Below are 222,770 nucleotides of genomic sequence, written 5' to 3' on the forward strand. Positions count from 1 at the left end.
CGCGAGCGCGTTCGTCTCCGCCCTCAAGCGCGAGGGTGTCAAGGTGTCCGAGCGGTACAGCGGCTGGCGCACCCACAACCGCAACCACGTCGGCCAGTGGGGCGGCGTCAACGGCGTCCTCATCCACCACACCGCGGGCCGCGGCTCCCGGGCCCTCTGCTACAACGGCCGCTCCGACCTGCCCGGTCCGCTGTGCCACACGCATCTCGCGAAGGACGGCACCGCCACGATGATCGGCAACGGGCGGGCCAACCACGCGGGGAAGGTCGCGCGCAACGCGTTCAACGCCGTCGTCAACGAGTCGTCCACGCACCCGCGGCCCTCGGCGTCCAGCGGCACAGTCGACGGCAACCGTCACTTCTACGGCATCGAGATCGAAAACCTCGGCACCGGCCACGACCCGTACCCGAGCGTCCAGTACGACGCCGCGGTCCGCTGGGCTGCCGCGATCTGCCGCCACCACGGCTGGACCGCCAACAGCGTGGTCGGCCACAAGGAAACGTCGATCGAGGGCAAGCCCGACCCCTCCTTCGACATGAACCGATTCCGCCGCGACGTCGCCGCACGCCTCAAGGGCTCGGCCAGCAGCGGCGACTCAACGAACGACAGCAGCGAGGAGCTGAACATGAACGACAAGCAGGTCTTCGAAGCCGTGTGGGGACAGGACAAGCTGCCCGCCCCGTCCACGTCGAGCACGAAGGCAACGAACAAGACCTGGCAGCCCGGCAACCTGCTCCGCGAGCTGTACGACCGGGTCCGCGAGCTTCAGGACGCCGTCGCCGAGCTGTCGAAGAAGGTCAACTAGCCCGCAACCGGAAGCCGATCAGCCCATTTCTTCTCTGAAACGGATTCTCCGCTATGAGCGATAGCCCCACCCTGCTGAAGACCGCCCGCACCTACCTCGTCGACCTCGTCGAGCGTGTGCTCGCCACGTTCGTCGTCGCCGCGGCCGGTGTCGCATTCGCCGCCGGCCCGGCCGACATGTTCTCCGCCAGCTTCTGGGAGACCGTCGCCGCGGCCGGGATCGCCGCCGCCGCATCCCTCGTCAAGGGACTCCTCGCCAAGGGCATCGGCAGCCCCCAATCCGCCAGCACCGCGCCGAGGGTCTGATGGTGTGCCGCGCGGCCCGACGACTCAAGCAGCACCTGGGCCGCCGCGGCGCGTTTCTCCTCATCCTCGGTGTCGGCAAAATCTGCTGGGGTGTCGGATTCATCGCCGCCACACCCGCCAGCAGCAGCGGCCTCGACGTCCTGACCCGGCTGTGTTCGCTCAGCCACTGGGGCTGGCTGTGGGTCGCCGCCGGCGCCATCATGATCTGCTCGTCGCTCGTCCGTATCGGCCGAGACCGGTTCGGGTTCATCGTTGCCCTCGTTCCCCCCACCGTGTGGGCACTCGCCTACGCCGTCGCCGCCATCCGCGGTGACTATCCCCGCGGCGCCTGGGTCGCGGTCTGGTATCTCACCTCCCATGTGGGGGTCATCCTGTGGGCCGCGTCGGTGCCCGAGCATTCGGTCCCCCGCCATCGCCGCGGCCGGAGAGGCACGGCGCCATGACAGTAGGGGAGTGGGCGGCACTGCTGGCCGCCGCGGGCAGCGTGTTGGGGGGTGGGGGCTGGTTCGTGGCCCGCGCCACCGTCCGCGCTGCCGAAGCCACCGCCCGCGCCAACGAGGCGGCGGCCCGTGCGCAGGCCGAGCCGGAGCAGAGGCGCGCCGACCTGGAGGCATTCAAGACGATCCGCGACGACCTGCAGACGGAGGTGCGGAATCTGCGGCAGGAGACGACGCGGCTGCGGTCCATCGTCCGTGCGTTCGCCAGCTATGTGGGCGAGCTGACGATGCAGATGCGCACTGCGGGTGTGGATCCGGTGTCGCCGCCGGATCTGGTCGACGAGTACAACCGAACTGGAGTGTGACATGCCGTTGCAGTCGCCGGGGCCGACGCCGGCTCCGGATCCGGGGGGCGCCGACCTGGGCAGCCAGGTGGATATGGGGTGGGTGGAGCCGCCGCCCGAACCGTCACCGGAGCCGCCACCGCCGCCGTCCACGAACCCGTTCCTCGAACCCGCCCCGCCGCCGGACGAGACGGCATGACAACGCCCCGCTGCCCTCACGGGCGGCGGGGCGCTTCGTCGTGTGCGGCTACCATGCAGATAGCCGCCCCGGTACTAGACCTACCGGGGCGGCGCGCATCAGCGGCGGATGATGGTGAGGCAGTCGGGGCACCAGCGCTCGCCCGGTTTGTCGAGCCGCAGCGGTACCTCCCTCTTCCCGCTCGACATGACGATGCCGTCTTCGTCGCTGCACGCGATCCCCTGGAACGTGGCGTCCGGGTCCGGGCCGACCGGCTTGTGCCAGATCAACTCCTCCGTGACACCACCGGGCCCCTTGATGCGTTCCGACACTGCCAGCATGGTCAGTCCTTTCTGGTGTTGGCGGGCGGCTTCCCGACGCCTTCGCAGCGCTGCCCTCTACGGGGGTCGACGACGCTGCTGCTGCCGTTCAGGTGGTGGCGGACGGTGCCGTCCTTGGTGAGGAGGTAGTGGCGCCCACAGGCTGAGCACTTCCTGCGCTGGCGGTCAGCCACGGTCAGTTCTCCTTGTCGCCGTGCGCGTGGGAGAGGAGCCGGTGAAGCCCCCACGCCTCGGTGCTCGGCGCCAGCCCCAGCACGTCGCGGATCGCGTGCGCCTCTTCGTCGGTCAGTTCGACCGTCGTCGTGCCGTCCTTCTTGATGTCGACCAGTTTCATGATGCGTCCTCCTTTTGTGGTTGTTGGGGGGTGTCCGTGGTGTCTTCCACGGGGGTGATGCGGGCGACGGGTTTCCCGTGGCGGGTGAGTGTGACGACCGCGCCGGTGTAGCGGACTTCGTTGACGAGGTCGCCGAGGGTCTTGCGGGCTTCCTCGATACCGACCTTCTTGCTCGACATGTAAGGACCTTAAGGTTCTGTAGGTGTGGAGTCAAGGGAGCGTGCGGCAACACCGCCCGACGGAACGCCGGTTGATGCCACTTCGCCCCCGATAACATGCAATATCGCGGGCCCCGCTCCATCGGAGTGGGGTCCTTCGTCGTTGCCCGCGCGGGGGTGGCGATCAACCAACGGCATGGTTGATAATGCCAGTTATCCTATACTGGCGAGAGAGGTGGACATGGCACAGGACTGGATCTCGATGGACCGCCCGTCGGCGGCCATCTTGGAGTTCAAGCTGGAGGAGCGGCGCAAGAAGATCACCCAGGGACTTCTTCAGCAGCCTGACTACCCGCCGCTGCCGGAGTGCCCGGAGTGCGGGGCGGCGAGCGAGGCGATCGTTGATCGGCGCGACATGGACGACGCAGTCCTCATCGGCTTCAAACCTTGCGGCCACCGCTTCCGCGCGGAGCCGCCGTCGCTGGACAGCTACCTGTGACCGCCCTCGTTCCGCGCCCGTCGGCGGAGCTGTCGACCGACCGGCACGACCCCCGCGACGACTGGCACAAGCTGGCCCGCAACCTCGCCAACGACCTCGCCGAGATCTACGGCAACGGCGACCCCCTACCGACCGCCGCCGGGGCATGGATCGCCCGCCAGAAGTCAGACCACACGAAGCGTGCCTACGCGCGAGCGTTCCGACGCTGGGAGAAGTACGCGCGCAGCACCGGCACCCACCCCCTTCAAGCGAGGCTCCCCCTCGCGGACGCCTACGCCAACAACGTCGCGAAGACGCCCGGCCGCCAGGGGAAACCGCCCCAGGACACCACGCTCGCACAGACACTCTCAGGCGCCGCCTCGTTCTACGACTACGCCATCGAGGTAGGGCTGACGGAGGCCAATCCGTTCAACCGTGTCCAGCGTCCCACCATCGACCCCGACTACAGCCCGACGGAGGGCCTTACCGAGCAGGAGACCGCCCGGCTCATCGAAACCGCACGCGACTGGGCACCCCGCTCCTACGCCCTCGTCACCCTCCTCTACCTCACCGGCGCCCGCATCGACGAACTCCTCTCGCTGAACGCCAACCAGCTCGGCTACAACCGAGGACATCGCACCCTGCCCCTCACCCAGAAAGGCAACAAGAAGCGGCCCGCACCCATCCCACCGCTCGCCCTCGAAGCGCTCCTCGCCTACCTCGGCGACCGGGAAGACGGCCCGCTGTTCACCACCGAGTCCGGCCGCCGCTGGACGCAGCCCGAAGCGTGGAAACACCTCCGCGTCCTCGCCCGCCAAGCCGGCCTCCCGCAAGCCGCCAGCATCAAACCCCACACATTGCGGCACCAGTTCATCACCGACAACCTCGCCAACGGCGTCCCTTTGCAGGACGTGCAAGACGCCGTATCCCACACCGACCCGCGCACCACCCAGCGGTACAACCGGCGCCGCCGCCAACTCGACGACCATCCCGCCTACAGCCTCGCCGCGAAACTCGCCGCCAGACTCACCGAAGAGGAGAAGTGATCATGACCCGCGCCTACGTGTACGGCGAGACCCCCTGGGACGTGGCGGGCCCGCTCGCCACCTGGAAGGGCACAACCAAGCAGTTCTCACCGGAGCACAGGGCCCTATTTCGAGAGGCGATGCAGACAAAGACGCCGCCGCCCTGCCCTGTCTGCGGAGAGCTGGTCGAGACCATGAACGCCGAATCCGTCTCAGTGCAGATGTACATGCACGAAGACTTCAAGGAGGTCGGTACGCTCGTCACCCTCGAACCTTGCGGGCACCACATGAAGCGCTGACCCCGCCCGCACGCATGGTGCCCCCGCCAGTCGTAGTGGCGGGGGCACCGTCGTGTGACCCTACCCGCTGCCAGGTGCCCATTCCCAGGCTCCGCCGCCGCGCCAGTCGATGAGCTGCGGGTCGTCGAGGCGGACATGCTCCCGCTCCAGCCCAACCGTCTCCAGCATGTCCAACACGTCCATCACGTTGTGGGCGACACCGAGGATCCGGCCGCGGGCCACCACCCGCCGGCCACCCTCACCATCCGGAGCATGCACCACCACCGGAGCAGCCATAAGCCCACCGTGCAGCACGATGGGCATCGGCGCATCTCGAGATCACCGCCGCCAGACGTTCACCCGTTCAGTGGAGAGCAGTGGGGCGCCGTCCGGCCCCTTCACGTAGGCGGGAATCCACTGCTGCCGTCGCTGCTCACGGCCGGGTCCGTATGGCTGGTTGCGCCAGTGGCCAGAGACCACCCACCTGTGCCGGTAGGTGCGCCCATCAGTCTCTTCGTCGGGGTCCCGGTCCTGGGGCCGGTACTGGCGGCGCAGACTCACCAGCGTGACGCCTTCGTCGGGAAGCTGGGCGCGGCGCAGCGATCGGGCGTCCCGCTTGGGCGTCTCCTCACGGGCGCGGTCAACGAGTTGCGGCTGCTGCATGAGGTGCCACGCGGCGGATAGCGCGGCGACGATGGTCCGGGAAGGACGCATCCCCTCCCTGGCGGGCAGATCGTCGAGGGAGACGGGGTCGGCGGTGACCGGGAGGCGTACTTCCCGGATGGCCAGCATTGGGGGGAAGCGCTGCACTACTTCCGGCGGCAGCCCGGCTCCCATGCGTTCCCGGGTGGCGAGGTGCCACACGATGAGTGTCTGCTCTGGCCCGGGTCCCCACGCAAGGGCATCGACGGGCCCTGATTGACCGGGCGCCATCTCCACCATGCTGAGACCACCGTTGAACACGAGGAGGCCGACAGGGCTGGGCCGGTCGACGGTGGCCCAGCGTGCTGCGGCGAGCTGCTGCCCGGCATGCATGGCCAGCGCGGTCATGTCGTCGGCGGCCCAATACAGGTCGGCTGCCCGCAGGTGCGTGGTGAAGAGCTGAACGAGGTTGTCGTCCCCGGGAAGCATGCCCTTGGGGAGGCCGTCGCCAGCTAGGGACAGTCGCTCAGTCGCGCGGATACTCTGGGCCCGTTTACGGGGCAGTTGTCGTGGCTGGATGGTCACTGCTGCTGCTCCACGCTGTCGGCGTAGGCGATGGACAGGCCGGGCACCTCCTGGGCGATGCGGGCGATGACAGCGCGGTGCCAGGAGGCGGGGAACGGGATCTCGGGGTGGGCGGCGTGGTACTCGGCGTCGTCCCGGTAGGTGACCACTCCCGGCTCGGGCAGGTCCATCAGTTTGCCGATCAGGCCGGACACGAACTCGCCGGTCCGCTGCTCCAGGTCCTCGATCTCCAGGCGGACTCCGTCGGGGATGGCGTACTTCCCTGCTTCCCAGTGGCGGACGGTGCGGGCGCTGACGCCGAGGTGTTGGGCGAGCCATTCGGGGGTGAAGCCGAGCCATTCGCGGACGACCCGCAACTCGGCCGGGGTCATGCGCTCGTCCTCCGGCATGCCGGGCGGATCGGTGTAGTCGGGCATGGTGCCTCCAGGGTGAGGCCCCCGACCGGGCGGTCGGGGGCTGTGAGTGATGCGGTCAGGCGTTGTCGACGTCGTGGCGCTGGATGATCGCGAAGAGGTCGATGTCCTCGATGATCTCGCTGATGTTCAGCTCGCCCTCCCAGGTGTAGTCGGCGGGGTAGAAGGGGCCGAGGAAGTCGTTGCCCGCCAGGTGCACGCCCTCGGGCAGTGCGTTGTCGATGGCGTCGCGGTAGTCGGAGGCGATGCGGTCGAGCGCGCCGGACGTCTCCATGCGCTGCTGCCATTCGCTGTCGCCGCCGTTGATGGCGTCCAGGATGCTGGCCTCGACGCTCACGTTGAAGCGGTCGCCGTGGTTGCACCAGGTGCCGTAGCCGGTGGTGGTGGTCATAGCTGTCCCCTTATTTCTCGGTTCGGATGTGTGCTGGTGGTTCAGAGGGCGGCGATGGCGCCGCGGATGCCGGAGACGACGGCGGCGAAGACCTCGTCGCGGTCGGCGACGCGGGACTCGCTCCAGCCGAAGCGGGCGTGGATCTTGCCGGTGGCGGCGTCGAACCACACCTTGTCGATGCAGCCGAGGAGCTTGCTCGCCTGGCTGTTGGAGATGCCTGCGCCCTGGTAGCTGGCGGAGGCGATGTTGCCGGTGTTGTAGTGGCTGGTCTCGATGCCCGCGAAGTGTGCCCAGTTGTTGATGTAGACGCGGTCGTGGCCGTTCTTCTGCCAGCGGTTGCCGCCGATGGCGGTCATGGTGTCGACGGTGAACTCGACTGTGCGGGCGGGCCGCTTGAGGGCGCCGATGGCGATGCGGGCGGCGAGGGAGGCGGAGTCGATGACCCAGCGGCCGGCCTGCTTGACGGCGTTGATGGCTCCGTAGCGGCACCAGGTGCGGATGGTGGCGACGGTGACGTTGGCCTCGGCGGCGGCGGCGGTGGTGTTCATCGACCGGTTCCTTCCGGCGGGGTCTGGGGCTGTTCCCCTGACCTCATGACAACCACAGTAGCTTCCAAATGTGGAAGGCGCAAGGGGTCTCCGTGACTCCCCTCTGCCTGTGCCATACTCAGCGAGCCACCGCCTGTGTGAGGCGCGCAGCCCGTTTTCTCCTTGAGTGACTGCGGTTGCCTACCTGCACGCGCAGGCCTGGTGTGCGTCGGCTCTTGCATGGTGCCCGGCGCCTGCTCCCCGCCACTGCGGGGCTAGCGTCAAGCCTCCGCCACACAGGCGGAGGCTTTCGCACGTTCACGAACCGCCGGGGGTCCGCACCGCATCCCGAGCCCCCGCCGCTTGTCACCGGGCCCTGTCACACTGGGTGCATCACATCCATCATGCTGGCTGCATGTGGACGGACGGCCCCGCTACAGCGCAGCGGGGCCGGATCCGTAAGGAGAGGCAATGGGCGACCTGGTGGCGTTCCTGCGGGCACGGATCGACGAGGAGGCTGAGGAAGCTCGCGCGGCTGCGGAGAAGGCCGGTTCCGGGGACTGGCGGTTCAAGGACGACGACGACTGCGTGTCCGCCGTCGACACCAACGAACGCGCCGCCACGGACGCACCGACCTACGCCCGCGAACACTGGATGCCGCTCGTTACCGAAGCCAGCTCCTACATCGGCGACACGATCGACAACGAGATCGGCCGCTTCATCGCCCGCCACGATCCGACCCGCGTCCTCGCCGAGGTTGCTGCCAAGCGGCGTATCCTCCGGTGGCACCTCGACGAAGAGTGCTGTTCCGTCTGCCTCGACGACGTCGAAGGATGCCCGCTGTTCCGGGCCCTCGCCCTGCCCTACGCGGGTCACCCCGACTACCGCGAGGAGCGGCGGCCATGAGCTGCACCATCCGGCTTGTAGGCGGTCCCGCTGACGGCCAGAGCCACATCGTGTCCGGCGAGATGCCGCCGCCGCTCTACCTGGTCCCCACCCCGTGGTCGGTAGCCGACCTACTCAGCGCCCCCATCGAACCGACGCCGCCCGTGACGCGGGCGGCGGAGTACGAGCCCCAGCACGAGGACGGCTTTCTGCGGCGAGCGGACGACGGCGCTTTCCTCTACCGGTACCGGGTGCCGGCTGTGACGCCAGAGCAGAAGGACGGTCTCCAGCGGGCCCGCGCTGAGGTGGCGGAAGCGCAGGCGGCGAGGGAAGCGGAGCTGGATGCCGCCTGGCAGGAGATCCGCAAAGAGCGGCCTCACTACCCCAAGGAATGGCGCGACCTCGGCCGCGAGGAGTGGCGGCCCTAGCCCCGCTCGGCTGCTCGTGCGGCTTGCTTGAGGTCCTGCTCGGCCGTGTACCAGCCGTGCTCCTGCACGAGCCCCGACTCCTCGAGGGCCCGGTTCTTCACCGCGGCAGCCTGCCTCACAGCCCCCCGCAGCGGCTCCGCCTCGACCCCCGAGTACGCGTGCAGCTCGCGGTCGGCGGCGAACACCGCCCGCTGCAGGCCGATCAGGTCAGCATGTTTCTCGGGATCGATCACAGAAGCCATGCGGCGATCCTACGGTTGCCGTCTGACAAGTCACGCCGCGGCCGTCAGCTCCCGACGCACAGCCTCGCGCCACAGCGCGCGTAGCCGATCCAGCTCCGCCAGGGCCTCCGGCGTCCACACCACACGGCCGGCGACATGGCGGCGGATCGCTGCATTCGCCGCGGCAGCCGAGACACACCGGCCGCAGCACACCCCCGAAGTGGTCATGCGGCGAGTCTAGGCGTCGCCACCGTCAGCCGGCCCCTGCTCGAGAGCCTGAATGTAGGTACCCTTCCCCGGCAGCGTTATCGCCAGCCCGCGGTCGCGAAGCTCCTGGACGACGCGGCGCGCGGTGCCGTAGGCGATGCCGTACTCCTCGGCCAGGTCCCGCTCGGCGGGGAGGCGTGCACCCGGGGGCAGCCTGCCGTCGTCGATACGGCGCGCGATGTCGTCGGCCACCTGGACGTACACGTAGACCGGCAGGCCGGGGTCAACCCGCCCACCAAGATCATCTCCCATGGTGCCACACCGTAGAGACGCCCCGAGCTGCACAAACCTACGGGTAGCAGCATGGGGCTGCATGGAGCTGTATGGAGCGCGTAGCCTGAATCATCACCACGCACCGCGTGGTGGTCCGCGGCTCCCCCTGCACTCCCCTTGCGGGGGAGTCGTGTTGCACGCCTCACTCGAACGAGTGATCGATCTTTGTTGCTCTTGGCCCTAACGTCGATGATCAGCAGGCGGTCGATCGTCGCGCGCCAGTCCTACCTCCCAAGTGGGCACGCCGACGAATCGGCCGCCTGTGTATGGGAGACGAATGGGAGATGATCAAGGGGAACGGGTTCGATCAGACTCTAGAAAACTCTAAAAGCCACCAAGAACCCCGAGGCTCCCAGACCCCCGAAAAGACCCGCCTCAGCCCACCGGCTGGCCCGCGTGCGGGCTGAGGACACCTGCCGCCATCAGGGCGAAGAGGGCCACCCCGAGCAGGATCCGGTAGATGACGAACGGCATGAAGCTGCGGGTGGAGATGAAGCGCATGAACCAGGCGATGACGCCGTAGGCCACCACGAACGCCAGTGCGGTGGCGAAGAGGGTCGGCCCCCAGGAGACGTGGCCCTCCCCGATGTCCGCCAGTTCGAACAGTCCGGAGGCCAGGACCGCGGGCACGGCCAGCAGGAAGGAGTAGCGGGCCGCGGCCTCGCGGCGGTAGCCCATGAACAGTCCGCCGCTGATGGTGGCGCCGGACCGGGACACCCCGGGCACCAGCGCCAGCGCCTGCGCGCAGCCGTAGAGCAGTCCGTCGCGCACGGTGAGCTGTTCCAGGGACTTCCGCTCCCGACGTGCCCGGTGGCGGCCGCCCTTGGTGTCGCGGGCCGCCATCCGGTCGGCGATGCCCAGCACGATGCCGAGGCCCACCAGCGTCGACGCGATCAGCCGCAGGTCGCGGAACGGGCCCTCGATCTGGTCCTTGAAGGTCAGCCCCAGCACTCCGATGGGAATGGAGCCGACGATGACGAGCCAGCCCGTCTTCGCGTTGTGGTCGCCGCGGGCCGCCGGGCTGTAGAGGGAGCGGAACCAGGCCGACAGGATCCGGCCGATGTCCTTCCGGAAGAAGATCAGGACGGCGGTCTCGGTGCCGATCTGGGAGACGGCGGTGAAGGCCGCGCCGGGGTCCTGCCATCCCGCGAAGGCGGCGACCAGCCGCAGATGGGCACTGGAGGAGATCGGGAGGAACTCGGTCAGTCCCTGGACGAGTCCGAGGACGAAGGATTCAAACCAAGACATCTGCTGCGGAGCTCGTCCCTGGGGTAGTCGGGGTCACGGGTGGGGGACCGGTGCCGGCGCGGCGGCGGGGGCGCCGGCCTCGGGCGGGAGCGCGGACCCGGGAGCCGTGTCCCCGCCCGCAGGGGTGCCCCGCAACTGGGCGCGCTTGCGCCAGGCGATCACACCGCCTGCCAGCCCGGAGAGCGCGATGAAGGCGAACGAGGCCAGGAAGACCGGCGAGGTCGGAGTCGCGGCGCTGCTCCCGGCGATGACGTAGGCCGCGGTGTTGGGCACCGAGCCCAGTGCGGTCGCACTCAGGAAGGCGAGCCAGCGCATCCGGGAGACGGCCGCACCGTAGTTCGAAGCCGCGAACGGTACGCCCGGCAGCAGCCGGATGATCAGCATCGAGCGGAAGCCGTGCCGGCTCAACTGCCGGTCGGCGGAGGACAGCCAGCGGCCCCGCAGCAGGGTGCGCAGGGCGTCCTGGCCGAGCATCCGGCCCAGCCCGAAGGCGATGCCCGCGCCGATCACCGTGCCGGCCGTCGCCGAGAAGGTGCCCGCCTCCGCGCCGAAGAGGACACCGGCCGCGACGTTGAGCACGGGGCGTGGGACGAAGGCCGCCGTGCACACCCCGTAGACGGCGCCGAAGAGGGCGACGGCCGCGCCGCCGGCGATCTCGGGGGGCCAGCCCTGGGCGAGCAGGCGCTGGGGCTCGTACAGCAGCATCGCCGTCGCCGCCGCGCACAGCAGTGCGACGAGCAGGACGAGGCGGGACCATGGCGAGAGCAGCGTCCGGGTGAGACGGCCGGGTAGTCCGTCTGGCTGCGTGGCGGGGACGGGCACGCTGGGAGCGTAACCGACGAATCGGTTCCCCCGCCGTGCGAAGCCGTGCGGAATGCCCGGAAGGCGCCTTTTCGCAGTGCTGTTCTCCGGGCGGCCATGTCCGCTTCCACCAGGGCCGGAAGGGGCGCCGTGCGGCGGCCGCCGAAATCCGTTCGACGGGCGGTGGTTGAACGGGCGATGATCTCGGGGTGCCCGGGCTGCCCCTTCTCTGTGCTCCGGCCGCGGCGGCGGCCGCCGCGCGGGTTGCCCTCCTGCCGGCGGCGGGCGCGCACGTCCACTCCGTTCCGCCCGGCGGCCGTCTCCGCCGACGCTGACCCTCCCGGACCGGCCGAGGACCCCACAGGGGAGGGTCGGCTGCTTTCCGGGGTCCCGACTCGTCCGTACCGGTCCAGGAGGGCACCCATGTCCGGCCTCAGTCACCCGCCCACCGCCCCGTTCCCCGTCCCCCACCTCACCATCGGCACGCTGGGCCATTCCGGGCACGGCAAGACCACACTGGCCGCGGCGCTGGCCGCCCGCCGGCCGGGGACGGCACCCCGCAGTCCGGAGCCGGGCCCGGAGCCGGGGCCCGCGGCCGCCGTTCGCCCGGACGGACATCCGGTGGCACGCGGGCAGCGCTTGCGATGCTTCCGCTACGCCACCGACACCCGGCACTACACCCTGCTGGACCCGGCCCTGCGCGCGGTGCCCGGCACCGGTCCGGCCCCCGGTGGCGGTCCGAACCCCGGCACCGGTCCGTATCCCGGCACCGGTCCGGCCGTCCGGGTGCGTGCGGGCGCCTCCGGGGCCCGCACCGGTCTGGACGGCGCGCTGCTCGTCGTCTCCGTGCGCGAGGGCGTGCGGCCGGGAACCGCCGAGCAGTTCGCGCTCGCGCGCCGCGGCGGCCTCGCCCATCTGGTCGTCGCCCTCACCATGGCCGAAACGGGCAGCGACGAGCTGAGCGGACGGGTCGAGCAGCAGGTGCGGGCGCTGCTGGCGGCGCACGGCTTCGCCGGGGAGAACGTCCCGGCCGTCCGGGTATCCGCCCGCCGCGCGCTCGACGGCGATCCGCGCTGGACGGACTCGATCGAGGCGCTGCGGGACGCCGTCGACACCTATGTGCCGCTGCCGGAGCGCCTGCCCTCGCCCCGGCACCCCGGGACCGGGGTGCGCTGAGGCCGCGTGGGGCCCGCACAATGGAGAGGTGGAGACCGACGCCGACGGGGAGCAGATACCCCGTATCAGAACCGTCGCGGGCGGCGCGGCCAAGCTGCTGCCGGACATCGACCGGGGCCGGGCCTGGCTGCTGACGCTGGACGGCGCCCCGCAGTCCTACGTCGACCTCGACGACCCCGGGCATCTGGAGTTCGAGTACGCGCGCCGGGTCGGCCATCTGCTGGACCTCGCCGCGCCGCCCGGAGCGCCGCTGGACGTGCTCCACCTCGGCGGGGGAGCGCTTACCCTGCCCCGCTATCTCGCCGTCACCCGTCCCGGCTCCCGGCAGCGGGTGGCCGAACCGGACGCGGAGCTGACCGCCTTCGTCACCGAGCACCTGCCGCTCCCGGACGGTGCCGAGGTCGCGGTGGAGGCGGCCGACGGGCGGGCCGTGCTGGAGTCCTCGCCCGCGGCCGGTGCCGATGTCCTGGTCTCCGACGTGTACGGCGGTTCGCGGATGCCCGCGCACCTGACCACGCTGCCGTACGCGCGGGAGGCGGCGCGGGTGCTGCGGCCCGGCGGCCTGTACGTGGCCAACCTCGCCGACGCCGCGCCGTTCCGTTTCCTCGCCTCCCAACTGGCCACGTTCGTCGCGGTCTTCCCGCAGCTCGCGCTTGTCGCGGAGCCCGCGGTGCTGCGCGGCCGCCGGTTCGGCAACATCCTGCTGCTCGCCTCCCGTGCGGAGCAGCCGCTCGCGGAACTGGCCCGCCGCTGCTCGGCCGACCCGTTCCCGGCCCGGGTCGAGCACGGCGTGGCGCTGGAGCGCTTCACGCGGGGGGTGCGCGCGGTCGAGGACGGCGACGCCGTGCCGTCCCCCGAACCGCCGGACGGCGCCTTCAGCCTGGACTGAGGGCGCCGTCGCAGCCGGTCCCCGTGGCCCGGGGGGCGGGGTCAGCCGCGGGGCTCGTCCCCGCCGCCGTCGTAGTCGCGGAGGCTGCCCGTCATCTTCTCGATGGTGGCGTCCGACACCTCGTCCTTGACGCCGGCGTCGGTGTAGAGGACCCAGATCGCCAGGTCACCGTTGCTGTTGATCCAGGAGACCGTGACGACCTTGCCCGCACTGGTGGAGCACTTGTCCTCCTTGGGGGCTCCGGTGATCTTGGCGGTGACGGTGTGGCCCTTGATGCCGTGCTCGTTCTTGAACGGCTTGGGCTCGGAGACCTTGAGGGTGCCCTTCTGCTTCTGGTCGTAGCCGGCGATCGCGAAGTTGCCGGCCGCGATCCGCGCCGCCTCCTTGGTGTTCTTGGAGCCCTGCGCGCCCTTGGTGCCGACGCCGGCGCGGCTGCTGCGCTTGCACCAGTCGTCCTTGTAGTAGGCGGGCGCCGACATGGCGACCAGGACCTTGCCCTTGTCGTCCTCGAATCCGGTGATGGTGCCCGTGCTCGCGAGGGTCCAGTCGTCGTTGTCGGGCACGTCGAAGGCGGAGTACCACTTGGGGTTGACGACGGTCTGCCAGCCCTTGACCACCGGGTCCGAGGGGTCCTTGGAGGCGCCGCCGCCTCCCGGCTCGCCCTTCTCCGGCTTCGTCTTCACCGAGGGCGAGGAGGTCTTGTCGGCCTCGTTCTTCTTGCCCCCGCCCGAGTCGTCGCCGCCGAGGACGACGACCCCGGCCACCGTCGCGGCGATGACCGCGACCGCGGCGACGATCGCGATGGCGATGGTCTTGTTCCGGCCGCCTCCGCCGCCTCCGCCCTTGGGGGACGGCATGCTCCCCGGGCCCCACTGCCCCGACTGCCCCGGGTGGCCCGGCTGACCGTAGGGGTGGGGAGCCTGTCCGGCCTGCTGGCCGTAGCCCGGCGGGCTCGGCTGTTGCCCCTGGCCCGGTTGCTGGCCCGACGGCTGCTGCCCGTAGCCGGGCTGCTGGTACGGGTTCGGTTGCCCGTACCCGGGCTGCTGGTACGGGTTCGGCTGCTGCGGGTTCTGCTCGCCCCCGGGCGGCTGCTGTCCTGGCCACATGGCCGACAACCCTATGGTGCGGTCGTAGTGTCGGCCATGGCCGGTCCTGGATCGGTACGGACCCGCTACACGAATGGGGCCGAAGCGGGAAGGAACGATTCTCCCGCCCCGAGTTACTGAGTGGTAACGTGCGGCCATGACCACACAGTCGCAGCCGGACATCGGCGAGCTGATGCGGGCCTCCGTGCCCATGGCCCGCACCCTCAACCTGGAGTACCTGGAGACCTCGCCGGAACGGGTCGTCGTCTCCCTGCCCGACCAGAGCGAGTACCACAACCACGTGGGCGGCCCGCACGCCGGTGCGATGTTCACGCTCGCCGAGTCCGCGACCGGCGCGGTGACCCTGGCCGCGTTCGCCGACCAGCTCTCCCGCGCCGTCCCGCTGCCGGTACGCGCCGAGATGGACTTCAAGAAGATCGCCAAAGGGGTGGTCACCGCCACCGCCGAGCTCGGCCGCCCGGCCGCCGAGGTGGTCGCCGAGCTGGACCGGGGAGAGCGCCCCGAGTTCCCGGTCCGGGTCGCGCTCCGCCGCCCCGACGGCGCGGTCACCAGCGAGATGACCGTCGTGTGGACCCTGCGGCCCAACGACTGACGCCGCGCCGCGCCGCAGGACCGGCCCGGTGCCTCCGGCCGGCGAGCGGCGCGCGAGGCAGTGGACGCGGGCCGGCGCGTGGTCGAGTAGGCTTCCGAATTCGTGCCGTCATGGCAGCTCGTGCTCCGATGTCATGAGAGGAAGCCGCAGTTGCACATCCAGGACTGGCTGGAGAGCGTTCCGGCCGTCAGCGTGTACCTCCTGGTGGGAGTGGTCATCGGGCTGGAGAGCCTGGGGATCCCGCTGCCGGGAGAGATCGTCCTCGTCAGCTCCGCGCTGCTGTCCTCGCAGCAGGGGCACATCGATCCGCTGATCCTGGGGACCTGTGCCACGGTCGGTGCCGTCGTGGGTGACTCGATCGGGTACGCCATCGGCCGGAGAGGCGGCCAGCCGCTCCTGGACTGGCTGGGCGGGAAGTTCCCCAAGCACTTCGGCCCCAGCCACGTGGCCACCGCCGAACGCTCCTTCCAGCGGTGGGGCATGTGGGCCGTCTTCTTCGGCCGCTTCATCGCCCTGCTGCGGATCTTCGCGGGGCCGCTCTCGGGTGTGCTGAAGATGCCGTACTGGAAGTTCCTGACCGCGAACGTGCTGGGCGGCGTGGTGTGGGCGGGCGGTACGACCGCGGTCATCTACTACGTCGGTGTCGTCGCCGAGGCGTGGCTCAAGCGCTTCTCCTGGCTCGGGCTGGTGGCCGCCGTGCTGATCGGCCTCGCCTCCATGGTGCTCGTCAAGCGCCGGGCGGCGAAGGTGGCCGCAGAAGCGGTCGAGGAGCACCGGTCCGAGCGTGCCGCCGCGCGGCGGGACGACCAAGCGCCGGCGGCGGAGGGGGACCTCCGCCGGTCCGAGCGCGACGGCACCCCGTCGGCCCCGGTCGGCGACTGAGCGGGACCGGGCAGTGAGACATCCGGAGTGGAGAACGGCGTGACAGAGTACGGGCTGATCGTGACGGTCGGCGGGCACGGACCGCGGCTGGATCCCACGGCGTTCAATGCGCCGACCTCGGTGATCGCGGGCGACGTCACCCTGGCGGCCGGGTCGAGCGTGTGGTACGGCGCCGTACTGCGGGCCGATGCCGCCCCCATCGTGCTCGGTGAGGGGAGCAACGTGCAGGACAACTGCACCGTGCACGGCGATCCCGGCTTTCCGGTCGAGGTCGGCGCCCGGGTCACCGTGGGCCACAACGCGGTGCTGCACGGCTGCACGGTCGAGGACGACGTGCTGATCGGCATGGGTGCCACCGTGCTCAACGGTGCCCGCATCGGTGCCGGTTCCCTCGTCGCGGCCCAGGCCCTGGTGCCGCAGGGGACCGTCGTGCCGCCCGGTTCGCTGGTGGCCGGGGTGCCCGGCAAGGTGCGGCGGGAGCTGACCGACGAGGAGTTCGAGGGCGTGCGCCTCAACGCACTCGGCTATGTGGACCTGGCCGAGCAGCACCGCGGTGCGTCCGTCGGCGAACGGCCGGCGGCCTCCTGAGCCTTTCCGCGCCCGGGCATGCCGCTGCTTGCGGCGGCTGCGCACCCCGCGCCCGGCGAAAGCGCCGTCCGGGGTTACCGGTGAGGAACCTCACCGGGGCGCGGTGGTGCCGGGGCGCTACGGTGACGGCGTGCCATCCCTCAGGAACACGTTCTCCTCCCTCACCTCTCGCGCCGTGCACGGCCTCTGGAGCCGGGCCCGGCAGGCGGGGGCCGTCACCGCGCGGCGCCCGGGGCCGTACGCGTTCCGCCGCATCGGGACCGGGACACGGCTCGCCTTTCCGCAGGGGACGCTCTTCGGGACACCGTGGATCGAACTCGGCGACCACTGCATCGTCGGCCAGGACGTCACGCTGACGGCGGGGATGATGCCGGATCTGGAGCTGGGGCCGGAGACGGTGCTGCGGCTGGGGAACGGCGTGGTGCTGGGCCGGGGCAGCCACATCATCGCGGACACCCGGGTCAGCCTCGGCGACGACGTGTTCTGCGGCCCGTATGTCTACATCACCTCGACCAACCACTCCTACGACGATCCGGAACTGCCGGTCGGCAAGCAGTGGCCGCGCACCGCACCGGTGGAGATCGGCGCGGGGAGCTGGATCGGCGCGGGGGCCGTCGTCCTGCCCGGGGCGACGCTGGGGCGCAACGTGGTGGTCGCGGCGGGAGCCGTGGTGCGGGGTGAGATTCCCGACCACGCCGTGGTCGCGGGTGCCCCCGCCAGGGTGGTGCGCCGGCTGGATCCCGAGCAGGGGTGGCAGCCGCCGCTGCGCACCCCGCCGCCGATGCCGGTTCCCGAGGGCGTCAGTCCGCAGCAGCTGGTCGCCCTCGCCGACCTGCCCACCGCGCCGGACGCCGAGCCGTCCGGCGGTTCGTCCGGCGGTTGAGCCGGTGCTCCGGTCAGCCCGAGGCCAGCAGGACAGTGCCGAGCAACGCCAGCCCGGCGCCTGTGGTCTGGAGCGCACGCAGCCGCTCCTGGAGCACGCTCCGCGCGGCGAGCGCGGTGACGACGGGGTAGAGCGAGGCGAGGACGGCGGCGACCGTGACCGGGCCGTGCTGCGCGGCGACGGCGTACGTCCCGTTGGCGGCCACGTCGGCCAGACCGACGAAGGCCAGCGCGGGCAGGGCCGCCCACACCGCACCCAGACCCTCCTCGGGGAGTGCCGGTGTGCCGCGCCGCACGGAGGCCCAGAGCGCTCCGCCGCCCACGACGACGTTGACCACCCGCTGCACGAACAGCGTCAGGAAGAGCCCCGCGAGGGTCGTGGACGCCTCGGCGACCAGGCTCATCGTCGCGCCGAAGCCGAAGGCCGCGATCAGGGTGAGCAGGACCGTGCGCCGCTGCACGGGTGCGCCTCCGCCGCCCACGCCGCCGGCCAGCACCACTCCGGTGACGGCGACCAGGGTGCCCAGGGCCTGGAGCGGGCCCGGCCGTTCACCGTGCAGGGCCATGCCGACGGCCACCGGCACGGCGACGCTGCCGAGGGTGGCGACGGGTGAGACCACGCCCATCGGACCGACGGCCAGCGCCCGGTAGAAGCACAGCATCGACACCGGTCCGATCGCTCCGGCCGCCACCGCGCACCACAGCAGGCGCGGGTCCAGTTCGCCCCAGGCACCGGTGGCGAGCACGATGACGCCGAGCACCAGGCAGGCCGCGCCCTGCGAGACGACCACCACTGTCAGCTCGCGCAGCCGCTTGCTGAGCAGCCCGCCGCCGAAGTCGGCCAGCCCCCACAGGAGGCTGGTGGCCAGCGCGAAGACAGCGGTCATGACGGAATCCCTCGCAGTACAGTGTGGTGAACGCTCAAGTCCAGCACACCGTAGTACATCGCAATGTACTCTGTCATTGAATATTTTGGATGGTGCGGAACACCGTGACGGACCTCGACCACCTCACGCAGGCGCTCGCCCGCAACCTGAAACACCTGCGTGCCGAGCGCGGCTTCACCCTCGACGCCCTAGCGGCCCGGGCCGGTGTCAGCAGGGGCATGCTCATCCAGATCGAACAGGCTCGCACCAACCCCAGCGTGGGCACCGTCGTCAAGATCGGCGACGCGCTCGGCGTCAGCATCACCTCGCTGCTGGACTTCGACCAGGAGCCGCAGGTCCGCCTGGTGCCGCCGGAGCAGGCGGTGCGGCTGTGGTCCACCGAGGCAGGCAGCCACAGCACCCTGCTCGCGGGCGCCGAGGCGCCCGGTCCGCTGGAGCTGTGGCACTGGAAGCTGGCGCCGGGAGACGCCAGCAGCTCCGATCCGCACCCGCTGGGCACCACAGAACTCGTGCACGTCACGACCGGCACGCTCACCCTCGAGGTGGACGGCGACGCGTACCCGGTTCCGGCCGGCACCTCCGCGTGCTTCGAGTCCCACGTGCCGCACGGCTACCGCAACGACGGGCCGGAGAACGTCGAGATGACCATGGCAGTCTCGGTCCCCGAACCGCGCTGAACCGGCGCCGCGGCCCCGTCGCGGCGCCCGTGGCCCGCCGCTCGGCCCCCCCGCGGACCGTCCGGCCGCCGGTCACCCGGGCGGCGGGGGCGGAGTCTCCTCCCGCGCCGCGGCGGCGTCCAGCGTGCTGACATCGAGCGACAGCGGGATCGAGTGCTCGGCGAAGCCCATCGACCGGTACATCGCCTCCGCCTCGGGCGTCGCGTGCAGATCCACACGTGTGACGCCGCGGCGTGCGAACTCCTCCAGCAGCGCCGCCGTCGTCGCCCGCGCACAGCCGCGACCGCGGTAGCGCTCGTCGGTGCACACGGAGAAGACGAATCCGAACAGCCCGTACGGGCTCACCGGTGCGGCCAGCCGCTCCTCGATCCGGCCCACCGCGCACGCCGCGAGATGCCCCGGCGGATCCGGCCGCTCACCGTCCACCACGAACGCCAGCAGAGGGGACGCGTCCAGCGCGAGCTGCCGACGTGCGGTCCGCTCGGCTTCCCGCTCCCACGGCCCCGGCTCGTCCCGGCCGCTCATCGCGGCGAACATGGCCCTGCGCAGCCGTACGATCTCCGCCGCGTCCTCGGGCGTCGCCCTGCGTGTGCCGATCATGCCGGGACGCTAGCGCACCGGGCTCATCCCAGTCGCGGGATCTCGATCGCCGGACACCGGTCCATCACCATCCGGAGCCCGGCTGCACGGGTGCGCTCGCAGGCCGCCTCGTCCACCACGCCGAGCTGGAACCAGACAACCCGGGCACCGATCGCCACCGCCTCGTCGGCCACCTGTCCCGCCAGCTCGGAGCGGACGAAGACGTCCACCACGTCCACCGGGAACGGGATCTGCGCGAGCGTCGCGTAGCCGCGCTCGCCGTGCACCGTCTCCGCGCTCGGGTGGACCGGCACGATCCGCTTGCCGTGCCGCTGCAGCACCTCGGCCACCCCGTGGGCGGGCCGCGAGGCGTTCTGCGACAGCCCCACGACCGCCCAGGTGTCACCCAGCCCGGTGAGAATCTCCCGCACCGTCCCGGTATCGCCGTACATCACTCTCTCCTCCGCGGCAGACCCAGCTCCCAGGGACAACGGACGGCACCCCCCGCCGATTCCCGCGGCCGCGGCCATAGGCTGGCGGGATGCACCAGGAGCAGCACGCACAGCAGGAGCAGCCACCAGGGCCCGCGGAGTACGTCACCGTGGCCGGGGAGGGCGTGCACGAGACCGAGGTCAACCGCTCCCGCTTCCTGTGCGCCCTCGCGCCCGCGGCCACGGAGGCCGAGGCCCAGGAGTTCATCGCCCGGATCCGCAGGCAGCACCCCGGCGCCAACCACAACTGCTCGGCCTATGTCATCGGCGCAGACGCGGGCAGCCAGAAGGCGAACGACGACGGCGAGCCGGGCGGCACCGCGGGAGTGCCGATGCTCCAGATGCTGCTGCGGCGCGAGGTGAGGTACGCGGTGGCTGTCGTCACCCGCTACTTCGGCGGCGTCAAATTGGGCGCGGGCGGCCTGATCCGCGCCTACGGTGGCGCGGTCGGCGAGGCCCTGGACGCGGTGGGGACCGTCACCAGGCGGCGCTTCCGGCTGCTGACGGTCACGGTCGGGCACGAGCGCGCCGGACGCCTGGAGAACGAACTGCGCGCCACCGGGCGGGAGGTGCGCGAGGTGCGCTACGGGGCGGAGGTCGCCATCGAGATCGGCCTGCCCGACGCCGACCTGGCCGACTTCCAAAGCTGGCTGGCCGACGCGACCGCGGGCAGCGCACGAGTCGAGGTGGGCGGCGAGGCGTTCGGTACGGTCTGAGCCGTCCGGAGTCCCCCGGCCGGGCCGGCGCAGCCCCGGAACGGGCCCGCGGGCCCGCACTGTCGGTGGTGGGCCTTAAGGTCGTTGACCATGCGTCTGCTGCACACCTCGGACTGGCATCTGGGCCGGAGCTTCCACCGCGTGAGCCTCCTCGACGCCCAGCGCGCCTTCCTGGACCACCTGGTCGCCACCGTCGAGGAGCGGGCGGTGGACGCCGTGCTGGTCTCCGGCGACGTCTACGACCGCGCGGTCCCCTCCCTCGCCGCCGTCGAGATGTTCGACCGGACGCTCTCCCGCCTCGCGGACCTCGACGTGCCCACCGTGATGATCTCCGGCAACCACGACTCGGCACGCCGGCTGGGGGTCGGCGCGAAACTGCTCGGCCGCGCCGGGGTCCACCTGCGCACCGACCCCCGGGAGTGCGGCACGCCCGTATTCCTCGAACCCGCCGACGGAGGCGGTCCGGTGGCCGTCTACGGAGTGCCCTACCTGGAGCCCTCGCTGGTGCGGGAGACGCTCGGCGCGGAGGGCGGCGGCCACACCGCCGTACTCCGCGCGGCCACGGACCGGATCCGCGCGGACCTCGCCGCCCGTCCGGCCGGGACGCGCTCGGTCGTGCTGGCCCACGCCTTCGTGGCCGGCGCCGAAGTCTGCGACAGCGAACGGGACATCACCGTCGGCGGCGTCGCCTCGGTGCCCGCCTCGGTCTTCGAGGGGATCGACTACGTCGCGCTCGGCCACCTGCACAACTGCCAGGCCCTCTCCGCGCGGATCCGCTACTCCGGCACCCCGATCGCCTACTCGTTCTCCGAGGCCGGGCACCCGAAGTCCATGTGGCTGGTCGATCTCGGCCCCTCGGGCGAACCGGCGGCCGAGCGGCTGCCCTGCCCCGTCCCCCGGCCGCTCGCCCGGCTGCGCGGCAGGCTGGCGGAGCTGCTGGAGGATCCGGCCCTGGAGCAGTACACCGACTCCTGGGTGGAGGCCACCCTCACCGACGCGGCCCGCCCGCACGATCCGATGGCCCGCCTGGCCGCGCGCTTCCCGCACACCGTCAGTCTCGTCTTCGCACCCGACCGGGAAGAGGACGACGACTCCCGCTCCTACGCCGCACGGCTCAGCGGGCGCACCGACCGGCAGATCACCGAGGACTTCGTCGGCCATGTACGCCCCGGACAGCAGGCGGCGCCCGAGGAGCGCGCGATGCTCGGGCAGGCGCTGGAGGCCGTCCGCGTCTCCGAGGCCGAGCCGGAGGCAGCGGCCGCCCCGAGCGCGCCGCGGCCCCCGGCGCGGGACGGTGCGCGGGCGGTGGCCCGTTGAGGCTCCACCGGCTGTCCCTCACCGCCTTCGGCCCGTTCGGCGGCACCCACACCGTCGACTTCGACACGCTCTCCTCGGCCGGGCTGTTCCTGCTGCACGGTGCCACCGGCGCGGGCAAGACCTCGGTGCTGGACGCCGTCTGCTTCGCGCTCTACGGCGGCGTGCCCGGCGCCCGCCAGCAGCCCGGCGGCACCCTGCGCAGCGACCACGCCGATCCGCACGTGCGCACCCAGGTCGTCCTCGACCTCACCGTCGCGGGCCGGCGGCTGGAGGTCACCCGTGCTCCCGAGCAGCTCCGGCCCAAGACCCGGGGCACCGGCCTCACCCGCGAACGCGCCCGCTGCGAACTGCGCGCCTGGGATCCGGGCGCGGGCGAGTGGCAGGGGCTCAGCCGCTCCCACCAGGAGATCGGTGAGGAGATCGGGCAGGCCCTGGGCATGAGCAGGGACCAGTTCTGCCAGGTGGTGCTGCTGCCGCAGGGCGACTTCGCCCGGTTTCTGCGCTCGGGTGCCGAGGACCGGGCCAAGCTGCTGGGCCGGCTCTTCGACACGAGCCGGTTCGCCGCCGTGGAGGAAGAACTCGCGCGGATGCGCAAGAGCGCCCAGCACGAGGTCGTCGCGGCCGACGAGGAGCTGCTGGCCCTCGCCCACCGGATGCGGCAGGCCGTCGGCGACCCCGCGGAGCTCGCCGAGGGGCCCGCGCACACCCCTGCCGCCGACCCGCTCCCCGGCCAGCGCACCCGCTCGGCCCGCGGTTCCGCGCCGGGTGCCGGGGGTGGCGGAAGCGCCCGCGCCCGCAGCGGAGCCCGCGGCGGAGCGGCACCGCCCGCCGAGTCCCCCGCCGCCGGGCTCGGCCCCGGCGACCCCGGCCTGGCCGACTCCGTCCTGGCCTGGGCGGCGCAGGCCAGGACCTACGCGCGGGAACGCAGCACCGCCGCGGCGCTCGCCGCGGACACCGCCCGAGCCCGGCACACGGACGCCGTCCGGGAGCTGGAAGCGGTCCGGGACCTGGCCCGGGCACAGCAGCGGTTCGCGCACGCCCGGCAGCGCGCCGACGAACTGGCGGCGGGCGCTGCGGAGCGGGACGCGGAGCGGCAGCGGCTGGAGCGGGCGCAGGCCGCCGAAGCGGTGCTGCCCGCCCTGCGGCTGCACAGCACCGCACAGCAGGAACACACCCGGGCCCGGGCCGCGGAGCGGGAGGCGCGCGCGGACCTCCCGGACGCCCTCACCGACGCCGGCCCCGACCGGCTGTCAGCGCTGGAAGGCGAACTGCGGCAGGAACTGGGGGCTCTGCGGGTCACCCGCGAGGAGGAGCCGCGCGCTGCCGCGATCGGGACCGAACTGCGCCGGCTGGATGCCGAGTCCCGGACCGACGACGACCTCCTCCGCGAGACGGGGGAGTGGCTGGCGGGATGGGAGGAGCAGCGGCAGGGGCGCGAAAGGCAGGTGGCCGAGGCGTTGGAGGCCGCCACCCGCGCCGAGCACCTGGCGGGCCGGCTGCACCCCGCCCGCGCCCGCCTGCAGGCGGCGCACCGCCGGGACCGGCTGGAGGCCGAGATCGAGTCGGCCGACGAGGTGCGGCGCCGGGCCCGGGAGGAGGCCGCCGACGCCAAGGAACACTGGCTCGCGGTGCGGGAGCGCCGACTGCGCGGCATCGCGGCGGAGCTCGCCGCGGACCTGACCGCGGGCGCCCCCTGCGCCGTGTGCGGCGCCACCGAACATCCCGAACCGGCCCGTGCGGAGCCCGGGCACGTGGACCGGGCGGCCGAGGAGGAGGCGCTAGCCCGCTCGCAGCGGGCGGCCGAGCACCACCGCTCGGCCGAGCAGCGGCTCGCCGCCCTGCGCGACGGCCGCACCGAGGCGGCGGCCGAAGCGGTGGCCGGCGCGACCGGCGAAGAAGCCGGGGCCGCGCCCGACGGTGGCACCGAGCGACTGGCCAGTGCCGTCACCGCCCTGGAGCAGGAGCATGCCCGGGCCCGCGCCCAGGCCTCCGGTGCCCACGAGGCCCGCGAGGCGCTGGCCGCCGCCGAGCGGGAGCACGCCGAGCGGAGCGCGGCCCGCCAGGAAGCCGAGCGCCGGGCCGCCGCGCGCACCTCGACCCGGGAGGCGCTCCAGCGGGAACTGGCTGCGCTCACCGAGCGGCTGAGCAGAGCACGGGGCGAGGCGCCCAGCGTCGCCGCCCGTTGCGCGGAGCTGGAACGCCGGGTCGGTTTGCTCTCCCGGACCGCCGAGGCCGCCCGGGCCGCCGCCCGCGCCGCCGAACGGCTCACCGAAGCCGCCGCGCAGCGCTCGGAGGCGGCCGGCCGCGCCGGTTTCGCCGCACCCGAGGAAGCGGAAGACGCCGTACTGCCCGAGCCCCGGCAGCGCGAGCTGCGGACCCGGCTGGAGCGCCGGCGGGCCGAGGAGGCCGCCGTGGCGGAGGAGCTGGCCGACCCCGAGCTCGCCGCGGCTGCGGACCAGCCCGCCGCGGAACCGGAGGAGGCACGGGAGGTCGCCGAGGCCGCCGAGGAACGGCTCCGGAGCGCGGATGCCGAACTGCACACCGCGCGGGGCCGGGTGGAGGCACTGGACGGGCTGGGGGAGGGGGCTGCCGACCGCGCCCGGCGGGTGGCGCCGCTGCGCGGCTCCTACGAGCGCGTCGCCCGGCTGGCCGGGCTGGCCGCAGGTACCTCACCCGAGAACGAGCGCCGGATGCGGCTGGAGTCCTACGTGCTGGCCGCCCGGCTCGAACAGGTCGCGGCCGCGGCCTCGGCGCGGCTCGGCCGGATGTCCGGTGGCCGCTACACACTCGTGCACTCCGACGAACGATCCGGCGGACGGGGCAGATCCGGGCTCGGGCTGCACGTGGTGGACGCCTGGACGGGTGCCGAGCGGGACACCGCCACCCTCTCCGGCGGCGAGACGTTCTTCGCCTCGCTGGCCCTCGCCCTCGGACTGGCCGACGTGGTGACCGAGGAGGCCGGCGGCACCCGGCTGGAGACCCTCTTCATCGACGAGGGCTTCGGCAGTCTGGACGAGCAGACGCTGGACGAAGTGCTGGACGTCCTCGACTCGCTGCGCGAGCGGGACCGCTGTGTCGGCATCGTCAGCCACGTGGCCGACCTGCGCCGCCGGGTGCCGGCCCAGCTGGAGGTCGTCAAGGCGCGCGCGGGCTCCACTCTGCGCCACCGGGCTGCCCCGGCCGACACCTGATCGCCGCCGCACCCGCCGACATCCGAGCGGCCCGGACGGTGGCGGGCCCGCGCGGACGACCGGGACCCGGTGCTCCGGCCGACCGCCCGGCGGGGTGCTGCCGGACCCGCCCCGAGGCCGGTCCGGCAGCACCCGGCGGCAGTTCAGAGCGCGGAGAGCTCCGCCACCAGGTCGTCGAGGCCGAGGGAGCCCTGTGAGAGGGCCGCCATGTGCCAGGCCTTGGCGTCGAAGGCGGTGCCGTGCGCGCGCTGTGCGGCCGCACGGCCCTCCAGCCAGGCGCGCTCCCCCAGCTTGTAGCCGATGGCCTGCCCCGGCATCCCCAGGTAGCGCACCAGCTCGCTCTCCACGAAGTCCGCGGGGCGCCCGCTGTGCATGCCGAAGAACTCCTGGGCCAGTTCCGGGGTCCACCGCTCGCCCGGGTGGAAGGGCGAGTCGGCGGGGATCTCCAGCTCCAGGTGCATGCCGATGTCGACGATCACCCGGGTGGAGCGCATCATCTGCGCGTCCAGATAGCCCAGCCGCCGCTCCGGCGTGGTCAGGAAGCCCAGCTCGTCCATGAGCCGCTCGGCGTACAGCGCCCAGCCCTCGGCGTTGGCGCTGACCATGCCCACGGTCGTCTGGTAGCGCGAGAGCTTGTCGGCGACGTACGTCCACTGCGCGAGCTGCAGATGGTGTCCGGGTACGCCTTCGTGGTACCAGGTGGTGACCAGGTCGTAGACCGGGAACCGGGTCTCGCCCATGGTCGGCAGCCAGGTGCGGCCCGGCCGGGAGAAGTCCAGCGACGGCTGGGTGTAGTACGGCGCCGCCGCGCTGCCGGGCGGGGCGATCCGGGCCTCCACCCGGCGTACCGGCTCGGCGAGTTCGAAATGGGTGCCGTCCAGCTCCGCGATGGCCTCGTCCATCAGCGCCTGGAGCCACTCGCGGACCTCGTCGACGCCTTCCACGGCCTCGCCGTGGGTGTCCAGGTGGCGCAGCGCCTCCCAGGGGGTCCGGGCGCCGGGCAGGATCCTCTCCGCCTCGGTGCGCATCTCGGCCAGCAACCGGTGGAACTCCTGCCAGCCGTACCGGTAGGACTCCTCCAGGTCCAGGTCCGCGCCGTTCCAGTAGCGCGCCCAGCGCGCGTACCGCTCGCGGCCCACCGTCTCCGGTGTTCCGGCGACACCCGGCGCGTACACGTCCCGCAGCCAGTCGCGCAGTTCCGTGACGGCGCGGGTGGCCTCGGCGGCGGCCTCGCCCAGTTCCGGCCGGAGGCTGTCGGGGCAGCCGCCGGCGAACTCCGCGAACCAGCCCCGGTCGTCCTCCGCGTCCTTCTCGCCCAGCCACTGCGCGAGCTGCTCCAGCACGGTGGCGACCTGGCGGGGGCCGGCGTACAGCTTCCGGGCCAGTCCCTCGTCCAGCGAGGCCCGGTATCCGTCGAGCGCGACCGGCATCGCCCGCATCCGGGCGGCGACCGCCTTCCAGTCCTCCTCCGTCTCGGAGGGCATCACCGTGAAGATGCCGCGCACCGCGTGCAGCGGCGAGTTGAGGTTGCTGACGGCGCGCAGCCCCTCGCCGGCCTCGTGGACGGCCAGCTCGGCGGTGAGCCGTTCGCGGAGCAGCCGGGCGCAGCGCCGCTCCTCGTCACTCTCGGCGCCCGGTCGGGCCTCCGCCGCGGCCAGCTCCTCCAGGGTGGTGCGGTTCAGGACGGCCGTCGCCTCCTGACCGGCGGGGGAGAAGTCCGGCAGCCTGCCGTGGCACTCGGGCACCCCGAGGTAGGTGCCGGTGAGCGGGTCGAGTTCGACGAGTGCGTCGACGTAGGTGTCTGCCACCTGGCGGGGCAGGGGGCCGGGGGTCGCTGTGTTGATCGCATCGGACATGGGCCCATCCTCGTACGCCGGTACCTCTTCCGTCAGCACCGGGCAGACGCGGGTGGGGCGCGAGGCCCGGGGCCCGGGCGCGGTCGCCGGGCCTCCGCGCCCGGTCGGGGCCGGGGCCGGGGCTCAGCGGGGCGTGACCGCGGCCGGCGCCAGGGCCGCGGTCACCACCAGCGTGCCCTCCTCGATCTGGTAGTCCAGCGGCAGCCCCAGCCCCCGCATCACCGCGACCATGCCGGTGTTGGAGGACCGGGTCACCGCGTAGACGCTCTCGCACCGGGCTTCGCGGGCCATGTCGGTCAGCCGCCGCAGCAGGGCGGCGCCGAGGCCCCGGCGCTGCCAGGCGTCCTCGACCAGCAGGGCCGCCTCGGTCTCGTCGCCGTCCCACAGCAGGTGTCCGAGGGCCACCAGTTCGCCCGCGGGCGACTCCACGGCCAGGGTGCGGCCGAACCGGGGGGAGAGCAGGTGCCGCAGATAGCGGTCGGCGCCCTTGACGGGGCCGTGGTACCGCTGGGTGAGTGTCTGCTTCGAGCAGCGGGCGTGCATGGCCAGCGCGGCCTCCAAGTCGCCCTCGCCGGCGCGGCGGATGGTGACGGCCCGGCCGCCGGGCAGCGTCAGCGCGTGCCGTTCCCCCGGCGTTCGGCGCCCCAGCCGGGCATCCAGCTCCACCAGCGCGTGGGCCCGCGCGAACTCGGTGGGGGTGAAGGGCACATGGTGCCGTTCCACGACGATCTCTCCTCCGGCAGGGTCGGGCAGGCGCAGCAGCGTACCCTCCACCGCCCCTTCCGCGGGTGTGTCGCCGGGGATCGAGCGGATCGAGCAGCGACCCAGCAGCGCCCTCAGGGCCAGCGGGAGTTCGGCCGTGTCCAGGGCCGCCCTGGTGGCCAGGTTGAGCACCCGGGCCGGGGTGTCCACCAGGTCGTGCGCGTCGGCCCGCTCCACCCAGGTGTCGGTGCCGCCCGCTTCGCGGAGCAGCCGGGCCAGCTCCTGCGGCTCCACCGCGTCGGATGTGCGCAGCAGGAACTCGTCCACCGTGCGGTCGCCGAGCGGGTGTGTCTGGAGCGTGAGGATGTCGACGCCGCCCGCCGCCAGGGCGCCGCAGATCCGGGCGAGCGTGCCGGGTTCGTCCCGCACGGTCGTGCGCACCCGCCACAGCGCGGTGGCGCTGCCGGGGGTCCGCCGCACCGCCGCCGCGGCGCCCCGCAGCCCCCGTACACCGCGGCCGGGCCGGACGCGCCACGCCCGCAGACCGCGCCGTGCGGCCGACGCCGCGCGCCGTCGGCGGCGCGCGGCGCCGCCGGTCGTGGTGTCCGTCTTCTTCGCGGCAGGGTCATCAGCCATGCGAACACCTTCGCGGGGCGTCGTTGCCTGACCACGAACGACATATGACAGGTGCGTAAAAAGAGCGCCTGCCGAGCAAACGTCCTATTTGCGGCAGGCGGCGCGGTCCCTCCCGGCACCCCCCGGTCCGGAGCGCCCCGGGAGTGCCGTGGCCCTCGGAGCCGACCCCGCGGAGCGGCCCCGGTCACTCCCGGGCCAGCCTGCGCAGCACCTGTCCGCACCGGAGTGCGTAGCCCCGCTGCAGCACCGGCAGCACGGGCCCCGCCGCTCGCGTCCACCACACCGCGGGCACGCTGTAGGCACGCACGGTCAGCCGGACGGCGCCGTCGGGCGCGTGTTCGACCACAAAGGCCTCCTCGCCGCGCTGCGGGTGGCCCGGCAGTGTCCCGTACGCCCATCCGGCGCGCCGCTCCTCCTCGGTGGCCCACACCACCCGGCACGGTCCGCCCACCCGCAGCGCTCCCACCCCCAGACCGACCGTCACCCGCACCCCGGGTGCGGCGCGGTCGGCCTCCGCCTCGACGCGGACGCCCATCGCACGGTGCATGCGCCATTCCAGCAGCGCTCGCGCGGCCGCCGCGAAGACGGCCCCGCCGGTGCCCAGCGGGATGCGGACTCGCAGTGCGCGGAAACCGGGCGGGGTCACGCCGTACGCGGTACGGCCGACCGGCGTGTAGCTGTACTCGGCATCCGGTGCCGTCACCGCGTCACCCGGCCCGGTTCACTGGCCCACCCGGCCCGGCCGGAGCGTCTTGGTGAACAGCACCGCGCCGCTCTCCTCGCGCAGCCGCACGGTGAGCTCCCCCGTGGAGCCGTCGATGTCCACCTGCCCGAAGTGCTGCCCGCCCTCGCTCGGCGGGGTGTTGGCGCGCTCGGGAGCCCGGATGAACCGCTGCTCGGGCCCGAAGGTGCCGTCCAGCTTCAGCGCCCCGAACCCGCCCGCGTTCAGCGGCCCGGAGACGAACTCCCAGAACGGGGCGAAGTCCGCGAACGCGGCGCGGCCGGGGTCGTACCGCTGTGCGCTGGTGTAGTGCACGTCCGTGGTGAGCCACACCGTGCCGGTGACGCGATGGTGCTTGATGTGCCGCAGCAGTTCGGCGATCTGCAGCTCCCGGCCCAGCGGGGCGCCCGGATCGCCCTGTGCGACGGCTTCGTAGTCGGTGCCACCGTCCGGTACGACAAGGCCCAGCGGCATGTCCGAGGCGATCACCTTCCACACCGCGCGCGAGCGCGACAGCTCCCGCTTGAGCCACCGCAACTGCCGCTCGCCCAGAATGCCCTGGCGGTCGTCGGGGCTGCGGCCGGGCGAGTTCGCGTTCCGGTAGGCCCGCATGTCCAGCACGAACACGTCCAGCAGCGGACCGTGCCGCACCACCCGGTGGACGCGCCCGTCCTCGTCACCGGGCGGCAGGGTGCCGACCGGGAAGTACTCGCCGAAGGCCCGCAGCGAGCGCCCCGCGAGAGTGGAGACGTCCTTCTCGGTGTACCGGTCGTCGTCCAGGATCTCCCCCGGGTACCAGTTGTTGAGCACCTCGTGGTCGTCCCACTGCACGATCGAGGGAACCTGTGCGTTGAACCGGCGCAGGTTCCGGGCCAGCAGGTTGTAGCGGAAGTTGCCGCGGAACTCCGCCAGTGTCTCGGCCACCTTGGACTTCTCCTCAGTGGTGACGTTCCGCCAGATGCTGCCGTCCGGCAGCTCCACCCGCTCCTGGATGGGGGAGTCGGCGTAGATCGTGTCGCCGCTGTTGAGGAAGAAGTCCGGATCCAGCCGCCGCATCCGGTCGAAGATCGGATATCCGCCCCGGTCGGGGTTGATGCCCCAGCCCTGCCCGGCCAGGTCGCCCGACCACAGGAAGCGCACATCGCGCCGGCGCCCCGGGGCCGTACGGAAGGTCCCGTGCACCGGCCGGCCCGCGCGCCGCGGATCATCCGGGTCGGCCAGCAGCACCCGGTAGTGGATCTGCTCGCCCGCGGGCAGCCCGTGCAGTGCGGTGCGTCCGGTGAAGTCGGTCTCCGGTCCCACCACCGGACCGAGCCACCGCCTCGGGTTGCGGAAGCTCTCGGTCGCGGCCGTCTCCACCACCATCCGCGCCCGGCGGTCCGCGCGCACCCACACCAGACCGGAGGACGCCGTCACGTCGCCCGCCTGCACACCCCAGTCCGCGGACGGCCTGCCGCGCCGCGCCTGCGCGGGGGCGGCGGCGCCGAGCAGCGGCAGCGACAGCGCCGCGCCCGCGCCCGCCGTGCCCCGCAGCACGGCCCGCCGTGCGGGGCGACTGCCGGTCGGATCGTCCTGTGCCATGTGCCGGCCTCCTCGAGAGGTGTGAGTGTGCGCCTTCGGAGCGTGGGAGGGAGACGGCCCCGGCCGCGGCGCGGAGGACCACTCGCGCGCCGGAGATCGGCCGCGGCGCCGCACGCCGCCCGTCACTCCCGCGAGCTGTATCCCGTTCCCCTGGTGTGTCTGCTCCCTCCGCGTGCCGTGCATCCGAAGCCCCAGTGAACACCGGTGCCACACCGGACAGAAGAGGCGGCACGCGACTGCGTGTGTCCGACCGCTCACCGCGGCCTAGGATTGCCGCTTCACGGACAACTCCACCCGCATCCCGCCCGACCCGTTACGCGCCGGCCCAGGAGGCCCGATGACCACCAGCCGTACGCCTGCCGACCTTCGTGCGGACATCCGTGCGAGCGGCCTGGCCCCGCACGGCCCCGAGCGCGTCGCCCGCGCCGAGGAGTTGGTCGCGCAGGCCGAGGCGGCCGCTGAGGCGGGCACCCGGGAGGGCCGGGCCGCCCTGGGCGCGGCGCTGCTCCACCTGGCCGCCAGCCGCACCTTCGGGACCGCGGCTCGCACCACGTCCGTCCCCGTCGCACGGGCACTGCGGCTGCGGGACGAGGACCCGGAGGCGTTCGACCCCGAGGACGCCTTCGCGCTGCTGTGGTCGCTCCGCTGGGCCGTGGCGGACCTGGTCGGCGACCCGGCGGTCCCGGTGGCGGAGATCGAGGAGTGGCTCGCGCTGCAGGCCCGCGAGCACGACCGCGCCGGGCTGTCCCGGCGCGCCGTGTACGCACGCGAGTTCCTGGTCGCGCAGTGGTTCGGCGACCGGCAGCGGGCCGCGCGCGCCTACAGCGCCTGGCTGGAGGCGGAACGCGACCGCAGCGCCGACTGTGCGGGCTGCGAACTGGCCTGGCGCGGCCGCGCGTACGCCGTGCGCGCCGAGGAGGCCGAGGCCGTGGCACCGGGCGGCGGAGCGGCCCAGGACGAGGCGGCACTGCGGATGTGGGAACCGGTGCTGCGCGGCGAGTACGCCTGCGCTGACCGGCGCCCCTACCTGCTGGCCGCCTCGCTGGGGCCGCTGCTGCGCCTCGGCCGCGCCGCGGAGGCGCGGAGCCGGCATCTCGCGGGCTGCCTGCTGGTCCGGGAGGCGCCGACCGGGCGCGGCGCACTCGCCCGGCACCTGGAGTTCTGCGCCCGGACCGGCAATGAGTCGCGCGGGCTGGAGATCCTCGCCGGGCAGGACGGGGAGCGCTGGGAGGAGCAGCAGGACGCGCCCGGCCACCAGATGTGGATGTCCGCCGTCGCCCTGCTGATGCGGCGGCTCGCCGAGCTGGGGCACGCCGCCCTCCCGGTCCCCGGCCCTCCGGGACGGGACTGGAGCGCGGCGGCACTGTTCGAGTACGCCGCCGCGCAGGCCCTGGACACGGCGCAACGCTTCGACCGGCGGGCCGGCACCAGTGGGCACCGCGCGGCGGTGCGCCGCCGCATCGATGCGCGGCCACTGGTCCCGCACCTGCCGCTGGGGATCGGCGCCGTCACGTTCCCCGCGCCGAGCGCGGCCCCCGTGGCGCCGGGCGGGCCGGAGTCCGGTGCGGGAAGCGGGGCGGAGAGCGGGGAGCGCGCGGGCGGAGCGACCGGTAGCCGGCCGGATACGGGACGCGGAACCGAGTCCCGGCCGCAGGCCGGTGCGGGGTCCGGAGCCGGTTCGCCGGACGCGCAGCGGCTGCTGGCCCGGGCGCGGCGGCTGAGCGCCGTCGGCCACCCGGAGGCGGCCGCGCGGTGGACCGCGGCCGGCGACGCCGTCGCCCGTACGGGGGCGCGGCTCGACCAGGCGTCGCGGGCCGAACTCCTCGACCACCGGTCCGAGGCGGCGGCCCGCACCGATCCGGCGGCCGGTGCCGCCGGATTCGCGGAGGCCGCCAGTCTCTTCGCCGGGGCCGACCTGCCCGGTGAAGCCCTCGCGTGCCGGGCGCGGGCCGCTTCCGCCGCCTCCTGCGCCCCCGAGGGGGCAGCCGTGCCGCCCGAGTCCCTCGACGCGCTGTGCGCCGAGGCCGAGCATCTGCACGCCGCGGGGCGCATCGGCGCCCGGCACGCCCTCGCCGTGCTGCTGACCCGGGCCCGGCTGCGCGCGCACGAGCTGGGCGGGCCGCAGGACGGCGGGGGAGACGAGGGCGGCACCCCCTTCGACGCGGCCAACCGCGCCAACCGGCCGCCGACGGCCGACGCGGAGTACGCCGCCGGACCGGCGCGTACGGAGGACCGGGCCGACCTGCTGGGCCCGGGGACCGACGCGCTCGACGAGGAGCTGGCCGGCCTGGTCGCGTTCGCGCTGCCGTACCGCGAGGAGCCCGCGGTACGGGCCGGGATCGCCGAGGCCGTCGAGATCCGGGGGACGCTGGCGGCCCGGCGCGGCGACGCGGTGCGCGCGGGTGAGCTGCTGGCCGAGTCCGCCGACCTCTTCCACGAGGCGGGCCGCCCCTGGTCCGCCACCGGGCCGGAACTGGCTCTCGCCCGGCTGCTGATGGAGACCGGCGACCACAAGCGCGCCGCCGAGGTACTGCGCGGCGCCCTGCAGGACCGGCCGGGCGCTGCCGCCCGTCCGTCCGCCGAACTCGCGCGCCTCCACCTGCTGCACGCCGACGTGCACGCGGCCCAGGGCCTGCTGGCCGAGGAGGCCGAATCGCTCCGGCACGCGGCGCACGCGCTGGCGGGTTCGGGCAGCGCCGCGGAGGCCACCCGGGCCGGTCTGCGGCTCGGCGGCTGCCTGCTCGTCCTGGAGGAGACCGACGAGGCGGCCGCCGTCCTGGTCGAGGCCCTCGGCGGCCTGCTGGAGCGCGACGACGAACCGGGCATCGTGCAGGCGTGCGTCTGGCTCGGCCAGTCCTGCACCCGCCCCGAGCAGCTGCGGGCCGCCGCCGGGCTGCTCCGCGGCGCGGCCGAGCTGCCGCACCGGTGGCGGGACCGGCACGGGTGCGCCGTCGTCACCCACCTGGCGGCCGACACCCACCGTGCCTGCGGCCGGCACACCGCGGCGGGCGAGCTGTACGGCCGGGCCGAGGAGCTGTGGCGGGAGCTGGGCGATCCGCATGCGGTGATCCGTACGCTGCACGCCCGGGGCTGGCTGGCCATGGAGTCGGGTGCGCCGGTCGAGGAGGCGCTGGGGTTCATGGCCGCGGCACGGGAGGAGATCGCCCGGGTGCTGCGCTCCGAGGAGGGCCCCCGGGACGAGGAGCAGCGCCTCCGGCTCCGTCTGGAGGTCGGCCACACCTACCGGCAGACGGCCGAACTGCTGGTCGAGCCGATGCCGGTGCCGGCTCCCGGCGAGCCGGGTGCCTCCGCGGTGGACTGCTACGCCCGGGGCATCGAGTACGCCGAGCGTGCCGTGGCCGCCTTCCACTCCTGCGGCGAGGCCGGCCTGCACGAGGCGACGAGCGCGGAGCTGCGGGCTGCCGCGCTCGAGGTGGACCTGGGCCGCTACGACCAGGCCGTCACCCGGCTCACCCGGGTGCGGGCCGCTTACCCGGCCGGGCGCCCCGATCCGCACGGGACCGTCGCCGAGCGGGTCAGCGAGGCGGGCGCGCTGGAGTTGCGCATCGAGACGGCCCTGAGCTGACGGTCTCCACCGGACCCGCGGAGGCGCGGGTCCGGCTGCCCCGGACCGATCCGACGGCCGCGCGCCGGGGCTCAGACGCGGGTGCGATCCGTTCCCGGCCGCGCGTCCGCGTGCCGGGCCGTGTCCAGGACGATGCGGGCGACGGTGGCGGGGTCGTCGTTCATCGGTACGTGGCCGCAGTCGCGCAGCCGCACCAGGCGGGCGCCGGGCATCGCGCGCTTGGCGCGGACGCCCTGGCGGCGCAGCAGCAGCCGGTCCCGGTCGCCCCAGCCGATCGTCACCGGCAGGTCCCCGAGGTCCTGGTCGAAGCGCGCCCCGGGGCGGCGGCCCTCCGCCAGTACCGGGGCGAAGCCCGCCGCCTGCCGCAGGGCGCGGGTCTCGGCCACCACGGCGTCGGCCGGACGCCGCCCGGGGCGGGCGTAGATGGTGCTGGTCAGGGCGGCGCGCCCGGCAGAGGTGCGGGCCAGTGTCTCCAGTACCGGGTCGGGCAGGGCCCGCGCCCCGGCCCGCATTCCGCGCAGCACCCCGTAGGCGTACAGCCGCTCGGGGCGGGTGAAGAAGCCCGCGGGCGAGAGGGCGGTGACCGAACGCGCCGCGCCGTGCAGGCCAAGCCCCAGGGCCAGCAGTCCGCCGAGCGAGTTGCCCACCACGTGGGGGCGTTCGACTCCCAGGGCCGTGCAGGTCGCGGCGAGCAGCGGCACCACACGGCGCAGCCCGTAGGAGGCGTCGTCCGGCAGTGGCTGGGAGGCGCCGAAGCCGGGCAGGTCGAGGGCGATCACGTCGTGGCTTGCCGCGAGCACCGACAGCACCGGCTCCCAGGCCTGCCAGTGGTGGCCGATGCCGTGCAGCAGCAGCATCGGCTCGCCCGAGCCGCGCCGTTCGTAGGCCATCTCGACCGGTGGCCCTCCGGCCACCGGGACCTCGACCACGGAGGCGGAGGTGCCTGCGGGTGTCTGCGGGGTGAAGACGGCGGGCATGGCCACTCCTGGGGTTCCTGCGGTGCTGCGCGGCATGTCGGCGGCACGGTGCTCCGTCCCGGGGGCGGGCGTCGCCGCTGCGACTGGTTGACACGATGTCAGCAAGCTTCCGTCCAGGGAAGCCCCGTGTGCCGTGCGGATCAGCCTTCGGTGGCATGATGGCGCGGTGACCGCTGATGCGACCGAGGTCTTCGAGCAGCACCGCCCGGTACTCGAAGGCGTGGCCTACCGGATGCTGGGCCGGGTGGCCGATGCCGAGGACGTGGTGCAGGAGGCGTGGCTGCGGTGGGCGGCGGCCGACCGTGCGCAGGTGCGCGAGCCGCGCGGGTACCTCGTGCGCGTCACCACCCGGCTGGCGATCGACCGGCTCCGTCAGGTGCAGTCCCGACGCGAGGCCTATGTCGGTTCCTGGCTGCCCGAGCCGGTGCTCACCGGCCCGGGCCCGGCCGCGGCGGGCCCGGACGGCGCCGAGCGCGCGATGCTGGCCGAGTCGGTCTCGCTGGCGGTACTGGTGGTGCTGGAGTCCCTCTCGCCCCTGGAACGCGCGGTGTTCGTGCTGCGCGAGGCCTTCGGCTTCCCCTACGCGGAGATCGCCGGGACGCTGGAGCGGAGCGAGGCGGCCGTGCGTCAGCTCGCCGGGCGGGCCCGGCAGCATGTGGCCGAGCGCAGGCCGCGCTTCGAGGTCGACCCCGCGCTCCGCCGGGAGCTGACCGAGCGGTTCCTGAAGGCCGCGGCCGAAGGCGATGTGCGGGGACTGGTCTCGGTGCTCGCGCCGGATGCGCGGCTCGTCTCCGACAGCGGAGGGGCGGCCAAGGCGCCGCGCCGGGTCGTGGTCGGTGCCGACCGGATCAGCAGGTTCCTGGCCGCCGTCGCCCCGGAGGGCGTGCGGGACCCGGCGCTCGGGGTCAGCTTCCTGGAGATCAACGGCGGTCCGGCCGTGCTGCTGACCGCCGCCGGACGGCCGGACACGGTCTTCTCCCTGGAGGTGGCGGGCGGACTGGTGCGGACCGTCCACCTGATCCGCAACCCCGCCAAGCTCGCCCACCTGGCGGGAGCGGGCGAGGGGCCCGGCCTCAGAGGCCGCCTGCGGCTCTGAGGACCGCGCCCGAGACGTAGGACGCCTCGTCGGAGAGCAGCCAGGCGACGGCGTCGGCGATCTCCTCCGGTTCCCCGGGGCGCCGGGCCGGGGTGATCTCCGCCTTCTTCCACGCCCGGTCCGGGTCGCCCATCCGTGCGTGCATCTCGGTGAGGACCGACCCCGGCTGCACGCAGTTGACCCGTACGCCCTCGCCGGTGAACTCCTTGGCCAGGCCCACCGTCATGGCGTCGACCGCGGCCTTCGACGCCGCGTAGTGCACGTACTCGCCGGGGGAGCCGAGAGTGGCGGCGCAGGAGGAGATGTTCACGATTCCGCCGCCCTGCCCGCCGTGGGCCGTGGACATCTCCCGCAGGGCGCGCCGCGCGCACAGCAGTGCCCCCGTCACGTTGACGTCCACGACGCGCCGCATCACCTCGGGTGAGGTCTCGGTGAACCGGCCGAGCGGTCCGGAGACACCGGCGTTGTTGACCAGTCCGGTCAGGGGGCCGAGGGCGTCCTGCACGGTGTCGAACAGGTGGTCCACCGCGTGCGGGTCGCCGGTGTCGGCCCGGACGGTGACGGCCTCGCGCCCGGCGGCCCGGACGGCCTCCGCGGTGCGGGTGGCCGCTTCCTCGTCGGCCACGTAGTTGACGCCGATGTGATGGCCGTCCCGGGCGAGCCGCAGTGCCGTGGCGGCCCCGATGCCGCGTCCGGCGCCGGTGACGAGGGTGACACGCCGCAGCGCGGCGGGGGTGTGGGGGCGCGGCATGGGGTCCTCCGGACATCGGCGGCCGACAGTGATCGATGATCGATCATTGCAGTGGGTTCCGGCGGGCGGCAAGGGTCCGCCCCCCGGGGCATTGGTCTTGACCAAGGGTGGGGGGCGTCCTAGGGTCGGTAGGCATACGCAAGGACCTTTAAAAAACAAGGACGCATAAACACCGGCCGCACACCGTCCGTCGGGTGTACGGGGATTGCGGAGGCAAGGGTGGGGACCACGCAGTTGGAGACGGTGCCGGAGCCGAAGTACTGGCATCTGAGGACGGTGCTCTCCGAGGCGCTCGACTCGGAGTTCGCGGTCGGCGAGATCTTGCCGAACGAACGCGAACTGGCCGCACGCTTCGGAGTCGCCCGCGCGACGCTCCGCCAGGCCCTGGAGCAGCTCGAGCTGGAAGGGCGCCTGCAGCGCCGGCGCGGCGTCGGCACCACGGTCGCACCGCCCCGGGTGGGCGTCGACGTCGGATCCGAGTCCGGTCCGCACACCTGGCCCGGCGCCCCGGGCGACGCCTGGCACGCCGAGGAGTACGCGGAGGGGCCGGCCCCCGCCGCGGTGGCCCGCACCCTCGGCGTGGCGGCCGACACGCCCGTGCACGCGGTGCTCCGCAGCCGGACGACCGGCGGCCAGCAGGTCGCCTCCGAGATGCTCTACGTCCCCACGGCCTCGCTCCCCCCCGTTCCCGCTGGCGACGGATCCCAGGCGGCGCGCGCCCGCACGGTGCTGCGCGAGCTGCACCGGCTCCCCTTCGGAGGGCAGGACCGCACGGTCGAGTTGGGTTCCGCACGGGCCGAGGACGCGCGCCGTCTCGACCGGCTGCCCGGCGCGCCCGTACTGGTCGTCACGACGCGCTATCTGTCCGACGGCGGCACCGCCGCGGTCTCCGTCGCGACCTACCGGGCAGACACCTGCCGGCTCTCCTTCAGCGACACGGACCCGGTACCGGCCCTGGCGAGCTGACCCGGCCGCCCGCCCGCGGGGCCGACGCCACCGCGAGTGCGGCGGTCAGCCGGCGGTCCCGCCCTCCACGGTGAACAGCTCGCTCTCCGTGTGGTCCAGGGCCACCCGCAGGGCCCCCGTCGCCACCGCCGTGTCGCCCAGCCGTGAGAGCGCCACCCGCGGCGGGCGCAGGCAGTAGCGCTCCAACTCGGCGCGCAGCGGGTCCAGCACCCCGTCCAGCCCGGAGGCCCAGCCGCCGACCACCAGCAGCTCCGGGTCCAGCGCCAGCACCAGGGCCGCCACATCGTGCACCAGCCGGGCGAGGAAGCGGTCCATGGCCCGGCGCGCCCGGCCGTCCCCCACCCGCGCCTCCGCGAACACCCGGGCCACGGCCGCCTCGTCGAGCGGATGCAGCGGCTCGTCCGTCGTGGACAGCAGCCGCTCGGGTGTGACCTCCCGGCCCAGCAGATGCAGCGCTCCGATCTCCCCGGCCGCTCCGCCGAAGCCCCGGTGCAGCCGGCCCCCGATCAGCGAGCCGGCCCCGGGGCTCAGCCCGGCCAGCACCATCACCACGTCGTCCACACCGCGTGCCGCACCCTTCCAGTGCTCGGCCAGCACCGCGGCGTTCGCGTCGTTCTCCACCAGCACCGGGCAGCGGAACGAGCGGCGCAGCCGCTCGCCCAGCGCGAGTCCCGTCCAGCCGGGCAGTGCCGTGCCCAGCCGCACCGTGCCGTCCGCCTCCACGATGCCCGGAGTGCCCACGCCGACCGCGCGCAGCGCGTCCCTGGCGGTGCCGGTGCGCCGTAGCAGCTCCGCGACGGTGCCCCGGATCCGCTCCAGCCGCGCCTCGGCCTCCGCCGCCTCGTCCACCTCGCGGGTCAGGGAGCCGGTGAGCCGGCCGGTCAGATCCGAGAGGACGGCCGCCACCCGGTGCGGCCCGATCTCCAGGCCCAGCAGCTGGCCCGCCTCCGCGCGGAACCGGAAGCTCCGCGCCGGGCGCCCGCGGCGCGCCGTGCCGCCCGATCGTGCCGCCGCGTCCGCGGCCTCGGCGACCAGCCCCGCCTCGATCAGATCCTCGACCACGCCCTCGACCGTGGGCCGGGACAACTCGGTGGCCCGCACCAGCTCGGTGAGGGTCAGCGTCGCCGGAGCCGTCGTCCCGCGCAGCGCCCGCAGCACCACCGTGGAGTTGATCCGCCGCAGCAGGGAGGGGTCCCGTCCGGTCAGCTTGCTCACGCTCCGCCTCCCTGCCTGTGCGTGTGGTGCGGATCGTAACCGCTGCGCGGGGACACGGCGAGCGGCGGCCGCACCGCGCCGACCGGCGGCCGCACCGCGGGGCGGCTCCCCCGTGCCGCGGACCCGCGGCGGCCCGCGGCGGCAGGGCCGCTCAACCGGCTGTCAGTGCCGGAAGATTGACTGTCCCTATGCACCTCGCGCACCACCTTGCCGCCCTCGGCCGTCTGCGGGCCGAACCCGCCGCCCGGACTGCCGTGTTACGTACCGCGGATCCGCACCCTGACGGCGACCCGGCCGAACTCCTGGAGGCCGAGCAGGAGATCCGCGCCGACCATGAAGCGCTGATCGTCCTGCTGTCCCGGCGGTGGGGCGAGCCGGAGACGGTCGACCTCGGCCCGCATCTGCTGGCCGCCGCGGAGGGCGCCGCACTGCCCGAGCCGGAGCGGACGGTGTGCTGGCGGGCCGCCGAACTGGCCGTGTGGACGGTGGGGGACCGCTGGGTGGGCGTCGGGCTGGCCCGGTGCGGCGAGGACATTCCGCTGCAGCTCCTGGCGGCCGCGGGGGAGCGGGGCAGGAGCGCACCGTCAGTCCTCGGCTGACGCCGCCCGCAGCTCGCCGAACTTCCCGGCCAGCGCGGACGGCGTGTAGTGCGCGTTGAGCCCGCTGGGATTGGGCAGCACCCACACCGGCACGCCGCCCACCCGCCGCTCCTGCGGCCCCACCGCAGCGCCCGGGTCGTCGAAGGCCGCGCGGTAGGCGGTGACGCCCAGCACCGCGAGCCACTTCGGCCGCAGCCGTGCCGCCTTCGCCTCCAGCAGCCGCCCGCCCTCGGCGAACTCCGCGCGGGTCAGCTCGTCGGCGCGCGCCGTGGCCCGGGCGACGACGTTGGTGATGCCCAGCCCGTAGGCGAGCAGCTCCCGCTCCTCCTCGGGGAGCAGCCGCCGCGGGGTGAACCCCGAGGCGTGCAGGGCGGGCCAGAACCGGTTGCCGGGGCGGGCGAAGTGGTGGCCGGTGGCGGCGGAGAGCAGCCCGGGGTTGATGCCGCAGAACAGCACCCGCAGCCCCTCGGCGGCCACGTCCGGCACCAGCTTCCCGCGGGCCGCCTCCAGCTCCCGGGCGGTGAACCGCGGGCTCAGAGGATCGCTCCGGGCCGGTAACCGGCCGCCTCGGGGTGCAGCGCGGCGACCTCCTGCACGCGGCTGACGATCTCCGCGGTCTGCGCGGCCGCGGCGCCGGTGAACGACAGCCGGTCCGCCATCAGTTCGTCCAGCGCGGGGCGGTCGAGCGGGATGCGGGAGTCCGCCGCGAGCCTGTCCAGCAGCTCGTTGTGCTCCGCGCCCTCGCGCATCGCCAGAGCCGCGGCCACCGCGTGCTCCTTGATCGCCTCGTGCGCGACCTCCCGGCCGACCCCGGCCCGCACGGCGCCCATCAGGACCTTCGTCGTCGCCAGGAACGGCAGGTAGCGGTCCAGCTCCCGGGCCACCACGGCAGGGAAGACGCCGAACTCGTCCAGCACCGTCAGGAACGTCTCCAGCATCCCGTCGAACGCGAAGAAGGCGTCGGGCAGCGCCACCCGGCGCACCACCGAGCAGGACACGTCGCCCTCGTTCCACTGGTCCCCGGCCAGCTCGCCCGCCATGGAGGCGTAGCCCCGCAGGGTCACCATGAGGCCGTTGACCCGTTCGCAGGAGCGGGTGTTCATCTTGTGCGGCATCGCCGAGGAGCCGACCTGCCCCTCCTTGAACCCCTCGGTCACCAGCTCCTGGCCGGCCATCAGCCGGATCGTCCTGGCCAGCGACGAGGGCGCGGCGGCCAGTTGCACCAGCGTGCCGACCACCTCGTGGTCCAGCGAGCGGGGGTAGACCTGCCCGACGGAGGTGAACACGCGCCCGAAGCCCAGGTGCTCGGCGATCCTGCGCTCCAGGTCGGTCAGCTTCTGCTCGTCCCCGCCGAGCAGGTCCAGCATGTCCTGCGCGGTGCCGACCGGCCCCTTGATGCCGCGCAGCGGATAGCGGCGCAGCAGCTCCTCCACCCGCTCGAACGCGACCAGCAGCTCGTCTGCCCCGGTCGCGAACCGCTTGCCGAGGGTGGTGGCCTGTGCCGCGACGTTGTGTGAGCGGCCCGCCATCACCAGTGCCGCGTGCTCGCCCGCCAGCGCGCCCAGCCGCTGCAGCAGGGCCACGGTGCGGTCGCGGGCCAGCTCCAGGGAGAGCCGGATCTGGAGCTGTTCGACGTTCTCCGTCAGGTCCCGCGAGGTCATGCCCTTGTGCACGTGCTCGTGCCCGGCCAGCGCGTTGAACTCCTCGATGCGCGCCTTCACGTCGTGCCGGGTGACCTTCTCGCGCTCCGCGATCGAGGCGAGGTCCACGTCCTCGACCACTCGCTCGTAGTCGGCCACCGCCTCCTCGGGCACGGCGATGCCCAGGTCCCGCTGCGCCTTGAGCACGGCGAGCCACAGCCGCCGCTCCAGCACGATCTTCGACTCGGGGGACCAGATGCGGACCAGCTCGGGGGAGGCGTAGCGGGACGCCAGGACGTTCGGGATGCGCGGCTTGTCACTCACGCCGCCCGATTCTACGGGGCCGCGCGGTCCCCGGCGCTCCGGGGCGGCGGGATCGCGGCCCCGGAGCCGGCGGCGTCGTCGCAGGCCAGTGGGGCCAGCTCGGGGCGCTTGGGGGCGCGGCCGTCACCCGAGGAGCGACCGGTCAGCCGCCGCCCGATCCAGGGCAGCAGGTGGACCCGGGCGAAGCGCGCGTCCGCGGCGCGCCGTGCCGTCCAGGAGGGCGCGGCGGCCGGTGGCAACGGGGTGTTCCAGTCGCTCCCGGGCGGCAGCCCGAGCCGCTGCCAGATGGCCTCGGCCACTCTGCTGTGCCCCTCAGCCGTCAGATGCAGCCGGTCGTCGGCCCACATACGCGGGTCGCCCAGCGCCTCCGAGGCGAACAGGTCGACCACCAGCGCGCCGTGCCGCTCCGCCAGCCCGTCGATGAAGTCGAAGAGCTGCTCCATCCGGGCCCGGTAGCGCTCCAGCACCGGTCCGCGGCGGCCCGGGCTGCGCATCAGCACCAGCGTCCCGCAGGCGGGCGCCAGGGTGGCGACGGACTCCTCCAGCAGCGCGCACACCCGCGCGGTGTCGCATCCGGGCCGCAGCACGTCGTTGAGACCGCCCACCAGGGTCACCAGGTCGGCCTCCATCGCCGCCGCGGGGGCGACCTGGTCGGCGGCGATCTGCCCGATCAGCTTGCCGCGCACCGCGAGGTTGGCGTAGCGGAACTCCGGCTCCCGGGCCGCGAGGCGGGCCGCGAGCAGGTCGGCCCAGCCCCGGTAACCGCCGCCCGGCAGCAGGTCCGACATCCCCTCGGTGAACGAGTCGCCCAGGGCGACGAACGAGCGAGGGGCGGCCGGTGGGCGGGCGGGTTCCGCGGACGGGGCGGGTGCGGCACTGGTCACGGTCGCCCATGGTAGCCCGTTGCCCCGAGCAACGACCTTGCGGTGTCCTTCTCGGGGCAACGGGTCCACGGGCCGACGAGTCGGCGGCCTGCTGCTACGCCTGGCCGACGAGTTCGCGCAGCACGTCCTCCATGGTCACCACGCCCGTCGCCCGCCCGTCCGGGCCGGTGACCGCCGCCAGGTGGGTTCCGCTGGAGCGCATGGCCCCCAGCACGTCGTCCAGCGGCAGCGAGGCCCGCACCCGGGCGATGGGACGCATCGCCGTCAGCGGGAACGCGGCCTCCCGGGGCGAGGCGTCCAGCGCGTCCTTGACGTGCAGATAGCCCAGCACCCGCCCGTCGTCGTCCACCACCGGGAACCGGGAGAACCCGGACTCGGCCGACAGGTTCTCCAGCCCCTCGGGGGTCACGCCGCGGCCTGCCGTCACCACCTTGTGCAGCGGCTGCGCCACCTCGGCGATCGGCCGCCTGCCCAGCTCCAGCGCGTCGCGCAGCCGTTCGGTCGAGCGGTCGTCCAGCAGCCCGGCCTCACTGGAGTCGGCCACCATCTGGGCGAGGTCGTCGTCCGAGAACGCGGCCTCGACCTCACTCTTCGGCTCGACCCGGATCAGCTTGAGCAGCGCGTTGGCGAACGAGTTCACCGCGAAGATCACCGGACGCAGCGCCCGCGACAGCGCCACCAGCGGCGGCCCCAGCAGCAGCGCGGTCCGCTCCGGCCCGGCCAGCGCGATGTTCTTGGGCACCATCTCGCCCAGCAGCATGTGCAGGTACGTCGCCAGCGACAGCGCGATCACGAACGAGACGCCGTGCGCCACGCCGTCCCCGACGCCCGCCGCGTGGAAGACCGGCTCCAGCAGATGCGCGATGGCGGGCTCGGCGACCACACCGAGCACCAGGGTGCACAGCGTGATGCCCAGCTGCGCCGCGGCCAGCATCTGCGCCACGTGCTCCAGGCCCCACAGCACCTTGCGGGCCTTCTTGTCGCCCTCCTCGGCCAGCGGTTCGATCTGCGCGCGGCGCACCGAGATCAGCGCGAACTCCGCGCCCACGAAGAACGCGTTGGCCACCAGCGTCAGCAGCCCGATCAGCAGTTGGAGCACCGTCATCGGTGTGCCTCCGCCCGGTCGCCGGTCTCGGACCCGTCCGGGTCGTCACCCGGTCTCGGTCCGTACAGCCGCACCTGCGCGGCGCGGCGGCCGCTGGCGTCCATGACCGTCAGCTCCCAGCCGCCGACCGACACGGTGTCCCCGGCGGCCGGGATGCGGCCCAGCTCGGTGGCGATCAGCCCGGCGAGCGTCTCGTAGGGGCCCTCCGGAGTGCGCAGCCCGATGGCCTGCAGCTGATCGGTGCGCGCGGCGCCGTCCGCGACGTAGACGGGCCGGCCCTCCGCGTCCTCCCCGGCGGGGGCCAGGTCGGGGGTCTCCAGCGGGTCGTGCTCGTCGCGCACCTCGCCCACGACCTCCTCGATGATGTCCTCCAGTGTGACGACACCGGCCGTGCCGCCGTACTCGTCGATGACGACCGCGATGCTGCGGTCGCCGCCCGAGAGCTGGTCCAGCAGCCGGTCGACGGTCAGCGACTCGGGAACCAGCAGCGGCTCCCGCATCAGATCGGTCACCGGCCGCAGCCGCCGCTCGGCGGCGGGTACGGCCAGCACGTCCTTGATCCGGACGATGCCGACGACGGTGTCCAGGTTCCCCCGGTAGACGGGGAAGCGGGAGAGTCCCGTGGCGCGGGTGGCGTTGGCGACGTCCTCCACGGTGGCCTGCACCTCGAGCGAGGTCACCTGCACCCGCGGCGTCATGACGTTCTCCGCGGTCAGCTCGGCCAGGTGCAGGGTGCGCACGAACAGGTCGGCGGTGTCCTCCTCCAGCGCGCCCTCCTTGGCGGAGTGCCGGGCCAGCGCCACCAGCTCCTGCGGCGAGCGGGCCGAGGCCAGCTCCTCGGTGGGCTCCAGGCCCATCCGCAGCAGCACCCGGTTGGCGGTGTTGTTCAGATGGCGGATCAGCGGGCGGAAGGCCGCCGAGAAGACCCGCTGCGGTGTCGCCACCGCCCGGGCCACCGGCAGCGGCCGGGAGATCGCCCAGTTCTTGGGCACCAGCTCGCCGATCACCATCAGCACCACCGTGGAGAGCGCGGTGCCGAGCACCAGGGCGACGGAGGAGGAGGCCGAGGACGGTACGCCGAGCGAGCGCAGCGGTCCGGCGATCAGCTTGGCCACGGAGGGCTCGGCGAGCATGCCGACGACCAGATTGGTGACGGTGATGCCCAGCTGCGCCCCGGAGAGCTGGAAGGTGAGGGACCGCACGGCCGCCAGCGCGCTCTTGGCACCCCGGTCGCCGCGCTGCTCCGCCCGCTCCAGCTCGCTGCGTTCGACGGTGGTCAGGGAGAACTCAGCGGCCACGAATCCGCCGCAGGCCAGGGACAGCAGCAGTGCCACGAGCAGCAGCAGGACTTCCGTCATCGACCGGTCACCTCCTTCCCATCGTGGGACAGCGGTGGCCGGTACGCGCGACGTCGGAGGCTGCTACTGGGAGGGTCGCCCATGGGCGGACGCTCACACCTTTCGGATCCGATGACTGTGCCGGGCCCGCGGGAGTGCGGGCCCGGCTTCGTGTACAGCGTAAACGGGCCGGCCGGTTCCGCGGTTCCCGCCCGCGGGCGCCGGCCGTCAGGACGCGAGCGGCTTGACCCAGCGGCTCCACTGAGGCTGCGGAGCGTAACCGGCGGCCTGCCAGACCCGGTGTGCCCGCTCGTTCGCGTCCAACACCATGGCGTCGCCGCGCCGCCCGCCGAGCGCAGCGAAGCGCTCCTCGGCGGCGGCCAGCAGGGCCCGGGAGACGCCCTGCCGCCGCTGCGCGGGCAGCACCGCGAGCCGGTAGAGGGAGCAGCGCCAGCCGTCCCACCCGGCGATGACCGTGCCGACCAGCCGCCCGTCCTGCTCCGCCAGCAGCAGGGCCTCCGGGTCCCGGGAGAGGAGCCGGGCCACCCCGTCCCGGTCGTCGCTGACGCTGGTTCCCTCCGCCGCCTCCTGCCAGAAGGCCAGTACCCGGTCGATGTCGGACGCGGCCGCCGCGCGTATCGCAAGATCCGTCATGGCCCGCATCCCAGCACGGGCCGCCCCCGGCCGCCACGCCGTTTCGCCTGGTGGGCAGGCGGTCGGCGGCCGGTCGGCGGCGCCGGGTTCAGCTTCCGCCGAGTGTTTCCACCACCGGAGCGAACCTGTCCATGAAGGGGTCCGGCACGGTGAGGCGGGGCCGGGTCCGGGTTCCGGAACCCCGCGCCCGGGGCCGCGCACGCCTGTTCACTGCTAGCGGAACGGTGCTAGCGTGGTGGTGTGGCGAAGACGCAACTGAACGTCCGGGTGGACGAGGGCACGGCGCAGGCCGCCAGGGAGCGGGCGCTGGCCCGCGGGGTGAGCGTGAACCGGTACATCGAGGAACTCGTCCAGCGGGACGCGGCCGAGGTGGGCCGCTCCTTCGTGGACGCGGCAGCCGACTTCATGAAGAGCTACGCGTCCGTCTTCGCCGAGGAACTCGACGCGGCCGGGGCCGGTGAGCGGGACCCGGGGAGCGGCGCCGGAAGCCCGCCCGCGGCGTGAGCGTCCGCGTCGACCTCGCCTGGCTGCTGATCCTCGCCGAGCAGAAGACCCCGGGCGACCCCCGCGTCACCGACTACGGCGCGCTCGTCGCCGCCGTCAGCCGCCACGAGGCCGCTGTCTTCGGCCGCCCCGTCTACCCCGAGCCGCACGACCGGGCCGCCGCACTGCTGCAACTCCTGCTGCACGTACCGGCCCTGGAGCGCTCCAACGCGCTGTTCGCCTCCGCCGTGGCCTACGGCTACCTCGTCGCCTGCGGACTCAAGGTCGTCACCTCTCCCGAGCGGATACGCGACCTGGCCCGGCTCGTCAAGGACGGCACCGCCGACCTGGCCGCGATCTCCGCCGAGTTGCGCACCTGGACCCTGTGAGGAGCCGACGGCGCCGCTCAGCCAAGCGCCGCGGGGACCGCCTCACCGCCGAGTTCGGGCGCCAGCCAGCCCGGCGCCTCCGCACCGAACCGCGACGGCGGCAGCGCGCCCGCCCCCTCGGGGACGGCGCCCAGCAGCGGCAGCCCGGTGTACCCGGGCAGGTCGGTCGGGTTGCACCGCTCGGCGAGGCCCGGTGCCCCCGGCATGCTGCCGATCACCAGCCCCGCACACTCCACGCGACGGGCCCGCAGCGCCTCCGCCGTCAGTGCCGCCGTGTTCAGCGTGCCCAGCCCCGCCTGGACGACCACCAGCACCGGCGCGGCCAGCAGCCGGGCGGCGTCGGCCAGCGTCGAGCCCGCGCCGTCGAACCGCACCAGCAGCCCGCCCGCGCCCTCGACCAGGACGAGGTCGTGCGAGGCGGCCAGCTTCCCGGCCGCCTCGGCGACATCCCCGGCCGACACGTACGGCATCCCCGCGCGCCGGGCCGCCGTCTCCGGGGCCAGCGGCTCCGGATAGCGGGCCAGTTCGGCGCCGGTCAGCGCGCCGGGTGCCGACGCGCTGCCGCCGGCCAGCCGCAGCACCTCCGCCACGTCGCCCGGTTCGCCGGCCGCCACCCCCGTCTGGGCCGGCTTGAGCACGGCCACCGAACGGCCTGCGCGCAGCGCGCACGCCGCCACCGCCGCAGTGGTCACCGTCTTCCCGATCTCCGTACCGGCTCCGGAGACGCACAGCACGCCCCGCGCCACCGCCATGTCCGCCCCGCCCCGCATCTCAGCCCTCCCGAGCCGCCGCGCACATCGCGGCGGCGATCCGTGCCACGTCCTCCTCGCCGGTGATGTACGGCGGCATCGCGTAGACCATGTCGCGGAACGGCCGCAGCCACACCCCGGCACGTACCGCGGCCCGGCTCGCCGCCGCGACGTCCACCTCATGGTCCAGGCGCAGCACCCCGATCGCGCCGAGCACGCTCACCTCCCGTACCCCGGGCAGCTCCGCGGCCTGCGCCAGCCCGCTGCGCAGCCCCGCGGACACCTGCCGAACCCGCGCCCGCCAGTCCTGGGACAGCAGCAGATCCAGCGAGGCGCCCGCGACGGCGGACGCCAGCGGGTTGCCCATGAACGTCGGACCGTGCGCCAGCACCGGTACCGAGCCGCGCGCGATCCCCTCCGCCACGCGCGGCGTGCACAGTGTGGCCGCCATCGACAGATATCCGCCCGTCAGCGCCTTGCCGACACACATCACATCGGGGACCACCCCGGCGTGGTCGGCCGCGAACAGCTCCCCGGTGCGGCCGAAGCCGGTGGCGATCTCGTCCAGCACCAGCAGCACGCCGTGCGCGTCGCACGCCTCCCGCAGCGCCCTGACGTACCCGGGGGAGTGGAACCGCATCCCGCCCGCGCCCTGCACCACAGGTTCGACGACGACGGCGGCCAACTCGTGCGCGTGCCGTTCGATCTGCTCATGCAGATGCGCCACGTAGGCCGGGTCCGGTTCCGCCGCGAAGCCGGCGGGCGGCGCGTCGGCGAACACCTGCACCGGCAGCGCACCGGACCACAGGTGGTGCATCCCGCCCTCCGGGTCGCACACCGACATCGGCTGCCAGGTGTCCCCGTGGTAGCCGCCGCGCCAGGTCAGCAACCGCCGCTTCTCCGGACGCCCCAGCGAACGCCAGTGCTGCAGGCACATCTTGACGGCGACCTCGACCGCGACCGAACCGGAGTCCGACAGGAAGACGTGCTCCAGATCGCCGGGCGCCACCTCGGCCAGCCGCGCGGCCAGCCGCACCGCGGGCTCGTGGGTCAGCCCGCCGAACATCACATGGCTCATCCGGCCGAGCTGGTCGCGGACGGCCTCGTCGAGCACCGGGTGCCGGTAGCCGTGCACGGCCGACCACCAGGACGACATGCCGTCGATCAGCTCCCGCTGTCCGTACGCGGGTTCGGCCAGCCGCAGCCGCACACCCGCGGCGGACTCCACCACCAGCGGCTCCGCCGTCCCGGGCATCGGCCCGTACGGGTGCCACACATGCTGCCGGTCCAGTGCCAGGAGCTCCTCGGTTGCGGCGCCCGGTCCGGCGGACGCCGCCGGGACGGTGCTCTCAGGCATTGGGCGGCAGCTCCGTCCCCGTGCCCCGCAGCCGGACCGCGACCCGCTCGTGCGGGGCGGAGCCGGACTCCTCGCGCCGGTGCTCGGGCAGCGTGGTCGTCTCCGCGCCCTCCACCTCGAAGCCGGAGTCCGCGATCATCTCCAGATCGGCCTTGCCCGCCTGCCCCTCGCTGGTGAGGTAGTCGCCCAGGAAGAGGGAGTTGGCCAGGTGCAGCGCCAGCGGTTGCAGCGACCGCAGATGCACCTCGCGCCCGGCGGCCAGCCGCACCTCCACGTCCGGGCACACGAACCGCACCATCGCCAGGATGCGCAGCGCCCGCTGCGGAGTGAGGTTCCACTCCTCGGCCAGCGGCGTGCCCTCGAACGGCAGCAGGAAGTTGACCGGCACCGAGTCCGCGTCCAGCCCGCGCAGCGAGAAGGCCACCTCGACCAGGTCCTCGTCCGTCTCCCCCATGCCCGCGATCAGACCGGAGCAGGGCGAGAGTCCGGCACCCCGGGCCTGCTTGACGGTCTCCACCCGGTCCTCGTAGGTGTGCGTGGTGCAGATGTCCCCGTAGGTGGACTCCGAGGTGTTGAGATTGTGGTTGTAGGCATCGGCCCCCGCCTGGCGCAGCCGCTCCGCCTGGCCGTCGGAGAGCAGACCGAGACAGGCGCACACCTCGACGTCCTCGTTCCGCTCCTTGATGGCCCCGATCGTCCTGGAGACCCGGTCGATGTCGCGGTCGGTGGGGCCGCGGCCGCTGGCCACCACGCAGACCCGCTTGGCGCCGCCCTGCACCCCGGCCGCTGCGGCCTCGGCAGCCTCCTCGGGCTTGAGCCAGGTGTACTTGAGGATCCCGGCCTCGGAGCCGAGCCGCTGGGAGCAGTAGGAGCAGTCCTCCGGGCACAGCCCCGACTTGAGGTTCACCAGGTAGTTGAGTTTCACCCGCTTCCCGAACCAGCGGCGGCGCACCTTGCCGGCGGCCGCCACCACGTCCAGCAGGTCGTCATCGGTGGTCCGCAGCACCGCGAGTGCTTCGTCCCGGGTGGGCGTCTCGCCGCGGAGCCCCTTGTTCACCAGTGAGTTCAGCAGGTCGTCCATGGGCACGATCCTTGCCCATGCGACCCTGCTGGGTAATGGAGGAAGCCTACAAGACCGCTTGAGCGAGGTGTGGATGTTGTCACACGTCGACCGGCGTTATGGCAGGTTAGGTTCTATTGACTGCCTACAAACATCCAGGCCGCGCAACCCGCCAGGCGCTCCCGCCGCCCGGTACGGGCGGGCGCGGGTGACCGAAGAGAGCTCCCATGTCCCAGGACCCCTTCGCGTGGACCGCCGAGGCACTCCGGAAGCGCCGCGCGGCGGGACTGCTGCGCACCCTGGCGCCGCGGCCCGCCGATTCCCCGCTGCTGGACCTCGCGGGCAACGACTACCTGGGCCTCTCCCGGCACCCGGACGTCGTCCGTGCCGCGGCCGCGGCGGCGTGCCGGTGGGGTGCCGGAGCGAGCGGCTCCCGCCTGGTGACCGGATCCACCGAACTGCACGCCCGGCTGGAGTCCGAACTGGCGGACTTCTGCGGCTTCGAGGCCGCGCTCGTCCTCTCCTCCGGATACGCCGCGAACCTCGCCGCGGTCACGGCGCTCACCAACGCGCCGGGCGGCGGCGGGCTGCTGATCTCCGACGCCCACAATCACGCCTCGCTGATCGACGGCTGCCGCCTCTCCCGGGCCCGTACGGCCGTCGCCGCGCACGCCGACCCGGAGGCCGTCGCCAAGGAACTGGCGGGGCACCCCCGGCAGGCGGCGGAGGGACCCGCGCTGGTGGTCACCGACTCCGTCTTCTCCGTCGACGGGGACGCGGCACCGCTGGCGGAGCTGGCCGGGGTGTGCTCGGCGGCCGGAGCCGGGCTGCTCGTCGACGACGCACACGGCCTCGGTGTACTGGGCGACGGCGGCCGGGGTGCCGCCCGCGCGGCCGGGCTGGCCGGCACGCCCGGCACGGTCGCCACGGTCACCCTGTCCAAGTCGCTGGGCAGCCAGGGCGGCGCGGTCCTGGGCCCCGCGCACGTGATCGCGCACCTTGTGAACACCGCCCGGACCTTCATCTTCGACACCGGGCTGGCTCCCGCGGCGGCGGGCGGCGCGCTCGGCGCCCTGCGGCTGCTGCGCGCGGAGCCCGAACGCGCGGCCCGTACCCGGGCCGCCGCGGCCGATCTGCACACCCGGCTGACCGCTGCCGGGCTGGAGGCCACCCGGCCGGACGCCGCCGTCGTCTCGGTGCGCGCTCCCTCGCCGCAGGCCGCGGTGGAGTGGGCGGCCGCCTGCCGTGCCGCGGGCATCCAGGTCGGCTGCTTCCGTCCTCCGTCCGTGCCCGACGGCATCTCCCGGCTGCGTCTGACCGCCCGCGGCGACCTGGCCGAGCAGGTGCTCGCCGACGCGGCCGACACGGTGATCGCCGCCGCGCCGCGCACCGGCTGAGCCAGCGGTTCCGGGGCTCGGCCGCGCCCGCGCTTCCCGGGCGCCCGATGTGCGGGCAGCCGCGATACGCCCCCGGCGGGGCTGCCTTGGGCCGGGCGCGGCAGAGTTCACCGCTTCGGGCGACACAACTCCCGGCAGGCAGGGCGATCGGGCGCACGGCGCCGTGCGGAGTGGCACGCTGTCGCGCAGCGGTTCCCGGGGGGGCGCTCCCCGAGTCTTCCCGGGCGGGCCCAGAACGAGCCCGCCGCCGCGCGACGGAGGAGCCAACGGCCCCGGAAAGGGACGGCCTCGCCATGGCGGACCACCAGGAAGCGACGATCACCCTGCCGACTGCACCGGCCTCCGTCACGGCCGCGCGCCGGCATGTCACCGACGCTCTCCGCGCGTGGGGGCTGCCCGACGGCGCGGACGCCATGGACGTGCTCCGCCTGATCGTCTCCGAACTCGCCACCAACGCCGTCCAGCACACCTTCGGCAGATCGCCCAGCTTCACCGTCGACCTGCGGCTGGAGGAGGCCGAACGGCTGCGCCTGGGAGTCACCGACAGCCATCCGGGCAGACCGCGGCGGCTGTCGGCCGCGGCCCAGCAGGACCACGGGCGCGGACTGGTCATCATCCGTTCGCTGACCGCCGAGTCCGGCGGCACCGTGCATGTCGCGCCCATGCCCGACGGCGGCAAGACCATCTGGGTGGAGATTCCCTGGCTGCCGCTGCCCGCGGGATGAGCGGCCCGCGCCGGGCGCGCCGAGCCGGCGGGCGCGCCCTGCGGGTTCGTCACCCGGCGGTCCCGGCGCCGCCCCTCGGCCGGAGCAGCACCTCCGCACCGACCGGGACGAATCCCGCGGCGAGGAAGGCCCGCAGGCTCGCCGCGTTCCCGGGCGCTACCTGCGCCCACAGCGCCTCGTGCGGCGGCACCAGGGTCCGGGCCGCGGCCGCCAGCACCCGCCCCAGTCCGGCGCCACGTGCCGCGGCCTCGACCTCGACGGCCACCTCCCACCGCCCGGCCACGCCCGTGCCGGTCACCAGTGTGCTCCCGCCGGCCGTCCTCCAGACGCGGACCTGCGAACGGTGCGCCAGGGCGTCGGCGACCCGCGGATGCGCCGGACCCGGCGTCCCGGCCGGGTTCCGCATCTCCCGCAGCTCCTCGTGCCGTGGTGCGGGGCCGGTGCCCGGCGGGAGGACGAGCAGCACGTCGATGCCGCCCGCCTCCCGCCCGGTCCTGCGGCACAGCGCGCCGAGGAACGGCGGTCCCATCGGTGCGCCGGGGTCGTCGGGCGGCACCCGGCGCCGCACCCACTCCGGCGGCACGTCGGCGAAGACGACCGTGTGCCCGGTCAGTGCCAGTACTCCCGCGTCCCGGGGCGAGGGCTGGGGGAGCACTGTCAGTCCGCCGTCGGGCGGCGGGAATCCGCCCTGTGCGGCCGACTCGAGGATCTTCGCCAGTGTGTCCATCCGCCGGAGCGTAACGCCGCGTCAGCAGCGGGTGCTCAGCAGGCGGGTGCGTTCGGAGCCGGCCGTGGCCGTCTCCGCCCGGGTCAGCAGCACCACCGCGGCCAGCAGCACCGAGGCGCCCAGGAGCATCGGCAGGGTCAGCCGCTCCCCGAGCAGTCCCACCGCGAGGGCGGTCGCGCTGACGGGTTCGATCAGCATGACCACCGACGCCGTGGCCGCCCGGACGACGGCCGCACCCGCGAAGTAGAGCGGGTACGCCAGCGCCGTCGGCACCGCTCCCACGTACAGGAGCAGCAGCGCCACCCGGAGCGGTTCCCCGGTGTGCGGCAGCACTCCCTCCACGGCCGCGCACGGCAGCAGCGCCACCGCGCCGACGCCGAGGGACCACGCGGTGAGGGTGAAAGCGCTCTCCGGCAGACCGGTACTGCCCACCCACCGGGCCAGCAGCACCGAGACCGCGATCGAGACCGCGGAGAGCAGGGCGAGCGCGACACCGGCGGGCCGCACCTCGCCGCCGCCCCCGCCCAGTACGAGGACGGCGAGCCCGGCGGGTGCGGCGGCGACGGCGCACATCCCGCCCCGGCCCAGCCGCTCCCGCAGCACGATCCGGGCGCCGAGTGTCACGAACACCGGTGCCGCGCCCAGCGTCACGATCGTCGCGACGGCCACACCCGTGGCCGGCACGGCGGCGAAGTAGGCGGTCTGGAAGAGCGCCATGCACAGGCCGGTCGACAGCCGCACCCCGTACCGGGAACGGCGGCCGCGCGCCGGCGTGTCGCGGACGGGACGGCTGGGGCGGCCCGCACGGCCCGGGCGCCGCCGCAGCAGCGCCCGGCCCACGAGCAGCAGGGCCAGCCCGCCGACGTAGCGCCAGAAGGACATCGCCAGCGGCCCCAGGTCGCTGGCGGAGTGGAGGACATCGACTGCCGCGCCCGTGGTGCCCCAGGTGGCACCGGCGGCGGCGAGGAAGAGCAGGCCCTGCCCGGCGGGCAGGCTGAAGGAGCCGGTGGAACCGGCGGAAGAAGTCGACACGAATGTGCTCCGCGTGAGGAGAGGTCGGTGATCGGACCCGTTCGCGGGCACCACCGACCCCGCGGCGGCGGTCGTCCGTCCGCCGCGGCAGTCGCGCGTGGCCGCCCGCCCTACGCGGGAGGCGGGGAGACGAGCAGCAGAGCCGAGTTCATGATCGGGAGCCTAGCCGTCGGGGTCACGGCCGTCACCTGGATTTCGGGCGCCGCTGTGTGCCGCCGCGCACCACTGGATCCCGGTCCGCGGGGCGCCCCGGCCCGCAGGCATCCGGTGTGCCGGGTGCCTCAGCCGCCGGGCCCGTCCGGCTCCGGCGCCGGGAGCAGGACCCGCTCCGCGCGCCGGTCGCCCTCCAGCACCCGCAGCGCCCGCTCCAGCGTCGCGGCGTGCAGGGTGCTCTCGCCGCGTTCGTGCATCAGCGCCAGCGCGTCCCGCAGCCGGACCGCCTTGCTGACCAGGCCCTGCGCGGCGCGCAGCGCTCCGTAGGTGTCGTGGCCGCGCGCCGGGTTGATCCGGCCGACCAGGTCGAGCGCCTCCAGATAGGTGTCGACCAGCTCGCTCTCGGCGCGGGTCAGCGCGGGCAGCGGCGGCAGGCCCGGCGGCCAGTCGCGGGGCATGCCGGCTCACCGCCGCGCCGGGGAGAGGGCCGGCTTCCGGGTGGCGGTCAGCCGGTCGACGAGGCCGTAGTCGACGGCCTGCTGTGCCGTGAGGATCGTGTCGCGTTCGAGGTCCTGGCTGACACGCTCGCGGGGCCGGCCGGTGTGGCGTGCGTACAGCTCCTCCAGCAATGCGCGGGTGCGCGCCATCTCCCGTGCCTGGATCTCCAGGTCGTCGGCCTGCCCGTGCACGGGTTCGTGCAGCGACGGCTGGTGGATGAGGATGCGCGCGCCCGGCAGCGCGAGCCGCTTGCCGGGGGTCCCGGCCGCCAGCAGCACGGAGGCGGCCGAGGCCGCCTGCCCCATGCACACGGTCTCGATGTCGCAGCTGACGAACCGCATCGTGTCGTAGACCGCGGTCATCGCCGTGAACGAGCCGCCCGGTGAGTTGATGTACAGCGAGATGTCCTGGTCCGGTGCGGCGTGTTCGAGGTGGATGAACTGCGCCATCACGTCGTTGGCGGAGGTGTCGTCGATCGCGCTGCCCAGAAAGACGATCCGCTCCTGGAGCAGCTTCGCGTACGGGTCCATCGTCCGCGTCCCGCTGCTGGTGCGCTCGGTGAACTCCGGCAGGACGTACCGGGCTGTCGGTGCTGGTGGCTGGTTCCGCATGGCGTCGCACTCCACTCTCACGCGAGAAACGTACAGGTTGTACAGAACGTACGTTGAGCAGCGTGCCATGAACGGGCTCCAACGGCCCCCTGTCCAGGGCGCATTCCGCTGCGGGCGAAGCGCCGGGGCCGGTCCTCGGGGTCGGCCCGCCTGGCGGCACACTGCCCCGGACTTCCGCACACGCGCGCTGACCTGCGGTTCTGTGGGCGGCCCTAGAATGGCCGGATGGCTTACGAGATTCCGGTGACGCAGGCGAGGGCCGAACTGGCGGAGCTGATCAATCGGGTCGTCTACGGCGAGGAGCGGGTGGTGGTCACCCGGCACGGGAAGCCGCTCGCGGCGCTGGTCTCGGCCGCGGACCTGGAGCGTCTGGAGGCCGCCGACCGGGATCAGCAGGCGCCGGAGGAGATCGTCAGCACCGTCTCCGGGATCCGGGAGGCCGGTGGTGCGGTGCCCGGGGAGGCGCGGCGGTTCGGCATCGCCGCGGAGCACCGTGGCCCGGCCGCCGGAGACCGGCGGCCGGGCCAGGAGCGGTGAGCCCGTACGGGCAGTGGATCAGGAGCTGAGCTCCCGGGCCCAGCCGGTCAGGAACTGAGCTCCCAGACGGCGTGGGCGATCGCGTCGCTGTGCAGGTCGAGTGCCTTCTCGTCGACGTTCGAGGTGTCGTCGCAGGCCGAGTGGTAGCACGGGTCGTACGGCTGGCCCGCCGTGCCGCCCCACTTGTCCGCCTGCGCCTGGGTCTTGCGCTCGCCCGCGCCGGTGAAGGTGCCGCCGACGGTGACGCCCGCGCTCTTGAACGAGGCGTGGTCGCTGCGCCCGTTGGTCTCCTCGGACGCCTCCGTCTCGATGCCCTTCGAGCTGAACCAGTCGGCGAAGACCGACTCGACGGCGGCGTCGTCCTCGTAGACGAAGTGGCCCGCGTTGGGTGAGCCGATCATGTCGAAGTTCAGATAGGTGTCGATCCTGCCGAGTTCGCCCTCCGAGAGGCTGTCGACATAGTGGCCCGAGCCGACCAGCCCGCGTTCCTCCGCTCCCCACCAGGCGAACCGGAGGTGCTTGGCGGGCTTGAGGTCCGCGGCGGAGACGGCCAGCGCGGTCTCCAGTATCCCGGCGGAACCCGAACCGTTGTCGTTGATGCCGGGTCCGGAGCGGACCGAGTCCAGATGGGCGCCGGTCATCAGGGTCGACCCGGTGTCGCCCCCGGGCCAGTCGGCGATCAGGTTGTAGCCGGTCTCCCCGCCGCTGGTGAACTCCTGGACGGTGGTCTCGAACCCGGCGGCGTCCAGCTTCGTGCGTATGTGGTCCAGCGAGGCCCGGTAGCCGGGGCTGCCGTGGGCCCGGTTGCCGCCGTTGGCCTCGGCGACCGACTGCAGGTCCTGGAGGTCCTGCCGGACGGCGGAGACGTCGATGTCGGGTGCCTCGGCCGCGCGTGCTGCGGCGGCGTCGGGAGTGGCCAGTGCCGTCCCGTCGGCCGCGCCGAGCAGGGCGAGTGCCAGCGCGGCGCTCGCCGCGGCGGCGAGGGCGGCACGGTGCTGCGGTCTGCGGTGTCCGCGTATCACTGTGACTCCGATGTGTGGGGGTGTGGGGGACCGCCGAGTCGGCGGGGTGTCGCCCGGAGCGGCGACACGAAGTGGTGCGGTATGACGTGGACATGAGGTTCAGGGGGAGGTGTCGCCTCCGTCAAGAGCGCATATCGGACAGAGCGTTGCGGAAGCCGGAGGATGTGGGTCCTCCCCGTCCGCGGAGTCGGCGTCACGCTGCTCGCGTCGTGGCAGGTGCAAGCGCCGACCGCAAGGCTCCCGCTCGGTCCGGGCGGAGTCGGCTCGGCCCTGCTCTCCGCAGGTCGACGCGGCGGACGAGGGGCCGGGGCGCGAGCACCGCCGAAGCGAGCCGCGGCCGGGGAGTTGACGGAGGCGAAGTGGCTTAACGCCGTTGAAACAGCCCGGCCGTACTCTCCGGATCCATCGGCGGCACACAAACGTATGTGTGATACACCTACCGGGCGTGGTCGTCGCCGCGAGTGACCAGGGCGTTCCCGGGCCCGGTGACGACGGTGAGGTGGAGACAATGCGATTGACCCCGCACGAACAGGAGCGGCTGCTCATCCACGTCGCGGCCGACGTCGCCCGGCGACGCCGGGAGCGCGGACTGCGGCTGAACCACCCCGAGTCCGTCGCGCTCATCACGGCGCACGTGCTCGAGGGCGCCCGCGACGGCCGGAGCGTCGCCGAACTCATGGAGTCCGGACGCACGGTCCTCACCCGCGAGGACGTCATGGACGGCATCCCGGAGATGCTGCACGACGTCCAGGTCGAGGCGACGTTCCCGGACGGCACCAAACTCGTCACCGTGCACGACCCTGTGTCCTGACCGCTCCTGACCGCGCGAGGAGTCGCCACACCATGATCCCCGGAGAGATCCGGTTCGCCGAGGAACCGGTACCCCTCAACGCAGGCGCCGAGACCACCCGGCTGACCGTGCTCAACGCCGCCGACCGGCCCGTCCAGGTCGGCTCCCACTACCACTTCGCCGAGGCCAACCCCGGGCTGGAGTTCGACCGGGAGGCCGCCTGGGGCAGGCGCCTCGGCATCGCCGCGGGCACCGCCGTCCGCTTCGAACCCGGCATCCCCGTCGAGGTCGACCTCGTGCCCATCGGGGGCCGGCGGATCGTCGCCGGACTGCGCTCGACCGCGGGAGGCACCCTCGATGCGTGAACTCTCCCGTGCGGCCTACGCCGACCTGTTCGGCCCCACCACCGGCGACCGCGTACGGCTCGCCGACACCTCGCTCCTCGTCGAGATCGAGGACGATCTGTGCGGCGGCCCCGGACGCGCCGGCGACGAGGCGGTCTTCGGCGGCGGCAAGGTGATCCGCGAGTCCATGGGCCAGGCCCTCACCACCCGGGCCGAGGGCGCTCCCGACACCGTGATCACCGGTGCGCTCGTCCTCGACCACTGGGGCATCGTGAAGGCCGACGTCGGAATCCGCGACGGGCGGATCGCCGCCCTGGGCAAGGCCGGCAACCCCGACACCATGGACGGCGGTCCACCCTGACCTGGTCATCGGCCCCGAAACCGAGATCATCGCGGGCAACGGCAGGATCCTCACCGCCGGCGCCATCGACGCGCACGTCCACTTCATCTGCCCGCAGCTCGCCGACGAGGCGCTCGCCGCCGGAATCACCACGCTCGTCGGCGGCGGCACCGGACCGGCCGAGGGCTCCAAGGCCACCACCGTCACCCCGGGCGCCTGGCACACCGCCCGCACCCTGGAGGGCATGGACGGGCTGCCGGTCAACGTCGGGCTGCTCGGCAAGGGAAACACTGTCTCGCGCGCCGCCATGCGCGCCCAACTCCGCGGCGGAGCCGTCGGATTCAAGATCCACGAGGACTGGGGTGCCACCCCCGCCGCCATCGACGCCTGCCTGTCGGTCTGCGACGAGACCGGCGCCCAGGTCGCCATCCACACCGACACCCTCAACGAGGCCGGGTTCGTCGGCGACACCCTCGCCGCGATCGGCGGACGCGGCATCCACGCCTACCACACCGAGGGCGCGGGCGGCGGGCACGCGCCGGACATCATCACCGTGGTCGCCGAGCCCAACGTGCTGCCCTCCTCCACCAATCCGACCCGGCCGCACACCGTCAACACCATCGAGGAGCACCTCGACATGCTGATGGTCTGCCACCACCTCAACCCGGCCGTCCCCGAGGACCTCGCGTTCGCCGAGTCCCGCATCCGGCCCAGCACCATCGCCGCCGAGGACACGCTCCACGACCTCGGCGCCATCTCGATCATCTCCTCCGACGCGCAGGCGATGGGCCGCATCGGCGAAGTGGTGCTGCGCACCTGGCAGACGGCGCATGTGATGAAGGAGCGGTACGGCGCCCTCGCGGGCGACACCCGCGCCGACAACCTGCGCGCCCGCCGCTACGTGGCCAAGTACACGATCAACCCCGCGGTCGCGCAGGGCATGGACGCGGAGATCGGCTCCGTCGAGCCGGGCAAGCTTGCCGACCTGGTGCTGTGGGACCCGGCCTTCTTCGGGGTCAAGCCGCAACTCGTCCTCAAGAGCGGGCAGATCGCCTCCGCGCAGCTGGGGGACGCCAACGCCTCCATCCCCACCCCGCAGCCGGTGCTGCCCCGGCGGATGTTCGGCGGGACGGGACGCGCTCCCGGTGCGAACTCCGTGAACTTCGTGACACAGACCGCCCTGGACGACGGGCTGCCGGACCGGCTTCCCCTCGCGAAGCGGTTCGTCGCGGTCCGCGACACCCGGCCCGTCACCAAGGCCGACATGCGGCAGAACGACGCCCGCCCGGACGTGCGCGTCGACCCGGACACCTTCACCGTCACCATCGACGGCACCCTGGTCGAGCCGGCACCTGCCGCGTCCCTGCCCATGGCCCAGCGCTACTTCCTGTTCTGACCCGTGGACCGTCCCGCCGCCAGCCCCGGCGGGGGCGGCACCGGCGCCGCCGGCGCACCGCATTCCCGTCCCCGCGCCGCCGGAACGCCGGGGAAACCGACAACAGGGAGCCGCGCCGAGCGGCGTCCCCCGGAACACAAGTGGAGGTCTGCGGGATGAGCGCTGCTGCCGCATTGCTGGTGCTCGCCGACGGCAGATTCCCCGCAGGAGGGCACGCACACTCCGGCGGGGCAGAGGCAGCCGTACGGGCCGGACGGGTGCGCAGCGCGTCCGGCCTGGCGGAGTTCTGCCGCGGCCGGCTGCACACCACCGGTCTGACCGCAGCGGCCCTGGCCGCTGCCGCCGCTGCCGGGCAGGATCCGCTCGCGCTGGACGAGGCGGCCGACGCGCGCACCCCCTCCCCGGCGCTGCGCCGCACCGCCCGCAGACTGGGCCGCCAGCTGATGCGTACGGCCCGGGCGACCTGGCCCGGGCCGGACCTGGACGCGCTGGCCGCCGCCCGCCCCAAGGGCGCGCACCAGCCGGTCGTGCTCGGGCTCGCCGCCCGCTCGGCGGGGCTCGGGCCCCTGGAGGCGGCGCATGCCGCCGCATACGAGAGCATCAGCTCCCCGGCGACCGCGGTGGTCCGGCTGCTCAGCCTCGACCCGCTGGAGGCGACCGCGGTCCTGGCCCGGCTCGCGCCCGCCGCGGACGAGGTGGCCCGGCGCGCCGAGGCCGCCGCCCAGGGGCCGGTCGAGGAGCTGCCCGCCGCCTCCGGGCCGCTGCTGGAGATCACCGCCGAGCAGCACGCCGCCTGGCAGGTCCGGCTCTTCGCCTCCTGACCCCGGCAGCCTTCCGTACCTCCCTCACTTCTCATACCTCCCGTACCCCCGACCCCGCCCGCCCGACAGCCGTCGGCGGCCGAACACCGATCCCCGGTCACCGCAGACCGGTCACCGAGCCCAGGAGGAGCCCGTGCATCTCGATCACGCCACACCCGGTCCCGAGCGGCACACCGCCTCGGCGACCCTGCCCGACGGCCGCCACCGCGCCCTGCGCGTGGGACTCGGCGGACCGGTGGGCTCGGGCAAGACCGCCACTGTCGCGGCGCTGTGCCGCGCGCTGCGCGACCGGTTCTCGCTCGCCGTCGTCACCAACGACATCTACACCAGGGAGGACGCCGCCTTCCTCCTCCGCGAGGCCGTGCTGCCGCCGGAGCGGATCACCGCGGTGGAGACCGGAGCCTGCCCGCACACGGCGATCCGGGACGACATCTCCGCCAACCTGGAAGCCGTCGAGGACCTGGAGGACGCGGTCGGCCCGCTGGACCTGGTGCTCGTCGAGTCCGGGGGCGACAATCTCACCGCCACCTTCTCCAAGGGCCTGGTCGATGTGCAGATCTTCGTCATCGACGTCGCGGGTGGTGACGACATCCCCCGCAAGGGCGGTCCGGGTGTCACCACCGCCGATCTGCTGGTCGTCAACAAGACCGACCTCGCGCCGTACGTCGGCTCCGACCTGGCGGGCATGGCGCGGGACGCCGAGCGGCAGCGCGGTGGGCTGCCCGTGCTCTTCCAGTCGCTGCGCACCGAGCCCGGTGTGCTGCCGCTGGCGGACTGGGTGCGCGAGCAGCGCGCCGCCTGGACGGCGGCGGAACCGGCGTCCGCCGCGGGCTCGGCATGAGGGTGGCCCCGGCCGAAGCCGCAGTCGGGTCCGGATCCGGGTCCGCCGCGAGCGTCAGCGCCCGCGCCCGGATCACGGCGGTACCCGACGGACGCGGCGGCACCGCACTTCCGCTGCTCAGCGGGGCCGGTCCCCTCGCGCCGCGCCGCACCCGCTCGGCCGACCCGGCCGCAGCGCGGGTCACGCTGGTCGGTGCGATGAGCGCGCCGCTGAGCGGGGACCGACTGGCCCTGGAGGTCCGCGCCGAGGCGGGCGCGGCGCTGCGGGTGGACGGCAGCGCCGCCACCCTCGCGCTGCCGGGCCGGACGACCGAGCCCGCCCGCTACGACGTCCGGCTCGAGGTGGGGGAGGGGGGCCGACTCCGCTGGCTGCCCGAGCAGTTGGTCTCCGTTCGCGGCAGCGTGCTGCGCCAGCACCTGCGGGCCGAAGTGGCGCGGGGAGGGCGCCTGGTGGTGCGGGACGAACAGGTGCTGGGCCGCGCGGGGGAGGAGCCAGGACGGCTCGGCAGCCGTCTCACCGTGCGGTACGGCGCACGCCCGCTGTTCGACCAGGAGCTGGACCTGGGGCCGGGGGCTCCGGGCTGGGACGGCGGCGCCGTCCTGGGCGGACACCGGGCGGTGGGCCAACTCCTCCTGGTGGGCGCGGAGAAGGCGGACGAGCAGCGGCTCCTGGCCTGGAATCCGGGGGAGTCGGCGGTCGTCACCCCGCTGGCGGGGCCCGCGCTGCTGGTCACCGCGGTCGCTCTGGACGCGCTGCGGCTGCGCCGGGTCCTCGATACCGCACTGACGTTCACTTCTTGGTAAAGAACGATCCGGCGCCCTGTCCCCTGCCGCCGACGAGGATGAAGGATCCCCTCTGAAGACCACCACCGTGGTCGCCCATCACTGTCGTGGTCAACGACCACCGCCGTCACTGTCGGCAGTACCCGGAGGGGAACACGTGAACAGACGGAAGGCGGCCATAGCCGCCGCCGGCACCATCGCCGCCGGAGCCCTCACCGCCGGGCTCATATCCGTGCCGTCCGCCGTCGCGGAGGGCAGCAGCGGGCCGCAGGCTCGCTCGAAGCACTCGGGCGCCGCCGAGGCGCGCGGTGTCAAGAAGGCCGCGGCCCGGGCCGCCCGCGCCGGTATCGACTGGAAGGACTGCCCCGCTGACTGGGGCATCAGGGACGGCGTCCAGTGCGGCTGGGTCACCGTTCCCCTCGACTACGCCAAGCCGAACGGCAAGAAGATCCGGCTCGCCGTCGACCGGGCCCGCAGCACCGGCGGCAAGGCGAAGCGGCAGGGCTCCCTCGTCTACAACCCGGGCGGCCCCGGCGGCTCGGGGCTGTACTTCCCGGCCCGGATCCCGGACAAGAACCCGCTGTGGGCGAAGGCCGCCGGTGCCTACGACTTCGTGGGCTTCGACCCGCGCGGTGTCGGGCACTCGGCGCCCATCTCCTGCGCCGACCCGCAGGAGTGGGTCAAGGCACCCAAGGCGGACCCGGTCCCGGACAGCGAGGCCGACAAGCGGGCCCAGCGCAAGCTCGCCAAGGAGTACGCCGACGGCTGCCAGGAGCGCAGCGGTGAGCTGCTGCCGCAGCTCACGACGCCCAACGCCGCCCGCGACCTGGACGTGATCCGCGCCGCGCTCGGCGACAAGAAGCTCAACTACCTCGGCGTCTCCTACGGCACCTACATGGGCGCCGTCTACGCCGAGCTCTTCCCCCGCCACATCCGTAGGATGATCACCGACAGCATCGTCAACCCGTCGCGGCGCAAGATCTGGTACGACGTCAACCTCGACCAGGACGTGGCCTTCCAGACCCGCTGGAACGACTGGAAGAAGTGGGTGGCCGAGCACGACGACGTCTACGGTATCGGCTCGACGCCCCGGAAGGTCGAGGCGGCGTGGCGGGAGCTGCGCGCCACCGCCAAGAAGCACCCCATCGGCGGGAAGGTCGGCCCGGCCGAACTGCTCGGCGTCTTCCAGAGCGCGCCGTACTACGACTCCGCCTGGGCCCGGGTGGCCGCGGTGTGGTCGGCCTACCGCAACGGCGACGAGCAGCCGCTGATCGACGCCGGAGCGCCGGACATGTCGGATGTCGCGGGCAACAAGGCGAGCGAGAACGGCAACGCCGTCTACAACGCCGTCGAGTGCAACGACGCCAAGTGGCCGAGCAGGTGGCGGACCTGGGACCGGGACAACACCCGGCTGCACGCGAAGTACCCTTTCCTCACCTGGGCCAACGCCTGGATGAACTATCCGTGCGCCGTCTGGCCGGTCAAGCAGCACCGGCCGCTGGAGATCCGCGCCAGGACCTCCTACCCGGTGCTGATGGTCCAGGCCACCCGGGACGCCGCCACGCCCTACCCGGGCGGTGTCGAGCTGCACAAGCGGCTCAAGGGCTCCCGCCTGATCACCGAGAAGGGCGCGGGTTCGCACGGCATCACCAACCTGAAGAACCCCTGCATCAACGAGCGCGTCGACGCCTACCTCCTGAAGGGAACCGTCGACCGCAAGGATGTGACCTGCGCTCCGCATGCGACCCCGGAGCCGGTCAAGTCCCCCGCCAAGGCGGCGGCGAAGGCCGAGGCCGCGGCAGTGCCCACGATGGTGCCCTGAGGAATCCGGGCGCCGGCGCCGGGGCGGTCCGCCGTTGACGGCGTGTTCGACAGCCTGACCCCGCGTGCGGGCCGGGCCGGAATTGAGATCCGGCCGGGCCCGCACCGGCGTCGCCGCGACCTCACCCAATCCCCGCGCCGCCGCGCCGGGGTCCGGAGCTCAGCGCTGCCGGCCGCTCCCGGGCTGCTTGCCGCGGGCCCCTTCTCCTGCCTGCGCCGCCTTCGCGTCGGGGGCGTACATGTCCACGTACTCCTGGCCGGAGAGCTGCATGATCTCGTGAATGATCTCGTCGGTCACCGCCCGCAGGACCGCCCGCTCCTGCTCCATTCCGGCGAACCGCGAGAAGTCCAGCGGCTCCCCGAACCTGATGGTCACCCGTCCCATGCGGGGCAGCTTGCGACCCGGCGGCTGGAGTTCGAAGGTGCCCACCATGGCGCAGGGGATCACCTTCACCCCGGCGCCGAGCGCCATCGCCGCCACCCCGACCCGGCCCTTGTAGAGCCGTCCGTCGTGGGAGCGGGTGCCCTCGGGATAGATGCCGAGCAACTCGCCCTTGCCCAGCACCCCCAGTCCCTCGTCGATGGCCGCCTGCCCGGCGCCCTTTCCGGAGCGGTCGACCGGGATCTGGCCCACACTGTGGAAGAACGCGGCGGTCAGCCGACCCTTGAGCCCCGGCCCGGTGAAGTACTCGGCCTTGGCCAGGAAGGTGATCCGGCGACGGAGGATCGCCGGCATCACGAAGTGGTCGGAGACGGACAGGTGGTTCCCCGCGACGATCGCGGGCCCTTCGTCGGGCACGTTCTCCAGGCCCTCGATCCGGGGCCGGAACACGAGCCGCAGCAGCGGCCCCAGCAGCACGTACTTCAGTACGTAGTAGAACAAGGGGTCACCTCTGACTCTGCCGGCCCGGCGCGGCGGGGGTCTTCCGTGGGCCGGACCGGTCTGCGGGGGAGTCGGGGCGCAGCGCGGCTGACCGTCCGCGACCGTATCCGATCGGACTCATACTGACTCCCCACCGACTCTTCTGACTGACGATCAGTTGGTGTGATCGGGACGATCGTAGCGCCTGCCGAAGCAGGCGTCCGGTCAACGCCGATGCCGCGGAACGGCACCTCACCACCGAAGCCGCGCCGAAGCCGTGCCGGTGGCCCCCTGGGGCCCACGTCCCCTCGGGGCCCCAGGCCGAGCCCTCCGCTCCGGGACGATTCAGCGGGGCCCGGGAACGGGTCCGCAGAGCCGGCCCAGCTCTGTGGTCAGGCGGCCGGAGAACTCCTCCGGCCGGTCGCTGAGGTAGAAGTGGCCGCCGGGGAAGACCTGGAGAGAGATCTCCCCGTCCGCCTGTTCGCGCCACGCCTCCGCCTCGGCGACGGAGACGCGGGGGTCGGCGTCCCCGACGAAGACGCTCAGCGGACACCGGAGCGGGGGGCCGGGCGCCATGCGGTAGGTCTCGATCGCCCGGTAGTCGGCCCGGAGGGCGGGCAGGAACATCCCGCGGATCTCCGGATCGTCCAGCAGCGAGTCGTCCGTGCCGCTCAGCCGGCGGATCTCGGCGACGAGACCCGCGTCGTCGCGCTGATGGACGGTCTCCGTGCGCTGCAGGGAAGGCGCCCGGCGGCCGGAGACGATCAGCCCCAGCGGCGACCCGGCTCCCGACCGCTCCCGGCGCCGCGCCACCTCGAAGGCGAGAGTCGCACCCATGCTGTGTCCGAACAGCACCAGGGGCATGGCGGGCTCCTGCCGCAGCACCTCGCAGACGGCGTCGACCAACTCGTCCACCGAGGTGAGGCACGGCTCGGCCAGCCGGTCCTGGCGCCCCGGATACTGCACGGCGTACGCCTCGACGGTGTCCGGCAGGGACTTCAGGAGAGGGAAGAAGAAGCCGGCCGAACCTCCGGCGTGCGGGAAGCAGATCAGCCGGGTACGGGCGTTCGGTGCGGCGGCCATACGGCGCAGCCAGCGGTCGAGGCCGCCGGCGCGCGGACCGCGGGAGGAGGTGTGGCCGGTCGCGTCGCCGGACGCCGTGGTCATACGCACTCCGTCGGAAGGTGTGGATGTCATGGACAGCTCGGAAGACCTCGCCTCCCAGCCTAGAGGGCGTGGGCAACCAGAGTGCACGGGAGGGGAGTTGTGGCCGCCGACGGGCGGCACCGGGCAGTCCGGGCCGCCGGCGCTCCGGGGCGTGTCCGAAATCCGCCGCAGGCAGGCCGGACATCGCCGCCGGCCGGCCGGACCTCTGTGTTCCGGTCCGGGTGGCCCCGCCCGGGCCTCCCGTCGGACGTGAGCCTCACGGACGCCGTCGGTCGAGGCCCGCCGGGCCGGACCCGAGCGCTCCTCCTCCCGCGGCGCCACCGCCGTCCGGGCCGGGCCGGGCGAAGTTCTCCAACGCGTGCTTGATGTCGCCGAGCACATCCGCCGCCTCGGCCCCGTCGATCACCCGGTGGTCGAAGGTGAGGGAGAGCGGCAGCACGGGCGCCGCGGTCACCGCGCCACCGCGCACCACCGGACGGTCGGCGACCGCGCCCAGGCCGAGGGTGACCGTGGTGCCGCCGACCGAGTGGAACCAGGTGAGGGGCCGGTGTCCCAGGGAGGTGACGGAGAACGTGCCGGTGGTGGCGAGGCGGCGGCGCAGCGGCCGCGTTCCCGCCCGGTAGACGAGCCGCCCCAGCGGCGCCGGCAGCCGTCGCAGGATGCGCACCCCGGCGAACTCCGGCAGCGTGTCCGGGTCGCCGTCGCGCAAGCGAGCCGTGCTGCGGGCGATGTCCGGCAGGCCCATCAGGTGCACGTCCGGCAGCACCGCCGAGAGGACCACGCGGCGCCCGCCTGTCCTCTTGTCCAGCGCCAGCTTCGCGGCCACCGTGTCGTAGTGGGCGATACGGGGCCGAAGGCCGCCGCGGAGCGCGGCGTTCGCCTCGGGATGCGCGGCCAGCACCCGCGCGGCCGCGTACAGCACATAGGCGACGGTCGAGGGTCCGCCGCCCTGCTCCCCGGCCGTCCGCCGGTGGTGCCGCACGGCGGTCATGTCGACCTCCGCTCCCAGGAAGACCGGGGCGCAGGCACGGATCCCCCGCAAGAAGTACGCGGTGTGCCGCCGCTCCCGGGGAAAGGGCTCCGCTCTCACTTCCCGGCTCCCGTCATGGTCGCTGGTCCCTTCGGCCCGAGGCTCCGGGCGCCAGCATCCCCGTCGGGGCTACAGCCGCCCTCGGCCCGGGCTCGGCAAGCGGGGGCGGCTCCGCCGGGCTCCCACCCGGTGGTCCGCGCGGCGGCGAGGTGGCGGCACGGCCGGAGCGGACCGGTGCACGGCGACCGTCCCGCCGTGCGCCGTGCGCCGTGCGCCGTGCGCCGTGCGCCGTGCGCCGTGCGCCGTGCGCCGCGCGCAGCGGGGTGCGGTTGCGGCGGGTGCCGAAGCGCCATTCGGACCTGGGACTTTCATGCTTAGGGGGCGTGCCGCCCGCCACCGGGGCGGGTGGCGTGGTGTCGCCGGGCGCGGGCGCCTAGTCTCGGCGACGCTGTTCCCGGGCGAAGGGGCGGACGCGCGTGCGAACGCGGTCGACCGGCACGCGTACCGTCCGGTCGGTGGAAAGGGGCGTCCCGTGGCTGTCTACGTCTACGGGCTGGTCGCCGCCTGCTTCCTCGGCCTGGGCTTCGTGCTGCAACAGGACGCCGCCGCCCGCGCACCCACCGCCGATGTGCTCTCCTTCCGGCTGCTCCTGGACCTGGTGCGGGTTCCGCGCTGGCTGCTGGGCATCGGCAGCATGGTGGTCGGCCAGCTCACCAGCGCGTTCGCGTTGATGAAGGGGCATCTGTCGACGGTCGAGCCGCTGCTGGCCACGAATCTGCTCTTCGCGATGCTGTTCGCGCGGCGGCTGAGCAGCCAGCGGTTGGGCTGGTCGGGCTGGGCCGGGGTGGTGCTGCTCAGCGGGGGAGTGACCGCGTTCATCGTGGCCGGCCGGCCGGAGGGCACCGAGTACCAGGCCAGTGCCCTGCGCCACTGGCTGGTGTTCGGCAACCTCGCCGGGATCGCGCTCGTCCTGGTGCTCATCGCGCGGCATCTCGAACTCTTCAAGGAGCCGCCGCTGCTGGCGGCCGCAGCCGGGGCGCTCTACGGCCTGCAGGACGCCCTGACCCGGGTCGTCGGCGACATCTACAGCGCTTCGGGGGCGGTCGGTGTGCTGCTGAGCTGGCAGGGCTACGCCATCGTCGGACTGGCCGTGATCGGGCTGGTGCTCGTGCAGAGCGCCTTCGAGGGCGGTCCGCTGCGGATGTCGCTGCCGTCCCTCACGGCGGCCGAGCCGCTGGCCGGGATCGCCTGCGGGATCGGCTTCCTGGGGGACTCCATCCGGCTCACGCCGGGTGCGCTGGCCGGCGAGGTGATCGGGCTGCTGGCGGTGGTCGTCGGGGTCTTCATTCTGGGGCGCCACCCGGTGCTGCCGTCCGGGAAGCAGCACGACCCCGAGGCGGGCGACGCGGCCGGAGCGCGCGGAAGCGGGCGGCGGCAGGCCGGCGGCTGACGACTTCTCCTCCGGTCCCGCCCGGCGGCCCGGGGGCCGGCTCGGCACCACCGCGGGCCGGCACGGATTCCGGGCGCCGAGGCATAGGTGTCCGCTCGGCGGGGGACCCGCAGGTGCGCACGCCATGGACCACGGAGACGACGAAGGGACGTGAGGCACGTGCGAGTGGCCTTTCTCGTCGCGCCCGAGGGCGCTGAGCAGATCGAGCTGACCGACCCGTGGGAGGCCGTCGAGCAGGCGGGCGGCACACCGGTCCTGCTCTCCATCCGCGGAGAGGCCGTCCAGGCGTTCAATCACCTGGACCGGGCCGACACCTTCCCCGTCGACCAGCTCGTCTCCCAGGCCGATCCGACCCGCTTCGACGGGCTGGTGCTGCCCGGCGGCGTCGCCAATCCGGACCTGCTGCGCACCGACAAGAACGCCGTCGGGTTCGTGCGGGGGTTCTTTGACGCGGGGCTGCCCGTGGCCGCGATCTGCCACGCCCCCTGGACCCTGATCGAGGCCGACGTGGTGCGCGGGCGCACCCTGACCTCGTACCCAAGCCTGCGCACCGACATCCGCAACGCGGGCGGTACCTGGGTCGACGAGCAGGTCAAGGTCTGCGACGGCGGCGCCAACAAGCTGATCACCAGCCGCAAGCCGGACGACCTCAAGGCGTTCGACAACGCGCTGCTGGCCGAGTTCGCCGCCGGGGGCTGACCGGCGGCTGCTCGCCGCCGCCCGCGACGGCGGGCGGCGACGGACGGTCGGCCCCTGTGACGTAGCGGCCGGGCCCGCACCCTGCCGGCAGGGTGCGGGCCCGGCCTTTCACTCGATTCACCTGTCCCGGAGCCGGGACGGCCCGGCTCGCGCGTCCGGACGGGTTGTGATCCGGGCACGGCCCGCACCCTGTGCGCCCCCGTCGGGCCTGCCCTGCTGTCAGCCGACGGGCGGCCCGGCTCGGCCAGGGCAGCCCTCGGCCCGGCCGCGGTCTCCGCCGCCGCGGCCCCGGCTCAGTCCCGGGTCGCGAACACCCCCAGGGTGACCAGTCCCAGCACCACCCAGCAGAACCACAGCCATCCGCTGCTCCCCAGCGCCGCGGTGTAGGCCGTCACCACCACCAGGCCCACGACCGTGCACACGGTCATCGCCTTCGTGGACACCGGCATCCGCGTCAACCCAGCCATGACAACCGTCCTCCTCCCGGCGGCCCCGGGATGCACGGCGCGCACGCACAGGGGCCGCGGCCGACCTCCATCGTCACCCGTTCGGGGCCCTGTGCGCCACCGCGCACCCGGGACGGCCGGCCGCACCCCCTCCCGTCCCCCCGGGCAGGGGAATCCAGGCGCGGAGTGGAATCCAGGCACGGGGTCCGCGAGGCGGCGTCCCGGAGCCCGCGGGGTCGGCCGCGGAGCCCGCGCGGTCAGCCCTTTGTCTGCAGCGCGGCGAGGTACGCGTTGTAGGCCGCCAGCTCCTTGTCGCCGTCCCGGTCGGCCCGGCGGTCACGGCGGCGGGCCTGCCGCTGCTCCGTGACGTACCACTGGAAGACCAGCGCGATCAGCACCAGCACCGAGGGGATCTCGCTGAACGCCCACGCGATCCCACCGGCCGCGTTCTGGTCCGCGAGGGCGCTGACCCCCAGCGAGGCGGGCGGGTCCGCGTAGGTCTCCGTCATCGGTTCGGAGGCCATCATCAGCGCGATCCCGAAGAAGGCGTGGAACGGCATCCCCGCGAACAGCTCCAGCATCCGCATCACGTACCCCGGCCGGTGCGGGCCCGGGTCGACCCCCATGATCGGCCAGAAGAAGACCAGCCCCACGGCGAGGAAGTGCACCATCATCGCGATGTGCCCGACCATGGAGCCCATCAGCAGGTCGAACAGCGGGGTGAAGTAGAGCCCGTACAGGCTGGCGATGAACAGCGGGATGGTGAACGCGGGATGGGAGATCACCCGTACGTAGTGGCTGTGCAGGAGGGCCACCAGCACCTCCCGGGGGCCCCGGCGCATCCCCTGGCTGCGGGCCGCCGAGGGCAGGGCGCGCAGCGCGAGCGTGACGGGCGCGCCCAGCAGCAGCAGGATCGGCGAGAGCATGCTGATCACCATGTGCTGCACCATGTGCACGCTGAAGAGCACCATGCCGTAGTCGTTGAGCCCCGTGCACATCACCAGCGCCACGGTCGCCACACCCGTCACGAAGCCCACCGTGCGGCTCACCGGCCAGGCGTCGCCGCGGCGGCGCAGCCGCAGCACACCCCAGCCGTAGAGCGCGAGCGCGAGCAGGCAGCCGACCAGGAAGAAGGGCTCACCCGTGAACTCCAGGCCCCGCGCCACCGTGAACGGTGGCAGGTCCATCGTCATGCCGTGCTCGCCGTGATCCATCCGAACTCTCCCGCAACCGACCGATAAGCCCGCACCAGACTAGAACCGCCCGTGCCGGCCGCCCGCACGGGGGCGGCCGGCACGGGCGGGTCGGCACCGCTTTCCGGCCGGACGGCGCCGGAGGCGGGTCAGGCGGGCTGGGTCGCCGCGGCGATCCGCTCCTGGCGCAGTGCCTCGTACCAGGTGTCGTCGGTCGGTGGCAGCGCGTTCACGTCGAGCGACAGCTTGATCAGCAGATCGGCGATCTGCGGATTGCGGGCCAGCACCGGACCGTGCAGGTACGTCCCGAAGACGGTGTCCCGCCAGGCGCCCTCCGTCCCGTCGCCGGTCCCGTTGCCGTGGCCGAGCTGCACCCGGGCGAGCGGGCGCACCCCGGGGCCGAGGTGGGTGACGCCCTGGTGGTTCTCGAAACCGGTGAGCTGGGGGAGGCGCAGCTGCTCGTCCGCGTCGCCCAGGACGTCGCCCACGCACCGCTCGGCCTCGCCGCGGCCGCTGACCACGTCCAGCAGCCCGAGCCCCGCGGAGCGCTCCCCGAGGTCGTTGACGAACTCGTGGCCCATGATCTGGTAGCCGGCGCACACCGCGAAGACGATGGCGCCGTTGTCCACGGCCCGGTTCAGCCCGCCGTCCCGCAGCAGCCGCTCGGACGCCAGCCGCTGCGGACGGTCCTCACCGCCGCCGATCAGATAGATGTCGCCGGACGTCGGGATCGGCTGGTCGGAACGGACGTCCAGCCGCTGGACGTCCAGTCCGCGCTGCCGGGCCCGCCGCTCCACCACGAGCGCGTTGCCCTGGTCGCCGTACGTGCTCAGCAGGTCCGGGTAGACCCATACCAGACGCAGACTCGTGTCACTCATGCCGCCAGTCTCCTTGAGCGGGTCGAATGGGTCGGGCGCGCGAGGGCCCGAATCCCCAAGATACGGGTGATCAGTTGCCGACGGCGCGCCGCAGGTCCTGGAACGCGGTGTAGTTCGCGATCGTCTCGATCCGCCCTGGCGGGCAGCGGCGCACCGCGTCCTCGGGGCTCTCGCACACCTGGAAGTCCACACCCGCGACCTCCAGCCGGACCGCGAGGTCGAGCTTGCGGTCGCCGATGACGCAGATCGGGTGCCCGGCCAGCCGCCCGTAGTCGACGTCCCACAGCCACGAGGTGTCGGTCCCGTCGGCGCTGCGCGCGTTCACCGAGAGGATCACCGGGGTGGGCGGCGGGTCGATCAGTGAGAAGGTCTCCAGCCAGCCGGCGGGGTTCTTGGCCAGCAGCAGCCGCATGTCCCGGCCCTGGTACTGCACCACGTCGTACCGTCCCGCGACGGCCTTGACGGCGTACATCCGCTCCAGCGCGACCTGCGGGGGTACCCCGAAGGCGGCGGCCACGGCCGCGGAGGTGGCGGCGTTCGCCTTGTTGGCGCGGCCCGGGAGCTGGAGGTGGATGGGCCAGGCGGCACCGTGCGGGTCCAGGACGTGGTCGCCGGAGAGCGCCCAGGTCGGCGTCGGGCGGCGGAATCCGCACTCGGCGCAGAACCAGTCGTCGCCGGGACGCTGCATCACTCCGCCGCACGCCGGGCAGGACCAGGCGTCGTCCTTCCACTCCTGGCCCGCGGCGACCCACACCACATTGGGTGAGGAGGAGGCGGCCCAGACCACCAGCGGGTCGTCCGCGTTGGCGATGATCACCGCCTGCTGCCCCGAGAGGCCCTCGCGCCAGCGCTCGGCGAGCATCCGGGTCTCACCGGCCCGGTCGAGCTGGTCACGCGAGAGGTTCAGCAGCGCCATGGCCTTGGGGGTGACGTCCTTGGCCACACCGGACAGATACTTCTCGTCCACCTCGATGACGCCGTAGCGGGCGCTGGAGCCGCCGGCCAGTGCCGAGGTGATACCGGCAGGCATGTTGGCGCCCAGCGCGTTGGAGACCACCTCGCCGTTGGCGCGCAACGCCTCGGCGATCAGCCGGGTGGTCGTCGTCTTGCCGTTGGTGGCGGACACCAGGATCACGTCCAGGTGGTGGGCGAGCCGCTGCAGCAGGTCGGGGTCGAGTCTGAGCGCTACCTTGCCGCCGATCACCGACCCGCTGCCGCGGCCCGCAGCCCGCGACACCGCCGCGGCCGCCTTGCCCGCCGTCACGGCCAGCCGGGACCGCGGCGACAGCGGCTCCGTGTTGCCTGCCATGTGTGTGAACCTCCTTGCCCCTCGCGTAGAAGAGAAGCCTACCGAGATCCGGCCGCACCCCTGACCGCGCCACCCTGGGAAGATCGGCACCGCGGGCTCCGGCGTAGGCTGGCGGGCATGCGACGCGGCCCCATCCCCGGCAGTACGGGCGCGGTGCATCCGCTGCGCACCTACGGTGACCCGGTGCTGCACGCCCCCGGCCGCCCGGTGGACGGGGACGCCCGCCGGTCGCTGCCCGCGCTGGTGGAGGACCTGTACGCATCGATGTACGCGGCCCGCGGAGTCGGGCTGGCCGCCTGCCAGATCGGGGTGCCGCTGCGGGTGTTCGTCTACGACTGCCCCGACGACGAGGACCTCCGCCACCGGGGCCATGTGGTCAATCCGCGGCTGGTGCGGGCCGAGGGGGTGACCGTGCGCGGTCCCGAGGGCTGCCTCTCGCTGCCCGGCCTGGAGGCCCGCACGCCGCGCGCCGACCTGGCCGTCGTCGAGGGCGAGGATCTGACCGGGGCGCCGGTGCGGATCGAGGGGACCGGCTACTTCGCGCGCTGCCTCCAGCACGAGTGCGATCACCTGGAGGGCCGCGTCTACACCGAGCGGCTCATCGGACCGGCCCGGCGCCGTACGCTGCGGGCGGTGCGCAGGGCACCGTGGTCGCGCCCGGCTCCGGAGGAACCGGGCGCCGGCTGACGGCCGTCGCACAGGGCTCCGTGCCGTCCGGAGCGGCGCGGCACCCTCCCGGAGCGGGGGCGGCCGTGCGGCTGTCAGAACCGGGCGCCTCCCACCCGGTCGCCCGCCGCGGCCAGCCTGCCCCACAGCAGATCGGCCAGGTGCCGCACCAGCAGGGCCCGGTCGCAGGGCTTCTCGCGCAGCCACCAGTCCCCGGCGGCGTGCATCATGCCGACGATGCCGTGTCCCCACACCCGGGCCAGTCCCTCGCTCCCCGGACCCAGGTCGAGCCGCTCGGCGATCACCTCGCCCAGCTCCTCGCCCAGTTGCCGCAGCAGCGGGGCCGAGTGCTGGCCCACGTCGAACCCCCGCTCGCCGCCGGACGAGCTGCCCTCGGCCGGATGCATCAGGAACCGGTAGACCTGAGGATGTGCCTCGATGGCGGACAGATAGGTGTCCAGAGTGGCCTCGACGCGCTCGCGCCGCTCCCGGGGCGCGTCCAGCGCGGCCCGCAGCGAGCTCAGCAATGCCTCGGTGTGCCGGGAGGCGAGCGCGCGGTAGAGGCCGCCCTTGTCGCCGAAGTGCCGGTAGAGGATGGGCTTGGTGATGCCTGCCTCGGCCGCGATCGCGTTCATGGAGGCCCCGGGGCCTTCGCGGAGCACGACCCGCTCGGCGGCCTCCAGCAGCTCCCGGCGGCGCTGCCCGGTGTGCTCTGCCCGGGGGTCCCGGTCGGACCGGTCGGTCCGGTCGGACCGGTCTGTCGGTGTCGTCCCCATGGTGCTTCTCCCCGCCCCTGTCCGCTGCTCCTGCCGCGCCGAAACGTAACACCCTCACGTGCACGGATGCGGTGGGTGAGCGGGAGTTGACAGGGTCTACTCGCGGGTAACAGACTGCGGATTACCGATGGTAACGAACCTCTACAGGCGGAGGACCCCGACGATGGCCGAGACCGAGTTCGCCCTGGATCTCAACGACGACCAGAAGGAAGTCCGCGACTGGCTCCACGGATTCGCCGCCGACGTGATGCGCCCCGCGGCCGCCGAGTGGGACGAACGCGAGGAGACCCCCTGGCCGATCATCCAGGAGGCGGCCAAGATCGGCCTCTACTCGCTCGACTTCTACGCCCAGCAGTACTTCGACCCCACCGGCCTCGGCATCCCCATGGCGATGGAGGAGCTGTTCTGGGGCGACGCGGGCATCGCGCTCTCCATCGTCGGCACCGGCCTCGCCGCGGTCGGCGTGCTCGCCAACGGCACCGAGGAGCAGATCGGAACCTGGGTGCCGCAGATGTACGGCGACGCCGCGGACGTGAAGGTCGCCGCCTTCTGCTCGTCCGAGCCGGACGCGGGATCGGACGTGGCCGCCATGCGCACCCGCGCCAAGTACGACGAGGCCACCGACGAGTGGGTGCTCGACGGCACCAAGACCTGGGCGACCAACGGTGGCATCGCCAACGTCCACGTGGTGGTCGCCAGCGTCGACCCCGAGCTCGGCTCCAAGGGGCACGCCTCCTTCATCGTCCCGCCCGGCACCCCCGGACTCTCGCAGGGCCAGAAGTTCAAGAAGCACGGCATCCGCGCCTCGCACACCGCCGAAGTCGTCCTCGACGGCGTCCGCGTGCCCGGCCACTGCCTCCTCGGAGGCAAGGAGAAGCTCGACGAGCGCCTCGCCCGCGCCCGCGAGCGGGCCAGGAAGGGCAGCGGCGAGCGGGTCAAGAACGCGGCCATGGCCACCTTCGAGGCGTCCCGCCCCGCGGTCGGCGCCATGGCGGTCGGCACCGCGCGCGCCGCCTACGAGGTCGCGCTCGACTACGCCAGGACGCGGGAGCAGTTCGGCCGCCCGATCATCGACAACCAGGGCGTCGCCTTCCAGCTCGCCGACATGCGCACCAGCATCGACGCCGCCCGGCTCCTGGTGTGGCGCGCGTCCTGGATGGGGGTGACGGGCCGCAGGTTCGAGTCCGCCGAGGGCTCCATGTCCAAACTGTTCGCCAGCGAGACGGCCAAGAAGGTGACGGCGCAGGCCGTCCAGCTCCTCGGGGGCAACGGCTACACCCGCGAGTACCCGGTCGAGCGGATGCACCGGGACGCGGCCATCTATTCGATCTTCGAAGGCACCAGCGAGATCCAGCGCCTGGTCATCGCCCGCACCCTCGCGGGCATGCCCATCCGCTGACCCGCCGCCGTTCCGGCCCGCCCCCGGGCCCGCGGAGGAGCGGCGGGTGAGGCGCCTGCCGGGGCCCAGGTCGCAGCCGGGGCCCCGGCCGCCCCGGCCTCGTCCTCGGCCACGCCGCCGCCACCCCCTCGGTTGCGGAGGGCGTCGCGGTGCTCGCCGGGCTGCTGCCCGCCGCCGGGGCGGGGCGCGGCGTCTGAGGGGTCAGATGCCGGGCCGGTGGCGCAGCGGGTGGTCGGCCGGGATCTGCACCAGGACCAGCCGGTGCCCGTCCGGGTCGGCGATCCACATCTCGATCAGGCCCCAGGGCTCCTGGACGGGCGGGCGCAGGATCTCCGCGCCCGCCGCGCGCAGCTCCTCGTGCGCCCCGGCCGCGTCGGCGACCTGGAGCCAGAGCTGGAGGGCGGGCTGCGGCTCTCCGGAGGTCTCCGTGCGGCGTCCGGAGACCTCCAGGAAGCCGCCGCCCAGGAAGTAGACGGTGCCCCGCTCCGGTCCGGTACCGAACTCGCGGGCGATCTCCAGGCCGAGCGTCCGCCCGTAGAAGGCCCGCGACCGGTCCGGATCGGTGGGCCGCAGCAGTACCCGGCTGCTCAGTACATGCACCATGCCCGCACTCTAGTTCCGCGGCGCTCCGGTTAGAGTCGGCGGACATGAGCGACACGGCACAGCGGGGCGAGCTGCCCCTGACCTTCCGGCACGCGGCCGAGGCGGACATCCCGGCGCTGACCGCACTCGTGGAATCCGCCTACCGGGGCGAGGCGAGCCGGGCGGGCTGGACCACCGAGGCCGATCTGCTCGACGGGCAGCGCACCGACGCGGAGGGGGTCGCCGCGGTCGTCCGCGACCCGAAGAGCATTCTGCTGGCCGTCGAGCGGGACGGCGCTCTCGTCGCCTGCTGCCAGCTCGAACACCGCGGTACGGAGGCGTATTTCGGCATGTTCGCCGTCAGTCCGCTGCGGCAGGGCGGCGGTGTCGGCCGCGCGGTCCTGGCCGAGGCGGAGCGCACGGTCCGTGCCGAGTGGGGCGCCCAGCGGATGCGGATGCAGGTGATCCGGCAGCGCGAGGAGCTGATCGCCTGGTACGAGCGGCGCGGCTACCGCCGCACCGGCGAGCTGAGCCCCTTCCCCTACGGCGACGAGCGTTTCGGTCTGCCGCAGCGCCCCGACCTGGCCTTCGAGCTGCTGGTCAAGCCGCTGGGGTGAGGCCGGCCCGCGGCGGTGCGGGCCGGGGTCGGCCCGCACGCGGCGGGCCGCGAGGTCAGGAGGCGGCGCCCTCGGGCGCCGGGTCCCCGTACGCTCCGTCGCCGAGCGGGCGCCGGGCAGCCTGCCCGATCGCGGGCAGATCGGTGACGACGCCGTCCAGTCCCAGCTCCCGGGCGCGGGCCAGTTCCGCCTCGGTGTTGACCGTCCAGCTGATCACCTGGATCCCGGCGGCATGCGCCCGCTCGACGATGCCGGCCTCCAGGTGCCGCAGCTCCAGCGAGACCATCCCGGCGCCGAGCTCCCGGGCGCGCTCCGGGGCCGTCGGCGAGGAGCGCCCGGCCACCAGCACCAGCGGCATCTCCGGCAGGTGTTCGCGGGTCTCGCGCAGCGCGTCGGCGTGGAAGGAGATGACGGTCACCCGGTCGTGCAGGTCCCGCTTGCCGATCGTCTCGGCGAGCACCCGTGCCGCGGCCCGGTCCTTGATCTCGGCCTGCAGCGGGCTGGACACCGCGTCCACGACCTCGTCGAAGACCGGCACCCGCTCGCCCCGCCCCGCGTCCAGTCGGCGCAGCTCGGCCAGGGTGAGGCCGCCGATCGGCCCGCTGCCGTCGGTCGTGCGGTCCACGTCCGCGTCGTGCATCACCACCAGTGCGCCGTCGCTGCTCAGATGCAGGTCGAGTTCGAGGACGTCGAGCCCCTCGCGTTCGGCGCGGACGAAGGAGCGCAGCGTGTTCTCGGGCTCGACGCCCATCACTCCGCGGTGTCCGACGGTCAGCAGTGGCACGGCGCGCTCGCTTTCGGCGGGGACGGCGGTGGCCGCCCACCCTAGCGGTCCGCCGCGGAGCGCCGCGGCACCCGCGGGGCAGGCACTGCCCCGACGCCGGCCGCATACTGCGCAGAGCGGTGGGAACTGGGAAAGGCAGCGGCGTCATCGACGTTGCGCCGAAAAAATAGCGGCCTACCCCGGGTTCGTGCAGGATATTCTCCTGCATCCTCCCCTTGAGTGCGGACGCCCGTCCGGATACGGTTCTCCTACGCGAGTTTCTCCTGTGGAGGGGTCAACATGACGGAAATTCTTTCGCCCGCGCCCGCACCGGGCGGTGTTTCGCCGTCCCCGGGCGGAGCTGCCGAAAGTGTGGCCGCGCACCCCGCCTGGTCGGTTCTCAAGACCGCCGTGGCGGCGGTCCGGCCCGCTCAGTCCAAGGACGGCTCGATCGACTTCGACGCCGAGGGTGCTCCCGCCCGTGCGGACGTCCGGGCCGAGCTGGACCGGGTGGTGGCCGCCGTGCAGGAGCTCTCCCCGCTGCTGCCGCACGACGCCGACTACCACCGCGCCCTCGTGGCCGACCTGCGCCGCTGGGCCGACGACGGCTTCGGTGTGCCCGACTTCCTCGACTCGCTGCTCGCCTTCCAGCCCGCGGCCAACCGCGCCGACGGCCTCCAGCACTTGGTCGTCTTCCCCATGTACACGCAGAACGGCAACCCGGACCGGAACCTGGAGGCGGTCGTCCTGCGCATGGTCTGGCCCGACTGGCTGGCCGAGCTGGAGCGCACCCGCTACGACAACCCGCTCTTCTGCGGGATCACCTTCGAGGACTTCACCGCGGGCTACGACACGCACTCCGCCGTGCTCTTCCCGGAGACCATCGCCGTCCGCGAGGCGCCCGAGCGTTTCACCTGGGGCGGCATCTTCTGCGACCGCGAGGCGGCCCGCTTCCGCCGCGTCGTCGAGGCGGCCTGCGAGGTCACCAGCCTGGAGCTGCCCGAGGACGCCCGCGGCCTGCTGGCCGACCAGGAGCGCTGCCAGCAGGCCTTCGTCCTGTGGGACATGGTGCACGACCGCACCCACAGCCACGGCGACCTGCCGTTCGACCCGTTCATGATCAAGCAGCGGCAGCCGTTCTGGATGTACGGCCTGGAAGAGCTGCGCTGCGACCTGACCGCCTTCCACGAGGCGGTCAAGCTCGAGGGCGACGGCCTGCCGCAGGGTCGGGACGTCCAGTACGCGGTCATCCTGGAGCGGCTCTTCCGCTTCCCGGTCACCGGAGCGCGCCAGCGCAACTACGACGGCCTCGGCGGGCAGCTCCTGTTCGCCTACCTCCACCAGCACGACGCGCTGCGCTGGCGGGACAACAAGCTCTCCATCGACTGGGACCTGGCCCGCCGGGTCACCGTCGCGCTGCGCGAGGAGATCGAGGAGCTCTACCGCGCCGGTATCGACCGGCCCAAGATCGTCCACTGGTTCAAGGCGTACGAGCTGGTCTCCCGCTACCTGGCCCCGCACCCCGGCTCCACCTGGGCCAAGGGCCCCGACGCGCTGGATCTGACCCTTCCGCCGCGCAAGCTGGTCGACGAGGTGCTGCCCGACGAGTTTCCGCTCAGCATGTTCTACGAAGCCCTCGCGAAGAAGCTCCGCAGTGTGATCGCATCGACCGAGGGCATCACCGCGCACGGCCCCGTCCGGGCCGCCGCGTGAGCGGGTCGACCCAGGGGCGCAGCGGTGGGCAGGAGCACGAGGAGGCGACGGAGATGACGGACAGCACGACACGGCGCGGGTACGAGGGGAACGGCGAGGGCAGCCTCCAGGGCCGGGTGGTCGCGGTCGCCGGGGCGGCCGGTCCAGCCGGGCAGGCGACGCTGCTGCGGCTCGCGGAGGAGGGCGCCACCGTCGTCGCCTGCGACGCGGACGCGGAGCGCCTCGCCCAGGCCGTGGACGCCGCGCGCTTCGCGCACGGGGGAGCCACCGTCACGGGTGACACCGTCAACCTGCTCAGCCTGGAGGAGACCCGGGCCTGGGCGGACAAGACGGAGAAGGAGTTCGGCCGGATCGACGGCCTGGTGCACCTGGTCGGGGGCTGGCGCGGCTCGTCCTCGTTCGCCGAGACCGACCTGTCCGACTGGGACACCCTGCACAACCTGCTGGTGCGCACGCTCCAGCACACCTCCCTGGCCTTCGAAGGCGCGCTCAAGCGCGCGGGGGACGGCCGGTTCCTGCTGATCAGCGCACTGGGGGCCAGCAAGCCGACCGCCGGCAACGCCGCCTACGCCGCTTCCAAGGCCGCAGCCGAGGCGTGGACGCTGGCGCTCGGTGACTCCTTCCGCAAGGCGGGGGGCGAGAGCGGGCCATCGGCGGCCGCTGTCATCCTGGTGGTCAAGGCGCTGGTGCACGACCAGATGCGGGCCGACCGGCCGAACGCGAAGTTCGCGGGCTTCACGGATGTCGAGGACCTCGCCAAGGCCGTCGCCGACACCTGGAACGAGCCCGCCGAAGAGCTGAACGGAACCCGCCTGTGGCTGACGCCCAACCCCTGAACCGACCCGGCCGTCCCGGGGAGACGCCGGGCACCGACGCCAAGCGCCGCCACGACCCGGAGATCCGCGGTTTCGCCAGCGACAACTACGCGGGCGCGCACCCCGAGATCCTCGCGGCGCTGGCGCTGGCCAACGGCGGGCACCAGTCGGCCTACGGCGCCGACGACTACACCGAGCACCTCCAGACGGTCGTACGCAGCCACTTCGGGCAGCGCGCCGAGGCGTTCCCGGTCTTCAACGGGACCGGTGCCAACGTCGTCGCGCTGCAGGCGGTGACCGACCGCTGGGGTGCCGTGATCTGCGCCGACACCGCGCACATCCACGTCGACGAGTGCGGGGCGCCCGAGCGGGTCGGCGGCCTCAAGCTGCTCACCGTGCCCACGCCGGACGGCAAGCTGACGCCGGAGCTGATCGACCGGGAGGCGTTCGGCTGGGACGACGAGCACCGGGCCATGCCGCAGGTGGTCTCCTTCGCCCAGAACACCGAACTGGGCACGCTCTACACGGTGGAGGAGATCCGCGCACTGTGCGACCACGCGCACGAGCGGGGCATGCTCGTCCACCTCGACGGGGCGCGGATCGCCAACGCGGCGGCGGCGCTGGACGTCCCGATGCGCGCGTTCACCAACGCGGCGGGCGTGGACATCCTCTCCTTCGGCGGCACCAAGAACGGCATGCTCTTCGGCGAGGCCGTCGTGGTGCTGAATCCGGACGCGGTCCGCCACATGAAGCATCTGCGCAAGCTGTCGATGCAGCTCGCCTCCAAGATGCGCTTCATATCGGTGCAGTTGGAGGCCCTGCTCGCGGGCGACCTGTGGTTGCGCAACGCTCGGCACTCCAATGCGATGGCCCAGCGCCTGGCGGCGGGTGTGCGGGAGGTGGCGGGTGTGGAGATCCGCTACCCGGTGCAGGCGAACGCCGTCTTCGCGCGGCTGCCGCACGAGGTGAGCGAACGCCTGCAGAAGCGCTACCGCTTCTACTTCTGGGACGAGGCGGTGGGCGAGGTGCGCTGGATGTGCTCGTTCGACACCACCGAACAGGACGTGGACGGCTTCCTCGCCGCGCTCCGCGAGGAGATGGGGCGTTAGCGCCGGGCACTCCGCATAGCCGCCCGAATACTTATGCGGTCCGTCGTAATTGTATTGAGTTACGGCGGGCCGCGCCGTACGCTGGCGCGGCATGAAGCTCACCCCCGTCACCGCTGACGACTCCGCCTACCTCGCTGCCGACGACGTCGTCGACCACACCCATCCCCTGGTGCGGGAGACGGCAGCGCGGCTGCGTTCCGGCGCCGACGGCGACACGGCCGCGTACGCCCGTGCCGCCTACGAATTCGTCCGCGACACCATCTCGCACTCCGCCGACGTCGAGGACTGGCGGATCACCTGTCGGGCCTCGGACGTGCTCGCCCAGCGGGTCGGCATCTGCCACGCCAAGTCCCACGCCCTGGTCGCCCTGCTGCGCGCGGAGGGCGTCCCCGCGGGGTTCTGCTATCAGAAGCTGAACGTCCTCCACGGGCTGATCGCGGTGCGGCTCCCGGGCTCGCGGCACTGGGTGCGGCAGGACGCGCGGGGCAACAAGCCGGGAGTGAACGCCCAGTTCAGGCTGGACCGCGAACAACTCGCCTTTCCGGTGTGGCCGGAGAAGGGGGAGTGCGACTACCCCGTGCTCTACGCCGAGCCGCACCCGGTGGTGGTGCGGGCGCTGCGGCAGGCCACGGGTCCGGCGCGGCTGTGGCAGTTGCTGGACACGGCGCTCTAGCCGCATCGGCCGGGCGGCGGGGCCGACCCAACCGGCCCCGCCGGAGCCGGGCGCGTCCGCGGCCGGCCCGCCTGCGGCCTCGCCTCCGGCCGGTCGGCCTCCCGGTTGCGAGCGCCGTCCGGCGGACGCACGGCGGGCTCCCGCGTCAGCGTCGCGGGGTGCGGAGGTGGATGCGCTCGCCCTGCTTTCCGAAGAGGCTCAGGACTTCGACGTCGCCGCGTCCGGCCGCGCCGAACCAGTGCGGAATCCGGCAGTCGAACTCGGCGGCTTCGCCTGCTCCCGCGACGAAGTCCTGGTCGCCCAGCCGGACGCGGAGCCGCCCGCGGAGCACATAGAGCCACTCGTGGCCCGCGTGGGTACGCAGATGGGGCTGATCGTCGTGCGCGGGGATGGTCATCTTGTAGGCGCGGGGTTCTCCCTGCTGCCGCGACAGCGGGATCAGCACCCGCCCGTCCTTCTTGGTGGGCTGCTGCGGCACCCGCGGGTCCAGTATCCGGGGCGCGGCCACGACCTCGTCGAGCGGGATGCCGAGCGCGCCGGTGATCGGCAGGAGCAGTTCGAGGCTCGGCTTGCGCTGCGCCGACTCCAGCCGCGACAGCGTGCTCGTCGAGATGCCGGTGGCGCGCGCCAGGTCGGCCAGGCTGACGCCCTTCTTCTGACGGGCGCGGCGCAGCCGGGGGGCGATCTGTTCGAGCACGGCACCGACGCTCGGTTGCTGGTCCATGGGTGCAGTCAAACCAATGTGTCCCGGAATCGGCAAGAGGCTTTGTCGAAAGTGGAACGCCCTCCCGATTCTGTCGGTGGAGGTGATCCGCAATGGACGCAGCAACCGCTGCAGTAAGTACATGGGACGCCGTCGTCGTCGGCGGCGGGGCCGCCGGCCTGGCGGCCGGGATCGTGCTCGCACGGGCGCGGTTCGCGACCCTGGTCGTCGACGGCGGCGCTCCCCGCAACGGGCCCGCCGACCACATGCACGGGTACCCGACCCGGGACGGCATGGCGCCGGGAGAGTTCGTCGCCACCGGGCAGAGCGAGTTCGGCCGGTACGGCGGGAGACTCCTGCGGGCATCGGTGGCCGGGGCGCGGCGCGCCCCGGACGGGACGTTCGAGCTGCGGCTCGGGGACGAGCACACCGTGCGCACCCGGTCGGTGCTGGTCGCCACCGGACTGAGCGACGAACTGCCCGACATCCCCGGACTGTCCGAGCGATGGGCATCCCAGGTGCACCACTGCCCGCACTGCCACGGCTACGAAGTACGGGGACGCTCCCTCGCCGTGCTCGGCAGCCCCATGGCGGCGGTGTCGGTGCATCTCGCCGCGCTGCTGCGCCGCTACAGCCCGACGGTGGCGTTCTGCGTCAACGGCATCGAGATCGGCGCCGCCGAGCGGCAGCGCCTCACGGCGTACGGAGTGCGCCTGGTCGACGGACGGGTCACCCGGGTCGGGTCACCCGCCGGAACACGGGAGGGGGACGCGGTCGGGATCGAGCTGGACAACGGGGAGTCCCTGGTGTGCGAAGCCGTCTTCGTGGCGCCCCGGCCCGCGCCGCACGACGCGATCCTGACCGTGCTGGGAGCGGGCCGGGACCCGGTCAGCGGACTCGTCGCCGTCGACGCGCAGGGCGCCACGGACGTACCCGGGGTCTGGGCGGCCGGGAACGTCGTCAACCCACGGGCGCAGGTCGTCACGGCCGCGGGGGCCGGCTCGACCGCCGCCCTCAGCATGAGCGCCTGGCTCCTCGAACGGGAGCTGTCCGCCGCAGTCCGGGGCGAGCAGCCGGGCCCGGGGGGTGCGCTCTGATGGCGGGCACCGCGGAGACCTCCCGCGCCGGCCGCCCCGACAGGCTGCCCCTCGGCGTGTACCTGCTGGGCTTCAGCCTGTTCGCGATGGGAAGCGCGGAGTTCCTGATGGCCGGTGTGCTGCCGGCGGTGGCCGAGGACCTGGACATCACGCTGTCCTCGGCCGGGTTCCTGATCACCGCGTTCGCGCTCGGTGTGGTCGTCGGTGGACCGCCGTTCGCCGTGCTCAGTCTGCACTGGCCCCGCCGCACCGCGCTGGTGGTGACCCAGGGTGTCTTCGCCGGCTGCGTCGCCGTCGGACTGCTGGGCGACTACCGGGTCCTGCTGGTCACCAGGGTGATCTCGGGCATCGCCTACGCGGGTTACTTCGCCGTCGCGTCGGCGACCGCGATCAGCCTGGTGACACCGGACCGCAACGCCCGCGCCTCCGGAGTCGTGGTCAGCGGGCTGAGCGTGGCCATGGTCGCCGGCGGTCCGGCCGGTACGCTGCTCAGCCACTTCACCGAGTGGCGCGGCGGATTCTGGGCCGTCGTGGCCCTGACGGCCGCGGGGATCCTCGGCTGCCTGTCCGGGCTTCCCGCCGCCGCTCCGCGCGCCGAGCGGTCCGCCGGGCCGAGCGTGCGGCGGGAGCTGGCCACGATGCGCAGACCGGCGCTGTGGGGCATCTACGGGATCACCGTCCTCACCACGGCCGCCTACATGATCACGTTCAACTACCTGGCCGCGATGCTCGAGGAGATCACCGCCCTCTCCGAGGCGGCCGTCCCGGGGGTCCTGGCGCTGTTCGGGGTCGGAGCCTTCGTGGGGCTGTCCGTCGGCGGCCGGGTCTCCGACCGGCGCCCGCACCTCGCGCTCCTCACCGGCGCGTCGGCGACCGTGCTGCTGTCGGTCGTGATGGTCGCCGCGATCCACCGGGTGTGGGCGGTGGTGCCCACGGTCCTCCTGGCCGGCATCGCCGCGTTCGTCCTCAACCCCGCTCTGTACGGACGGGTCTTCGCCATCGCGGCCGAGGCGCCGACCCTCGCCGGGGCCACCACCGTCTCGGCCTTCCAGCTGGGTATCAGCATCACCCCCGTGCTCGCGGCCGCCGCGCTCGCCCGGGGCGCCGCTCTCACGGCGGTCTGCCTGATCGGGGCCGCCCTCGCCGCGGCCGCCGTGCCGCTCATCCTCCTCGACCGGGCCCGGGAGATCCGCTCGCGGCGCCCGGTCGCGGATGCGGCCCCGGTCCTCGGCCCCGCGCCGGGCGACGAGGCCGGCACGCCGCGGGCGGGGGAGGCCGCTCCGCGCTCCGGCCCGTCCGCACGTACGCCGTAGCCGGGGGCGCCCCGAGAGCCACGGGGCGCCCCCACGGCGGCTCCCGGTGGCGCGAACCATGCGGTGCGCCGGCCCCGTGGGTTTGCCCGGAGCGGGGAGGTGAAAGGAAGCCAGATGTATAGATGGTCAATACATCTGATCTCCGGTGGCTCCTTCCGGCCCGCCCTCTCCGGAGCAGTGGCGGTGCGCCGGCCGCACCGCCGGAGATCGGAACCGGACGGAGGGGCAGCATGTGCGGAATCACCGGATGGGTGGCCTACGGACGGAACCTGGCGGCCGAGCACGCGACCGCCGAGGCCATGACGGAGACCATGTCCTGCCGCGGTCCGGACGAGGCCGGAACCTGGATCGCCGGCCCCGTCGCCCTGGGTCACCGCAGGCTCGCGATCATCGACCTCCCCGGCGGGAGCCAGCCGATGGCCGTCGAGACCCCCGAGGGGCCCGTCGTGCTCGTCTACTCCGGCGAGACCTACAACTACGGCGAGCTGCGCCGCGAACTCTCCGACCGCGGACACCGCTTCCGCACCCGGTCGGACACCGAAGTCGTGCTGCGCGCCTATCTGGAGTGGGGTACCGATCTGGCCGAACGGCTGAACGGCATGTACGCGTTCGCCGTCTGGGACGGCCGCTCCCGGCGGCTGGCCATGGTCCGCGACCGGATGGGCGTCAAACCCCTCTACTACGCCGAGACCGCCGACGGCGTGCTGTTCGGCTCCGAGCCCAAGGCGCTGCTGGCCAACCCGCTGGCCCGCCGCGCCGTCGGCGCCGACGGTCTCCGCGAGCTGCTCACCCTCGTCAAGACGCCCGGCCAGGCGATATGGGACGGCATGCGCGAGGTCGAGCCCGGCACGGTGGTGACCGTCGGCCCCGAGGGTCTGCGCACCCGCGCCTACTGGAGGCTGGAGACCCGCCCGCACACCGACGGGCGTCGCGAGACCGTCGAGCGGGTACGTGAGCTGCTGGACGACATCGTCTCCCGCCAGCTCGTCTCCGACGTACCGCGCTGCACCCTGCTCTCCGGCGGCCTCGACTCCTCGGCGATGACGGCGCTGGCCGCCCGGCAACTGCGCGCGAGCGGCGGGACGGTGCGCAGCTTCGCCGTCGACTTCGCCGGCCAGACCGAGAACTTCGTCGCCGACGAACTCCGCGCCACCCCCGACGCGCCCTTCGTGCACGATGTCGCCCGCGACTCCGCCGCCGAGCACCAGGACATCGTCCTGGACTCCGAGGCGCTGGCCGACCCCGAGCTCCGCGCCCGGGTCGTGCGGGCCCGCGACATCCCCGCCGGCTTCGGGGACATGGACGCCTCGCTCCATCTGCTCTTCGAGGCCGTCCGGCGCCGTTCCACGGTCGCACTGTCCGGGGAGTCGGCCGACGAGGTGTTCGGCGGCTACAAGCAGTTCTTCGACGAGGACGCGCGCCGGGGCGGCACGTTCCCGTGGCTGGTGCGGGGCGCCCACAGTCCCGGCGTGGCGGGCGGTCTGCTCGAGGACTCCGTCGCCCGCGCCCTCGACCTGCCCGGCTACGAACGGGACAGCTACGCCGACGCGGTCTCCGGGATCCGGCGGGCCGAGGGGGAGAGCGACTTCGAGTACCGGATGCGGGTGCTCTGCCATCTCCATCTGACCCGGTTCGTCCGCGTCCTGCTCGACCGCAAGGACCGCGCGAGCATGGCCGTGGGCCTGGAGGTCCGGGTGCCCTTCTGCGATCACCGGCTGGTCGAGTACGTCTACAACACGCCCTGGGCCTACAAGTCCTTCGACGGCCGGGAGAAGAGCCTGCTGCGCGAGGCGACGGCCGACGTGCTGCCCCGTTCCGTCTACGACCGGGTCAAGAGCCCCTACCCGGCCACGCAGGACCCGAAGTACCACAGGGCGCTGCAGCGGAACGTCGAGGAGCTGCTGGCGGCGCCTTCCCACCCGGTCTTCGACCTGGTCAGCAGGGACCGGCTGGAGCGGATGGCCCGGACCCCGGCCGCCGGGAGCGCCCGGGAAGCCCGGTACGGCATGGAGCGCGCCCTGGATCTGGCGCTGTGGATCGACATGTACGCGCCCACGCTTACACTCTCCTGATCCGAAGCAGGACCCGGCCGCCTCCCGATCCGCCGAGGGGGCCGGGGTGAACTCGTGGGAGAGCGATGGGGACCCGGCAGGACGCGGCGTTCGAGATGGTCCTGGCCCTGCACCGGGTGCTGCGGTCGCTGCGCCGGGCCGGGCCGACCGGTGGGCTGCAGCCCACCCAGCTGATCGTCCTGGCGCTGCTGACGGAGGCCGGTCCCAGCCGGATCGGTGTGATCGCCGACCGGGTCCCCTGCTCGCAGCCGACGGCCACCGCCGCCGTGGCGGAGCTGCAGACCGCGGGGCTCGTCCGCCGGGAGCCCGACCCCACCGACGGCCGCGCAGCGCGCGTGGCCGTCACGGGGGAGGGGGCCGCCGCGCTGCGCGGGGTGGCTCACGGCGAGGCCGCGGTGCTTCTGGAGCGGCTCGGCGCGCTGCCGGACGAGGACGCCGAGCGGGTGCTGGCGACGGCCCCGCTGCTGCGGCTGCTCGCGGACGGCGACCGGGCGGACGGGTAGGGTCCGGCCGGACCGGCGCCCCCGGCCCCGCCGTCGGATCACCGGGCGGAGCCGGCGCCCGGTGGGGCGGTCACCGCGGTCATCCGGTCACCCGGTCACGGGGCCACCCGGTCACTGCGTACGGGCCTGCGCGGGGGTGGGCGCGCTGCCGCCGAGGTGGGCCGGCAGCCACCAGGTGTCGTCCGGCGTCCGGGGCGTGGCCGGGTAGGCGCGCTGCGCCGTCTCCAGCAGCTCCTGCATCCGCTCGCGCAGCCGCTCGGTGACGCCGCGCACCGACTCGTGCGGCTCTGCCTCGATCGGCTCGCCCACCCGGATGCCGACGGGGAAGTGGTTGCGGCCGAAGTCCCGCTTGTGTCCCTTGGTCCACAGCCGCTGGGTGCCCCACAGCGCCATCGGGACGAGCGGTACCCGGGCGTCCTGTGCCAGCCGGGCCGCCCCGCTCTTGAAGTCCTTCAGCGTGAAGGACGGGGAGATGGTCGCCTCCGGGAAGACGCCCACGACCTCGCCGGACCGCAGTGCCTGCAGCGCGTGCTCGTACGCGTGCTCACCTCGCGAGCGGTCCACCGGTATGTGCTTCATCGCGCGCATCAGCGGTCCGGAGACCTTGTGCCGGAAGACCGACTCCTTGGCCATGAAGCGCACCAGCCGTTTTGCGGGGCGTGCCGCGAGGCCGGTGAAGAGGAAGTCCAGGTAGCTGATGTGGTTGCTCACCAGCACGGCGCCGCCGCGGGAGGGCACATGTTCGGTGCCGCGGATGTCGAAGCGCAGGTCGAGAGCCTTGAACCACGCTCGTGCCGCACCGATCACCGGCGGGTAGAGGAGATCTGCCACGTCGGGGTAACCCTTCGTCTCGGGATGCCGGTACTTACGGGGGCGTAACTTCCGACTCCGGCAGATCGTTCCCCAAAGCGTTGCTCCTGGCTACCCTCACGGCAGACTTGTCCGTATGCACGCGGTAATCGCAGGAATCACAGGAATGGAGGTCTTCGTGGTGGAGCGGATGGAGCGGTTGAGCCCCGGGATGCTCGGTGCCGGTGCGCGGCTGGGGGAGCGGGCCACTCTCGTGCAGTTCTCCAGCGCCTTCTGCCAGCCCTGCCGTGCCACCCGCCGCACGCTCGCCGAGGTGGCCGCCATGGTCGAGGGCGTCGCGCACCTCGAGGTCGACGCCGAGGAGCACTTGACGCTCGTGCGCGAACTGGAGGTGACCGGTACCCCCACGGTGTTCGTCCTCGACGCCCGGGGCCGGATCGTCAGGCGGGCGACGGGGCAGCCGCGCAAGGCGGACGTCATCGCGGCGCTGGGGGCCGCGGTCGAGGCGTCCCCGGCGGCCGCGGGTCCGGAGTGATCGAGATCCTGCCCCGGGGCACTCGCTTCGCACCGTCCCGCGTGATGGAGTTGGGCTGTTCCCGCTCCCCGTCGGCGACGGTTGGCAACGTCACAGTTCGGCGGTCTTGAGAACGGGGAACGTGCTGGATGTACTGACGAGTAATATTGTGGACGGACGCCCGGTCCCAACCGGACCGGAACCCGTGAGTCGAAGCAGTAGGAGAGCCGGCGTGAGCTTGAGGATCGTTGTCTGTGTGAAGTACGTGCCCGACGCCACCGGTGACCGGCACTTCGCCGAGGACCGGACCACCGACCGCGAGTCGGTCGACGGGCTGCTCTCCGAGCTGGACGAGTACGCGGTCGAGCAGGCCCTGCAGATCGCCGACTCGGACGGGGTCGACGACGCGGAGATCACCGTGCTCACCGTGGGCCCGGAGGACGCCAAGGACGCCCTGCGCAAGGCGCTGTCCATGGGCGCGGACAAGGCCGTGCACGTCGAGGACGACGACCTGCACGGCACCGACGCGCTGGGTACCTCCTACGTCCTGGCCAAGGCCATCGAGAAGACCGGCTACGACCTGGTCGTCTGCGGCATGGCCTCCACCGACGGCACGATGGGCGTGCTGCCCGCGATGCTGGCCGAGCGGCTGGGCGTGCCGCAGGTGACGCTGCTGTCCGAGGTCTCCGTGGCGGACGGCAAGGTGACCGGGCGGCGCGACGGCGACACCGCCACCGAGCAGCTCGAGGCCCCTCTTCCGGCGGTCGCCTCCGTCACCGACCAGTCCGGCGAGGCCCGCTACCCCTCCTTCAAGGGGATCATGGCCGCCAAGAAGAAGCCCGTCGAGTCGCTGGACCTCGACGACCTGGACATCGAGGCCGAAGAGGTCGGCCTGGAAGGCGCCTGGACCAAGGTCGAGGACGTGGCCGAGCGCCCCCCGCGTGCCGCGGGCACCGTCGTCGACGACGAGGGCGAGGGCGGCAAGCAGCTCGCCGCGTTCCTCGCGGAGCGCAAGTTCGTCTGAGACGGCCCGGCCGCCGCGGCGACTCCGCCCGGAACCGGCCGCACCCTCGTCCCATCGACCTCCCACTGATCTTCCGCAGGAGAGCACCCCATGGCTGAAGTCCTTGTCTACGTCGACCACGTGGACGGCGCCGTCCGCAAGCCCACCCTCGAACTGCTGACCCTCGCCCGCCGGCTGGGCGAACCGGTCGCCGTGCACCTCGGCCCGAACGCCGCGGATGCCGCCAAGACGCTCGGCGAGTACGGCGCCACCCGAGTACTGGCCGCCGACGCGTCCGAGTACGCCGACTACCTCGTCGTCCCCAAGGTGGACGCGCTGCAGGCGGCCCATGACGCCGTCTCGCCCGCTGCCGTACTGGTGCCCTCCTCCGCGGAGGGCAAGGAGATCGCGGCGCGGCTCGCGGTCCGCCTCGGCTCCGGCATCGTCACCGACGCGGTCGACCTGGAGGCCGGTGACGAGGGCCCGGTGGCCACGCAATCGGTCTTCGCCGCCGCCTTCACCACCAAGTCCCGGATCACCAAGGGCACCCCGGTCATCACCGTCAAGCCCAACTCGGCCACCCCGGAGGCGGCCCCCGCCGCGGGCGCAGTCGAGGAGCTGGCGGTCGGCTTCGGCGACACCGCCACCGGCACCAAGGTCACGTCGCGCACCCCGCGCGAGTCCACCGGCCGACCCGAGCTGACCGAGGCCGCGATCGTGGTCTCCGGCGGCCGCGGCCTCAACGGCGCCGAGAACTTCCCGCTGATCGAGGGCCTGGCCGACTCGCTGGGCGCCGCGGTGGGCGCCTCCCGCGCCGCGGTCGACGCCGGCTGGTACCCGCACTCCCACCAGGTGGGCCAGACCGGCAAGAGCGTCTCGCCGCAGCTCTACATCGCCACCGGGATCTCCGGCGCGATCCAGCACCGCGCCGGAATGCAGACCTCGAAGACGATCGTGGCCATCAACAAGGACTCCGAGGCCCCGATCTTCGACCTGGTCGACTACGGCGTCGTCGGCGACCTCTTCCAGGTCGTCCCCCAGCTCACCGAGGAGATCAAGGCCCGCAAGGGCTGACTCGCCGGCAGCTCGACCCGGCAGCTCGACGGCTGAGCCCCGCACCGGTCAGGTGCGGGGCTCAGTACGTTCGTCCCACACCGCCTCCGGGGCCGGGTGGGCTCCGTCGGCGGCTTCCGGGGGCCGGTCAGAAGGCGAAGACGGAGCTGCCCTCGATCCGCTTCTGGCAGGCGTTGGCGAAGGTGCGCTCGTAGTTCACGCGCTCGCCCTGCCACACGCCCTGGGCGGTCACCACGATGGGCCGCCATTCCTTGGTGCAGAAGGTCTGCTCGCCGCCCTCGGCCAGGGCGTCGAAGTTCCCGCCGGAGGCCCGCAGCCGGGCGCACGCGTCCTGCGCTGCGGGGTGGCTGCCGGACGGGGCCGGCATGCAGTTCAGGGTGACGGCACGCTGGGGTGCCGTGGTCGCGGCGCTCTCGCCGTCCGCGATGGTGAGCACCAGGGCCGAGGGGGCGTACAGGGAGGTGGCCTTGGCAGGCGCGGCCTCGGCGGGTGCTGCCGTGAGCGCGAGGGCGCTGACGGCGCCCGTGACAGCAGCCGCCGTGGTGAGGACGGTGCGCCAGGGTGCGGTCTTCCGCATTGTGTGCTTCCTTCCGCTTTGGGGTAAGTGCCGGATCTATCGGCGAAAGTGAGTTTGCCGAGTCCGCGTGAACAAAGCACATCGACCCCCGTTGTTTCGGTAACGTTTCGCATTGAATCAGTGGCGCAAAGTGACACCTCTCCGCTCCCGCGGCCTGCGGCGACACTCCCGTCTCGCGCGCTCGCCCTGGCCGTATGGCCTGATCATCGTGTTTCACGACGACCGGAAACCGTGGTTCGGGCCCGTCCCCGCTCTCCCCGGTGGCTCCGCCGTGCCCGCTCCCGGGGAGCCCTTGACTGGCTGGTCAGGCCGCCATTAGCGTCACGGCACCGACTTCAACGTTTTGTTGATGTCGGGTCGGAGTGCGGGAGAGGGAGTACAGATGGCGCAGGGCGGGACCGTGGGGACCAGCTTGGGCAGCGGCGTGCTGGAAGGGGTGTCCCGGCTGCTGGAGCCGGTGGACGCCGAACTCGCCCGCCGCTACCCGGGGGAGCCGAGCACCCGGCAGCCGGTGCACACCGTCTATGTCCCCGCCGACACCGTTACGCCCGGCACCGTACGGGAATGGGGCGAAACCGCCCGGGCGCTGCTCGACGCGCACGCGCCGGACGCCGCCTCCCTCGCCCGGGTCCTCGGCATGGACGAGACGCTGGCCGGGCCGGTCCACACGCGGATCCTGGACAAGCTGAGCCGGGAGCCCGTGGAGGACCTGCGCATCGACTTCGAGGACGGCTACGGCGTCCGGCCCGACGACGAGGAGGACGCCGCCGCCCTCCGGGCCGCCGCACTGATCGCCGACACCTTCGCCGAAGGCGCCCCGGGACCCGCTCCCGCCTGCGCGGGCATCCGGATGAAGTGCATGGAGGCGGCCGTCCGCGACCGCGGCATCCGCACCCTCGACCTCTTCCTGACCGGCCTCATGGAGGCGGGAGGACTGCCCGGCGGACTGGTGCTCACCCTGCCGAAGGTGACCTACCCCGAGCAGGTCACCGCGATGGCCCGGCTGTGCGAGGAGTTCGAGAAGGCCCGCGGCCTGGCGCCGGGCCGGATCGGGTTCGAGATCCAGATCGAGACCACGCAGTCGATCCTCGGCGCCGACGGCCGGGCCACCGTCGCCCGGCTGATCGACGCCGCCGAGGGCCGCGCCACCTCGCTGCACTACGGCACCTTCGACTACAGCGCCTCCTGCGGAGTCTCGGCCGCCCACCAGGCCATGGACCACCCCGCGGCCGACCACGCCAAGGCGGTCATGCAGGTGGCCGCCGCGGGAACCGGGGTCCGGCTCTCCGACGGCTCCACCAACGTCATCCCCACCGGCGGCCGGGAACAGGTCCACGACGCCTGGCGGCTGCACCACTCACTGGTCAGGCGCTCGCTGGCGCGTGCCTACTACCAGGGCTGGGACATGCACCCCGGCCATCTGCCCACCCGCTACGCCGCCGTGTACGCCTTCTACCGCGAGGGCATGCGGCGGGCCGGCGAACGACTGGCCGCCTATGTCGAGCAGGCCGGCGGCGAGGTGCTGGACGAGCCGGCGACCGCCCGCGCGCTCAGCGGCTACCTGCTGCGCGGCCTCGACTGCGGCGCGCTCGACGCGGCCGAGGTCACCGCGGTCTCCGGCCTCGACCGCGCCGGGCTCGACCGACTCGCGGGCCGCTGAGCCCGCCCGTTCTCCGGGCGGCCGCCCAGGTCTCGCGCGGCCGCCCGGTCCCCGCGCGGTGGCCCGGGACCGATGCCGCGCGCAGTTGCGCGGCGGGACAGGCCGTCCGGGCACCGTGGCCGGGCGGGCCAGGTCTGTGCCGCGCCGTCGTCGCAGGGGCGTCCCGTCCCGGCATTCCCGGGCGGGGCGCGCGCCGGTCAGACGTCGGCGCTCAGCCGCTCCCAGTCGTCGGCCAGAGCGGTCAGCTCGCGCAGCAGCCGTTCGCGGTCCGCGGGCTCGTAGGAGGCCAGGAGCCGCTCGTTGAGGTCCCGCGCCCGGCCGTCGGCCTCGCGGAGCGCCCGTTCGCCCTCCGCCGTGAGGAAGAGCAGCTTGCGGCGGCCGTCCGCCGCCGCGGTCCGCCGCTCCAGCAGCCCGCGATCCTCCAGGCGCCGGGCCAGATCCGCCATGGTGGAGGTGTCCAGGGCGACGGCGGAGGCCAGCGAACTCTGGTCGCAGCCGGGGCTGCCCCCCACCGTCGTCAGGACGGCGAACTGCGGTCCGGTCAGCGTCGGGCCGACCGTCCGCAACCACCCCGCGAGATACGCCTGGTACAGGCGCCGCACCTGGTAGCCGGGCGCCGCGGTGAGCACGGCGGGAGCGGACGGGGCGGCGGGCGCCGCCGCGGAGTCCGCCGCGGGTGTCCCTTCCGGGGTCTTGTCAGCCATGTACCCACTTAAGCACGGGAGTTGGGCGGACCGACGGCCCTGTCCGCACCGCGGGAGACCGCGGGTGCGGGGGCGAGTGCCGGGAGCGTGCCGCGGGCTTCCGGCGGCCGATGCGCCGCCGTTCCCTCCCCGTCGGCGGCGCGCTCAGCCGCTCGGTGGGATCTCGCCCGAGCCGCGGGCGATCAGCGTCGTCGGGCGCGAGACCGTCCGCGGTTCGTCGTCGGCGCCGTCCAGCCGCCTGAAGAGCAGTTCGGCCGCGCTGCGGCCGAGGTCGGCCGGGTCCTGGGCGACGACCGTGACCGGTGGCGAGAGCAGGTCGGCCAGCTCGAAGTCGTCGAACCCCACCAGTGCCACCGGCCGCTCCCGCCGCTCGGGTGCGGCCAGCACCCGTACGAGCGTGACCGTCACCCGGTTGTTGCCCGAGAAGAGCGCGGTCACCGGCTCGTCACCGCGGCCGCCCCCCAGCATCCGGACCGCGTCGGCCCGCACCCGGTCGGCGTGCGTGCCGCCGGGCGCCACCCAGGACTCCGCCACCGGCAGTCCCGCCTCGGCCATCGCGGCCCGGTAGCCGCGCAGCCGCTCCTGCGCGGTGTGGATCCCGGGCCGGTCGCCGATGTACCCGATCCTCCGGTGCCCGTGGGCGATCAGATGGGCGACGCCCTCGCGTGCGCCCTCGAAGTTGTCGGAGAGCACCAGGTCCGCGGCTATCCGTCCCGGGGGCCGGTCGACGAAGACGGTGGCGACACCCGCGGCGATCTCGGGGGCCAGATAGCGGTGGTCGTCACTGGCCGGGATGATCACCAGGCCGTCGACGCGGCGGGCGCACAGCGCCAGCGCGAGTTCCTGTTCCCGCTCCGGGTCCTCCGCGCTGGACCCGTTGATCAGCAGCGCCCCGTGCGCGCGGGCGACCTCCTCCACCGCCCGGCTGAGCGGGGAGTAGAACGGGTCGGCGAGGTCCTCCAGCACCAGGCCGATGCTGGCCGTGGTCCCCTTGCGCAGCACGCGGGCACTGTCGTTGCGCCGGAAGCCGAGCGAGGTGATGGCCTCCTGCACCCGCTGCTCGGTGTCCTGGGAGACCCCCGCCTCGCCGTTGACGACCCGGGAGACGGTCTTGAGGCCCACGCCCGCCTGGGCGGCGACATCCTTCATCGTCGGCCGGCCCGCGTGGCGGCGCCCGCCGCGGCGCGTCCCTGTGGCGCGGGGGCTCGCGGGGAGCGGGGGGCGGGCGGGGTCGGGGGCGTCGGCGGCCACGGGTGCTGTCCTTGTCCTGGGGAGCGGAGGTCGGCGCGGTGCGGGGTGGTGGGCGGTGGGTGCGGTCCGGCGGGGGTGCGCCGGTTCGGTGATCGCGGTACGGAGCAGCATAGCGGCGTCGGCCCGGCAGGTCTGGACAACGTTGTCAGATCACGGAAGTCTTGCAAGACTTGTGCGGTCCGCCCCGCGCACCGTGCGGGCCCGCCCCCGCACGCGCAGGAGCCGACCGCCCATGCCCAACGACCTCGTCGCCGCGCTCGACATCGGTGGCACCAAGATCGCGGGTGCCCTGGTGGACAGCGGTGGCGGGCTCCTGGCCCGCACCCAGCGGCCCACCCCCGCGCAGGAGAGCGCCGGGCGGATGGCCGCGACCGTGGACGAGGTGCTCGGTGAACTGACCGCGACCCCCCACTGGTACCGCGTCGGCGCGGTCGGCATCGGCAGCGCGGGCCCTGTGGACGCCAAGGCCGGCACCGTCAGCCCGGTCAACATCCCCGCCTGGCGCGCCCACCCGCTCGTCGCCGGGGTCCGCGCCGGGGCGGGCGGGCTCCCCGTCGCGCTCATCGGCGACGGCCCGGCGATCGCTGCGGCCGAACACTGGCAGGGTGCCGCCAAGGGCCATTCCGACGCCCTGTGCATGGTCGTCTCGACGGGCGTCGGCGGGGGCCTGATCCTGGGAGGCGCCCTCCACCCGGGGCCCACCGGGAACGCCGGGCACATCGGGCACATCAGCGTCGACATGGACGGGGCCCTGTGCCCCTGCGGCTCCTACGGCTGCGTCGAGACCGTCGCCAGCGGCACCAACATCGCGCGCCGCGCCCTGGAGGCGGGCTGGCGTCCCGGACCCGACCAGGACGCCACCGCCGCGGGCGTGGCCGTCGCCGCCCGCGCGGGCGACCCGCCCGCCCGCGCCGCCTTCGAACGGGCCGCTCGCGCCCTGGCGGCCGCCATCGCCGCCACCGCCGCCCTCGTCGAGGTCGAGATCGCGGTCGTCGGCGGCGGTGTGGCCCGCGCGGGCGAGGTGCTCTTCACCCCGCTGCGTACGGAGCTCAAGCGGTACGCGACCCTGCCCTACGTCCAGGACCTCGCACTGGCCCCTGCCGCCACCGGTACCGACGCCGGGCTGATCGGCGCGGGGGCCGCGGGCTGGAAACTGCTGGAGACCGGCGCGGTCTGAGCCGCCCCCGGCCGCGGGTCCGGGTCAGGGGAGCCGGTCCGGCCCTCCGGTACCGAGTCCTCCGTCGGCAGGCCCCGCGTGCCCGGTCCCCGGGGCGTGGTGCTCCGGGCCGGCGGAGGCCGGAGGGCGCGGCTCCGCCGCTGCGGCGCGGGCGTACGCCGCGGGGGAGACACCCACCGCGGCGGTGAAGTCGCGGATGAGATGGGACTGGTCGCTGTAGCCGAGTTCGGCGGCGAGCCGGGCCCAGTCGGTCCCGGGGCCGTCGGCGCGCTCCATCGCCTCATGGACCCGGTACCGCAGGATCGTCCACTTCGGAGTGACCCCGACGTACGTGGCGAACAGCCGCTGGAGACTCCGCACGGAGCGGCCTCCGGCCGCGGCGAGGTGCTCGACCCGCAGCACCGAGCGGTCCGTGCGCACCCGGTGCACCAGGGCCATGGCCTCTTCGGCCGCAGGGTCGGCGGCAGGGCGCAGGGAGAGCAGGAAGGCGTCGAGCGCGGCCACCCGCGCTCCCTCCCGGTCCGGGGCCAGCACCCGGGCCGGCAGCGCGGCGCCGTCCGGGCCGAACGCCTCGTCGAGCGCGAGCCCTCCACCGGTGAGCTGCGCGAGGGGGCGGGGCACGGGCAGGAAGGGCCGGAACCCGCCGGGCCGGAACTGCACCCCGACAACCCGTCCGACGGACTCGAGTTCGGTGGCGAACACGCCGGTGCCCACCCCGTACAGCAGCCCCGTCGCCGGTGTCGCGTCCGCAGGGCCGCGCCGCTCGAGGACGAGGTTGACGCACGGGTGCGGTACGACCCGGGCGACGTAGGGCCGCTCCAGATTCCAGTCGATCAGCCAGTAGTGCTCGATCCACCGGCGCAGCGGTTCGGCCGGGAGCCTGCGCCGGAAGTCGACCCGCGCCAGCAGGCCGGGGGGCTGCACGATGCCCCGGGTGTCCCGGCGGGGGGCATCGCCCTCGCCGGTGCTCCCGCTCCTTGGCGGAGCGCTGCGACCTGCCATGACGCGGATCCTATGTCGTGTTTGTTCAAGTCGCCGCCGCGGGCCCGGCCTAGCGTGGCGGCATGGCGAACACGATCTCCCCTCTCATCGACAGCGCGGCCCGTGCGACCGACCCCGTGGTCCGCGGGGTGCGGGACGAGCAGTTGGGCCTGCCCACGCCGTGTGCCGACTACGATGTGCGGGACCTGCTCAACCACCTCTTCCATGTCGTCATCGAATTCCAGGAGCTGGCCGGCCGGGGCACCGCGGACTTCAGCAGCACCCCTGACCGGCTCGCGGGGGACTGGCGCGCCCGCTTCCGCGCGGAGACGGTCGAGCTGGCGTCGGCGTGGTCGGCCCCCGACGCACTGGAGGGTGTCTCCCAGGGCATGGGGCTGCCGCAGCGCACCGTCGCGCACATGGTGATGGGCGATCTGCTGGTGCACGGCTGGGACCTCGCCCGCGCGACGGACCAGGACTACCGGCCCGATCCGGCCGTGCTCGACGAAGCCGGGCCCGCCTTCGCGGAGATGGCGCCCATGGCCCGCAAGGCAGGGGTCTTCGGCGAGGAGATCCCGCCGCCTCCTGGTGCCACTCCCTTCGAACGGCTGCTCATGCTCTCCGGTCGCGACCCCGGCTGGTCCCCCCGCTGACGCCGCCCCGGATACCTCCGTCCGTCGATGCCGTTCCCCCTTCCCAGGGGTCGCACGCGCCTGCCATACGCGCCGGGGCGCGGGCGCCGTGCCTCGTTCAGCGCCGGGAGAGCCGCCCCGGCGCGTTTCCCGCACCGGGTGATGCGGGCAACTGAACGGGGACAACGGATGAGGGGGAAACACCGTGATCGTCTGGCTGAACGGCGCTTTCGGCGCGGGCAAGACCACTGCGGCGTACGAACTCCTGGACCTGCTCCCAGGCAGCACGCTCTACGATCCCGAAGTCATCGGCGCGGAGCTGCGCTGGATGCTGCCGAAGGAACACCTGGCACAGATAGCCGACTTCCAGGACCTGCGCTCGTGGCGGCGGCTCGTGGCGGACACGGCCGCCGCTCTGCTGAGCGAGGTGCCCGGGCCGCTGATCACACCCATGACGCTGCTGCGCCGCGAGTACCGGGACGAGATGTTCGGCGCCTTCGCCGCGCGCCGCATCCCCGTACGGCACCTGCTGCTGCACGCCGAGGAGGCCGTGCTGCGCGAGCGGATCGACACCCGCGCCGCCGCGGACGGCGGCACCACCAGGGCCTGGTGCCTGAGCCATCTGCGTCCCTACCAGGAGGCGCTGCCCTGGATCGAGTCGGAAGCACACACCATCGACACCACCCACCTCGGTCCGCGGCACACCGCCGAGCGCCTCGCCGAGGCGATCGGCGCGGGGGAGGGGGCCGTGGACATCGTGCAGACCCCCGAGCCGACGGCCGAGACGGTCGCGGCCGGGATCCTGCTGTTCGACGACCGCGACCGGGTGCTGCTCGTCGACCCGACCTACAAGCCCGGCTGGGAGTTCCCCGGCGGCGTCGTGGAGCGCGGGGAGGCCCCCAGCGCCGCCGGAGTGCGCGAGGTGTTCGAGGAACTCGGGCTGCGGCTGACCGGTGAGCTCGGGCTGCTCGTCGCCGACTGGGAAGCGCCGCGCCCACCGGGGTTCGGCGGGATGCGGCTCCTCTTCGACGGCGGACGGCTCGCCCCGGGAGAGGCCGCTGCTCTCCTGCTGCCCAGCGCCGAACTCCGCGGCTGGCGGTTCGTCACCGAGGACGAGGCCGCGGAACTGCTGCCTCCGGTGCGGCTGGAGCGGCTCCGCTGCGCTCTGCGGGCCCGCCGTGCGGGACAGCCGCTGTACCTGGAGGGCGGCGTCCCGACCGGCGCGGCCGATCCGGGCAGGCTGCTGCGCTGAGCCGGGCGTCCCTTCCCCGCCCGGCGGCCCTCGGCGGACCCGGACCCGGACCCGGACCCGGAGCCGGGTCCGCGGCGGCCTCCGTCGGACCCGCCTCCGGGCCGGACCCGCCGCGGACGCCAGGGGTTCGGGCCTGCGCCCGGGCCCGGGCTCAGGCCCCTGCGGCCTGTTCCGCGTAGCCGCGCAGGAACAGCGCCTCGGCCACCGCCATCCGCTCCAGTTCGCGCGGGTCCACGCTCTCGTTGACGGCGTGGATCTGCGCCTCCGGCTCGCTCAGACCGACGAGCAGGATCTCCGCGTCCGGGTAGAGCGCGTCCAGCGCGTTGCACAGCGGGATCGAGCCGCCCATCCCCGCGACCTGCATCTCCTGCCCGTCGTAGGCCGTGCTCAGTGCCGCGGCCATCGCGGTGTACGCCGGGCTGGAGGTGTCGGCGGTGAAGGGCTGGCCCTTGCCCACGACCTCCGTCGACACCCGCGCCCGCCACGGCACGTGCGACTCCACATGCGCCATCAGCAGTTCGATGGCCTGCTCCACATCCGCGCCCGGCGGGATCCGCAGTGAGACCAGCGCACGTGCCGATGCGTGCACCGAGGGGGTCGCACCGACCACGGGCGGGCAGTCGATGCCCAGGACCGTCACCGCGGGCCGTGCCCACAGCCGGTCGGCGACGGTCCCGCCGCCGCTCAGAGCGACCCCGTCCAGCACCTTCGCGTCCCGTCGGAAGTCGTCCTCCGGGTATCCCATCCCCTCCCACCGGGCGTCCGCCGCCAGGCCGTCGACGACGGTGTTGCCCTCGGCGTCCCGCAGCGAGTCCAGCGTACGGAGCAGCGCCGCCAGTGCGTCCGGCGCCGCGCCGCCGAACAGCCCCGAGTGCAGATTGCCCTCCAGGGTGTCCACCTGGACCCGCAGCAGGGCCATACCGCGCAGGGAAGCCGTCACGGTCGGCAGGCCGCAGCGGAAGTTGCCCGCGTCCCCGATGACGATGGTGTCGGCCGCCAGCAGTTCGGGGTGCTGCCGCGCGTAGTGCTCCAGACCGCCGGTGCCCTGCTCCTCGGAGCCCTCCACGATCATCTTCACCGATACGGGCAGTCCGCCGTTCTCCCGCACGGCCCGCAGGGCCAGCAGGTGCATGATGAACCCGCCCTTGCAGTCCGCCGCACCCCGTCCGTACCAGCGGCCGTCGGCGCCGTCGGTGAGCTCGAACGGCGGCGTGTGCCAGGCCGCTTCGTCCAGCGGCGGCTGGACGTCGTAGTGCGCGTACAGCAGCACCGTGGGAGCTCCCGCCGGGCCGGGCAGGAATCCGTACACGGAACGGGTGCCGTCGGGCGTCTCGAGGGCGGCCACGTCCTGGAAGCCCTCGGCGCGCAGCGCCTCCGCGACCCAGTCGGCCGCGCCTTCGCACTCGCTCCTGGGGAACTGCTCCGGATCCGCCACCGAGCGGAAGGCCACCAGTTCGGCGAGCTCCGTCCGCGCCCGTGGCATCAGCGAGGCCACCGTCGCGGCCACTCCCCGTCCGGCACCGGCACCGGAGCCCGGTGCGGCCGGTCCGGAGTACCCGGAGGAAGCAGACGAAGCAGATGAGTGAGGCATAGCCGTCGGGTCGGACGGAGGGTGCTGCATGGGAACGCTCCTTGTGGGCGCGACGTTGGCACACGTGTACGGAGACATGTGTATCGCACATGGGCGGGCCCGTAGGATGCGGTGGGCCATCCGTACGCCGAGGTCAAGCGGGAGCACAACACATCGTGAGCAGCGAGCACGCAGCCGGGAACGAGGACGTCGAGCCTGCGGAGAACTCCGGGGCGGATCCGGCGGACCAGCCCGTCGAAGGGAGCGCGGCCGGCGGCGAGGAGCGCCCCGTCTGGGACGTGGTCGTGGTCGGCGCCGGGCCCGCCGGAGCCTCCGCCGCCTACGCGGCCGCGGTCGCGGGCCGCAGCGTGCTGCTGCTGGAGAAGGCCGAACTGCCCCGGTACAAGACCTGCGGCGGCGGCATCATCGGCCCGTCCCGCGACGCGCTGCCCCCCGGCTTCGACCTGCCGCTTCGGGAGCGGGTGCACGCAGTGACCTTCGCGCTCAACGGCAAACTGTCCCGTACCCGGCGCTCGCGCAACATGCTCTTCGGGCTCGTCAACCGCGACGAGTTCGACAACGGCCTGGTCGAGTCCGCCGTCAAGGCCGGTGCGGAGATCCGTACCGGTGCCTCGGTCTCCCGGGTCGAGCAGCACGGCCCGGCCGTGCCCGACCGACGCACGGTCGCCGTCGTGCTGGCGGGTGAGGAGCAGCCGGTCCTCGCCCGCGCCGTGGTCGGCGCCGACGGCAGTGCCAGCAGGATAGGCGCCCACGTCGGGGTCCGGATGGACCAGGTCGATCTCGGCCTGGAGGCCGAGATCCCGGTCCCGGAGAGCGTCGCGGAGGACTGGGCCGGGCGGGTGCTGGTGGACTGGGGCCCGCTGCCCGGGAGTTACGGCTGGGTCTTCCCCAAGGGCGACACCCTCACCGTGGGCGTCATCTCGGCACGCGGCGAGGGCGCTGCCACCAAGCGCTACCTCGACGACTTCATCGGCCGCCTCGGTCTGGCCGGTTTCGAGCCCCGCGTCTCCTCCGGCCATCTGACCCGCTGCCGGGCCGAGGACTCGCCGCTCTCCCGCGGCCGCGTGCTGGTCTGCGGGGATGCGGCCGGCCTGCTGGAGCCCTGGACCCGCGAGGGCATCTCTTTCGCGCTGCGCTCGGGGCGCCTGGCGGGGGAGTGGGCCGTCCGGATCGCCGAGGCGCACGACGCGGTGGACGCGCGCCGGCAGGCCCTCAACTACGCCTTCGCGATCAAGGCCGGTCTCGGCGTCGAGATGGCCGTGGGACGGCGGCTGCTGCGGATCTTCTCCCGCCGCCCCGGGGTCTTCCACGCCGCGCTCACCGGATTCCGCCCCGCGTGGAACGTCTTCGCCCGCTTCGCCCGCGGCGCCACCTCCCTGGCCGAGGTCGTCCGGGTCCACCCGCTCGCCCGGCGGGCGCTGGACACCTTCGACCGCCGCGAGGCCGCAGAGGCCCGGGCGGCGGACGGCGCGTCCGCATCCGGGGCGGCGGACTCCGCGTCCAAAACCGGCGGCGACACCCCCGGCGGCCACGAGGGTCGGGACGACGGTGACGGCGGCGGGGGCGACGAGCCGGCCGCGGGAGGCCGTCAGGCGTAGCCGCGCGACCGCCTCGGGAGCACGGTCCCGCTGCCGGCGACCCCCGGTGCCGTGGGTACGGCGCCCCCCGGCACCGGCGGGGGCCCGGGGGCCGGGGGGCGTCGCCCCGGGCCCCACGGCAGGCATGGGTCCAGGTCGACTCCGTGCTCCGTTGCCGGGTCGGTGGTCTGCGGAGGCTGGGGCTGCGGAGGCCCGGTCGGCTGCGGGGCCCGCTGGAGGGTGCGCACTACGGGGTGCCCCGAGCGGTGACGCGTGGCCTACGGAACGTACGGTCCCCTTGCGCCCGGCGGTTGCGCCCCTCAGTCGGTCAGGGTGAGCCGGAAGACGGGATGGCGGTCCGCCACCGCCCGGATCTCCTCGTCGGAGGAGTCCGGGCCCACCTGGAAGAACGCCCCGACCTCCCACTTCCACTTGCGCAGATAGGCCCGCAGGATCTCCGGCTTCTCCGCGTCGGGCACCTCGGCGGCGGTGAAGTGCCGGCCCTGTCGGCCGTGGAACAGCTCGCCGCCACCCGCGGCCCGCATGTTGCGCGTCCACTGGACGTGCCCGCGAGCCGCGACCAGGTAGAGCCCTCCCTCGTGCCGGAGCGGGTTGACCGGTGTGCGGCGCCACTCGCCGCTCTTGCGGCCCTTGACCGCCAGTACACGTGAACCCACCAGGCTGACACCCCTCCTGGAGAGCCAGGAGACGGTTCGGTTCAGCACCTTGTTGGTGAACCAGCCGGGGCGCTTGACGTACGGCTCGGGTGACATCGGTGTCCTCCGTCGAGGAGTGGTCGGGTGGGCGGGAAGCGGACCAGCAGGGTGGTCAGTCGTTGAATCGGTGATCCGAATTGAGAGCACTGCTCTCGTCGTGAAGCAGTGTTGCACTTCTAGTGCTCCAAAACAAGAGCAGTGCTCTCGTGGAGGGGGGGGCGGGCCTCGGGGCCCCGGAGCTCACCCTCCTGACGCTGCGGGCAACTCCACGGTGATCCGGAGCCCCCCCGCCGCGCGCGGGGTGAGGGTGAGGGTTCCCTCGTGCGCCTCGGTCACGGTCTTGACGATGGCCAGTCCCAGCCCGACGCCGGCCTGGTCGGTGCGGACGCGCTCGGTGCCGCGCCGGAAGGGTTCGGTGAGGGTCGCGACCAGTTGCGGGGTGAGCCGCTCCCCGGAGTTCTCGACGGTGAGCACCACGGACCCGGGCCGGACGCCGGTGTGCACCCGCACGGTGCCTCCTTCCTGGCCCTCTTCCGGCACGTTGTGGACGATCGCGTTGTGCACGAGGTTCGTGGTGAGCTGCAGCAGGAGCGCGGGCGAACCGCTCGTGCGGGCGATGTCGCCGCTGGTCTCCAGGGTGACGCCGTGCTTCTCCGCGAGCAGGTGCAGCGCTTCGGCTGCTTCTTCCGCGACGAGGGACAGGTCGACGTCCTCCCGGGTGAAGGACCCCCGGCTGGCCCGGCTGAGCAGCAGCAGTGCCTCGGTGAGGTCGATGGCCCGGGTGTTGACGGTGTGCAGGCGGTCGACGAGCTCCCCGGTGTCGTGGTGCGGATCGGCGCGGGCGACGTCGATGAGCGTCTTCGAGATCGCCAGCGGGGTACGCAGTTCGTGCGAGGCGTTGGCGGCGAACCTCCGCTGTTCCGCGACGTGTGCTTCGAGCTGCGCGAGCATCGTGTCGAAGGCGTCGGCGAGTTCGCGGAACTCGTCCCGGCGGCCCGGCAGCCGGATCCGGTGGGACAGCGATCCGGCCGCTGCCGTGCGGGTGGCATGGGTGATGCGGTCCAGCGGGGCGAGCATGCGTCCGGCGAGGACCCATCCGCCCAGGAGCCCGAACACCAGGAGGAACACCATGACAGCGGCTGCCGTCGGGGCGAAGTCGCGCACGAAGAGGGTGCCCGGCGTGAGTCGTACCGCCCCCGATTCATTGGTCTGCAGCCATCCCTGCCGCAGCAGGAACACTCCCACGACGACGACGAGCAGCAGGGCGCCGGCGAGCATGAGGAATCCGGCGTAGCTGAGGGTGAGTTTGAGGCGGACGCTCAAGCCGGGCTGCCTAACCACGGCCGGCACCACCGTGCCCGGCTGCGGGTGCGGGGTCGATCCGGTAGCCGACGCCCGGCACGGTGGCGATGATCCAGGGTCGGCCGAGGCGCTTGCGCAGCGCGGAGACCGTGATGCGGACAGCGTTGGTGAACGGGTCGGCGTTCTCGTCCCACGCACGCTCCAGCAGCTCCTCGGCGCTGACGACCCCGCCCTCGGCGGCGACGAGGATGTCCAGGACCGCGAACTGCTTGCGGGTGAGGGCGATGTAGCGGTCGTCGCGGTAGACCTCGCGGCGGAACGGATCGAGGCGCAGGCCCGCGATCTGCCGTACCGGAGGCCGGTTGTGGCCGCGCCGCCGGTCGAGGGCTCGCAGTCTGAGCACCAGCTCCAGGAGCTCGAAGGGCTTGGTGAGGTAGTCGTCGGCGCCGAGCTCGAACCCGGATGCCTTGTCGTCGAGGCGGTCGGCGGCGGTGAGCATGAGCACGGGCATGCCGCTGCCGGAGGCGACGATGCGTCTGGTGATCTCGTCGCCGGAAGGGCCGGGAATGTCGCGGTCGAGGACGGCGATGTCGTAGCTGTTGACGCCGAGCAGTTCCATGGCGGTGTCGCCGTCACCGGCGATGTCGGCCGCGATCGCTTCCAGCCGCAGGCCGTCGCGGATCGCATCGGCCAGATAGGGCTCGTCCTCGACGAGCAAGACACGCATGCATCGAGGATATGAGTCGGCACATATCGTCCGCGTATCGAGAATCGCATACGTGCCGGCAACACCCGGTTGTCTTCACTCGAGGTATGTCCCGATTCCAGCCCCCGGCGGGGAAACCGCCCCCTCGCGCTCGCCGGCTGACCGTCGTCGGCCTGACAGCCGTCCTGGCCGCAGCAGCTGTCACCGCGGGAGGCGCCGCCGTTCCCACCTCTCGGACGTCGATGTCCGGGCCGCTCCCGCCCGACTTCTCCCGGTCCTCCACGCCATCCGGGCCGGCCGCCGGCCCCTCGGACTCCACCCCGCCGCGCGGCGGGTCCAGTGGTGTTGCGGGGGTGGCCGACGGTGTCGTCCCCGACGGGGTGACGGTCCTCGACGACACGTATCCGGCCGTGGCCGAACTCGATCCGCAACTGCTCAAGGCTCTGCGCCGGGGGGCGAAGGACGCCGCGAGCGGCGGCGTCACCTTCTACGTCAACAGCGGCGGGCGTTCGCCCGGCTACCAGAACGACCTCCTTCGCAAGGCGGTCGCCCGGTACGGATCCGCGGAGAGGGCCGCCCGCTGGGTGGCCACCGCGGCGAGCTCCCCGCATGTCCAGGGGAAGGCGGTCGACGTCGGAGGGTCCGGTGCGACGGATTGGCTGTCCCGGCACGGTGCCGCCTACGCGCTGTGCCGGATCTACGAGAACGAACCCTGGCACTACGAACTGCGCGCCCGGGCGACCACCGGTGGCTGCCCGCGGAGGTATGCCGACCCCACCCATGACCCGCGCATGCGGCAGTGAGCAGGGAGCCCCGGTGGACAGCGAGAGCACGAATGAGCGGGAGCAGCCGACGATGACACAGGCGGACACGGCGGCGACGACACAGGCGGACACGGCGGTGACCGGAGCGGGCAGTTCAGCGGCCTACGGCGAAGGAACCCGGCCCGAGGGCCGTCCCCGGCCGGGCCCGTGGCGGCGCGGCCCGCTGCTCACGGCGGGTGGGCTGCTGCTCGGCCTGCTTCTGCTGCTGCACGGGCAGCTCACCGACCGGGCCGGGCTGGGCAGCCTGGTGGAGACGTTCCTGCCGTGGTTCGGCCTCTTCGTCCCGGTGCTGCTCGCCGGGGCGCTGCGGCGCCGCTCCGCCTGCGCGGCCGTCGCGTTGCTGTTGCCGGTCACGGCGTGGCTGAACCTGTTCGGCGGGCTGCTCGGCGACAGCTCCCACGGGGGCGGTGACCTCATCGTGGTCAGTCACAACGTCGCCGCCGGGAACCCCGATCCGGTCGGCACCGCCCGTGAACTGGCTGCCTCCGGCGCGGATCTGCTGGCGCTCGAGGAGCTGACCGACCGGGCCGCGGGCAGCTACGGGAAGGAGCTGGCGAAGGAGTACCCGTATCACACCGTGCGGGGCACGGTCGGCTTGTGGAGCAGGCTGCCGCTGTCGGACACCCGGCCGGTCGACGTCCTGCGGGGCGATGCCGGGCCGCTGGCCGAGCAGGCGCGGGCCGAGGGCCCGGAGGAACCGCCCCGCGCGCTGCGCACCACGGTGGCCACGGGGAAGGGGCCGCTGGCCGTGTACGTGGTGCATCTGGGGTCCGTGCGGGTGATGCCCGGGAGCGGCTTCTGGACGGACTCGCGGGACGCGGGTGTGCGGAAGCTCGCCGCGGCCGTCGCCGCCGAGCGCGGCGAGCGGATGCTGGTGCTCGGCGACTTCAACGGCACCATGGACGACCGCGCGTTCGACGGCCTCACCTCCCTGCTGCGCTCCGCCCAGGAGGTCGCCGGGGACGGGTTCGGCTTCAGCTGGCCCGCGAGGTTCCCGATGGCGCGGATCGACCGGATCCTGGTCCGCGGTGTGGAGCCGAAGAGCGCGTGGCTGCTGCCGGCGACGGGCAGCGACCACCGGCCGGTGGCGGCGGGGATCAGCTGGTGAATCCCGGGCAGGTGCGGTCCCCGACCCGCCGGGTGCCATATCGTCGGCGCGTCGGGGACCGCGCCTGCCCGGGATGTTGAGCGGCGCTCTCGCTGCTGTGCACTGCTCGCACACCGGGCGCCGTCGGAGACCGCAGTGTGCCGGGGCGGTGTGTGCGGGCGGTGTGTGGCAATCGGTACGTGCGGGCGGTGAGCGGTGCTCTCGCTGTTGAGCGCTGCTCGCGCAGCTGGCACACTGCTCCGTATGAGCAGGATGCAGGGCGCCCGCCAGCGGGCGCGGGGTGAGATCACCGAAGCGATCAAGGAAGAGGCGCGCCGCCAGCTCGCCGAGCAGGGCGCCTCCCGGCTCTCCCTCCGCGCCGTCGCCCGCGAACTCGGGGTGGCCTCCTCCGCCCTCTACCGCTACTTCCCCAGCCGTGACGACCTGTTGACCGCGCTGATCACGGACGCCTACGACGCGCTGGGGGCAGCGGCCGAGGAGGCGCTCGCCGAAGCCGAGTCGGCAGGAGACACGCACCTCGTCCGCTGGCGCGCCGTCTGCCGCGCCGTCCGCGGCTGGAGCCTGGCGCATCCGCACGAGTACGCGCTGCTCTACGGCTCGCCCGTGCCCGGGTACGCGGCACCGTCCACCACCATCCGGCCGGCCTCCCGCTCCGCTCTGGCGATGCTGACGGTGCTGAGCGACGCCTACGCGGTCGGGGCGCTGCGCGTGCCCGCCCGTGCCGCTGCCGCGCCCGAGCCGGTACTGCGGGACACCGAACGGCTGGTCGCGGAGTTGGGGGTGCCGCTGCCCCCGGCGGTGGCCGCGGAGGCGGTGGCGGCGTGGGCGCAGCTCTTCGGCCTGGTCGGCTTCGAGCTGTTCGGGCAGTTCGCCAACGTGATCGACGCGCGCGACGCGTTCTTCGACCATGCCGCCGAGCGTCTCGCCGACCAGGTGGGCCTCCGACGCTGAGCCGCGCCCCGCTGAGCCTCCGCCCGAACCGCCCGCGTACTCCCCGCGGAGTAGCCGGGACCACCGCGCCCGGCTGACGCCGCGCTGCCCGCGACACGGCTAGCGTGCAGGGCGTGACCAGCACACCCTCCTCCAGCCCGGCCGGCGGCGCCGCGGAACAGCCCGGGGTCGCCGGCCCCGGGACGGCACCGGCCGCGGCACCGGCCGCGGGGACGCGCGGGACACCGGGAACGCCTCCCCCGTGGTGGCCCCGGTTCGGGCCCGGTCCGGGGCAGCGGCGGCACCTTCCCTGGCCCTCCTCGCTCGCCGTTCTCGCGATCCAGCAGGCCGGTTCGGGTTTCGCCGCGCACAACCAGCGGGGCACGGCCGCGGACCTGGATCCCGCGGCCCGGCTGCTGCTGGCGCTCGGGCCGCTTCTGCTGCTGCTGCGCCGGCGCTTCCCGCGGACCGCGGTGTTCGGGACCTCGGCGGTGACGCTGGGGTACCTGGCCGCCGGATACCCCTACGGGCCGGTGCTGCTGAGCGTCGTGGTGGCCGGGTTCGGGGCGCTCGTCGCCGGGTACCGGTACGCGACCTGGGGTGCGCTGGGCATGCTGCTGGTGGGCCGGCTGCTGGCGGCCCACGCCTTCTACCGGTGGCTGCCACCGGGGGAGGACGGTCCGGGGGCCTGGGGAACCGACCTGTTCATGGCCGTCTGGATGGTGGCGCTGTGCACGGCCGGCGAGCTGGCCCGGGTCCGCGTCGCCGAACGGGCGCGGCGGGAACGGGAAGAGGCGGAGGCCGCGCGGCGCAGGGCGGACGAGGAGCGGTTGCGGATCGCCCGCGAGCTGCACGACGTGCTGGCGCACAGCATCTCCGTGATCAACGTCCAGGCGGGTGTCGGGCTCGCGCTCCTCGACTCCGACCCGGAGCAGGCGCGTACCGCGCTCGGCACCATCAAGTCCGCCAGCAAGGAGGCGCTCGGCGAGGTCCGCCAGGTACTCGCGACGCTCCGGACGCCGGGGGACGCGCCTCGGGCGCCGGCACCGGGCCTCGACCGGCTCGGTGAACTGGCCGAGCAGGCCGCGAGCGCCGGGCTGCAGGTGACCACCGGAACCGAGGGCACGCCGGTGCCGCTGGCGCCGGGGATGGACCTGGCGGCGTTCCGCGTCGTCCAGGAAGCGCTCACCAACGTCGTGCGCCACTCCGGCTCGCGCACCGCCCGTGTGCGGGTCCGCTACGGCAGCGGCGTGCTGGAGCTGCGCATCGACGACGACGGCCCGGCCACCGGCTCGGGGCCGACCGGCGGCGGCAACGGGCTGGTGGGGATGCGCGAGCGGATCGCCGCCTTCGGAGGCACCGTCGAGGCGGGACCGCGCGCGGACGGCGGCTTCCGGGTGCGCGCGACGCTTCCGCTGCGCTCCGGCGAGCAGCCGCCGCCGCTACAGTGAGCGCTCCGGCCAACCGAGGAGAGACCGTGATCCGTGTGCTGCTCGCCGACGACCAGGTTCTCGTGCGGGCCGGATTCCGTGCGCTGCTGGACGCGCAGCCCGACATCGCGGTGGCGGGGGAGGCGGCCGACGGCGCGGAGGCGGTCGCGCTGGTACGCGAACACGCTCCCGATCTGGTGCTGATGGACATCCGGATGCCGCTGGTCGACGGCCTGGTGGCCACCAGGCGGATCACCTCCGACCCGGAGCTGAGCGAGGTCAAGGTGGTCATGCTGACGACCTTCGAGCTGGACGAGTACGTCTTCGAGGCGCTGCGTTCGGGAGCCTCGGGGTTCCTCGTCAAGGACACCGAGCCGGACGAACTGCTGCGGGCCGTCCGTGCCGTGGTGGACGGCGACGCGCTGCTGTCGCCCGGCGTCACGCGGCGGCTGATCGAGGAGTTCGCGGCCCGCTCCAAGGAACCGGCCGCGGTCGAGGGGCTGGCCGAACTCACCGAGCGCGAGCGGGAGGTGATGGCGCTGGTGGGGATCGGACTCTCCAACGAGGAGATCGCCCGCCGGCTCGTCGTCTCACCGCTGACCGCCAAGACCCATGTGAGCCGGACGATGGTCAAGCTGGGCGCCCGCGACCGCGCCCAGCTCGTCGTCCTGGCCTACGAGTCCGGCCTGGTGCGCCCGGGCTGGCTCGGCTGAACGCCGCGGCCGCAATCCGCGCGGGGAGCCGGGGCTCCGCGGGGCCGGACTTGCGCGTCGGGCGCGCGGAGCGGACCGGGCCCCGTCATCTGTCCCGTTTGCGGCGCACGTAGAGCTGCTTGCGGACGCGGGCGACCACGGTGCCGTCGGCCGCGGTGACGGTCGACTCGAACCAGGGCAGCGCTTTGGAGCCGTCCGCCGTCGCGGCGCGGATCTCCTCAAGCCGGTCCTCGGTGAGCGTGAAGTCGGCGTAGACGTCGCCGCGTCCGGGGGAGACGAACTCGACCTCCGCGCTCTTGTCCCACACCACATAGTCCGGGCCGAGCTGGTTGACCGCCAGCAGCGCCCAGAAGGGGTCGCTCATGGAGTAGAGCGACCCGCCGAACTGGGTGCCGAAGTAGTTGCGGTTCAGCCGGCCGAGCTTCAGCCGGACCCGGGCGCTGCTCCAGTCGTCGGCGATCTCCAGGACGCGGATGCCCGCGAACCGGTACGGCGGGTACCAGTTCAGGGCGCGCAGCAACCCCTTCGGGGTGCGCAGCACGTGAGCCATGGCCGCGAAGCTACCACGCTGCTACTGCCGAGTAACAGGTGGCGGTGATCACTTCCGCACCGGGGCCGGCACCCGGCCGGAGAGCTGCGGGCCGTCCGGCCGGTGACACCCGCTCACTCCTCCAGGAAGCCGGCGAGCGTCCTCGTCAGCTCCGCGGTGGCGTCCTCCTGGACCAGATGTCCGGCGCCCTCGAGCAGCCGCAGCCGGGCGCCCGGGATCGCCGCGGCCAGCCGGTGCGCGCGGTCGACGGGGATCCAGGCGTCGTCGGTGCCCCAGCAGACGAGGACGGGCAGCGCCAGTTCGCCGTACCGCTGCTCGATCTCGTCGGTCCAGCGCTGGTCGTTCTGAGCGATCTGCCGGTAGAAGGCGCTCCGCCCCGCCGGGTCCAGCCACGGCGCGGCCAGCTGCGCCACGACGTCCCCGGGCAGGCCGGGACCGCCGACGGAGGAGACATACTCGCGTACCAGCGCCGCGTGCAGCGCGGGCGGGAGCTGGGCGAACACCTCGGAGTGCTCGCCCAGCAGCCGATAAGTGGGCGACCCCCAGGGAGCCAGAGCCACGACGTCCACCAGTGCCAGCCGGGAGTAGCGCGCACCGTGCAGCAGGTGCGCGCGCAGGGCGACGGCGCCGCCGAAGTCGTGCGCCACCACGGCGGGCTGCTCCAGACCCCAGTGGTCCAGCAGTTCGGCGAACAGCGCGCCCTGGGCGCGCAGCGACACCTCCTGCCCCGCGTACTTGGCCGAAGCGCCGTATCCGGGCATGTCCCACACATGGACGCGGTGGCGTCCGGCGAGGCTCCTGGCGACGTTCCGCCAGGTGTAGGAGGACCAGGGTGTCCCGTGCAGTAGTACGACGGGCGGCAGCGCGGGGTCGCCCAGGGCGGCCCAGCGTACGGTCCCCAGGGTACTTTCGTAGCTGCGATCCAGCGTCCAGGTGTCGTTCATGCGCACCACTGTGCGGGCCGCGGGGCCGCCGGACCACTGGCTGGAGTGACGATGAACGCAAGGATCCGGCCAGGTGGGGCCCGGCCCGTGCTCACCCGCCCGGCAGCACGGCGCGCCGTGCCGCCGCCGCGGTCAGCGCGGCGGCTCCCGCCAGCACCGCGACCGTCAGCAGCGCCGCCTGCAGCGAGAACCGCTCCGCCAGGAATCCGATCGCCACCGGGCCCAGCAGGATTCCGCCGTATCCGAGCGTGGAGGCCGCTGCCACCCCGCCGGGCCCTGCCAGATCCCCTGCCCGTCCGATGGCGATGGGGAAGATGTTGGCCAGGCCGAGGCCGGTCAGCACGAAACCCGCGAGGACCGCCCACACCGACGGTGCGAGGGTGCCCAGCAGCATGCCGCAGCAGCCCAGCGCCCCGCCCCAGATCAGTACGCGGCCGGGCCCCAGGCGCTCGACCAGCGTCGTGCCGGAGAGCCGCCCCACCGTCATGGCCCCGGCGAAGACCGAGTAGCCGGCGGCGGCGAGGGCCGGGCCGGCGCCCAGGTCGTCCGTCAGGTGCAGCGCGCTCCAGTCGGCCAGCGCTCCCTCGCCGTACGCGGTGCACAGGGCGATCGTCCCCAGGATCGCGACCGCCCGGCGGTCGCGGCGGGGCGGTTCCGGGGCGGGCGCGGGGCCGGTGCCCGCCCGCGGCGTGTCGTGTCCGGGTGCGGGGCCGGCGCGGCGGGGGCGCTGCGGGCGCCGGGCGGCGGTCAGCGGGAAGCGCAGCAGCGGCCGGGCGGCGAGTGCGGCCAGGGCCAGCCCGGCCGCGGCGAGCAGCAGCAGGTGCCGGGTGGGGCTCAATGCGCCCGCCAGCAGGCCGCCCAGGCCCGCACCGAGCATGCCGCCGAGACTGAAGGCGGCGTGGAAGCCCGGCATCGCGGGGCGCTCCAGCGCGGCCACCAGGTCGACCGCGGTGCTGTTGAGGGCGACGTTCATCCCGCCGTACGCGGCGCCGAAGACCAGCAGTACGAGGCCGAGGGCGAGTGGTGAGCGGGTGAGCGGCGGAAGTGCCACGCTGAGGGGCAGCAGGAATCCGCAGCCGAGCAGGACGGGTTGGTTGCCGAAGCGGGTGCACAGCCGTCCGGTCGCCATCATGGTGACCACGGCGCCCGCCGAGAGGCCGAGCAGCGCCAGACCGAGGTCGCTGTCCGAGGCGCCCGTCCGGGCCTTGACGGCGGGGATCCGGACGACCCATCCGGCGAAGAGGAAACCATCGAGAGCGAAGAAGGCGGTCAGGGCGTGGCGGAAGCGGCGCAGGTCCGGATGGTGAGGAGCGGCGGGCGGCCGGCCGCCGCGCTCCTTCGCACCGGCGAGCGCCGACCGTATTTTGTTTAGTGTCGGCACAAAGAGAGAATAGAGGCGTGACCCGCACACGTACAACGAGGTTGGAAAGAGGGCGTTCGGCCCTGGGGCCCGCACTGGAGCTGGTCCACACCGGGCAGGCGCCCACCCGCGCCGTGCTCACGGCCGAACTGGGGGTGACCCGCGCGACCGCGGGAGCCGTCGCCGCCGAACTGGAGGCCCTCGGGCTCATCGCCGTCGACGCCCACCCCGCCGCGCCCGTGGGCAGTCAGGGCCGGCCCTCGCACCGGCTCGCCGTCGACCCCGCGGGACCCGTCGCGCTCGCCGCGCAGATCCACGCGGACGGCTACCGCGCGGCGCTGGTCGGCCTCGGCGGGCGCATCGTCGCCACGGCGCCCGGCTGCGGCACCGTGGACGCCGACCCCGCGCAGGTCATCAGCGAAGTCGTGGCCGCGGGAGCCGAGTTGCTGCGCTCCGGCGGACGCCGCTGCGTGGGCGCGGGACTCGCGGTGCCCTCCGCCGTGGCCGAACCGGAGGGCACCGCGCTCAATCCGCTGCACCTCGCCTGGGAGGCGGGTGCCCCGGTGCGCGACACCTTCCGGGCCTGCCTCGCCGAGGCCGGGGTCACCGGTGCCGACAGCGCCACCGTCACCGGCTTCGCCGCCAACGACCTGAACGTCGCCGCGCTGGCCGAGCACCGGCACGGCGCCGGACGCGGAGCCCGCCACCTGCTCGTCGTCGGTACCGGCCACCACGGCGTGGGCGGCGCGCTCGTGCTGGACGGGCGGCTGCACACCGGAAGTTCGGGCCTGGCCCTGGAGGTCGGCCATCTGACGGTGGACCCGGAGGGCCGCCCCTGCCACTGCGGCAGCCGCGGCTGCCTGGACGTGGAGACCGACCCCGCGGCGTTCCTCGCCGCCGCCGGACGCCCGGCCAGCCCCGGGACCTCCCTGCTCACCCAGGCCGCCGAACTGCTCCGCACGGAGTACGGCACCGACCCCGCGGTCCGCGAGGCGGCCGGCCGCCTCGTCGACCGGCTCGGGCTCGGCCTCGCCGGACTCGTCAACATCCTCAACCCCGACCGCATCGTGCTCGCCGGACTGCACCGCGCCCTGGTCGAGGCCGACGGCGAACGGTTGCGCGGCGTCGTCGCGGACCGCAGCCTGTGGGGACGCAGCGGCGGCGTCCCCGTCCTGCCCAGCGAACTGGCGCACAACTCCCTCGTCGGAGCCGCCGAGTTGGCCTGGCAGCCGGTGCTCGACGACCCGCTCGCGGTGCTGGGGGGATGACCCCCATGCGCATCCGAGCGGGTACCGTACGCGAACTCGGCAGGCTCCGGCAGATCGAACGGGCTGCGGGCCGGTGGTTCCGCGACATCGGCATGCCGGAGATAGCCGACGACGAGCCGCCCACCCGGCAGTGCCTGCGCGCGTTCGCGGAAGCGGGCGGACTGTGGGTCGCCACCGCCCCGGACGGTGGCCCGCCGGTCGCCTACGCGCTGACCGAACCGGTCGACGGCTGCCTGCACATCGAGCAGCTCTCCGTCCACCCGGACCGCGCCCGGCGCGGCATCGGACGCGCCCTCCTCGACCACCTGGCGGCCCGGGCGGCGGCCGAGCGGATACCCGCACTCACCCTCACCACCTTCACCGACGTCCCCTGGAACGCGCCGTACTACGCACGCCTGGGCTTCCGCACCCTCGCCGCGCACGAACTCGGTCCGGAACTGCGCGAGATCCGGTCCCGGGAGACCGCCGCCGGGCTGGACCGCCGGCCCCGGGTGTGCATGCGCCGCGAGTCCGCCGCCCCGAGGCACCGGGACCAGCTCCCGGCGGAGTAGCCCCGCCGGGCGTCCGCCAGCGGAGCAGCCCGGCACCCCCGCGGTACTCCCGGAGAGGTACCCGTACCGCCACCGGCCGTACGACGCCCCGAGCCCCTCCCCGCGCGCAGACTCGGCAGCGCAAGGCACCACCGGCCGCTACCGAGGAGCTGACGATCATGCAGACCCTGGCCCACTGGACCGGCGCGGGGGGACCCGGCCCCTGGATCCTGTTCTTCCCGCTCATCTGGGCCGCCCTCGTCGCGGCCTGCGTCCTCCTGCTGCGCCGCACGGTCCTCCGGGGCCGCCGGGGACCCTGGCAGCGGCGGAGGTACGCCGCGCCCGGCACCGAGAGCCCGCTGGACCTGCTGGACCGGCGCTTCGCGCAGGGCGAGATCGACGAGGACGAGTTCTGGCGGCGCACCTCCGTGCTGGCCGAGAGCAGCCGCGAGCGGCACGCGGAGCGCGCGGGGGGCGGGCGATGAGCCGCACCGCCGCAGCCCGATGACCCTTGCCCTCGACCCTGTGCCGCGGGGGCCGGCTGTGCTCGGCGCGCCGCCCGGCATCGCCGGTACCTTCGTCCTCGCGGTGCCCGCGGGTGCCTGGGAGCCGGCCCTGCTCCCGATCCGGCGGATCCGCAGCCCACTGCGGGCCAGGGCGCGGTGGGAGCCGGTCCGGTGGCCGTCGCCGTGGCCGTACCGGGCGCCTCCCCTTCTCAGCCCGCTGTCGCCGGCTCCACCTCGGCCGGGGGCGGCACCGGGGCCGGACCGGCGGCCGGCTGCCGGGGTGCGGCGGCGTCCCGGGCGGCACGGCCGGTACGGCCCCCGACCGGCGCGGCCGGCTCCGGGGCCGGCACCGGCAGCGAGAACCACACGGTCTTTCCCGATCCGTCGGGCCGGGCCCGCACCCCCCAGCTCTCGCTGAGCGACGCCACCAGGGCGAGGCCGCGCCCGCTGGTGGCCAGCGGCTCGTCGGACGCCGCGCCGCGGACGCGCGGCAGCCGGGGGTCGTGGTCGTGCACCGAGACCGTCAGTCGGTCCCCGACCAGGGACAGTTCCACGGTGCAGTGCTTGTCGGCGGGAGCCGGACCGGCGCCGCCGCCCCGGGGATCCGCGTGCCGGTGGACGTTGGCCAGCAACTCCGTCAGCAGGAGCGCCGCGATGTCCAGGACGGCGTCCAGCCGCCAGTACCGCAGCTGCGCGGAGACGATTCTTCGGACCTGCCCTATGCGCGGGGGCAGCGCCTGGAACTCCACGGCGCAGTGCCGCGCCGGAGCCGGTGCAGGGGTGCTGCTCGGTGGACTGATCACGACTGTGACTCCCTCACGAGGGGCCGCCGGTGGGCGGGGACGGATCACATGTGATGTGCGCTACAGAGCCAGGATGGGAGCGGACCGGCCGCGGCGCAAACGCGCTGCGACGATCCGGTCACGGAACGGCGGCAGGCGGTCGTGTTCACCGGCCCAGCACACCGCGCTCCGCGGCGGCCTTCGCCCGCGCCGTCCGCAGGGCCGACAGCAGACCCTCCCGGTGCTCCTGGCCCAGGCGCAGCAGATAACTTCTGCCGCGCAGCGTCGCCGGTACCTGGTCGCGCAGCCCGTAGCCGCTGATCCGCACCTCGTCGACCGGCGCGCTGTCGATCTCGCTGCCGTAGCTGGTCAGCAGCACCAGCTCCCCGTCCCGCACCAGCACATGGCCGGCCCGGGTGAGGGAGCGGAGCATCCGGCTGATCCCCACCCCAGTCGCGTCGAACTCCGGCTCCGCCACTGCACACCGCCTCCCACCGGCTCCCACCGGATCTGCCCAGCAGAGGTACCGGGGTACCCCCGGGCGGTGCGCGTACACCCCCGGAGAGCCCGACCCCTTGCCGGGAGCATGCCCATGTCCACCGCCGTCTACCGACCCCCCTTTATGATCGGCCTGTGAGCACCACCGAACCCGCCCCTCCCGTCCCCGGCCTCCCCACCCAGGACGTGGACCGCAGCGACCCCGACCGCCGCGGCTGGCTGAAGGAGGCGGTACGCAAGGTGCGGGCCGAGAGCGGCCGCAGCGCCGACACCCACCTGCTCGCCTTCCCGCTGCCGGAGGAGTGGGGCGTCGACCTGTACCTCAAGGACGAGTCGACCCACCCCACCGGCAGCCTCAAGCACCGCCTGGCGCGCTCGCTGTTCCTGCACGCGCTGTGCAACGGCTGGATCCGGCAGGGGCGGCCCGTCATCGAGGCGTCCAGCGGCTCCACCGCGGTGAGCGAGGCATACTTCGCCAAGCTGATCGGCGTCCCGTTCATCGCGGTGATGCCGCGCACGACGAGCAGCGAGAAGACCCGGCTGATCGAGTTCCACGGCGGCACCTGCCACCTGGTGGACGATCCGCGTACCGTCTACGAGGTCTCGGCACGGCTCGCCGCGGAGAGCGGCGGCCACTTCATGGACCAGTTCACCTACGCCGAACGGGCCACCGACTGGCGGGGCAACAACAACATCGCCGAGTCCGTCTACCAGCAGCTCGCCGGGGAGCGGTACCCGGAACCGGCGTGGATCGTCGCCACCGCCGGAACCGGGGGCACCTCGGCGACCTTCGCCCGCTACATCCGCTACATGCAGTACGACACCCGGGTCTGCGTCCCCGACCCGGAGAACTCCTGCTTCTTCGACGGCTGGACGCGCGGCGACCCGGAAGCCACCAGCGACTGCGGCTCGCGGATCGAGGGCATCGGACGGCCCCGGATGGAGCCCAGCTTCGTGCCCGCCGCCGTCGACCGGATGATGAAGGTCCCGGACGCCGCCAGCGTGGCCGCCGTACGGCAGCTGGACCGGGTGCTGGGCCGCAAGGCCGGCGGGTCCACCGGCACCGGGCTGTGGAGCAGCCTGCGGATCGTCGCCCGGATGCTGGCCGCCGGTGAACAGGGCAGCGTCGTCACCCTGCTGTGCGATCCGGGCGAGCGGTATCTGGACAAGTACTACGCCGACTCCTGGCTGGCCCGGCAGGGTCTGGACATCGCTCCCTACACGCGCACCCTGGAGCGGTTCCTGGCCTCGGGGGAGTGGGCGGAGCCGCACTAGCCCGCCCCGCCGCCCGGCGCGGCGCGCCGGGCGGCGGGGCGGGCTCAGAGCGTGCCCGCGAAGCCGTCGCCGTCCGGCTCGCCGGCCACCACCAGCTCCGGCAGCCGCTCCTGGATCTCCTCCCGTGCCGCCGCCGGCAGCCCGCTGTCCGTCACCAGCGCGTCCACCTGGTCCAGCGAGGCGAACGAACTCAGCCCCACCGTGCCCCACTTGGTGTGGTCCGCGACCACGATGACCCGGCGGGCCGAGCCCACGAACTGCCGGTTCGTCTCCGCCTCCGCCAGATTGGGGGTGGAGAGCCCGGCCTCCACCGATATGCCGTGCACCCCGAGGAACAGCGCGTCGAAGTGGAGCGAGCGGATCGCAGCGTCCGCCACCGAACCCACCAGCGAGTCCGAGGGCGTCCGCACCCCGCCCGTCAGCACCACCGTCGCCGCGCCCGGACGGCTCCCCGCCGTCCCGGCCCCGGCGCCGCTCCGCTGCGCCGAGTGGAAGACGTCGGCGACCCGCACCGAGTTGGTGACCACCGTCAGGTTCGGCACCTCCAGCAGGTGCCGCGCCAGCGCGAACGTCGTCGTACCGCCCGAGAGCGCGATCGCGGTGCCCGGCTGGGCCATGGTGGCCGCCGCCCGCGCGATGTCCTCCTTCGCGCTCAGCTCCAGCGAGGACTTCGCCTCGAACCCCGGCTCGTGCGTACTGGCCTCGGCGACCGGCACGGCGCCGCCGTGCACCTTCTCCAAGGCGCCCTGCCGGGCCAGCGCGTCCAGGTCGCGCCGCACCGTCATGTCCGAGACCGACAGCTTCCTGGTCAGCTCGTTGACCCGGGCGCCGCCCCGGCGCCGCACCTCCTCCAGGATCAGCGCGCGCCGCTGTTCGGCGAGGAGGTTCTGGTTGTCGCTCACTGCCGCTGTCTCCGTTCCTTTCGCGACCGGGTGTCGGGGCTGTGGGGAGGCCTCCGGTCGGCCCATCCTCCCACGTGCGCCACAGCCGCGCCGCTGTCTCGATCGAGCCCCGCGTACCCCGCATTCACCCGTGAGGGGCTGGCACAGCGCGGCGTGGGCAGTGATGCTGGCATCGGCCGACACGAAGCTGACACACCGTTCGGGGGAACCGGGGGAAGCACAGTGCCGACAGACCACGCACCCAGCGGCGCACCCGGCGACGCGCCGGGCCTCGCGCTGGAACTGCTCGTACACGGAGTGGGCGGGACGACCGCCGCCGAGATGCTCGGCGACCCGCGCACCGAACGCGTCACCGGGGACGGCACGGCGGCGATCCACCGGCGCACGGACGACACGGACGCCGAGCAGCGCCCGGAGGACTACGCGGGCAGAGCGGTACCGGAGGCGTACTGCTGGTCGAACCTGACCTCCGGCAACGCCGCCCGCGCCCTGTGGCTGATCCTGCTGCCGTTCATGGTGGCCAACCTGGCCCACTGGACCCGGCCCGCCGCCCGGGGCCGTGCCCGCACCGTACGGCTGCACGGCCTGCTGGTGCGGCTGCTGGCGCTCACCTTGACGGTGCTGCTGGTCGCCGCGGCCTGCGAGGTCGCACTCGACCTGGTCGCCTGGCAGTGCGCCGGGGCCGCCCGCTGCGCCGGGGAACGCTCCTGGCTGGCGTTCCTGGCGGCGCCCGAGGAGCCTGCGGCCCACGGCAGTTGGTGGAGCCAGCCGGGCCGCCGGCTCGCCCTGGCCGCCGTGCTGCCGGCTGCCGTGACCGCCCTGCTGTGGTGGCTCTCGCACCGCACCTGGAGCGCCTACGAATCCCAGCCGCCGCTGGAGCGCACCGTCCCCGAGGACGCCCCCGCGGCCGAGGGACGGCCGCCGCTGTCGCTGCCCGGCTTCTGGTACGGCAAGCGCCTCGTCGCCCGGCTGCGAGCCGCGCACACCGCCGCCGGGTTCCTGACCGTCGCCGCCGCGCTCACCGCCGCCACCGCCCGGCATGACCGGGCACCCGGCGGCAGCATCGCGCTGGACCTGTCCGGACGGCTGCTGACGGGACTGGTGCTGGCGGGGGCCGCCTGGGTGCTGTTCGTCGTCTGCGGCCGGGGCCGCAAGGAGACCGAACCCGACGACGGCGCCGACACGCCGGCGGTGCGCGGGCTGCCCCCGGCCTCCCTCGCCGTACTGCTGTCGGCCGTCGTGCACACCGGCTGGAGCCGTCCGGAATGGACCTCCGGCGGCACCCTCCCCGGCGATGAGACGTTCAGCGTCCTCGCGGTGCTCCAGGGCACGCTCGTGGTCGCGCTCGGCGTGCTGGGCCTGCGACTGCACCGCCGCACGCGGGTTCCCCGCACGGCGCTGCGCGGAACGGCCTCCGGATGCGTGGCGATGCTCGCCTGCTCGCTGGGCGGCGTGCTCTCCGGCGGGGTCTGCCAACGGGTCGGTGACTGGCTCGACGGCCCCGGCGGGTCCGGCGGCGGCCGCATCGCCGGCCCGCCGACCATTCTCACCTGGCAGGCGTCCATCATTCCCGTCCTGCTCGCCCTGGTGCTGCTGCTGGCGGGCTGGTCCGCCGTGCACGTGTGGCGCGGCACCCGGCGACTCACCGACGACGTGGCGGCCGGCTACCCCGCATCGCTGCCCGACCCGTCCCGCTCCCGCCGGATCGCCGCCACGATCGCCCGGGCCGGCCTCACCGACCGGGCACCCCGGCTGGTGGCCGCCGTCGCCGCCGCCACCCTCGTGACGGGCGGTGCGGCCGTGCTCGGCACACTGCTGACCGGCCAGGTTCCCGGGCGGGCGACGGACGGGGCCCCCGGCGTCGTCGCGGGAACCGCCGACGCCGTGCAGGCCCTCGGCTCCTGGCTGGTCGGGTTCGCCTTCGTCCTGCTGCTGGCCTGGGGCCGCCGCGCCTACCGGGACGCCTCGGCCCGCCGCACCATCGGCATCCTGTGGGACGTGGGCACCTTCTGGCCGCGCTGTGCCCACCCGTTCGCGCCGCCCTGCTACGCCGAGCGCGCCGTGCCCGACCTGGCCTGGCGGATGGCGATGTGGACCGACGGGCGGCCCGAGCGTCGCCTGGTGATCTCCGGCCACTCACAGGGCAGCGTCCTGGCGGCAGCGGCGGTCTGGCAGCTGGATCCCGGCACCCGCCGCCAGGTCGCGCTCCTCACCTACGGCTCACCCCTGGAACGGCTCTACGGGCGCTGGTTTCCCGCCTACTTCGGGCCGCACCGGCTGGCCGCCCTGCACGGCGACCTGGAGTGCTGGCGCAACCTGTGGCGGCTGACCGACCCGATCGGCGGTCCCGTGCGGCCCGAGCGCGCCGGAGTTCCCGAGCCCGGGTCCCCCGAAGCGTGCGTCGGAGTCGACCGCGGTCCGCTGCGCGACCCCGTCGCCTACGGCCGCACCCGCGAGCTGCCGCTGCCCGAACCGATCCTGGCGCACGGGGACTACCGGGCGGACCCGGCCTTCGCCGAGGAGCGGTCCGGGCTGTTGGCCCGCCTCGCGGACCGCGCCCGGCGGGCCGTCGCGGCCGGCGCGCCCCGGTGCCCGCCGCAGGAAGCCGGCGGGCGCCCCGGCCGGCAGCCGGACCGGCGGAGGTCCGGTACGGGGGGCCGGCCGACCGCTCAGCCCGGGCCGGGCAGATCCGAGGGATAGAGCAGGGTGAGGTCCTCGGTGCTGGGGTCGGGAAGCTGCGCGACCCGGCCCGCGTGCCGCTCGACCATCGCCTCGAAGGTCTGCCGCGCGGTGCGACCGTTGCCGAACGAGGGGCCCTTGGGAAGCTGCCCGAAATACTCCAGCAGCGCCTGCCGCGTGCCGCCGCCCAGGTGGTACTCCTGCTCCTCGGCCTGCTGCTCGACGATGCTCAGCAGCTCCTCGGGCGCGTAGTCCCCGAAGGTGATCGTCCGGGAGAAGCGCGAGGCCACCCCGGGGTTGGCGGCCAGGAAGTGCTCCATCTCGGTGGTGTAGCCCGCCACGATGACCACCACGTCGTCCCGGTGGTCCTCCATCAGCTTCACCAGGGTGTCGATGGCCTCGCGGCCGAAGTCGCGGCCCGAGTCCTGCGGGGCGAGCGCGTACGCCTCGTCGATGAACAGCACGCCGCCCCGGGCCTTCTCGAACGCCTCCTGGGTGCGCAGCGCCGTGGACCCGATGTGCTCGCCGACCAGGTCCACGCGGGAGACCTCCACCAGATGCCCGCGGCGCAGCACCCCCAGGGAGTGCAGGATCTCGCCGTAGAGGCGGGCCACCGTGGTCTTGCCGGTGCCGGGCGACCCGGTGAAGACCAGGTGCCGACGTGCGGACGCCGCCTTCAGCCCGGCGCGCTGCCGTCTGCGGCCGACCTCGATCATGTCGGTGAGCGCCCGGACCTCGCGCTTGACCGCGTCCAGCCCGACCAGCCCGTCGAGTTCGCCCAGCACTTCTTTGGCGGGGCGCGCTGCCTCCTCGTCCGCGCTCGCCTCGGCCGCGCCGTCGCCTGGTGCGGCGGCAGCCGGTGCCGTTGCCGACGACGGGCTCTCCGAGCGCTGCCGGGGCACCGCGGCCTGCGCGGTCAGCAGCCCCGCCGAGCCGTCGGCGGGTGGGGCGGCCAAGGGAGCGGGGGAGGGCGCGGCGGGCGTCGCGCTGACCGCGGCGGCGCTCTCGTCGCTGCTGCAGTCCTCGACGGTCGGGCCCTCCTCGGCGAACTCGTAGCCGCCGCGCGTGCACCGCTCGGTGCGGCAGCGGCGCAGCGTGGTGCGGCAGCCGTCGATCACGTGGAAGCCGTAGCCGCGCGAGCCGGACACCCGGCAGTTGTGGAAGGTGCCGCGTCCCTCGGCGGACACGTAGAACCCGGCCTCGCCGGAACCGCTGACCGTGCAGCGCTCGATGGTGGGATCGGCGCCCTTGGTGACGATCACGCCGGTCGCCGCCTGGTCGATGGTGCAGCCGTTGAGCACTCCGCCGCTGCCGTGGTCGCGGAACCAGGCGCCGGTGGCGGCCTTGCTGATGCGGCAGTCGTCCAGTTGCACGACCGCGCCGTCGCTCACCGAGACGGCGGTGCCGCGCACCTGGGAGAGATCGCTGTCCAGGACGTCGGCGCGGGAGCCCCGGTCCAGGACGAAGAGCGCGTCGGGCACCGAATGCACCCGGCAGGTGTCCAGCACCGCGGTGGCACCGTCGCTGACCCACACCGCCGGGTAGTCGCCGGTGCTCTCGTGTATCTCGCAGCCGTTGGCGTCCGCGCGGGTTCCCGGGTCCCACACCGACAGGCCGTTGCGGCCGAAGCGGCGCACCGTGGAGCGGGTCAGGGTCAGCACGGAGCGGGACCGCAGGTCGACCGCGTTCTCCGGGATGTCGTGGATGTCGCAGTCGGCGAGGGTGAGCACGGCGTCGGTGTCCAGGGTGACCCCGTCGGTCGAGGTGCGGTGCACCCGGCAGTCGGTGAAGTGCCCGCTGGCGCGCCCGGCGATGCTCAGGCCGCTGCCCTTGATCTCGTACACCTCGCAGCCCAGCGCCTCCAGCGTGCTGCCCTCGCCCTGCAGCGCGATGCCCGCGCCCGAGGCGAGGTGCACCCTGCAGTGCGCGAGTCGCGGCCGGGCACCGTCCCGCACCAGGATGCCGGACTGGCCCGCGGCCACCACCTCGCACTCCTCGAAGACGCCCCCGGCGCCCCCGGTGATGCTGAAGCCGATCCCGGCCGGGTTGTCCACGGTGCAGCGCCGCACCGTGGGCCGGGCGCCGCCGCGTACCTCGATCCCCGAGGCCGAGCGGGTCATCACCCGCAGCCCGGCCAGCTCCGGCGCCGCGTCCTCCACCAGCACGGCGGGCACGGCCGAGTCCTGGCCCTCGATCTGCAGGTCCTGGACCAGCGCGGCGGACCGCACGGTGAGCGCCACCCCGTCCGCGGGGGCGATCCGGACCGGTCCGGATCCGCCGCGTTCGGGGCCGCGCAGCGTCACCATGCGCTCGATGACCAGGTTCTCCCGGTAGGTGCCGGGTGCCACGGTGAGGACGTCACCGTCGCCCGCCACCTCCAGCGCGGCGGACAACGACGCGTATTCGCCCGTGCGCCGCCGCCACCGCGACGTGCCGCTGTGCGTCACCTGGACCGAGCCCTGTGCCATGGAGTGCTGTGCCCCAACCTCGTGCGTGCGGAGATGCGTTGCGCCGGTCGCGCGGAGCGCTGCGTGCGCTGTCCGGGCCGGCCGCACCACCGTAGCGTGCGCTGGTGCTCTGCGGTGACGGGTCCGAGCGAGTGACCGGCGCGGACAACCGTTCGGAACGGACATGCCGGGAAGGGGCGGTTGTCAGGTGCTGGTTCCGGTACGGCCCCAGTCGGGCCCGATGCGCACCCATTCCTCGTCCCAGCGCGCGTACCGGCGCCGCAGCAGCAACCGTACGGTCAGGCGCCTGGCGGCCTCCAGCCCTCCGGCGGTGAGCGCGCCGATGGCCAGCCCGGCCAGCAGCGAGTAGGAGCGGGCGCTGTGCGTGCTCATCGGACGGGAGGTCAGACGCCCGTGCGCGTCCGTCCACACCGGGAAGCGGGCGCCGGGCTGCACGGGGTGGCGGAGTACGACGACGCCCGTGTGCGGGGCGCCGTCCGGCCCCTCCCACCGTGCGGTGATCCGATGGCGGTTCTGCGCCCCGGCGCCGGTCTCGGTCTCGGAGTCCAACGGCGGCAGCACCCGCACGTGCTGGACCGTCGCCGGGACCCGCGACCGCTGATGCTGCTGCTCGTGTGCCGTGCGCAGCAGTGCTGCGTGGGCGGTCGCGGTGGCGGCCCATCCCGCCAGCGGGGCGGCGAGGGCGATCAGCAGCCCCGCGCACAGGGCCAGCCAGGCCTCCCGGCGGTCGGTGCGCCGGCACAGCGGGTTCCTCCGCCAGCGCCACAGACCGGCGACAGCGCGCACCGCTGCACCCCCTCTCGCCGTTCGTCCACCGGGTGCGGTACCCGCACGGGAGGAGGGCGTCGAGCCCCGGGCCGTACAGTGCACCGGCTGCCGTGCGACCGGCTGCCGGTTCTTCGGTCCGTCGGTCCCCTCTCCGTCCTCGGGCTGGTCGCGGGCTCGCTGCTTTCCCCTCGTGATCCGCAGAGTTTACTGAGCGGTCTTCGGCTGCCGGACACCGGGCGCGGATCGGACATGTGTACGCCCGTTTTTTCCGCACATCTGCTCGGGTCGAGGGGCGGGCGGGGCCGCGATGCGATGAGAATGTCGCGCACGGTGAGATCGACCGAGGAATCGTCACGCTCGGTAAGAAAAGTTGGTGATCTTACCCGTGAATCGCGCGGGCATTCGGGGCTTGCCCGTCTCTTTCGGGCGATTGCCCCCTCTCCTGCGACCCATTTAACTTCTCTGCGCATCAAGCCATATGACGGCGCATCACAAGGATTGGCGGTGTCGGATGACGACTGCGGCGGAGCGGAATTCCGGAAACGGGAGTGCGGACCAGGCGCAGCAGAGCCTCGCCACGGAAGCGGCACGGAATCTCGCGACCACCACGAAGACGCCCCCGCAGATGCAGGGGATCACCTCGAGGTGGCTGCTGCGGGCTCTGCCGTGGGTGCAGGTGACGGGCGGCACCTTCCGGGTGAACCGGCGGCTGTCCCACACGCTCGGCGACGGCCGGGTGGAGTTCGTCTCCACCGGCGCCGAGGTCCGGGTCATCCCGTTGGAGCTCACCGAGCTGCCGCTGCTGCGCGGCTACGACGACCATGCGGTGCTGGGAGCCCTCGCCGACCGGTGCGAGCAGCGCGACTTCCGCCCCGGCGAGGTGATCCTGGAGGAAGGCCGGCCCGCCGACCGGCTGGTACTGATCGCACACGGCAAACTGCGCCAGTCGGTCCGGGGCCGGTACGACGAGGACGTCACCCAGGGCGTGCTCGCGGACGGCGACTTCGTCGGCGACCAGCTGATGACCGGCGAGACGGGCACCTGGGACCGCACCCTGACCGCGCTCACCAGCGGTACCGTCCTCACTCTGGAGCGCAGCGCCTTCGACGCCGTACTGGCCGGTGCCGACTCGCTCCGCTCCCACCTGGCGTCCGCCGACGCCCTCAACCCCTCCCGGCGCACCGGGGACGGCGAGTCCGCGATCGAGCTGGCGTCCGGGCACGTGGGGGAGGCGCCGCTGCCGGGCACGTTCGTCGACTACGAACTGAGCCCCCGCGAGTACGAACTGGAAGTCGCCCAGACCGTGCTGCGCGTCCACACCAGGGTCGCCGACCTGTACAACCACCCGATGAACCAGCTCGAGGAGCAGTTGCGGCTCACCGTCGAGGCGCTGCGCGAGCGCCAGGAGCACGAGCTGGTCAACAACCGCGAGATCGGTCTGCTGCACAACGCCGGAACGCGGCAGCGCGTCCACACCCGCTCCGGCCCGCCCACCCCGGACGACCTGGACGAGCTGCTGGCCACCGTGTGGAAGGACCCCAGCGTCATCCTGGCCCACCCCAGGGCGATCGCCGCGATCGGCCGGGAGTGCAGCAGGCGCGGGCTCTACCCGCAGTCCGTCGACCACGAGGGGCACTCGGTGCCCGCCTGGCGCGGTGTCCCCATTCTCCCCTGCAACAAGATCCCGGTCACCCCGCAGGGCAGCACCTCCGTCCTGGCGATGCGCACCGGCGAGAAGGCCCAGGGCGTGGTCGGACTCCACCAGACGGGAATTCCCGACGAGTACAGCCCGGGGCTCTCGGTCCGCTTCATGGGGATCAACGAGAAGGCCGTCATGTCGTATCTGGTGAGCGCCTACTACTCCGCCGCCGTCCTCGTGCCCGACGCGCTCGGAATTCTCGAGGACGTCGAGATCGGCCACTGACCCGCGCGCCGGGGCATCCGTCCCGGCCCGGAATGCCGCCCTCGGCGGTGACCGGAAAAGCGTTCTCCGGAAATCAGGCAGTCGGAAACACCAGGAAACCGGGCATACATGACCACGCATCCCGAAGAACTGCGGCAGGACCGCGCCAGCCTCTCCACGGCGGCCGCCCGCAAGCTCACCACCACGACCAAGACACCGCCCCAGATGCAGGGGATCTCCCCGCGCTGGCTGCTGCGCGTCCTGCCCTGGACGGAGACCACCGGCGGCACCTTCCGCGTCAACCGCCGGCTGACCCACACCCTGGGCGACGGCCGGATCGAGTTCGTCTCCACCGGCGCCGAGGTCGACGTCATCCCCGCCGAACTGCGGGAGATCCCGCTGCTGCGCGGCCTGGCCGACGAAACCGCCCTGCGCGCCCTGGCCGACGGGTTCGTCCAGCGCGAGTACGCGCCCGGCGACGCGCTGGCCGTGCGCGGCGAACCCGCGGACGAACTGCTGCTGATCGCGCACGGCCGGGTCGTCGAGGAGGCCGCCGGACAGTACGACGACGAGATCGAACTCGGTGTCATCGCCGACGGCGACCACGCCGGTGACCAGATCCTCACCCCGGACCCGGGCAACTGGCAGCACACCCTGCGCGCCACCACGCGCTGCACCGTGCTGGCGCTGCCCCGCGAGACGTTCCGGCGGACGGCCGACGCCTCCCCGCCGCTGCGCCACCACCTCGACACGGTCCTCACCCGCACCCTGCCCGCGCAGAACCGGCGCGGCGAGGCCGACATCGCGCTGGCCTCCGGCCATCTCGGCGAGGTTCCGCTGCCGGGCACGTTCGTCGACTACGAGCTGAACCCGCGCCAGTACGAGCTGGCCGTCGCCCAGACGGTGCTCAAGGTGCACAGCCGGGTCGCCGACCTCTACAACGACCCGATGAACCAGGTCCAGGAGCAGTTGCGGCTCACCGTCGAGGCGCTGCGCGAGCGCCAGGAGCACGAACTGGTCAACAGCCGCGAGTTCGGGCTGCTGCACAACGCCGACCTGACCCAGCGCATCCGCTCCCGTACCGGAGCCCCCACACCGGAGGACCTGGACGAGCTGATCTCGCGCCGCCGCAAGACCCGGTACCTGCTGGCGCATCCGCGGGCCATCGCCGCTGTCGGCCGGGAGTGCAGCAGCCGCGGCATCTACCCCGAGCGCGTCCAGGTCGAGGGCAGCACGGCACACGCCTGGCGGGGTGTCCCGCTGCTGCCCTGCGACAAGATCCCGATCCGGGCGGACGGCACCACCTCGGTGCTGGCCATGCGCACCGGGGCGGAGGACCAGGGCGTCATCGGGCTGCACCAGACCGGGATCCCGGACGAGATCGAACCCTCCCTGAACGTGCGCTTCATGGGCATCGACGAGCGGGCGCTGGTCTCCTACCTGGTGAGCGCCTACTTCTCGGCCGCCGTCCTGGTGCCCGACGCGCTCGGCATCCTGGAGGACGTCGAGGTCTGACCGCTCCGGGGAGCGCCCCCGGCTCCCGGCGGGGGAGCCGGGGGCGCGCGGGATGCCCCGCCCCGGACGACCGGGCCGCCGGCCGGATCCCCGGCCGGCGGCCCGGGCACGGCCGTATCCGGCGGCCCGCCGGGCGGAGTGCGCCGCAGCCGTTGTCTGCGGCCCCGACCCGCTGCACGATGACGGGGTGCGCAATCCATGGCTGGCACTCGAGGCCGGTGCCGACGCGGTCCAGCGGGCCGGGCAGTTGCGCCGGGCCCACGAACGCTTCCTCACCGGCGGCACCGTCGCCGCACCCGTCCGCGACGTGGTGGCCGAATCCTGGCGCCGCTGCGCCGGGGCACGGCTGGCCCCCGAGAGCATGGCGGGCGTCGAGATGGACGACGCCGGGCTGGCCCGGCGCCGGGAGGTCCACCCGCTGGCCCGGGCCATGCCGCTCTTCCGCGAGCTGCTGGGCACCATCGCCGAGGACGGGGCCCATCTGCTCTCCGTCTGCGACGAGCAGGGCACCATGCTCTGGGTGGAGGGCCACCGGCAGGTGCTGCGCCGCGCCGAGCGGATGAACTTCGTCCCCGGCGCCCGGTGGTCCGAGCGCGCCAGCGGCACCAACGCGCCCGGCACCGCCCTCGCGGTCGACCACGCCGTCCAGATCTTCGGCGCCGAGCACTACTGCCGCCCGGTGCAGTCCTGGACCTGCGCCGCCGCGCCGGTGCACGATCCGGGCACCGGGCGGGTCATCGGAGCCGTCGACCTGACCGGCGGCGATCACCTCGCGTCACCGCACAGCCTCGCCCTGGTCCAGGCCACGGCTCGCGCGGCCGAAGCCTGCCTGGCCGCTCCGGAAGCGGACCCCCGCGCGAGCGGCCCCCCGCTGCCGCCGGACGTGTGCACTCTCGCCGTCCTCGGCCGGGACGAGGCGCTGCTGCACACCCCGGAGACCCGCGCGTCCGGCCGGCCGCTGCGACTGGGCCGGCGGCACAGCGAGATCGTGCTGCTGCTGGCCGCGCACCCCGACGGGCTGACAGGCGAGGAGCTGGCCCGCGAACTGTACGGTGAGCGGGAGGTGCATCCGGTCACGCTGCGCGCCGAACTCTCCCGGCTGCGGCACCTGCTGGGCCCGCTGCTGGACTCGCGCCCCTACCGGCTGCGGGATCGCCCGCACACCGACTACGACACCGTCGTCGACGCGCTCGCCGCGGACGACCCCGGTGCGGCCCTGGACCTGTGCAGCGGTCCGCTGCTGCCCGGTTCGTCGGCGCCCGGCGTGCTACGGCTGCGCCGGCTGCTGGAGCAGCGGCTGCGCCGCCGGCTGCTCACCCGTCCCGAGCCTCGGCTGCTGGAGCGCTGGCTGTGCACCGCGGCCGGGGAGGAGGACCTGGAGATGTGGGAGGCCCTGCACACCGCACGCCCCACGCCGGGCACCGCGGCACGGGTACGGGAGCTGCGGGCCGCCTACGGGCTGCGGCCCTCTGCTCCGGTGCCGGACGGCGCCCGGAGCAGGCGCGCAACGTATCCGCAACGTCCCCGCGACTAACCTCCCCGCGACGTCCGCCCACCGCCGGGCGGGCCGAGGACGCCCGCGTACACGTCAGGACGCCGTGTGCGCCCAGCACAGGGAGGCAGAGCATGAGCCGCTACGCCGCACCGGGAACCGACGGCGCGCTGATGAGCTACCAGCCGCGCTACGACCACTGGATCGGCGGCAGCTACGTCGCCCCGAAGCAGGGCGGATACTTCGAGAACCCCACCCCCGTGACGGGCGCCGTCTTCACCGAGATCGCCCGCGGCACCGCCGAGGACGTCGAGCGGGCCATCGACGCGGCGCACGCGGCGGCACCCGCCTGGGGCCGTACGCCGCCCGCCGAGCGCGCGCAGCTCCTCAACCAGATCGCGCAGCGGATGGAGACGCACCTGGAGGAACTGGCCGTCGCCGAGAGCTGGGAGAACGGCAAGCCGATCCGGGAGGCGCTGGCCGCCGACATCCCGCTGGCCATCGACCACTTCCGGTACTTCGCCGCCGCGATCCGCTCCCAGGAGGGCTCGCTCTCCCAGATCGACGAGGACACCGTCGCCTACCACTTCCACGAACCGCTGGGGGTGGTCGCGCAGATCATCCCGTGGAACTTCCCCATCCTGATGGCCGCCTGGAAGCTGGCCCCCGCGCTGGCTGCGGGCAACGCCGTCGTGCTCAAGCCCGCCGAGCAGACCCCGGCCTCCATCCACTACTGGATGAGTCTGGTGGCCGATCTGCTGCCGCCCGGCGTCGTCAACATCGTCAACGGCTTCGGAGCCGAGGCGGGCAAACCGCTGGCCGCCAGCGCCCGGGTCGCCAAGGTGGCCTTCACCGGGGAGACCACCACGGGCCGGCTGATCATGCAGTACGCCTCCGAGAACCTCAAGCCCGTGACCCTGGAGCTGGGCGGCAAGAGCCCCAACATCTTCTTCGACGACGTCTCGGCCGCGGACGACGACTTCCTCGACAAGGCCCTCGAGGGCTTCACCATGTTCGCCCTCAACCAGGGTGAGGTGTGCACCTGCCCCTCGCGTGCGCTCATCCAGCGCAGCCACTACCGCGGCTTCCTGGACGCCGGTGTCGAGCGCACCGAGGCGATCGTGCAGGGCCATCCGCTGGACACCGACACCATGGTGGGGGCCCAGGCGTCCAACGACCAGCTGGAGAAGATCCTCTCCTATCTCGACATCGGGCAGCAGGAGGGCGCCCGGGTGCTCACCGGCGGGGTCCGCGCCGAACTGGGCGGCGAGCTGGAGGGCGGCTACTACGTGCGGCCCACGATTCTGGAGGGCGGCAACGGCATGCGCGTCTTCCAGGAGGAGATCTTCGGGCCCGTGGTCTCGGTGACCGCCTTCGAGGACTTCGACGATGCCGTGCGGATCGCCAACGACACCCTCTACGGGCTCGGCGCCGGTGTCTGGACCCGCGACGGCGCCCGCGCCTACCGGGCGGGCCGCGCCATCCAGGCCGGACGGGTGTGGACGAACTGCTACCACGCCTACCCGGCGCACGCCGCGTTCGGCGGCTACAAGCAGTCGGGCATCGGCCGGGAGAACCACCAGATGATGCTCGACCACTACCAGCAGACGAAGAATCTGCTGGTCAGCTATGCACCGCAGAAAATGGGACTGTTCTGATGGAGGCCCGGCCACAGAGCGCCCGGGCCGGGCGGGGTGCGGACGGCGCTCCGGCGCGGCCGGTTGGGGACGGCGGTACGGAGCCCGAGCGGGTCGCCGTCACGCCGGCCGCCGCCGAACTGCTGCGGATGCTGACCGGCAAGCACGGGCCGCTGATGTTCCACCAGTCCGGCGGCTGCTGCGACGGGAGCAGCCCCATGTGCTACGAGCGCGGTGAGTTCCGCACCGGGGACTCCGACGTCCTCCTGGGCGAGCTGCGGATCGACGGTGTGCCGGACCCGGTGCCGTTCTGGATGTCCGCCGCCCAGTTCGCCTACTGGAGCCACACCCATCTGACCGTCGACACCGTCCGGGGCAGGGGCAGCGGCTTCTCCCTGGAGGCCCCCGAGGGGGTGCGCTTCCTGATCAGGTCCCGGCTGCTGGAGGACTGAGCGCCGGGGAGAGTCCGCGTGCACCGCCGTCTCCCCAACGGCGGTGCACGCCTGCGGCGCCGGCGCGGTGTGCGGACCGCTCAGTAGCCGCGGCCGGGGTACTGGTAGCCGTCGTAGGGCTCCTCGTACTGCCCGGGCATCTGGCGGGGCGCGGCCGGCCGCGGCGCCACCGGGCGCATGTACTGCGTGGCCTGGTTGTGCACCGCCTGCTGCTGGTACTGCTGCACCTGGACCTGGGGCTGGCCCTGCTGCTGCATGGGCTGCTGCGGCTGCGCCGGGCCCCCCGGCCCCGGGTAGCCGTAGCCGCGCTGGGCTTGCTGCGGGATGTGCGGTGCCGGGGTGTGCTGCAGCGGCACCGGTCCTCCCTGGCCCCCGCTGCCGCCTCCGGGCGGCAGCGCGGCGGGTGCCTGCCGCATCGGCTGCTGGCGCATCGGCGCCTGCTGCGGTGCGGGTTGCGGCATCTGCGGCTGGGGTGCGGCGGCCGACGGGTAGCCGTAGGCCGCCGCCGGTGCGGAGTACTGCAGGGAGCCGGGCTGCTGAGGTGCTGCCGGGCCGGAGGGCAGGGCGGGGGGCAGCGCCGCGAGCGCGCTGCCGGCGCCTCCCGTGTCATAGGCGGACGGCACCCGGATGGGAGCGATCTGCGGCGTGCCCCGCTCAGCGACGAGACTGTCGTAGATCGGTGTCTCGGGGTAGGAGGGTGCAGCGTAGTAGCCGCCGCTGTAAGAGCTGCGGGGGGAGGTCATACTCATAAGTTAAGCCCAAATTCGGCATCGGCACTAGAGAGGTGCGGAAGGAACGCCTGCGCCTTCCCTGTCGGTGCAGGCAGGAGCCGGTTTTCGCCCCATCGGAGGCAGCCGCGCCAGGGGCGCACGCGGGAGAGCCCGAACAGGGCGAATACCCCCCATGCCGACCACGATGACGGCTGATCAGGCACAGGTGCATGGCTTGTTCCCGCCTGTCCCCGTTGCGGGCGCGCGGGAGGGGAAGCTGACAGAAGCATAAGCCCACCGGCTAGGACATAGAACGCCCATGCCCCTGCCAGATGTTCGAGTGCCGGGAGTCGGAGTGAGGGGGCTTCGGCAGCGGTGGCGCGGTGCAATAGGTTGGGGAGCGGTACGCAGGAACCGAACCCAGGGGGAGTGGCCATGACGATGCGCAAGGGGACGAACGTCCCCGTACCCGCAACGGCGGTGCGGGTCGAACTCGGCTGGTCGTCCGGCTCCCTCGTGCCGGACGTCGACGCCTCGGCACTGCTCCTGACCGAGCAGGGCAAGGTCCGCTCCGACGGCGACTTCGTCTTCTACAACCAGCCGCGGCACTCCTCCTCCGCCGTGCGGCACGAGGGGAAGAACCCGATAGGCGCCGCCTGCACCGACGAACTGACCGTCGAACTGGACAGTGTCGAACCGGACATCACACGCATCGTCGTCGCCGCCTCGGCGGACGGCGGCAGCTTCGGCCAGGTCCCCGGCCTGTACGTGCGGCTGCTGGACGCGACCGTCGGCGGACCCTCGTCGGGCCAGGAGATCGCCCGCTTCGACCCCACCGACGCGGCGGGGGAGACCGCGTACCTGCTCGGGGAGCTCTACCGCCGGCAGGGCGCCTGGAAGTTCCGCGCCGTCGGCCAGGGCTACGAGAGCGGACTGGCCGGGCTCGCCACCGACTTCGGCATCAGCGTCGACGACGACGCGCCCGCCGGCAGCACGCCCACCACGGCCGGCACCGGCACGCCGCCGCCGGACCCGAGCAGCGCCCCGACGCCGCACGTCCCCGCACCGCCCGGCGTCCGGGCCCCGCAGGTGCCCCAGGTCTCCGCGCCCGCCGCCCCCGCCGCGGCGCCGAGTGCGCCTCCCGCGGCCACCGGACCCGCACCGGTGCGACTGACCAAGGTGACGCTCACCAAGGAGGCCCCGTCGGTCTCGCTCACCAAACAGGGCGGCACCTCCGGCGCCATGCGGGTCAACCTCAACTGGACCACCCAGGCCCAGCCGCCGAAGGGCCTGGCCGGGCGGCTGACCCGGGCCATGGGCGCCCTCACCGGTCCCGACCTGGACCTGTGCGCCCTCTACGAACTCGCCGACGGACGCAAGGGCGTCGTCCAGGCCCTCGGCAACTCCTTCGGCTCCCTGAACCGGCCGCCCTACCTCCACCTGGACGGGGACGACCGGACCGGCGCCGTGGAGACCGGCGAGAACCTCACGATCAACCTCGACCACGCCGCCGAACTCCGCCGCATCCTCATCTTCGTCACCATCTACGAGGGAGCCCGCAGCTTCGCCGGGCTGCACGCGACCGTCACCCTGCAGCCGCAGCACGGCGCGCCCGTCGACTTCTCCCTCGACGAGTGCACCGTCCCCTCCACCGTCTGTGCCCTCGCCCTGATCAGCAACGAACGGGGCGAGCTGATGGTGCGCCGCGAGGCCCGCTACCTCGTCCCCCGGCGCGGCGTCAGCCCGCAGCGCACCGTGGACGAGGAGTACGGCTGGGGCATGCAGTGGACACCGGGCCGCAAGTGACGGGCCCCGGGGCCGCGCTGCGGTGATCCGGCCGCGCCCTCAGGAGTAGGTGCGGCCCTTCCACGCGGCTCCCCGGCCCCGGTGGTGCTGCACCGCCGAGTCGACGGTCATGGCCAGATACAGCGCCGCCGTCACCGGCAGCAGCGGTGCCGACCACACCGGTTGCCGGTAATAGCGCAGGATCGGCACGTACGAGAGGGTCATCGCCAGCCATCCGGCTCCGGCGACCGGCGAGCCCGCGCAGGCCCACACCGGCGGCACCAGATAGACCAGCACGAGCCCCAGCACGGTGCCCGCGAGCAGCAGCGGACTGTTGCTCAGTTGCGCGTAGGCGCTACGCGACACCATCCGCCACAGCGGCTCCAGCCCCGGGTACGGGCGCACACTGCGCACCCGGTCGCCGAGGCCCAGCCAGATCCGGCCCCCGGAGCGTTTGACGGCGCGGCCCAGCGACACGTCGTCGATGACCGCGTCCCGAATGCTGTCCGGCACCCGGGCCCGGTCCGCAGCCGCGGTCCGCAGCAGCGCACAGCCGCCCGCCGCCGCCGCGGTGCGGGCACCGGGCCGGTTGACCCGGCGGAACGGATAGAGCTGAGCGAAGAAGTACACGAAGGCCGGCACGATCAGCCGCTCCCACCCCGTGTGCACCCGCAGCCGCGCCATCTGCGAGACCAGGTCGAGCTGCCCGTACAGCGCGGCATGCACCAGGCGGCGCAGCGAGTCCGGTTCATGTGCGATGTCCGCGTCGGTCAGCAGCAGGAACTCCGGTTCCGCCGGGTCGCGGCGGGCGTGTCCGATGCCCTGCCGCACCGCCCACAGCTTCCCCGTCCAGCCCGGCGCGGGCCCGCCGGACCGGAGCACTGTCAGCGGCGGACCCTCCGGTACCCGCGCCGCCAGCTCCCGGGCGACGGTGCCGGTGCCGTCCCGGGACCCGTCGTCCACCAGCACGATCCGCGTCCGCCCCGGATAGTCCTGGGCCAGCAGCGTCGGCAGGGTCAGCGGCAGCACCCCGGCCTCGTCCCGGGCGGGAACCACGACGCACACGGCGGGCCAGTGGTCGGGCTCCGGCCCGTCGGGGCGCGGCAGCCTGACATCGGTCCGCCAGAAGAAGCCCTGCCCCAGCAACAGCCACGCCCACGCGGCCAGCGAGGCGAGCGGAACGGCCGAGGACCAGGTGAGCGCGCTCATCGTGCGGAGTCTGCCGTACACCCGCCCCCGGCGGCGCTCCGCCGCGCGCCGGACCCGGAACCAGGTGCGCGGACCGTTGCCCAGGTGCTGCGGCGGACGGGGGCGGTCTTCGTCCGTGAAGTACAGTTCCTCCACATGAAGATCGCGCTACTGGACTCCGGTATCGGCCTGCTGCCCGCGGCCGCGGCGGTGCGCCGCGCGCGCCCCGATGCCGACCTCGTGCTCTCCTCCGACCCGGACGGACTGCCGTGGGGGCCCCGTGACGGCGCGGACATCGCCGCGCGTGCGCGGGACTGTGCCCGGGCCGCCGCCGAGCACCGTCCGACCGCGCTGATCGTCGCCTGCAACACGGCCTCGGTGCACGCGCTGCCCGCGCTCCGCGCCGATCTGGAACCCGGTCTGCCCGTCATCGGCACCGTCCCGGCCGTCAAGCCCGCGGCGGCGGACGCGGTCCGCACCGGAGGGCGGATCGCCATCTGGGCCACCCCGGCCACCACCGGCAGCCCCTACCAGCGACGGCTGATCGAGGAGTTCGGGAACGGCGCCGACATCACCGCAGTGCCCTGTCACGGACTCGCAGACGCCGTGGAGAGCGGCTCCGAGGTCCTGATCGCCGACGCCGTGCGAGCGGCCGCGGAGCGCACCCCCACGGACGTGGCGGCGGTCGTGCTCGGCTGCACCCACTACGAGCTGGTCGGCAGCCGGATCCAGGAGGCGCTGCGCGGCAACCGCGCCGAGGGCCCGGCGCTGTACGGCTCGGCCGCCGCCGTCTGCGCCCAGGCGCTGCGCCGCGCCGGTGTCCACCCGGAGCCGGAAGCGGCGCCCACCGGAGAGCTGACCGTGCTGCACAGCGGCCGGACGGCCGCCCTGCCGGACGCGGCCTTCAGCTACGCGGAGGGTCGGCTGCTGGCTGCCGGGAGCGCCGCCCCCGCCGCCCGGGCCTGACCGCTCCCGGGACGGCCGCGGACCGCTCCCGGGGCCGGTCGCCGCGGCAGCGCCGCCGGGGCGTCTCGGTACCGGGTCCGCGGTGCCCGGTACCCCGCGGACCGGGCCCGGTCCGGTTCCGCCCGCCTGACTCGGCCCCGCTCCGGCTGCCGGTGCGGGGTCTCGCGAGTACGCTGCCGACATGAGTGACCGTCCCCGTGACGGCGCCGCATCCGCCCAGGGCGGCGCCGGACCCCGCGGCGAAGCCGCCCGCGGCCCCGCCCCCGCGCCGCCGCGGCACGTCGTCCCGCCGCCGGGCGCGCAGGTGTGGACCGGGCGCGCCAGCAGCCGGCTGCAGTGGGGCCTGGCCGCCGTCGGCGTCGGATGCCTGGCGCTGGGCATCGATCTCGCGGTGGACATGACCTGGCCCGGTGGAGTGGTGCCGCGGATCATGTCCGTCGTCGGCTGCGTCGCCGTCGGCCTGCTCGTCCTCTTCGGCACCCTCGCCTTCGTGCACGTCGAGGTGAAGGTGGAGAACGACACGCTGGAGGTGCGGTGCGGCCACGCCGGTGTCCCGCGCCGCCGCATCCACCTGCGCGACGTCGTGCACGCCGAGCACGCTCCCCGGGTCACCCCGCGGCACTGGGGCGGCTGGGGCTACCGCTGGCGGCCCGAGAAAGGCACCGCCGTCGTCATCCGGCGGGGGGAGGGGCTGGTGCTGCGGCTGGGAGACGGCCGGCTGTTCACCGTCACGGTGGACGACGCGGAGGCGGCGGTCCACCACATCCGTGCCCGGCTGCACGCGCTGCGGGCGGCCTGATACCCGCGGGCCGCCCGCGGCCGCCTCGGGCGGCGCGCGGACCCGGCCCGGCATAGGGTCGGAGCATGGCGACTCCCGACTTCATCCGCGACCTGCGGTGCTCCGCCGGTCACCAGCTCCTCCACCTGCCCGGCGTCAGCGTCGTCGTCTTCGACGACCGGGGGCGGGTGCTGCTGGGGAGGCGCGCCGACACCGGCAGATGGTCGGTGATCGGCGGAATCCCGGAGCCCGGCGAGCAGCCGGCCGACTGCGCGGTGCGCGAGGTGCGGGAGGAGACCAACGTCCGGTGCGTGGCGGAGCGCCTGGTCGGGGTGTACGCGCGGGTCGAACCCATCACCTACCCCAACGGGGACATCTGCCAGTTCATGGACATCGTCTTCCGCTGCCGGGCCACCGCGGCGGCGGCGAGCGCCGTGCGGGTCAACGACGAGGAGTCGCTGGAGGTCGGCTGGTTCGGCCTCGACGAGCTGCCGCCGATGAAGGAGTACGCGCATTTCCGCATCAAGCAGGCATCCCAGGAGGGGCCTGCCTCGTTCACCGCATCCCCGGACGCGGCGGGCTGACGGGCGGCCGGCCGGCGGCCGCGGCCCGACTGCGGGCCGCACCCGGTCACCGGCGGGGCCCGGTGACCGGGCCCCGCCGGTGACCGCCGGGCTACCCGGCGGCCCGAATCCCGCGTACGGCGCCGTCCTTCAGCGCCAGTTCGCCCAGGACCCAGGCCAGTGCGCGGGCGTTGGTGTCCAGCGCGGTCCGGTCGATGGCCTCCAGCCGGTCGCACGGCTGGTGGTAGCAGGGGTCGAACATCTGCCCGGCCGTGCCGCCGAAGCGGGCCTGCTGCTCCGGGGTCTTCACCTGCAGGTTGCCCCCGTCCAGCCCGCCGACCGGGATGCCCGCCTCCTGGAACATCAGGTGGTCGGAGCCGATCGCGCCCGGGTCCTGCCGCTCGTAGGGCAGTCCGTGCCGCTCGAAGTACCCGGCGAACAGCCCGGCGATCCGGTGGCTGCCGCCGGTTCCCGGATCCCACACGAAGCGGCCGTAGTTGGACGGGGCGAGCAGCTCCGCGTTCAGGACGGCGGCGATCCTGCCACGCTCGGCGGGCGAGAGATGGTCGACGTAGTAGCCGGAGCCGATGTCCAGGAGTTCCTCGGCACCCCACCACATGAACCGCACCTTGTTGCGCACCCTGTCCTGGTGCGGTGCCAACTCCAGCGCCGTCTGCAGCACCGTGGCGGCGGTGGAGCCGTTGTCGTTGACGCCCGGCCCCTCCGGCACGCTGTCGAGGTGGCCGCCCATCACGACCACGTCGTCCGGGTCACCGCCTCTGGTCTCGGCGATCAGGTTCACCGTGGTGCGCCGGACGTCGCGGCCGCGCAGCGTCAGATGCACCCGGGCGCCCTCGTGGGTGGCGGCCCGCCGTGCCAGCCGTTCGCCGTCGGTCTGGGAGACCATCCCCATGGGGAGCACGTAGCTGCCCCGGGGCAGGCCCATCAGGCGGTAGTTGTTCCGCGGCGACGGGGTCGGATAGTACATCACCACCGCCCGCGCACCCACCTGTGCGGCCACCTGCTGCTGATGTCCGAACCCGCAGGCGTCGCGGGCCAGTACGACGACCGCCCCGCGCGCGGCCACACCGTCGTAGTCGGACGCCGCGCAGCCCGTCTTCCCGCGGGGCGGCGCCACCAGCGGTGCGTCGAGACCGGCCGCGGAGGTCGACGGAGTGAAGCGGGTCATCAGGACAGGCACCTTCCGGCCACCGCCGCTCCCCGTCCGTACCGACAGCCGCTCCTTGGCGATGTCGAAGTCGGTGTAGGGCACCCGCTGCCGCTCGACCTCGTACCCGGCGGCTGCGAGTCTGTCGGCCACGTACCGTACCGAGCGGGTGAATCCGGGCCGGTTGTAGCCCCGGTTGCCACCGCTGGCATCGGCGATTCCCTGGAAGGCCCGCAGATGGCGGACCACGTCCCGGCCCCGCACCCCGTCGGCCAACCGCTCGGGGGAGAGGGCGGCCCGGCCGGTGGCGGCGCTCCCGGCCGGTGCGGAGGAGGGCAGCGGGGCGGCACCGGCCTGCTGCGCCGACAGGCAGGCCAGCGACAGCGCCGCAGCCGCGGCGAGTCTCAGGGTGTGGCGGAGCGGGCGGTCGAGGACGGGCACGGGCTTTCCCTTCGCACGGTGGTCCGGGGTGTTCCGCGCAGCCGGGACACAGCTGCGGCTCGGGCGTTCAGCAGGCGGCAGCGGGCTCGCTCACCGCGACCGGCAGCGCGCGCAATCCGCGCAGCGTCGCGGTGGGTTCGTACTGTGCGGCGCCCTGGGCCCGGAAGCCGATCCCGGCCGTGTGCAGGGCCGAGAGCACCGCACGCAACTGCAGTGTGGCCAGCCCCGCGCCCAGACAGGCGTGCGCGCCCCGGCCGAAGGCCAGATGCGCTCCCCGGCGTCGGGTCAGGTCCACCGCGTCCGGATCGGCGAAGACCTCCGGATCCCGGTCGGCCGCGCCCAGCAGCAGCACGACGACCTCGCCCGGCCGGATCCGCCGGCCGCCCAGTTCGCTGTCGGCCACGCACACCCGCGCGTCGGCCTGGACCGGCCCGTCGAGCCGGAGCAGCTCGTCGACCAACGGATCCAGCGCGTTCCGCGCCATGGCGCGGCCGAGCAGCGCGGGGTCGTCCACCAGCCGGGCCAGCGCGTTGCCCAGCAGCCGGCTGACCGACTCGTACCCCGCGTGCAGCACGGCCCGCAGCGAGTTGGCCAGCACCGCCGTGGAGACCTCCGGGGCCTGTGCGCGGGCGGCGCGGGCGGCGCCGAGGAAGCCGTCCTCGCCGGCGGTCTCCAGCCACTCGCCCACCATCCGGCTCAACTCGGCCCTGGCCCGGGTGCCCGGTTCGGCACGCGCGGGCTCCAGTCCGGCGTCCATGCTGCGGACGATCGCGTTGGACATCTCCTCGAACCAGGGCCCGTCGGGCGGTGCGACCCCCAGGAAGTCGCACATCGTGTGCAGCGCGAGCGGGCGGGCGAATCCGCTGACCAGGTCGACGGAGCCGGCGCCGCGCAGCGCGTCCAGGCGCCCGGCGGCCAGCCGCGCGGCGGTGTCCGTCACCGCCGTGTGCGAGCGCACGTGCAGCGCGGAGACGAGCAGGTGGCGGACGGCGGAGTGCGCGGGAGGGTCCAGCGACTGCACGCTCAACTGGGCGTCGGGGACCGCCTCGCCCACCCTGCGGAAGTCGGAGCCGAAGGCGGCCGTGTCACCGAGCACCGTCCGGCACTCGGCGTGCCCGGTCAGCACCCAGGAGTCGAGCTGCGCGTGCCAGTACACCCTGCGGTGCTCGCGCAGCCGCCGGTAGGCCGCGTGCGGAGCGGCGATGACCTCGGGAGCCAGGGGGTCGTAGAGAGGATCCCGCCGTGTGTGCGCCGCCGCTCCGGTCATGGCCAGCCTTTCTCGGATCGGGTGGAGTGGTGGGAAAGGGGTCGGTACTGTTCGCGGCCACGCGTGAATACGCGTGGCCGCGACAACCGGGAACTCATCAGTGGATGTAACGCATGGCGTTCTCCCTTCTGTGTGGGTTCTCGTGGTCCGCCGTCACAGCGCGCCGACGGCGAGCTTTCGGGGGCGGCCGGTGCGAAATCCGGCCTTGTGAAGGGCGGTCGGGCGTTCACCCCGCCGGCGGATGCGGAAGGTTGCGCTCCTGCAAATCGAACGCCGGGGTCGGGGTGGTGTCATGGATGCGAAAGGAATACCCACGTCCCACCTTCCCTGTTGCCCTCTGGAGGGCCTGAAGTCGGCCGTGGTCACCTTCCGACAGCCGGTGCTCCCGGCGCAAGAGGGTGGCGGGTTGGGAACGCCCACTTTTCCACCGACGGAAAAGTGGGAGTCACATTCCGGGGCGGTATGCCAAGTTCCGCGGCCGGCGTGAGAATGCGGACGACCCGAGCGGGGCATCCGAAAAGACGGCGGACGGTGGGAGTGGCCCGGCCGTGCAGAATCCGGTGATTCAAACGACTTCGAAGGTGTAAACCAATGATGAAATCGTTGACCTGCTTCCCCGCGCGCCATCGCGCCGGTGTCCGGTACCGGAGCGCTCTCCGTTCCGGGTGCGCCCGGTGAGCGCCGCCACCGGGTTCGCGTTATTGGCGGCCATGACGGCGCTGGAGCGGGAGAACCCCGGCTCGCCGCTCCGGCTGGGGGCGATAGCCCGGCGCGCCGGACTCAGCGCCTCCCAGGCGAACAAGCTCCTCGCGCAGGCCGCGGAGCACGGTCTGGTGCACCGCACCGGCTACGGGCGCTACGCGCTGGCCGGGACGTCCGCCCGCGCGGTGGCCGACGGCGCCGCGCACCACGCCCGGACGGCGGTCGCGAGCCGGCAGGCCGCCGAGAGCCGGTGGCGGCACGCCGCGGCCACCGCTGCGGCGGCCTCCACCGGCCCGGACCGGCGCACCCAGCCACCCGGCCGCGGCCTCGACCGCGTTCCCCGGCCGGGGTCGGATCCCGGGAACGGACGGGACTTCCGGCGAAGAGCCGGTCCGGCCGCGCCCGGGGGCCGGGCCGCGCCCGGGGTCCTGCCCGGGCCGGTGCCACCGGCCGGACCGGTGGCACCGCCCGTCGCCACGTCCGGAACGGACGCCGGTACGGACTGCGGGCCGCCGCGCCCGCAGCTGACCGCTGCTCAGAGCTTGCGGTAGGTGTAGGCCTCCTCGGCAGCCGACGCCACCGCAGCCAGGTCGCCGCCGCCCGCGGCCGTCACGACGGCGGCGACCGCACCCTCCACCAGGGGCGCGTCCACCAACCGCGCCGGGTCCGGCAGCTCGTCGCCCTCGGCCAGCAGCGTCTTGACCGTCAGTACCGCGCTGCCCAGATCGACCAGGAGCGCGACACCCGCACCCTCGTCCATCCGGTGCGCGGCCTCGACGATCAGTTCCTCGCTGGTACCGAGCGCGCCGTCGGGCAGCCCGCCGGCACCGGCGACCCGGGCGTCCGGCACCCCCGCGAGCCCCGCGGCCAGCCGGGCCACCGAGTCGGCTACCTCCTTGCTGTGCGAGACCAGGACGATGCCCACCCGCTTGCTGCCGTCGGCCTCGGCCACGTCACTCACTCCCACCACTGTCGCTCTCCTGGGACCCTGCCGTCCCGCCTTCGCCACCGCCGGCCACCGCCAGTGCCGCCACCAGCAGCGCCGCCGAGGTCGCCCCCGGGTCCCGGTGTCCGATGCTGCGCTCACCCAGATAGCTGGCCCGGCCCTTGCGGGCCTGCAGCGGCACGGTCTCCTCCGCGCCCCGCTCGGCCGCGTCGCGCGCCGCGCCGAAGTCCTCGCCGCCGCCGTCCGCCAGCGCCTCGGCGGCCGGGTACAGCGCGTCGAGCATCGTCTTGTCACCCGCGGCGGCGCCGCCCAACTGCGCCACCGCCTCGATCCCGGTGCGCAGCGCGTCCGCCAGCTCCGCGCCGCTGACGCGCTCCGCGCTGCCGAGCGCCTTGCCCGTACGGCGCAGCAGCGTGCCGTACAGCGGGCCCGAGGCGCCGCCCACCGTGGAGACCAGCTTCCTGCCCGCCGTCATCAGCACGGCCCCCGGCGTCGCGGGGACGTCCTCGGCCAGCTCCCCGCGCACCGCCTCGAAGCCGCGTCGCATGTTGCCGCCGTGATCCGCGTCGCCGATCGCCGAGTCCAGCTCCGTCAGCCGGTCCGCCTCCCGGGCCACCGCGTCGGCGGTCGCCGTCATCCAGCGGGCGAAGAAGGCGGCGTCCAGCTCCCGGCCGCCCGTCCCGCCCTCGCCGGACCCGCCGGCCTCGTTCGTCACCTTGCCGCTCACTCCTGCTCCTTCACCGCTGTCCCGGTCGTGGTGCTGCCCGCTCCGGCAGGACCACCGCGTACGTCATCGCCGTGCGTGCCGCAGCGCTGCGCGGTCGTGAGGCCGTCCCGCCGCCCGCACGCCACCTTCGGGCGGGTCTCAGGCACCCCACCGCAGTCCGGCGGTCTGCACAGGGGCGTCCCACAGCCGCAGCAGCTCCTCGTCGGCCCGGCACAGCGTCACGGAGGCGCCCGCCATGTCCAGCGAGGTCACATAGTTGCCGACGAGGGTACGGGCGACCGGGATCCGCCGCTCGGCCAGGACCCGGTGCACCTCGCCGCAGAACCCGTAGAGCTCCAGCAGCGGCGTCGCTCCCATGCCGTTGACCAGCGCGAGCACCGGCTCCTCGGGCCGCAGGTCCTCCAGCAGCGCGTCGACGGCGAAGTCCGCGATCTCCCCGGAGGTCATCATCGGGCGCCGCTCCCGGCCCGGTTCCCCGTGGATGCCGATCCCCAGCTCCAGTTCGCCCGCGGGCAGCTCGAACATCGGACCGCCCTTGGAGGGGGTGCTGCACGGGCTGAGGGCCACCCCGAAGCTCCGCGAGGAGTCGGCCACCTGGCGTGCGACCGCCTCCACCCGCTCCAGCGGCGCTCCCTCGGCGGCGAGCGCACCCGCGATCTTCTCCACGAACAGCGTGGCACCCGTACCCCGGCGTCCGGCCGTGTGCGTGCTGTCGGTCACCGCCACGTCGTCCTCGACCAGCACCTTCCCGATGCGGACCCCTTCGTCCTCGGCCAGTTCGGCGGCCATGTCGAAGTTCAGCACGTCGCCGGTGTAGTTCTTGACGACGAACAGCACGCCCTCCCCGCTGTCCACGGCCGCCGCCGCGGCGACCATCTGGTCGGGGACGGGAGAGGTGAAGATCTCGCCCGGGCATGCGGCATCCAGCATCCCGGGCCCCACGAATCCGCCGTGCAGCGGTTCGTGCCCCGAACCGCCGCCGGAGACCAGTGCGACCTTCCCCGCCACGGGGGTGTCCCGCCGCACGACCACCCGCCGGTCCACATCCACGGCCAGCTCGGGGTGGGCGGCGGCCATCCCGCGCAGCGCGTCGGGAACCACGGACTCGGGAACGTTGATGAGCATCCTCATGTGTACCTCCACGCGAGCTTGGCAGCTATCGGTTGTGCGGGGCTTCGTCGCTGGTGACGGCGGGTTGTGGGGGAGCGGGGGCGGGCCTGTTCCCCGGCGCTTCGCGGAGCCGAGGGGCGCGGGTCTCCGGGGCCGGCGCCGAGTTGCTGACGAGGTCCGTGAGGGCGTATCAGTCGAACCTCTGATCGGTATCGTTCATCTCGGACAGTCTCTCGCGTTGATCGCGGGTCGTCACGTACCTGATGCGGTCGTGATGCCCGGGGTCCGTGATGCCTCTGGGCGGCCGGTGGATCGCCGAGGCGGGCCGGAAGCGACGGAGCGGCGATCCACCGAGCGCTCCAGGGGGCGCCCGCGGAGGCGAACCCGTATCGCGGCATCCGCCGCATCGAACCGGTACGTGCGGCAGGCCCCCTGCCCCTGCGCGGTGCTGCGGCCGTCCGCGCCCCGCGCCGGGCGTCAGGTGCGCGGCGTGCCGCCGTTCGAGGCCAGGCGGGTGAGCCATTCACGCAGCAGGCGCTGTTCGGCGTCGCTCAGCAGGCCGGTGTCGTCGGGCAGTGCGGCGCGCAGCGCGCGGGCTGCCGGGGCGGGGCCGGACTCCCCGGCCGGGACGGTCGGTTCGGCGCGGGTGACGGCGGCGACCATGGACTCGCGCAGGACTGTCAGCAGCGCCGGGCTGCGGCGCTCCGCAGGGGTGGAGTTCCAGGTGGTGACCGCGCCCTGACCGGTCGCCCGGATGATCTGGGCGGCGAGCTCCTCGTCGACCCGCAGCCATCCTCCGGCCGCCAGTCTGTGCACCCGCCCGCGGAGGATTTCCAGGCCCGCGTGATGGGCGGCGTCCGATCCCCGGCTGGTGGCCCTGTTCATCACCGCGAACAGTTCGGGTCGCGAGACGCCGAACTCCACCACCACGTCCCAGCTGCGGCGCAGCTCCTCCACCGGGTCCTCCGGCGCGGGGTCGAGCTGCGCGCGTTTGCTCTCCAGGAACTGCGTGTAGCCGTGTTCGGCGACCGCCTCCAGCAGCCCCTCCTTGTCGCCGAAGAGGCGGTAGATCGCCGGAGGCTGCATCCCGGCCGCGGTGGCGACCGCACGGGTGCTCACCGCTTCGGGCCCGCCGCTCTCCAGCAGTTCGACGGCCGCTTCGACGATGCGGCGGCGGGGGCCGGCGGAGGTGTCGTGACGCATGAATCGATGGTATCGAGAATTTGCTTCCGATGTTAGTTCCAGTGTTATCGTTTCAGTGATTCCATCGGAAACAACTGTTGGGGGACCCCCTCGTGATCATCGTGACCGGAGCCACCGGAAAGCTCGGCCGCCGCACCGTCGACCGCCTCCTGGAGCGCGTCCCCGCCGACCGTGTCGGCGTCAGCGTCCGCGACCCGCGCAAGGCCCATGACCTCGCCGAACGGGGCGTCCGCGTCCGGCAGGGCGACTTCGACGACCCTGCCTCGCTCGTGCACGCCTTCGAGGGGGCCGAGCAACTGCTCCTCGTCTCCCTCGACCGAGCGGGCGAGGAGTGCGTCACCGGCCACCGGGCCGCCATCGACGCCGCCGTGCAGGCCGGCGTCGGCCGCATCCTCTACACCAGCCAGATGGGCGCCGCCCACGACTCCCTCTTCCAGCCCTGCCGCGACCATGCCCGGACGGAGGACCTCCTGCGGGCCACCGGCCTGCCCTGGACCGCACTGCGCAACGGCTTCTACGCCGCCGGCGCCCTGCAGTTCCTCGAACCCTCCCGGCAGACCGGGGACATCGCCCTGCCCGCCGACGGGCCCGCCGCCTGGACCGGCCACGACGACCTCGCCGAGGCCACCGCGGAGATCCTCTCCGACGAGGGCCGCTTCGAGGGACCCACCCCGCCTCTCACCGGGCCTGCGGCCCTGGACTTCGCCGCCCTCGGCGAGATCGCGGCCCGGACCACCGGACAGGTCTTCACCCGGACCGCCGTCCCCGACAGCGCCTTCCGCGAGCAGTCACTGGCCCACGGTGTCCCCGCACCCGTCGCCGACCTGATGCTGAGCATCTTCGCGGCGGCGCGGAACGACGAGTTCAGCGCCCTCGACCCGACGCTGGCCGAACTGATCGGCCGGGAGCCCGCCTCCTTCCGCACCCAGCTGGAGCATGCCTGGAGCGCGTAGCTCCGAGGGGTATGTGCCGTGACGCGCACGTCCGCGGGACCCCACCCGGCACACCGCGCAACCGGAGCGGGGACGCGGACGGCGGGACCGGACGTGCGGTTCAGGCGGCGACCAGTGAGGCGTGTATCCGACTGACGGCACGCAGGACCTCGTCCCGGTTCTTCGCCCTCTTGATCCATGCCGGCAGACAGGCCACCAGGGTCATCCGCGGCCCGGTCTCGCAGCCGGGCGCCCGCTCTCGCAGCGACGCCTGCACGAACCGGCGGATCAGGTCGAGATGCTCCAGGTCGTACGCCCACAACCATCCGTGGCGGGTCTCCGCCTGGAGCCACAGCGGCAGACCGAAATAGGGATCCTTCACGGGCCGGGCCGTGCCGCGGGGGACGGCGAGGAGGCGGCCACTCCACTCCCGTGACAGTCCGCAGCCGCGGCAGACCAGCCGCCGCCGCCTGAACAGCATCCGCCCCCCGGAGTCGCCGTCCCCGGGTGCCGGAACGACACGGGCGGCCTTCGTGCAGCCGGGGCATCGCACGACGATCGAACCGATGAAGTCGTACTCGGTGCTGAGCGGGTCCCGGAACCGGTCGGAGAGCAAGTCCATGTGCCGAGTATGCGGTTGCCGCGCCGGCCGGGGCCTCCCGATTCGACGACGCCGTGCGGAGCGCGAGTGCGGGGAACACCGTCGCGTCTCGGAGGGTGGTGCCGTCGCGGGACATGGATCCGTCGGGGTGACGGCTGGAGAAAGGGCTGCCGGGGAAGAAGCGCGAAGCGGAACGCGGGAGAGCCGGGTCCTCCCTCGGTGACGACAGGACGCGGCGTCACGTCACCTCCCGCCGGGCCGGCTGTGATCCGCCGGTCGCGTCGGACGCCACGCGGGGATTCGGTGCGGGAGCTCCGCGTGGCGTCCGTGCGGAAGGCGGGTCGAAAGCCGCGCACGCGCGGGGCGTCGGAAAAGGGCGAGCCGGAGCGGCGCTTCGGACCGGGCGGGAAGGGGCATTTCCGTGCCCCGGTCCCGAGTTCGCTCGCGATCCTTGGGTCCGCGCATGACGTTCACGTCGCTCACGTCCGGTCTTCACGGTTTTGACCCGGTCGTGGAATCCCGGCTACGGTCGCCGGCGGAAAATTTAGCTGCCGATGAAGAGTGGAGCAGTCCTTCTCGTGTCACTTCCCGACCCGTCGGCGTCCTACCTGCTCAGTGGTGACATGCAACAGGCCATGACCGCCCCCGACTGGTTGCGCGACAACGTGGACACTCTCATCGGCGTGCCGTTGCGCATCCTGCTCATCGTCGTAGGCATGGCGATAGTCCGCATGGTGGCCAAGAAGGGCATCAAACATGTGGTGAAGCGCATCCTGGAGCCGTCCGAGGAACGGGAGGCCGGAGGGCGCATGTCCGGCCGGGGGCCGGCCGTGCTGCAGCGGGACCGGTCCCGGGCCCAGGAGCGGCGTGAGCAGCGGGCCAGGACGATCGGGTCGGTGCTGAGCAGCATCGTCACCGTCGTCGTCGGGGTCATGGGCGCGGCGATGGTGCTCGACCAGGTCGGCATCGCGCTCGGCCCGCTGCTGGCCAGTGCCGGTGTGGTGGGTCTGGCGATCGGTTTCGGCGCGCAGAGCCTGGTGGCCGACTACCTGTCCGGCATGCTGATCATGCTGGAGGACCAGTACGGAGTGGGCGACTCGGTGGACCTGGGCGAGGCCATCGGCGAGGTCGAGCACGTCGGCCTGCGGCTCACCCAGATCCGTGACCTCAACGGCGGTCTGTGGCACATCCGCAACGGCGAGATCCTGCGGGTCCGCAACGACAGCCAGGAATGGGCCCGCGCGGTCCTCGACGTCTCCGTGGCCTACGAGTCCAACCTCGACACGGTCTGCAGCGTCCTGGAGACCGCCGGTCGGGAGATGCGCGAGGACCCCCGATTCGAGGGCATGCTCCTGGAGGACCCCTCCGTCTGGGGTGTGCAGTCCCTGGACGCCGACGGTGTGCTGGTACGCATCGCCGTCAAGACGGCCCCGCTCAAGCAGTGGGGCGTCACCCGCGAGCTGCGCCGCCGGGTGAAGGAGGCGCTGGAGGCCGCCGGGGTCGACATCCCCTTCCCGCAGCGGACCGTGTGGGTGCGCGGCGACAACGACGGCGCCGCCGAGTCCGCTTCCGTGCCCGCTCCTCGCTGACCCCGCGGTCCGGTATCGGCGCCCGCACGCAGCCGGTACCGGGCCGCAGAAGCCTCGAGAGCGATTCCCGAACGCCCGAATGCGGGCAGGGCCGAAGCACGTCCGATGTGCCCCGCTCTGCCCGGCGGAAGAGTCCGTGTGTGGCTACCTGCCCCGCGGACAGCCGGTCCGGGAGGCGTCGGTGCGCCCGAATCCCGGGTATGGCTCCCGGCCGGACGCAATTGTTGTCGAACGGAATGCACGGAAGATATCCGACGCTGCCCGGGCCTTTCGGGGAATCCGGGCACGAATTCCGCGCGCCCGGGTCCTCGCGTCGGCCTGCCCGTTCGCCGCATCAGAAGAACTTCGGTGCTCTCCGGTCGGCTGCTGCGCCAGCGCGAGGAAGCGCCCCGACATCCGGGCGCCCGGTGTTCTCATGGAATCCGGCGAGGACATCGACTACCCGCCCGGCCCCGCGCTCCCCGCGCCGGGCGGGCCGCCCGGTGCGGGCTCCTCCCCGCCGTCGGGCGGCGGAGCGGGTGCGGCGCCGCGGCCGAGGCGGGCGGCGAATCCCCGCAGGGCGGTGCGGAGGTCCTCGGGCTCCTCGACGGTGAAGTCGGCGCCGAGGAAGGCGAGTCCGGGCAGCAGCCACTGCCAGGAGTCGAGGGCGAGTTCGGCCCGGGTGGCGCCCCCGGCGACCGTGCTGAGGACGACGTCCTGGCGGTGGAACGCGTCGGCCACCGCCGGTACCGGAGCGTCGACGGTCAGCACCACGCGCCGCCGGTGCCGGTTGATGCCCGCGCGGAGCTGGTCGATGCCCGTGCCGGCCGGCAGCGGCCGCGGAGAGAAGGCCCGGCCGGTCACCCGGAGTTCGGTGAGCCGGTCGAGGCGGAAGGTCCGCCAGTCCCGCTTGTCGACGTCCCACCCCAGCAGATACCAGCGCTGGTGCAGGTGGAGGTGACGGTGCGGCTCGACCAGGCGCGTGGAGGCCGCTCCGCCCGCCCCCGCATAGCGGAAGGCGACGGCGTGTTCCTGTGCGATCGCCTCGGCGATCCTGCTGACCGTCTCCGCGCTGGTGCTCGGCGCGGGAGTGGGCGCGGTCTCCAGGCTCGCGCGCAGCGCCGCCGCGCGGGGGCGCAGCCGCTTGGGCAGGTACTGGTCCACCTTCCCGTAGGCGCGCACCGCGGCCCGGTCGATGCTGCCCTCGCTCGCGCTGCCGGTCGAGCCGAGGGCCGCCAGGCCCAGCAGGGTGGCGACGGCCTCGTCGTCGTCGAGCAGCAGCGGAGGCATGGCCCGCCCGGCCGCGAGCCGGTAGTGGCCGCCCGGGCCAGGCCGGGTCTCGACCGGATACCCGTAGCCGCGGAGGCGGCCGATGTCGCGCCGCAGGGTGCGCGGCGGGACGTCCAGCCGCGCCGCCAGTTCCGCACCGCTGAAGCTCCGGCCCGACTGCAGGACCGCGAGCAGCGCGAGGACCCGGTGCATGACGTCGGCCACGGCGCCAGTCTCGCAGAATTCGCGGCCGGATTCCGGCCGCATCCTGTCCTAGGGTCCCGCTCATGACGCAGCACGCCATCCGGATCCGGGGAGCCCGTACCCACAACCTGCAAGACCTCGACATCGACGTGCCCCGCGGGCAGCTCGTGGTCTTCGCGGGGGTGTCGGGCTCGGGCAAGTCGTCCCTGGTGTTCGACACGCTCGCGGCCGAGGCCGGACACCAGCTCAACGAGACCTATCCGCCCTACACCCGCAGCCGCCTGCCGAAGTGGCACCGTCCCGAGGTCGCGCACATCGAGGGGCTGTCGCCCGTCGTGGTGATCGACCAGCGGCGGCTGGGCGGGAACGCCCGCTCCACGGTCGGCACGGTCACCGACATCTGGACCTTTCTGCGCCTGCTGTTCTCCCGGACGAGCACCCCGCACGTCGGCGAGTCCTCCGCCTTCTCCTTCAACGACCCGGCCGGGATGTGCCCCACCTGCTCCGGCCTGGGGAACGTCGTGTCCGGCGCCGTCGACCGGTTCGTGGATCCGGACCGGTCGCTGCGCGAGGGCGCCGTGCTGCTGCCCGGATTCGCCCCCGGCGGATACTGGTACTCCCACTTCGCCGACATCGGGGTGTTCCCCCTCGGCACGCCGCTGCGCCACTGGGACCAGGAGGCGCGGGACGCGCTGCTGTACGGCACGGCGGCCGCGGGCCCGTCCGCCGACCGGCTGCCCGAGGGCTACGAGGGCGTGGTGCAGCGCTTCGAGCGGATCCATCTGCGCGGCTCCGAGGAGATGTCCGAGCGCAAGAGGCAGACGATCACCCGGTTCACCCGCTCCGAGGTGTGCCCGGACTGCCGCGGCGACCGGCTGTGCGAGGCGAGCCGGTCGGCCACGGTGCTGGGCCGCACCATCGGCGAGCTGGCCCGGATGGAGGTCGCCGAACTCGTCGGGCTGGTGGGGGAGGTGACCGAGGTGCGGGTGGCACCGGTCGTCTCCGCCCTCACCGATCGGCTCCAGGCGATGGTCTCCGTCGGGCTCGGCTATCTGCACCTCGGCCGCGGCACCGCGACGCTCTCCGGGGGCGAGGCACAGCGGATCAAGGCCCTCAGGCACCTGGGCAGCAGCCTCACCGAGATGATCTACGTCTTCGACGAGCCCACCGTCGGACTGCACCCCCACGACGTCTCCGCCATGACCGGGCTGCTCCGGCGGCTGCGGGACAAGGGCAACTGCGTCCTGGTCGTCGAGCACGACCCCGCGGTCCTGGCCGTCGCCGACCAGGTCGTCGAGATCGGCCCGGGCGCGGGGGAGCGCGGCGGGACGCTCGTCCACCAGGGCGGCTTCCAGGCGCTGCGCCGGGCCGGCACCGCGACGGCGGCCGCACTGGCGCGGCGCCGGCCGGTCAAGGACGCGCCGCGGATGCCGCGCGGTCACCTCACCGTGGCCGGCGCCGCGCGCAACAACCTCCGCAACGTGACCGCGGACATCCCCACCGGTGTGCTGACCGTGCTCACCGGCGTGGCGGGTTCGGGGAAGACCAGCTTCGCGGACGAACTTGTCGCCCAGCACGACGCCGTGGTGATCGACCAGCGGCCGGTCGTCGGCAACCGGCGCTCCACGCCCCTCACCTACACCGGGGTCGCCGACGCCGTCCGCAGGCTCTTCGCCCGCCGCAACCGCGTCGACGCAGCGCTGTTCAGCTCCAATTCCCGGGGCGGCTGCCCCGGCTGCAACGGTCTGGGGACCGTCTCCAGCGACCTCGCATTCCTGGAGGACCAGCAGACGGTCTGCGAGACCTGCGAGGGGCGTCGGTTCACGCCCGAGGCGCTGGTGTACACGGTCGGCGGGCTGACCATCGCCGACATCGGTGACCTCACCGTCCACGAGGCCGCCGAACGTCTCCCGGACCGCGCGATCGTCCGCGCCCTGCGCCACCTCGACGACGTCGGTCTGGGATATCTGCGGCTCGGCCAGCCGCTGACCACCCTCTCGGGCGGCGAGTGCCAGCGGGTGAAGATCGCCAAGGAGCTCCGGGAGGCCGCCGGTCCGGCCCTCTACGTCCTCGACGAGCCCACCACCGGACTGCACCTGCAGGACATCGACACCTTGCTGGCCCTCCTCGACGGCCTGGTGGACCAGGGGCACACCGTCGTACTGATCGAGCACAACCTCGATGTCGTCCGGCGCGCCGACTGGCTGATCGACCTCGGTCCCGGCCCCGGGCGGCACGGCGGGCAACTCCTCTACCAGGGGCCGGTGGCCGGAATCACCGGCACCGCCACCGCCGAGGCGCTGCGCGAGGACGGCCGCGCCGTGCCCTCGTCCGGGGGAACCGGTCCGGCGGCCGGCTGACGGGCGCGCGGGGGTGCCGCCCGCGCGCCTCCGCTCAGCCGCCGACGTAGTCCGCCAGGTGCTCACCGGTGAGCGTGGAGCGCCCGGCGACCAAGTCGGCCGGCGTGCCCTCGAAGACGATCCGGCCGCCGTCGTGGCCGGCTCCCGGACCCAGGTCGATGATCCAGTCGGCGTGCGCCATCACCGCCTGGTGGTGCTCGACGACGACGACCGACGTGCCGGAGTCCACCAGCCGGTCGAGCAGGCCCAGCAACTGCTCGACATCGGCGGGGTGCAGCCCGGCGGTCGGCTCGTCCAGGACGTAGACGCCGTCCTTGCCGGCCATCCGGGTCGCCAGTTTCAGCCGCTGCAGCTCGCCGCCCGACAGTGTGGTCAGCGGCTGGCCCAGCCGGAGGTAGCCGAGCCCGACATCGGCGAGGCGCGCCAGGACGCGGTGCGCGGCCGGGGTACGGGCCTCCCCGGCCGCGAAGAACTCCGCGGCCTCGGCCACCGGCATCGCCAGCACCTCGCTGATGTCGCGGCCGCCGAGCCGGTACTCCAGCACTTCCGGCTGGAACCGCTTCCCGTCGCACTCCTCGCAGGTCGTGGCGGTGCCGGCCATCATCGCCAGGTCGGTGTAGACGACCCCGGTCCCCTTGCAGTCCGGGCAGGCGCCCGCGGAGTTGGCGCTGAAGAGGGCCGGTTTGACGCCGTTGGCCTTGGCGAACGCCTTGCGGACCGGGTCCAGCAGCCCGCTGAAGGTCGCCGGGTTGCTCCGCCGCGACCCGCGGACGGCGCCCTGGTCGATGGCGACCACATCCGTTCCGGCTGCGGCGGCCTGCCGGGGCAGTGCGCCATGGACGAGCGAGCTCTTGCCGGAACCGGCGACGCCGGTGACCACGGTCAGCACCCCGAGCGGGATGTCGACGTCGACGTCCCGCAGGTTGTGCGTCCCGGCGCCGCGGATCTCCAGCGCGCCGGCCGGGCGGCGCGGGGTCTCCTTGAGCCGTGCGCGGTCGTCGAGATGGCGCCCGGTGAGCGTGCCGCCCGCGCGCAGCCCCTCGACGGTGCCCTCGAAGCAGACGGTGCCTCCGGCGGTGCCGGCTCCGGGGCCGAGGTCGACGACGTGGTCGGCGATCTCGATCGTCTGCGGTTCGTGCTCCACGACGAGCACGGTGTTGCCCTTGTCCCGCAGCCGCAGCAGCAGGTCGTTCATCCGCCCGATGTCATGAGGGTGCAGGCCGGCGGTGGGTTCGTCGAAGATGTAGGTGGCGTCGGTGAGCGAGGAGCCCAGTTGGCGCACCATCTTGACGCGCTGTGCCTCACCGCCCGAGAGGGTGCCCGAGGGCCGGTCGAGCGAGAGGTAGCCGAGGCCGATCTCGACGAACGAGTCGAGCGTCCTGCCCAGCGTGCCCACCAGCGGGGCCACCGACGGTTCGGTCACCCCGCGGACCCAGGCGGCCAGGTCGCTGATCTGCATCGCGCAGGCGTCGGCGATGCTGATCGCGCCGATCCGCGAGGAGCGGGCCGCCTCGGACAGCCGGGTGCCGTCGCACTCCGGGCAGGTGGTGAAGGTGACCGCGCGGTCCACGAACTCCCGGATGTGCGGCTGCAGGGCCTCCTTGTCCTTGGCCAGGAAGGATTTCCGGATCTTGGGGATCAGCCCCTCGTAGGTGAGGTTCACCCCCTCGACCTTCACCTTGGTCGGCTCCCGGTGGAGGAAGTCCCGCATCTCCTGCTCGGTGTAGTCGCGGATCGGCTTGTCCGGGTCGAGGAAGCCCGACTCGGCGTAGACCCGCACGGTCCAGAAGCTGTCCGACTTCCAGCCGGGGATGGTGAACGCGCCCTCGGCCAGGGACTTGGAGTCGTCGTAGAGCTGGGTGAGGTCGATGTCGGAGACCGCGCCGCGCCCCTCGCAGCGGGTGCACATGCCGCCGGTGCGGGAGAAGGTCTGCTTGACCGTCTTGTTCCTGCCGGGGCCGCGCTCGACGGTGAGCGCGCCGCTGGCCCGGACCGAGGGGACGTTGAAGGCGAACGCGTTGGGGGAGCCGATGTGCGGCTGCCCGAGCCTGCTGAAGAGGATGCGCAGCATCGCGTTGGCGTCGGTGGCGGTGCCGACCGTGGAGCGGGGGTCGGCGCCCATCCGCTGCTGGTCGACGATGATGGCGGTGGTCAGCCCGTCGAGGACGTCCACCTCGGGCCGCGCCTGGTTCGGCATGAAGCCCTGTACGAAGGCGCTGTAGGTTTCGTTGATCAGCCGCTGCGACTCCGCCGCGATGGTGTGGAACACCAGTGAGCTCTTGCCGGAGCCGGAGACGCCGGTGAACACCGTCAGCCGCCGCTTCGGCAGCTCGATGCTGACGTCCCTGAGGTTGTTCTCGCGCGCCCCGTGCACGCGGATCAGGTCGTGGCTGTCGGCGGCGTGCCGGGCGGGCGACTGCCCGTCCGCTTCACCGGTCCTGTTCATCCTGTCTCCCGTTCTTCACGCGGTGCCCTGCGGCCCGCGGCTTCCTCGCCCGGTGCGGTCGGACCGGCGCGGTGACTCCGGGCCGGTCCGGTGTCACCGCCGCGCGCCGACCGGGTGCCGCCCGCGGCCGGCGCGCGGCTCAGCGCACTTCCCTGATGCGGATCTGGTTGCCCGCCGGATCGCGGAAGGCGCAGTCGCGGACGCCGTAGGGCTGTTCGGTCGGCTCCTGGACGACCTCGGCGTCGCCTTCCTGCAGCTTCTGGAAGGTGCCGTCCAGGTCCCGGGTGGCCAGCAGGATCCAGCCGTAGGTGCCCTTGGCCATCATCTCGGCGATCGTGCGGCGCTCGTCGTCGGTGATGCCGGGGTCGGCGGCCGGAGGTGCCAGGAGGATGGAGGTGCCCGGCTGGTCGGCGGGCCCGACGGTGATCCAGCGCATCGTCCCGGAGCCCACGTCGGTGCGGACCTCGAAGCCGAGGGTGTCGCGGTAGAAGGCCAGCGAGGCGTCCGGATCGTCGTGCGGGAGAACGGTGGTGTGAATGCTGATGTCCATGGGGCTCACGCTAGCCCCGGCCCGCCGGGGGTGCTTCTCGATTCCTGACCGGTTGGTTCCCGGCCGGACGGCCCTCCGGCTGGTTCCTGACCGGCCTGGTCACCTGCTTGGCGACGCACGGCGGCAGCCCCGCCGGATCGTCCGCGGTGCGCCGCCGGTAGGCGCTGGGCGGCATGCCGACCAGTTCGGTGAAGCGGGTGCTGAAGGTGCCCAGCGACGAGCAGCCGACGGCGAAGCAGACCTCGGTGACGCTGAGGTCCCCGTGCCGCAGCAGCGCCATCGCGCGTTCGATGCGCCGGGTCATCAGGTAGGAGTACGGGGACTCGCCGTAGGCCTGCCGGAACTGGCGGCTGAGATGTCCGGCCGACATGTTCACGCCACGGGCGAGGGCCTCGACGTCCAGCGGTTGCGCGTACTCCCGGTCGATCCGGTCGCGCACCCGGCGCAGCCGTGCCAGGTCCCGCAGCTGCTGCGCCGAGGTCGATCTGTTCGTCACACGGGTGATGGTACGCCGCGCAGCGGCCGCGGCCCGGTGCGCCGGGCGGCGCGCGTGACCGCGAGCGGCGGCGGAACCGCGGGACGCCGGCCTGTCGCGGACGTGCTGCCCGGCGCTATAGCATCACCAGCCATGCCGAACGCTGACGAGCTGCTCGTCGACATCGCCGCCACGGTGGAGTCGGAGCAGACCAACCAGATGTCCCTCACCGTCGCGGTCCACGGAGCCGTCATCACCGGGCGGCTGGCCCCCGAGTCGGTGTGGAGGCAGCGAGTCGCCGAGGTCCTGCGGGACTCCGACCGGCTCGGCCCGTTCGCGGGCTCCTTCGTACCGGTCCTGGAGGACGCCGCGACCGCCGGATCCGAGGCACCCTCCTACCTGCACTTCCATGTCGCCCGGATCCTGCAGGGCTCGGTGGGCATCCCCGAGACGGGCGGGATGTACCGGATCGCCATCCGGGACGTGAGCGCCTGGACGGTGGGGGAGCTGCGGTACTCCGACCAGTGAGCGGAGGGCCCGGCGCGGAGGCGCGCGGGCGCGTCAGCGGGGCTTGCGGGCCAGAGCGCCGTACATGGCGATGTCCTCGTCCCGTACCTGCTCGTCCTCCGCGTCGGGCCGCCACTTGTGGACCTGCACCAGACCGGGCTCCACGAGGTCGAGCCCGGTGAAGAAGACGGCCGCCTCCTGGCGGGTGCGCAGCGCCATCGGCATCCCCTCCGACGCGTACTGCTCCGCGACCCGGCCCACCTCCTGCGGCGCGAAGTCCGCGGTGCCGATGGTCGCGGCCAGGTAGCTGCCGGGCGGCAGCGGGTCCAGCAGCCTGCGCAGCAGCCCGTGGTCGTCGTCGGACGGGTGGATGAAGTGCAGCATCCCGATGACCAGCAGCGCGATCGGCTCGCCGAGGTCCAGCGTCGCCCGGAACTCGGGCGAACCGAGGATCGCGTCCGGATCCCGCATGTCCGCGTGGACGTAGGTGGTGCGGCCCTGGGGGGTGCTGGCGAGCAGCGCCTGCGCGTAGTTCAGCACGATCGGGTCGTTGTCGACGTAGACGACCCGGGCGCCCGGCTCGACCGCCTGGACGACCTCGTGCAGGTTGGGCGAGGTGGGCAGCCCGGTGCCGATGTCCAGGAACTGCCGGATCCCGCACTCGCGCGCCAGATAGCGGCTCGCCCGGAGCATGAACGCCCGGTTGGCCCGCATGTGCACCGGCAGCGCGGGCCAGACCTCGATCATGGCCTCACCGGCGGCCACATCCGCCTCGTAGTGGTTCTTGCCGCCCAGGATGTAGTCGTAGACCCGTGCCGAGTGTGCCGTACCCGTGTTGAGCGGCCGCTGTCCGTCCCCGGTTTCCGTCATTGGTGCGCCCCAGACATTCCGCCCCGGTGGTCTGCCGGGGCAACGATCTCGTGGGCGACACTCTACGGCCGTCCACCGGGCGCCCGGTGCGCCGAGGTCGCCTCCGGGCGGCCGTCCCCGGCCGCCAACCGCCCTGCAAGCGGGCGGGGTTGCCGCGGAGCGCGGGCGGTGCCCGGCCCGGGCGGGCGGCGCGCCGCCCTCGCCCGGGACCCGCGGCCGGGGCGCCCCGTCCGGCGTCGGCGGGACGACGGAGGCGGCCGCCCGGGCGGCCGCCTGGTGCGCGCGAGGCGGCGCCCCGTGGGGACGACCCGCTGTCAGAGGTCCTTGGCCTTGTCGAAGAACTCCTCGAAGGTCAGGACGCCGTCGCCGTTCGCGTCCCGAGTGCTCACGATGGCCTCCGCGAGGCCCACGGTGTAGTGCAGGTCCCCCAGCTCCACCATGGCCTGCTGGAACTCGACCGGGGTGACGACCCCGTCGCCGTTCCGGTCGAACTTGTCAAAGGTCTTGCGTGCGTCCTCTATACCGGCCACGACAGCCCCTACCTCCGAGTGAATGTACCGACCACGTGCCCGTCGGCACGTGCCCTGCCACGCTATCCCCGCCGTGCGCACGTGCCTCGGGCGCCCCTGCTCCGCACCCGGGTACGTGTACGCCCGCGCTGCCCGTGGTAACCCGAGAAGGCCGCGGGTCGACGGCCCGGCGGTTCCGGGACGGACCCGGACGGTACGACGGAAGGGCGGACACACCATGCCTGTCGAGGGCGAGTACGCGCCGAGCCCCGAGCAGTGGGTGCGCGACCAGGTGGACCGGTACGAGCGCTCCGGCGGCCGGGAGGGCACCACGATGCGGGGCATGCCCGTCATCGTCCTGACCACCAGGGGGGCGAAGAGCGGCAAGGTCCGCAAGACGCCGCTGATGCGGGTGGAGCACGACGGACGGTACGCGGCGGTGGCGTCGCTGGGCGGGGCGCCCTCGCACCCGGTCTGGTACCGCAACGTGCTCGCCGATCCCCGGGTCGAGCTCCAGGACGGCCCGGTGCGGCTGGACATGACGGCCCGTGAGGTCACCGGGGAGGAGAAGGCCGTGTGGTGGGAGCGCGCCGTGGAGGCCTACCCCGACTACGCCGACTACCAGCGCAGGACCGACCGGGAGATCCCGGTCCTCGTCCTGGAACCCGCCCCCGAAGGGCACTGACCCCACCGCACACCCGGCGGACGACGCGGGGGCGGAGAAGGAGGCCGGGAGGCCATGGGTGAACAGCTCGGTCCGGCGGGCGTGCGCGTGCCGGACTCCCGCCTGGCCGCGGAGGCCACCGAACTGGTGCGCGACACCAGCAGCGACCTGATCTACGACCACTCGCGGCGGGTCTACTTCTTCGGCAGCCTCCTGGGAGGCGCGCGCGGGATCGGCCACGACGCGGAGCTGCTCTACATCGCGGCGCTCTTCCACGACGTCGGTCTCGGCGAGCCCTTCCACGGCAGCGGACGGCGCTTCGAGGTGGACGGCGCCCAGGAGGCCCGCCGCTTCCTGACCGCCCGCCAGATCCCCGAGGACCGCATCCGGCGGGTGTGGACCGCCGTCGCCCTGCACACGACGCCCGGCATCCCGGAGTTCATGGAGCCCGAGGTGGCGCTGGTGGCCGCCGGGGTGGAGTACGACGTGCTCGGCTCCGGGTACGGCGAGATCTCCGCCGCGGACCGCGAGGCCGTGGTCGCCGCACACCCGCGCCCGGCGTTCAGACAGGGCATCCTGCGGGCGTTCGCGGACGGTGTGCAGCCGAAGCCGGAGACGACGTTCGGCAACGTCAAGGCGGATGTCCTCGCCCACTACGATCCGCACTTCCGGCGCGGCGACTTCGTCCGCGCCGTCCTGGAATCACCCTGGCCGGAGTGAGCGCGGCCCGCACCGCCTGTCGCGGATCACGCCCGCAGCGCGCTCTCCCACGCCGCGGCGGCGGCCTCGCCCGCCCGGTCCCCGGCATCCGCTGCGCCGGGCACACCGAGTGCGGCCAGGCCACCGGCCAGCGCCGCCAGCGCGTCCCGCACGACCGCGCGGTCGGCCGACCGCCCGTAGTGGTTGACGCGCAGCACCTCGGCGGCCAGGGCACCGCCCGCGGCCTGCAGCGGTACACCCGGGTCCGCGGCGAGCGCCGCGGCGACCACCTCGCGTGCGTCGACGTCGTCCGCCGGGACGCGGAGCGTCGTAGCGGCCGGGGCCGCGTCCTGGTCCCGCGTCACATACGCGGCCAGCGCCGGGAGTTCCCGCACACCGGCGCGCGTCGCGGCCGACGCCGCCCGGTGCCGGGCGATCGAGGAGTCCAGGCCCTCCTCGAGCACCCGGTCGACGGCCGCTTCCAGGGCCAGCATCTCCAACTGCGCCGGGGCGTGCGGCAGCGCCTTCCGGCCGCCGTCCAGCCACCGCTCCTTCCAGTCCAGCAGCGACAGATAGGAGCGGCGGGGCGCGCTCTCGTTCGCGGCGATCCGGTCCCACGCGCGGGCGCTGACCGACACGGCGGACACCCCGGCCGGGCCGGCCAGCGCCTTCTGGCCACCGATGACGCACAGGTCCACGCCCCAGGCGTCGGTCAGCAGCGGCTCGGCCCCCACCGAGGCGACCGCGTCCAGCATCAGCAGCGCCCCGTGCTCGCGCACGACGGCGCCGATCTCGGCGACCGGGTTGGTGTTGCCGGTCGCCGCCTCCGCGTGGACGAGGCTCACCAGGCCGGTCTCCGGGTGCTCGCGCAGCGCCCGGGCCACCTCGTCCGCGCCGACGGCGCCGGTGAACGGAGCGGTCAGGGTGACGGCCTCCGCGCCGCACGACCGCAGCCAGCCGCCGAACGTCTCGCCGTAGGGCCCGGTGACCACGTTCAGTGCCGTACTGCCGCGCGGCGCCGCCGCACGGATGCACGCCTCCAGCGGGAGCAGCGCCTCGCCCTGCATCGCCACGACATCGCACCGGGTCCGCAGCAACGAGGCCACCTTGTCCTCGACGGCGGCGAAGTGCTCCGCGGTCAGGGGCGGCAGATCCAGCAGGGACGAATGCTCGGTGTTCGCGGTCACGGTCGCCTTCCAGCCATGACGGGCCGCATCCGGTCACGGCCCTGCTCCCGTCCGAGCCTACGTCCGCCGCGCGCCGTACCCTCTTCCGGCCCCGGCGCCCGCCCCCGCGGGGGCCGCCGCGCTACGCGGTCGGGCTGACGAGGAGCAGCGCCACGTCGTCGTGGTTCTCGGGGTTGCGCAGCGCTTCGAGGAGGAGGTCGCAGGTCTGCTCCAGAGAGTCGCCCGAGCCCGCGACCGGGCGCAGCAGACCGAGCAGCACCTCCAGCCGGTCCTCGATGTCGTCGCGCCGCGTCTCGATCAGACCGTCGGTGTAGAGGACGAGCAGGTCGCCCGGGCACAGGTCGACGGCGACCGTGCTGTGGGTGCCGCCGCCGATGCCCAGCGGGGTGCCGGTCGCCACCTCCACCAGCCGCGGCTCGCCCCGCGCCGGGACCAGCACGGGCGGCAGATGCCCCGCGGACGCGATCCGGCAGCGGTTCTCGCGCGGATCGTAGACGGCGTAGAGGCAGGTGGCGAAGTACGGATCGAGGCCGGTGGTGATCTGGTCGAGGTGGTGCAGCACCTCGGTCGGCTGCAGCGCCAGCCGCGCGAGGGTCTGGGTCGCGGTGCGCAGCCGGCCCATGGTGGCGGCCGCGTTGATGCCGCTGCCCATCACGTCGCCGACCACCAGCGCGGTGCGGTCCTCCGCCAGTTCGAGGACGTCGAACCAGTCGCCCCCGATCTCGCTGTGTGCTCCGGCCGGCTGGTACCGGGAGGCGATTCGCAGCCGGGTGGAGCCGGTGGCGGGCGTCGGCAGCAGGCTGCGCTGCAGCATCAGGGCGATACTGCGCTGCTGCCGGTAGAGCCGGGCGTTGTCGATGCAGACGGCGGCCCGCCCGGCCAGTTCGCAGGCCAGGATCGTGTCGTCGTGGTCGAAGGGCTTCGGGTTGCGGGTGCGCTTGAGGTCGAGCGCACCCAGCACCTCGCCGCGGGCGATCAGCGGGACTGCGAGGTAGGAGTGGACGCCCGCCTTGGCGAGGAGCCCGGCGGCGTGCCCGTCGCGGGCGATCCTGCCCAGGTCCTCCTCCTGGACGGCCGGTACGGAGACGGGCTGCCCCGTGGCGACGCAGCGGGTCACGAGCCGCTCGGCGCCGTACCGGGCCACCTGCCCGGTCGGGTCGGCCGCCTCGACCGCGACCGTGGGGTAGCCGGCGACCAGCGCGAGGGCGCGGAAGGTGGCGCTCCCCTCCGCGGAGATGCCCGCGGGCCGGTCCCGCACGGCTGCGTCCAGTACGTCGACGGCGGCGATGTCGGCCAGCTCGGGGACGGTGATCTCGGCGAGTTCGCGCGCGGTCTGCTCCAGGTCGAGCGTGGTGCCGATCCGTACGGAGGCCTCGGCCAGGTGCGAGAGGCGCTCCCGGGCCAGCTCGGCCTGGAGCGCGGCCTGGTGCCGGGCGGTGATGTCGGTGACGGAGATGGAGAGGCCCAGCGGACGCCCGCCGGAGTCGTCGAGCCGGTAGACGGAGACGGACCAGGCGTGGCCGCGTCCCCCCGGGGTCTCGCTGCCCAGCACCTCCCGGTCGATGACCGGCTCGCCCGTCTCCAGGACCCGGCGCAGCACCGTGTCCGCTTCCCGCGCGTGGGTCGGGGGCAGGACGTCGCGCACCATCCTGCCCAGGTGCCCCTCCTCGTCGACCCCGTCGAGGCGGGTGAGGGCGGGGTTGACCGAGACATAGCGCAGGTCGGTGTCCATGACCGCGATGCCCATCGGGGACTGCCGGATGAGCAGCGTGGAGAAGGCCAGGTCGCGCTCGACCTCGCGGAGCGCGGCCCGGTCCGTGACCAGCGCCAGCGCGTAGCGGGCGCCCTGGTCGTCGTGCAGCCGCATGTTGCGGAACTCCAGCTGGCGGATCCGGCCGTCCTTGCACACGACGGGGAAGACGCCCGCCCAGCTCCTGCCCTCCCGGATCACCTCGTCGAAGAGGCGGAGGACGAGCGCGGTGCTCTGCTCCGGCACCAGCAGCGGAGCCGCGTACCGGCCCAGGGCCTCCGCCGCCGAATATCCGAACAACTGCTCGGCCTGCGGACTCCACAGGACGATGCGCCCCTGCGCGTCCAGCAGCACGGCGCCGACCGCCAGCACATCCAGGAGCCCACCGGGCGGGGAGAGGCTGACCCCCGGCACCCCGCCGGTGTCACCCTCGGGCGGCTCCTCGCGGTTCGTCACGACGCCGGCTACCTCCCTGGACGGGGCCGTACCCTCCCATCCTCCCTCCCGGACCGCCGTCGTGCTCCCCGGCGGGGCCGGGATTCCGCCGTAGGCCGACTTAGAAGCCTTGTCTGCCCGGCCCGCCCTCCGGGCGGACGACGCTCCTTCGAAGACCCTCCCCGGGGCGCGGTCAGTCCGGGGCCGCGCCCGGTGCCGGTGCCGGTGCGCCGTCCGGGGGCCGCGGCGGCTCGAAGTGCCGGCGCGCGCGGTCGTGCGCCGCGGCGGGTGCGCCGAGCGCGTCCAGGCCCAGCAGAGCGGCCCCGAGCACCGGGCGGGCCCGCACCACACGGGGGACGGCACGCGGGGCGCGTGCCGCCAGCAGCCGGGTGACCCGGTCGTCCAGCAGAGCCTGGCCCGCGGCGAGGACACCCCCGCCGAGCAGCACCGGGACCTCCTCCGTCAGCAGGTCCAGCTCGCGCAGGGCCACCACCGCCATCGTGACCACCTCTTCGGCCATTCGTGCGACCAGCCCGTCCGCCACCACGTCTCCCCGGCCGGCCACCGCGAAGAGCACCGGCACCAGCTCCAGCCGCCGCTCCCAGGCGATACGCCCCAGATGTACGGCCTCGATCAGCGCGCGCACCGACCCCAGACCGAAGTGCGCGGGCACGGCCGTACGCAGCAGGGTGGGCTCACCCCGGCCGTCCTCGGCGCGCGCCGCGTGCCACAGCGCCTCCTCGCCCAGCCCCCCGCCGCCGCCCCAGTCCCCGGAGAGCCGTCCCAGAGCGGGGAAGCGCGCGGTGCGCCCGTCGGACCGGACCCCGACGCAGTTGATCCCGGCGCCGCACACGACGGCCACCCCGCGGGGTGCCGCCTCGCCGTCCCGCGCGGTGATCCCGGCGCGCAGCACGGCGAACGTGTCGTTGTGCACGACCACCCGCCGCCCCCAGCCGCGCGCGGCGAGCGCCGCGGCCAGGGCCTCCTCCTCGACGGGCAGGTCGGCGTTGGCCAGGCAGGCCGTCACCTGCCGCACGGGAGCGGCCGCGCCGCCCGGCCCGGCCGCGGCGTGCGCCCGCTCGACGGCCTCGGCGAGGACGTCCACGGCGGCGTCGACCCCCACGGAGGGTGGGCGGAATCCGCCGCCGCGGCCGGTGCCCAGCACGCTGCCGTCGGCACCGAGCAGCGCCACATCGGTCTTGCTGTTGCCCGCGTCCACGGCGAGGAGAGCGGGTGAGGGGCGCCCGGCGCCCGGCGTGCGGTCCGGGGACCCGGCAGCGCCCGCGGCGGCGGACGCCGCGGGCGGCGGTCCGGCGGCAGGCGCCGCGGAACGGGCTCGGCTCAGGCCCACGCGAGGTGCTCCTTGTTGTGCGCCAGGAGCCGGTCGGCCAGCCGTTCGGCCCGGTCGAACTGGCCGACGAGGGGGTGCGCGAGCAGTGCGGCGAGTACCCGGTCGCGGCCGCCGTGCAGCGCGGCGCGCAGGGCCAGTTCCTCGTAGGCGGCCGTGTGCGAGACGAGCCCGGCGAACTGCGGGTCGAGCGCGGGCACCGGCAGGGGATGGGCGCCCTCCCGGTCGATCCGGGCCTGGGTCTCGATCACCGCGTCGTCCGGCAGGAAGGGCAGTGTTCCCCGGTTGAGGGTGTTGACCGCCTGGTGGGTGCTGCCGCCTGCGCGCAGCAGGGAGGCGGCCAGGTCGACGGCTGCCTCCGAGTAGTAGGCACCGCCGCGGCGGGCCAGCAGCGCGGGCTTGGTGTCCAGGGCCGGGTCGGCGTACATCTCCAGCAGCTCCCGCTCCAGCGCGGCCACTTCCGCTGCCCGGGTGGGCCCTTCCCGCTGGGTGCGCACCACCTCGTCGTGTGCGTAGTAGTAGCGCAGGTAGTAGGACGGCACCGCACCCAGGTGCTCGACCAGCGTGCGGGGCAGCCGCACGTCCTCGGCGACGGCCGCGCCGTGCTCGGCCAGCAGGCGGGGCAGCACGTCGGTGCCGTCCGGGCCGCCGAGCCGGACGCCCAGCTCCCAGGTGAGGTGATTGAGCCCGACGTGCTCCAGATGCACCTGGGAGGGAGCGGTCTCCAGCAGCCGCGCGAACTTCCGCTGGAAGCCGATGGCCACGTTGCACAGCCCGACCGCCTTGTGCCCGGCGCCGAGCAGCGCGCGGGTGACGATGCCGACCGGGTTGGTGAAGTCGATGATCCAGGCGTCGGGGTTGCCGCGCCGCACCCGGTCGGCGATGTCCAGCACGACCGGCACGGTGCGCAGCGCCTTGGCCAGCCCTCCGGCGCCGGTGGTCTCCTGGCCGACGCAGCCGCACTCCAGCGGCCAGGTCTCGTCCTGTTCCCTGGCGGCCTGGCCGCCCACCCGCAGCTGGAGCAGCACCGCGTCCGCGCCGTCCACACCGGCCTCCAGGTCGTCCGTCGCGGTGACGGTGCCGGGGTGGCCCTGCCGGGCGAGGATTCGCCGGGCCAGGCCGCCGACGCGGGTCAGCCGGTCGGCCGCCGGATCGATCAGGGCCAACTCGTCGACCGGCAGCACGTCGCGCAACTGTGCGAAGCCGTCGACGAGTTCGGGTGTGTAGGTCGAGCCTCCGCCGACCACGGCCAGTTTCATGTCTCTCCGTCCTGTGCTCCGGTGCGGGTGACGCCTCGGGAAAGGTCCGTGCGCAAGAAGGCGGTGGCGCGGTACGGCGCGCCGCCGCACGCTCAGCCGGTGTCGAACACGTCGTCACGGGCCCGCGCCAGGGCGGACAGCAGCGCCCCGGCCAGGACCGGGTCGTCCGCCGGCTCGCTCAGCCGCAGCAGCGGCCGCGGCAGCGCCAGCCCGGTCAGTTCGCGCTCCACCAGCGCGCGCAGCTCCTCCCCTCCGGCGCGCGGTACGGCGCCGGACAGCACGACCAGAGGCGGGTCGAGGACCGCGGCAAGGACGGCGATCCCGTCGGCCAGCCTGCGCCCGGTCTCGGCCCGCACCCGCGGGTCGGCCAGCGCCTCGGCCGGCGGTGCGCCGCCCGCGAGGCGGCGCACCGCCGGTACCGAGACCAGGCTCTGGAATCCGCCCCCGGCGTCGGCCCCCGCGTACGCGCCCGGGCCGCCGCGGGCGAGCGGAGCCCCGGGCAGCGGCATGTAGCCGAGCTCGCCCGCCCCGCCCGTCGCCCCGCGCAGCAGGACGCCGTCGACGAAGACGGCGGCGCCGATGCCCTCGTCGACCCACAGCAGGACGAAGTCGTCGTGGCCCCGGGCGGCGCCCGTGTGCCGTTCCGCCAACGCCGCGAGATTCACGTCGTTCTCGATGGCCACCGGACCGCCCAGCGCTTCGGAGAGCTCGGTGTGCAGAGTGCGGGAATGCCGGCCGGGCAGATGCGGCGCGTAACGCAGCTCGCCCGAGTGGGGGTCGATCGCACCGGGGGTCCCGACGACGGTGGTGTGCGGGCGGTGCTGCTCCGAGCCCGCCTCCCGCAGCGCGCGGTCCACGGCTTCACCGACCAGCCGCGCGGTCCGGTCGCGGGGCTCTCCGGCCGTCGGCTCCGCCGCCACCCGGGCCCGGCCGACGACGGTGCCCGCGATGTCGGCGACCACCGCGGAGACGCCCCGGAGGTCCGCGGAGAGCGCGGCCACCCGGCCGACCGTCGGGTCGATCTCGTACAGCAGCGCGTCGGGGCCGGGCCTGCCGCGCTCCTTGCTGCGAGTGCGCACCAGGCCCGTCTCCGTGAGCCGGCCCAGGAGCTGGGAGGCGGTCGGTTTGGACAGGCCGGTCAGTGCGCTGATCCGGGTCCGGGTGAGCGGGCCGTGCGCCACGAGCAGGTCGAGTGCGGCGCGGTCGTTCATGGCACGCAGCACGCGCGGGGTGCCCGGGGTGCCGTTACCGCTGCGAACGGTCGGTGCGGCCATGGCGGTGCCCTGTCTGTCCGGTCCGGCCGTCCGGCGCGGTACCGCACGCACGGCCGGAATACGTCAGGAAGGTTTCCTGTCGGTTCCGGGAATCTAGGACTCCCGCAACCGCTCGGTCAATGGGCCGGTCACGACAGCCGTCCGCGTCTCCCGGAAGCGCGGGCCGGACCGGCCGGGGCGGCCGCGGGCGGCAGGCAGGATCCGGCGCCGGCCCCGCCGCCCGCGGGCACGGTCACCCCGCTGCCGTCTCCTTCGGCCGGGTGAGGTCGTAGAACGTGGCGTCGCCTGCCTGCACCTCGGTGTACTTCTCCGCCACCCACGAACTGATCCGCGCGGAGGTGCCCCGGTCCCCTCCGGGGCCGCCCCGGGAACCTGCGATGAAGTAGTGGATCCGCCCCTGCTCCACATACGTCTCGAACTGCGCGAGCGTGGGCGAGGGGTCGGTTCCGTTGAAGCCGCCGATCGCCATCACCGGCAGCCCGGTGGAGAGCTGGTAGCTCGCCGCGTTCTGCGAGCCGACGGCGGCCGCCGCCCAGGTGTAGGACCCGGAGTCCGCGCGCAGCAGCGCCGCCGCCTTCGCCGAGACCCGGCTGCCGTTGAGCAGCCCGCCCATCCCGCCGCCGGGGCCGCCCTTGCCGCCGCCCCGGCCGGTTCCCTGTCCGGGCCCGCCGGGACCGGGCGGCAGACCGGGCCCGGCGGCGGCGCCCCGCTGAGTACCCTTTCCGCCGCCCGGAGGGCCCTGCTGAGCCTGCCCGCGGCCCGGCCCCGCGCCCTGGCCGGTTCCGGGAGCCGGGCGCTCCATGCCCGGGCCCGGCATGCCCCTGCCCCCGCCCCGCATGCCGGGTGGCCCGCCCCTGCTCACCGCGGGGCCCGCCGTGACGATCGAGCCGGTGTGCGGCGTACCGACGGTGCTCACCGTGTAGGCCACCGGTCCGGCGACCGCGGCGAGCAGTCCCAGCGCCGCGACCGCGGCACCCAGGGTGCGGGGCAGCACGGCGGCCGCCAGCAGTCCGCAGGCCGCCGCCGCGCCCGCGGCCGGTACGGCCCAGCGCAGCCACGGGAACCAGTCCGGCGCCCGGCCCAGCAGGACGAACGCCCAGCCCGCCGTCCCGGCGACCGCCGCCGCCAGGACCGCGTTCCGCAGCGGCCGGCTCGGCTCCCGCCACAGCGTGGCGGCCCCCAGGGCCACCACGGCCGCGATATAGGGCGCCAGTGCGACGGTGTAGTAGTCGTGGAAGATCCCGGACATGAAGCTGAAGGTCGCAGCCGTGCTCAGCAGCGAGCCGCCCCACAGCAGGAACGAGGCCCGCAGCGGTTCCGTGCGGGACGCCCTCCCCGCCAGCACCAGCCCCGCGACCAGGAACAGCAGGGCGGCCGGCAGCAGCCACGAGATCTGACCGCCCGCGGTGTCGCTGAACAGCCGCCCCAGGCCTGTCTGCCCCCAGGCGCCGCCGCCGCGACCGTCTCCGCCTCCGACGCTGCCGGTCTCGTCGCCGGTCAGCCGGCCGAAGCCGTTGTAGCCGAAGGTCAGCTCCAGGAAGCTGTTCTCCTGCGAGCCGCCGATGTAGGGGCGCGAGGCGGCGGGCCACAGCTCCACGAGGGCGACCCACCAGCCCGCGGTGACCAGGGTGGTCAGTCCGCCGCACAGCAGCTGCCCGATCCGGTTCCGCAGCCGGGTCGGTCCGCAGACCAGGTAGACCAGCGCCGCGACCGGCAGGATCAGCCACGCCTGCAGCGCCTTGGCCAGGAAGCCCGCTCCGAAGCAGGCTCCGGCCAGGACCAGCCACCTGGTGCGGCCGTCCTCCACGGCCCGGCCCATGCACCACAGTGCCGCCACCATCAGCAGGCACAGCAGCGCGTCCGGATTGTTGAAGCGGAACATCAGGGCCGCCACCGGAGTGAGGGCCAGCAGCGCCCCGGCGAGCAGCCCGGAGGCGGGCCCGGTGCGGCGGCGTACCGCTGAGTACAGCACGCCGACGGACGCGACGCCCAGCAGCGCCTGCGGCACCAGGATCTGCCAGGACCCCAGGCCGAAGAGCCGGACGGAGAGGCCCATCGGCCACAGCGCGGCCGGCGGTTTGTCGACGGTGATGGCATTGCCCGCGTCGAGCGATCCGAACAAGAACGCCTTCCAGCTCGTGCCACCCGCCTGGGCGGCGGCCGAGTAGAAGGAGTTGGCGTAGCCCGAAGAGCCGAGGCCGTACAGGTACAGCACGGCGGTGACGGCCAGCAGCGTCCAGAACGCGGGGGACTCCCAGCGCGGCCGCCCGGCCCGTCGGTGCCGTGCCCGGGCCCTGATCTGCTCGCCGAGGCCGCCCCGGCGCCCGGCTGTGGAGCCGGGGCCGGGGAGCGGCGCCTCCGCCGCGCTGCCGGAAGGATGGAGGGTGGTCATACTGGAGTCCGCTTTCTTTCAGTCCGTTGTGACGCGACGGGCGCGCAGCCGCGGCCGCGGCTGCCCGTGCGGCTCGGGACGAGAAGCACGGCCGCCGGCTCCGCGCCGGGCCGTCGGCCGGAAGGGCCACCGTCCCGTCCGCGGCGGGCCGGTCCTGGTGTCCGGTGGCGCGGGCGGCCGGGGTCTCGGCGAGCATGGGTCCGAACCTCGCGAACTGCCCTGTCATCCACCTGTGCTGGACCTGTGCGGCGGCTGTGACTGCCGCTCCGGCACCGCGCCCGGCGGGTTCCGGGGTGCCCGCACCGCGCGGGGCGGGTGAGGCGGGCCTGTCCGCGGCGGGTACGGAGGGATAAACTCCTACCGGCCCTTGACGGCGGCGGGCGATTCCCGCAGAGCCGGGCGGCAAAAGTGCCGAACTTGTGGAGTGAAACGTGGCTTCGACCCCCGCCCCAGAGCGGTCGTGCCGGTGCGGAGCGGCGCAGTGACCGGCGAGCCTCCCGGCGGCCGCAGCGGGCCGCCCGGCGCCGGGGCGGTGGGGGAGGTCATCGAGCTGCTGGAAGTCCTGTGGGAGCACGGCCGCGACGCGGTCTCCTCCTCCCCGGTCTCCGCCTCCCAACTGCGCGTCCTCTACTGCCTGGACCGGGAGGAGGGGATGAATCTGCGCATGCTGGGGGAGATGCTGGGTTCGGCTCCCTCGTCGGTCAGCCGGCTGTGCGACCGCCTCCAGGCGCTCGGCTTCCTGGAGCGGCTGCCCAGTCAGGTCAGCCGACGGGAGCTGGAACTGCATCTGACCCACCAGGGCCGCAAGTACCTCGGCGAGCTGCGGCTCCGCCGCGAGGAGGCGCTGACCGCGACGCTGGAGGCGATGCCGCCCAAGGCGCGCACCGTGCTCTACGAAGGGCTCAGGGCGTTCCGAGAGGCGACCGAGGGCACGGCCCCGCTCGCCCGGCTCACCGCCGTGCGGGAGATCGACGACCGCTCGGCCTGATCCGCTCGCCGCCGGTGCGCCGACGCCCCGCGCCGGGCGTCGGCGCGGGGCGTCGCGTTCCGACCGAGGGCGGGGCCCGCAGGCCCCGCCGGGCCGGCTGCGTCGTCAGCCCGGTTCCGCCGCCAGCTCGCCGCTGAGGGTGTGGTCGCGCAGATGGTGCATCAGCGAGATGAGGACGTCCCGGCTGGATTCGCGCCGCCGCGCGTCGCAGACCACGATCGGCACACTCGTCGGCAGGTCGAGCGCCGACCGCAGTTCCTCGGTCGGGTAACTGGCCGAGTCCGGGAAGGCGTTGACGGCGATGACGAACGGCACCCCCGCCTCCTCCAGCCTTCCGATCACGTCGAAGCTGACTTCCAGCCGCCGGGTGTCGACCAGCACCACGGCACCCAGCGCGCCTTCGAACAGCCCGTTCCACAGGAACCAGAAGCGCTGCTGCCCGGGCGTGCCGAAGAGGTAGAGCACCAGTTCCTCGTTGAGGCTGATCCGGCCGAAGTCCATCGCCACGGTTGTCGCGGACTTGTGTTCGACCCCGGCGAGGTCGTCGATGCCGGTGCTCGCCCGGGTCATCGTCTCCTCGGTGGTCAGCGGCCTGATCTCGCTGACCGAGCGGACCAGCGTCGTCTTGCCGACGCCGAACCCGCCGACGATGACGATCTTGACCGCGGACGAAGCGGAGGAGGGAAGCCGGTCGGCCTCCCGTGGCTCCATGACCGTGTCAGAGCTTTTGGAGTCCATCGATTACCGCCTCAATCAATGCGATGTCGGGAAGAGAGCTGGCGGGTTCGCGTGCCTCGACCCGCCCGTCGGCCAGCAAGTCGTCGAGCAGCACACCGGTCGCACTGGAGGGCAGGGCCAGATGCGCGGAGATCTCGGCGACGGAGAGCGGTGAGCGGCAGATCCGCAGAATGGCGGCCAGTTCCGGCTGCATCCCCACCCCGGGTTCCTCCCGCGAGACGATCAGCGTCACCAGGTCGAGCCGGGACCCCGCGGAGTCCGCCTCCCGCCCCCCGGTGATCACATACAGCCGCTCCGGGCCGCTCTCCTCCCAGCCGGGGCCGTTCTCGCTCACGGCACCTGCCCGTCGGTCCGTGGCGGGCTGGTCAGATGAGCACCGATCCGGGCCACCAGATCGCGCATGCACTGGCCGACCAGCCCGGCGTCCACCCCTTCGTCCGCGAGCACGGCGAGGTGCGCTCCGGCGCCGGCGGCCATCAGGTACATGAAGCCGCCGCTCACCTCGATCACCACCATCCGCATCCGGCCGTCGCTCTGCGGGAACTCGGCGGCCACCGCGCCGGAGAGGCTCTGCAGACCCGAGCCGATCGCCGCGATCCGGTCCGCGGTGTCGACGTCGGTGTCGTACCGGGCCATGCACAGGCCGTCCGAGGACAGCACCACTATGTGACGGGTCTGCGGGACGCTCTCGGCAAGGTCCTTAAGCATCCAGTCCATGTCCGCGCGGTGATCCATCGGCTACTCATCCTTGTCTGACGTGTCGCTGTTGCCGCGAGCCGGGTCCGGCGCCGGTCTGTCGCCGTGCAGCCCGCTGTGGAGTTCGGCCATCCATACGCCGGGTGCGGGTTCCTCGTGTGCGGTGGCGGCGGGGCCCGGGCGCGCCGGGCGCGGGGACGCCGCGGGTCCTCCGTCTGCGCGCGGCCGGCGGCGCCTGCGCTGCGGCAGGCCGCTCGGCGTCCGCTCCGGCGCCTCGTCCTGCTCCCCGTCGGCCGCGGCCCCGGCATCCGGGTGCGCCGCGGGGGCGGTTCCGGCGCCGGATGGGGCGGGGGCGGCCTCCCGGCGCGGCACCGTGTCGGCCGCCGCGCGGTGCTCTGCCGGCTCCGGCCGCGGGCCGTCGGTGGACAGCGGCCGGAGTCCGGAGGCGGCGCCGATGCCGTGCGCGCGGCCCTCGGCCGGGGCGGTGGTGATGAGGCTCTGCGGCACGGTCAGCACCGCGCGGACGCCCCCGTAGGCGGAGGGCGGCAGCGAGACCTGGAAGTCGTAGGCCTGCGCCAGCCGGCCGACCACGGCCAGGCCCAGTCGCGGCGACTCGCCCAGGTCGTTCAGGTCGATGCCGGCCCGAGCCTCCTTCAGCATGCGCTCGGCGCGGGCGCGGGCCTCCTCGCTCAGGCCGACCCCGCCGTCCTCGATCTCGACCGCGATGCCCATGTGCACCTCGACAGCGGTGAGATGGACGCGGGTCTTGGGGGGCGAGTAGCGGGTGGCGTTGTCGAGCAGTTCGGCCAGTGCGTGGATGAGCGGTTCGACGGCCGGGCCGACGACGGCCACCTCGGCGACGGAGTGCAGTTCCACCCGCTGGTACTCGAGGATCCGGGACATCGCGCCGCGCAGCACGCTGTACAGCGGGACTGCCCGGTTCCACTGGCGGCCGGGCCGGGCGCCGCCGAGAACGGCGATGCTGTCGGCGAGGCGGCCGATGAGCGCGGTGCCGTGGTCCAGCCGGAGGAGGTCGGTGAAGAACTTGGGCTCGTTGCCGTGCCGGTCCTCCATGGTGCGCAGGTCGGTCGCCTGCTGGTGCACGATGGCCTGGACCCGGCGGGCGACGTTGACGACGCCGCGCTGCGCCGAGTCGCGCATGGTCTCCTCGGACTGCACGGCTTCCACGACGGAGCGCAGCAGGGCCTCGTGGGCTGTGCGGAACCGGGGGCCGAGTCCGCCGTCGACGGGGTAGGAGCGCAGTACGTCCTGGGAGAACTCGCCCTCCTCCAGCCTCGCCACCGCGCGCGGCAGCACCTCCTCGGCCAGCCGTACGGTGGCGGCCTCCTGCTCCGCCAGGTGCCTGCGCAGATCCGCCTCGCGTGCTGCGGCCTCGGCGCGGAAACGTTCCGACTCGGCCCCGCGGCGCACGAGTTCAGCCGTGACACCCGCGAGGACGGCGGCCGCCACGGCGCCGCACACCAGGACCGCGACGCGGGAGGCGGGCGGGACGAGTGCCGCGGCGAGCACGGTGGCCAGGACCACGAGGACGGTGGGGACCCACCACACCGTTCTGGAAGCGGGCCTTCGACTTCCGGACGACACTTCGCGACGGACCATCAGCACCCTCTCAACAGCATAAGATCGACAACCCGACCAGTGATGCGTGGCACCAGGCGGCACGACTGCCGGCCCGCCGTACGCGGAACCCCGTTGCGGGGGAAGGACTCTGGCCGCGGCCTGGTCGTTGTGGCGTCAACTCGCAGAACCGGTCGCAGGATAGCCCTTTCCGATCTTCGTACGCACATGCCGTTCGCATAGTCGGACGAACGTCTCTCCGTTCCGCTGTCCGGAGTGCGCGCCCCCGGTGGTGGACCGGCGGGATCGGGGCCGCCGCGGCCCGGCGCCGCCGGTCGGCGCCTCCGCGGCGCGGCCTCCGGTCCGGGACGGCGACAGCGCCCGCCCGGCCATGCCCCAGGATGCCGCCCCGGTCCCGTCGGGGGCAGGGCACCGGGGCGGCGCCGCCGGACGCGTTCGCCTCCCCGCGGATGTGTCGTGCCCGGATGTGCCGCCTCCCGGTCCGGCGGCCCAGGCGCTTGGCCGGTCCGGAGTGCCTCGCAGGTGTTGCGGTGCGCACGACCGGGTTGCACATCCGCGCAATTCAGGGCAAAGGGCTGTAGACCATGCTGCATGACTCAAAAGCGTCCTGGCGGCAGCGAGCGTGGGTCCCGGCTCGCGGTGCGGAGTGTTGCCGGGCAGGTTTTCGTACTGCAACTGACCATCGTGCTGCTGCTGGTGCTCGCCGCCGCCGCGGGCCTGGCCTGGCAGGCCCGCCTGGCCGACGTCCGCAGCGCCCGGGAGCGCTCCCGGACGTGTGCCGCCACGCTGGCTCTCTCCCCCTCGACGGCCGCTGCCCTGCGCTCGTCCCGTCCGACCGGGAAGCTGCAGCCGGTGAGCGTCCGGGCCGGCCGGGAGTGCGGGATCGACTTCGTAGCGGTCCTCAACCGTGCGGGCGTCCGGCTCAGCGACCCCCTCCCGAAGCTGATCGGCAAGCGGGCCTCGGGCGACTTCAGCCGGGCGCTGGCCGGCCGGTCCTACACCGAGCAGTTCGAAGGGCAGCCCAAGGACTCGGTCCGCGCGGTCGCACCCGTGCAGGACCCGGACGGCACAGTCATCGGGCTGGTCACGGCGGGCGTCGACCTGGCGACCGTCTCGGCCAAGCTGGACCGCGAACTGCCGTGGGTGGGAGCCGGCGCCGCGGGCGCCCTCCTGCTGGCGACCCTGGGCGCCGGTCTGGTCAGCAGACGGCTCAACCGGCAGACCCGCGGCCTGGGTCCGGCGGAGGTGACCCGCATGTACGAGCACCACGACGCGGTGCTGCACGCCGTACGGGAGGGTGTGCTCGTGCTGGACGGCGCCGGTCGGCTGGTGCTCGCCAACGACGAGGCGCACCGGCTCCTGCGACTGCCGGACCACGCACAGGGGCAGCAGGCCGGCGACCTGCGGCTGGAACCGGGCATCGCGGGGCTGCTGACCTCCGGCCGCTCGGCCAGCGACGAGGTGTACGCCGTCGGCGACCGGATGCTCGCGGTCAACCAGCGCCCCACCGGGTCCGACGGCGGTCCGGCCGGGAGCGTGGCCACGCTGCGGGACACCACCGAACTGCGGGAGGTCGCCGGACAGGCCCAGGTCGCCGCGCAGCGCCTGGAACTGCTCTACACCGCGGGCCTGCGGATCGGGACCACGCTCGATGTGGTGCGCACCGCCGAGGAGCTGACCGAGGTCGCGGTCCCCCGGTTCGCGGACGCGGCCACCGTCGACCTGCTCGAACCGGTCATCGGCGGGCAGGAGCCGCTGCCCGGTCCGTCCGCACCCGCCGTCCGCCGGGTCGCGCTGCGCTTCGAGGGCGGCGCCGTCCCGCCGCTGCAACCGGTGGACAGCAGCCCCTCGGGCCCGCCCCTCCCGGTGTCTCAAGGGACCGGCGGAAGCGGTACGGGCGACGGGGAGGGCGGGGACACCAGGGGAGATGGTGGCGGCAGGGACGCCGGAGCCACGGAAGACCTGGCCGAGTCGGTCCTGGAGCCGGACCTGGCCGCCGCCACCGACTGGCGCACCGCCGACCCCGAGCGCGCCGAGCGCATGCTCCGGGAGGGCTTCCACTCGTTGATCACGGTGCCGCTGCGGGCCCGCGGCACCGTGCTGGGCCGGGCCTGCTTCTGGCGCCGGGACCAGCGCGCCTTCCAGGCCGAGGACCTGGCCTCGGCCGAGGAACTGGTCACCCGCACCGCGGTCTGCGTCGACAACGCCCGGCGCTACGCACGCGAGCACGGTCTCGCCGTCACACTCCAGCGCAGCCTGCTGCCCGGCGGACTGCCCGAGCAGAACGCCGTCTCCGCCGCCTACCGCTACCTGCCGGCGCGGGCGGGGGTGGGCGGGGACTGGTTCGACGTCATCCCGCTGCCGGGTGCCCGGGTGGCGCTGGTGGTGGGGGACGTGGTGGGCCACGGGCTGCACGCGGCCGCCACCATGGGCCGGCTGCGCACCGCGGTGCACAACTTCTCCTCCCTGGATCTCCCCCCGGAGGAACTGCTGGCCCATCTGGACGAGTTGGTCACGCGCATCGACCAGGACCCCACGCTCAGCCCGGACACCGCGGCGGTCACCGGAGCGACCGTGCTGTACGCCATCTACGACCCCGCCTCCGGCCGCTGCCAGTTCTCGGGGGCGGGCCATCCGCCACCCGCGCTCGCCTACCCGGACGGCACCACCGCCGTCCTGGAAGCTCCCGAGAACCTGCCGCTCGGCCTGGGCACCTCGCCGTTCGAGACCCGCACCCTGACGCTGCCCGAGGGCAGCCGGCTGGTGCTGTACACCAACGGACTGGTCCAGGTCCGCAGCCGCGATCTCGACGAGCGGCTGGAGATGCTGCGCGCCACGCTCTCCGGCACCTGCCAGGGCCCCGAGGAGACCTGCGGTGCCGTGCTGGAGGCCATGCTGCCCGACCGGACCAGCGAGGACCGCGACGACATCGCGCTGCTCGTCGCCGAGACACGGCTGCTGCCGTCCTCCCGGATCGCCCGCTGGGAGGTTCCCAGCGATCCGGAGGCCGTCGCCCCGGTGCGGGCCGACTGCGCGGCCCGGCTGGTCGAGTGGGGCCTGGAGGAGACGGCCTTCACCGCGGAGCTCATCCTCAGCGAGCTGATCACCAACGCCATCCGCTACGGCGCGCCCCCCATCACCGTGCGGCTCCTCTGCGACCGCTATCTGACCTGCGAGGTCTCGGACAGCAGCAGTACCGCACCGCACCTTCGGCGCGCCACGACCGTGGACGAGGGCGGCCGGGGGCTGTTCCTGATCGCGCAACTCGCCCAGCACTGGGGGACCCGCTACACCGCGGAGGGCAAGACCATCTGGGCCGAACTGTCGCTGGACGGCGCGCCGTCGGAGGTGCCGCTGGTGTGACGCCGCGCGGGCGCGCGGCGGCTACTTGCCGCCGCCCAGCTCGAAGAGGAGGAACAGGAACCCCGCCAGCAGATGACCGGCCACCACGTACACGAACAGCCGCAGCGCCAGACCGCGCGGGAAGCGGCCGTCGCCGCGCTCCTCGCCCGGTTCGTAGCGGCGCTCGCGCCGGGGAGGCGACTGCCGGGAGGCCGGCGCGGACGAGGGGGACTGCGGTTCCGGTGCCTGCTGGGAGGAGGTCATGGCGGGCCCTTCTGTGCGCACGCGGGAAAGGGGAGGGTGCTGTGGTGGGACGGGGCGGCTGGTGCTCCGGGGGCGCCGGGGCGGCGTCGGCGGACGGCCCCCGGCTCAGTGCCGCGGGGTGCCGCCGGGCGCGGCGGAGCCGGCGGAGCCGGTCACACACAGCTCGGCGGTGGGAGACTGCAGGAGGGTGTGGACGAAGAGCAGGTCCGCGCCGTCCGCCGAGGCGGCCTCCAGGCGGTGCGGGGTGAGCGAGTCGAAGTGCGCCGAGTCCCCCGCCGCCAGCGTCTCGGTGACCTGGCCGAGCGTCAGCCGCAGTGCGCCGCGGCGCACATGGATCCATTCCTCGCCCGGATGGACGCGGACGAGGTCCCGCTGCGGGCCGCGCGGCACGTGGACCTGGAGGGCCTGCATCGCGCGTCCGGCCTGTCCCACCTGCCGGTAGTGCCATCCCCCGGCGTCGACGGTCGGTGTCTCCTCACCCCGGACGATCGCGTCTGCGGCCGTGGTCGTCTCGCCCAGCAGCTCACCGACGGTCGTGCCGTAGACACGGGCGAGGGTGAGCAGGAGCGGCAGCGAGGGCTGCCGCTTGCCGGTCTCCAGCCGGGAGAGGTGCGCGGGGGAGAGGCCCGCCCTGCGCGCCGACGCCTCCAGGCTCAGCCCGCTGCGCCGCCTCAGCAGGCGCATGCGGGGCGCGAACGCGGGCGCTTCTCCCGCCTCCGGCCCGGGTGCCCCATCATGGGAAGGGTTCGGACTCATACCCCGATTAAAGACACTCTTTGCCTGTTGGGCAAAACTTTTGCCTCACAGGCAAATGCGCTCCAGGCCGCTCCAGGCCGCTCCCGCCGTGAACCCGGCTCCCGCTCCTCCCGTGGTGACCTGTGAGGACGTCACATCGCCTCGGCACGCCGGGTGGTGACCGCCGCACGCCTCCGGAGCGACCGGTTTCCGCGAGCCCTTGACGAAGGTCCATACCTTCGGCACCGTTCTCTGCCGTGACGTGAGAGCGCTCACCCACCCCCACACTGAAGGAGCGCATCATGAGTCCGTCGATCACGCCTGTGCGGAACCACTCCGCACGAAGCGGCCGTCGGCGAAGCCCCTCTCCCGCCGGCGCCCCGGCCGCGCCGACGAGTGCCGCGCACGGCGCCGCACCGCTGGCCGACAACGATGTCGGTCTCCCCGTTCCCCCCACCGCCGCCGTCAACGGAGGTTCCGTCCGATGAGTCCCGTCAGCCGCCGCGCGCTGTTCCGCGGCGCCGCAGCCGCCGCCGTCACCGTCCCCGCCGCCGGGCTCGTCGCACAGCAGGCGACCGCGGGCAGCCTCTTCCGGTCGACGGCCGCCGCCGGACTGTCGTTGAAGATCGTCAACAACAGCGGCGCCTACGACAGCGGGTCGATCCACGTCTACATCGTGGGCAACGACGGCACGAACCAGTGCCACGTCACTCCCGAAGGCGAACTCAAGCCGGTGCAGCTGTCCGACAACGGCCCGGACGGCTACACCGACTACGCCATCCCCCTCACCGGCACCGAGACCACGGTCTCGCTGCCCGAGATGTCCGGCCGCATCTACGTCGCCTGCGGCGAGAAACTCAAGTTCAAGGCCGTCGAGGCCGACACCGGCGCCGCCCTCGCCTACCCCGCCGCCTGGGTCGAGTCCGACCCCAACTACCCGGTCGTGCACGACTGTGCGGAGTTCACGTACAAGGGCGGCGCGATGTACTGCAACACCACCATGGTCGACATGTTCAGCGTGCCGCTGGCCATCGGGCTCAAGGGCACCAAGCAGCAGACCACCGGCACGCTCAAGCCCGGCGCCCGCGACCGGATCTTCGACTCGGTGCGTTCCGTCGAGGCGTTCTCGCAGCTCGTCATCGATGACAAGCGCGTCATAGCCCCGGGCCACGGCCTGGGTGCCGGCCGTTTCGCGGAGGACTACTTCGCGCCGTACATCGACCAGGTCTGGGCCGCGTACCAGAGCAAGGATCTGAAGGTCACCACCAACGCCGGAACGTTCACCGGCCGGGTCGTCGGCGACCGGCTGTCCTTCTCCGGCCCGGCCGAGGTGTCCTTCGGCAAGCCCTCCACCAAGGACGTCCTCTTCTGCGACGGCGCACTCGCCGCGCCCAACGACGGCACCACCGGACCCGTCGCCGCCATCCTCGGCGCCGCCTTCAACCGCACCACCCTGCTCTCCGCCGCCGACCAGCCCACCACCGACCCCGCCGCCTTCTACCAGGGCGACCTCACACACCACTACGCCAAGGCCATGCACGCTGCCACGGAGGACGGCAAGGCGTACGGCTTCGCCTTCGACGACGTGGGCGGTTTCGCCTCGTACATCGAGGACGGTGCCGCGAGCGAACTGACGCTCACACTGACGCCCTTCGGGTGACGGCCGCGGGGGACGTCCGCCGTCCGCCGCCGGTCCGGGGACGGGCGACGGATCCGGGGCCGGCGCGGATCGCCTGACCGTCCCGGGGCACCCGCCCGATCCGGGCGGCGCCGAGGCGCGGGAGAGCCGCGCCTCGGCACGGTGCTCCGCCGCCGTCCGCACCGGGAATGCCGGACGGTGGCGACGGCCCGTCCTGGACGGGTGCCGGTGAGATCGCTGTCACCAGCCGCAAACGGTGGTGACCTTCGTCATCGGGACATGCCGCCGATGCCGCATACTCGACCGGATGCCGGCTCCGGCAAGGCGGGAGTCGGACCTCATCAGCGATCAGATCGAAGCCTCGTCGGCCGGCGAAGGCGCGGCGCACGGGCGCAGGATCATGAGCGAGTCCTCCAGGGTCGCCACCATGGCAAAGGGGAACCGGTCGAGCTCGAGACAGAGCGCGACGTCATCAGGATGGGCTCCTGCGCGCACACCCTCCGCCAGCTCGGCGGCAGCTCGCGATCCGGCAGCGCGGCGGAGGAACTCGGCTGCGTGCGTCGCGGCCTCGGTCGCCCTCCGGGCGATGTACTGAGCGCACGCCAGATCTTCATCGGCCCGCCCGTCCTCGCCAGTGACCACGAACGTGACACTGTCACTCTTGCGCTTCCGCAGGAGCCGAGCCGTTGCCTCCGCCACCACGAAGCCGGTGCACAGCACCAGCGATGCCTCCTTGACCGCAAGGGCGCCGACCGTCCCCGCCGTGGTCTTCTGCACGACGGTCCGTCCGCCGAGGTCGATGGACCGCAGCAGGCCCGGCGAGTTGACGGTGTCGAACCCAGGTGCCGGTGGACCGTCTTTGAGCGCCACCCAATCCGGGTGGCGAGCCTTGAGCGCCAGGGCCTCGTCCGGCGACCCGGCAAGAACGATCTTTTCCGCCCCCTGCTCGAAGGCCCAGGCAGCCACCGTGAAAGCACGCATGACGTCGACGACGACGGCTACGGACGGGACTTCGGCCAGCTCGGCGATGCCGAGGAAACGAGCGTCCATCCGGTCATGATCGCCCATGCCCGACCCGAAGCAGGCGGACGGTGACGCGCATCACATCGATGGTCCCGGTGCACCACCTCCGGCTGCCTGCGTCGCGGAAGCAGTGCGCAACCAACGCGACCCCACCGCACGTGACCCTCGCCGTCTGCGGCTGGTGACAGCGTTCCTTCCGGCGCCCTGGATGCGCCGTCGGCCTCGCCGGACCTCCCGCGGTCGGGCACACCTGCCGGTTCGGCACGCCGACTCGCGGAACCGCGGGCTCAGCGCCGCTCGGCGCACACGAGGAAGATCCTGCGGACGCCGGGGACGTCCCGCGGGGACACCGGGTCCCGCCAGCGGCCGTAGTGGGCACTCTCGTCACCGGGCTGGACGACCTCGGCGGTGAAGCGGTGCCGCTCGAAGAGGGCTTCCGGATCGTCGGTGCCGAACCGCCAGGGGCAGCCCCACCGGGCGAAGACCTCCAACTGGCCGCGCGCATGGGCCGAGGTCAGTGCCTCGGCGTTGACCAGGTCCCCCGCGACCAGGCTGCCGGTGGCGGTGACGGTGCGGAGGCGCTGCAGCAGCCGGTGCACCTCGGTCCCGTGCAGGTAGGGAAGCACGCCTTCGAGGAGCCACACGGAGGGCGCCGTCGCGTCGTATCCGGCCTCTTCCAGACGGCGCTCCCAGCCGGGAGCGGTCAGATCGGCCGCGATCATCCGATGCGCCACCCGGGGGCGTGCTCCGGCGAGCCGGCGCCGCTTGTGGTCCAGCACGGAGGGGCGGTCGATCTCGAAGTAGCGCACCGACTGTGCCCACTCCAGCCGGTAGGGGCGGGAGTCGACCCCGGATGCGGCGGACACGATCTGGGTGTGCCGGCCCCGGGAGACGCGCTGCAGGAGGTCGTCGAAGAAGCGGGTGCGGATGGCGTTGACGTCGAGGCTGTCGGGCATCGCGCGCCGCCGGTGCGGTGGGAAGGTCGCGCCCCACATCTCGTCCAGCAGCTTCGGCCCCTCGTCGCCGCACAGCTCCTGCGCGTACGGGTCCGCGTAGAGCCGGTCCGGCCGTTGGCTCTCCAGCGCACGCATGGCGGCGGTCAGCAGCGCTGTGCGTCCCACCGCGTCCATCGTCTCGGTCATGACGTCCTTTCCGGCGGCCGGCCGCCGGCTGCCGACTTCCGGTGTCGGTTCGGCCGACGGCCCGGTCAACAGCCCTCGGCCACGGCCTCGATGAGCGACGCGTGCGCGGAGAGGGTGTCCACCCGGCGTACGGTCAGTCCTGCCCGCGCCAGGAGCTGCTCGTACTCCCGGCGCGTGCGCCCCTTCCCGTTGAGTACGGTCATCATCAGCATGTCGTGGGTCTTGCCGGGATGCGGCTCGTTCCCTTCCGGGATCAGACCGTTGACGACCAGCAGCCGGCCGCCGGCCGGAGCCGCGCGGCGGCATGCGCGCAGGATCCGCACGCACTCCTCGTCCGGCCAGCTGGCCAGCACGTGCTTCAGCAGATACACATCGGCGCCGGCCGGGACCGAGGAGAAGAAGTCGCCGGCCTCCGCCTGCCACCGTCCGGCCAGTTCGGGGATGTCGAGCACATGCGAGGCGATGACCGGCTCCCGGTCGAACAGGACGCCCGTCACCGCCGGGTTGCGCAGCAGGATCGCCTTCAGCAGGCCGCCGCGCCCGCCGCCCACGTCGACCACGCGCCGCACGGAGGAGAAGTCGAAGGCGCCCGCGACATCGTCGCTCAGCGTCTGCGAGAACGCCGCCATGCCGGCGTGGAAGGCCGCCCCCACCTCGGGGTGCGCAGCGAGGTGGTCGTAGAAGGGGATGCCGTAGACCTGCTCGAAGGCGGTGCCGCCGGTGCGCACCGCTTCCGGCAGCCGGGCCGCCGGGAGCCAGAAGACGTCCTCTCCGCGCATCATGACGTAGTCGCGCAGCGACCCGTCCACGCCGGTCCGCAACGGTTCGGCGAGCGGGGTGAGGTGGAAGCGGCCGGTCTCGTCCTGCCGGAAGACGCCCTTCGTCGCGAGGAAGCGCAACAGCCTCCGCAGGTGCGGGCCGTGTGCCTGCGCCGACCGGGCGAGCTGGTCCGCGGTGCGCGGGCCGTCGGCCAGGTGGTCGGCGATGCCCAGGCGGGCCGCCGTGTGGAGGGCGGCCGAGTAGAGGTAGCCGAAGGACAGCTCCAGCAACTGGCCGGCCGGGTCCGCTGCGGCTGCCGGAGTGTGCTGGGCGTCCGGACGGGCGGCACTGGTCATCAGCTGGGTCCTCTCTCGTCGCGCGGCTCGCGCGGCGGCTCGTGCTCGCGCGGGACGCCGGCCCGACACTTCGTGCTTCCGGGAGTGACGCGACCGCTGTACGCGGAGTGGCCGTACGGGGTGCCGCCCGGCCGCGGTGCGACGTGCGGGGTGCGACGTGTCGTGCGTGTCTCGGATGTGGTGCGGCCGGTTGGCGCACGGTCCGGGCCAGTGTGCGGAGGGCGGGTCGTGCGGTGGTCGAGGGGCGCAGGAGGGCAGGCGTGACGGAACGGGCGTGCTCGTCGTCGACTGCTCGTCATGCCTGCGTCAAGTATCGGCCGAGTCCGTTCGCGGACGATCGGCCGCTCCGTACCCGCTTCACCCCACCGGTTCCGCAAGGAGGCTTTTCATGGCCGACGCATCCGCCCGTACCGCGGTACAGGGCTTCGCCGACGCGGCCGCGCAGCGCCGCGCCAACCGTGCCACGGTCGAGAAGTATCTGGAACACACCAAGGGCCGGAAGCGGCTGCGCCGCCACGAACTGTTCGCCGAGGAAGGCAGCGGGGGGCTGTGGACCAACGACACCGGCGCCCCCATCGAGATCACCGGGCGGGCTCGCCTGGCCGAGCACGCCGTCTGGTCGCTGCAGTGCTTCCCGGACTGGGAGTGGTACAACATCCAGGTTTTCGAGACGCAGGACCCGCGCTTCTTCTGGGTCGAGTGCGACGGGCACGGGAAGATCAACTTCCCGGGCTATCCGGAGGGGTACTACGAGAACCACTTCCTCCACTCGTTCCGCTTCGACGACCGCGGGCAGATCCTGCAGAACCGGGAGTTCATGAACCCGTTCGAGCAACTGCGCGCGCTCGGCATCCCGGTGCCGACGGTGCGACGGGACGGCATCCCCACCTGACCTCCCGCCCGCTGCCGACCCCGTGGACCCGCCGGGAGCCCCTCGCGGCGCCTCCGCCCGTACCGACGGCCCGCGCGCCCCCACCCCGCACCCCCGGCGCCGCCCGAGCGGCGCACCCCACCGCTGGCACCGCCGCCCGGCGCCACCCCCGGCAGCCGCGGGGAGTTCCACCGCACGACAGAAAGGCACCGCTCCCATGCCAGGCATCCCGCCCATCGCGTCCTACCCGCTTCCCTCCTCCCACCAGCTGCCGGCCAACACGGCCGACTGGAGCGTGGACCCGGACCGGGCAGTGCTGCTCGTCCACGACATGCAGCGGTACTTCCTGGCGCCGTTCCCCGGCACCGTGCGCGCGGAACTCCTCGGCAACGCCGCACGGTTACGCACCCGCTGCGCGGCCCGCGGCGTGCCCGTCGCCTACTCCACCCAACCCGGTGCGATGAGCACCCGGGACCGCGGCCTGCTGAGGGACTTCTGGGGCCCCGGGATGCGCGCCTCGGCCGACGACCGCGAGGTGGCCGAGGAACTGGCCCCCGCGGCGGGCGACTGGCTGCTCACCAAGTGGCGCTACAGCGCGTTCTTCCGCTCGCCTCTGCTGCGCCGGATGCGCGAGGCCGGACGCGACCAGCTCATCCTGTGCGGCGTGTACGCGCACGTGGGTGTGCTGGCGACGGCGCTGGACGCGTACGCGAACGACATCCGGACGTTCCTGGCCGGCGATGCCGTCGCCGACTTCTCGCAGGACCGGCACCGGATGGCCCTCACCTACGCGGCGGAACGCTGCGCCATGGTCGTCTCCACCGATCGGCTGCTCGCGCAGGTCACGTCATGAGCGGCGCGCTGTTCGAGCGGGTGCTCGACGACCCGTCCGCGCCGTTCGCTCTCCTCCACCGCCCCCACGGCGCGCCCGGACGCGGTGCCGACCGCCTGGAGGTCCTCGTCGGGCCGGTCTCCGCGCACCCGACGCTGGCGCGGATACCACTGCCGGAGCATCCGGTCCCGGAGCGCCCCGACAGCGCCGGGCGGTCCGGCGACACCGCGGCCGGCACGGCTCCCGGGGACGGAGGACACCGCCACGAGACGCTCGTGCTCATCCCGTACCGCCAGCTCACCGAACGCGGCTACGCGTGCGTCGACGACGCCGCCCCGCTCGTCGCGCTGACGGTCACCGGCCAGGAGTCGCTTCCCCTCGCCGAGGCGCTGCCCCGGCTGCCGCGCACGGCGACCACACTGGTCAACCAGCGCTTCGTGCCCGGAGACACGGAGTACGCGGACACCGTGCGCCGCGTCGTCACCGAGGTGATCGGGCGCGGAGAAGGGGCCAACTTCGTCATCAGGCGGGACTTCGTCGCCGACCTCACCGACTACTCCGGTGAACTCGCCCTGGCCTCCTTCCGCCGGCTCCTGGAGAGCGAGTCGGGTGCCTACTGGACCTTCCTGGTGCACACCGGGGAGCGCACACTGGTGGGGTCGAGTCCGGAGCGGCACATCAGCCTGCGTGACGGCACAGCGGTGATGAACCCGATCAGCGGCACCTACCGCTATCCGCCCGGCGGCCCGGAACTCGCCGGGGTCCTGGACTTCCTCGCCGACCGCAAGGAGGCCGAGGAACTGTACATGGTCGTCGACGAAGAGCTGAAGATGATGGCGCGGGTCTGCGAAGCGGGAGGTCGCCTCGCCGGGCCGTACCTGAAGGAGATGGCCCGGCTGGCCCACACCGAGTACTTCATCGAGGGGTGCACGGCCCGCGGCGTGCGCGAGATCCTGCGCGAGACGCTGTTCGCGCCGACCGTGACCGGGAGCCCCCTGGAGAGCGCGGCCCGGGTCATCTCCCGGTACGAGCGGCGGGGCCGCGGCTACTACAGCGGCATCGCGGCCCTGATCGGGCGGGACGCGCGCGGCGGCAGGACGCTGGACTCCGCGATCCTCATCCGGACCGCCGACATCGATGCCACCGGGGAGGTCCGCATCGGCGTCGGTGCCACGCTCGTCCGCCACTCGGATCCGGCGTCCGAGGCGGCCGAGACCCGTGCCAAGGCGGCAGGACTCATCGCGGCCCTGGAGCCGGGCTCCTCCCGATCCTTCGCCGCCCATCCGCGCGTGCGCGGTGCGCTGGCCCGGCGCAACGAGCCGCTCGCGGACTTCTGGCTGGCCGAGGCCGCAGCCGGCCGGACACCGGAGCCCGGGCCGCATCCGCCGGGACCGGGCGGCCTCCGTCGCTCCGCGGGCTTCCCCGGTTCCTCCGAAGCCCCCGGGGCCGCCGGTCCCCACGCCGCACACGGTCTCGACGGAGCTGCCGGACTGGCCGGCCGGAGCGTCCTGGTCGTCGACATGGAGGACACCTTCACGGCCATGATCGCCCTTCAGCTGCGGGCTCTCGGCCTGCGGGTGAGGGTGTGCCGCTACGACGAGGAGGTCGCGTTCGACGTCTGCGACCTGGTGGTGATGGGACCGGGCCCCGGCGACCCGCGGGACCTCTCGTGCCCCAGGATGGCCCGGCTGCATGCGGCGATCGGCTGCCTGCTCGAGCGGCAGCTTCCGTTCGTCGCCGTCTGCCTCAGCCACCAGGCCCTCTGCCGCCGGCTCGGGTTCCCGCTCCTGCGCCGGGACGCTCCCGATCAGGGGGTGCAGCGGGAGATCGACCTGTTCGGCGTCCGCGAACGGGTCGGCTTCTACAACACGTTCGCCGCCCACGCCCGGCACGACAAGACCGATGTCGACGGGGTGGGCGTGGTGGAGGCGGCGCGGGATCCCGGGACGCAGGAGATCCACGCGCTGCGCGGGCCGCGGTTCGCGTCGATGCAGTTCCACGCCGAGTCGGTGCTCACCCGGAACGGCCCGCGCATCGTGGGCCGCGCTCTCCAGGCCGCACTCGGGCGGTGACCCGGCACCTCGGCGCCCGGCCAGGGACCCGGCACCCGGCACCCGGGCCCGGAGCCGGCAGCCCGGCCGGCCCGGAGCCCGGACGAAGCGGCCCGCGCCGCTCCTCTTCGCCCACCACATGGAGGCCTCCGATGCACACCTACGTCGTCGTGGACGCGTTCGCCCGCCGGCCGCTGTTCGGCAACCCCGTGGCCGTCTTCTTCGGCAGCGACGATCTGTCCCCCCGCACGATGCAGCGCATCGCGCGGGAGATGAACCTCTCGGAGACGACCTTCGTGCTCCGACCCCGGCACGGCGGTGACGCCCGGATCCGGATCTTCACCCCGGTCAACGAGCTGCCGTTCGCCGGCCACCCGCTGCTGGGCACGGCCATCGCCCTGGGCGCCCGCGGTGCGGGGGAGAGGCTGCGGCTGGAGACGGTCATGGGGGTCGTCCCGTTCGACCTCACACGGGAGCGGGGCACGGTGGTCGCCGCCCGGATGCGGCAACCGGTTCCCACCTGGCGCCCCTTCGAGCGGGCCGGGGAGCTGCTGACCGCGCTCGGCGTGGAGAAGTCCACACTGCCCGTGGAGATCTACCACAACGGGCCCCGGCACGTCTTCGTCGGCCTGGAGAGCGTCGCCGCGCTGTCCGCCCTCCGCCCCGACCACCGCGCCCTGGCCGGATTCGAGGACCTGGCCGCCAACTGCTTCGCCCCCGGCCCGGACGCGGAGGAGGGACACCCGGCGCCGGACGAGGAGGGCGCGAGCTGCTGGCGCACCCGGATGTTCTCGCCCGCCTACGGCGTCACCGAGGACGCCGCCACCGGGTCCGCTGCGGGCCCGCTGGCCGTCCATCTGGCCCGGCACGGCATGGCCCCGTACGGCCGGCCGATCCGGATCACCCAGGGCGTCGAGATGGGCCGCCCCTCGCTGATGCTCGCCCGGGCCGAGGGGACCGCGGAGTCCGCCGGTTCCCCCGAGTCGGTGGAAGTGGGCGGCGCCGGGGTGCTGGTGGCGGAGGGCTGCCTCCATGTATGACAGCGGCGCGGAGGCAGCCCGCCCCGATGACATCCGCGCGACGGCCGCGCGGCGGACACGGAAGCGGGACCGCATGGACACTGACAGGTCGGAGACCCTGACCGCGGGGATCGACGTCACCTTTGCCGAGTACCTCTCGCCGCCCGCCGAGCCGCTGGGACTCCTGCGCGGCTGGCTGGAGTCCGCGGAGGCGCGCGGCGTTCGCGAACCGCGCGCCCTCGCGCTGGCCACCGCCGACGCCCGGGGCCGCTCCTCGCTGCGGACCGTCGTCCTGAACCGGGTGACCGCCACCGGCATCGTCGTCGCCACCCACGACGGCAGCCGCAAGGGCCGCGAACTCCGGGCCAATCCCTGGGCCTCCGGCCTGCTGTACTGGCGTGAGACCGGTCAGCAGATCAGCCTGGCGGGCCCCGTCCGCAGGCTCCCCGACCCCGAGTGCGACGCGCTGTGGGCCGCCCGCCCGGTGTTCACCCACGCCATGACCGTTTCCTCCCGGCAGAGCGAGCCGCTCGGTGATCCGGCGGACGTGGCGCGGCTGCGGGCCCGTGCCGAGTCGGTCGGCGACCAGGGGCCCCAACCGCGCCCCGCCGCGTACGTCGGGTTCGAGATCGCCCCCGAGTCCGTCGAGTTCTGGGCCAACGGCACCCAGCGGCTGCACGAGAGGCTGCGCTACGACCGTACTGCGGACGGCTGGAGCGCGGTCCGGCTACAGCCGTGACGGCGCGGGGCCGTGCCGGGGACCGTGCGTGGTCCCCGGCGGCGTCCCGCGGGGACAGCCGGGGGGCGCGCCGCCCGGGGCGAGTCCGGAGGCGTACGCCAGCGGCCAGGGCGGCGGCAGCGGCCGCCACCCGTGCGCGACCGGCCGGGTGCCGGGGCAGTCGCCGTCGAACAGCACGCGCGTGGCGTCGGTCACCCGCACCCCCGCGAGGTTCACGCCCCGGCCGCCGGAGACCCTGGTGGTGGTGTAGCGCCAGCGCAGCCGCAGGCCCGCCGGGTACGGACCGGCCGGCAGTCGGGCGCGCACCCGCCGCCAGTGGCGCCCGTGGTACCCGGACCGTGCCGTACCCGGTACGGCGCGCCAGGTCCGGCCGCCGTCCGTGCTGTACTCCATGCCGAACCGGTCGGTTCGGTCGAGGTCCACGAAGGCGTCGTACCGGACGCGCAGCGGGCTGCGCCTGCCGTACGGCCGGTCCGCGTCGTCCTGCGGCCGGGTGGCCCGGTCCGCGGGAGGGAGCCGCAGCGGACCGGTCGTCAGAGTGGCGTCGGTCTCGGGGAAGCCGCTCCGGTCACCGGCCTCCCGGCCGCCGCGCCGCAGGCCGTCCGGGGGCCCGGCGAACCACGAGGGGCCGCCGCCCGGTGCCCGTACCGGAATCGACCGGGCCAGCGCCCTGGCGAGTGCCCGTCGCGCCGGGTTGGTCGACGGGCTCTCGTCGCGGGGGTGCACCCGGTTGGTGAGCAGAATCGCGAAGGAGCGCGAGAGGGGGTCGATCACCAGCGACGTGCCGGTGAATCCGGTGTGCCCCAGCGTCCGCGGCGAGGACAGGGCGCCCATGTACCACGTCTGGTCGAGTTCGAAGCCCAGGCCGTGGGCGTCCCCGGGGAAGCGACTCGTGTAGTTCCTGCCCAGCAGCGTGACGGCGGACGGGGCGAGGATCCGCCGACCCCGGTACGTCCCGCCGTTGAGCAGCGTCTGGGCGAGCACCGCCAGATCGTCGACGGTGGAGAAGATTCCGGCGTGTCCGGCCACGCCCCCCATGGCCCAGGCGTTGTCGTCGTGCACCGACCCGCGCAGCAGCCCCCGGGCCGGCCGGGTCTTGACCGAGGTGGCGGCGATCCGCGGCCGCCGGGCCGCGGGCGGGCGGTAGGCGGTGTCGTGCATGCGCAGCGGCCTGGTGATGCCCTGCCGCACGAGAGCGTCGAACGGCCGCCCGGTCACGCGTTCCAGAACCAGTTGCAGACTGATCATGTTGATGTCGGAGTACCGGTAGGCGGCGCCGGGCCGGGCGAACGGCCGGGTCCGCAGGATCGAGTGCCGGCGCGCCCGCTGTCCGCCGTCGACCCTCCACAGCGGTGGCCGGGGCTCGGCCGGCAGCCCGGAGGTGTGGGTGAGCAACTGCCGGAGGGTGATGCCGCCCTTTCCCCGAGCTGCGAACGCGGGCAGGTAGCGGGCCACGGGTGCGTCCAGCCGCAGCCGGCCGGCGTCGACCTGCTGCAGGGCGACGATCGAGGTGAACAGCTTCGTGAGGGACGCGACGTCGTAGACGGTGCCGGTGCGGGCCGGTACCCGCCGGCGCGGGGGCAGAAGCTCCCGCTGCGCGGTGTAGCGGACGGCGTCGCCGCTCGCGCGCCGGGCGACGACCGCGCCGTCGTGCGCCAGCAGCGCCGTGGCCCCCGGGAACAGATACTCCGCGCCGCTGGCGGGGTCGGTCCAGTCCGGCAGCCGGCGCAGGAAGGCGTCGACGGGTCCGGGATCGAGTCCCACCCGCGCGGGGGCCGCGCGCCGGAGCACGGTGCCGGCGGGCGCGAACCCCCGCGCAGGCCGGTCGAACCTCCTGGCGACGCCCGGCCCGGGAAGCGGCTCCGGCTTCCGGGCCGGGCTCGCGCCCGAGGGCGGTACGGCCACGAGCAGTCCGGCCAGTACGACGAGCACACTCGCCGGAAGGACGGCGTAGGCAGCAGCCCGCATGCAGCACCCCTCGGCCTCGCAGCTGTCAGAGACGGTTCCGCGCCGACGAACTTACGCGTGTCGCGCTCCCTCGCCGGGCACCGGCGGGCATCCCGGGTGTGGCCGCGCGCACTGATGGGCGGTCAGCCGCGGTGGCCCGGCCGGACGGACGGACGCGGAACCGACCGCGGACACTGCCTGGAAGCCAAGATCTTCATCAGTCTTCTAGGACGGGGCCGAGTCCGACGGTCCCGGGCCGGGCGGGGGACCGCTCCGCCGGGCCGACGACGGAGCCGAGACCGGGGCGGGGGCAGGCCGGAGCGGTGTGCCCGCCAGCGGGCACTCGTACGGGCAGGGCTCCGCCGGCCCGGGCGGGCGCTCCTCGGCGGCCCGCTCCGGCACGGACGGGGGAGCCAGGACGTCGCGCCGGATCGTCGCGAAGGCGAGGAGCCCGCCGGCCACCGCCAGGCCCGCCGTGATGAGCATGGCCGTCCGGAAGCCGGCCGCGAGAGCGCGCGGGTCCTGGAAGTCGCTGCCGCTGATCCCGGCGAGCACGGGCAGCGCGGCGACGGCCGCGAGCTGGGCGACGCGGGAGACGGCGTTGTTGACGCCCGACGCCACGCCCGAGTGTTCCGCGGGCGCCGCCGCCAGGGCGGTCGCGGTCACCGGTGCGACCGTGGTGGCCAGGCCCAGTCCGAAGACCAGCACGGCGGGCAGCACCGCAGCGGAGTAGCCGCCCACGCCGCCCTCGCCCACCTCGATCCGCAGCATCAGCAGCATGCCGGCCGCCAGCAGCATCGGCCCGACCGTCAGCGGGATGCGCGGGCCGACGCGCTGGGCCAGTGCACCGGCCCGCGAGGAGAGGGCGAGCATCAGCAGGGTCACCGGCAGGGACGCCGCGCCCGCGTACAGCGGTGTGTAGCCGAGGGAGGTCTGCAGGAAGACGACGAGCAGGAAGAAGACCCCGCCCAGCGCGGAGTACACCACGAAGGTGACGGCGTTCGCGCTGAGGAACTGGGGGGCTGTGAAGACGCCCGGGGGCAGCATGGGGCTGGGCGCACGGCGCTCGGTGCGTGCGAACCCGGCCAGGGCGGCGAGGCCGAGAACGAGAGCGGCGCCGGTGAGCCAGCCAGGCGACTCGCCGCGCGGCCCCTCGATCAGTGCGTAGGTGACTCCGCCCAGCCCCAGGACCGCCAGCCCCGCGCCGGATGCGTCCAGTCGTCCCGTCGCGGCGGGGTCGCGGCTCTCCGGGACCCGGCGGGCGGTGACCGCGATGACGACGAGCCCGATCGGGACGTTGATGAGAAAGATCCACCGCCAGGAGAAGGCGTCGATGAGGTAGCCGCCGACGATCGGGCCGAGCGCCGAGGCCACCCCGGTGAGCGCGGACCAGGCGCCGATCGCCGCGGGACGGTCGGCGGAGCGGTAGGTCGACTGGATGATGGCCAGACTGCCGGGGGTGAGCAGCGCGGCGCCGACGCCCTGCAACGCCCTGGCCAGGATGAGGATCCCGGCGGTCGGCGCCAGCGCGCACAGTACGGAGGGGATCATGAAGCAGACGACGCCGAGGGTGAACACCCGCCTGCGCCCGTAGCGGTCGGCGAGCGAGCCGCCGAGCAGGATGAGCGCGGCGAGCGTGAGCAGGTAACTGTCGAGCACCCACTGGAGATCCGACACACCGGCACCGATGTCCCGTCCGATCACGGGCAGCGCCACGTTGACGACGGTCGCGTCGAGGAAGCCCATGGCGGAGCCCAGGACGGTCGCCATGAGCACCCACCTGCCGGTGGCCGACCGGAAGCGGACGGTGCCGGGTGCGGTGTTCTGGTGCGCCTCCATGGTCCCTCTCCCGACTTCCGTACCCGCCTGCCCTCCCGGCGATCGTAAGGCGGGTGGCGTCGGTTCCCGGTCAGGCGCCCCGGTGGTGGCCGGCCGCGCCCGGGGCGCGCGGCCGGGGGCCGCGGACACCCGACCGCATGTTGTGGGCCCGTCACAGCAGGGCCGGTGAACGGTCACCGCTCCCGAGGCGCTCTTCCACCGCCCCGCGCGCTCGACCATGATGTGCGCGGACATCGACACGGACCGACGGGGGATGCGTATATGGACAGGCGGGGATTTCTCAGGGGCGCGGCCGTACTGCCGGCGGCCGGGGTGCTGGCCTCCGCGGCCGGCGGCGTCGCCGTGGCGCAGAGCGGAGCCCGGGCGCGCACCCGGCGGCGGGCCGGCCCGCAGGACTGGATGGCACCGCTGCCGGCCGCCACCCCGCTGCGCTCGCTGACCATCCCCGGCAGCCACGATTCGGGTGCGCGGTACGGCGGCGCCTGGGTGGAGTGCCAGGACACGCTGATAGGCGAGCAGTTGGCAGCCGGCATCCGGTTCCTGGACGTGCGCTGCCGGGCCATCGACGGGGTGTTCGCCATCCACCACGGCGCGTTCTACCAGCATCTGATGTTCGGTGACGTGCTCATCGCCTGCCGGGACTTCCTCGCCCGGCACCCCGGCGAGACGGTCCTGATGCGGGTGAAGCAGGAGTACTCGTCGGTGGGCGACGAGGAGTTCCGCCGGATCTTCGACGTGTACCTGGACGAGAAGGGCTGGCGCTCCCTCCTGCGGCTCGGCAGCACGCCGCCGACGCTGGGCGAGGCGCGCGGCAAGGTCGTGCTCCTCGCCGACAACGGCGGTCTGCCCGGCGTCCGCTGGGCCGACCCGGAGCTCTTCGACGTCCAGGACGACTACCAGGCCGAGCCGTTCGCCAAGTGGGACAGGATCACCGAGCAGTTCCGCCAGGCGGCGGACGAACCCGGCCCCTGGTACGTCAACTTCACGAGCACCGCCGCCGGGCTGCCGCCCGCCTGGAACGCGGACCGGCTCAACCCGCAGGTGCGGAAGTTCCTCGACGGTTCCGGAATGGCCGGGCGTACCGGCCTCGGCATCATTCCGATGGACTTTCCGCAGTCCGAGCCGGGGCTCCTCGAAGCCGTCCTCGCGCACAATCCGACGAGCTGAGTCCGCCCCCGCGGGGAGCGGCGGCCCCGCAGGCCGGCGCTCCCCGCGGACGGGGCCGCCGCACAGGTGCGGATCACTCCGGCGGCAGCTCCCCCGAGCGGGCCACCCGCGCGTACCAGGCGGCGCTGGACCTGGGGGTGCGGCGCTGCGTCGGGTAGTCGACGTGCACCAGTCCGAAGCGCTTGTCGTAGCCCCAGGCCCACTCGAAGTTGTCCAGCAGCGACCAGGTGAAGTAGCCCCGCACATCGGCGCCCTCCTCGACGGCCCGGTGCACGGCCTGCAGATGGCGCTGTAGGTAGCTGAGCCGCTCCGGGTCGTGGAACCGGCCCTCGGCGTCCGGCGCGTCGGGGTAGCAGGCCCCGTTCTCGGTCACGTACAGCGGTGTCCCGGGCGCCTCCCGGTGGAAGCGGAGCAGCAGTTCGGTCAGACCGCCGGGGTCGATGCTCCAGCCCATCGCCGTCCGGCTGCCCGGCGGTTGGTGGAAGGCGACCCGGTCGGCGCCCGGCCAGGGGGAGTGCGCGCTGCCGCCGTGCCCGTCGTTGCGCTCGGGTTCGGTGCCGGCCGGGGCGGCGGAGACGACGGTCGGCGTGTAGTAGTTCACGCAGATCCCGTCGAGCGGCTGGTGGGCGAGGGCCGGGTCGCCCTCTCGGACGAAGGACCAGTCGGTGAGCTGCGCCGTGTCCTCCAGCAGGTCCGTGTCGTACCTGCCGTGCAGCATCGGCCCGGTGAAGACCCGGGTGGCCAGCGCGTCGATGCGGCGGGCCGCGTCGCGGTCGGCCGGGGTGCCGGTGCGCGGGCGCACGGCCGCCGGGTTCAGGCTCACACTGATCTGGGCGGAGCCGGGGAGGGCCGCGCGCAGCGCCTGGACGGCGAGCCCGTGCCCGAGGTTGAGGTGGTGCGCCGCCCGCAGCGCCTCGACCGGGTCGGTGCGGCCGGGCGCGTGCACGCCGGACCCGTAGCCGAGGAACGCGCTGCACCACGGCTCGTTGAGCGTGGTCCACATCTCCACCCGGTCGCCGAGCGCCTCGGCGACCAGGCCCGCGTACTCCGCGAAGCGGTGGGCGGTCTCCCGTGCCGGCCAGCCGCCCTCGTCCTCCACCTCCTGCGGCAGATCCCAGTGGTAGAGGGTGAGCAGCGGGGTGATGCCCGCGCCGAGGAGTTCGTCGGCCAGCGCCCGGTAGAAGTCGAGCCCGCGCTGCGCCGCGGGTCCGCGCCCGGTGGGCTGGACCCGCGGCCAGGAGACGGAGAACCGGTAGGCGCCCAGGCCCAGTTCGGCCATCAGCGCCACGTCCTCCCGGTAGCGGTGGTAGTGGTCGCAGGCCACGTCCCCGGTGTCACCCCCGGCCACCCTGCCGGGGGTGTGTGAGTAGGTGTCCCAGATGGACGGGGTCCGTCCGCCCTCCCGTACGGCGCCTTCGATCTGGTACGCGGAGGTGGCGGCGCCCCACAGGAAGCCGCTCGGGAAGCGGAGCGGGGCGGTGGTGCCCGTCGCCGATTCGGCCTGTACGGAGGTCATAGGTGCGCTCCCGGGGTTGCGGGCACGGCTGTGCCCTGACTCGTGGTGGTGCGGGGTGGTTCGGGGTGGTGGAGCCGTGCGGGAGGCCGCCCCACACGGCCTCTCGCACGGCTCCGGTCCGTGCGGCCGGGTCCCACGGCCCGTCGCGCACGGTCTCGGGTCAGCCTTTGACGGCTCCCTGCATGACGCCGCCGACGATCTGCTTGCCGAACACGGTGAAGGCGAGCAGCAGCGGCAGCGTCCCCAGCAGGGCGCCGGCCATGATGACCGACTCGTCGGGGATGTATCCGCGCCCCAGGCCGGTCAGGGCGACCTGCACGGTGGGGTTGTCCTGGGTCAGCGCGATGATCGGCCAGAAGAACTCGTTCCAGGCCAGTACGAAGGTCAGCATCCCCAGGACGGCCATCGCGGGCCGGGCCACGGGGAAGACCACGTGCCAGACGACGCGCAGGCTGTGCGCACCGTCCACGCGCGCGGCCTCGATCAGCTCCGTCGGCAGCGCGTTGACCAGGTACTGGCGCATGAAGAAGACGCCGAAGGCGTTGACCATCATCGGCAGGATCACCGCCTGGAGCTGGTTGGTCCACTCCAGTTCGGCGATCGCCATGAACAGCGGCACCACGCTGAGCTGTGGCGGCACCATCATTGTGCCGATCACCGTCATCAGCAGCGCGTTCTTCGCGCGGAAGCGGAGCTTGGCGAAGGCGTATCCGGCCAGCGTGGCGAACACCACCGTGCTCAGGGCGATGCTGCCGGCCACGAAGGTGGTGTTCAGCAGTGCCTTGCCCATGTTCGCGTCCTGCCACGCCGTGGCCATGTTGCTGAACAGGTTGCCGCCGAACCAGAACGGCGGCGGCGTCTCGGCCAGCCGCTGATTGTTCCGGGAGGCGGCGATCGCCGTCCAGATCAGCGGGAAGAGCGAACCGGCGGTGAAGAGCAGCAGGATGGCGTAGGTCAGCCGTCCCGCGTGCAGGTGCCGTCCGGCACTGCCTGCCCTGCGGGGGGCCGCCCCGGTGCCCGCTCCGCGGGCGCGGCGCCGGGCCGTCGTCGGCAGCATGTCCATCCCTTCACTTGCCGGTGCTGTTGAGGCGTCGCGCGATCAGCCAGTTGACCAGGCCGATCACGATGAGGAGCAGGAACATCGTCCAGGCGATGGCGGAGGCCCGGCCGAGCTGGAAGTCGAACCAGCCCTGCTCGTAGAGGTAGAGCCCCAGCGTCTGGTACTGGTGCGAACCGCCGCCGGTCTGCGACCCGCCGAACAGCAGCGGTTCTCCGAACAGCTGGGTGGCGCCGATGGTGGAGACGACCACCGTGAACAGGATCGTCGGTCGCAGCGCGGGGATCGTGACGTGCAGGAACTGCTGCCAGCGATTGGCCCCGTCCAGCGCCGCGGACTCGTAGAGGTCGTCCGGGACTGCCTGCATGGCGGCCAGGTAGATCAGCGCGTTGTAGCCCGTCCAGCGCCACACGACGATGGAGGAGACGGCCAGTTGGGAGGTCCAGGTGCCGTTCTCCCAGTCGATGTGCTCGATGCCGAGCAGTCCGAGACCCCAGTTGATCATCCCGTAGTCGCGGCCGAAGAGCATCGTGAACACCAGCGTCGCGGCGGCCACCGAGGTGGCGTAGGGCGTGAGCATCGCGACGCGGAAGAAGGTCGACCCGCGCAGCCGGTAGTTGAGCAGATGGGCCAGCCCCAGGGCCATCAGGAGCTGCGGCACGGTGGACAGCACGCCGATGGTCAGGGTGTTGCGCAGCGCGTTCCAGAAGAAGTCGTCCTCCAGCAGCCTGGAGAAGTTGTGCAGCCCGACCCACTCCATCCGGGTCGGGTCGTGCAGCGAGACCTTGTGCAGCGAGGCCCAGCCCGTGTACAGCAGCGGGAAGAGGCCGAACGCCGCGAAGAACACGAAGAACGGCGCGACGAACGCGTAGGGGCTGAACCGGGCGTCCCACCGGTGGCGCCGCCGGCCGCGGCGCTCCGGGGAGCGCTCGCGGCCGCCGTCCGCCGGGACGGTGCGCCCGGCCTCCCGCACGCGGGGGAGCGGCTCAGTCCTCGACGACGTCATCGATCTTCTTCACCGCGGCGTCCCAGCCCTCTTGGGGCTTCTTGCCCTGCTGCTCCACCTGGAGGATGCCGATGTCGGAGATCGTCGTCTTGATCACCTGGTCCTTCGGCCCGAGCGGAGTGGTGGGGATGCCCTCGGCGGCCTCGGAGAAGATGCTCCCGATGGGCGCGTCGTCGAAGTACGGGTGCTTGGCGTCCTTGACCTCGGGCAGCGCGTAGGCCGCCTGCGAGCTGGGGAAGCTGGCCTGCTTCTCGAACAGCTTGGCCTGCTGCTCCGGTGCGGTCAGCCACTTGGCCAGCTCGACGGCCTCCTTCCGGTGCTTGCCGCCCTTGGGGACGGTCAGGAACGAGCCGCCCCAGTTCGCGGGCCTGGGCGCCGCGGCCACGTCCCACTTGCCCGCGCCCTTGTCCCCGGCTTTCTCCTTGATGTAGCCGAGCATCCAGGGCGGGCAGACCACACTGGCGAAGTCCCCGTTGGCGTAGCCCTGGTCCCACTCCTTGTCGAACTGCTTGAGCTTGCCGGTCATGTCGCCCTTGATCGCGCGCATGGCCAGGTCCCAGGACTCGCGGACGCCCTCGCTCTTCTTGTAGACCAGCTTGCCGTCGGCGCTGTAGTACTTGACCGGATAGCTGGAGACCGCGCCGTTGTAGAGGCCGGCTGCGCCGTCCATGAAGGCGGTGCCCTCGGGCGCGGACTTCATGTACGTCTCACCGGCGTCGACATACTTCGACCAGTCGCCCTGCCACAGCTTGCCCACCTCCTTGCGGTCGGTGGGCAGTCCTGCCTTCCCGAACAGGTCCTTGCGGTAGCAGACACCCATCGGGCCGATGTCCGTGCCGAGGCCCACGACCTGGCCGCTGTCGGCCTTGGCCTGGTTCCACTTCCAGTCGAGCCAGTCGGACTTGCGGATCCCCTCGACCTTCGCCATGTCGACGAGCTTGTCCGCGTGCAGCCCCGCGACCTCGTTGATGTTGTCGACCTCGACGGCCTGGATGTCGCTCAGTCCGCTGTTGGCCGTCAGGTGGTTGAGCAGGGCCGGGTAGTAGTCCTCGTTCCGTTCGGTGGAGTTCTCCTTGATCCGGATGTCCGGATGGAGCTTCTCGTACTCGTCGTAGAGGCCGGCCTGCTTGTAGCCGAAGACCCCGAACACCCCGACCGAGAGGGTGGTCCTGCCGTCCTCGCCGCCGGAGCCGCCGCTGTCCTGGGCGCACCCGGTCAGCGCGCCCGCCCCCAGTACGGCCGCCAGGCCGCAGGCGAGGGGCCCGCTGCGCAGCGGTCGCCCCGTGGTTCTCTTCCTGGTCGTACGCATGGCTGTGCCGTCCCTCCCGGACCTGCGAAAGCGGGAAGCGCTGAAATGGGAGCGCTCCCATCGATGCGTTGCAGCATGTGTGAGGAACGGAGCCGCGTCAAGAGATCTGACAAGGGAGCGCTCCCGGAGTCCGGGAGCAGGCGGATGTAGTTGAATGGGCCCGACACGTGGGGCCGGCCCCCATGGGTGGCGGCCTGTCGCACGGCGGCGCGGCGGCCGCCCGGCAGGTGGTGGACCGGGCACCCGCAGGGCCCGGGAACAAGGAGAGGATGCGTCCATGCCAGCAGCCCGCGCGGACGGCGCCGGGAAATCCGGGCCGACCCTGGAACAGGTCGCCGCGCGTGCGGGCGTGGGGCGGGGCACCGCCTCCCGGGTCATCAACGGCTCCCCCCGGGTCAGCGAACGCACCCGCAGCGCGGTCCAGGCCGCCGTGGCGGAACTGGGCTACGTCCCCAACCGCGCCGCGCGGGCACTGGCAGCCGGAAGCATGGACGCCATCGCGCTCGTCGTCCCGGAGCAGGAGAACCGCCTGTTCGCCGAGCCCTACTTCTCCGAGATCCTGCGCGGGGTCAGCGCCGAACTCGGCGACACGGACATGCAGCTCCTGCTCACCCTCATCCGCGACCAGCGCGGACGCGAGCGCTTCGCCCAGTACGCGGCGGCGCACCGGGTGGACGGCGTCCTGCTGGTCTCCGTGCACGGCGACGATCCGCTGCCCGACCTGCTGCGGGAGGTCGGCATGCCCGCGGTGCTCGGCGGCCGCCGCTCCCATGCCGAGCAGCTGCCCTACGTGGACTCCGACAACCTGCTCGGCGCCCAGCTCGCCGTCGAGCACCTGATCGGCCGCGGGCGGCGGAAGGTCGCCACCATCACCGGGCCGCCGGACATCTACGGGGCCCGCTGCCGGCTGGCGGGCTACCACGCGGCGCTCCGCGCGGCCGGACGGGAGGGCGCCCCGCCGCCGGACGCGGCGGACGGCGGCCCCCGCGCGGACGGCCCCCTGGTCGCGCAGGGCGACTTCACGGAGGAGGGCGGGCACCGTGCCATGCGGGAACTGCTGACCCGCGACCCGGAGGTGGACGCGGTCTTCTGCGCCTCGGACGTGATGGCCGCCGGAGCCCGGCTGGCGCTGCGCGAAGCCGGGCGGGACGTTCCCGAGGACGTGGCCCTGGTCGGGTTCGACGACTCGGCCGTGGCACGGCACATGGATCCGCCGCTGACCACCGTGCGGCAGCCCATCGAGGAGATGGGGCGGGCCATGGTCCGGATGCTGCTCGACCTGATGGCGCACGCCCAGCAGCACCCGCCGTGCTCCGCGCCCGGCGCCGAGCGGCAGCCCCACCTGGTGCTCCCCACCGAACTGGTCCGGCGCCGCTCCTCCTGAACCCGCCGCCGGGCCGCTGCCCCGGTCACCGCGCTCCGCCCGGTCACCGGGCCGGCACACGGTGTGGCGCGCCGGCGGCCCGCGCGGCGTCGTCCGGTTCCCCGAGTTGTGGGCCCGCCGGACCGGACCCACCATCGGTGGGGAACGCCGAACCCCGGCGAGGAGGTGGCGATGACAGAGCTGACGACGTCGCACAGCCGTGGCGCCTGGCCCCGGCTCCGGGTGGCGGACTGGACCGGGACGCGGGACACCCTCCACATGTGGACCCAGATCATCGGCAAGATCCGGCTGGCCCACGCGCCCCTGGTCAACCACTGGTGGCAGGTGACGCTCTACGTCACCCCGAGCGGGCTCACGACCTCCACGATTCCGCACGGCACCGGAGCGTTCGACATCGAATTCGACTTCGTCGACCACTCCCTGCGGATCCGCACCAGCGACGGAGCCGCCCGGCGGGTGCGGCTGGAGGCCAAACCGGTCGCGCAGTTCTACGAGGAGACGATGCGGGCCCTGCACGAGGTGGGCGTCCGCACGCCGATCCAGCCCCGGCCCAATGAGGTGGAGCAGGCGATCCCGTTCCCCGAGGACACCGTGCACGCCTCCTACGACCCGGAGGCCGCCCAGCTCTTCTGGCGCCAGCTCCTGCAGGCGCAGCGCGTCCTGGGGCAGTTCCGCTCCCGCTTCGTGGGCAAGGTCAGCCCCGTGCACTTCTTCTGGGGTGCCATGGATCTGGCCTGCACCCGGTTCTCGGGCCGCTCGGCCCCGCCCCACCCCGGCGGCGCGCCGCACTGCGGGGACTGGGTGATGCTGGAGGGCTACTCCAGGGAGTTGAGCAGCTGCGGCTTCTGGCCGGGCGGCGGTGCGGAAGGGGCGTTCTACGCCTACGCCTACCCGGAGCCGGACGGCTTCCGGGAACATCCGGTGCTTCCCGGCGATGCCTTCTACAGCGAGCAGAACGGCCAGTTCCTGCTCCCGTACGAGGCGGTCCGCACCGACCCCGAGCCCGACCGGGTGCTGACCGACTTCCTGCAGACCACCTACGAGGCGGCGGCCGTGCACGGCGACTGGAACCGCGCCGAACTCGAGGACGATCCGCACCGCTGGGACGTGCAGGAGCGGTCGTTGTCCGTGGAGGGGCGGTCCGGCTGACCGCCGTCCGCTTCGCAGCTCCCGTCCGGCGCGGAGGAACCGCCAGGTGCCCCCGCGCCGGACGGGTTCCATCCGCGCCGCGCGCCCGCCTGTCCCGGCGGCTCTCCGCCCGGCTCCGCGGCACCCCGCTTGGGTGCGGGCCGCGTCCGGTGCGGACTGCGGGCGCGGGCCGGGTCACTGCGGGCAGTCGCAGCCACCCCCACAACCCCGGCCGGGGCGTATTCGGTTCAGGCCGCTGCGGCAGCAGGGTCCGGGCAGCACGTAGGACAGGTGCGGGGCCTCAGCCGGTGAGCGGGGGCTCCCCGCCGGAGTCCGCGTCGGACGACTGCTGCGCGTCGGTTCCGTGGAACTCCGGGTCGATGGCGTTGGCCGCGCCGAGCGCGGTGAGGATCCAGGCGTCTTCCCGCGTCCGGAGCCGTGCCGCCTCTCGGTGCGCCAGTGCGGCCTCCAGCTCGTCCAGCGCGGTGTCCAGCCTGGCGCTGTCCTTGCCTACCGACGCGTCGCGCACGCGCTGCCGAGCTTCCTGCACACCCGCGTCGGCGTCCGCGTAGAGGGTGTCGAGCTCGGATTGTTTCGGGTCAGACATATGTCCAGCGTACGCGCCGCCGTTCGGGTCCGACGCGCGGCCACGCCTCACGCCGCCCGCACCGCCGCACTTCGCCCGATCGCGCCGTCGCGCCGGGGATGCCGACCTGCGGCACCGTCCTCGGGGCGGGGGCCTCCGGCCGGACGACGGAACTTCCGCGGCCACGGCCGGCCGGGCCCGCCGGGCTGCCACCCGGCGCCGGGTACCAGCGGTCGGCGTCGGAACTCCTGGGCCCCGACGCCGGTGTGCGGGAGCGGACGCTCAGGCCGCTTGCGGCGTCCTCTCGTCCTTGAGCATCCTGCGCACCTCTTCGCGCAGTTCCGGGGTGTCGGTGTGGCCGTGGACGGAGGCCGCGTGCTCGGCCGCTGCCCGGACCACCTCGTCCTCCTCACCGGCGATGGTGAGGGTGCAGTTCGATTCGCTCGGGTAATCCCTGCAGTCCGCAACCTTGCGCATCACAGGCACCTTCCTTCGAGCCGGGTGCCGGATACCTCTCGTCTCCAGGGTCGCGCGGCGGACCGGGGCAGGCAAACCCCTGCGGCACCGAGCGGGGGCGGTGGTGCGTCACGGCTGCGGAGTGCGGGACACGTAGACGGTGTTGGCCGAGGTGCCGCCCAGCACCGGATTGTCGAACCGGACGGTGTGTGCCTCGGCGTCCTGGAAGACCTCGCCCAGGGCGGAGAGGAAGCGCTCGTCCGGCGGGTCGTCGGACCACAGCGCGAACACTCCGCCGGGGTGCAGGTGGCGGGCCAGCCGGCGCAGTCCGGCGGGCTCGTACAGCGCCGCGTTGCCCGGCCGCAGGACATGCCGCGGGGAGTGGTCGATGTCCAGCAGGACGGCGTGGAAGCGCCGGTGCGCGGAGTCGGGGTCGAATCCCTGCGGGCTCTCCGCGAGCGCGAAGAAGTCGCCGTGCACCAGGCGGCACCGGGTGTCCGGGGCCAGCCGGGCGCCCGCAGGTACCAGTTCCCGCTCGTGCCACCCGATCACCGCCTCGAGCGCCTCGACCACCAGGAGTGAGCGCACCCGCGGGTCCTGGGACGCGGCATCGGCCGTCCAGCCCAGGCCGAGTCCGCCCACGACGACGTCCAGTTCGTGCCCGGGCACCGCGGCGAGGCCGAGCCGGGCGAGTGCGACCTCTCCCTCGGTGAAGAGACTGGACATGAGGAAGTCGTCATCGAGCTTGACCTCGTACACGTCCGCCCCGGAGGACGGGTCGCGGCGCCGCCGCAGACTGATCTCCCCCAGGTCCGTCGGCTGCCAGTCGAGCTCTTCGAATCGCGCGCTCATCGGGCCAATCTATCCCCGCGCGGAGAGCGGATCGAGATCATCCGGCGCACTGGGATAGAGTGTACGGGCGCGCGGAACGCCGCCGCCGAGCTCCGAGACCGCCCACGCAGGCCGTGGCCGGTGAGGGCGAGCAGGACTTCCGGGCCGCCGACCGGCGGGCCCGATCGACCGGTGACGGTGCGGGAAGCCGTCTCCGTCGCCGCCGAAATACCTTCCGAACCGCCTCCGGTGCAGCAGGCCCGAGCTTCGGCGCTCAGCCCTGCCGGAGGCGCTGTGCTGTGCGGAACGTGCGCGGTGCAGCAGGCCGCGCGGGACCGCGCGGAGACGGGCTCGACCGGCACGGGGCCTCCCGGCGTGCGCCCTTCCCGCATCGGAGTCGACCACGCACGTACGACGCGTACGGCCCGGCCGTACGCCTGAACGGAAACGGATGCATGTCCGCTGAAACTCCCATGGCCACCGGCCCGCGCCCGTCCCTGCCGCGGATCCGCCGGCCCGACTTCCTCGAATCGCAGAAGGTGCTGCGTACCGAGGTACTGGCCGGACTGGTCGTCGCGCTGGCGCTGATCCCGGAGGCGATCTCCTTCTCGATCATCGCCGGGGTCGATCCCAGCGTCGGCCTCTACGCGGCCTGCACGATGGCCGTCGTCATCAGCTTCGTCGGCGGCCGCAAGGCGATGATCTCCGCGGCCACCGGCGCGGTGGCGCTCGTGGTCGCCCCGCTCAACCAGCAGTACGGGCTGGGCTATCTCGTCGCGGCCGTCATCGTGGGCGGGGTCTTCCAGGTGGTCCTTGGCTCACTCGGGGTCGCGAAGCTGATGCGCTTCGTGCCGCGGAGCGTCATGGTCGGGTTCGTCAACGCGCTGGCCGTCATGATCTTCATGGCGCAGGTGCCGGAGATGACCGGGGTGCCTTGGACGGTCTACCCGCTGATCGCCGCCGGTCTGGCCATGATGGTGCTCTTCCCGAAGATCACCAAGGTGGTTCCGGCCCCGCTGGTCGCGATCATCATTCTCACGGTCGTGACCCTCGCCGCCGGGATCGCCGTGCCCACGGTCGGGGACAAGGGGGAGCTGCCCTCCGAGCTGCCCGTGCCCGGTCTGCCCGATGTGCCCCTCACCCTGCACACGCTCACCGTCATCGCGCCGTACGCGCTGGCACTGGCGCTGGTGGGGCTGATGGAGTCGCTGATGACGGCCAAGCTGGTGGACGACATCACCGACACCCACTCCAACAAGTCCCGCGAGTCGGTGGGTCAGGGCGTCGCCAACATCGTCACGGGCCTCTTCGGCGGGATGGGCGGCTGCGCCATGATCGGCCAGACGATGATCAACGTGAAGGCGTCGGGGGCCCGGACCCGGCTGTCCACCTTCCTGGCCGGAGCCTTCCTGCTGGTCCTGTGCCTGGTCTTCGGGCCGATCGTCTCGGACATCCCGATGGCCGCACTGGTGGCGGTGATGGTCCTGGTCGCGGTCGGCACCTTCGACTGGCACTCCGTGCTGCCCCGGACGCTCAAGCGGATGCCGGTCGCGGAGACCGTGGTCATGGCGGTGACCGTGATCGTGGTGATCGCCACCCACAATCTGGCCATCGGCGTGGTGGTCGGCTCGGTCGTGGCCATGATCGCCTTCGCGCGGCGGGTCGCCCACCTGGTCAACGTCTCCGGTGTGACGGACCCCGACGGGACGCAGGCGGTGTACTCGGTCACCGGAGAGCTCTTCTTCGCCTCCTCCAACGACCTCGTCTACCAGTTCGACTACAAGAACGATCCCGACGACATCGTCATCGACCTCTCCGGCGCGCACATCTGGGACGCCTCCTCCGTCGCCGCACTGGACGGGATACAGACCAAGTACGCCGGCTACGGCAAGAAGGTCACCATCACCGGACTGAACGAGCACAGCGCCGACATGCACGAGCGCCTCGCCGGGCAGCTGACCGAGGCCCACTGAACCGCGCCGGGCGCCCCGCGGCGGGCGCCCGGCAACCGACCCCGCCGGTGCGCACAGCCATCCGCCCTGATGAAATGCATATCGTGACAGGTGCGGCAGGAAAGTGGTCATCGGATACGGCACCCCCTATCACCTCCTACGCGGCGATCGGGGACAGTTTCACCGAAGGGGTCGGCGACCCGGGGAGCGACGGAGTCTTCGTCGGCTGGGCCGACCGGCTCGCCGCGCTCCTGGCCGAACGGGACCCGGGCGCCTTCCGCTACGCCAACCTGGCCGTGCGCGGCCGGCTGCTCGACCAGATCGTCGCCGAGCAGGTGCCCCGGGCGGCGGAACTCGCCCCCGACCTGGTGACGTTCTGCGCGGGAGGGAACGACGTCCTGCGTCCCGGCTCCGACCCCGACGTCCTCGCCGCCCGGTACGAGTCCGCGCTGACCGGCCTCCTCCCGTCCGTCGGCACCGTGGTGGTCTGCACGGGCTTCGACACCCGCGAGTTCCCGCTGCTGCGCCATCTGCGCGGCAGGATCGCGACGTACAACGGCCACCTGCGCGCGATCGCCGACCGGCACGGCTGCCCGGTGCTCGACCTGTGGTCGCTGCGGGCGGTCCAGGACCGCAGGGCGTGGGACGAGGACCGGCTGCACCTGTCCCCCGAGGGGCACCGGCGGGTCGCCGCGCGGTGCGCCGAAGTGCTGGGACGCAGCCCCTCCAGCCGCTCCGACGCGCCCTGGCCGGAGGCCGCTGCCGTGCCCGGTTCACGGCGGGACGACCTCTACTGGGCCCGCCAGTACCTGCTGCCGTGGATCGGGCGCCGGCTGCGCGGCGAGTCCTCCGGCGATCATGTTCAGGCCAAGCGTCCCGACCTTCTCCCGTTGCGCACCCCGGACCGGTAGTCCGCGCCCGGCTGCGGCGGGGGAGCGGTGGGTGTGCGGAGCAGCGTGCCGGGTCAGAAGTGGAATACGGGACACCGGGTACTCCTGTGATCCGGTACGCACCCGTACCCACCGGGAACGAGCGAAAGGGAGCGGTGACCATGACCAACGGCGACTCCGACGCCGAGACGATGCATGCGATGACCTACGACCGGTTCGGCGGTCCGGAGGTGCTGTCCGCCACCCGGCAGCCGCTGCCCAAGGTCGGGCCGGGGGAGGTGCTGGTCCGGGTGCGCTGCGCGGCGGTCAACCCCGTGGACTGGAAGATCATGGGGGGCGGCCTCCAGGACGTGATGGACACCGTCTTCCCCGTCGTGCCGGGCTGGGACGTCGCGGGTGTCGTCGAGCGGGTCGGCATCGACGTGCCCGAGTTCTCCGCGGGTGACGAGGTGATGGCCTACGCACGCAAGGACTACGTGCACGGCGGCACCTTCGCCGAGTTCGTCACCGTGCCGGTGCGGTGCCTGGCCCGCCGCCCGAGCACGCTGTCCTGGCAGCAGGCGGCGGGACTGCCGCTGGCCGGGCTCACGGCGTATCAGGCACTCACCCGGCTCGGCACCCGCGAGGGCGAGACGGTGCTGATCCACAACGCGGCCGGGGGAGTGGGTTCGTTCGGGGTGCAGATCGCCCTCGCGCTCGGCGCCCGCGTCATCGGTACGGCCTCTCCCGCCAACCACGACCGGCTGCGCAAGCTCGGCGCCGAGCCGGTCGCCTACGGCGACGGACTCACCGAGCGGATCAGGGCCATCGCGCCGGAAGGCGCGGACGTGGTCGCCGACTTCGTCGGCGGCGTCCTGGACACCACGCTGGAAGTCCTGGCCGACGGCGGCAGGCACGCCTCCATCGCGGACAACACCGTGGTGGAGAAGGGCGGCCAGTGGATGTGGGTACGCCCCAGCGGCGACGATCTGACGGTCCTGGCCGGATGGGCCGACGAGGGCCGGCTGTCCGTGCGGGTGGCCGACGTGTTCCCGCTCGCCCGGCTGGCCGACGCGTTCGAGCTCAGCCGGTCGGGCCATGTGCACGGGAAGATCATCGTGACGCCGTGACGCCGTACGCCTCGGCGTCTCTCTTCCGGGACGCGGTCGGGTGGCAGGTGTCCCCCTCGGGTCGCCTGTCACCCGGGGCCGCCGGTGTTCCCGGCGGCCCCGGCCGGGCTCGGTCACGGCAGGGACACCGGCGCCGGCCGCGTCCTCGTCCTCGTCCCCGTCTCCGACATGCTCGGCGACGTCCACCGCCGCCCGGACGGGAACCACGCGCGGAGGGCGGCCCCGCGGTCGTTCCGGGGCGGGGCACGCGCATCGGCCGGGATCTGGCTCCCGCACCTGCTCCCCGTGGTCAATTGCGCGGCGCTCGCACCTGGTCGGGGACGGTAGGACGGCAATAGCCGCAATCGGTTCCGTGTGCCACGGTGGCCCTCATGGAGGGGCGAGAGCACGACCGCGCGCACGACCACCACCACGGACCCGGACCCGGCGGACCTCACCACCGGCACGGGCACGGCTCCCGCGGGCACGGCCACGGAGACCACACCGGACCCGGCGCCGGGTCCCGGCACTCACCGGCCGTCTCCCGCGCGGTCCGGCTGCGTCGCCGCTGGACCCATCTGCTCACCCCGCACAGCCACGAAGCGGCGGACAAGGTCGACGCGGCGCTGGAGACCTCCCGGGACGGGATGCGCGCTCTGTGGATCTCCCTCGCCGTCCTCGGGGCGACCGCCGTCGTCCAGGCGGTGATCGTGGTCCTGTCCGGGTCGGTGGCGCTGCTCGGCGACACACTCCACAACGCCGCCGACACGCTGACCGCGGTGCCGCTCGGGATCGCCTTCGTCCTGGGGCGGCGGGCGGCCAACCGGCGCTACACCTACGGCTACGGCCGGGCCGAGGATCTCGCGGGCGTCGCCATCGTCCTCACGATCGCGGCGTCGGCCGTGCTGGCCGCGTGGACGGCGGTGGACCGGCTGCTCGACCCCCGCGAGGTCAGCCACCTGTGGGCGGTGGCCGCGGCGGCGCTGGTGGGCTGCGTCGGAAACGAGTGGGTCGCCCGCTACCGCATCCGCACCGGACGCCGGATCGGTTCGGCCGCACTGGTCGCGGACGGACTGCACGCCCGTGCCGACGGCCTGACCTCGCTGGCCGTACTGCTGGGCGCGGGGGGTGCCGCCGTCGGATGGCAGGCGGCCGATCCCCTGGTCGGCCTGCTGATCACGGCCGGCATCCTGGTCGTGCTGCGGGACGCCGCCCGCGAGGTCTACCGCCGGCTGATGGACTCCGTCGATCCCGCGCATGTCGCCGCCGCCGAGGCGGCGCTGCGCACGGTGCCCGGGGTCCGCGACGCGGGGCAGGTGCGGATGCGCTGGATCGGTCATGTGCTGCGTGCCGAGGCCGATATCGTCGTCGACGCGGATCTGACGATCGTGAGCGCACACCGCCTGGCAGTGCGGGCCGAGCATGCCCTGATCCACGCGGTGCCCCGGCTCTCGGCCGCCACTGTGCACATCGACCACACCCCGCTGCTCGGCGACGATCCGCACGCCGAACTCGCCCATCACACCCACCGCCGGGCCCCGGCGGGGAAGGAATCCGCACGTGCCTGAGGAACCGACGCCCCCGGACCCCGCCCGCGGCGCCCCGGTCTTCGAGCAGTTCACCGCCCGGGAGCAGGTCGGCCCCGCGACGCGCGAGGCGCTCGCCGGATGCTGGACGGACGTCAGCAACGCCGGGGGAGCCGCGGGCTTCCCCTTTCCGCCGGTCGACCGTTCCGAGACCGTGCCGGCACTGGAGCGGATCCTCGACGCGCTGGCCCCGGACAGCTGCCGGCTGCTGACCGCCGTCCGGGGCGGCGAGCTGGTGGGGTGGCTCAATCTGCGGCGTGACCGGTTCGAACTGATCGCGCACTGGGGGACGCTGCACCATGTGCAGACCCATCCGAAGGTGCAGGGGCAGGGCTATGGCACGGCCCTGGTACAGGAGGCGCGCCGGGTCGCCCGCGAGGAGATGGGGCTGGAGCAGCTCCGGCTCGCCGCCCGCGCCGGGGTCGGACTGGAGGACTTCTACGGACGCCTCGGGTGGCGGGAGATCGGCCGCTGGCCGGGCGCCCTGCGGCTCGCCCCCGGGGACGACCGGGACGAGATCCTGATGCACCTCTCCCCGCTGTAGCCCCCGCCGCAACCCCCTGGGCCCGCGGCGCTATCGGTCCGCGGTGTACCGCCGGAATGCGGGGACCGCGACGGCCAGCAGCACGGTGGCGGCCACCACCGACAGGCCCCCGGCGACGACGGTGGTGCGGGTCCCGGCCGCCGCCCCCGCGGTGCCGTGCAGCAGATCGGCGAGGCGCGGCCCGCCGGCGACCACCACCGTGAAGACGCCCTGCATCCGTCCCCGCATCTCGTCGGTCGCCGCGGACTGCAGGATGGCGCCCCGGAAGACCATGGACACCATGTCGGCCGCGCCCGCCACGGCGAGTGCCGCTCCGGCCAGCCACAGCGGGCCGGACAGTCCGAACCCGGTGATCGACAACCCCCACACCGCGACCGCGAGCAGGACCATCACACCGTGCCGGTTCACCCGCGAGTAGAGACCCGACAGCAGGCCGCACAGCAGCGCTCCCACCGGGATGGCCGCGTACAGCACCCCGAGCGCGGTGCCGCCTCCCTCCGCGCCGCCGAAGTCGAGTTGCGCCATCTGTGGGAAGAGCGCGCGGGGCATCCCCAGCACCATGGCGATGACGTCCGCCAGGAACGACACGAGCAGCAGCCGCATCCGCACCAGGTACCGGAAGCCGTCGACGATGTCGGCGAGCCCGGCCCGCCGGGCCACGGCTTTGAGCGGCGGCAGCGGAGGAAGCCGCCAGACCGCCCACAGCGTCACCAGGAGGGCCAGCGAGTCGCACAGGTACAGCGTCGGCAGGCCCAGCACCGGCACCAGCGCACCGGCCAGCAGCGGCCCGACGATCTGTCCGAACTGGGCCACGGTGGAGGTGAGGGCGGTCGCGGCCGGGAGCTGTCCGGCGGGCACCAGGCGGGCCACCGAGGCCGTCCGGGTCGGCTGGTTGATCCCGAACAGCGCCTGCTGCACGGCCAGCAGCACCAGCAGCACGGTGACCGACCGTATCCCGGCGGCGGCCTGGGCCCAGAACAACAGCGAGGTCACCGCGATACCGGCGTTGCTCAGCAGCAACAGCCTGCGGCGGTCCATCAGGTCGGCCACCGCACCGCCCCACAGGGCGAAGACGACCAGCGGCACGAGTGCGGCTCCGCCCGCCAGTCCGACGAGCGCCGAGGAGCCGGTGTCGTCGTAGATCTGCAAAGGCACGGCGACCGCCGTGAGCTGGCTGCCGATCGCGGTGACCACCGTCGAGGACCACAGGCGCCGGAAGGGGGCCGTGCGCAGCGGCGTCGTGTCGACCGCGAACCGGCGCAGCCGCCGCAGTCCGCTGCCGCGCTCCGGTTCCGCTTCGGGGACGGGTTCCGGCGCGGGTGGCCCGCCCGTGGCCGCGGGCCCGGTGTGCGGGTCGTCCTGACGGGGTGGTTCGGTGGGCACCGGCCGTTCTCCGTTCTCGGCCGGTGGGGCCCCGTCCGGCGTACGCCGTCGCGCCACCTCGGCCGTTCGAGCAGGCAGAAGAGACGCGTTGGTTGACGTTAACGCTTACGGTCGCGGCTCGGACACCCGTGCGGGGTGGGCCGGGCCGCATGCGCCGAGCACGTTATGCGCACCTCGTGCCGCGGTCAACCGGGGGGTGACGGGGGCGACCGAGCCAGGCGGATATCCGGCGGTTCCCGGTACCCGTCGCCGTGCCCGGAAGCCGCGCACCGGTGCGGCGCCACGGTGGCCGAGATGAGCCGTGACCGCCGTCACACACTGGTTGCCTGTGGCTACCACCTTGTAGCGTCCCGCGCAGGCGCACACCGATGCGGCTGTGCGAACAGGCAGACCGAAGAGCTCTTACGGGCGTAGGAGGTACCTCCGTGACGGCGGATCAGCAGTGGGACATCGTCTCCGGCGTGGGCGTGACGGCCCTGGCGGTCGCTGCCGGGCGGGCGGTCGAGACCGCCCGTACCGACGCGCTGATCGCCGATCCCTACGCGGCCGCCTTCGTGCGGGCCGCGCCCTCCACCGTGCCGTTTCCGCTCACGCCCGAGGAACTGCGGGAGCGGGCGGGGCCCGAGGAACTGTGGACGCTGATGAACGCCTATCTGGGCGTGCGCTCCCGGGTCTTCGACGACTTCCTCCTCGAGGCCGCGCGCGAGGGCGTACACCAGGTCGTCATCCTCGCCTCCGGCCTCGACACCCGGCCCTACCGGCTGGAGTGGCCCGAGGGCACCCGCTGCTTCGAACTGGACCAGCCCCTGGTGCTCGACTTCAAACAGGCCGTCCTGGCGCAGGAGGGTGCGCCGGCGGGCTGCCCGCACACCCCGGTGCCGGTGGATCTGCGCGACGACTGGGCCACCGCACTGGACGGCGCGGGGTTCCGGGCGTCGCGGCCCACCGTGTGGCTGGCCGAAGGGCTGCTGCCGTATCTGCCGCCCGACGCCGAGGAGCGGCTGTTCAAGGAGATCGACCGGCTCTCCGCCCCCGGCAGCCGCGTCGCCGTCGAGTACATCCTCGATGTGGGTGCCGAGCTGAGCGACGCGCTGCTGCGCGACGGCGGCACCGAACTGGGCGTCGACCTGCCCGCGCTGCTGCCCGGAGGGGAGCGGCGCGGTCTGCCGGAGCAACTCTCCTCGCTCGGCTGGCAGTACGAGAGCCGCTCGGCACACGAGTCCGCCCGCCGACACGGCCGTCCGCTGGACCCCGCCCCGCCGGCGGCGGAGAAGATACGGCACGTCTTCGCCCGCCGTCCCTGAACGCGCCGCCGCGCCGGAATCGGGCGCCGCCCCGCACGAGGGCACCCCCGGCGCCGGGTCAGGACCGGTCCCCGGGCGCCACTTCACCGCCGGGTGCGCGGTGACCGCGGATCCCCGGTACCGCGTTGCGGGCCGGGGGTCTTCTTGGTTAAGCTCCGAATTTCTGTGTGTGCACACAGAAAAAGCCCTCCGTGGAGGGCTGCCGACCAAGAATGAGATTACCGGGCAGGGAGCCGTTTTGTCAAACCGGGGAAGTGCGGAGCTGCAGCACGAGCAGGAATACCTCGACCGCCTCTACGCGCGGTGCGACGCACTGCGCGGGCGGACCGCCTCGGCGGTCCGGGAGGCGCAGCAGCCGGAGGGCAGCACCCAGCAGGCCCGTGTCGAGCGGGACGTGCGGGTCGCGGAGCGCTCCGGGCTGCTGGCCGCGCTGAACGCCGTGGACGGTTCCCTGTGCTTCGGCCGGATCGACCGCACCGACGGGGTGTCTCACCACATCGGCCGCATCGGCATCCGCGAGGACGACACCGAACGCACACCGGTCCTCATCGACTGGCGCGCCCCGGTGGCCCGCCCCTTCTACCTCGCCACCGGCCACACCACCATGGGCCTGCGCAGGCGGCGGCACCTCACCACCCGGGGCCGCACCGTCACCGAGATCCACGACGAACTGCTCGACCTCGGGGACGAGGAGCGCACCGGCCACGAGGACCCCACCGGCGACGCCGTCCTGCTCGCCTCGCTCGACGCGGCCCGCACCGGCCGGATGAACGACATCGTGCGCACCATCCAGGCCGAGCAGGACCGCATCATCCGGGCACCGCACCGCGGCGTGCTGGTCGTCGAAGGCGGTCCCGGCACCGGAAAGACCGCCGTCGCGCTGCACCGGGCCGCGTTCCTGCTCTACGAGCACCGCGAGTCGCTCGCCAGGCGAGCCGTGCTGATCGTCGGCCCCAACCCGGCGTTCCTCGCCTACATCGGCGAGGTGCTGCCCTCGCTCGGCGAGACCGGCGTGCTGCTGTCCACCCTCGCCGAGCTCTACCCCGGCCTGACCGCACACGGCACCGACACCCCGCGCGCCGCCGTGGTCAAGGGCAGCGAGGAGATGGCGGAGGCCCTGCGGCTCGCCGTCCGCGACCGGCAGCAGGTGCCCGAACCGGGCGAGCCGCTCGTCGTGCCGCACGACGACGGCGACCTGGTCGTCGACTGGCATCTGGCCGACGAGGCCCGGGAGGCCGCCCGTGCCACCCGGCTCCCGCACAACCTGGCCCGCCCGCACTTCGCCTTCCGGATGCTGGACGCGCTCACCGCGCAACTCGTCGAACGGATCGGCACCGACCCCTACGGCGGCCCCAACCTGCTGGGCGCCGACGACGTAGCGCAGCTCGGCAAGGCGATCGCCGCCAACCCGGACGTGCACGCGGCGATCACGGACCTGTGGCCCGAGCTGACCCCCGAGGGGTTCGTCGCCGACTACCTGGCCGACCCCGTGCACTTGGACGAGCGCGACGCGGAGGCGATCCGCCGCCCGGTCACCAAGCCGGCGGACTGGACCGCCGCGGATGTGCCGCTGCTCGACGAGGCCGCCGAGCTGCTGGGCGTGGACGACAGCGCGCAGCGGGCGGCGGCCGAGGCCGAACGCCAGGAGCGCATCGCCTACGCGGAGGGAGTGCTGGAGGTCGCCCGCGGTTCGGAGTCGTACGAGTTCGAGGACGCCGAGTCGGAGATCCTCGGCGCGCACGACATCGTCGACGCCGAGCGGATGGCCGAACGCCACGAGGAGGCCGACCACCGCACGGCCGCGGAGCGCGCCGCCGCCGACCGCACCTGGGCCTTCGGGCACATCGTCGTGGACGAGGCGCAGGAGCTCTCACCGATGGCCTGGCGGCTGCTGATGCGCCGCTGCCCGACCCGCTCCATGACTCTGGTCGGCGACCCGGTGCAGACCGGGGAGGAGGCCGGCGTCGGCTCGTGGGACGGGATCCTCCGCCCCTATGTCGGGGACCGCTGGGAGCACACCCGACTCGGAGTCAACTACCGTACCCCGGCCGAGATCATGGAGCTCGCGGCCGCCGTCGTACGCGCCCGGCACCCCGGATTCGCACCGCCTTCCTCCGTCCGCTCCACGGGCACCCGTCCCTGGGCCCGGCAGGTGCGAGACGAGGACCTGCCCGCGGCGGTCGCCGAGTCGGCGGCAGCGCGGATCCCCGAGGAGGGGCGCCTCGCGGTGATCGCCCCCGGTCGCCTGCACGAGGCGCTCGCCGCCCGGCTGCCCGGGGTCGTCGCGGGCGGTGAGCCCGACCTCACCCGGCATCTGGTGCTGCTCGCCCCCCGGCAGGCCAAGGGTCTGGAGTTCGACCGGGTGCTGGTGGTCGAGCCCGGCGAGTTCGGCACCAGCGATCTGTACGTCGCGCTGACCCGGGTGACGCAGAGCCTCGGCCTGCTGCACGCGGCACCCCTGCCCGCGCCGCTGGCCGAGGTGCTGGACGGCGAGGACGCGGCGGGCCCGGCCTGATCCCGGCGCCCGGGTCGCGCCGGGGCTGAGCCCCTCACCCCCGGGCGCGGAGCGCGAGCAGCTCCGGCGCGAGAAGGACGAGGGTGCTGCCCCGGATCTCGAGCAGCCCGTCCCGCCTCAGGCGGGCCAGCGCACGGTTCACGGTGACGCGGGTCACGCCCAGCAGGTCGGCCAGTGCCTGCTGGCCGCCGGGCAGCGCTACGCGCGTGCCCGGCGCTGCTGCGGCCTGCTCCAGCAGCCAGGCCGCCACCCGGGCCTCCGCGGGCAGCGTGGCCGCCGCGATCAGCCGTTGTTGCTGCCGCCTGGCGTCGTCGGCGAGCACGCGCAGCACATGGGTGCGTACCTGCGCCGTGCCGTCGACCAGTGCGAGGAACCGCGCCCGCGGCAGGCGCCGCAGGGCGCAGGGGGCGAGCGCGGTGAAGGTGGCGGTGTGCCCCGCTCCGTCGATGACGGCCACCTTGTCCAGTGCGCAGGGCGCCGCCCACTCCCCGAAGCGGACCACGCGGCCCGACCGCGTCGTCGTGGCGGCGGCCACCCGGCCCCGGAGCAGCAGCAGGAGGTGGGCGGCGGGGTCGCCGGTCCGACCCAGCGCCGTTCCGGCGGCTGCCGCCTGCGGAAGGGAGTCGCGCCACACCCGCCGCAGGGCATCGTCCGGGAGGGTGGCCAGCAGGGGCACATGCGCCAACGAACGCCACTGCTCGGCTGCAGCAGTTGATACAGACCTGGTCACGCCTGCGACCGTACCGTCCGCGGCATGTTGATTCTCGAACTCGCCTTCACCGATGACCCCGAGCGCCTCGCGGCCCGTCCGGCGCACCGGGAGCAGCTCGCCGACCTGCACGCACGGGGCAAGCTCGTGGCCGCCGGCCCCTGGACGGACGACAGCGGCGCGGCCCTGATCCTCGATGTGTCCCGCCGCGAACTGGACGCCGTCCTGTCCGCCGATCCGTACTACCGCACACCGGGAGTCCGGGTGGTGAGCGTCCGCGCATGGGCGCCGGTCGTCGGGCCGGCCGCGCCGGGAGCGGGGGGCGGGCCCGTGGAGTGACGCCCTCGCCGTGCCGGTGCGTGCACGCGGCGCGGCACCGCACACCCGCCGGGTGCCTCGGACGTGCACCCCGGACGTGCACCCGCCGCGTGACCCGGATCTCGCCGGTGCTCGATTACCGCTGTGCCGCAGGGTGCGCAAGCCCTCCGGCACGGGGTGTGAGGCAGGGCACACCGTGGAGCGCTGCGGGCTGTCCGGAGTGACAAGTACGCTACGGAAGATTTTTACGGAACTTGTCCCCCCGGTCGGCGCCCCGTGCACCGACCGTGATCTTCCCGAGGACGCCGCGTGGATTCGCTCAACTCCCTCATCCTCGACGTCAACGACGTCTTCTGGACCTATCTCCTCATTCCCCTGGTGGTAGGTGCCGCCCTGTACTTCACGCTCCGGTCCCGCGGGGTGCAGCTGCGGCTGCTGCCCGAGATGGTGCGGGTGCTCGGCGACAAGGCGCAGCCGGGGCCGGACGGCCGCAAGCAGGTGTCGTCGTTCGGGGCCTTCACCATCTCCGCCGCGGCCCGGGTGGGCACCGGCAACGTCGCGGGTGTGGCCGCGGCCATCACCGCGGGCGGGGCCGGCGCGGTCTTCTGGATGTGGGTGATGGCGCTGCTGGGCGCCTCGTCCGCGTTCGTGGAGGCGTCTCTGGCGCAGCTGTACAAGGTGCGCAACCGGGACAAGGACGGCAACGCGTCCGGCACCTACCGGGGCGGTCCCGCCTACTACATGCAGCGCGGCCTCAACAAGCGCTGGCTGGGTGTGGTCTTCGCGGTCGTCATCACGCTGACCTTCAGCTTCGTCTTCAACGCGGTGCAGTCCAACACCATCGCCTCGGTCACCAAGGGCTCCTTCGGCGACGACTTCCCCGCGGCCGGCGCCGGCATCGCCGTCATGGTGCTGCTGGGCCTGGTGATCTTCGGCGGCGTCCGGCGGATCGCGACGGTCACCCAGCTCGTCGTGCCCGTGATGGCCGTGATCTACCTGCTGCTGGGGCTCGCGGTGGTGATCCTCAACATCTCCGACGTGCCGCGGGTCTTCGCGGACATCGTGGGCGGTGCCTTCGGCTTCCGCGAGGTCGCCGGCGGCGCGATCGGTGCGGCGATCCAGCAGGGCATCCGGCGCGGCATGTTCTCCAACGAGGCCGGCCTGGGCTCGGCGCCCAACGCCGCCGCGACGGCCGAGGTCTCGCACCCCGTCAAGCAGGGGCTGGTGCAGACCCTCGGGGTCTTCTTCGACACGCTGCTGATCTGCTCGATGACCGCCTTCGTCATCCTCACCACCAACCCCTCGCTCTCCGAGCGCGGCGGTGCGGACCTGACGCAGTCCGCTCTGGAGGACTCCCTCGGCGGCTGGGCCGGGCACGTGCTGACGCTGGTCGTCTTCCTGCTCGCCTTCTCCACCCTGATCGGCAACTACTACTACGGCGAGTCCAACCTCCAGTTCATGACGGGCGCCAAGGGCCGCCGCTGGGTGCTGCCCGGCTTCCGCGTCCTGGTGCTGGGCGCCGTGTTCGCGGGCGCGCTCGGCTCGGTCGACGTGGTCTGGAACCTCGCGGACGTCTTCATGGGCAGTATGGCGCTGGTCAACCTGGTGGCGATCCTGCCGCTGTCGGCCATCGCGTGGAAGCTGCTGGACGACTACCGCGCCCAGCGCCGCCAGGGCCTGGACCCGACGTTCGTCCGGGACCGGCTGCCGGAGCTCCCCGGCGAGATCGAGTGCTGGGAAGGCGAGCGCGCCGCAGCGGCGGAGACCGCCAAGGCTTCCGCCGAGGAGCGCTGAGCCGCACCGGCGCCGTCCGGGGCCCCGCGGTGGGACGACCCGCCGCGGGGCCCCGCAGCAGTTCAGGTCAGCTTGTCGGCGACGACCGAGGCCGCGTCGGCCACCAGCCGGTCGTCGTACTCGGCGTCCCGCTCCGTGCGCTTGGACATCACGGTGACCACGAGTGGCGCCCTGCCGGGCGGGCGGACGACGGCGATGTCGGAGCGGGTGGCATAGCGCCCGCCTCCGCTCTTGTCGGAGACAGTCCACTTCTCGGGGACCCCGGCCCGGATCAGGGTCTTCCCGGTGGGGCTGTTCCGCATCCAGGTGTCGAGCTGGGCCCGCTCCTTTTTGCTCAGGCCGTCACCGAGTGCGACGGCGCGCAGGTCGGCGGTCCAGGCGCGCGGCGTGGTGGTGTCCCGGTCGTCACCGGGGGTGGCCTCGTTCAGCTCCGGTTCGTAGCGGTTCACGTCGGTCACGTCGTCGCCGAGCTTCTCGAGGAAGGCGTCCAGCGCCTTGGGTCCGCCCAGCTCGCGCAGCAGCAGGTTGTCCGCGGCGTTGTCGCTGTACCGCAGGGCCGCCGCGCACAGCGCACGCAACGTCATCCCCTCCTCGACGTGCTCGCGGGTGACGGGGGAGTGGGGGAGCAGGTCCTCCTTCCGGTACGTGATCACCTTGTCGAGGCCGCTCAGCGAGTGCTTGTCCAGGATGGCGGCGGCGGTGAACGCCTTGTGCGTCGAGGCGTAGGCGAACCGCTCACCCGCGTGGAAGGAGATCTCCCGGCCGGTGCCGGTGTCCACGGCGTGCACGCCGAGCCGGGCGTCGTACGTGTGCTCCAGCTTCCGGAACGCCGCGGCGGTCTCGTGCCGCGCGGACCGGGAGGCCGAGGGCTCGACGGAGGACTCCGCGCGGTCGTCGGTGCCGCAGGCCAGCAGCGGCAGGACGAGCGCGAGCGGACCGAGGGCGCTGAGGGTCCTGCGCCGGGCTGAGGTCGTGCGCATGGGTGGTCGATACCTCCGACTGTCCGGAACCTGATTCCCCGGGCCGGTGAGGGCCCGGGTACGGCGGGCCACGCGTGCGCCGCCGCGGCAGGCAGCCTGCCGCCCCGCCGGTCATGCGGTCCAAGACCGGATCGCGCCGTTCGATGCAGGATCCGCATGACTGCGGCAGCCGCATAGAGTGGCATGCGTGGATCTTGTAGGCGCCTGCCGTGCGTTCGTGCACGTCAGCGAGCGGGGCAGTTTTACGGTGGGCGCGGCGGCGGCGCGCATGTCGCAGTCGGTCGCCAGCCGCCGCGTCGCCGCGCTGGAGCGGCACTTCGACGAGCTGCTGTTCGAACGCGGTGCGCGCCGGACACGCCTGACCCCCTTCGGACGGGAACTGCTTCCCGCGGCGCGGCGGCTGGTGCTCGCGGCCGATGAGCTCCAGCACGAGGCGGCGGCAGCGCGGCGCCGGCCCGTCCGCCTCGCCGTCCCCGACACCTGCCCGGCACCCGCCCTCGCCCGTCTCGCGGCGGCAGCCCGCGGCCACCGCATCGCCCTGGAGCTGCGCACCGCCGACCCGGAGGCGCGTCCGCACCTCGTCCGCTCCCAGCAGGTGCGTGCCGCGCTCGTGGCGGTGCCGCCGGACCAGGCGCGCTGGGGCGTGCCGCTCGGGCTCGCCGGCCTCGACCGGCCGCGCGCCCGGCGCCGTTACCTGGAGACGCTGCGGCTCCGGCGCACCGACTCGGCGCAGCCCCGCCGCGTCTGGCTCCAGCCCGAGGACGACGTACCGCACATCCGGGATCCGATGGTCCGGCTGCGCGACGCGGTCGGGCTGCGCCCCGCGCAGCTCTCCGTGGCCGCCACGCTCACCCAGGCGGCGGCCGAGGTCTTCGCCTCGCAGGACCTGCTGCTGTGCTCGCCGCTGCAGGCCCGGGAGTTCGGACTGCACTGGCGGCCCCTCGGCGAACTCGCGCTGGAGCGGACCTTCGGCCTCCTCGCCGCCGAGGAGAGCGACGCCGAACAGCTCGGCGCCCGCCTGGACGAGCAGATCGCACAGTGCCTGGGCGCGGAGGCCCGGACGGACGAACACGAACACGAGGACGAGCACGAGCACGGGGAGGAGAGCGGAGCATGACGGACGGCCATCTGCTGCGGGAGCTGCGCCAGGCCCTGCGCGACGGCGGACTGACCGGCTCGTTCCTCGTGCGCGACCTGCGGACGGGACGGGAGGCGGGCATCGACCCGGACATCGAGCTGCCCGTCGCCTCCCTCGTCAAGCTGCCCCTCGCCCTCGCGACCCTGGAGCGCATCCGGGGCGGCGAACTCGACGGCGCCCAGCAGCTCGACGTGCAGCCGGGCCGCGCCACCCGGCCCGGCCCCACCGGGCTCACCCGGTTCCGGCACCCGGCCCGCGTCGCCCTCGACGACCTCCTCTACCTCAGCACCTCCCTGAGCGACAACGCCGCGGCCAACGCACTGTTCGGCCTCACCCCGCCCGGTGACGTGGACGCCCGGGTGCGTGCGCTGGGGGTGCGGGGCCTCGCGATCCGGCACGCCCTCGGCGAGCTGACCGACACGCCCGTGGAGCACCTTCCGGCGCGGAACGTGCACCTGGCCCACTCCCTCGCCGTCGGCGCCGGCACCGGCGGGCACGGCCACCGGCTGCCGCAGCTCGATGTGACCCGCGCCAATTCCGGGACGGCCCGGGCCTTCGCCGATCTGCTGGCGGCCTTCTGGACCCCCTCGGCCGTCGACCCGCACGTCGCGGCACGCATCCGCTCCCTGATGGCCGACAACGTGCTGCGCCAACGGCTCGCCCCGGACTTCAGCTCCGACGCGGCCACCTGGGCGTCCAAGACGGGCACTCTCCTCAACCTCCGGCACGAGGTGGGGGTGGTCGAGCACGACGACGGCGACGTCTTCGCCGTCGCGGCCCTGACCGAGTCCCGGGTACCCGCGGCGGCCCAGCCCGGTGCCGAGGCTCTGATGGCCCAGGTCGCCCGCGAGCTGCGGGATCATCTGCGGCACGGCTGAGACCCTGCCGCAGCCGCGCGGCGAGCGGGCCCCGTCGGCAGCGCACTGCGTGAACATGCGTGTACGGGCGCCGTTTCGCGCAACTTCGAGCTCTTGACACCAGGTGTCAGGGGTCGGTTTACTCCGTTGCACGTCGGAGGAGAGAACTCGACGTCAGAGGTACGCCCAGCCGGTATGCGGTGCGCCGCGAGCCCGGACTGAGTCGCCAGGACCCGGTGTGTCCGAGGCGGGGACGTGCCCTCCACCTCCTGGAGTTCGACGATGCAGCACGACCGTCGACGTCCGTACCGGGCCCTCGCCGCCGCCGCGGCCGCGGCGGCCCTGCTGCTGGCGGCAGCGCAGGCGAACAGCACCCCGGCTGCCGCCGGTACCGGACCCGCCTCCCCGGCCGGGGACGTCACGCTTCCCCCGGCACACGCCGGATTCGACTACCAGATCGGCGGCCCCTACGCGCCGCCCGAAGGCGTCGGTGTGGTCAGCCGGGACCACTCGGCGCAGCCCGCCGAGGGGCTCTACAACATCTGCTACGTCAACGCCTTCCAGACGCAGCCCGGCGCCGAGGACAGCTGGGACTCCGACCTGCTGCTGCGCGACGCCTCCGGTGAGGTCGTGTACGACGCCGAGTGGGAGGGCGAGGCGCTCCTCGACCTCCGGACGGCCGGAAAACGCGAGCGGATCGCCGAGCGGGTCGGCGCCTGGATCGACTCCTGCGCCGCCAAGGGCTTCCAGGCCGTCGAGCCGGACAACTTCGACAGCTACCAGCGCTCCGAGGACCTGCTGACGGCGGCCCAGGCGCAGGACCTCGTCCGCAGGCTCTCCGACCGCGCCCACGTCAGGGGCCTGGCCATCGGCCAGAAGAACACCGCCGAGCTGGCCGGAGCCCGCCAGGCGAACGGCCTGGACTTCGCCGTCGCCGAGGAGTGCGGCGAGTGGGACGAGTGCGACAGCTATCTGCACGCCTTCGGCGACCGGGTGTTCGTGATCGAGTACACCGCCGACGGGCTGGCGGACGCGTGCGCGGGCTGGGGCGACCGGCTCAGCATCGTCCGCCGCGACCTGGACGTCCGCACCCCGGCCGAGGACGGCTACGTCCGGGAGACCTGCTGACGGGTCACCAGCAGCACCGGGGCGGCGCAGCGTCCCGGCCGGGGCCCGCCGCCCCCCGCCCGGCACAGCCGCCGGACCTCCGCCCGGGCGCCCGCGCCCCGGAACCTCCCGGTACCCCGGGAGCGGGCTCCGCGCCCCGCATCCCACAGCATCCCGTTCCCCCTACCGCGGCTCCGCCGCCCGCACCTTCCCGGAGGCACCGATGGCCGTACCCCCGAGCGTCAACGCCCCGTCGCCCCCGCGTCGCAGGGTGCTGCGCCGAGGCGGCGCGCTGGCGCTCACCGCGTTGGCCGGGGCCGCCTTCCCCGGTTGCGGTACCGGCCGGGGGGACGGAGCCGGAGCCGACGGACGGGTCACCATCGAGCTGTGGCATGGCCAGGCCGACACCGCGCGGGCCGCGTTGCGCCGGCTGGTCGCCGACTTCCACCGCAGCCACCCGCACATCCGGGTGGACATGGGAGGCGGAGTGCTCGCCGACTCGATGCTGCAGAAGATCACCGCGGCCCTGGCCTCGGGCGCCTATCCCGACATCGCCTACGTCTTCGGCTCCGACCTGGCCAACGTCGCCCGCAGCCCCCAGGTCGTCGACCTCGGCGGCACCGTCGGCTCCGCAGGCACCCCGTGGAAGAACTACTGGGCCCCCGCCCGCACGGCCGTCACCCTCAACGGCCGGGTCCGCGCCGCCCCCGCGCTGCTGGACGCGCTCGCCGTCGTCTGCAACAAGAAGCTCTTCGCGCAGGCGGGTGTACCGCTGCCGCGGGCCGGCTGGCGGTGGCGCGACTTCGTCTCCGCGGCACGCAGGCTCACCGACCGCGGAGGCGGCCGGTTCGGCACCGGCTGGCCGGGCGCCGGCGACGAGGACACCGTCTGGCGGCTGTGGCCCATGATCTGGGATCTGGGCGGTGACGTCATCGGGGACGACGGGCGCAGCATCGGCTTCGCGCGGCAGGGGGTGCGCGCGCTGGAGGTCGTCGAGGACCTCGTCCGGGACCGGAGCGTCTACGTCGACCCCAAGCCCGGCGGCGAGCAGATGTACCAGGTCTTCCAGGGCGGCCGGATGGCCATGGCGGTCACCGGCCCCTGGCAGCTCCCGGACATCCGACAGGCCGGAATCGACTACCGAGTGGTCCCGCTGCCCAGCTTCTCCGGACGCCCCGTCACCATCTCCGGCCCCGACACCTGGACCGTCTTCGACAACGGTGCCGCGCGGGTGCGGGCCGCCCGCACCTTCGTGGACTGGCTCATGCGGCCCGCGCAGGACGTGCGGTGGGGCGCGGACGCGGGCAGCCTGCCGCTGAGCAGACACGCCCGGGCGCTGCCGCGCTGGCAGCGCGAGGCCCGCCGCACCGAGGGCCTGGCCACCTTCACCGAGGCGCTGGAAGGCGCCCGCGTCCGGCCCACGCATCCGGTCTACCCCCAGGTCTCCCAGGCGCTGGGACAGGCCCTCGTCTCGGTGCTGCTCGGCCGCAGCAGCCCCGCGGCCGCCATGCGCGCCTGCGCCGACGAAGCCGACGCCGCTCTGCTGATCCCCCGCTGAGGAGCCCAGATGCCACATCATCCGCCGCCGCTGACGGTCGGGGACCCGCCCGCCGGCAGCACCGGGACCACCGGACCGGGACCGGCCGGGGTCCGGCGCCGAGGGCGACCGCGCCGCCGCCCGGACGCGCGCCGCCGGGAGACCACCACCGCCTGGACCTTCGTCGCCCCCGCCGTGCTGATCATCCTGGGACTGAGCGTGCTGCCCGTGGTCTGGTCGCTGCTGCTCTCCTTCCAGGCCAACGACCTGGTCACGCCCAGCCGCTGGGTGGGCCTGGACAACTACCGGGCACTGAGCGCCGACCCGCACTTCAGCCAGGCGGTCCGCAATACCCTGCTGTACACCGTGCTGTTCGTCCCGCTGAGCCTGGCCGGCGGGCTGGGGCTGGCCCTGGCGCTGAACCGCCGCATCCGCCTGGTCGGTCTCTACCGCACGCTGATCTTCGTGCCGTTCGTGGTCTCCGCGACCGCGCAGGGCGTGCTCTTCTCCTTCATCCTCGACCCCGAGTTCGGGGTCGCCAACTCGGTGCTCTCACGCCTGGGACTGTCGCCGCAGGGCTTCCTCACCGACCCCGGACAGGCGCTCGCCGTCCTGGTCGCCATCACGTTGTGGAGCGGCACCGGCTTCTGCGTGGTCGTCTACCTCGCCGCGCTCCAGGACGTCCCCGCGTCGCTGATCGAGGCGGCCCGGCTGGACGGTGCCGGACGCCGGCACGTGCTGCGGCACGTCACCCTGCCCGCACTCGCGCCGGTCTCCGTCTTCCTCGTGCTGTGGCAGACCATCCAGTCCCTGCAGGTGTTCGACCTGGTGTACGTCACGACCAAGGGCGGTCCGCTCGGCTCCACCACGGTGATCGTCTACTTCATCTGGGAGCAGGCGTTCAAGAGCTTCACCGCCGGATACGGAGCCGCGGCCGCCTATGTGCTGGCGGTGGCGCTGGCCCTGGCCGGTGCCGTGCTGCGGATCGTCCGCGGCCGCGCGGACCGCCCGGCCGGTGCGTCCCGCCCCGCGACGGCCGACACGCCCGGCCTGCGCACGGAAGGAACCGCACGATGACCCTCACCACCGCGCCGCGGGCCGGCACACCGCCCCGGAGCACGGCCTCCGTCACCGGCCCGGCGCCCGGTTCACGTCGGCCGCGGCTGCCCTTCAGCGCCTGGCATCTGCTGCTGGCCCCGCTGGCCCTGCTGTTCGCACTGCCACTGGTGTGGCTGCTGCTCAGCTCCGTGATGAGCGACGCCGAGATCAACCGCTTCCCACCGGCCCTGCTGCCCTCGGGCATCGACCCGGACGGATACCGCTACGTGCTGGGCAACGCGCTGTTCCCGCGCTGGTTCGGCAACTCGCTCCTCGTCTCGGCCGTGGCCGTCGCCGCCAATCTGCTGTTCGGGTCGCTGGGCGGCTACGCCTTCGCCCGGATGCGGTTCACCGGCTCCA

Annotated in this window: 216 protein-coding genes and 1 pseudogene (2 of these 217 running past the window's edge); 108 read left to right on the forward strand and 109 right to left on the reverse strand. The window is 73.6% G+C overall.

Annotated features, from left to right (window positions below):
* The 4 genes in view from ACFYMO_RS04020 to ACFYMO_RS04035 are tightly spaced (at most 53 nt apart) and all read left to right on the forward strand, a layout consistent with a single transcriptional unit that may run on beyond the window.
* Positions 1-805, forward strand: the 3' portion of a protein-coding gene (locus ACFYMO_RS04020) for an N-acetylmuramoyl-L-alanine amidase (protein WP_388544063.1). Its footprint begins 17 nt before the window's first position; 805 of the gene's 822 nt are visible here — the last part of the coding sequence; the start codon falls outside the window, past its left edge; the stop codon is at positions 803-805.
* A gap of 53 nt (positions 806-858) precedes the next feature.
* Complete coding sequence (locus ACFYMO_RS04025; protein ID WP_388544066.1) at positions 859-1,110, forward strand: hypothetical protein; 252 nt, start codon at positions 859-861, stop codon at positions 1,108-1,110.
* A complete protein-coding gene (locus ACFYMO_RS04030; protein WP_388544069.1) occupies positions 1,110-1,553 on the forward strand; it encodes a hypothetical protein in 444 nt (147 codons plus the stop codon). Before ACFYMO_RS04025 ends, ACFYMO_RS04030 begins: the two co-directional genes overlap by 1 nt.
* Entirely contained in the window at positions 1,550-1,912 is a 363-nt protein-coding gene (locus ACFYMO_RS04035) for a hypothetical protein (protein ID WP_388544072.1), read from the forward strand. Before ACFYMO_RS04030 ends, ACFYMO_RS04035 begins: the two co-directional genes overlap by 4 nt.
* A 276-nt stretch (positions 1,913-2,188) precedes the next feature.
* On the opposite strand, the gene ACFYMO_RS04040 is transcribed toward ACFYMO_RS04035, so the two are convergent.
* The 4 genes from ACFYMO_RS04040 to ACFYMO_RS04055 are packed head-to-tail and all read right to left on the reverse strand — an operon-like array spanning position 2,189 to position 2,923.
* Positions 2,189-2,410 carry a hypothetical protein gene (locus ACFYMO_RS04040; RefSeq protein ID WP_388544075.1) on the reverse strand — a complete coding sequence of 74 codons (222 nt, stop codon included), beginning with the start codon at positions 2,408-2,410 and terminating at the stop codon, positions 2,189-2,191.
* Between the two features lie 2 nt (positions 2,411-2,412).
* The gene (locus ACFYMO_RS04045) at positions 2,413-2,583 is read right to left on the reverse strand and encodes a hypothetical protein (RefSeq protein WP_388544077.1); all 171 of its coding nucleotides are present in this window, start codon (positions 2,581-2,583) and stop codon (positions 2,413-2,415) included.
* Positions 2,584-2,585: 2 nt separating this feature from the next.
* Positions 2,586-2,744, reverse strand: coding sequence for a hypothetical protein (locus ACFYMO_RS04050; RefSeq protein WP_388544080.1), 159 nt, complete (start codon positions 2,742-2,744; stop codon positions 2,586-2,588).
* Complete coding sequence (locus tag ACFYMO_RS04055) at positions 2,741-2,923, reverse strand: type II toxin-antitoxin system Phd/YefM family antitoxin (protein WP_388544083.1); 183 nt, start codon at positions 2,921-2,923, stop codon at positions 2,741-2,743. Before ACFYMO_RS04055 ends, ACFYMO_RS04050 begins: the two co-directional genes overlap by 4 nt.
* A gap of 214 nt (positions 2,924-3,137) precedes the next feature.
* Between ACFYMO_RS04055 and ACFYMO_RS04060 the strand changes: the two genes are divergently transcribed.
* Genes ACFYMO_RS04060 through ACFYMO_RS04070 form a run of 3 tightly spaced genes read left to right on the forward strand, consistent with a single transcriptional unit; the run spans position 3,138 to position 4,704 of the window.
* The gene (locus ACFYMO_RS04060) at positions 3,138-3,401 is read left to right on the forward strand and encodes a hypothetical protein (protein WP_388544086.1); all 264 of its coding nucleotides are present in this window, start codon (positions 3,138-3,140) and stop codon (positions 3,399-3,401) included.
* On the forward strand, positions 3,398-4,426 hold the full coding sequence (locus ACFYMO_RS04065; RefSeq protein ID WP_388544089.1) for a tyrosine-type recombinase/integrase: 1,029 nt from the start codon (positions 3,398-3,400) through the stop codon (positions 4,424-4,426). The genes ACFYMO_RS04060 and ACFYMO_RS04065 overlap by 4 nt, the downstream gene beginning before the upstream one ends.
* 2 nt (positions 4,427-4,428) lie before the next feature.
* Positions 4,429-4,704: a hypothetical protein gene (locus ACFYMO_RS04070; RefSeq protein WP_388544091.1), complete on the forward strand. Its 276-nt coding sequence runs from the start codon at positions 4,429-4,431 to the stop codon at positions 4,702-4,704.
* Between the two features lie 60 nt (positions 4,705-4,764).
* Here ACFYMO_RS04070 and ACFYMO_RS04075 read toward each other — a convergent pair whose 3' ends face one another.
* The 5 genes from ACFYMO_RS04075 to ACFYMO_RS04095 are packed head-to-tail and all read right to left on the reverse strand — an operon-like array spanning position 4,765 to position 7,262.
* Positions 4,765-4,980, reverse strand: coding sequence for a hypothetical protein (locus ACFYMO_RS04075; RefSeq protein WP_388544093.1), 216 nt, complete (start codon positions 4,978-4,980; stop codon positions 4,765-4,767).
* Positions 4,981-5,022: 42 nt separating this feature from the next.
* Complete coding sequence (locus ACFYMO_RS04080; protein ID WP_388544096.1) at positions 5,023-5,910, reverse strand: hypothetical protein; 888 nt, start codon at positions 5,908-5,910, stop codon at positions 5,023-5,025.
* Entirely contained in the window at positions 5,907-6,326 is a 420-nt protein-coding gene (locus ACFYMO_RS04085) for a helix-turn-helix domain-containing protein (RefSeq protein ID WP_388544098.1), read from the reverse strand. Before ACFYMO_RS04085 ends, ACFYMO_RS04080 begins: the two co-directional genes overlap by 4 nt.
* Positions 6,327-6,381: 55 nt before the next feature.
* Positions 6,382-6,714 (reverse strand): hypothetical protein, encoded by a 333-nt coding sequence (locus ACFYMO_RS04090; RefSeq protein ID WP_388544101.1) that lies wholly within the window; start codon positions 6,712-6,714, stop codon positions 6,382-6,384.
* A 41-nt stretch (positions 6,715-6,755) separates the two neighbouring features.
* Positions 6,756-7,262, reverse strand: coding sequence for a hypothetical protein (locus tag ACFYMO_RS04095; RefSeq protein WP_388544104.1), 507 nt, complete (start codon positions 7,260-7,262; stop codon positions 6,756-6,758).
* A 450-nt stretch (positions 7,263-7,712) separates the two neighbouring features.
* Here ACFYMO_RS04095 and ACFYMO_RS04100 point away from each other — a divergent pair, with 450 nt between their 5' ends.
* Entirely contained in the window at positions 7,713-8,147 is a 435-nt protein-coding gene (locus ACFYMO_RS04100) for a DUF6221 family protein (protein ID WP_388544107.1), read from the forward strand.
* Complete coding sequence (locus ACFYMO_RS04105) at positions 8,144-8,554, forward strand: hypothetical protein (RefSeq protein WP_388544110.1); 411 nt, start codon at positions 8,144-8,146, stop codon at positions 8,552-8,554. Before ACFYMO_RS04100 ends, ACFYMO_RS04105 begins: the two co-directional genes overlap by 4 nt.
* Here the strand turns inward: ACFYMO_RS04105 and ACFYMO_RS04110 are convergent.
* The 5 genes from ACFYMO_RS04110 to ACFYMO_RS04130 all read right to left on the reverse strand — a co-directional run bounded on the left by ACFYMO_RS04110 (position 8,551) and on the right by ACFYMO_RS04130 (position 11,385).
* Positions 8,551-8,796, reverse strand: a complete 246-nt coding sequence (locus tag ACFYMO_RS04110) for a hypothetical protein (protein ID WP_388544112.1) — start codon at positions 8,794-8,796, stop codon at positions 8,551-8,553. The two genes, ACFYMO_RS04105 and ACFYMO_RS04110, sit on opposite strands and share 4 nt — an antisense overlap.
* A 30-nt stretch (positions 8,797-8,826) precedes the next feature.
* Positions 8,827-9,003, reverse strand: a complete 177-nt coding sequence (locus ACFYMO_RS04115) for a hypothetical protein (protein WP_388544115.1) — start codon at positions 9,001-9,003, stop codon at positions 8,827-8,829.
* Positions 9,004-9,012: 9 nt separating this feature from the next.
* A complete protein-coding gene (locus ACFYMO_RS04120) occupies positions 9,013-9,294 on the reverse strand; it encodes a winged helix-turn-helix domain-containing protein (protein WP_388544118.1) in 282 nt (93 codons plus the stop codon).
* 396 nt (positions 9,295-9,690) lie between these two features.
* Positions 9,691-10,563 (reverse strand): undecaprenyl-diphosphate phosphatase, encoded by an 873-nt coding sequence (locus ACFYMO_RS04125; RefSeq protein ID WP_366773442.1) that lies wholly within the window; start codon positions 10,561-10,563, stop codon positions 9,691-9,693.
* A 33-nt stretch (positions 10,564-10,596) separates the two neighbouring features.
* Complete coding sequence (locus ACFYMO_RS04130) at positions 10,597-11,385, reverse strand: TVP38/TMEM64 family protein (protein WP_388544121.1); 789 nt, start codon at positions 11,383-11,385, stop codon at positions 10,597-10,599.
* Positions 11,386-11,787: 402 nt separating this feature from the next.
* On the opposite strand from ACFYMO_RS04130, the gene ACFYMO_RS04135 reads away from it, so the two are divergent.
* Positions 11,788-12,540 (forward strand): GTP-binding protein, encoded by a 753-nt coding sequence (locus tag ACFYMO_RS04135; protein WP_366773444.1) that lies wholly within the window; start codon positions 11,788-11,790, stop codon positions 12,538-12,540.
* A gap of 28 nt (positions 12,541-12,568) precedes the next feature.
* Complete coding sequence (locus tag ACFYMO_RS04140) at positions 12,569-13,429, forward strand: spermidine synthase (protein WP_388544123.1); 861 nt, start codon at positions 12,569-12,571, stop codon at positions 13,427-13,429.
* Between the two features lie 41 nt (positions 13,430-13,470).
* On the opposite strand, the gene ACFYMO_RS04145 is transcribed toward ACFYMO_RS04140, so the two are convergent.
* Positions 13,471-14,535 carry a hypothetical protein gene (locus tag ACFYMO_RS04145; protein WP_388544126.1) on the reverse strand — a complete coding sequence of 355 codons (1,065 nt, stop codon included), beginning with the start codon at positions 14,533-14,535 and terminating at the stop codon, positions 13,471-13,473.
* 136 nt (positions 14,536-14,671) lie between these two features.
* Here ACFYMO_RS04145 and ACFYMO_RS04150 point away from each other — a divergent pair, with 136 nt between their 5' ends.
* The 4 genes from ACFYMO_RS04150 (at position 14,672) to ACFYMO_RS04165 (ending at position 17,480) form a co-directional block, all read left to right on the forward strand.
* Positions 14,672-15,127, forward strand: a complete 456-nt coding sequence (locus tag ACFYMO_RS04150; protein WP_019357259.1) for a DUF4442 domain-containing protein — start codon at positions 14,672-14,674, stop codon at positions 15,125-15,127.
* A 150-nt stretch (positions 15,128-15,277) separates the two neighbouring features.
* Complete coding sequence (locus ACFYMO_RS04155; protein WP_366773447.1) at positions 15,278-16,009, forward strand: DedA family protein; 732 nt, start codon at positions 15,278-15,280, stop codon at positions 16,007-16,009.
* 39 nt (positions 16,010-16,048) lie between these two features.
* Positions 16,049-16,597, forward strand: a complete 549-nt coding sequence (locus ACFYMO_RS04160; protein WP_366773448.1) for a gamma carbonic anhydrase family protein — start codon at positions 16,049-16,051, stop codon at positions 16,595-16,597.
* Between the two features lie 130 nt (positions 16,598-16,727).
* Positions 16,728-17,480, forward strand: coding sequence for an acyltransferase (locus tag ACFYMO_RS04165; RefSeq protein WP_366773449.1), 753 nt, complete (start codon positions 16,728-16,730; stop codon positions 17,478-17,480).
* 13 nt (positions 17,481-17,493) lie between these two features.
* On the opposite strand, the gene ACFYMO_RS04170 is transcribed toward ACFYMO_RS04165, so the two are convergent.
* Entirely contained in the window at positions 17,494-18,366 is an 873-nt protein-coding gene (locus ACFYMO_RS04170; protein WP_366773450.1) for a DMT family transporter, read from the reverse strand.
* Between the two features lie 89 nt (positions 18,367-18,455).
* Between ACFYMO_RS04170 and ACFYMO_RS04175 the strand changes: the two genes are divergently transcribed.
* Complete coding sequence (locus tag ACFYMO_RS04175) at positions 18,456-19,043, forward strand: XRE family transcriptional regulator (protein ID WP_366773451.1); 588 nt, start codon at positions 18,456-18,458, stop codon at positions 19,041-19,043.
* A 72-nt stretch (positions 19,044-19,115) separates the two neighbouring features.
* Here ACFYMO_RS04175 and ACFYMO_RS04180 read toward each other — a convergent pair whose 3' ends face one another.
* Both ACFYMO_RS04180 and ACFYMO_RS04185 read right to left on the reverse strand, forming a co-directional pair.
* On the reverse strand, positions 19,116-19,643 hold the full coding sequence (locus ACFYMO_RS04180; protein ID WP_366773452.1) for a GNAT family N-acetyltransferase: 528 nt from the start codon (positions 19,641-19,643) through the stop codon (positions 19,116-19,118).
* A gap of 23 nt (positions 19,644-19,666) precedes the next feature.
* The gene (locus ACFYMO_RS04185) at positions 19,667-20,074 is read right to left on the reverse strand and encodes a CoA-binding protein (protein WP_388544132.1); all 408 of its coding nucleotides are present in this window, start codon (positions 20,072-20,074) and stop codon (positions 19,667-19,669) included.
* Positions 20,075-20,163: 89 nt separating this feature from the next.
* On the opposite strand from ACFYMO_RS04185, the gene ACFYMO_RS04190 reads away from it, so the two are divergent.
* The 3 genes from ACFYMO_RS04190 (at position 20,164) to ACFYMO_RS04200 (ending at position 25,337) form a co-directional block, all read left to right on the forward strand.
* On the forward strand, positions 20,164-20,829 hold the full coding sequence (locus tag ACFYMO_RS04190; RefSeq protein ID WP_366773454.1) for a YigZ family protein: 666 nt from the start codon (positions 20,164-20,166) through the stop codon (positions 20,827-20,829).
* Positions 20,830-20,919: 90 nt separating this feature from the next.
* Complete coding sequence (locus ACFYMO_RS04195; protein ID WP_366773455.1) at positions 20,920-22,146, forward strand: exonuclease SbcCD subunit D; 1,227 nt, start codon at positions 20,920-20,922, stop codon at positions 22,144-22,146.
* A complete protein-coding gene (locus tag ACFYMO_RS04200; RefSeq protein WP_366773456.1) occupies positions 22,143-25,337 on the forward strand; it encodes an SMC family ATPase in 3,195 nt (1,064 codons plus the stop codon). Before ACFYMO_RS04195 ends, ACFYMO_RS04200 begins: the two co-directional genes overlap by 4 nt.
* A 143-nt stretch (positions 25,338-25,480) precedes the next feature.
* Here the strand turns inward: ACFYMO_RS04200 and ACFYMO_RS04205 are convergent, their stop codons facing one another.
* The 4 genes from ACFYMO_RS04205 to ACFYMO_RS04220 all read right to left on the reverse strand — a co-directional run bounded on the left by ACFYMO_RS04205 (position 25,481) and on the right by ACFYMO_RS04220 (position 30,833).
* Entirely contained in the window at positions 25,481-27,193 is a 1,713-nt protein-coding gene (locus tag ACFYMO_RS04205; protein ID WP_366773457.1) for a DUF885 domain-containing protein, read from the reverse strand.
* Between the two features lie 123 nt (positions 27,194-27,316).
* A complete protein-coding gene (locus ACFYMO_RS04210) occupies positions 27,317-28,531 on the reverse strand; it encodes a GNAT family N-acetyltransferase (protein ID WP_388544137.1) in 1,215 nt (404 codons plus the stop codon).
* 184 nt (positions 28,532-28,715) lie between these two features.
* On the reverse strand, positions 28,716-29,234 hold the full coding sequence (locus ACFYMO_RS04215) for a DUF1990 domain-containing protein (protein WP_366773459.1): 519 nt from the start codon (positions 29,232-29,234) through the stop codon (positions 28,716-28,718).
* Between the two features lie 18 nt (positions 29,235-29,252).
* Positions 29,253-30,833: an alkaline phosphatase D family protein gene (locus ACFYMO_RS04220; protein WP_366773460.1), complete on the reverse strand. Its 1,581-nt coding sequence runs from the start codon at positions 30,831-30,833 to the stop codon at positions 29,253-29,255.
* Between the two features lie 337 nt (positions 30,834-31,170).
* Between ACFYMO_RS04220 and ACFYMO_RS04225 the strand changes: the two genes are divergently transcribed.
* Positions 31,171-34,419, forward strand: a complete 3,249-nt coding sequence (locus tag ACFYMO_RS04225; RefSeq protein WP_366773461.1) for a hypothetical protein — start codon at positions 31,171-31,173, stop codon at positions 34,417-34,419.
* A 71-nt stretch (positions 34,420-34,490) separates the two neighbouring features.
* On the opposite strand, the gene ACFYMO_RS04230 is transcribed toward ACFYMO_RS04225, so the two are convergent.
* The gene (locus tag ACFYMO_RS04230; protein WP_366773462.1) at positions 34,491-35,396 is read right to left on the reverse strand and encodes an alpha/beta fold hydrolase; all 906 of its coding nucleotides are present in this window, start codon (positions 35,394-35,396) and stop codon (positions 34,491-34,493) included.
* Positions 35,397-35,562: 166 nt separating this feature from the next.
* Here ACFYMO_RS04230 and ACFYMO_RS04235 point away from each other — a divergent pair, with 166 nt between their 5' ends.
* Complete coding sequence (locus tag ACFYMO_RS04235; protein ID WP_366773463.1) at positions 35,563-36,492, forward strand: RNA polymerase sigma-70 factor; 930 nt, start codon at positions 35,563-35,565, stop codon at positions 36,490-36,492.
* Here ACFYMO_RS04235 and ACFYMO_RS04240 read toward each other — a convergent pair.
* Complete coding sequence (locus ACFYMO_RS04240; protein WP_366773464.1) at positions 36,470-37,243, reverse strand: SDR family oxidoreductase; 774 nt, start codon at positions 37,241-37,243, stop codon at positions 36,470-36,472. The genes ACFYMO_RS04235 and ACFYMO_RS04240 overlap by 23 nt on opposite strands.
* A gap of 219 nt (positions 37,244-37,462) precedes the next feature.
* Here ACFYMO_RS04240 and ACFYMO_RS04245 point away from each other — a divergent pair, with 219 nt between their 5' ends.
* Entirely contained in the window at positions 37,463-38,209 is a 747-nt protein-coding gene (locus ACFYMO_RS04245; protein WP_366773465.1) for a GntR family transcriptional regulator, read from the forward strand.
* A gap of 45 nt (positions 38,210-38,254) precedes the next feature.
* On the opposite strand, the gene ACFYMO_RS04250 is transcribed toward ACFYMO_RS04245, so the two are convergent.
* Entirely contained in the window at positions 38,255-39,424 is a 1,170-nt protein-coding gene (locus ACFYMO_RS04250) for an ROK family protein (protein WP_366773466.1), read from the reverse strand.
* A 254-nt stretch (positions 39,425-39,678) separates the two neighbouring features.
* On the opposite strand from ACFYMO_RS04250, the gene ACFYMO_RS04255 reads away from it, so the two are divergent.
* Positions 39,679-40,023 carry a hypothetical protein gene (locus ACFYMO_RS04255; RefSeq protein ID WP_388544143.1) on the forward strand — a complete coding sequence of 115 codons (345 nt, stop codon included), beginning with the start codon at positions 39,679-39,681 and terminating at the stop codon, positions 40,021-40,023.
* On the opposite strand, the gene mug is transcribed toward ACFYMO_RS04255, so the two are convergent.
* From mug to ACFYMO_RS04285, 6 genes are all read right to left on the reverse strand, one after another.
* Entirely contained in the window at positions 40,009-40,509 is a 501-nt protein-coding gene (gene mug / locus ACFYMO_RS04260; RefSeq protein WP_366773468.1) for a G/U mismatch-specific DNA glycosylase, read from the reverse strand. The two genes, ACFYMO_RS04255 and mug, sit on opposite strands and share 15 nt — an antisense overlap.
* Positions 40,510-40,556: 47 nt before the next feature.
* Positions 40,557-41,987 carry an adenylosuccinate lyase gene (gene purB / locus ACFYMO_RS04265; RefSeq protein WP_388544145.1) on the reverse strand — a complete coding sequence of 477 codons (1,431 nt, stop codon included), beginning with the start codon at positions 41,985-41,987 and terminating at the stop codon, positions 40,557-40,559.
* An 11-nt stretch (positions 41,988-41,998) separates the two neighbouring features.
* Complete coding sequence (locus ACFYMO_RS04270; RefSeq protein WP_366773470.1) at positions 41,999-42,871, reverse strand: SGNH/GDSL hydrolase family protein; 873 nt, start codon at positions 42,869-42,871, stop codon at positions 41,999-42,001.
* Between the two features lie 94 nt (positions 42,872-42,965).
* Entirely contained in the window at positions 42,966-43,976 is a 1,011-nt protein-coding gene (locus ACFYMO_RS04275; protein ID WP_366773471.1) for a hemolysin family protein, read from the reverse strand.
* A complete protein-coding gene (locus tag ACFYMO_RS04280) occupies positions 43,973-45,334 on the reverse strand; it encodes a hemolysin family protein (protein WP_366773472.1) in 1,362 nt (453 codons plus the stop codon). The genes ACFYMO_RS04275 and ACFYMO_RS04280 overlap by 4 nt, the downstream gene beginning before the upstream one ends.
* 207 nt (positions 45,335-45,541) lie before the next feature.
* Positions 45,542-45,976, reverse strand: coding sequence for a GNAT family N-acetyltransferase (locus tag ACFYMO_RS04285; RefSeq protein ID WP_366773473.1), 435 nt, complete (start codon positions 45,974-45,976; stop codon positions 45,542-45,544).
* Positions 45,977-46,207: 231 nt separating this feature from the next.
* On the opposite strand from ACFYMO_RS04285, the gene ACFYMO_RS04290 reads away from it, so the two are divergent.
* A complete protein-coding gene (locus ACFYMO_RS04290) occupies positions 46,208-46,471 on the forward strand; it encodes a toxin-antitoxin system HicB family antitoxin (RefSeq protein WP_366773474.1) in 264 nt (87 codons plus the stop codon).
* Positions 46,468-46,839: a fic family toxin-antitoxin system, toxin component gene (locus ACFYMO_RS04295; RefSeq protein WP_360296710.1), complete on the forward strand. Its 372-nt coding sequence runs from the start codon at positions 46,468-46,470 to the stop codon at positions 46,837-46,839. Before ACFYMO_RS04290 ends, ACFYMO_RS04295 begins: the two co-directional genes overlap by 4 nt.
* 17 nt (positions 46,840-46,856) lie before the next feature.
* Here the strand turns inward: ACFYMO_RS04295 and bioD are convergent, their stop codons facing one another.
* The 3 genes from bioD to bioB are packed head-to-tail and all read right to left on the reverse strand — an operon-like array spanning position 46,857 to position 50,026.
* Positions 46,857-47,609 carry a dethiobiotin synthase gene (gene bioD / locus ACFYMO_RS04300; RefSeq protein WP_366773475.1) on the reverse strand — a complete coding sequence of 251 codons (753 nt, stop codon included), beginning with the start codon at positions 47,607-47,609 and terminating at the stop codon, positions 46,857-46,859.
* Position 47,610: 1 nt separating this feature from the next.
* Positions 47,611-48,945 carry an adenosylmethionine--8-amino-7-oxononanoate transaminase gene (locus tag ACFYMO_RS04305; RefSeq protein WP_366773476.1) on the reverse strand — a complete coding sequence of 445 codons (1,335 nt, stop codon included), beginning with the start codon at positions 48,943-48,945 and terminating at the stop codon, positions 47,611-47,613.
* On the reverse strand, positions 48,938-50,026 hold the full coding sequence (gene bioB, locus ACFYMO_RS04310; protein WP_366773477.1) for a biotin synthase BioB: 1,089 nt from the start codon (positions 50,024-50,026) through the stop codon (positions 48,938-48,940). The genes ACFYMO_RS04305 and bioB overlap by 8 nt, the downstream gene beginning before the upstream one ends.
* A 206-nt stretch (positions 50,027-50,232) precedes the next feature.
* Between bioB and ACFYMO_RS04315 the strand changes: the two genes are divergently transcribed.
* Positions 50,233-51,402 (forward strand): 8-amino-7-oxononanoate synthase, encoded by a 1,170-nt coding sequence (locus ACFYMO_RS04315; RefSeq protein ID WP_388544153.1) that lies wholly within the window; start codon positions 50,233-50,235, stop codon positions 51,400-51,402.
* A gap of 293 nt (positions 51,403-51,695) precedes the next feature.
* Positions 51,696-52,127 carry an ATP-binding protein gene (locus ACFYMO_RS04320; protein ID WP_366773479.1) on the forward strand — a complete coding sequence of 144 codons (432 nt, stop codon included), beginning with the start codon at positions 51,696-51,698 and terminating at the stop codon, positions 52,125-52,127.
* A 49-nt stretch (positions 52,128-52,176) separates the two neighbouring features.
* Here ACFYMO_RS04320 and ACFYMO_RS04325 read toward each other — a convergent pair whose 3' ends face one another.
* From ACFYMO_RS04325 to ACFYMO_RS04340, 4 genes are all read right to left on the reverse strand, one after another.
* On the reverse strand, positions 52,177-52,854 hold the full coding sequence (locus ACFYMO_RS04325) for a GNAT family N-acetyltransferase (protein ID WP_388544156.1): 678 nt from the start codon (positions 52,852-52,854) through the stop codon (positions 52,177-52,179).
* Between the two features lie 21 nt (positions 52,855-52,875).
* Positions 52,876-53,886: an EamA family transporter gene (locus ACFYMO_RS04330; RefSeq protein ID WP_366773480.1), complete on the reverse strand. Its 1,011-nt coding sequence runs from the start codon at positions 53,884-53,886 to the stop codon at positions 52,876-52,878.
* A gap of 281 nt (positions 53,887-54,167) precedes the next feature.
* A complete protein-coding gene (locus ACFYMO_RS04335) occupies positions 54,168-54,497 on the reverse strand; it encodes a hypothetical protein (protein WP_366773481.1) in 330 nt (109 codons plus the stop codon).
* Positions 54,498-54,503: 6 nt separating this feature from the next.
* A complete protein-coding gene (locus tag ACFYMO_RS04340; RefSeq protein WP_366773498.1) occupies positions 54,504-55,148 on the reverse strand; it encodes an ATP-dependent Clp protease proteolytic subunit in 645 nt (214 codons plus the stop codon).
* Positions 55,149-55,373: 225 nt separating this feature from the next.
* Between ACFYMO_RS04340 and ACFYMO_RS04345 the strand changes: the two genes are divergently transcribed.
* Complete coding sequence (locus ACFYMO_RS04345; protein WP_366773482.1) at positions 55,374-55,685, forward strand: type II toxin-antitoxin system Phd/YefM family antitoxin; 312 nt, start codon at positions 55,374-55,376, stop codon at positions 55,683-55,685.
* 47 nt (positions 55,686-55,732) lie between these two features.
* Here ACFYMO_RS04345 and ACFYMO_RS04350 read toward each other — a convergent pair whose 3' ends face one another.
* Positions 55,733-56,707 (reverse strand): M28 family metallopeptidase, encoded by a 975-nt coding sequence (locus tag ACFYMO_RS04350; RefSeq protein WP_366773483.1) that lies wholly within the window; start codon positions 56,705-56,707, stop codon positions 55,733-55,735.
* A 508-nt stretch (positions 56,708-57,215) separates the two neighbouring features.
* Between ACFYMO_RS04350 and ACFYMO_RS04355 the strand changes: the two genes are divergently transcribed.
* The 7 genes and pseudogenes from ACFYMO_RS04355 (at position 57,216) to ACFYMO_RS04385 (ending at position 63,843) form a co-directional block, all read left to right on the forward strand.
* Positions 57,216-57,518 carry an urease subunit gamma gene (locus ACFYMO_RS04355; protein ID WP_366773499.1) on the forward strand — a complete coding sequence of 101 codons (303 nt, stop codon included), beginning with the start codon at positions 57,216-57,218 and terminating at the stop codon, positions 57,516-57,518.
* Between the two features lie 32 nt (positions 57,519-57,550).
* Positions 57,551-57,862 carry an urease subunit beta gene (locus ACFYMO_RS04360; protein ID WP_366773484.1) on the forward strand — a complete coding sequence of 104 codons (312 nt, stop codon included), beginning with the start codon at positions 57,551-57,553 and terminating at the stop codon, positions 57,860-57,862.
* Positions 57,855-59,577: pseudogene (locus ACFYMO_RS04365) on the forward strand (urease subunit alpha). Before ACFYMO_RS04360 ends, ACFYMO_RS04365 begins: the two are co-directional and overlap by 8 nt.
* 155 nt (positions 59,578-59,732) lie before the next feature.
* Positions 59,733-60,398, forward strand: a complete 666-nt coding sequence (locus tag ACFYMO_RS04370; RefSeq protein ID WP_366773486.1) for an urease accessory UreF family protein — start codon at positions 59,733-59,735, stop codon at positions 60,396-60,398.
* 133 nt (positions 60,399-60,531) lie between these two features.
* Positions 60,532-61,239: an urease accessory protein UreG gene (gene ureG / locus ACFYMO_RS04375; protein WP_366773487.1), complete on the forward strand. Its 708-nt coding sequence runs from the start codon at positions 60,532-60,534 to the stop codon at positions 61,237-61,239.
* A complete protein-coding gene (locus ACFYMO_RS04380; RefSeq protein ID WP_366773488.1) occupies positions 61,236-62,042 on the forward strand; it encodes an urease accessory protein UreD in 807 nt (268 codons plus the stop codon). The genes ureG and ACFYMO_RS04380 overlap by 4 nt, the downstream gene beginning before the upstream one ends.
* Positions 62,043-62,178: 136 nt before the next feature.
* A complete protein-coding gene (locus ACFYMO_RS04385; protein ID WP_366773489.1) occupies positions 62,179-63,843 on the forward strand; it encodes an alpha/beta hydrolase in 1,665 nt (554 codons plus the stop codon).
* Positions 63,844-64,002: 159 nt separating this feature from the next.
* On the opposite strand, the gene ACFYMO_RS04390 is transcribed toward ACFYMO_RS04385, so the two are convergent.
* From ACFYMO_RS04390 to ACFYMO_RS04400, 3 genes are all read right to left on the reverse strand, one after another.
* On the reverse strand, positions 64,003-64,725 hold the full coding sequence (locus tag ACFYMO_RS04390) for a lysophospholipid acyltransferase family protein (RefSeq protein ID WP_366773490.1): 723 nt from the start codon (positions 64,723-64,725) through the stop codon (positions 64,003-64,005).
* A 324-nt stretch (positions 64,726-65,049) separates the two neighbouring features.
* Complete coding sequence (locus ACFYMO_RS04395; RefSeq protein ID WP_366773491.1) at positions 65,050-65,871, reverse strand: alpha/beta fold hydrolase; 822 nt, start codon at positions 65,869-65,871, stop codon at positions 65,050-65,052.
* 256 nt (positions 65,872-66,127) lie between these two features.
* On the reverse strand, positions 66,128-66,961 hold the full coding sequence (locus ACFYMO_RS04400) for a 2-oxo acid dehydrogenase subunit E2 (RefSeq protein ID WP_366773492.1): 834 nt from the start codon (positions 66,959-66,961) through the stop codon (positions 66,128-66,130).
* 472 nt (positions 66,962-67,433) lie between these two features.
* Here ACFYMO_RS04400 and ACFYMO_RS04405 point away from each other — a divergent pair, with 472 nt between their 5' ends.
* Complete coding sequence (locus ACFYMO_RS04405; RefSeq protein WP_366773493.1) at positions 67,434-68,351, forward strand: DMT family transporter; 918 nt, start codon at positions 67,434-67,436, stop codon at positions 68,349-68,351.
* 159 nt (positions 68,352-68,510) lie between these two features.
* A complete protein-coding gene (locus tag ACFYMO_RS04410) occupies positions 68,511-69,050 on the forward strand; it encodes a type 1 glutamine amidotransferase domain-containing protein (protein WP_388544622.1) in 540 nt (179 codons plus the stop codon).
* Positions 69,051-69,343: 293 nt separating this feature from the next.
* On the opposite strand, the gene ACFYMO_RS04415 is transcribed toward ACFYMO_RS04410, so the two are convergent.
* From ACFYMO_RS04415 to ACFYMO_RS04430, 4 genes are all read right to left on the reverse strand, one after another.
* On the reverse strand, positions 69,344-69,517 hold the full coding sequence (locus ACFYMO_RS04415; protein WP_158687595.1) for a hypothetical protein: 174 nt from the start codon (positions 69,515-69,517) through the stop codon (positions 69,344-69,346).
* A gap of 236 nt (positions 69,518-69,753) precedes the next feature.
* A complete protein-coding gene (locus tag ACFYMO_RS04420; RefSeq protein ID WP_366770150.1) occupies positions 69,754-70,710 on the reverse strand; it encodes a cytochrome c oxidase assembly protein in 957 nt (318 codons plus the stop codon).
* Positions 70,711-70,838: 128 nt separating this feature from the next.
* On the reverse strand, positions 70,839-71,567 hold the full coding sequence (locus tag ACFYMO_RS04425; protein WP_019357313.1) for a type 1 glutamine amidotransferase: 729 nt from the start codon (positions 71,565-71,567) through the stop codon (positions 70,839-70,841).
* Between the two features lie 70 nt (positions 71,568-71,637).
* Complete coding sequence (locus tag ACFYMO_RS04430) at positions 71,638-72,876, reverse strand: MurT ligase domain-containing protein (protein WP_366770149.1); 1,239 nt, start codon at positions 72,874-72,876, stop codon at positions 71,638-71,640.
* Positions 72,877-72,993: 117 nt separating this feature from the next.
* On the opposite strand from ACFYMO_RS04430, the gene def reads away from it, so the two are divergent.
* Positions 72,994-73,563, forward strand: coding sequence for a peptide deformylase (def, locus tag ACFYMO_RS04435; protein WP_366770148.1), 570 nt, complete (start codon positions 72,994-72,996; stop codon positions 73,561-73,563).
* 74 nt (positions 73,564-73,637) lie between these two features.
* Here the strand turns inward: def and ACFYMO_RS04440 are convergent, their stop codons facing one another.
* The gene (locus ACFYMO_RS04440; RefSeq protein WP_366770147.1) at positions 73,638-74,318 is read right to left on the reverse strand and encodes a TetR family transcriptional regulator; all 681 of its coding nucleotides are present in this window, start codon (positions 74,316-74,318) and stop codon (positions 73,638-73,640) included.
* 163 nt (positions 74,319-74,481) lie between these two features.
* Here ACFYMO_RS04440 and ACFYMO_RS04445 point away from each other — a divergent pair, with 163 nt between their 5' ends.
* The gene (locus ACFYMO_RS04445; protein WP_366770146.1) at positions 74,482-75,717 is read left to right on the forward strand and encodes an acyl-CoA dehydrogenase family protein; all 1,236 of its coding nucleotides are present in this window, start codon (positions 74,482-74,484) and stop codon (positions 75,715-75,717) included.
* Positions 75,718-75,918: 201 nt separating this feature from the next.
* On the opposite strand, the gene ACFYMO_RS04450 is transcribed toward ACFYMO_RS04445, so the two are convergent.
* A complete protein-coding gene (locus tag ACFYMO_RS04450; RefSeq protein WP_366770145.1) occupies positions 75,919-76,320 on the reverse strand; it encodes a VOC family protein in 402 nt (133 codons plus the stop codon).
* A 44-nt stretch (positions 76,321-76,364) separates the two neighbouring features.
* Between ACFYMO_RS04450 and ACFYMO_RS04455 the strand changes: the two genes are divergently transcribed.
* Positions 76,365-76,916 carry a GNAT family N-acetyltransferase gene (locus ACFYMO_RS04455; protein WP_366770144.1) on the forward strand — a complete coding sequence of 184 codons (552 nt, stop codon included), beginning with the start codon at positions 76,365-76,367 and terminating at the stop codon, positions 76,914-76,916.
* A gap of 55 nt (positions 76,917-76,971) precedes the next feature.
* On the opposite strand, the gene ACFYMO_RS04460 is transcribed toward ACFYMO_RS04455, so the two are convergent.
* Positions 76,972-77,700 carry a glycerophosphodiester phosphodiesterase family protein gene (locus ACFYMO_RS04460; protein WP_366770143.1) on the reverse strand — a complete coding sequence of 243 codons (729 nt, stop codon included), beginning with the start codon at positions 77,698-77,700 and terminating at the stop codon, positions 76,972-76,974.
* 279 nt (positions 77,701-77,979) lie between these two features.
* On the opposite strand from ACFYMO_RS04460, the gene ACFYMO_RS04465 reads away from it, so the two are divergent.
* The 4 genes from ACFYMO_RS04465 (at position 77,980) to ACFYMO_RS04480 (ending at position 81,989) form a co-directional block, all read left to right on the forward strand.
* Positions 77,980-79,392: a DUF6421 family protein gene (locus ACFYMO_RS04465; protein ID WP_388544173.1), complete on the forward strand. Its 1,413-nt coding sequence runs from the start codon at positions 77,980-77,982 to the stop codon at positions 79,390-79,392.
* 53 nt (positions 79,393-79,445) lie between these two features.
* Complete coding sequence (locus ACFYMO_RS04470) at positions 79,446-80,228, forward strand: SDR family NAD(P)-dependent oxidoreductase (protein ID WP_366770141.1); 783 nt, start codon at positions 79,446-79,448, stop codon at positions 80,226-80,228.
* The gene (locus ACFYMO_RS04475; RefSeq protein WP_388544176.1) at positions 80,207-81,316 is read left to right on the forward strand and encodes a threonine aldolase family protein; all 1,110 of its coding nucleotides are present in this window, start codon (positions 80,207-80,209) and stop codon (positions 81,314-81,316) included. The genes ACFYMO_RS04470 and ACFYMO_RS04475 overlap by 22 nt, the downstream gene beginning before the upstream one ends.
* A 91-nt stretch (positions 81,317-81,407) precedes the next feature.
* Positions 81,408-81,989 (forward strand): transglutaminase family protein, encoded by a 582-nt coding sequence (locus tag ACFYMO_RS04480; RefSeq protein ID WP_388544179.1) that lies wholly within the window; start codon positions 81,408-81,410, stop codon positions 81,987-81,989.
* Between the two features lie 145 nt (positions 81,990-82,134).
* Here ACFYMO_RS04480 and ACFYMO_RS04485 read toward each other — a convergent pair whose 3' ends face one another.
* Positions 82,135-82,713, reverse strand: coding sequence for an XRE family transcriptional regulator (locus tag ACFYMO_RS04485; protein ID WP_366770138.1), 579 nt, complete (start codon positions 82,711-82,713; stop codon positions 82,135-82,137).
* Between the two features lie 92 nt (positions 82,714-82,805).
* Here ACFYMO_RS04485 and ACFYMO_RS04490 point away from each other — a divergent pair, with 92 nt between their 5' ends.
* The 4 genes from ACFYMO_RS04490 to ACFYMO_RS04505 all read left to right on the forward strand — a co-directional run bounded on the left by ACFYMO_RS04490 (position 82,806) and on the right by ACFYMO_RS04505 (position 87,677).
* Complete coding sequence (locus ACFYMO_RS04490) at positions 82,806-83,789, forward strand: NAD(P)/FAD-dependent oxidoreductase (RefSeq protein ID WP_366770137.1); 984 nt, start codon at positions 82,806-82,808, stop codon at positions 83,787-83,789.
* On the forward strand, positions 83,789-85,102 hold the full coding sequence (locus ACFYMO_RS04495; RefSeq protein ID WP_366770136.1) for an MFS transporter: 1,314 nt from the start codon (positions 83,789-83,791) through the stop codon (positions 85,100-85,102). Before ACFYMO_RS04490 ends, ACFYMO_RS04495 begins: the two co-directional genes overlap by 1 nt.
* A 230-nt stretch (positions 85,103-85,332) precedes the next feature.
* Positions 85,333-87,174, forward strand: a complete 1,842-nt coding sequence (asnB, locus tag ACFYMO_RS04500; RefSeq protein ID WP_366770135.1) for an asparagine synthase (glutamine-hydrolyzing) — start codon at positions 85,333-85,335, stop codon at positions 87,172-87,174.
* Between the two features lie 65 nt (positions 87,175-87,239).
* The gene (locus tag ACFYMO_RS04505) at positions 87,240-87,677 is read left to right on the forward strand and encodes a MarR family transcriptional regulator (protein ID WP_366770134.1); all 438 of its coding nucleotides are present in this window, start codon (positions 87,240-87,242) and stop codon (positions 87,675-87,677) included.
* A 111-nt stretch (positions 87,678-87,788) separates the two neighbouring features.
* On the opposite strand, the gene ACFYMO_RS04510 is transcribed toward ACFYMO_RS04505, so the two are convergent.
* On the reverse strand, positions 87,789-88,508 hold the full coding sequence (locus ACFYMO_RS04510; protein ID WP_366770133.1) for a lysophospholipid acyltransferase family protein: 720 nt from the start codon (positions 88,506-88,508) through the stop codon (positions 87,789-87,791).
* A gap of 145 nt (positions 88,509-88,653) precedes the next feature.
* Here ACFYMO_RS04510 and ACFYMO_RS04515 point away from each other — a divergent pair, with 145 nt between their 5' ends.
* The 3 genes from ACFYMO_RS04515 to ACFYMO_RS04525 all read left to right on the forward strand — a co-directional run bounded on the left by ACFYMO_RS04515 (position 88,654) and on the right by ACFYMO_RS04525 (position 91,078).
* Positions 88,654-89,022, forward strand: a complete 369-nt coding sequence (locus ACFYMO_RS04515) for a TlpA family protein disulfide reductase (RefSeq protein WP_388544625.1) — start codon at positions 88,654-88,656, stop codon at positions 89,020-89,022.
* Between the two features lie 211 nt (positions 89,023-89,233).
* The gene (locus ACFYMO_RS04520) at positions 89,234-90,025 is read left to right on the forward strand and encodes an electron transfer flavoprotein subunit beta/FixA family protein (RefSeq protein ID WP_074999672.1); all 792 of its coding nucleotides are present in this window, start codon (positions 89,234-89,236) and stop codon (positions 90,023-90,025) included.
* Between the two features lie 90 nt (positions 90,026-90,115).
* Complete coding sequence (locus ACFYMO_RS04525) at positions 90,116-91,078, forward strand: electron transfer flavoprotein subunit alpha/FixB family protein (RefSeq protein ID WP_366770132.1); 963 nt, start codon at positions 90,116-90,118, stop codon at positions 91,076-91,078.
* Between the two features lie 127 nt (positions 91,079-91,205).
* On the opposite strand, the gene ACFYMO_RS04530 is transcribed toward ACFYMO_RS04525, so the two are convergent.
* On the reverse strand, positions 91,206-91,655 hold the full coding sequence (locus ACFYMO_RS04530; RefSeq protein WP_366770131.1) for a subtilase-type protease inhibitor: 450 nt from the start codon (positions 91,653-91,655) through the stop codon (positions 91,206-91,208).
* A gap of 382 nt (positions 91,656-92,037) precedes the next feature.
* On the opposite strand from ACFYMO_RS04530, the gene ACFYMO_RS04535 reads away from it, so the two are divergent.
* On the forward strand, positions 92,038-93,315 hold the full coding sequence (locus ACFYMO_RS04535; protein ID WP_366770130.1) for a DUF6986 family protein: 1,278 nt from the start codon (positions 92,038-92,040) through the stop codon (positions 93,313-93,315).
* Positions 93,316-93,512: 197 nt separating this feature from the next.
* Here the strand turns inward: ACFYMO_RS04535 and ACFYMO_RS04540 are convergent, their stop codons facing one another.
* A complete protein-coding gene (locus ACFYMO_RS04540; RefSeq protein WP_366770129.1) occupies positions 93,513-94,019 on the reverse strand; it encodes a MarR family winged helix-turn-helix transcriptional regulator in 507 nt (168 codons plus the stop codon).
* Positions 94,020-94,163: 144 nt separating this feature from the next.
* Positions 94,164-95,168, reverse strand: a complete 1,005-nt coding sequence (locus tag ACFYMO_RS04545) for a LacI family DNA-binding transcriptional regulator (RefSeq protein WP_366770160.1) — start codon at positions 95,166-95,168, stop codon at positions 94,164-94,166.
* Between the two features lie 334 nt (positions 95,169-95,502).
* On the opposite strand from ACFYMO_RS04545, the gene ACFYMO_RS04550 reads away from it, so the two are divergent.
* Positions 95,503-96,447, forward strand: coding sequence for an ROK family protein (locus ACFYMO_RS04550; protein ID WP_366770128.1), 945 nt, complete (start codon positions 95,503-95,505; stop codon positions 96,445-96,447).
* A gap of 24 nt (positions 96,448-96,471) precedes the next feature.
* Here the strand turns inward: ACFYMO_RS04550 and ACFYMO_RS04555 are convergent, their stop codons facing one another.
* Positions 96,472-97,449 (reverse strand): helix-turn-helix domain-containing protein, encoded by a 978-nt coding sequence (locus ACFYMO_RS04555; RefSeq protein WP_366770127.1) that lies wholly within the window; start codon positions 97,447-97,449, stop codon positions 96,472-96,474.
* A gap of 62 nt (positions 97,450-97,511) precedes the next feature.
* Here ACFYMO_RS04555 and ACFYMO_RS04560 point away from each other — a divergent pair, with 62 nt between their 5' ends.
* Together ACFYMO_RS04560 and ACFYMO_RS04565 are read left to right on the forward strand one after the other, a co-directional pair.
* Positions 97,512-98,081, forward strand: coding sequence for a TIGR03086 family metal-binding protein (locus tag ACFYMO_RS04560; RefSeq protein ID WP_388544189.1), 570 nt, complete (start codon positions 97,512-97,514; stop codon positions 98,079-98,081).
* Between the two features lie 184 nt (positions 98,082-98,265).
* Positions 98,266-99,312 (forward strand): NUDIX domain-containing protein, encoded by a 1,047-nt coding sequence (locus ACFYMO_RS04565; RefSeq protein WP_366770125.1) that lies wholly within the window; start codon positions 98,266-98,268, stop codon positions 99,310-99,312.
* 151 nt (positions 99,313-99,463) lie between these two features.
* Here ACFYMO_RS04565 and ACFYMO_RS04570 read toward each other — a convergent pair whose 3' ends face one another.
* A complete protein-coding gene (locus ACFYMO_RS04570) occupies positions 99,464-100,819 on the reverse strand; it encodes a dipeptidase (RefSeq protein ID WP_388544192.1) in 1,356 nt (451 codons plus the stop codon).
* A gap of 239 nt (positions 100,820-101,058) precedes the next feature.
* On the opposite strand from ACFYMO_RS04570, the gene ACFYMO_RS04575 reads away from it, so the two are divergent.
* Positions 101,059-102,501 carry a geranylgeranyl reductase family protein gene (locus ACFYMO_RS04575; protein WP_388544195.1) on the forward strand — a complete coding sequence of 481 codons (1,443 nt, stop codon included), beginning with the start codon at positions 101,059-101,061 and terminating at the stop codon, positions 102,499-102,501.
* A 299-nt stretch (positions 102,502-102,800) separates the two neighbouring features.
* Here ACFYMO_RS04575 and ACFYMO_RS04580 read toward each other — a convergent pair whose 3' ends face one another.
* From ACFYMO_RS04580 to ACFYMO_RS04590, 3 genes are all read right to left on the reverse strand, one after another.
* Entirely contained in the window at positions 102,801-103,253 is a 453-nt protein-coding gene (locus tag ACFYMO_RS04580) for a nitroreductase family deazaflavin-dependent oxidoreductase (protein WP_366770123.1), read from the reverse strand.
* A 183-nt stretch (positions 103,254-103,436) separates the two neighbouring features.
* Positions 103,437-104,537, reverse strand: a complete 1,101-nt coding sequence (locus ACFYMO_RS04585; protein ID WP_388544198.1) for a sensor histidine kinase — start codon at positions 104,535-104,537, stop codon at positions 103,437-103,439.
* The gene (locus ACFYMO_RS04590) at positions 104,530-105,225 is read right to left on the reverse strand and encodes a response regulator transcription factor (protein ID WP_366770121.1); all 696 of its coding nucleotides are present in this window, start codon (positions 105,223-105,225) and stop codon (positions 104,530-104,532) included. The genes ACFYMO_RS04585 and ACFYMO_RS04590 overlap by 8 nt, the downstream gene beginning before the upstream one ends.
* Positions 105,226-105,557: 332 nt before the next feature.
* Between ACFYMO_RS04590 and ACFYMO_RS04595 the strand changes: the two genes are divergently transcribed.
* From ACFYMO_RS04595 to ACFYMO_RS04615, 5 genes are all read left to right on the forward strand, one after another.
* Complete coding sequence (locus ACFYMO_RS04595) at positions 105,558-106,007, forward strand: M15 family metallopeptidase (RefSeq protein ID WP_388544201.1); 450 nt, start codon at positions 105,558-105,560, stop codon at positions 106,005-106,007.
* Positions 106,008-106,059: 52 nt separating this feature from the next.
* The gene (locus ACFYMO_RS04600) at positions 106,060-107,136 is read left to right on the forward strand and encodes an endonuclease/exonuclease/phosphatase family protein (RefSeq protein ID WP_388544628.1); all 1,077 of its coding nucleotides are present in this window, start codon (positions 106,060-106,062) and stop codon (positions 107,134-107,136) included.
* A gap of 243 nt (positions 107,137-107,379) precedes the next feature.
* Positions 107,380-108,087: a TetR/AcrR family transcriptional regulator gene (locus ACFYMO_RS04605; protein WP_366770118.1), complete on the forward strand. Its 708-nt coding sequence runs from the start codon at positions 107,380-107,382 to the stop codon at positions 108,085-108,087.
* Positions 108,088-108,200: 113 nt separating this feature from the next.
* Positions 108,201-109,517: a sensor histidine kinase gene (locus tag ACFYMO_RS04610; RefSeq protein ID WP_366770116.1), complete on the forward strand. Its 1,317-nt coding sequence runs from the start codon at positions 108,201-108,203 to the stop codon at positions 109,515-109,517.
* Between the two features lie 26 nt (positions 109,518-109,543).
* Entirely contained in the window at positions 109,544-110,209 is a 666-nt protein-coding gene (locus ACFYMO_RS04615; protein WP_366770115.1) for a response regulator transcription factor, read from the forward strand.
* Positions 110,210-110,294: 85 nt separating this feature from the next.
* Here ACFYMO_RS04615 and ACFYMO_RS04620 read toward each other — a convergent pair whose 3' ends face one another.
* The 3 genes from ACFYMO_RS04620 to ACFYMO_RS04630 all read right to left on the reverse strand — a co-directional run bounded on the left by ACFYMO_RS04620 (position 110,295) and on the right by ACFYMO_RS04630 (position 113,084).
* The gene (locus ACFYMO_RS04620; protein ID WP_366770114.1) at positions 110,295-110,759 is read right to left on the reverse strand and encodes a DUF4442 domain-containing protein; all 465 of its coding nucleotides are present in this window, start codon (positions 110,757-110,759) and stop codon (positions 110,295-110,297) included.
* A gap of 113 nt (positions 110,760-110,872) precedes the next feature.
* A complete protein-coding gene (locus ACFYMO_RS04625) occupies positions 110,873-111,703 on the reverse strand; it encodes an alpha/beta fold hydrolase (RefSeq protein WP_366770113.1) in 831 nt (276 codons plus the stop codon).
* Positions 111,704-111,794: 91 nt separating this feature from the next.
* On the reverse strand, positions 111,795-113,084 hold the full coding sequence (locus ACFYMO_RS04630; RefSeq protein ID WP_366770112.1) for an MFS transporter: 1,290 nt from the start codon (positions 113,082-113,084) through the stop codon (positions 111,795-111,797).
* Between the two features lie 17 nt (positions 113,085-113,101).
* On the opposite strand from ACFYMO_RS04630, the gene ACFYMO_RS04635 reads away from it, so the two are divergent.
* The 3 genes from ACFYMO_RS04635 to ACFYMO_RS04645 all read left to right on the forward strand — a co-directional run bounded on the left by ACFYMO_RS04635 (position 113,102) and on the right by ACFYMO_RS04645 (position 115,346).
* On the forward strand, positions 113,102-114,331 hold the full coding sequence (locus ACFYMO_RS04635) for an ROK family protein (RefSeq protein WP_366770111.1): 1,230 nt from the start codon (positions 113,102-113,104) through the stop codon (positions 114,329-114,331).
* A gap of 5 nt (positions 114,332-114,336) precedes the next feature.
* Positions 114,337-114,882, forward strand: a complete 546-nt coding sequence (locus tag ACFYMO_RS04640) for a GNAT family N-acetyltransferase (RefSeq protein ID WP_366770110.1) — start codon at positions 114,337-114,339, stop codon at positions 114,880-114,882.
* A 158-nt stretch (positions 114,883-115,040) separates the two neighbouring features.
* Complete coding sequence (locus ACFYMO_RS04645) at positions 115,041-115,346, forward strand: SHOCT domain-containing protein (protein ID WP_388544209.1); 306 nt, start codon at positions 115,041-115,043, stop codon at positions 115,344-115,346.
* A gap of 230 nt (positions 115,347-115,576) precedes the next feature.
* On the opposite strand, the gene ACFYMO_RS04650 is transcribed toward ACFYMO_RS04645, so the two are convergent.
* A complete protein-coding gene (locus ACFYMO_RS04650) occupies positions 115,577-116,170 on the reverse strand; it encodes an ATP-binding protein (RefSeq protein ID WP_366770108.1) in 594 nt (197 codons plus the stop codon).
* Between the two features lie 145 nt (positions 116,171-116,315).
* Entirely contained in the window at positions 116,316-116,627 is a 312-nt protein-coding gene (locus ACFYMO_RS04655; RefSeq protein WP_019355736.1) for a hypothetical protein, read from the reverse strand.
* A gap of 155 nt (positions 116,628-116,782) precedes the next feature.
* Between ACFYMO_RS04655 and ACFYMO_RS04660 the strand changes: the two genes are divergently transcribed.
* Positions 116,783-117,922, forward strand: a complete 1,140-nt coding sequence (locus tag ACFYMO_RS04660) for a PLP-dependent cysteine synthase family protein (protein ID WP_366770107.1) — start codon at positions 116,783-116,785, stop codon at positions 117,920-117,922.
* A 44-nt stretch (positions 117,923-117,966) separates the two neighbouring features.
* Here the strand turns inward: ACFYMO_RS04660 and ACFYMO_RS04665 are convergent, their stop codons facing one another.
* Positions 117,967-118,824 (reverse strand): DeoR/GlpR family DNA-binding transcription regulator, encoded by an 858-nt coding sequence (locus tag ACFYMO_RS04665; RefSeq protein WP_366770106.1) that lies wholly within the window; start codon positions 118,822-118,824, stop codon positions 117,967-117,969.
* 222 nt (positions 118,825-119,046) lie between these two features.
* Between ACFYMO_RS04665 and ACFYMO_RS04670 the strand changes: the two genes are divergently transcribed.
* On the forward strand, positions 119,047-121,524 hold the full coding sequence (locus tag ACFYMO_RS04670; protein ID WP_388544213.1) for a hypothetical protein: 2,478 nt from the start codon (positions 119,047-119,049) through the stop codon (positions 121,522-121,524).
* Here the strand turns inward: ACFYMO_RS04670 and ACFYMO_RS04675 are convergent.
* On the reverse strand, positions 121,494-123,971 hold the full coding sequence (locus ACFYMO_RS04675; RefSeq protein WP_366770104.1) for a right-handed parallel beta-helix repeat-containing protein: 2,478 nt from the start codon (positions 123,969-123,971) through the stop codon (positions 121,494-121,496). The two genes, ACFYMO_RS04670 and ACFYMO_RS04675, sit on opposite strands and share 31 nt — an antisense overlap.
* A gap of 183 nt (positions 123,972-124,154) precedes the next feature.
* On the reverse strand, positions 124,155-124,757 hold the full coding sequence (locus ACFYMO_RS04680) for a hypothetical protein (RefSeq protein ID WP_366770103.1): 603 nt from the start codon (positions 124,755-124,757) through the stop codon (positions 124,155-124,157).
* Positions 124,758-125,250: 493 nt separating this feature from the next.
* On the opposite strand from ACFYMO_RS04680, the gene ACFYMO_RS04685 reads away from it, so the two are divergent.
* The 5 genes from ACFYMO_RS04685 to ACFYMO_RS04705 all read left to right on the forward strand — a co-directional run bounded on the left by ACFYMO_RS04685 (position 125,251) and on the right by ACFYMO_RS04705 (position 131,738).
* Positions 125,251-126,663, forward strand: coding sequence for a family 2B encapsulin nanocompartment shell protein (locus ACFYMO_RS04685; protein ID WP_366770102.1), 1,413 nt, complete (start codon positions 125,251-125,253; stop codon positions 126,661-126,663).
* A 108-nt stretch (positions 126,664-126,771) separates the two neighbouring features.
* Positions 126,772-128,157: a family 2B encapsulin nanocompartment shell protein gene (locus ACFYMO_RS04690; RefSeq protein WP_366770101.1), complete on the forward strand. Its 1,386-nt coding sequence runs from the start codon at positions 126,772-126,774 to the stop codon at positions 128,155-128,157.
* Positions 128,158-128,344: 187 nt separating this feature from the next.
* The gene (locus ACFYMO_RS04695; protein WP_388544218.1) at positions 128,345-129,691 is read left to right on the forward strand and encodes a GAF domain-containing protein; all 1,347 of its coding nucleotides are present in this window, start codon (positions 128,345-128,347) and stop codon (positions 129,689-129,691) included.
* Positions 129,692-129,783: 92 nt separating this feature from the next.
* Complete coding sequence (locus ACFYMO_RS04700) at positions 129,784-131,307, forward strand: aldehyde dehydrogenase family protein (protein ID WP_366770099.1); 1,524 nt, start codon at positions 129,784-129,786, stop codon at positions 131,305-131,307.
* A complete protein-coding gene (locus ACFYMO_RS04705; RefSeq protein WP_388544221.1) occupies positions 131,307-131,738 on the forward strand; it encodes a DUF779 domain-containing protein in 432 nt (143 codons plus the stop codon). Before ACFYMO_RS04700 ends, ACFYMO_RS04705 begins: the two co-directional genes overlap by 1 nt.
* Positions 131,739-131,818: 80 nt before the next feature.
* Here ACFYMO_RS04705 and ACFYMO_RS04710 read toward each other — a convergent pair whose 3' ends face one another.
* Positions 131,819-132,481, reverse strand: a complete 663-nt coding sequence (locus ACFYMO_RS04710) for a DUF6643 family protein (RefSeq protein WP_366770098.1) — start codon at positions 132,479-132,481, stop codon at positions 131,819-131,821.
* A gap of 402 nt (positions 132,482-132,883) precedes the next feature.
* Between ACFYMO_RS04710 and ACFYMO_RS04715 the strand changes: the two genes are divergently transcribed.
* Complete coding sequence (locus ACFYMO_RS04715; RefSeq protein ID WP_366770097.1) at positions 132,884-134,254, forward strand: TerD family protein; 1,371 nt, start codon at positions 132,884-132,886, stop codon at positions 134,252-134,254.
* 39 nt (positions 134,255-134,293) lie between these two features.
* Here the strand turns inward: ACFYMO_RS04715 and ACFYMO_RS04720 are convergent, their stop codons facing one another.
* On the reverse strand, positions 134,294-135,442 hold the full coding sequence (locus ACFYMO_RS04720) for a glycosyltransferase (protein ID WP_366770096.1): 1,149 nt from the start codon (positions 135,440-135,442) through the stop codon (positions 134,294-134,296).
* Positions 135,443-135,577: 135 nt separating this feature from the next.
* Here ACFYMO_RS04720 and ACFYMO_RS04725 point away from each other — a divergent pair, with 135 nt between their 5' ends.
* The 3 genes from ACFYMO_RS04725 to ACFYMO_RS04735 all read left to right on the forward strand — a co-directional run bounded on the left by ACFYMO_RS04725 (position 135,578) and on the right by ACFYMO_RS04735 (position 137,749).
* Positions 135,578-136,387, forward strand: coding sequence for an aspartate/glutamate racemase family protein (locus tag ACFYMO_RS04725; RefSeq protein WP_366770095.1), 810 nt, complete (start codon positions 135,578-135,580; stop codon positions 136,385-136,387).
* A gap of 181 nt (positions 136,388-136,568) precedes the next feature.
* Positions 136,569-137,186 (forward strand): hypothetical protein, encoded by a 618-nt coding sequence (locus ACFYMO_RS04730; protein ID WP_019357246.1) that lies wholly within the window; start codon positions 136,569-136,571, stop codon positions 137,184-137,186.
* A 65-nt stretch (positions 137,187-137,251) separates the two neighbouring features.
* Positions 137,252-137,749 (forward strand): NUDIX domain-containing protein, encoded by a 498-nt coding sequence (locus ACFYMO_RS04735; protein WP_366770094.1) that lies wholly within the window; start codon positions 137,252-137,254, stop codon positions 137,747-137,749.
* Between the two features lie 91 nt (positions 137,750-137,840).
* Here the strand turns inward: ACFYMO_RS04735 and ACFYMO_RS04740 are convergent, their stop codons facing one another.
* Together ACFYMO_RS04740 and ACFYMO_RS04745 are read right to left on the reverse strand one after the other, a co-directional pair.
* The gene (locus tag ACFYMO_RS04740; RefSeq protein ID WP_388544228.1) at positions 137,841-139,337 is read right to left on the reverse strand and encodes a M28 family peptidase; all 1,497 of its coding nucleotides are present in this window, start codon (positions 139,335-139,337) and stop codon (positions 137,841-137,843) included.
* Between the two features lie 67 nt (positions 139,338-139,404).
* Entirely contained in the window at positions 139,405-140,604 is a 1,200-nt protein-coding gene (locus ACFYMO_RS04745) for a cytochrome P450 (RefSeq protein ID WP_366770092.1), read from the reverse strand.
* 674 nt (positions 140,605-141,278) lie between these two features.
* Between ACFYMO_RS04745 and ACFYMO_RS04750 the strand changes: the two genes are divergently transcribed.
* Entirely contained in the window at positions 141,279-141,857 is a 579-nt protein-coding gene (locus tag ACFYMO_RS04750) for a helix-turn-helix domain-containing protein (protein ID WP_366770091.1), read from the forward strand.
* Here the strand turns inward: ACFYMO_RS04750 and dhaM are convergent.
* From dhaM to ACFYMO_RS04770, 4 genes are all read right to left on the reverse strand, one after another.
* A complete protein-coding gene (gene dhaM / locus ACFYMO_RS04755) occupies positions 141,842-142,276 on the reverse strand; it encodes a dihydroxyacetone kinase phosphoryl donor subunit DhaM (RefSeq protein ID WP_366770090.1) in 435 nt (144 codons plus the stop codon). The genes ACFYMO_RS04750 and dhaM overlap by 16 nt on opposite strands.
* A complete protein-coding gene (dhaL, locus tag ACFYMO_RS04760; RefSeq protein ID WP_366770157.1) occupies positions 142,260-142,889 on the reverse strand; it encodes a dihydroxyacetone kinase subunit DhaL in 630 nt (209 codons plus the stop codon). Before dhaL ends, dhaM begins: the two co-directional genes overlap by 17 nt.
* Positions 142,890-143,117: 228 nt before the next feature.
* Positions 143,118-144,110 (reverse strand): dihydroxyacetone kinase subunit DhaK, encoded by a 993-nt coding sequence (gene dhaK / locus ACFYMO_RS04765; RefSeq protein ID WP_366770089.1) that lies wholly within the window; start codon positions 144,108-144,110, stop codon positions 143,118-143,120.
* A 456-nt stretch (positions 144,111-144,566) separates the two neighbouring features.
* Positions 144,567-145,292 (reverse strand): TetR/AcrR family transcriptional regulator, encoded by a 726-nt coding sequence (locus tag ACFYMO_RS04770; protein ID WP_366770087.1) that lies wholly within the window; start codon positions 145,290-145,292, stop codon positions 144,567-144,569.
* 92 nt (positions 145,293-145,384) lie between these two features.
* On the opposite strand from ACFYMO_RS04770, the gene ACFYMO_RS04775 reads away from it, so the two are divergent.
* A complete protein-coding gene (locus ACFYMO_RS04775; RefSeq protein ID WP_388544234.1) occupies positions 145,385-146,245 on the forward strand; it encodes an SDR family oxidoreductase in 861 nt (286 codons plus the stop codon).
* Positions 146,246-146,345: 100 nt separating this feature from the next.
* On the opposite strand, the gene ACFYMO_RS04780 is transcribed toward ACFYMO_RS04775, so the two are convergent.
* Complete coding sequence (locus ACFYMO_RS04780) at positions 146,346-146,846, reverse strand: hypothetical protein (protein ID WP_388544237.1); 501 nt, start codon at positions 146,844-146,846, stop codon at positions 146,346-146,348.
* Positions 146,847-147,403: 557 nt separating this feature from the next.
* Here ACFYMO_RS04780 and ACFYMO_RS04785 point away from each other — a divergent pair.
* Positions 147,404-148,414, forward strand: coding sequence for a mechanosensitive ion channel family protein (locus tag ACFYMO_RS04785; RefSeq protein WP_388544240.1), 1,011 nt, complete (start codon positions 147,404-147,406; stop codon positions 148,412-148,414).
* Between the two features lie 438 nt (positions 148,415-148,852).
* On the opposite strand, the gene ACFYMO_RS04790 is transcribed toward ACFYMO_RS04785, so the two are convergent.
* The gene (locus ACFYMO_RS04790) at positions 148,853-149,887 is read right to left on the reverse strand and encodes a YafY family protein (RefSeq protein WP_366770083.1); all 1,035 of its coding nucleotides are present in this window, start codon (positions 149,885-149,887) and stop codon (positions 148,853-148,855) included.
* 62 nt (positions 149,888-149,949) lie between these two features.
* Between ACFYMO_RS04790 and ACFYMO_RS04795 the strand changes: the two genes are divergently transcribed.
* Complete coding sequence (locus ACFYMO_RS04795; protein WP_388544244.1) at positions 149,950-152,226, forward strand: ATP-binding cassette domain-containing protein; 2,277 nt, start codon at positions 149,950-149,952, stop codon at positions 152,224-152,226.
* Between the two features lie 34 nt (positions 152,227-152,260).
* Here ACFYMO_RS04795 and ACFYMO_RS04800 read toward each other — a convergent pair whose 3' ends face one another.
* The 3 genes from ACFYMO_RS04800 to ACFYMO_RS04810 all read right to left on the reverse strand — a co-directional run bounded on the left by ACFYMO_RS04800 (position 152,261) and on the right by ACFYMO_RS04810 (position 155,718).
* Positions 152,261-154,672, reverse strand: coding sequence for an excinuclease ABC subunit UvrA (locus tag ACFYMO_RS04800; RefSeq protein ID WP_366770081.1), 2,412 nt, complete (start codon positions 154,670-154,672; stop codon positions 152,261-152,263).
* Between the two features lie 139 nt (positions 154,673-154,811).
* Positions 154,812-155,222: a VOC family protein gene (locus tag ACFYMO_RS04805; protein ID WP_360303288.1), complete on the reverse strand. Its 411-nt coding sequence runs from the start codon at positions 155,220-155,222 to the stop codon at positions 154,812-154,814.
* Positions 155,223-155,232: 10 nt separating this feature from the next.
* Positions 155,233-155,718 carry a helix-turn-helix transcriptional regulator gene (locus ACFYMO_RS04810; protein WP_366770080.1) on the reverse strand — a complete coding sequence of 162 codons (486 nt, stop codon included), beginning with the start codon at positions 155,716-155,718 and terminating at the stop codon, positions 155,233-155,235.
* Positions 155,719-155,850: 132 nt separating this feature from the next.
* Here ACFYMO_RS04810 and ACFYMO_RS04815 point away from each other — a divergent pair, with 132 nt between their 5' ends.
* On the forward strand, positions 155,851-156,225 hold the full coding sequence (locus tag ACFYMO_RS04815) for a hypothetical protein (protein ID WP_366770079.1): 375 nt from the start codon (positions 155,851-155,853) through the stop codon (positions 156,223-156,225).
* Positions 156,226-156,258: 33 nt separating this feature from the next.
* On the opposite strand, the gene ACFYMO_RS04820 is transcribed toward ACFYMO_RS04815, so the two are convergent.
* Together ACFYMO_RS04820 and ACFYMO_RS04825 are read right to left on the reverse strand one after the other, a co-directional pair.
* Entirely contained in the window at positions 156,259-157,074 is an 816-nt protein-coding gene (locus tag ACFYMO_RS04820; RefSeq protein ID WP_366770078.1) for an SAM-dependent methyltransferase, read from the reverse strand.
* 314 nt (positions 157,075-157,388) lie between these two features.
* On the reverse strand, positions 157,389-157,604 hold the full coding sequence (locus ACFYMO_RS04825) for an EF-hand domain-containing protein (RefSeq protein WP_019357226.1): 216 nt from the start codon (positions 157,602-157,604) through the stop codon (positions 157,389-157,391).
* 217 nt (positions 157,605-157,821) lie between these two features.
* On the opposite strand from ACFYMO_RS04825, the gene ACFYMO_RS04830 reads away from it, so the two are divergent.
* Positions 157,822-158,268 carry a nitroreductase family deazaflavin-dependent oxidoreductase gene (locus tag ACFYMO_RS04830; RefSeq protein WP_388544251.1) on the forward strand — a complete coding sequence of 149 codons (447 nt, stop codon included), beginning with the start codon at positions 157,822-157,824 and terminating at the stop codon, positions 158,266-158,268.
* Between the two features lie 54 nt (positions 158,269-158,322).
* Positions 158,323-158,967 carry an HD domain-containing protein gene (locus tag ACFYMO_RS04835; RefSeq protein ID WP_366770076.1) on the forward strand — a complete coding sequence of 215 codons (645 nt, stop codon included), beginning with the start codon at positions 158,323-158,325 and terminating at the stop codon, positions 158,965-158,967.
* Between the two features lie 26 nt (positions 158,968-158,993).
* Here ACFYMO_RS04835 and ACFYMO_RS04840 read toward each other — a convergent pair whose 3' ends face one another.
* The 6 genes from ACFYMO_RS04840 to ACFYMO_RS04865 form a co-directional block, all read right to left on the reverse strand.
* Positions 158,994-160,133, reverse strand: coding sequence for an aminotransferase class V-fold PLP-dependent enzyme (locus tag ACFYMO_RS04840; protein WP_366770075.1), 1,140 nt, complete (start codon positions 160,131-160,133; stop codon positions 158,994-158,996).
* A gap of 121 nt (positions 160,134-160,254) precedes the next feature.
* Positions 160,255-162,339 carry a SpoIIE family protein phosphatase gene (locus ACFYMO_RS04845; RefSeq protein ID WP_366770074.1) on the reverse strand — a complete coding sequence of 695 codons (2,085 nt, stop codon included), beginning with the start codon at positions 162,337-162,339 and terminating at the stop codon, positions 160,255-160,257.
* 172 nt (positions 162,340-162,511) lie between these two features.
* The gene (locus tag ACFYMO_RS04850) at positions 162,512-163,669 is read right to left on the reverse strand and encodes a BadF/BadG/BcrA/BcrD ATPase family protein (protein ID WP_366770073.1); all 1,158 of its coding nucleotides are present in this window, start codon (positions 163,667-163,669) and stop codon (positions 162,512-162,514) included.
* Positions 163,660-164,925 carry a 6-phospho-beta-glucosidase gene (locus ACFYMO_RS04855; protein WP_366770072.1) on the reverse strand — a complete coding sequence of 422 codons (1,266 nt, stop codon included), beginning with the start codon at positions 164,923-164,925 and terminating at the stop codon, positions 163,660-163,662. The genes ACFYMO_RS04850 and ACFYMO_RS04855 overlap by 10 nt, the downstream gene beginning before the upstream one ends.
* Before the next feature lie 92 nt (positions 164,926-165,017).
* Positions 165,018-166,199 (reverse strand): ROK family transcriptional regulator, encoded by a 1,182-nt coding sequence (locus ACFYMO_RS04860; protein WP_388544256.1) that lies wholly within the window; start codon positions 166,197-166,199, stop codon positions 165,018-165,020.
* A gap of 232 nt (positions 166,200-166,431) precedes the next feature.
* Positions 166,432-168,591, reverse strand: coding sequence for an ArnT family glycosyltransferase (locus tag ACFYMO_RS04865; protein WP_388544259.1), 2,160 nt, complete (start codon positions 168,589-168,591; stop codon positions 166,432-166,434).
* 481 nt (positions 168,592-169,072) lie between these two features.
* Between ACFYMO_RS04865 and ACFYMO_RS04870 the strand changes: the two genes are divergently transcribed.
* Positions 169,073-169,579 (forward strand): MarR family transcriptional regulator, encoded by a 507-nt coding sequence (locus tag ACFYMO_RS04870; protein WP_366770069.1) that lies wholly within the window; start codon positions 169,073-169,075, stop codon positions 169,577-169,579.
* A gap of 105 nt (positions 169,580-169,684) precedes the next feature.
* Here the strand turns inward: ACFYMO_RS04870 and ACFYMO_RS04875 are convergent, their stop codons facing one another.
* The 4 genes from ACFYMO_RS04875 to ACFYMO_RS04890 are packed head-to-tail and all read right to left on the reverse strand — an operon-like array spanning position 169,685 to position 172,633.
* Positions 169,685-170,317, reverse strand: coding sequence for an ATP/GTP-binding protein (locus ACFYMO_RS04875; protein WP_366770068.1), 633 nt, complete (start codon positions 170,315-170,317; stop codon positions 169,685-169,687).
* Complete coding sequence (locus ACFYMO_RS04880) at positions 170,298-170,651, reverse strand: DUF742 domain-containing protein (RefSeq protein WP_366770067.1); 354 nt, start codon at positions 170,649-170,651, stop codon at positions 170,298-170,300. The genes ACFYMO_RS04875 and ACFYMO_RS04880 overlap by 20 nt, the downstream gene beginning before the upstream one ends.
* Positions 170,648-171,052, reverse strand: a complete 405-nt coding sequence (locus ACFYMO_RS04885; protein WP_078534820.1) for a roadblock/LC7 domain-containing protein — start codon at positions 171,050-171,052, stop codon at positions 170,648-170,650. The genes ACFYMO_RS04880 and ACFYMO_RS04885 overlap by 4 nt, the downstream gene beginning before the upstream one ends.
* A 3-nt stretch (positions 171,053-171,055) precedes the next feature.
* Positions 171,056-172,633, reverse strand: coding sequence for an ATP-binding protein (locus ACFYMO_RS04890; RefSeq protein WP_366770066.1), 1,578 nt, complete (start codon positions 172,631-172,633; stop codon positions 171,056-171,058).
* Positions 172,634-173,203: 570 nt separating this feature from the next.
* Here ACFYMO_RS04890 and ACFYMO_RS04895 point away from each other — a divergent pair.
* Entirely contained in the window at positions 173,204-175,975 is a 2,772-nt protein-coding gene (locus tag ACFYMO_RS04895) for a SpoIIE family protein phosphatase (protein WP_388544264.1), read from the forward strand.
* A 21-nt stretch (positions 175,976-175,996) separates the two neighbouring features.
* On the opposite strand, the gene ACFYMO_RS04900 is transcribed toward ACFYMO_RS04895, so the two are convergent.
* Together ACFYMO_RS04900 and ACFYMO_RS04905 are read right to left on the reverse strand one after the other, a co-directional pair.
* The gene (locus tag ACFYMO_RS04900) at positions 175,997-176,218 is read right to left on the reverse strand and encodes a DUF6126 family protein (RefSeq protein ID WP_366770064.1); all 222 of its coding nucleotides are present in this window, start codon (positions 176,216-176,218) and stop codon (positions 175,997-175,999) included.
* 105 nt (positions 176,219-176,323) lie between these two features.
* A complete protein-coding gene (locus ACFYMO_RS04905; protein ID WP_366770063.1) occupies positions 176,324-176,974 on the reverse strand; it encodes an XRE family transcriptional regulator in 651 nt (216 codons plus the stop codon).
* A 463-nt stretch (positions 176,975-177,437) separates the two neighbouring features.
* Between ACFYMO_RS04905 and ACFYMO_RS04910 the strand changes: the two genes are divergently transcribed.
* A complete protein-coding gene (locus ACFYMO_RS04910; protein ID WP_388544268.1) occupies positions 177,438-178,613 on the forward strand; it encodes a beta-1,3-glucanase family protein in 1,176 nt (391 codons plus the stop codon).
* Positions 178,614-178,940: 327 nt separating this feature from the next.
* Here ACFYMO_RS04910 and ACFYMO_RS04915 read toward each other — a convergent pair whose 3' ends face one another.
* The 3 genes from ACFYMO_RS04915 to ACFYMO_RS04925 all read right to left on the reverse strand — a co-directional run bounded on the left by ACFYMO_RS04915 (position 178,941) and on the right by ACFYMO_RS04925 (position 181,872).
* Complete coding sequence (locus ACFYMO_RS04915; RefSeq protein WP_388544271.1) at positions 178,941-179,642, reverse strand: 2-phosphosulfolactate phosphatase; 702 nt, start codon at positions 179,640-179,642, stop codon at positions 178,941-178,943.
* 260 nt (positions 179,643-179,902) lie between these two features.
* Complete coding sequence (locus tag ACFYMO_RS04920; RefSeq protein ID WP_366770060.1) at positions 179,903-180,757, reverse strand: SAM-dependent methyltransferase; 855 nt, start codon at positions 180,755-180,757, stop codon at positions 179,903-179,905.
* A gap of 65 nt (positions 180,758-180,822) precedes the next feature.
* Positions 180,823-181,872 carry a methyltransferase gene (locus tag ACFYMO_RS04925; RefSeq protein ID WP_366770059.1) on the reverse strand — a complete coding sequence of 350 codons (1,050 nt, stop codon included), beginning with the start codon at positions 181,870-181,872 and terminating at the stop codon, positions 180,823-180,825.
* A 388-nt stretch (positions 181,873-182,260) separates the two neighbouring features.
* Here ACFYMO_RS04925 and ACFYMO_RS04930 point away from each other — a divergent pair, with 388 nt between their 5' ends.
* From ACFYMO_RS04930 to phzG, 5 genes are all read left to right on the forward strand, one after another.
* Positions 182,261-182,764 carry a PhzA/PhzB family protein gene (locus tag ACFYMO_RS04930; protein WP_366770058.1) on the forward strand — a complete coding sequence of 168 codons (504 nt, stop codon included), beginning with the start codon at positions 182,261-182,263 and terminating at the stop codon, positions 182,762-182,764.
* A gap of 196 nt (positions 182,765-182,960) precedes the next feature.
* Positions 182,961-183,596: an isochorismatase family protein gene (locus ACFYMO_RS04935; RefSeq protein ID WP_366770057.1), complete on the forward strand. Its 636-nt coding sequence runs from the start codon at positions 182,961-182,963 to the stop codon at positions 183,594-183,596.
* Positions 183,593-185,647 (forward strand): anthranilate synthase family protein, encoded by a 2,055-nt coding sequence (locus ACFYMO_RS04940; protein ID WP_366770056.1) that lies wholly within the window; start codon positions 183,593-183,595, stop codon positions 185,645-185,647. Before ACFYMO_RS04935 ends, ACFYMO_RS04940 begins: the two co-directional genes overlap by 4 nt.
* A gap of 131 nt (positions 185,648-185,778) precedes the next feature.
* A complete protein-coding gene (locus tag ACFYMO_RS04945; RefSeq protein ID WP_366770055.1) occupies positions 185,779-186,666 on the forward strand; it encodes a PhzF family phenazine biosynthesis protein in 888 nt (295 codons plus the stop codon).
* Positions 186,667-186,739: 73 nt separating this feature from the next.
* Complete coding sequence (gene phzG, locus ACFYMO_RS04950) at positions 186,740-187,384, forward strand: phenazine biosynthesis FMN-dependent oxidase PhzG (protein ID WP_366770054.1); 645 nt, start codon at positions 186,740-186,742, stop codon at positions 187,382-187,384.
* Here the strand turns inward: phzG and ACFYMO_RS04955 are convergent.
* Entirely contained in the window at positions 187,373-189,352 is a 1,980-nt protein-coding gene (locus tag ACFYMO_RS04955) for a serine hydrolase (protein WP_366770053.1), read from the reverse strand. The genes phzG and ACFYMO_RS04955 overlap by 12 nt on opposite strands.
* A 204-nt stretch (positions 189,353-189,556) precedes the next feature.
* Positions 189,557-191,170 (reverse strand): MFS transporter, encoded by a 1,614-nt coding sequence (locus ACFYMO_RS04960; protein ID WP_366770052.1) that lies wholly within the window; start codon positions 191,168-191,170, stop codon positions 189,557-189,559.
* 261 nt (positions 191,171-191,431) lie between these two features.
* Between ACFYMO_RS04960 and ACFYMO_RS04965 the strand changes: the two genes are divergently transcribed.
* A complete protein-coding gene (locus ACFYMO_RS04965; RefSeq protein ID WP_366770051.1) occupies positions 191,432-192,337 on the forward strand; it encodes a phosphatidylinositol-specific phospholipase C in 906 nt (301 codons plus the stop codon).
* 73 nt (positions 192,338-192,410) lie between these two features.
* Here ACFYMO_RS04965 and ACFYMO_RS04970 read toward each other — a convergent pair whose 3' ends face one another.
* The 4 genes from ACFYMO_RS04970 to ACFYMO_RS04985 all read right to left on the reverse strand — a co-directional run bounded on the left by ACFYMO_RS04970 (position 192,411) and on the right by ACFYMO_RS04985 (position 197,225).
* Positions 192,411-193,853 carry a GH1 family beta-glucosidase gene (locus ACFYMO_RS04970; RefSeq protein WP_388544280.1) on the reverse strand — a complete coding sequence of 481 codons (1,443 nt, stop codon included), beginning with the start codon at positions 193,851-193,853 and terminating at the stop codon, positions 192,411-192,413.
* A gap of 160 nt (positions 193,854-194,013) precedes the next feature.
* Positions 194,014-194,910 carry a carbohydrate ABC transporter permease gene (locus tag ACFYMO_RS04975; RefSeq protein WP_037707245.1) on the reverse strand — a complete coding sequence of 299 codons (897 nt, stop codon included), beginning with the start codon at positions 194,908-194,910 and terminating at the stop codon, positions 194,014-194,016.
* 10 nt (positions 194,911-194,920) lie between these two features.
* Positions 194,921-195,916, reverse strand: a complete 996-nt coding sequence (locus tag ACFYMO_RS04980) for a sugar ABC transporter permease (RefSeq protein ID WP_366770049.1) — start codon at positions 195,914-195,916, stop codon at positions 194,921-194,923.
* Complete coding sequence (locus ACFYMO_RS04985) at positions 195,897-197,225, reverse strand: extracellular solute-binding protein (protein ID WP_366770048.1); 1,329 nt, start codon at positions 197,223-197,225, stop codon at positions 195,897-195,899. Before ACFYMO_RS04985 ends, ACFYMO_RS04980 begins: the two co-directional genes overlap by 20 nt.
* Before the next feature lie 277 nt (positions 197,226-197,502).
* Here ACFYMO_RS04985 and ACFYMO_RS04990 point away from each other — a divergent pair, with 277 nt between their 5' ends.
* Positions 197,503-198,609, forward strand: a complete 1,107-nt coding sequence (locus tag ACFYMO_RS04990; RefSeq protein ID WP_366770047.1) for a LacI family DNA-binding transcriptional regulator — start codon at positions 197,503-197,505, stop codon at positions 198,607-198,609.
* A gap of 171 nt (positions 198,610-198,780) precedes the next feature.
* The gene (locus tag ACFYMO_RS04995; protein WP_366770046.1) at positions 198,781-199,758 is read left to right on the forward strand and encodes a DUF5996 family protein; all 978 of its coding nucleotides are present in this window, start codon (positions 198,781-198,783) and stop codon (positions 199,756-199,758) included.
* 280 nt (positions 199,759-200,038) lie between these two features.
* Here the strand turns inward: ACFYMO_RS04995 and ACFYMO_RS05000 are convergent, their stop codons facing one another.
* The 3 genes from ACFYMO_RS05000 to ACFYMO_RS05010 all read right to left on the reverse strand — a co-directional run bounded on the left by ACFYMO_RS05000 (position 200,039) and on the right by ACFYMO_RS05010 (position 201,631).
* Complete coding sequence (locus ACFYMO_RS05000) at positions 200,039-200,344, reverse strand: hypothetical protein (protein WP_366770045.1); 306 nt, start codon at positions 200,342-200,344, stop codon at positions 200,039-200,041.
* Positions 200,345-200,605: 261 nt separating this feature from the next.
* The gene (locus ACFYMO_RS05005; RefSeq protein WP_366770044.1) at positions 200,606-200,800 is read right to left on the reverse strand and encodes a DUF1059 domain-containing protein; all 195 of its coding nucleotides are present in this window, start codon (positions 200,798-200,800) and stop codon (positions 200,606-200,608) included.
* A gap of 108 nt (positions 200,801-200,908) precedes the next feature.
* The gene (locus ACFYMO_RS05010; protein WP_366770043.1) at positions 200,909-201,631 is read right to left on the reverse strand and encodes a spermidine synthase; all 723 of its coding nucleotides are present in this window, start codon (positions 201,629-201,631) and stop codon (positions 200,909-200,911) included.
* Between the two features lie 452 nt (positions 201,632-202,083).
* Between ACFYMO_RS05010 and ACFYMO_RS05015 the strand changes: the two genes are divergently transcribed.
* The 5 genes from ACFYMO_RS05015 to ACFYMO_RS05035 all read left to right on the forward strand — a co-directional run bounded on the left by ACFYMO_RS05015 (position 202,084) and on the right by ACFYMO_RS05035 (position 207,670).
* Positions 202,084-203,583 carry a SulP family inorganic anion transporter gene (locus ACFYMO_RS05015; RefSeq protein WP_388544632.1) on the forward strand — a complete coding sequence of 500 codons (1,500 nt, stop codon included), beginning with the start codon at positions 202,084-202,086 and terminating at the stop codon, positions 203,581-203,583.
* Positions 203,584-203,657: 74 nt separating this feature from the next.
* The gene (locus ACFYMO_RS05020; RefSeq protein WP_366770041.1) at positions 203,658-204,473 is read left to right on the forward strand and encodes an SGNH/GDSL hydrolase family protein; all 816 of its coding nucleotides are present in this window, start codon (positions 203,658-203,660) and stop codon (positions 204,471-204,473) included.
* A 170-nt stretch (positions 204,474-204,643) separates the two neighbouring features.
* Entirely contained in the window at positions 204,644-205,561 is a 918-nt protein-coding gene (locus ACFYMO_RS05025) for an NADP-dependent oxidoreductase (protein ID WP_366770156.1), read from the forward strand.
* 371 nt (positions 205,562-205,932) lie between these two features.
* Positions 205,933-207,108 (forward strand): cation diffusion facilitator family transporter, encoded by a 1,176-nt coding sequence (locus tag ACFYMO_RS05030; protein WP_388544288.1) that lies wholly within the window; start codon positions 205,933-205,935, stop codon positions 207,106-207,108.
* Positions 207,101-207,670 carry a GNAT family N-acetyltransferase gene (locus ACFYMO_RS05035; protein WP_366770039.1) on the forward strand — a complete coding sequence of 190 codons (570 nt, stop codon included), beginning with the start codon at positions 207,101-207,103 and terminating at the stop codon, positions 207,668-207,670. Before ACFYMO_RS05030 ends, ACFYMO_RS05035 begins: the two co-directional genes overlap by 8 nt.
* 30 nt (positions 207,671-207,700) lie before the next feature.
* Here the strand turns inward: ACFYMO_RS05035 and ACFYMO_RS05040 are convergent, their stop codons facing one another.
* Positions 207,701-209,053, reverse strand: coding sequence for an MFS transporter (locus ACFYMO_RS05040; protein WP_366770038.1), 1,353 nt, complete (start codon positions 209,051-209,053; stop codon positions 207,701-207,703).
* 425 nt (positions 209,054-209,478) lie between these two features.
* Between ACFYMO_RS05040 and ACFYMO_RS05045 the strand changes: the two genes are divergently transcribed.
* Together ACFYMO_RS05045 and ACFYMO_RS05050 are read left to right on the forward strand one after the other, a co-directional pair.
* Positions 209,479-210,357, forward strand: a complete 879-nt coding sequence (locus ACFYMO_RS05045; RefSeq protein ID WP_366770037.1) for an SAM-dependent methyltransferase — start codon at positions 209,479-209,481, stop codon at positions 210,355-210,357.
* A gap of 262 nt (positions 210,358-210,619) precedes the next feature.
* Positions 210,620-212,872 (forward strand): HelD family protein, encoded by a 2,253-nt coding sequence (locus ACFYMO_RS05050; RefSeq protein ID WP_388544635.1) that lies wholly within the window; start codon positions 210,620-210,622, stop codon positions 212,870-212,872.
* A gap of 34 nt (positions 212,873-212,906) precedes the next feature.
* Here the strand turns inward: ACFYMO_RS05050 and ACFYMO_RS05055 are convergent, their stop codons facing one another.
* Positions 212,907-213,602, reverse strand: coding sequence for a Crp/Fnr family transcriptional regulator (locus ACFYMO_RS05055; RefSeq protein WP_366770035.1), 696 nt, complete (start codon positions 213,600-213,602; stop codon positions 212,907-212,909).
* Between the two features lie 24 nt (positions 213,603-213,626).
* On the opposite strand from ACFYMO_RS05055, the gene ACFYMO_RS05060 reads away from it, so the two are divergent.
* Together ACFYMO_RS05060 and ACFYMO_RS05065 are read left to right on the forward strand one after the other, a co-directional pair.
* Positions 213,627-213,920 carry a YciI family protein gene (locus ACFYMO_RS05060; RefSeq protein WP_366770034.1) on the forward strand — a complete coding sequence of 98 codons (294 nt, stop codon included), beginning with the start codon at positions 213,627-213,629 and terminating at the stop codon, positions 213,918-213,920.
* A gap of 288 nt (positions 213,921-214,208) precedes the next feature.
* The gene (locus ACFYMO_RS05065; RefSeq protein WP_388544293.1) at positions 214,209-215,693 is read left to right on the forward strand and encodes an alanine/glycine:cation symporter family protein; all 1,485 of its coding nucleotides are present in this window, start codon (positions 214,209-214,211) and stop codon (positions 215,691-215,693) included.
* Positions 215,694-215,755: 62 nt separating this feature from the next.
* On the opposite strand, the gene bla is transcribed toward ACFYMO_RS05065, so the two are convergent.
* Positions 215,756-216,673 (reverse strand): class A beta-lactamase, encoded by a 918-nt coding sequence (bla, locus tag ACFYMO_RS05070; RefSeq protein ID WP_388544295.1) that lies wholly within the window; start codon positions 216,671-216,673, stop codon positions 215,756-215,758.
* A 187-nt stretch (positions 216,674-216,860) separates the two neighbouring features.
* On the opposite strand from bla, the gene ACFYMO_RS05075 reads away from it, so the two are divergent.
* The 6 genes from ACFYMO_RS05075 to ACFYMO_RS05100 form a co-directional block, all read left to right on the forward strand.
* Positions 216,861-217,790 (forward strand): LysR family transcriptional regulator, encoded by a 930-nt coding sequence (locus ACFYMO_RS05075; protein WP_366770031.1) that lies wholly within the window; start codon positions 216,861-216,863, stop codon positions 217,788-217,790.
* Entirely contained in the window at positions 217,787-218,689 is a 903-nt protein-coding gene (locus tag ACFYMO_RS05080; RefSeq protein WP_366770030.1) for a serine hydrolase, read from the forward strand. Before ACFYMO_RS05075 ends, ACFYMO_RS05080 begins: the two co-directional genes overlap by 4 nt.
* Positions 218,690-218,950: 261 nt before the next feature.
* Complete coding sequence (locus tag ACFYMO_RS05085) at positions 218,951-219,796, forward strand: endo alpha-1,4 polygalactosaminidase (protein ID WP_366770029.1); 846 nt, start codon at positions 218,951-218,953, stop codon at positions 219,794-219,796.
* A 202-nt stretch (positions 219,797-219,998) separates the two neighbouring features.
* Positions 219,999-221,333, forward strand: coding sequence for an extracellular solute-binding protein (locus tag ACFYMO_RS05090; protein ID WP_388544299.1), 1,335 nt, complete (start codon positions 219,999-220,001; stop codon positions 221,331-221,333).
* A gap of 9 nt (positions 221,334-221,342) precedes the next feature.
* Positions 221,343-222,389, forward strand: coding sequence for a sugar ABC transporter permease (locus ACFYMO_RS05095; protein WP_366770027.1), 1,047 nt, complete (start codon positions 221,343-221,345; stop codon positions 222,387-222,389).
* Positions 222,386-222,770: the 5' portion of a carbohydrate ABC transporter permease gene (locus tag ACFYMO_RS05100; RefSeq protein ID WP_366770026.1), read on the forward strand. Its footprint extends 515 nt past the window's final position; the window shows 385 of its 900 coding nt (coding positions 1-385); the start codon lies at positions 222,386-222,388; its stop codon lies beyond the right edge, outside the window. Before ACFYMO_RS05095 ends, ACFYMO_RS05100 begins: the two co-directional genes overlap by 4 nt.

The sequence above is a fragment of the Streptomyces sp. NPDC007025 genome, assembly GCF_042869455.1.
Lineage (GTDB): Bacteria > Actinomycetota > Actinomycetes > Streptomycetales > Streptomycetaceae > Streptomyces.

Coding starts and splice junctions, on each gene's coding strand:
- ACFYMO_RS04025 (WP_388544066.1), top strand. CDS start 859: ATGAGCGATAGCCCCACCCTGCTGAAGACCGCCCGCACCTACCTCGTC.
- ACFYMO_RS04030 (WP_388544069.1), top strand. CDS start 1,110: ATGGTGTGCCGCGCGGCCCGACGACTCAAGCAGCACCTGGGCCGCCGC.
- ACFYMO_RS04035 (WP_388544072.1), top strand. CDS start 1,550: ATGACAGTAGGGGAGTGGGCGGCACTGCTGGCCGCCGCGGGCAGCGTG.
- ACFYMO_RS04040 (WP_388544075.1), bottom strand. CDS start 2,410: ATGCTGGCAGTGTCGGAACGCATCAAGGGGCCCGGTGGTGTCACGGAG.
- ACFYMO_RS04050 (WP_388544080.1), bottom strand. CDS start 2,744: ATGAAACTGGTCGACATCAAGAAGGACGGCACGACGACGGTCGAACTG.
- ACFYMO_RS04055 (WP_388544083.1), bottom strand. CDS start 2,923: ATGTCGAGCAAGAAGGTCGGTATCGAGGAAGCCCGCAAGACCCTCGGC.
- ACFYMO_RS04070 (WP_388544091.1), top strand. CDS start 4,429: ATGACCCGCGCCTACGTGTACGGCGAGACCCCCTGGGACGTGGCGGGC.
- ACFYMO_RS04075 (WP_388544093.1), bottom strand. CDS start 4,980: ATGGCTGCTCCGGTGGTGGTGCATGCTCCGGATGGTGAGGGTGGCCGG.
- ACFYMO_RS04085 (WP_388544098.1), bottom strand. CDS start 6,326: ATGCCCGACTACACCGATCCGCCCGGCATGCCGGAGGACGAGCGCATG.
- ACFYMO_RS04090 (WP_388544101.1), bottom strand. CDS start 6,714: ATGACCACCACCACCGGCTACGGCACCTGGTGCAACCACGGCGACCGC.
- ACFYMO_RS04095 (WP_388544104.1), bottom strand. CDS start 7,262: ATGAACACCACCGCCGCCGCCGCCGAGGCCAACGTCACCGTCGCCACC.
- ACFYMO_RS04100 (WP_388544107.1), top strand. CDS start 7,713: ATGGGCGACCTGGTGGCGTTCCTGCGGGCACGGATCGACGAGGAGGCT.
- ACFYMO_RS04105 (WP_388544110.1), top strand. CDS start 8,144: ATGAGCTGCACCATCCGGCTTGTAGGCGGTCCCGCTGACGGCCAGAGC.
- ACFYMO_RS04110 (WP_388544112.1), bottom strand. CDS start 8,796: ATGGCTTCTGTGATCGATCCCGAGAAACATGCTGACCTGATCGGCCTG.
- ACFYMO_RS04115 (WP_388544115.1), bottom strand. CDS start 9,003: ATGACCACTTCGGGGGTGTGCTGCGGCCGGTGTGTCTCGGCTGCCGCG.
- ACFYMO_RS04120 (WP_388544118.1), bottom strand. CDS start 9,294: ATGGGAGATGATCTTGGTGGGCGGGTTGACCCCGGCCTGCCGGTCTAC.
- ACFYMO_RS04125 (WP_366773442.1), bottom strand. CDS start 10,563: ATGTCTTGGTTTGAATCCTTCGTCCTCGGACTCGTCCAGGGACTGACC.
- ACFYMO_RS04135 (WP_366773444.1), top strand. CDS start 11,788: ATGTCCGGCCTCAGTCACCCGCCCACCGCCCCGTTCCCCGTCCCCCAC.
- ACFYMO_RS04145 (WP_388544126.1), bottom strand. CDS start 14,535: ATGTGGCCAGGACAGCAGCCGCCCGGGGGCGAGCAGAACCCGCAGCAG.
- ACFYMO_RS04150 (WP_019357259.1), top strand. CDS start 14,672: ATGACCACACAGTCGCAGCCGGACATCGGCGAGCTGATGCGGGCCTCC.
- ACFYMO_RS04170 (WP_366773450.1), bottom strand. CDS start 18,366: ATGACCGCTGTCTTCGCGCTGGCCACCAGCCTCCTGTGGGGGCTGGCC.
- ACFYMO_RS04175 (WP_366773451.1), top strand. CDS start 18,456: ATGGTGCGGAACACCGTGACGGACCTCGACCACCTCACGCAGGCGCTC.
- ACFYMO_RS04180 (WP_366773452.1), bottom strand. CDS start 19,643: ATGATCGGCACACGCAGGGCGACGCCCGAGGACGCGGCGGAGATCGTA.
- ACFYMO_RS04185 (WP_388544132.1), bottom strand. CDS start 20,074: ATGTACGGCGATACCGGGACGGTGCGGGAGATTCTCACCGGGCTGGGT.
- ACFYMO_RS04190 (WP_366773454.1), top strand. CDS start 20,164: ATGCACCAGGAGCAGCACGCACAGCAGGAGCAGCCACCAGGGCCCGCG.
- ACFYMO_RS04195 (WP_366773455.1), top strand. CDS start 20,920: ATGCGTCTGCTGCACACCTCGGACTGGCATCTGGGCCGGAGCTTCCAC.
- ACFYMO_RS04205 (WP_366773457.1), bottom strand. CDS start 27,193: ATGTCCGATGCGATCAACACAGCGACCCCCGGCCCCCTGCCCCGCCAG.
- ACFYMO_RS04210 (WP_388544137.1), bottom strand. CDS start 28,531: ATGGCTGATGACCCTGCCGCGAAGAAGACGGACACCACGACCGGCGGC.
- ACFYMO_RS04220 (WP_366773460.1), bottom strand. CDS start 30,833: ATGGCACAGGACGATCCGACCGGCAGTCGCCCCGCACGGCGGGCCGTG.
- ACFYMO_RS04225 (WP_366773461.1), top strand. CDS start 31,171: ATGACCACCAGCCGTACGCCTGCCGACCTTCGTGCGGACATCCGTGCG.
- ACFYMO_RS04230 (WP_366773462.1), bottom strand. CDS start 35,396: ATGCCCGCCGTCTTCACCCCGCAGACACCCGCAGGCACCTCCGCCTCC.
- ACFYMO_RS04240 (WP_366773464.1), bottom strand. CDS start 37,243: ATGCCGCGCCCCCACACCCCCGCCGCGCTGCGGCGTGTCACCCTCGTC.
- ACFYMO_RS04275 (WP_366773471.1), bottom strand. CDS start 43,976: ATGACGGTGCTCCAACTGCTGATCGGGCTGCTGACGCTGGTGGCCAAC.
- ACFYMO_RS04280 (WP_366773472.1), bottom strand. CDS start 45,334: ATGACGGAAGTCCTGCTGCTGCTCGTGGCACTGCTGCTGTCCCTGGCC.
- ACFYMO_RS04285 (WP_366773473.1), bottom strand. CDS start 45,976: ATGCGGGCCATGACGGATCTTGCGATACGCGCGGCGGCCGCGTCCGAC.
- bioD (WP_366773475.1), bottom strand. CDS start 47,609: ATGCGGGGCGGGGCGGACATGGCGGTGGCGCGGGGCGTGCTGTGCGTC.
- ACFYMO_RS04305 (WP_366773476.1), bottom strand. CDS start 48,945: ATGCCTGAGAGCACCGTCCCGGCGGCGTCCGCCGGACCGGGCGCCGCA.
- bioB (WP_366773477.1), bottom strand. CDS start 50,026: ATGGACGACCTGCTGAACTCACTGGTGAACAAGGGGCTCCGCGGCGAG.
- ACFYMO_RS04315 (WP_388544153.1), top strand. CDS start 50,233: ATGTCCCAGGACCCCTTCGCGTGGACCGCCGAGGCACTCCGGAAGCGC.
- ACFYMO_RS04320 (WP_366773479.1), top strand. CDS start 51,696: ATGGCGGACCACCAGGAAGCGACGATCACCCTGCCGACTGCACCGGCC.
- ACFYMO_RS04325 (WP_388544156.1), bottom strand. CDS start 52,854: ATGGACACACTGGCGAAGATCCTCGAGTCGGCCGCACAGGGCGGATTC.
- ACFYMO_RS04335 (WP_366773481.1), bottom strand. CDS start 54,497: ATGCCCCGCGACTGGCCGCCGGGCCTGCCGCCGCTGCCCGCGCTGACC.
- ACFYMO_RS04340 (WP_366773498.1), bottom strand. CDS start 55,148: ATGCGGAACCAGCCACCAGCACCGACAGCCCGGTACGTCCTGCCGGAG.
- ACFYMO_RS04345 (WP_366773482.1), top strand. CDS start 55,374: ATGGCTTACGAGATTCCGGTGACGCAGGCGAGGGCCGAACTGGCGGAG.
- ACFYMO_RS04355 (WP_366773499.1), top strand. CDS start 57,216: ATGCGATTGACCCCGCACGAACAGGAGCGGCTGCTCATCCACGTCGCG.
- ACFYMO_RS04360 (WP_366773484.1), top strand. CDS start 57,551: ATGATCCCCGGAGAGATCCGGTTCGCCGAGGAACCGGTACCCCTCAAC.
- ACFYMO_RS04370 (WP_366773486.1), top strand. CDS start 59,733: ATGAGCGCTGCTGCCGCATTGCTGGTGCTCGCCGACGGCAGATTCCCC.
- ACFYMO_RS04380 (WP_366773488.1), top strand. CDS start 61,236: ATGAGGGTGGCCCCGGCCGAAGCCGCAGTCGGGTCCGGATCCGGGTCC.
- ACFYMO_RS04395 (WP_366773491.1), bottom strand. CDS start 65,871: ATGACCACGGCGTCCGGCGACGCGACCGGCCACACCTCCTCCCGCGGT.
- ACFYMO_RS04415 (WP_158687595.1), bottom strand. CDS start 69,517: ATGGCTGGGTTGACGCGGATGCCGGTGTCCACGAAGGCGATGACCGTG.
- ACFYMO_RS04420 (WP_366770150.1), bottom strand. CDS start 70,710: ATGGATCACGGCGAGCACGGCATGACGATGGACCTGCCACCGTTCACG.
- ACFYMO_RS04425 (WP_019357313.1), bottom strand. CDS start 71,567: ATGAGTGACACGAGTCTGCGTCTGGTATGGGTCTACCCGGACCTGCTG.
- ACFYMO_RS04430 (WP_366770149.1), bottom strand. CDS start 72,876: ATGGCAGGCAACACGGAGCCGCTGTCGCCGCGGTCCCGGCTGGCCGTG.
- def (WP_366770148.1), top strand. CDS start 72,994: ATGCGACGCGGCCCCATCCCCGGCAGTACGGGCGCGGTGCATCCGCTG.
- ACFYMO_RS04440 (WP_366770147.1), bottom strand. CDS start 74,318: ATGGGGACGACACCGACAGACCGGTCCGACCGGACCGACCGGTCCGAC.
- ACFYMO_RS04445 (WP_366770146.1), top strand. CDS start 74,482: ATGGCCGAGACCGAGTTCGCCCTGGATCTCAACGACGACCAGAAGGAA.
- ACFYMO_RS04450 (WP_366770145.1), bottom strand. CDS start 76,320: ATGGTGCATGTACTGAGCAGCCGGGTACTGCTGCGGCCCACCGATCCG.
- ACFYMO_RS04455 (WP_366770144.1), top strand. CDS start 76,365: ATGAGCGACACGGCACAGCGGGGCGAGCTGCCCCTGACCTTCCGGCAC.
- ACFYMO_RS04465 (WP_388544173.1), top strand. CDS start 77,980: ATGACGGAAATTCTTTCGCCCGCGCCCGCACCGGGCGGTGTTTCGCCG.
- ACFYMO_RS04470 (WP_366770141.1), top strand. CDS start 79,446: ATGACGGACAGCACGACACGGCGCGGGTACGAGGGGAACGGCGAGGGC.
- ACFYMO_RS04480 (WP_388544179.1), top strand. CDS start 81,408: ATGAAGCTCACCCCCGTCACCGCTGACGACTCCGCCTACCTCGCTGCC.
- ACFYMO_RS04485 (WP_366770138.1), bottom strand. CDS start 82,713: ATGGACCAGCAACCGAGCGTCGGTGCCGTGCTCGAACAGATCGCCCCC.
- ACFYMO_RS04490 (WP_366770137.1), top strand. CDS start 82,806: ATGGACGCAGCAACCGCTGCAGTAAGTACATGGGACGCCGTCGTCGTC.
- ACFYMO_RS04495 (WP_366770136.1), top strand. CDS start 83,789: ATGGCGGGCACCGCGGAGACCTCCCGCGCCGGCCGCCCCGACAGGCTG.
- asnB (WP_366770135.1), top strand. CDS start 85,333: ATGTGCGGAATCACCGGATGGGTGGCCTACGGACGGAACCTGGCGGCC.
- ACFYMO_RS04505 (WP_366770134.1), top strand. CDS start 87,240: ATGGGGACCCGGCAGGACGCGGCGTTCGAGATGGTCCTGGCCCTGCAC.
- ACFYMO_RS04515 (WP_388544625.1), top strand. CDS start 88,654: ATGGAGGTCTTCGTGGTGGAGCGGATGGAGCGGTTGAGCCCCGGGATG.
- ACFYMO_RS04525 (WP_366770132.1), top strand. CDS start 90,116: ATGGCTGAAGTCCTTGTCTACGTCGACCACGTGGACGGCGCCGTCCGC.
- ACFYMO_RS04530 (WP_366770131.1), bottom strand. CDS start 91,655: ATGCGGAAGACCGCACCCTGGCGCACCGTCCTCACCACGGCGGCTGCT.
- ACFYMO_RS04535 (WP_366770130.1), top strand. CDS start 92,038: ATGGCGCAGGGCGGGACCGTGGGGACCAGCTTGGGCAGCGGCGTGCTG.
- ACFYMO_RS04540 (WP_366770129.1), bottom strand. CDS start 94,019: ATGGCTGACAAGACCCCGGAAGGGACACCCGCGGCGGACTCCGCGGCG.
- ACFYMO_RS04545 (WP_366770160.1), bottom strand. CDS start 95,168: ATGAAGGATGTCGCCGCCCAGGCGGGCGTGGGCCTCAAGACCGTCTCC.
- ACFYMO_RS04550 (WP_366770128.1), top strand. CDS start 95,503: ATGCCCAACGACCTCGTCGCCGCGCTCGACATCGGTGGCACCAAGATC.
- ACFYMO_RS04555 (WP_366770127.1), bottom strand. CDS start 97,449: ATGGCAGGTCGCAGCGCTCCGCCAAGGAGCGGGAGCACCGGCGAGGGC.
- ACFYMO_RS04560 (WP_388544189.1), top strand. CDS start 97,512: ATGGCGAACACGATCTCCCCTCTCATCGACAGCGCGGCCCGTGCGACC.
- ACFYMO_RS04580 (WP_366770123.1), bottom strand. CDS start 103,253: ATGTCACCCGAGCCGTACGTCAAGCGCCCCGGCTGGTTCACCAACAAG.
- ACFYMO_RS04590 (WP_366770121.1), bottom strand. CDS start 105,225: ATGCGTGTCTTGCTCGTCGAGGACGAGCCCTATCTGGCCGATGCGATC.
- ACFYMO_RS04600 (WP_388544628.1), top strand. CDS start 106,060: ATGACACAGGCGGACACGGCGGCGACGACACAGGCGGACACGGCGGTG.
- ACFYMO_RS04605 (WP_366770118.1), top strand. CDS start 107,380: ATGAGCAGGATGCAGGGCGCCCGCCAGCGGGCGCGGGGTGAGATCACC.
- ACFYMO_RS04620 (WP_366770114.1), bottom strand. CDS start 110,759: ATGGCTCACGTGCTGCGCACCCCGAAGGGGTTGCTGCGCGCCCTGAAC.
- ACFYMO_RS04625 (WP_366770113.1), bottom strand. CDS start 111,703: ATGAACGACACCTGGACGCTGGATCGCAGCTACGAAAGTACCCTGGGG.
- ACFYMO_RS04640 (WP_366770110.1), top strand. CDS start 114,337: ATGCGCATCCGAGCGGGTACCGTACGCGAACTCGGCAGGCTCCGGCAG.
- ACFYMO_RS04645 (WP_388544209.1), top strand. CDS start 115,041: ATGCAGACCCTGGCCCACTGGACCGGCGCGGGGGGACCCGGCCCCTGG.
- ACFYMO_RS04675 (WP_366770104.1), bottom strand. CDS start 123,971: ATGGCACAGGGCTCGGTCCAGGTGACGCACAGCGGCACGTCGCGGTGG.
- ACFYMO_RS04685 (WP_366770102.1), top strand. CDS start 125,251: ATGACGACTGCGGCGGAGCGGAATTCCGGAAACGGGAGTGCGGACCAG.
- ACFYMO_RS04690 (WP_366770101.1), top strand. CDS start 126,772: ATGACCACGCATCCCGAAGAACTGCGGCAGGACCGCGCCAGCCTCTCC.
- ACFYMO_RS04700 (WP_366770099.1), top strand. CDS start 129,784: ATGAGCCGCTACGCCGCACCGGGAACCGACGGCGCGCTGATGAGCTAC.
- ACFYMO_RS04705 (WP_388544221.1), top strand. CDS start 131,307: ATGGAGGCCCGGCCACAGAGCGCCCGGGCCGGGCGGGGTGCGGACGGC.
- ACFYMO_RS04710 (WP_366770098.1), bottom strand. CDS start 132,481: ATGACCTCCCCCCGCAGCTCTTACAGCGGCGGCTACTACGCTGCACCC.
- ACFYMO_RS04715 (WP_366770097.1), top strand. CDS start 132,884: ATGACGATGCGCAAGGGGACGAACGTCCCCGTACCCGCAACGGCGGTG.
- ACFYMO_RS04720 (WP_366770096.1), bottom strand. CDS start 135,442: ATGAGCGCGCTCACCTGGTCCTCGGCCGTTCCGCTCGCCTCGCTGGCC.
- ACFYMO_RS04725 (WP_366770095.1), top strand. CDS start 135,578: ATGAAGATCGCGCTACTGGACTCCGGTATCGGCCTGCTGCCCGCGGCC.
- ACFYMO_RS04730 (WP_019357246.1), top strand. CDS start 136,569: ATGAGTGACCGTCCCCGTGACGGCGCCGCATCCGCCCAGGGCGGCGCC.
- ACFYMO_RS04735 (WP_366770094.1), top strand. CDS start 137,252: ATGGCGACTCCCGACTTCATCCGCGACCTGCGGTGCTCCGCCGGTCAC.
- ACFYMO_RS04745 (WP_366770092.1), bottom strand. CDS start 140,604: ATGACCGGAGCGGCGGCGCACACACGGCGGGATCCTCTCTACGACCCC.
- dhaL (WP_366770157.1), bottom strand. CDS start 142,889: ATGACGGCGACCGCCGACGCGGTGGCCCGGGAGGCGGACCGGCTGACG.
- dhaK (WP_366770089.1), bottom strand. CDS start 144,110: ATGAGGATGCTCATCAACGTTCCCGAGTCCGTGGTTCCCGACGCGCTG.
- ACFYMO_RS04770 (WP_366770087.1), bottom strand. CDS start 145,292: ATGCGTCACGACACCTCCGCCGGCCCCCGCCGCCGCATCGTCGAAGCG.
- ACFYMO_RS04780 (WP_388544237.1), bottom strand. CDS start 146,846: ATGGACTTGCTCTCCGACCGGTTCCGGGACCCGCTCAGCACCGAGTAC.
- ACFYMO_RS04795 (WP_388544244.1), top strand. CDS start 149,950: ATGACGCAGCACGCCATCCGGATCCGGGGAGCCCGTACCCACAACCTG.
- ACFYMO_RS04800 (WP_366770081.1), bottom strand. CDS start 154,672: ATGAACAGGACCGGTGAAGCGGACGGGCAGTCGCCCGCCCGGCACGCC.
- ACFYMO_RS04805 (WP_360303288.1), bottom strand. CDS start 155,222: ATGGACATCAGCATTCACACCACCGTTCTCCCGCACGACGATCCGGAC.
- ACFYMO_RS04815 (WP_366770079.1), top strand. CDS start 155,851: ATGCCGAACGCTGACGAGCTGCTCGTCGACATCGCCGCCACGGTGGAG.
- ACFYMO_RS04820 (WP_366770078.1), bottom strand. CDS start 157,074: ATGACGGAAACCGGGGACGGACAGCGGCCGCTCAACACGGGTACGGCA.
- ACFYMO_RS04830 (WP_388544251.1), top strand. CDS start 157,822: ATGCCTGTCGAGGGCGAGTACGCGCCGAGCCCCGAGCAGTGGGTGCGC.
- ACFYMO_RS04835 (WP_366770076.1), top strand. CDS start 158,323: ATGGGTGAACAGCTCGGTCCGGCGGGCGTGCGCGTGCCGGACTCCCGC.
- ACFYMO_RS04855 (WP_366770072.1), bottom strand. CDS start 164,925: ATGAAACTGGCCGTGGTCGGCGGAGGCTCGACCTACACACCCGAACTC.
- ACFYMO_RS04860 (WP_388544256.1), bottom strand. CDS start 166,199: ATGGCCGCACCGACCGTTCGCAGCGGTAACGGCACCCCGGGCACCCCG.
- ACFYMO_RS04865 (WP_388544259.1), bottom strand. CDS start 168,591: ATGACCACCCTCCATCCTTCCGGCAGCGCGGCGGAGGCGCCGCTCCCC.
- ACFYMO_RS04875 (WP_366770068.1), bottom strand. CDS start 170,317: ATGGACTCCAAAAGCTCTGACACGGTCATGGAGCCACGGGAGGCCGAC.
- ACFYMO_RS04885 (WP_078534820.1), bottom strand. CDS start 171,052: ATGGATCACCGCGCGGACATGGACTGGATGCTTAAGGACCTTGCCGAG.
- ACFYMO_RS04890 (WP_366770066.1), bottom strand. CDS start 172,633: ATGGTCCGTCGCGAAGTGTCGTCCGGAAGTCGAAGGCCCGCTTCCAGA.
- ACFYMO_RS04895 (WP_388544264.1), top strand. CDS start 173,204: ATGACTCAAAAGCGTCCTGGCGGCAGCGAGCGTGGGTCCCGGCTCGCG.
- ACFYMO_RS04900 (WP_366770064.1), bottom strand. CDS start 176,218: ATGACCTCCTCCCAGCAGGCACCGGAACCGCAGTCCCCCTCGTCCGCG.
- ACFYMO_RS04905 (WP_366770063.1), bottom strand. CDS start 176,974: ATGAGTCCGAACCCTTCCCATGATGGGGCACCCGGGCCGGAGGCGGGA.
- ACFYMO_RS04910 (WP_388544268.1), top strand. CDS start 177,438: ATGAGTCCCGTCAGCCGCCGCGCGCTGTTCCGCGGCGCCGCAGCCGCC.
- ACFYMO_RS04915 (WP_388544271.1), bottom strand. CDS start 179,642: ATGGACGCTCGTTTCCTCGGCATCGCCGAGCTGGCCGAAGTCCCGTCC.
- ACFYMO_RS04920 (WP_366770060.1), bottom strand. CDS start 180,757: ATGACCGAGACGATGGACGCGGTGGGACGCACAGCGCTGCTGACCGCC.
- ACFYMO_RS04925 (WP_366770059.1), bottom strand. CDS start 181,872: ATGACCAGTGCCGCCCGTCCGGACGCCCAGCACACTCCGGCAGCCGCA.
- ACFYMO_RS04930 (WP_366770058.1), top strand. CDS start 182,261: ATGGCCGACGCATCCGCCCGTACCGCGGTACAGGGCTTCGCCGACGCG.
- ACFYMO_RS04935 (WP_366770057.1), top strand. CDS start 182,961: ATGCCAGGCATCCCGCCCATCGCGTCCTACCCGCTTCCCTCCTCCCAC.
- ACFYMO_RS04940 (WP_366770056.1), top strand. CDS start 183,593: ATGAGCGGCGCGCTGTTCGAGCGGGTGCTCGACGACCCGTCCGCGCCG.
- ACFYMO_RS04945 (WP_366770055.1), top strand. CDS start 185,779: ATGCACACCTACGTCGTCGTGGACGCGTTCGCCCGCCGGCCGCTGTTC.
- phzG (WP_366770054.1), top strand. CDS start 186,740: ATGGACACTGACAGGTCGGAGACCCTGACCGCGGGGATCGACGTCACC.
- ACFYMO_RS04955 (WP_366770053.1), bottom strand. CDS start 189,352: ATGCGGGCTGCTGCCTACGCCGTCCTTCCGGCGAGTGTGCTCGTCGTA.
- ACFYMO_RS04960 (WP_366770052.1), bottom strand. CDS start 191,170: ATGGAGGCGCACCAGAACACCGCACCCGGCACCGTCCGCTTCCGGTCG.
- ACFYMO_RS04965 (WP_366770051.1), top strand. CDS start 191,432: ATGGACAGGCGGGGATTTCTCAGGGGCGCGGCCGTACTGCCGGCGGCC.
- ACFYMO_RS04970 (WP_388544280.1), bottom strand. CDS start 193,853: ATGACCTCCGTACAGGCCGAATCGGCGACGGGCACCACCGCCCCGCTC.
- ACFYMO_RS04975 (WP_037707245.1), bottom strand. CDS start 194,910: ATGCTGCCGACGACGGCCCGGCGCCGCGCCCGCGGAGCGGGCACCGGG.
- ACFYMO_RS04980 (WP_366770049.1), bottom strand. CDS start 195,916: ATGACGTCGTCGAGGACTGAGCCGCTCCCCCGCGTGCGGGAGGCCGGG.
- ACFYMO_RS04985 (WP_366770048.1), bottom strand. CDS start 197,225: ATGCGTACGACCAGGAAGAGAACCACGGGGCGACCGCTGCGCAGCGGG.
- ACFYMO_RS04990 (WP_366770047.1), top strand. CDS start 197,503: ATGCCAGCAGCCCGCGCGGACGGCGCCGGGAAATCCGGGCCGACCCTG.
- ACFYMO_RS04995 (WP_366770046.1), top strand. CDS start 198,781: ATGACAGAGCTGACGACGTCGCACAGCCGTGGCGCCTGGCCCCGGCTC.
- ACFYMO_RS05000 (WP_366770045.1), bottom strand. CDS start 200,344: ATGTCTGACCCGAAACAATCCGAGCTCGACACCCTCTACGCGGACGCC.
- ACFYMO_RS05005 (WP_366770044.1), bottom strand. CDS start 200,800: ATGCGCAAGGTTGCGGACTGCAGGGATTACCCGAGCGAATCGAACTGC.
- ACFYMO_RS05010 (WP_366770043.1), bottom strand. CDS start 201,631: ATGAGCGCGCGATTCGAAGAGCTCGACTGGCAGCCGACGGACCTGGGG.
- ACFYMO_RS05015 (WP_388544632.1), top strand. CDS start 202,084: ATGGCCACCGGCCCGCGCCCGTCCCTGCCGCGGATCCGCCGGCCCGAC.
- ACFYMO_RS05020 (WP_366770041.1), top strand. CDS start 203,658: ATGCATATCGTGACAGGTGCGGCAGGAAAGTGGTCATCGGATACGGCA.
- ACFYMO_RS05025 (WP_366770156.1), top strand. CDS start 204,644: ATGCATGCGATGACCTACGACCGGTTCGGCGGTCCGGAGGTGCTGTCC.
- ACFYMO_RS05030 (WP_388544288.1), top strand. CDS start 205,933: ATGGAGGGGCGAGAGCACGACCGCGCGCACGACCACCACCACGGACCC.
- ACFYMO_RS05060 (WP_366770034.1), top strand. CDS start 213,627: ATGTTGATTCTCGAACTCGCCTTCACCGATGACCCCGAGCGCCTCGCG.
- bla (WP_388544295.1), bottom strand. CDS start 216,673: ATGCGCACGACCTCAGCCCGGCGCAGGACCCTCAGCGCCCTCGGTCCG.
- ACFYMO_RS05080 (WP_366770030.1), top strand. CDS start 217,787: ATGACGGACGGCCATCTGCTGCGGGAGCTGCGCCAGGCCCTGCGCGAC.
- ACFYMO_RS05085 (WP_366770029.1), top strand. CDS start 218,951: ATGCAGCACGACCGTCGACGTCCGTACCGGGCCCTCGCCGCCGCCGCG.
- ACFYMO_RS05090 (WP_388544299.1), top strand. CDS start 219,999: ATGGCCGTACCCCCGAGCGTCAACGCCCCGTCGCCCCCGCGTCGCAGG.
- ACFYMO_RS05095 (WP_366770027.1), top strand. CDS start 221,343: ATGCCACATCATCCGCCGCCGCTGACGGTCGGGGACCCGCCCGCCGGC.